Genomic DNA, 230,686 nt, shown 5'->3' on the forward strand with positions numbered 1-230,686 from the left:
CACGACTTTCAGCGGACACAAAAGTCGCTCTTTCTCTATCGTGCGAAAAACATCCGTTCCTATTCGGGCGACATCGACTCCCAACCAGGCTCCTGACTGCACGACCGGCACTGGTGTGCAACCCTGATAGTCCATCTGCTGAAATACCTGCCGCCAGCGATCTCAACAGGCCAGGCAGGCTTTTCCTGTGGCCGCCATCGGCAAATGCATCCTTGAAGCAAGGCGATGCACCTTGGCTGGCGTGTCAAATCATCATATCCATCGACACCCTGCTTGATTTTTCAAGCCGCCTCCAACAGAGCGCGAATTAAAACCCACCTGCTCCACAACTTTCCCACCATACCGAAGAAGCCTGCCGTCCCTCGTCATGCACCTGTGCCGCCCCCGAAGTGAGGCCATCGTCAATAAAACGTATGGCTTAAATCATAGAAGAAACGTTTCAGCAATGACAACTCACGGCAAGAAATTATTTCCACAAGCCAATATAAAAGTGTTTTTAAGCTGTTATGGGACAAGTTCTTATTGGCCAAATACTGGCCATGGCCGATGCAAGGACCCACACGGCAGGACGCCATGACCGATGCAATCGACCCGGCCCCACGGCCACTGATGCTTCTGCTGGCTGACACGGCCCTGATAGCCGTCAGTGCCTGCTTCTGCCCTTGCACCTCGGAGGCCTTCACCAGAGGGAGCATGCTCTGCCGTCCGCAATCGACCGAGGCCTGGCCAGCAAAGGGCCAGCGCCAGTTACACCTTCTGTCGGCCACTCGGACAGCTTGCGAAGATCGTGCATTACTTCTTCGAGGACAGCCCCCGGAAGCCTGAGCAGGCGCTCGGACACCAGACCTCGAGGGCTTTCGCAGTCTGTGCAGGCGATGCGCGGAAGTCTTGCCCGGGCGCCGAAATCGTGCGCCCGGGTGCAGGTTGCATCGGCGGCTTCGCACAGGGCAGGAAGGACTCCGGTCGCTGTCCGTACAGGCGTAAACGGTAAAAAGACTCAATGGTCAATGACAGGCTGCAGCTCCGGGCTCGCATCAACAGAACCTGCGGCGGTCATGACTGACTGCGCGACAAAGAGCAGTTACCTCCACCGAGCATGCCGTAATGCGATCAAAGGATCTGATGATGAAGCCGAACTGGAACCCCGACAGCTGGAAAACCAGGCCCATCCAGCAGCAACCCGAATACCCCGATGCCGCCCACCTCGCCCGGGTCGAGGAAACCCTGGCCGGCTATCCGCCACTGGTCTTCGCCGGCGAGGCGCGCGAGCTGCGCCGGCTGTTCGCCGAGGTCACCCAGGGACGCGCCTTTCTGCTGCAGGGCGGCGACTGTGCGGAGAGCTTCGCCGAGTTCTGCTCGAGCAAGATCGGCGATACCGTGAAAGTGCTGTTGCAGATGGCCATTATCATGACCTTCGCCGCCGGCTGTCCGGTGGTCAAGGTCGGACGCATGGCCGGCCAGTTCGCCAAGCCGCGCTCCTGCCCCAGCGAGACGGTGGACGGCGTCACCCTGCCCGCCTACCGCGGCGACATCGTCAACGGCATCGACTTCAATGAAAGAAGCCGGACCCCGGACCCGCAGCGCCTGCTACAGGCCTATCACCAGTCCACCGCCACCCTCAACCTGCTGCGCGCCTTCGCCCAGGGCGGCTTCGCCGACCTGCACCAGCTCCACCAGTGGAACCTCGACTTCATCGCCGACGCGGCCCTGTCCGAGAAGTACAGCCAACTGGCCGGTCGCATCGACGAGACCCTCGCCTTCATCCGCGCCTGCGGGCTGCGAAGTGCGCCACAACTGCACAAGACCCACTTCTTCACCGCCCACGAAGCGCTGCTGCTGAACTACGAGCAGGCCCTGACCCGCCAGGACAGCCTGACCGGCGAGTGGTACGACTGCTCGGCGCACATGCTGTGGATCGGCGACCGCACCCGCCAGCCGGACGGCGCCCACGTGGAGTTCCTGCGCGGCGTCGGCAACCCGATCGGGGTGAAGGTCGGCCCCAGCATGGACCCGGACGAGCTGCTGCGCCTGATCGACATCCTAAACCCGAACAACGACCCGGGCCGCCTCAATCTGATCGTGCGGATGGGCGCGGACCGGGTGGAAGAGCACCTGCCGGCGCTGATCCGTGCGGTGCAGCGCGAAGGCCGCCAGGTGCTGTGGAGTTCCGATCCGATGCACGGCAATACCATCAAGGCCGGCGGCTACAAGACCCGCGCCTTCGAGAGCATCCTGCATGAGGTGCGGCAGTTCTTCGCCGTGCACCGGGCCGAGGGCAGCCATGCCGGCGGCATCCACATCGAGATGACCGGGCAGAACGTCACCGAGTGCATCGGCGGCAGCCGCGCAGTCACCGAGGACAGCCTGTCCGACCGCTATCACACCCACTGCGACCCGCGCCTGAACGCCGACCAGGCTCTGGAGCTGGCCTTTCTGATCGCCGAATCGATCAAATACGTACGACCCCAGGTGCCCAGGCATACCCACAGGCGATCGAACCATGGGCATCGGCTGCTGGAGGTGCGCTGATTCGGCTGGCGGCATCCACCACCGATCGTCGTGGTCTGGAATTTGTCCGACCGCGAAGAGGCAGACCCGGGGCGAGTCTGACGCCGCCCCGGCGTCCGAACCGGGGGAAGCGGCTCCCGATGGGATATGTCGTCAACCTACCAGTCAATGGAGGCCATCATGGGCAAACTGAGCGGCAAGATCGCAATCGTCACCGGCTCGGACTCGGGCATCGGACAGGCCATGGCCGCCGCCTTCGCACGCGAGGGGGCGGATGTGGCGGTGACCTACCACACCGACAGCGCGGGCGCTCAGATCACCCTGGAACGGGTGCAGCAGGCAGGTCGTCGCGGCTTCGTGCGGCAACTCGACGTGACCGACGAAGGCAGCATCGCCACCCTCTTCGTCGCCGTGGAACAGGCACTGGGTGTTCCCGACATCCTGGTGAACAACGCAGGCATCGGCATGACCGGAGCGGTGACGAAACTGAGCACCGAGGACTTCGACAAGGTGATCAAGACGGACCTCTACGGCCCCTTCTTCTGCTCGCGGGAGTTCATCCGGCGAAGACAGGCGGTCGGCGGCCAGGGCAAGATCCTGAACATCACCTCCGTGCACGACAGCATCCCGAGTCCGCACAACGTGGCCTACGGTGCGGCCAAGGGCGGCCTGCTGACGATGACCCGCAGCCTGGCCCTCGAGCTCGCGCCGCTGCGGATCAACGTGAACGCCATTGCTCCCGGCCTGATCCGCACGCCGATGACCATGCAGCGCGTCGACGACCCGAAGAAACGCGAGGAAGAAATGCCGAACATCCCCTGGAATCGCCCGGGCCGCCCCGAGGAAGTCGCGGAACTGGCGGTCTATCTGGTCGGCCCCGACGCCGACTACGTCACCGGCCAGGACTTCGTGATTGACGGCGGCCTGGAGATGAACTGGGGTCAGGGGGCCTAGAGTCTGTCAGCCAGTTCACTGTTTGATCGGCCTGAGCTGACAAGGCCTCGATGGCAATCGGCAGCATCAATCTGGCCCCGTCGCGACCAGCCCGTGCGCCGAATCAGCTCGAGCAGGTCATCCGGCAGCTCTTCGGGTTTCCTGATGAAAGCGTCGGCTACGGTCAGGCATTTGATCCTGATCCGCCATCCAGGGCCGGATGCATCAAGGACGAAATCCATCGACCACACCTGGCTCTGCGGTTGGCAGCCCCAGGCGCTCGCGGTCGGCCGCCATACCGTGCCCCCGGACGACACTCCACCATCATCCCGGCGGCGCGGTGCCGGCGATGGATGCGCTTGTCATTGACCTGCACACCGGCACGCCGCAGCATAATGTGCCAGCGGCAAGATAGCCAAAGAGTCGGCCACTGTGTCGACTCGGCCAGTTGGTCTTGCAGGTTTTGGCGTTCTGCCCCCGGGGTGCGGGGCTGATAGCGCAGTACGCCAGCTTCCCCTGCTTGAGGAAATCGAGAATCCGCTCCCCCGATAAAAGGCTTTTCTCACTGCGCCTTCTGCTCGGAAAAGAAACCCTCCCAAGTTCAAGGCGATACTGAAATCGGGGAGCAGGCCAAAGCGGGTCGAACAACACTCCCACACGCACATGGTCGAGTGCCTGTTCAACAAGCGGAAGCATTCCCGGCAGATCAGTATCGTGTGCTAGAAGCCAGCCACTCCAAGGAAATGCTGGCCTCTGCCATGGCTATGCTGATACATCTGCAGAACCTGAACCTGAACATCCCGACAAGCAAGTTTTTCCAATGCCGACTTTGTTACAGAAAGCCTAGTGTGGTGAATCACAACTACTCAGGATAAGACTTGTCTACCGCGGAGCTGACAGAGTTTTTTCGGAGGGCATGCGATGAAAACAGGCCGCCCAGCCGTTCGGATCGAACTGACCGAACACGAGCATGCCGAACTCACCCGCCGCCGAGCCAGGCACAAGGGGCCTGCCGATATGCAGCTGCGCGCCGAGATCATTCTGTCCTGCGCTCGAGGCGAGTCCGGCTCTTCCATTGCTCGACGGCTCGGCATTACGGCGCAAACCGTTTCGAGGTGGCGCCTTCGCTTCGCCCGTTTGGGCCTGCAAGGCCTCAATGACGAGCCGCGCTCAGGCCGCCCACGCAGCATCAGTGATGAAAAGGTCCAGGAAGTGGTCGACCGGGTGCGGCAGACCAGGCCCGACGATGCCAGTCATTGGAGCTCGCGCCGGATGAGCAAGGCCACCCATATTTCACCGGCGAGCGTACAGCGTATCTGGCGAGCCTTCGGGCTCAAGCCTCACCTGGAGCACACCTTCAAGCTGTCCACCGATCCCGCCTTTGTCGACAAGGTGCAGGATATCGTAGGGCTCTACCTGAATCCGCCGGATAAGGCGCTGGTACTGTGCGTCGATGAGAAAAGCCAGATCCAGGCGCTCAATCGAACACAGCCGGGGCTGCCGCTGGAGCCTGGGTATCCGGCGACCCGTACCCATGATTATCAGCGCCATGGCACGACGTCCTTGTTTGCCGCCCTGGATGTGGCCACCGGCGAGGTGATCGGACGTCTCAAGCGCCGTCACCGCAGCGCAGAATTCCTGGAGTTTCTCAGGGCCATCGAGGAAACGGTCGAGAGCGACAAGGCCATACACCTGATCATGGATAACTATGCCGTGCACAAGACCGACAAGGTGCGTGCCTGGCTTGTCGCACACCCGCGTCATCATGTGCATTTCACCCCGACGTCTGCGTCATGGCTGAATCTGGTGGAGCGCTTTTTCTCGATGCTCACCCAGAAGTGGATAAAGCGCCAGGCCCATACCCGCGTGAAGGATCTCGAGCAGTCCATCGAGTATTACCTGGCGACCTACAACCAGAATCCAAGGCCCTTCCGCTGGAGTAAGGGAGCAGGTGAAATCCTGGCCTCTGTCGGCAGGGCTGCTCGAGCCTTGCAAAGAAATAATGAAGCGAACTTGTGATTCACCACACTAGTGTGGTGAATCACAACTACTCAGGATAAGACTTGTCTACCGCGGAGCTGGCAGAGTTTTTTCGGAGGGCATGCGATGAAAACAGGCCGCCCAGCCGTTCGGATCGAACTGACCGAACAAGAGCATGCCGAACTCACCCGCCGCCGAGCCAGGCACAACGGGCCTGCCGATATGCAGCTGCGCGCCGAGATCATTCTGTCCTGCGCTCGAGGCGAGTCCGGCTCTTCCATTGCTCGACGGCTCGGCATTACGGCGCAAACCGTTTCGAGGTGGCGCCTTCGCTTCGCCCGTTTGGGCCTGCAAGGCCTCAATGACGAGCCGCGCTCAGGCCGCCCACGCAGCATCAGTGATGAAAAGGTCCAGGAAGTGGTCGACCGGGTGCGGCAGACCCGGCCCGACGATGCCAGCCATTGGAGCTCGCGCCGGATGAGCAAGGCCACCCATATTTCACCGGCGAGCGTACAGCGTATCTGGCGAGCCTTCGGGCTCAAGCCTCACCTGGAGCACACCTTCAAGCTGTCCACCGATCCTGCCTTTGTCGACAAGGTGCAGGATATCGTAGGGCTCTACCTGAATCCGCCGGATAAAGCGCTGGTACTGTGCGTCGATGAGAAAAGCCAGATCCAGGCGCTCAATCGAACACAGCCGGGGCTGCCGCTGGAGCCTGGGTATCCGGCGACCCGTACCCATGATTATCAGCGCCATGGCACGACGTCCTTGTTTGCCGCCCTGGATGTGGCCACCGGCGAGGTGATCGGACGTCTCAAGCGCCGTCACCGCAGCGCAGAATTCCTGGAGTTTCTCAGGGCCATCGAGGAAACGGTCGAGAGCGACAAGGCCATACACCTGATCATGGATAACTATGCCGTGCACAAGACCGACAAGGTGCGTGCCTGGCTTGTCGCACACCCGCGTTATCACGTGCATTTCACCCCGACGTCTGCGTCATGGCTGAATCTGGTGGAGCGCTTTTTCTCGATGCTCACCCAGAAGTGGATAAAGCGCCAGGCCCATACCAGCGTGAAGGATCTCGAGCAGTCCATCGAGTATTACCTGGCGACCTACAACCAGAATCCAAGGCCCTTCCGCTGGCGTAAGGGAGCAGGTGAAATCCTGGCCTCTGTCGGCAGGGCTGCTCGAGCCTTGCAAAGAAATAATGAAGCGAACTTGTGATTCACCACACTAGACGCACGAATAAAAAAGTTGCCAAGGAAAGATGAGCACACAATCTCCAGACTAGTTGGAAAGCTTGCAGGCAGGTGGCTTCGCACATGAGAAGTTGGATGTGTACATGAAGAAAAGGCTCAAGCTTTCCAGGGCAGGCAGCTGGGCGGGCTATACCCTGCTTATCGGTTTACTGTGCAGTTTTCTGGTCTGCTGGCAACTGGTGCGCAGCAACGATAAACGAGCTCTGGAAGCAGTCGAGAGGACGGCCAATCAGATAGCGGATGTGATAGTTGGACACCTGCACTTACTAGCCTTTTTTAAAGTAATGTCATGCTGCTGCATATCGGCAGTCCGGGTGGCGAAAAAACGACTTCACCAACTCCGGTAACTTCTGGATTCTGCGCAGCGCACCCAGTGCCAACCTCTTCATCTCTTCCCGATTCTGCACAAGACGCCTGGACACACTGCGCTTGACGTGCCCCCAGACCTGCTCGTCCGGGTTCAACTGCGGCGAGTACGGCGGCAGATAGAAGAGTTTCAGGCGCCCCGCCTGTTCTTCGACGAACGCCCTGACCAGCCGGGCCTTGTGCACCGGATGGCCATCGACGATCACGAAGACCGGCTGCTCGGCACCGATCAGCAGGCGCTTGAGAAACTCGCGGAACACGCTGGCCGTCACCGTCCCGTCGTGCAGCATGAAGCGGAACTCGCCGCGCGTCCCGACCGCCGACAGCAGGTTCACCGAGAAGCGTCGGCCGGTCACCTCGACCACCGGCGTTTCCCCCTGCGGTGCCCAGGTCGTGCCGGCATGGTAGTCGGAGCGCAGGCCCGACTCGTCCGCGAAGTAGATCCTTGCCCCCGCTGCACGGGCCTCGGCCCGAATCGCCGGCCAGGTCTCGTTTTCCCACTGGCGCACCAGCGCCGCATCCTGCTGCCAGGCGCGATGCAAGGGTTTCTGCGCGGTGAAGCCGAGCAGCTTCATGATCCGGCTCACGGCGGACAGCGACAGCGTCTTGCCGAACTGGCGGCGGATCAATTCGGCGATCAGCGACAAGGTCCACAGGCCGAACTCGAAACGGTATTGCAGCGGCGAGTGGTCCCGAACGGCCTGTGCCAGCCAGCGCATTTCCTCGGCACTGATCCTGGGGGGACGTCCGGGAACCGGCTTGGCGAGCAGGGCGTTCTGTCCGCCATTGGCGAAGTCGGACAGCCAGCGAAAGACGCTGCGGATATTGACGCCGAAAGCGGCCGCCACGCTTTGGACGGTCTGCCCTTCGCGAACGGCCTTGATCACCTGCTGACGCATGACCTGAAGGGAATGGTGGTCGATTGCTCGACCGTCGGAGTTTCGTTTGCATTTCATCGGAGTATTATCCCTCAATATGACAATACTTTCGATAAAATTAGTATACCAATATGGACTTCGCGGTGCCAGCGGTGCGGTCATCACCGCTGGCGGGACACCCAGCCGCGAGCAGTTTCTGCGTTATAGCCAGACCCGCGATCTCGATAAGGAGTTTCCCGGTGCACGCGGCTTTGGTTTCATTCGCCGGATAGCGAAGGCCGACGAAGCGCACTTTCTGGAACAGGCCCGGGCCGACGGCAAGGCCGATTTTTCCATACGCCAGCTTGCCTCCCATGCCGGCGATCGCTACGTGATCCAATATATCGAGCCCGTCGAGCACAATGCCTCTGCGATAGGACTGGATATCGCTTCGGAAAGCAATCGGCGCGAGGCAGCCGAAGCAGCCATGCGCTCAGGCGAGGTACGCCTGACTGGCCCCATCACCCTGGTCCAAGCCAGCAGCAAGCCCCAGCAGTCGTTTCTGATTCTGATGCCGATCTACCGGACGATACGCACGCCAGGCACTGTCGAAGCGCGCGAGGCGGCTCTGCTCGGCTGGAGCTACGCGCCGCTACTGATGTCGGATGTCCTGGCCACCCTGCCTCTCGATAAGACTCAATTCCACCTGCGCCTGTTCGACGTTACCGACGCAGAAAAGATTGAGCATTTCTACGACTCCAACGGTGATCGGTTGCCCGAACTCTTCACGAAGCGCTTACAACGCGAGTTGTTTGGTCGGCGTTGGCAGATGGAGCTCTCAGTGCATCCACTGTTCATACAGAGACTGCACCTGCCGTCGCCTGCTCTGGCTGCGCTGCTCGGTGTGCTGATCAGCCTGCTGGCAGCGGGACTGGCCGGCCTGTTGGGTATCAACCGTGAGCGCCGGCAGATGTTTCTGGCCGAACAGGCTCGGCTGGCAGCCATTGTCGAAAGTTCGGCTGATGCCATTATCGGTATAAGCCTGGAGGGAATGATCACGAGTTGGAATCAGGGCGCCAGGCAACTGTTCGGCTACGCTGCGAACGAGGCTCTGGGGCAACGCTTCAACGACCTGGTGAAACCTGTGCTACTACAGGTCGAAGAGGAAAATATCCTGGCGCGCATTCGCCGGGGAGAGCAGATAAGATCTTTCGAAACCCGCTACCGTTGTCGTGACGGCCATCCAATCGATGTATCCGTCACTATTTCCCCTATCCGAGCAAACGACCAACTGGTAACAGGTGCATCGGAGACCATACGGGACATTTCCGCCCAGAAAGCTGCCGAGGCCCGGATCCTCGAACTTAACTCCACCCTGGAAGTTCAGGTGGCACAACGCACAGCCGAATTGCACCAGCTCAACTTGCTCTTGAACTCTGTGCTGCAATCCGCCTCCGAAGTTTCCATCATCGCTACCGACGAGCTCGGAGTGATCCGTGTATTCAACCACGGCGCCGAGCGCCTGCTGGGTTACCGTGCCGACGAGATGGTGGGACGATGCAGCCCCATGCGAATTCACGACAAAGGCGAAGTGGATGCCCGTGCTGCGGAGCTGACCGAACAATTCGGCAAGCCCATAGAGGGTTTTCGGGCTTTCGTGCACAAGGCAGAAATCGAGGGAGCGGAAACACGCGAATGGACATATGTACGCAAAGACGGCACGCGTTTTCCGATCAGCCTGGTAATCACAGCCATACGCGATGAGGATGGTCGAACCAGCGGCTACCTCGGTATTGCGGTGGATATTACCGAACGCAAGGCTGCAGAGCAGAGGCTGGCCACCAGTCTGGCAACCACGCAGGCAATACTCGACACGGCGATCAGCCCCATTATCACCATCGATGCCCATGGCATAGTCCGCTCGTTCAATCCTGCCGGCGAACGGACATTCGGCTACCGTCCGGAAGAAGTGATCGGACAAAATGTCAAGATGTTCATGCCTGAACCATATCACGGCCGATACGATACCTACATGGAGCGTTATCGGCATAAAGAAAGTCGGCGAGTGATCGGGAAAGCCCTGGAGGCCCTTGGGCAACGCAAGGATGGTTCGGTGTTTCCCATGCAGCTCTATATCGGCGTCATGCAGGCTGCCGGCGAACTCATGTTTGTCGGTATCGTGATCGATATTACCGAGCAGCAACGGCAACAACGCGAGCTGATGGCAGCACGCGACCAGTTGCTGATGGCCTCCGAAGTAGCCGAACTGGGCATCTGGACCTGGACCCTTGCCGATACTAAGCCTATCGAAAGTATTGTCATATTGAGAGACAATACCCCCATGAAATGCAAACGAAACTCCGATGGTCGGGCAATCGACCACCACTCCCTCCAGGTCATGCGCCAACAGGCGATCAAGGCCGTTCGCGAAGGGCAGACCGTCCAAAGCGTGGCGGCCGCCTTCGGCGTCAATATCCGCAGCGTCTTTCGCTGGCTGTCCGACTTTGCCAATGGCGGACAGAACGCCCTGCTCGCCAAGCCGGTTCCCGGACGTCCCCCCAGGATCGGTGCCGAGGAAATGCGCTGGCTGGCACAGGCCGTTCGGGATCACTCGCCGCTGCAATACCGCTTCGAATTCGGCCTGTGGACCCTGTCGCTGATTGCCGAACTGATCCGCCGCCAGTTCGGCAAGACGCTGTCACTGTCCGCCGTGAGCCGAGTCATGAAGCTGCTCGGCTTCACCGCGCAAAAACCCTTGTATCGCGCCTGGCAGCAGGATGCGGCGTTGGTGCGCCAGTGGGAAAACGAGACCTACCCGGCGATTCGGGCCGAGGCCCGTGCAGCGGGGGCAAGGATCTACTTCGCGGACGAGTCGGGCCTGCGCTCCGACTACCATGCCGGCACGACCTGGGCACCGCAGGGGGAAACGCCGGTGGTCGAGGTGACCGGCCGACGCTTCTCGGTGAACATGCTGTCGGCGGTCGGGACGCGCGGCGAGTTCCGCTTCATGCTGCACGACGGGACGGTGACGGCCAGCGTGTTCCGCGAGTTTCTCAAGCGCCTGCTGATCGGTGCCGAGCAGCCGGTCTTCGTGATCATCGATGGCCATCCGGTGCACAAGGCCCGGCTGGTCAGGGCGTTCGTCGAAGAACAAGCGGGGCGCCTGAAACTCTTCTATCTGCCGCCGTACTCGCCACAGCTGAACCCGGACGAGCAGGTCTGGGGGCACGTCAAGCGCAGTGTGTCCAGGCGTCTTGTGCAGAACCGGGAGGAGATGAAGAAGTTGGCCCTGGGCGCGCTGCGCAGAATCCAGAAGTTGCCGGAGTTGGTGAAATCGTTTTTCCGCCACCCGGACTGCCGATATACAGCAGTATGACATTACTTTTTAAAAGATTAGTAACTCACTGCAGTGGAATGAGCGTCTATTCGAACTATATGCCCAACCTCCGGCACTACAAAAAAGCGGCGTCAGCTACGAGCATTGGCGTTCCCGCGTACATCCCGACGATATCGAAAGTGCCGAAATCGCCCTCCGAGCCCTGATCGAAGGCTACGGCCATTACAACGTTACTTATCGCCTCCTCCATCCCAACGGCAAGATACGTTTCATCCAAGCCGCGGCCCAGGTCGAGCGTGATGGATCGGGCCGGGCTTTACGCGTCATCGGGATCAATCGTGACATCACCCTCCAGCATGAGCTCGAGGCCAGTCTGCTTCGGGCCAAGGAGCAGGCGCTCGCGGCCAGCGCGGCCAAGTCGTCGTTCCTGGCCAACATGAGCCATGAAATTCGCACGCCCTTGAATGCGGTATTGGGCATGTTGCAATTGCTTCGGCGAACCGGACTGAATTCGCGTCAGTATGAGTATGCGAGCAAGGCGCAATCAGCCGCCAAGTCACTGCTCGGCCCGCTCAACGAGGTGCTCGACTATTCCAAGATCGAAGCCGGCAAGTTGCAACTCGATCCGCATCCCTTCGCGCTCGAGACATTGATGCGCGACCTGACCGTTGTATTGTCCGGGAACCAGGGACAGAACAATGTCGAAGTGCTGTACGACCTCGACCCATCGCTGCCGACCGAGCTGATCGGCGACAGCCTGCGCCTCCAGCAGGTGCTGATCAATCTGGCCGGCAATGCCCTGAAATTCACTCTGGAAGGCATGGTAGTGGTCAGCATTGCCATGCTGGAACGCCCCCAGGACAGCGTTCGCCTGCGTATTGCTGTCAGCGACACTGGCATCGGCATCAGCACCGAGCAACTTGAGCATATCTTCGAGGGGTTCACCCAGGCAGAGGCCTCCACGACTCGCCGATTCGGTGGCACCGGCCTGGGGCTGGTCATCTGCCAGCGCCTGATTCGGATGATGGGGGGAGAACTGCAGGTATGGAGCGAACCAGGCAAAGGCAGCCGCTTCTGGTTCGATGTTGGTTTCGCTGTGCCGAAAACCTCTTCCACGAAAGTCCTCTGCCCGGCCAGCGACCACCCTGCCCATGTCCTGGTGGTCGCCGATACCCCCCTGGCCGGCGAGCTTGCGGTACGCACTGCACGTGCCCTGAACTGGCAGGCCGAGTATGCCGGCAATGACAGCCTGGCGGTCGAGCTGGTAAATGCGGCACGACAGCGTGGCGAGCCCTATGATGCTGTGTTGATGGACTGGCGCATGCAGGGTATGGATGGGCTCAGCGCGACGCGGACGATCCGGCAGCGGGCAGGGGAAATTCGCGTACCAACGGTGCTCATGGTCACTGCATACGATCGGGAGGTACTTGACGACGTGCAAAAACATGACGCACCGCCGTTTAGCGACCTCCTCACCAAGCCCTTCACTCCGCGACAGTTGGTGGATGCCGTACAGCACGCACTCAGGGGCGGCCCACCGAGATCATTCGAGTCGTTACCGCAGCCGGCTCGCACACAACGCCTGACTGGCATACGTCTGCTGCTGGTGGAGGATAACGAGCTCAACCGCCAGGTGGCTGCCGAACTTCTTGTCGGCGAAGGCGCAGAAGTAGAACTGGCAGAAGATGGGATACAAGGGGTCGCTCGGGTCATGACAGCCGATCCTCCTTACGATCTGGTCATCATGGACATGCAGATGCCGGGTATCGATGGTCGTGAAGCGACCCGGCGCATTCGTGAAGATGACCGCTTCAAGACATTGCCGATCCTGGCGATGACGGCAAATGTATCGGGTGCCGATCAGGACGCCTGCCTGGCAGCCGGCATGAATGGTCATGTGGGCAAACCGATCAACCTGGAAAAGCTGGTGGAGGCAGTCCTGACCCTGACTGGGCACGGAGCCGTCACACCGCTATGGCACCCCGAACCCGGCGGTACGACCGAGATTGAATCCGTCGATTCGTTCCTGGGCCGCTTCGGTGACGATATCGATCTATTTCGCAGCGTACTAAGCATTTTTCGTCCGCAAATGAGCAAGACGTTGAACATGCTCGAGACATGTATCCAGGAAAGGGATGTCGAGGGTACTGCTGCCATACTGCATACCATCAAAGGCTCTGCCGGTACCCTTGGGGCCAGCATGCTGTCTGCCCGGGCCGGCGAACTCGAGGCCCAGCTCAAGGAAGCTGATGCCCAAGCGGCAGCCGATCTTCTTGAGCAGCCGATCCTGGATGAACTGAAGCGCCTCATGACGAGAAGTGCCGATCAGATCGAGGCTGCGATCGGAGCCATACAGCCTCACATGGCGCACGGAGAGGAAGGAGGCAAAAAAGCCAGCGATAGCGATTGAAAGCATCGCCCCATTATACGTCTGAACAGCCAAGGAGCGCTTAAGGAAATCCTGAAAAAGACTTCCCGATTCTGGTGAAATACACCCGCTCCCTTGTCCGAGTTTCCCGATGAAGCAACTGTCCTTCGCCGATGCCGAGTATGCCGGCAAGCGCAAGCAGACCCGCCGCGAGCGCTTCCTGCTCGAGATGGACCAGGTGGTGCCGTGGCAGGGGCTGATCGCCCTGATCGAGCCCTACTATCCCAAGGGCGAAGGCGGTCGGCCCGCCTACCCGCTGGCAGCCATGCTGCGCGTGCACCTGATGCAGAACTGGTTCGGCTACAGCGATCCGGCGATGGAGGAAGCGCTGTACGAAACCACTCTCCTGCGCCAGTTCGCCGGCCTGAGCCTGGAGCGCATCCCGGACGAAACGACCCTCCTCAACTTCCGTCGCCTGCTGGAGAAGCACGAACTGGCCGGGGGAATACTGGAGGTGATCAACGGCTATCTGGGCGAGCGCGGACTGTCGCTGCGCCAGGGCACCATTGTCGACGCCACCCTGATCCATGCGCCGAGCTCGACGAAGAACAAGGACGGCAAGCGCGACCCGGAAATGCACTCGACGAAGAAGGGCAACCAGTACTACTTCGGCGCAAAAGCTCACATTGGTGCCGACGCTGAGTCGGGTCTGGTGCACAGCGTGGTGGTCACGGCAGCCAACGTGGCAGATGTCACCCAAGTCGACCAACTGCTGCATGGCGAGGAAAACGTAGTGAGTGCCGATGCGGGCTATACCGGCGTAGAGAAGCGCCCCGAGCATGAAGGTCGGCAGGTCATCTGGCAGGTCGCGGCCCGGCGCAGTACCTACAAGAAGCATGGCAAGCGTAGCGCCTTATACAAAGCGATCCGCAAGATCGAGAAGGCCAAGGCCCAGGTACGAGCCAAGGTCGAACATCCGTTCCGCGTGATCAAGCGCCAGTTTGGCTACACCAAGGTGCGCTTCCGGGGATTGGCCAAAAACACGTCACAGTTGGTGACGCTGTTCGCCTTGTCGAATCTGTGGATGGCGCGCCGATATTTACTGGCGAATGCAGGAGAGGTGCGCCTGTAATGCGGGAAACGGTTGCTGCGACGTGCTCGCGGCAGCTAAAAAACGCAGAAACGAGCGGGTGATCTGATCGTTTTTGATCGATTCTCCGCTTTCAAAGTCGGCGGGGGGCTGAAGTCAGCCAGAAATACATGACTACTTCAGACCATCCTTAAGTTGAGCGAACAAAAGAGGATTCTGCACGTAGAAGACGACGGCCTTATCCAGGCGATTGTCAGAGCTGCGCTTCAAACAAAAGGCTTCGAAGTCGTATGCGCCTCCTCAGGGAAGGAAGCTCTGGAAGTATTAATCCGGCAATACGAAAGCACAAATAAGGCTCATACCAGTATCGGCATATATCCTTGATTTTCAAGGAGAAACCAAAATACAGAAAGTGCCCTATTGTATTGCCGGATTAATAGCAAACAACTATTCACCCGACCTGATACTGCTCGACGTTGTAATGCCGGACATGGACGGACTTGAAACCTTGGAGAAACTGAAAGACAAGATAGACATAACGCGCACGCCTGTCATTTTCATGACAGCCGGAGCGGACCAGAAAAAAATGGAACACTATCGCAGCCTTGGAGCCAAGGGCATCATAATAAAGCCATTCAACCCTACCAAGCTGCACGAAGAAATAAAAAAATTGTTATAGGACTATGAGCACGCAAACCCACAGCCTATGATTTTGCAACTCTCCAAAGGTAGCTGCCGCTACCTCCCACCCAGCAAGAAGGCATAATGAAAGTGCCGACTCAGCCCCACATCACCATCAAGCAACTTACAATTCAAATATGCGATTGACGGCATAACCATTGCCCGAAACAGCCAAGGAAATCCTGAAAAAGACTTCCCGATTCTGGTGAAATACACCCGCTCCCTTGTCCGAGTTTCCCGATGAAGCAACTGTCCTTCGCCGATGCCGAGTATGCCGGCAAGCGCAAGCAGACCCGCCGCGAGCGCTTCCTGCTCGAGATGGACCAGGTGGTGCCGTGGCAGGGGCTGATCGCCCTGATCGAGCCCTACTATCCCAAGGGCGAAGGCGGTCGGCCCGCCTACCCGCTGGCAGCCATGCTGCGCGTGCACCTGATGCAGAACTGGTTCGGCTACAGCGATCCGGCGATGGAGGAAGCGCTGTACGAAACCACTCTCCTGCGCCAGTTCGCCGGCCTGAGCCTGGAGCGCATCCCGGACGAAACGACCCTCCTCAACTTCCGTCGCCTGCTGGAGAAGCACGAACTGGCCGGGGGAATACTGGAGGTGATCAACGGCTATCTGGGCGAGCGCGGACTGTCGCTGCGCCAGAGCACCATTGTCGACGCCACCCTGATCCATGCGCCGAGCTCGACGAAGAACAAGGACGGCAAGCGCGACCCGGAAATGCACTCGACGAAGAAGGGCAACCAGTACTACTTCGGCGCAAAAGCTCACATTGGTGCCGACGCTGAGTCGGGTCTGGTGCACAGCGTGGTGGTCACGGCAGCCAACGTGGCAGATGTCACCCAAGTCGACCAACTGCTGCATGGCGAGGAAAACGTAGTGAGTGCCGATGCGGGCTATACCGGCGTAGAGAAGCGCCCCGAGCATGAAGGTCGGCAGGTCATCTGGCAGGTCGCGGCCCGGCGCAGTACCTACAAGAAGCATGGCAAGCGTAGCGCCTTATACAAAGCGATCCGCAAGATCGAGAAGGCCAAGGCCCAGGTACGAGCCAAGGTCGAACATCCGTTCCGCGTGATCAAGCGCCAGTTTGGCTACACCAAGGTGCGCTTCCGGGGATTGGCCAAAAACACGTCACAGTTGGTGACGCTGTTCGCCTTGTCGAATCTGTGGATGGCGCGCCGATATTTACTGGCGAATGCAGGAGAGGTGCGCCTGTAATGCGGGAAACGGTTGCTGCGACGTGCTCGCGGCAGCTAAAAAACGCAGAAACGAGCGGGTGATCTGATCGTTTTTGATCGATTCTCCGCTTTCAAAGTCGGCGGGGGGCTGAAGTCAGCCAGAAATACATGACTATTAATCCGGCAATACAATAGGGCACTTTCTGTATTTTGGTTTCTCCTTGAAAATCAAGGATATATGCCGATACTGGTATGAGCCTTATTTGTGCTTTCGTATTGCCGGATTAATACTTCAGACCATCCCCAAGTCAACTCTCGATACCCCCTCATCATCCAGGACGCTTCTACCCAGAACTGCCGAAGGCTGAACCGGGACTATGAATGGCTGGCCACGACACTGACAGGCTCTCACTGCATGGACAATGAATAGGCCGATAACTGGCTTCGCCATGCGGAGATGCAGGCGGTTTTACGACAAGCGAGGAGCGCCCGCCCCCTCGGGCGCATCCTCGATTCCCGGCAATGCCGTGTACCTTCCCGCTTCGCGCATCAGAGGCTCCGGCGCCTGTCCGCCGGCGTCGTGGCGAGGTCCTCCCCCCAACGCGGCAGTCCCGGCACCTCCAGTCCGAAGCAGTCGAGTGCACGGGCCACCGAATGGTCGACGATGTCGGCGATGCTCTGCGGCTCGGTGTAGAAGGCCGGGACCGGCGGATGGATGATGCCGCCCAGCTCGGTCACGGCGAGCATGTTGCGGATATGCCCGGCATGCAGCGGCGCCTCGCGAACCATCAGCACCAGGCGCCGGCGCTCCTTCAGCGCCACGTCGGCGGCGCGGGTCAGCAAGGTGGTGGTCACACCGCTGGCGATTTCTGCCAGGGTGCGCACCGAACAGGGCGCCACCAGCATGCCCAGCGTCCTGAACGAGCCGCTGGAAATGCTGGCGCCGACATCGCCGATCGGGTGTACGTGATCGGCCAGCGCGTACAGCTCCTCGCGCCTGAGCCGGGTTTCGTAGGCGCGAGTCATCTCGCCGGCGCGCGACACCACCAGATGGCTTTCCACTTCCAGCGCCCTGAGCATCTGCAGGGCGCGGATGCCATAGATGATGCCGGTGGCGCCACTGATCCCCACGACCAGCCGTTGCGCGTTCATGGGCGGGCCTGCGGAAAGAGTTCGGGGGCGAAGGGATGCGGATCGACCTCGCGGAATTTCGCCCGCTCGAAGCGCTCCCGCAGGTGCCAGGGCGCCGTGCAGTCGAAGATGGTCTTGCAGGTCAGGCCGCGCGCCCGGATCGACGGGCTGTATTCCGGCACCTGCGACGGATCGAGCACATGCCCGGGCACGCCGGGCACGAAGATGGTGTCCACGTCGCCCTGGTAGCGCGTCTGCATGGCCCAAAGCACATCGTCGGAGTCGAAGGGATCGACGTCCTCGTCGACCAGGATGACGTTCTTCAGCTCGCGGTAGACCGCCAGTGCGATGAGCGCGGCCTGGCGCTGGCGGCCTTCGTCGCCCGGCCGGCGCTTGGCCACCTGCAGCACGGCGAGCAGCTTGCCGCCGCCGGCGGTATGTGCGTACACGTTCTTCAGAAAGCCGGGCATGGCCCGCTCCACAGCAACGCGGATGCTCGCCTCGGTGGGAATCCCCGCCAGGTTGGTGTGTTCCTCGCCGGGGCCGACCAGGGTCTGCAGGATCGCCTGCCGGCGCATGGTGACGGCCGTGACGCGGATGACCGGCAGCGAAGGATTGGCCGGACCGGTGTAACCGGGGAATTCCGGCATGGCGCGCCCGCTGTTGGTGTTGATGTCCTCGCGCAGGCGCTCGTGGGGCAGGATCTCGCCCTCGATCACCACTTCGGCACGGGCGATGGCCTTCTGCCCGATGCTGACCGCCTCGACCAGTTCCACCGGCCTGCCGCGCAGGCCGCCGGCAATCTTCAGCTCGTCGTAGCCCAGCGGCGTGGTCGGCGCCTCGAAGCAGGCGCCGATGTGGATCGCCGGGTCCAGCCCCATGTTGATGGTCACCGGCAGCGGCTTGCCGGCTGCCTCGGCCTTCTGGCGGAACTTGTCGATATGGCGGTCGGGCGCGAAGAAGATCGACAGCCGGTCCCGGTCCTGCACACACAGGCGGTGGATGGTGACGTCGGCGTGGCCCTCCTCGGGATCGCTGCCCAGCACCAGACCGAGACAGAAGAACGGGCCGGCATCCTCGTCGGTGTTGGTCGGCGCCGGCAGCAGTGTGCGCAGATCGAACTCCGGGTCTTCGGCGCGGTGGATCACCTCCTGGCAGGGCGCCTGCTCCCGCGTCACGACCACAGGGTCGAGGGCCTGCTCGATCGCCTCGCCCATGCGCTCGGCCAGCCGGTCAGGCGTGGTGTCGAGCAGCAGGGCGACCCGTTCGCGGCTGGCCATCAGCCCCACCAGAACCCGCGCGCCCGGATAACCCTTGATGTTCTCGAACATCATCGCCGGCCCCAGGCGGGTCGGACGCCTGACGGTTCCCCCCGCCCCGACGCGCTTGTAGACGCCGGCGAGCTCGGCATGGGGATCCACCGGATGGTCGGTTCGCAGCAGTTGGCCCGGCACCCTCTCCAGACGCGCCAGGGCCGTGCGTAGGTCATTGATGGGAGCGGAATCGATGATGGCGGGAAATGGCTGTCTCATATCGAAAAATCCATTTTTGGAAGAGATACCCATGCCTCCTGCGCACGACCTGAAACTCTCGCCGGAAATTCGCTGGATCCGAAGGCTGTGCAGAGCAGGCGCGGGCACGGCGGCCAGCCTTTGCCCATACCTGCAGGGAAACAAGCAAGGCGGCTTTGCAAGCGTGCATTCGCCGCCTTCTGCAGCAGCGGAGCTCTAAAGATAGCTCCGTCCAGGCCGTGCGGAGAGCAGCCTCCCGCCGCGGGCCTAGTGACGACGATCCGGCCGCGCCAGCCCCAGCTTCTCGATCCGGTAGCGCAACATGTCCCGCGTCAGCCCCAGCAGCCGCGCCGACTTGGTCACGTTCCAGTCGGTCCTGTCCAGCGTGCGCAGCACCAGGTCGCGCTCCACTTCCGGCAGGTTGACTCCCTCCCCCGCCAGCGCCGCCCCCGGCTCCCGCAGCGGGCGCGCCTCGCCCCCCTCCGTCAGCTCCGGACAGAGCGCCAGCTGCGCCGGCCCGATCAGGTTGCCCGTCGCCAGCAGCGCGCTCTGCTCCAGCATGTTGCGCAGCTCGCGCACGTTGCCCGGCCAGCTGTAGCGCCTGAGCAGCGCCCGCGCCTCCGCGCCGAACGCCAGCTCCGGCTTGCCGTAGCGCCGCCCGTGCAGCGCCAGGTAGTGCTCGGCCAGGGCGATCACGTCCTCGCCGCGCTCGCGCAGCGGCGGCACCTTCAGCTCGATGATCCGCAGGCGGAAGAACAGGTCGCGGCGGAACCGGCCCTGCTGCACCATCCGCTCCAGGTTGCAGTTGGTGGCGGCGACGATGCGCAGGTCCACCCGCCGCTCCCTGACCGCCCCCAGCCGGCGGATGCTGCGGTCCTCCAGCAGCTTGAGCAGCTTGGCCTGCAGCGGCAGCTCGATCTCGCCGATCTCGTCGAGGAACAGGGTGCCGCCGTCCGCCGCCTCCACCAGCCCGACCCGCCGCTCCTTGGCGTCGGTGAAGGCGCCCCGCTCGTGGCCGAACAGCTCCGCCTCCAGCAGGTGCGCCGGGATCGCCGCGCAGTTGACCTCGACGAAGGGGCCGTGGCGCCGGCTGCCGTCGAAATGCAGGGCGCGGGCGACCAGCTCCTTGCCGGTGCCGGTCTCGCCCTCGATCAGCACCACCGGCAGGTCGGCATCGGTCATCCGGCGTTCCGCCTCCAGCAGCTGGCGCACCTTCGCCTTCAGCGCGTGCATCGCCGGCGACTCGCCGATCAGCGCCTCCAGCCCCGCCTCCCGCGCCTCGCGCGCCTGGTAGAAGGACAGCGCGTGCTCCAGGCGCTGCGCCTCCAGCGCCTTGTCGATCAGCAGCCTGAGCTCGGCCAGCACCACCGGCTTGGTCAGGTAGTGATAGGAGCCGGCCTTCATCGCCGCCACCGCGTCCTCCACGTTGCCGTAGCCGGTCATCACGATCGGCTTGATGCGCGGCTCCTGGGCGCGCACCCGGGCGACCAGCTCCAGCCCGCTCATCCCCGGCAGCGAATGGTCGGTCAGCAGCACGTCGGGGCGCTGCTCGCCGAGCGCCTCCAAAGCCTCCTCGGCCGAGCCGCAGACCCGCGCCTCGTACTGTTTGCGCTCCAGATAGGTGCGTATGTTGCCCGCTAGCGTCGCGTCGTCCTCGACGATCAGAATGCTGTGTTCCATGTGCTATCCCCCCTCTGCAATCCTGAAGACCAGACACACCTCGGTTCCCTCCCTTTCCCGGCTCTCCAGCCGGACGGCGCCGCCGAAGCGCTCCATGATCCGCTTGACCAGCACCAGCCCCACGCCCAGCCCGCCGCGCTTGGTGGTGTAGAAGGCCTTGAAGGCCATCGCCAGCTGCTCCTTGGTCATGCCGTTGCCGCTGTCGCCGATGGTCAGGCGCAGGCGCCGCTCCAGGGCGTCGACGGCAATGCGGATGCGCAGCGAGCCGCCCCGCGGCATGGCCTCGATGGCGTTGGCGATCACGCTGTTGAGCACCTGGGCGAACAGCACCCGGTGGCTGAGCACCGTCGGCGCCGGCGGCGCCGGCCAGTCGACCCGGATGTTGGCGGCGCCAAGCTGGTGCGCGAAGGCGTGCAGCACGTCGTCCAGCGCGGCGACCGGGTTCACCGCCTCGCGCTCGCCGCTAAGCGGGCGGGAGGCGATCAGCAGCTCGCTGACGCACTTGGACAGGCGGTCGACCTGGCCGATGATGTCCTCGAGGTTCTTGCGCACCGGCGCGTCCTCGGCGTCCAGCGCCAGCTCGGCGCTGGAGCGGATCGCGGCGAGCGGGTTGCGCAGGCTGTGGGCCACGGCGCTGGACATCTCGCCCAGGGCCACCACCGTCTCGTTGGCCACCAGCTGCCGCTGCTGGGCGGCGAGCAGGCCGGAGAGCCGCCAGATCATCCAGAACAGCCCGAGGCAGATCAGCAGGCCGCCGAGCATGGCGGCCAGCCAGAACACCAGGTAGCTGCGCTGCAGCTGGGCGAGCAGGTCGAGCGGCTGCTTGTGGATCTCCAGCAGGGACGCCAGCCGGCCCGTCTCGTCCCGCAGCGGGATGTAGTGCTCGACCTGGAGGCTTCCCGGCGGGCTGAGGAAGTTCGTGCCGCTCGCCCTGAAATGACTGGCGGTGATCGTGTCGCCGCAGCTGAAGGCCTCCTCGAGGCCAGGGTTGGCGCCCCGGGTACCGACCAGTTGCGGATCGGTCGACCAGAGGATGGTCCGGTCGGGGCCGTGCAGGTTGACCCGCTGCACCTCGGGGAGGCTGGCGATATGGTCGAGGAGCCTGTCGTAGCGGTGCGTCTGCGGCATCCCTCCGGAGACGCTGTCTTCAGGCTCGGCATGGTGCCGCTCCATGTCGGCGATCGCGCGGATCGCCTGGGCCGTCAGCAGGCCATCGCGCCGAACGCTCTCGGTCAGCAGAAAACGGGTGGAAAGGACGGCAAGCAGGACGACGACCGTGGTGATGACGGCAAAGCTGACCAGGGAGAACCATCTGATCAGATTGAACCGCTTCGGGATTTCCGCGCCCAAGGTACTCGCCTCCCTGCGAGAAGGATGCCTCTGGAACCCGACTGGCTCATCCTCTTGTTGTTCTGGTGAGATTTTTATAGCCCATCGCCATAGGACCGCTAAGCACGATTGGCGATTATCAACGTCGGTGCTTATACAAGAATCGCCAGCCTAGCGGCTGTATGTGTCAGCTTTGGGTCAAGCGTGCCAATTCATGTCCTGCGACTGCACGCCATCGCCCGACGGGGCGGAAACAGTAAAGCACGGGAATGCCGCCACTGCCGCGGGCGGGCCTTGGGGATCGCCGGGCCGGGGCGGCGGCCCGCGTGTGGTTAGGGTCTGTTGGCGTTTTGGCGGCCTGCGCCAAAACGCCAACAGACCCTAATGGTGCTTGTGCCCCGGATGATGGAGGGCACGCAGATACATGGCGCCGGCCAGCGGCAGCTCGCCCTCCAGCTCGGCCAGGCTGGCGGTCTGCATGGGCACCGGGTCCTGCAGGTGGCCATGGATCAGCAGGCCGGCCAGTGCACCGACGAAGGGCTGGTGGCTGACCAGCAGAAGCTCCTCCTCGCTGCGCTCGGCCAGCAGGTCGAGGACCTGGCGCGGATCGTCGTCCGGCGTCAGCCAGTCGGCCACCTGCAGGTGCAGCCCGCCATCGAGCAGATCCTCCACCAGTTCGGCAGTCTGCCGGGCACGCACATAGGGGCTGCAGAGAATCGTCCGCAGGGGCCGGCCGATCAGGTGCAAGGCCGCCTGATGGACCTCCTTGCGGCCGTGCCGGGTCAGCTCGCGCTCGGCATCGGTACGGGCGTGCGGCTCGGCCTCGCCATGTCGCAACAACCAGAGTTTCATCGAGATCTCCTCACCGGCCGGGATGGGGGCTCAGAAGCCACTGGTGGAAATGAAGTCCACATCCGTCTTCGGCTCGCCGGTCATCAGTGCCTCGATGACCTGGGCCAGGGTGCGCCCTTCGAACAGGATGGCGTGGAGGCCGGCGACCAGAGGCATGTAGACGCCGAGCTCCTCGGCCTTGGCCTTGAGCACCCGCAGGGTGTTGACCCCTTCGGCCACCTCGCCGAGACGCGCCACCGCCTCCTCCAGACTGAGGCCCTGGCCGAGGGCATAACCCACCTGATAGTTGCGGCTCTTCGGCGAAGTGCAGGTGACGATCAGGTCGCCAACCCCGGCCAGGCCGAGGAAAGTCATGGGGTTGGCGCCGAGCCGTGCGGCGAAGCGCGTCATCTCGGCGAGGGCGCGGGTGATCAGCATGCTCTTGGTGTTCTCGCCCATGCCCAGCGCGGCGGCCATGCCGGCCATGATCGCGTAGACGTTCTTCAGCGCCCCGCCGAGCTCGGCGCCGAAGCGGTCGCCGCTGGCGTAAACGCGGAAGGTGCGCCCGTGCAGCACGGCCTGCACCGCCCGGCACAGTGCCTCGTCCTCGCTGGCGATGACCGTGGCGGTCAGCGCATGCTCGGCGATCTCCCGCGCCAGGTTCGGCCCGGAAAGCACGCCGATGCGCGCCGCAGGAGCGATCTCCTCGATGATCTGGCTCATCAGCTTGAAGCTCTGCGCCTCGATTCCCTTGGTGGTGCTGACCAGCATCTTCCCGGCCAGCAGCGCGGACACCGGCTGCAGCGCCTGGCGCAGGGCGCTGGAGGGCAGCACGACGAAGATCAGCTCGCTGCCGGCAACCGTGGCGGCGAGATCGATGACCGGCTCGACGCCGGGCAGTACCTTGACGCCCTTCAGGTAGCGCGGATTCTCCCGCTGCGTGCGGATCGCCTCGGCCTGCTCCGGATCGCGCATCCACAGCCGCACGGCCTGGCCGTTCTCCGCCAGCAGGTTGGCGAGCGCCGTGCCGAAGCTGCCGCCGCCGAGCACCGCGATGGGTTGTCTTGCAATCATCTCGTTCCTCCATACGGCAATCGGTCGGCATTATACGGGGTGGGGCCGTCGCGACCAGTCATCGGTTATCCCTTGCACGGGGAGCGGCACTGACGTAAGCATTTTGAAACGCAGGCAAGCTCCCCAGGGTCCGCCGACGGCCCTTCCTCCCCCCAACAAGTGGTAAACTAGGCAATTACGGCCGACCTTCGTCATTCCGCTCCCATGCATTGGACAGCCGGCGGTAACGCCATGGCCGGGATGACAGTGCTCGGCACTGTGACTTTCAACACCAGGCAACAGTCTATGACTAGGCTGCCGGATCATACCCCCATTGCCTGTGGCCACCAGACGCTTCGTCCGCCGTCACGAACGGACCATTGAGGAATTTGCATGACCAAACAACACGCCTATACCCGGGAAGACCTGCTGCGCTGCGCTCGCGGCGAGCTGTTCGGTCCGGGTAATGCGCAACTGCCCGCCCCCAATATGTTGATGGTTGATCGCATCACGCATATCAGCGACACCGGCGGCAAGTACGGCAAGGGCGAAATGGTCGCCGAACTGGACATCAACCCGGACCTGTGGTTCTTCGCCTGCCACTTCGAAGGGGATCCGGTCATGCCGGGCTGCCTGGGCCTCGACGCCATGTGGCAGCTGGTCGGCTTCTACCTGGGCTGGCAGGGCAATCCGGGCCGCGGCCGGGCCCTGGGCTCGGGCGAAGTCAAATTCTTCGGCCAGGTGCTGCCGACGGCGAAGAAACTCACCTACAACATCCACATCAAGCGCACCATCAGCCGCTCGCTGATCCTCGGCATCGCCGACGGCACCGTCAGCGTCGATGGCCGCGAGATCTACAGTGCCGAAGGCCTGCGCGTCGGCCTGTTCACCTCTACCGACAGCTTCTGAAGGACACCCACATGCGTCGCGTCGTGATCACTGGCCTCGGCATCGTATCCTGCCTGGGCAATGACAAGGACACCGTATCCGCCAACCTGCGTGCCGGCCGGCCAGGGATTCGCCACAACCCCTCCTACGCCGAAATGGGCCTGCGCAGCCAGGTATCCGGTTCCATCGACCTGGACCTGGAAGCGCTGATCGACCGCAAGGTCTACCGCTTCATGGGTGACGCCGCCGCCTTCGCCTACCTGTCCATGGAACAGGCGATCAAGGATGCCGGCCTGAGCGCGGAAGAGATCTCCAACCCGCGCGTCGGCCTGATCGCCGGCTCCGGCGGTGCCTCCACCTTCAACCAGATGGAGGCCATGGACATCCTGCGCGAGAAGGGCGTCAAGCGCGTCGGCCCGTACCGCGTGCCGCGCACCATGGGCAGCACCGTCTCCGCCTGCCTGGCCACCCCCTTCAAGATCAAGGGCGTGAACTACTCCATCTCCTCGGCCTGCGCCACCAGCGCCCACTGCATCGGCAGCGCCATGGAGCAGATCCTGATGGGCAAGCAGGACATGGTCTTCGCCGGCGGCGGCGAAGAGGAACACTGGAGCCAGAGCTTCCTGTTCGACGCCATGGGCGCCCTGTCCACCCAGTACAACGACACCCCGGAAAAGGCCTCGCGCGCCTACGACGCCAAGCGTGACGGCTTCGTCATCGCCGGCGGCGGCGGCATGGTGGTGGTCGAGGAGCTGGAACACGCCCTCAAGCGCGGCGCGAAGATCTATGCCGAAATCATCGGCTACGGTGCCACCTCCGACGGCTACGACATGGTCGCCCCGAGCGGCGAAGGCGCGGTGCGCTGCATGCAGCTGGCTTTGTCCACGGTCGACACCCCGATCGACTACCTGAACACCCACGGCACCTCAACCCCGGTCGGCGACGTGGCCGAAGCCAAGGCCGTGCGCACCGTGTTCGGCGACAAGGCCCCGGCGATCAGCTCGACCAAGAGCCTGTCCGGCCACTCGCTGGGTGCCGCCGGCGTACAGGAAGCGATCTACAGCCTGCTGATGATGGAAGGCAACTTCATTGCCGGCTCGGCCAACATCGAGGAACTGGATCCGGAAGTCGCCGATCTGCCGATCGTGCAGAAGACCCGCGAGAACGTCACCCTGAACACCGTGATGAGCAACAGCTTCGGCTTCGGTGGCACCAACGCCACCCTGGTGTTCAAGCGCTGGCAGGGCTGAGCCAGGGCTCACCCTTGATGCAGAACGCCCCGCCTCGCCGGGGCGTTCTGCTTTCCGGGCCCCTATTCCTGGCGGAAGAACGGCTCGGCGACGAACTGCCAGTCGGCATAGCGGGTCGTCCCCTCGAAACTCTCCCACCCCGGCGGAAAGTTCGCGCTCTTCAGCGGGCGCCGCTCGGACAGGCTGTACACCCCGGCGATGCGCCCGTCGCTCGAGCGGATCAGCCCCCACTCGCGGCTGCCGGTGACGGGGTCGGCATAGAGCCGGCGCAGGTGGCGCTGGCGCTTGATCTGCCGGCGGTCCTCCAGCAGCTCCTCGAGGCTCTGCGGATACTGGGCGATGCCCGGCGAGTTGCGGTGGTAGCTGCGCAGCGCCATGGCGTACTGGTTGCCGATCCACAGCAGGTCGCGTTCCCGGTCGCGCTGGCTGGCGGTGGACCAGAGCTGGCCGGCCGCAGCCAGCGCGCCGCCCATCAGCGCGACGAGAAACAGCACACCCAGATAGGTGAAGCCCCGCTGCCCGCGCATCGCCTCACCACTCGGCATACAGGCTGCCGTCCTTCCCCCGCCCATCCGCGCCGCTCCTGACGTCGGCGACGCCGCCGGGAATGCCCTCGGGCGGAGGCAGCAACACCCACAGGTCGCTGCGCTCGGTGATCGGGTCCACCGGCAGGCTGCGCAGGTAGCGCTGCTCCACCAGCGTCTCCAGGCTCTCCGGATAGCTGCCGGTGTCGCCGTAGTACTGGTCCAGGGCATCGCGCATCACCGCCAGGCTCTGCTTGAGGGTGGTTTCCCTGGAGTACTCGAGGCTGGAGAAATAGCGCGGCACGGCGATGGTCAGCAGGCTGGCGATGATCGCCATGACTACCAGCAGCTCGATCAGGGTGAATCCGGCCTGTCGTCGCATAACTACCACTCCCGGTACGGAATGCCGTTGAGTCCGCGGCCTTCGGACAGCGAATAAACGTCGAAGACGTCCTCGCCGGCCTGCGGGCGCTCCGCGGAACTGTCGTAGCTGCGCAGCCCCCAGCTCTCCAGCGCGCTCACGCCCGGCTCGGCGAAGGGATCGCGGGGAATCCGCCGGAGGAAATACAGCTTGCTCCCCGACGGGTTGCGCAGGTCGCGCACGCCCTCCACCAACACCTCCAGCGAAGGCGGATAGCCGCTGCCCAGGGCGGATTTTTCGATGAAGCCGGCGTCGGCCGCCTGCTTGTAGGCGTCGATGGCGTCGCGGATGCGGTACAGCGCGGTTTTCAGCTCCTGCTCCTTGCCGCGGCGGATCACCGTCTCGGTCAGCGGCGCAGCCATGCCGACCAGCAGCCCGAGGATCGCCAGGGCGATCACCAGCTCCAGCAGCGAGAAGCCGCGCGCCCGCCCCGGCCCGCCGCTCATCGCCGCTCGACCTCGGCGGCGGCCAGCGGCACGGGCTTCTTCGGCGGCCGCTGGCTGAGGTCGCCCTCGCGGGGCAGCGCGGCCGGACGCAGGCGCAGGCTGGTCTCGGTGCCGGACTCGAACTCCATGTCGTAGGGGCTCTGGTACGGCAGGTTGCGGACGATGCGCGGAGTGATCGACAGCACCAGCTCGGACTTGCTCAGGGTGTCCTTGTTGCTGCCGAACAGCCGGCCGATGCCGGGAATGTCGCCCAGCCCGGGAATGCGGTCGCCCGACTTGCCCTGGTCGTTGCGCATCAGGCCGGCCAGCACCTGGGTTTCGCCGTCGCGCAGGCGCAGGGTGGTGACCGCGTTGCGGGTGTCCACCTGGATCGGGATGGTCCCCGCTTCCGTGCGTGCCAGCTGGGTCGCGTTGCTCACCTCCAGCCCCACCTTGATGGCGACTTCGTCGTTCAGGTGGATGGTCGGCTCGACCTCCAGCTTCAGGCCCACATCCAGGTAGGTGATGCTCTCGGTGATCACCGGGCCCTGGGTCGAGGGGGTCGAGGTGGCGCTGACCACCGGCACCCGCTCGCCGATGTGGATGCGCGCCTGCTCGCGGTTGCTGACCCGCAGCACCGGGCTGGCCAAGGTGTTGATGTCGCTGTCGTTGGCGTTGATCTTCAGCTTCGGCGCTCCATTGATCGAAATGCGGTCAGAGTTGATTCCGCGCAACTGGCTGAGAATGCTCACGTCGCCGCCGTCCTCGGTGAGGATGCCGAAGGTATTCGGCCATTGCAGACCGAGATCGAGGATGCGCTTGCGCGAGACCTCCATCACCTCCAGCTCCAGCACCACCTCGGGATTGGCCTGATCCTGGGCCTGGAACAACCGCTCGGCCAGGTGCACCGCATCCGGCGTGTCGCGCATGGTCAGGGTGTTGAGGCGCTCGTCGACGAACACGTCGCGGGTCTTGAGAAGGGTCTTGACCATGTTCAGCGCGGTGTTGGCATCGATATTGGTCAGGTAGAAGGTCTTCAGCACCAGCTCCTGGTAGTCCTTGAGCTTCTGTGGGGTGTTCGGATAGATCAGGATGGTGTTGTCGTTGACCACCTTCTGCTTCAGCTGGCTCTGCTGCAGCAGCAGGTCGACCGCATCCTCGATGGCCACCTGGCGGACGTAGATGGTCGCCTTGAGGTCCGGGCGCACGTCCTGGTCGAAGATGAAGTTCATGCCTGCAGTCTGCGCCAGCACCTCGAACACCAGCTTCAGGTTGGCCTCGCGGAACTCCAGGCTCACCGGCTTCTGCAGCCTGGAGCGCAGCTGCGGATAGGTGACGGCGGTCTGCGCGCGGGTGCCCTCGATGCCCGCCTGCAAGGCCAGCGCGCCCTCGTGCCGCGGCTCCAGGGTGAGGATCGAGCGCACCAGCCGCTCGGCCCCGACCAGATCGCCGCGAGCCAGGGCCAGCTCGGCCTGGCGGTACTGTTCGGCGACGTTGCGCAGCTGGACGATCTGGCGCATCCCCTCGGTGGCCCGGGCATTGCCCGGCTCGATGGCCAGCACCCGCTGGAAGGCAACCTGCGCGGCCTCGTTGTTGCGCGCGGTGCGCGCCTGCTCGGCCTGGGTCAGCAGCTTGGTGACCACCAGCGCCCGCTGGGTGGTCAGGGCGATCTGTACATTGGTGTCGTGCGGGGCCCGGTGTGCCGCTTCGGCGAGCTGCGCCAGCCCCTCCTCGTAACGCCCCTGGTCGATCAGGGCGATGCCCTCCCTGGCAGGCTGTCCGGCACAGCCGGCCAGCAGCAGGCCGCCCAGCAACAGCGGCAGGCAGAAGCCGCGTGCATCCTTGCGCATTGCGATGGTCATGGACGGTCCCCCACGGACAGCGACTGGGTCTGGTTGAGTGGCAGATAGACGAGGGTCAGCTCGTCGCCGGCGATCTTCTCCACCCGGTAGGTTCCGTCGATCACGTCGCCGGCCTGCACCGTGTGCACGCGGTCGTCGCGCAGCAGAAAGACCCTGAGGCTGACGCTGTCGTCCAGCCTCCCGATGAATTCGAAGGGCAAGGGCGGCGCCTCCGGCGCAGACGGCGGCAGCGGCGCGACCGCCAGCGGCGGCCCCTCCCCGAGCGGACGGCGCGGCGGCGGCGCTCGCCAGCTGCGCGCGGCGAACAGATCCGCCTGCGGCACCGCCCGGCTCGTCGGCCCGCTCTGCAGCCTGCGCATCTGCGCCTGAACCTCGGAGCCGGAGCGCACCTCCGGCTTCGCGGCCGGCCCGCCGCTGTGGGTCACCACCGGCAGGAGCTCCTCCTCCTGCGGGAAGAACTCGGGCAGCAGCGCCAGCAGCCCCGCGCCGCCGAGAAACGCCAGCCAGCCCAGCAGCCGTCGCCTTTCCATCACCACCTCGACAGATAGAGAGTCATGCGAATGCGCCCGTCGAGTTCGGTCTGATGGATTTCCTTGCGCTTGAACTCGACATCCTCCAGCACCAGCGCCGGCACCTCGGCCAGCAGGCTGTGCAGGAAGCGGCGCAGCTGCGGATAGCCGGCGCGCACCGGCAGGAGGATGCGGTAGCGCGCCAGGCGGGTTTTCGGGTCGATGCCGAGGGAATACTCGCCACGGGCCAGCGACAGGTTCTCCGCCCGGGCCGCCGCATAGATGCGGTCGATGGTGGCGGTCGCCGCCGGTTGCGCCGGCAGCTGGCGATGGAAGTCGGCCAGTTGCTGGCCCGGTCCCTGGGGCGGCAGCTCGACGCCGCGCTCGATCCGCACCTGACGCTCGCGGGCTTCGACGATGCGCCCGGCCAGCGCCTCGCGCTCCTGCCAGGCCGGCCACAGGCCCAGCAGCCCATGGGCCGTGGCCAGCACCAGCAGCGCGGCGCCGACGGCACCCGGCCAGCCCAGCCGCCGGAGCCGCTCGCGGAGAATCAGCCTATGGACGCCCATCCGGCACCTCCCAGGTCGCCAGCAGATTGAAGCGGATCGGCCGCTCCGCCACCTGGACGAGCACCTCGTGATCGAGCAGGGACACGTCGCTCAAACCGTCGCTGTCCTCGAGGCGCTGATGGAACTCCAGCATCGCCTCCAGATTGCGCGCCTCGGCGGTGATGCGCAGCAGCCGCTTGCGCGCATCCGGGGCCAGGGCAAGCAGGGCGACGTCCTTGAGCGGCAACGCCTCCAGGGTGGCGAACAGCCCGTTCCACGGGAGGTTCAGCGCCGCCGAGACCCGGCGCATTTCCGCCAGGCTGGCCTGCTGGGCCAGGCTCTCGGCCTTCGACAGCGGCGCCTGGCGGACCTCGCCGCCCTGCTCCGGCTGCAGCCGGGCGAGCTCCTGCACGGCCTGCGCCCGGTCCGCATCGAGCCGCTGCTGCACTGCCCAGAGCGCTCCGGCTAGAAGCAGGCCGGTGGCCAGCAGCACCCAGCCGAGCGGGCTGGCGATGGAGCGGCGCTGAAAATCGAGTTCGAGCGGACGCATCTCAATTCACCGTCATGGCCATGGCCTGCAGGGTATCCACCGATGTCCGCGGCAGTTCCAGGGCCTGCAGCCCGGCCGGCGGCGGTGCCGTGCGACCCGGCGCATGCAGGTAGCGCGCCGCGCCCTCCAGCCCCTGCAGCCCGCTTTCCCGCTCGACCAGTGCGAGCAGCGCCGCATCGTCCCCGCCATCGCTCACCGAGCGCACACAGACCCAGGCTCCATCCCGGGCCAGCAGCAGACTGCTGCGCCCCGGCTCGGCGAGCACGAAGAGGAAGTCGTCCGCCGGCAGCTTCCCGGCGAAACGGTTGAAGGCCGCCATCAGGTAGGGCTGCACCGAGGAGAGGCGCAGCCCGGCGCCCTGCAGCGCGAGCTGCAGGCGCTCCAGCAGCCCCCGTTCGATGGCCGCCGCCAGCCGCGGCTGGCCGGCCGGCGCCGGCGACAGGCGCAGCAGCCAGTCGTCGGCGAGCGCGCCGTAGATCTCCTGGAAGCGGAAGCGCGCATAGGCCTCGAGCTCCTCCGGCGTACCGATGCCGTCGCTCCAGGGAATCAGCGCGAAACGCACGAAGCGGCTCGACAGCACCAGGGGCAGGCTGCCGCGCCCGCGGCCCAGCTCGCCGAGAAGACGCTCCAGCGCCTGTGCCGCACCGCTCCAGGCCGGCCCCTCGGCCTGGCCGTACTCGGCGCCGCCGAGCAGCTCCAGCCCGCCGCGGCGCCGTCGGAACAGCGCCAGGCGCGTGGCGCCGAGCACGGCGATGCGCCGTTCAGCCCACGAAAGTGACACGGTTGATCTCCTCCAGGGTGGTCCTTCCGCTGCGCACCAGTTCCACCGCCGAGCTGCGCAACAGGCGCAGCCCGCGGCGGCGGGCCAGTTCCTTGATCTGCGAGATGGGCTGGCGCTCGACGATCATCTGGCGGATCTCGTCGTCGAGCAGCAAGAGCTCGGCGATCGCCTTGCGCCCGCGATAGCCCGAGCCGCGGCAGCGCCCGCAGCCGCTGCCCTGGACGAAGCGGAAATCGCCGACTCCGGCCGGGTCCAGCCCGGAAGTCAGGAGCTCCTCCTCGCTCGGCGCGACGGGCGCGGCGCAGTCCGGGCAGACCAGGCGCACCAGGCGCTGGGCGAGCACCGCGTTGAGCGCGGAGACGAAGCTGTAGGGATCGACCTCCATCTGCACGAAACGGCCGATCACGTCGAACACGTTGTTGGCGTGGATGGTGGTGAACACCAGGTGGCCGGTGAGCGCCGACTGCACGGCGATCTGCGCGGTCTCCGGGTCGCGGATCTCGCCGACCATGATCTTGTCCGGATCGTGGCGCAGGATCGAGCGCAGGCCGCGGGCGAAGGTCAGGCCCTTCTTCTCGTTGACCGGGATCTGCAGCACCCCGGGCAGTTGGTATTCCACCGGGTCCTCGATGGTGATGATCTTGTCCACCCCGTGGTTGATCTCGGTGATCATCGCGTACAGGGTGGTGGTCTTGCCGCTGCCGGTGGGGCCGGTCACCAGCACCATGCCGTAGGGCTCGGCGGCCAGCCGGCGCAGGCTGCGCAGGGTCGCCTCCTCGAAGCCCAGCGCCTCCAGGCTGACGCCGCTGACGCGGTCGGCCAGATCCTGCTTGTCGAGCACCCGCAGCACCGCGTCCTCGCCGAAGATGCTCGGCATGATCGACACCCGGAAGTCGATCTGCCGGCCGTGGATGCCGACCTTGAAACGGCCGTCCTGGGGCACCCGCTTCTCGCCGATGTCCAGTTCGGCCATCACCTTGATCCGCGAGATCACCTGGTCGGCGATCTCGCTACCCTGCACCCGGCCGATGGAGTTGAGCACCCCGTCGATGCGGTACTTGATCACCAGGCCGTTGCCGGTCATGCCCAGGTGGATGTCGCTGGCGTGCATCTTCAGCGCGTCGTAGAGGGTCGAATTGACCAGCTTGACCACCACGCTGGAGTCCTCGCTGATCCGCGCCAGCGACAGGTTCTCCACCGTCTCGGCCTCGACCGAGCCGGCGGCGTCGGCGCCCAGCGACTCGACGGCCTGGAAGGCCTCCTCGTGGCGCGCCAGGTAGCCGGCCAGATCGGCCGGATGCACCAGGTACAGCGGCGCGCCCTCCAGGCAGGCGTCGATCCAGGCCAGGCGGTCGTCGTCGAAGGGATCGGCGAACACCCCGACCTCGCGCTCGTCCAGGCGGACCACGGCGAACTCGCGCTTGAGCGCCTGGGCCAGCGCCAGCCGCTCGAACGCCGGGCGGCTGGCGAACAGCGTCTCGCCGTCCAGCACCGGATAATGCAGGGTCGCCCCCAGGCGGCGGACGAACTCCTCAGGCGCCAGCCCGGCCAGTGCCTCCAGCGCCTCGAGTACCCGCCCGCCGCCGCTCGCCGCTCGCTCGCGGGCCTCGCGCAGCAGCGGCGCCGCGAAGCGGGCCTCGCCCGCCGTCTCCGTGGCCGGCCCATCGCCGCCGGCCGCGCTCCCTGGAGAAAGACTGTCCATACGACTCTCCTCGTTCAACACCATCGCGCCGACGGCGCTAGTCGCCGCCCAGCCGGCGCGCCACCTGCGGCTTGCACACCACCCGCCCCAGATCGGCCAGCGGAAAGGGCTTGAGCAGGATGTTCACGATGCCGCGGTGCGCCGCGTCGTCGCAGATCGCCCCGCTCGGGTGACCGGTCATCAACACCCGCTCGCCGTGGTAGCGGCCGTGCAGGGTATCGAGCAGCTGGAAGGCGTCCATGTCCGGCAAACAGTAGTCGAGGACCAGGATGTCCGGCCCGAAGCTCGCCGCCAGGGCCAGGGCGCTGGCCCCGTCGTGGGCGACGCGCACCTCGCAGCGCCTCGTTTCGAGATAAGCCCTGAGGTTTTCCGCCAGGACCGGTTCATCCTCGACAAGCAAGACTTTCCTGATCGCCACGACGACTGACTCCCGTTCCAGAGATCGTGCCCATTCCCGAATCGCGAAAACGCGTACCGATTCGGCACATGCACAGCTCGCGCCAGTCTTGATATATTTATATCTAATTGATTTTACGGAAATTTTTTAAATTCCCCGGTTCCCCAGTTTCGGGGAAACAGCGCGCTCCCCCCATTGCGGGGGATGGCCGAGAGCCGCGCGTGTCAGAAGGCCAGCCGCTGGAGCGGTCTTGCGAGCCGGGAACGGCGCCCCCTGGGCGAGGTTGCGGCACCCCATGGCCCGGGTCTTCGCGAACGGGGTCGGGGAGCCGCTCGCCGCCGGCCCCGGGATGGAGGGCGGCGCCCGTGCTCAGAGTCCGAAGGGATAGGTGTCGTCCTCCCGCTCGGTGCTCCTTCCGGCGGGCAGGGGCGTCACGGCACGGGTTTCCTCGATCCAGACGTACGCATCGAACTGCTCGGCCAGCACGGCCAGGGAGTAGTGGCTCTGCCGCTCGGTCTGCGGTCGGTAGATCACCCCGATCGCCCGCTCCAGCAGCGGCTCGGACAGGGCCTCGCGCAGCTCCCCGCGCTCCGGCGCGCGCCAGTCGGTCAGCGAGGCGGGAATCCCAGCGCGCAGGAACTGCCGTTCCCAGCTGTCCTCGCGGCAAGGAAGCACGTCCTGGATGTGCATCCGGCCGTCCCAGTGGTCGGCAGCGGCGACCTGGCCGCGGTCGGTGCCCATGCCGATGAGCACCGCGTCCCGGCCGAGGGCCGTGCGGCATAGCTGGCCGAGGTTGAAGCGTCCGCCCCAGCCCATGGCCGTGGCGGTCGCGTCGCCGATGTGCGAGTTGTGCGCCCAGACCACCGCCTTCGCCCCGGGGCCGCGGTGCTCGAGCAGGGCCTGCAGGGTGTCGAACATGTGCCGGTCGCGCAGGTTCCAGGACTCCGCACGGCCGTGGTACATGGCGCGGTAGTACTGCTCGGCGGCGCGCACCACGCGGGCGTTCTGCGTCGCGCTGAAGAAGGCTTCGCCGTCGGCGGCCAGGCGCTTCAGGCGCCTGGCCAGCAGGCTGTTCAACTGCTTGACCACGGCCTCCTCGCAGGAAGCCTTGCCGGCGCGCTCGACCAGATGGCCGTAGACCGCCGGATCGTCCTGCCAGGGGGAAAAACACCCGTAGCGCTCGCGCGCCTTTCGCGCCAGCTCCGGATCGGCACGCTCCAGGTAGCGCAGCACCTCGTGGATGGAATTGCTCAGGCTGTACACGTCCAGCCCGCGGAATTCCACGCGCCGTTCCGGCGCCAGGGCCTGGTTGTGAGCCCGCAGCCAGCGGACGAAGGCCTCCACGTCGGTATTGCGCCACATCCAGGTGGGAAAGCGCGTGAAGGCCTGCCTCTTCCAGGCCGACGGGCCGAGTCCGCGCACATGGCGGTCGATCCGCCCCGCATCCGGCCAGTCGGCCTCCGCGGCGACGATATCGAAGCCGTGACGCTCGATCAGACGCCGGGTGATGGCGGCGCGGGCCCGGTAGAAGTCGCTGGTCCCGTGGCTCGCCTCGCCGATCAGCACGACACGGGCCTCGCCGTAGCGGTCGAACAGCTCGCCGAATCCGGCGCTGTCCGGGGCCGGCAGCACCTCGGCGTGGCGGCGCAGCACCGGCGCAATGGCACTCCGGTGCGCCTCGGAGGAGCGCCGGGTGAACCGCTGCAGCATGTCCCTGGCGGACCAAGGCATCGGGGCGCCTCGCGAAAGAATGGTGGCGGATTGCGACAGCTACAGGCAGGAGACTCGCCGGCGACGGGCAGGTTCCGGGCCGCCGACCGGCGTGGCCTTGCCGCGCCCATTGCAGCTCATCGGATCGACTCCGCTTCGCCGGGACGATGCGACAGCCCTCGGGTCCATTCGTTTACCCATCCACCCGAGAAGAGGAGGCAAGGCCATGCCCAGGCAGGTCGATGTGCTGAGCAAGACCGTCCAGCAGACCAATATCTGGCTCGACGAAGTGACCCAGCTGCTGGAAACCGACGACAAGGAAACCGCCTATCAGGCGCTGCGCGCCGTGCTGATGTGTGTGCGCGACCGGATCGGCGTGGATAACGCGGCGCATCTGGCGGCGCAGTTGCCGGTCCTGATCCGCGGTGTCTTCTACGATGGCTTCCATCCGGCGGCCGAGCCGAGCAAGGAGCGTAGCCGCGAGGCATTCCTGGCCAGGATCCAGGGCGCGGTCACCCATCTCAGCGTCGATTCCGAAAAGGCGGCCAAGGCGGTTCTTGAGGTCATGGCGCGCCATATGGATCCGCACGAAATAGCCAAGGTGGCCAGCATGTTTCCCGCAGAGTTTCGCGACCTGTGGCCTGACAGCGCCCGTCTGCACTGAGGCCGGGCAGCGCCCGCGCGGGGGAGTCTTGGCATCGGTGAGCGGGGGACTCGCCGGGGCCGGCTGGATCGGTACCTCCCTCCGTCCCGAAACGCAACGACGCCCTGCTTCGCCGGTCTGCCGAGGCAATCGGCTGTTTCGCCTGCGGCGAAATGGCCGCAGGCACCTTCGCGGCAACCTGTGGAGCGGCACCGGACGCCCCCGCCTCTTCCCACCCGGCCCCCAACCTCTCGCCCATCCCATGCGCCATACTGGCGCCATACGCAACAGCGGGAGCATGAGGCGTGGACCTGATATTTCTCGGCACCTCCTCGGGGGCCCCCACCAGGGCCCGCAACGTCACTGGACTGGCGCTGCTGGAGGAGACCGGCAAGGGCTGGCATCTGGTGGACTGTGGCGAGGCCACGCAGCACCAGGTGCTGCGCACGCCGCTCTCGCTGCACGAGCTGCGCGCGATCTTCGTCACCCATGTCCATGGCGACCACTGCTATGGCCTGCCCGGTCTGCTGGCCAGCGCCGGCATGCACGGCAGAAAGGAGCCGCTGGAGATCGTCGCCCCGGACGGTATCGAGGAGTGGGTCCGCACCACGCTGCGCCTCACCCGAACCTGGCTGGCGTTCGAGCTGAACTTCCATGCCGTCGAGTCGCTGGGCGAATGGCGGGGCGGCAACCTGCGCGTCGAAGCCGTCGCCCTCTCCCACCGGGTGCCCAGCTATGGCTACAGCTTCACCGAGGCCCGCCCCGACCCGCGCCTGGACACCGACAGGCTCGACCGCCACGGCATCCCCCGCGGCCCGCTCTGGGGCCAGTTGGCCCGCGGCATCGACGTGCAGCACGAGGGCCGCACGCTGCGCAGCGACGACTACCTGATCTTCGGCCGCCCGCCCCGCCGCGTAGTGGTCGGCGGCGACAACGACCGTCCCGAGCTGCTGGCCGAAGCCTGCCGCAGCGCCCAGGTGCTGGTCCACGAGGCCACCTACACCCAGGCCGTCGCGAACGACGCCAGGGCCGACTTCGGCCACAGCACCGCCGCCGCGGTCGCCACCTTCGCCCAGACGGCCGGCATCGCCAACCTGGTCCTGACCCACTTCAGCGCCCGCTACCAGGCCGATCCGAAACGCGGGCTGTCCATCGAGGACATTCGTGCCGAGGCCGCGGCTGCGTATCGGGGACGCCTGTTTCTGGCGGAGGACTTCGCGCGGTTCCGGCTGGGACGGGACGGCGAATTGCAGCGGGTCGAGTGCGGGCGTTGATGCGCTGGTGGAGGTATGCGGGCGAGCATCCGTTTGCGGCATCGAAGGGCCTATCCGCCCGGCATGGGGGCTCTTCGCGGCACCGGCTCGAACCGGCTCGACAGCGCCCGCTTCCTGGCGAGATTTCCCTCGATCTGTCCGGACAGGTAATAGACTCCCGCCAGCACCCCGGTGTCGGGGCTCCACATCAGATCGGACCATTTTTCCTTGAAGGCGGCGTTCAGGCTCTTGCGAAGCAGCGCCTCCATTTCCGGGCGCTCGTCCTCGCGCATCATGGCGCTGATACCCGCCACGCCCAGGGAAATCACCGAGCCCACCGCTCGGCCGACCGCCATCGAGATAACGCTCGAGGCACTGCTGGTGGCGAGCTCGGTCATCAGTCGCTTGCTGGTCCGCCGCACGACCGGGGAGATGTCCGCGTCCGATCTCCAGGTTCTCGCGCTGCCGGAAGTCGTGCGGATTCGCGCGATCAGGGCCCCATAAGCCGGCAGCTCGTCGATCGGCTCGCTGTGGATGATCTGATGGACCGAAGCGACATGCGTGGGGGGCGGCCCCAGTGCGATCGCCGGAATGCCCTTGAGCCGGCGCTCGAATTGATCGAGGGGTACGCCGTAGCGCGGCGGGATTTTCCGAAGCAGCTCGCCGAGGAGCCAGACGTAGAACTTCATCGCCTTTTCCATGACCCGGTCGGGATCGATCTCCCGGGCGACGGGCTCCAGCACGCGATCGTGGTATTGCTCCTGCAGATAGATGGCCAGGCGATCCACGGCCGGATCTTTTTCCTCTCCTGCGTTCAGCCTGTACCAGGCCACCCTCATGGTCAGCCATTGCTGGGTCCAGTAGCCGGAAAACCAGGGGATGAAATCCGTATCGGTGCGCTGGTAGACGAGGCCCATCCATTCCAGCATGACGTCGCGCGCGTAATTCGTGGTCTGCCTTGTCGCCTCCTTCGAGGCGGCGACGATGTCGCTATCGACCTTGCGCCAGGTACTTTCCGAAACCACGACCGGCGGCTGCCTGGGGGGATGCTCCCGAGAAGCGCACCCTGCCAGCATCGCCATCAGCAAGGCGACGCCCAGGGAGCGCCAGCTCAACATCGCAAGCGCCTGAAGCGACAGCGGTGACGCCGCGCCGCCGGGCACGTCTCGACCGAGACCTTCACTCTGCTCACGGGATTCGATTGCTCCACAGCCCTCGATGGACGGCCTTTTCTCCCGACGTGACGAAGTGCGTGCGGGACCTTTGCCATCTTTCCACCTCCCGGCGCGGCATCTGGCACGCTCGTCCAAAGCGTTTTGAGTATAGATGCCGGGAACAGGCTCGAAGAGCTCAACGGGAAAGGACGGCGAGTCCCGCGGGAGCGGACGCATACGCGGCGTGGCGGCAGACGCCTTCCGGCAGCGTCAGGGGCGGCACCATGAGCGAAGTGCAGAGCGAGTCGGCGAGCAGAGCGGCGCAAGCGCGGGGGCAGGCCTATGCCAGCTGCATGAGCGCCCGGACAAGACCTGTCGCGCAGCCCGGGAAGCGTGCCATGCCGCCGACTAGGGCTCGATCCGGACATAGCGCCCGGTGGGGACGAAACGCCCGGCGGCCAGATCCACCCCGACGATGTGCGCCCCCACCGCCCCCACCCGCCGCCCCGGACCGAAGCCCAGGGGCGGGGTCAGCCCGGTGTGCAGGGCGTGCAGGTTCTCCAGCTCGCCCACAAGGCGTTCGCGACTGGCGTCGCGGCCGCTGCGCTTGAGGCCCTCGGCGAGCAGCAGCGCCGCGCTGTAGGCGCCGATCTGCAGCGCCGGCTGCTGCCCATCGAGGCCGGCGCGCCGGCGCAGCGAATCGAGCGCCTGCGCGCCGGCGAGGCTGACGTCCGCCGGCAGCAGCGGATAGGCGAGAAACAGCCGCCCGGAGAAGGACGCCGGCAGGCGCAGCGCCGCGCCGGCCACCTGCTGGGCACTGGCGTACAGCCGCGGCGCCAGCCCGGCCTCGTCCAGCGCATGGCCCAGGGCGAGCAGCGCCTCCCCGGAGCCGAGGAAGAACAGCGCCTCCAGGTCCGCCGTCAGCGGCGCCTCGCTCTGCGTCTGCGCGCCGTAATCAAACAGACGCACCTGCTGCCAGCCGCGCCCCCGCAGACGCTCCGCCAGCGCCTCGGCCGGCCTTGCGGCTTCCGACGGATAGGCGACCAGCGCCAATCCCTTGCCGGCCGGCGATTCGGCAGCGAATTCGGCGAGGGCGAACAGTTGCTCGCGCAGTCCCGGCAGCGGCGCGAAGACCAACCGGTCGCCCTCGCCGCCCGCGCCCGGCAGCGGCCCGACCAGCGGCACTCCGTACGGCGCCAGCAGCTCGCCGTAGCCCTCCTCCAGCGCCGGTGCCAGCGGCGCCAGCAGGGCGAAGACGTCGCGCGTCTCGAGCAGGTCGCGCAGTGCCGCCTCGGCCGAGGCGCGGTCCGGACCGGGGTCGGCGATCACCAGCTCCAGGCGGCGGCCGTGGATGCCGCCGACCCGGTTCAGCCCGTCGAGCACCGCCTGCAGCAGCCCGGCGACGGTGTGGCCGGCTCCGGCGAGCGGGCCGGAGGATGGCAGCAGGGTGCCGAGGCGCAGGCGCCCATCGTGCAGGCCGGGGTCGCGGTCCTCCTCGAGACGCTTGAGATAGGTGGTGAGATTGGTCAGGTCGGTCCAGCTCATGACGAAGCGTGGCATCGCCGGATTCAGGCGCGCGCCGGCCGGATCGAGCCCCTCGCCCAAGGCACGGGCCAGGCTCGCCTCGTCGTAGGCGGGCCGGGCTGCGGCCAGTCGCCGCCAGGTGATGTCCGGCGGGCGGATCGCGCCTTCCGGGCGGCCGCGCCCGTCGCTGCCGTGGCAGCCGGCACAGGGCACCGCGCCGGCCGGCAGCGAGGTGCCGGCCGGGCCGATTCGCGCCTCGACCGGGCGCTCGCCGCTGCCGATTCCTTCCCGGTACAGGCGCCGGCCGGCAGCCTCCTCGGGCGTCAGCTCGAGCGCACCGGCCAGGCTCGCCCAGCCGAGCAGCGTGGCGAGCAGCCAGGCGCGTTGGCGATGGCTCCCATGCTCCCGCGCGGGAGCGATCGGGAACCTCATCGGCGCCCCGCCACCGGCTCGGCGAGCAGCCGCAGGCGCTGGGCGATGGCGGCGGGCGGGGCATCCGGGCGGATCTTGCTCCAGCGCTTGTTCGGCACGTCGCCGGCGATCAGCAGGGTCGAGTGTCCCTCGGGCGTTTGCGAGAGCTGGCCGAGCCGGGCGAGGACCAGCTCCACGTTGGCCTTCTCCCCGGTGAGGAAGACCCAGTCGGGGTCGTCCGCCCCCTGTCTGGCGGCGAAGGCCTTGAGCGCCTGGGGCGAGTCGTGCTCGGGGTCGCTGCTGAGGGAGACGAAGAACACTCGGCCGGCCTGCGCGCCGAGGGCCGCGCGCACCTCGCGCAGCTTGCGGGTGATCAGCGGGCAGGCATCGCTGCAGCGGGTGTAGATCACGTTCAGCAGCACCACCCGCCCGGCCAGCACGTCGCTGTAGAAGCGCCGCTCGCGGCCGTCCTGGTCGAGCAGCGGGGTGTCGGTGAAGTAGGCGCGCGCATCCGGGACGCCGCCCTTCACCTCCTGCGCCGCCGCACCGCTCCCCGCAGCCGGGGTATGGCCTTCGTGGGCCAGGGAGAGTGCGGCGAACAGCGCCAGGGCGATGCCGAGAGGAGCCGAGACCGATATCGCCCTGGCAGGAGCGAATCCGTTCGCGATGCCTCTGCGCCGGCGGTCGATCGCAGATGAATCCGCTCCTACAGATAACCGAAGGAGCGTTCTCATGGGCGCTGCTCCTGCACCGTTCGCCCGGCCATATGCGCATGTCCGGCGTGTTTGCGCGCCGCGGCCAGCGCCTCGATCCGCGCCAGCAGCACGGCCGGGTCGGTGAAGCCGTAATAGCGCGTCCACTGACCGCTGCGGGCGTCGCCGACCAGCAGGGTCGGCGGGTGGCTGGCGAAATCCGCCGACCAGACGCCGAGCCCCCTGAGGGTCTCGTCCACCGCCGCGACCTCGCCGGTCAGCCAGCGCCAGCCGGGACCGGCGCGGTAGGTGCGGGAATATTCCAGCAGCCGCGCCGGGGTGTCGCGCAGCGGGTCGACGCTGATCGACAGCAGCCCGAGCTCGCGCCCGACCCGCTCGCCCAGCTGCGCCTGGACCCTCTGCATGATCGCCGAGATCACCGGGCAGACCGTGGTGCAGCTGGTATAGACGAAGCCCATGACCACGATGCGCCCGTCCAACGCCTCGGCCAGGCGCAGCTCACGGCCGTGCTGGTCGCGCAGCGCCACGTCGGCGAGGCGTACCCGGGCGCTTTCCGCCCGGATGTCCCCCGCCCCGTGGCCGGCATGCCCGTCCGCTGCCGCAGCCGGCACGGCGCCGCCAGCCAGGCCCAGGGCGCAGAGCGCCAGGGCGATGCCTCTCTGCAGTCGCTGCATGCTCACCGTCCTCCCGCGGGCCGCGCCCGCAAGGCGAGATAGGGCAGATCGCCGAACTTCAGCCCGAGCGAGTCCGCCCCCACATGCAGGTAGTAGGCGCCGGCCTGCTCCAGCTCGACCGGCGCCTCGTAGATCCCCTCGCCCACCTCCTGCGCGGCGACCTCCCGGGGCTGCGAGGACGGGGCGAGGAAGTAGCGCACGCGCAGGTCCGCCACGCCGGCCCGGGGCAGGTCGGCGTCGCCCTGCAGCAGGCGGAAGCGCAGCGTGAAGGGCGCGCCGGCGACGACGCCGTGGCCATCGACGAGGTACTCGACCCGCAACGTCGCCCGCCGGCGCTGCCGCTCCGGATCGGCGCGCACCTCGAGTCCGAAGCAGTGGGCGATCTGCGGCTGGTTGAGCAGGAAGGCGACGTCGAGACGCCCAGCGGCCGGCAGCCTGACCCGCGCGCCGAACAGCCCCGGCTCCAGCTCGCGCAGGCTGCGCGGGACCACGGTCGCCGCGCGCGCCGTGTGCCCGCGGTTGAGGTAGCCGGACATCGGCGCGTTCATGCCCTCCATGTAGAAGTAGGTGGTGTTGTCCACCGGGTTGACCACGAACAGCGCGGCATCGTCGCCGGCCGGGGCCAGGCTGCTGGCCAGCGGCAGGTTGCCGGCCAGCCTGGGCGCCGCAGGTCCTGCCTCGAAGCCGAGCACGCCCGGCTCGCGGCCCTTGCCCAGCGAGGCCAGGTCGATCATCGACACCTTCGGCGAGGCCAGCCCGCGCACGTAGGCGAAGGCGCGGGTGAAGGCGATCTGGTAGGGCTCGGCGGCGACCTCCAGGCGATGCACCACCTCGTCGCTGGCCGCATCGATCACCGTCGCCGTGTTATCCGCGGTATTAAGGACAAAACCATGGCGGCCGTCCGGGGCGAACGCCAGCGGGCCGATGCCGCGACCCACCGGGATCGTCTTGCGCATCTCCAGGCTGCTGGCATCGATCACGCTGAGCGTGCCGGCCTCGCCGTCGCTGACGTAGACCGCCCCGGACAGCGGCGACAGGGCCACGCCGAGCGGGTGCGGCCCGCTGCGGATCTCGCGCAGCCTGGAGAGGGTCGCCACGTCGAACACCGTCAGGGTGCCGGCCTCGCGGCTGCTGACGAAGGCGTGCCGCGAGTCGGCGCTGAAGGCGATCTCGTGGTGGCCGCGGCCGGTGTCGGTCTGCAGCACCGTCTTCAGGGTGGCGGTGTCGATCACCGTCACCCCGCTGCCGGCCTCCCCGGACGCATCGTTGCCGACCCACAGGTAGCGGCCGTCGGGCTGCAGGGCTAGACGCACCGGCCGCTCTCCGGCGGGAATGCCGGCGAGCACCTGGAAGCGCTCGGCGTCGATCACCGCCACCTCGCCGGCCTCCGGCATGGACACGTACAGGCGTCGCTCGGCGGGGCTGGCCACCCAGTCCATGGGCGCGCCGCGCAGCGGAATGCGGGTGAGCATGCTGGTCACCCCGCCGACCGAGGTCAGCGGGTCGACCACCGTGATGCTCGGGTCCTGGTTGAGGATCAGCAGGTAGTAGCTGGTCAGGTCGAGCAGCGGGCGCACCCCCGGCAGGCCCTTGAGATAGAGGCCGATGCGGCTGCGGCAGGCGGTCTGCGGATCGTCGTTGCCGGTCGCCGGATCGAGCCAGGCGCCCGGCACCTGGCCGGCAAGCGGCTGGCCGCTGGCCGCGTCGCTCAGCCGGAAACGCAGATCGGCGAACATCCCCTCGGTCGGCACGCCGCCATCCACCGGCTGCACCGAAAATTCGACGGCGATGCCGTCGCGCACCAGCCGGTTGCCGCTGTCCCCGGCGGATGCGGCCGGCTGCGCCGGCTCCGGCAGGCGGCTGTCGAACAGATAGAGGCCGGCGCCGAACGCCAGTCCGAACACCAGCAGCAGCCCCAACCCCTTGTACACGGCTTTCACGGTCGATCCCTCTTGTGTGCCTGTCATGCACGCGGCCCGCTCTGCGGGCCGCGCAGCACTGACCGGGCGCTTCGCTCAGCGCGAATTGCCCTTGCCGTTGTTGCTCTTGCCCTGCTCCTGCTGCACCCGCAGCAGGCCCCACAGCCCGCCGGCGTTGCCGAAGGCGGCCTGATCCCGGTACAGGTAGTCGCCCGATACGGCATTGCCGCCGCCGGCGCCGGGGTACAGGAAGTTGAAGTGCGCCGCCGGCAGCACGCTTTCCTGGGCCCCGGCGTAACGGCTCAGCGGATTGTTGCCGAAGCGCACCGAGGCGACGCCGGCATCCGTGCTCGGGTAGCCGTTCTCGGTGAACTGCGCGAGGAACGGCTCCTGCGGGAACAGGTGGCCGTCGAGCCCGAAGGTCGCCCCCCGGCTGCCGCCCGAGGGCATGGTCACGTGGATGCGCAGCGGCTGGCCGGGACTGACGGTCAGCACCGGGGTCACCGGATCGCCGCCGACCAGCTCGTTGCCGTAGGCCATGTGCACATTGGCCAGATCGCCCCAGCCGCCGTGGCCGAAGGGCGCGTCGGGCGCCAGGCCGAAGCGGTACCAGAGCGGCTCGCTCCGGTAGTTGACCGCCATGCCGGAGTTGTCTTCCGGGTCGACCGGGATGCCGAAGCCCTCGGCGGCCATGTTCTCCACCGGCCGGCCGTTCGCCCAGCGCAGGTTCAGCCCCTTGTGCCAGACCAGCGAGAAGTCGCGGTAGTCGGCCTGCCCGGACTGCTTCACCGTGGCCGCCGCGCGCATCCCCGCATCCTCGCTCCAGGTCGAGGCCAGCGGCAGCACGCTCATCGCCCCGGCCAGCCCCTTCTGGCTCTGCTTGATCGGGTCGGCCGGCAGCAGGTTGAGAGCGCCGAACTCGACCGCCGTGGCCTCGATCCTGTCGAGGTTGCGCTGGGCGTCCGCGACCGGCTTGCCCTCCCGCTCCAGGTGCCCGGCGTAGAAGCGGTAGGTGCGGCTCTGGTACTGCCCGCCGGCGGCCCGCGGCGGCACCGTCTGCTCGGGGTTGATGCCGACGTTGAAGCCGTCGGCGCGGGTCACGTCGTAGGCCAGCAGCTGCGCGTGCAGGCCGACATGGGCGGAGGGGCGCATCAGGTTGTTGTTGAAGGTGGTCGAACCCTCGGCGCCGTCGCGGTCGCGCTTCACGGTGCCGGCCATGATCGCGTAGGTCGGCAGGTCGGGCATCCGCTCGGGCAGGCGGTTCTCCAGGGTGATGTCGATGCAGTCGCCCGCCGCGGCGCGCAGCACCAGCGGCTCGACCGGCACGCCGGGCTTGAGCTTGCCGCTGGTCGGGTCGAGGTCGGCCTTGTGCACGTAGAGGATCGCCGTAGGGTCGTGCAGCGGCCCGGACTGCCCGCCGAGGGTCACGCTGGCGCCGGTTTCCTCGTCGACCACCGTGGTCTGCGCGATGGTCGTCGCCCGCGGGTTGAACACCAGGGTGCCGCCGGCCGGGTTCAGCGGCGCGCCGACGTGCTGGCCCTCGCCCGCCGGGTCGCCGATGGCCAGCCCGAGGGGGTTGTCGAGGATATCGTTGGCCAGCGCCGCGACGATCTCGTAGCTGCGCAGGGGCGTCGGCCGGCTGCCGTTGCCGTTCGGGTTGGGACTGACGCGCGGGCACACCCCGTCGAAGGCCGCGGTGTTGCGCGCCGCCACCGGCCGCGGGTTGTTCGGCAGCGGGTAGAGGTCGTCGCGGCTGACCGTGTAGTTGCGCATCACGCCCCACAGGCCGTTCCAGTAGCCCTCCAGCGAGGCGTTCATGCTGTACAGGTAGTCGGCGGTGTCCGCGACCGCGTCGGACATCATCGCCACCGGCGCGACGAAGCCGAACTGCTCGGAAATGCCGACCATGTGCGCCGCCCTCCAGCCCGAGTTGGGGCTGCGCCCGTAGCCGTTGCCGTAGCCGGTGCCGTTCTGCAGCCACTTCACGCCGTGCAGGGTGACGTTGTGCGCCTCCTCGTGGCCGCCGGCATGCACCCGCAGCCGGACGTTGTCGCCGGAATAGCTGCGCAGCAGCGGCGTGAAGGGGTCGCCCGGCTGGTCGCCGGCGACATTGACGTGCGGCGGGAAGACGGTGCCGCCGCCGGTCGGCCCCTCGGCTTCGCGGAGCGCCGAGGGCGCCAGGTTGAGCGGCGCGATGACCCGGTCGGTACGGCTCTGCAGGGCGTGCGCCAGGTCCCCGGCCAGCCCCTCGGCCTGCATCCCCGGCTTGCCGTCCGGACCGTTGCGGTTCGGGTCGAACACCCGCAGCCCCAGCGGCTCGTGCCGGTAGTTGACGACGAAGATGCCCGGATCGTCCACCGAGATCGCCTGCGGGCAGGGTCGCGCCGGACAGCCGGGCACCTGGCCGCCGGCGACCTCCACCACCGCCTCCAGCAGCGTCGAGGCGGCACGGCGCACCGGCGGGTTGATGGCATGGCGGAAGGTCTCGGCCGTCGCCGGGTAGGCCGACGGGTTGGGAATGCCGTCGGGACCGGCGCCCACGTAGACGCCGGCCTCGTAGGCATGCTGGAAGTCGCTGTACTCCAGGAAGAACTCGCGGAAGCTGTCGTTCCTGCCGTCGCCGTCGTAGTCGCCGGTGGCGATCATCGCCTGCCAGGAGGTCGGCCCGCCGTCGGCGCGGGTGTACAGCGGCTCGCCGGTTTCCGCGTGGTACCAGCTCGATCCGGCCGGCTCGGTCAGTACCGTGGCGTAGAGGCCGACCTGCTGGTGGGTGGACGGACCGAAGTGGTCGTGGGTGAAGATGTTGCCCAGGCCGCGGTCGACGTCGTGGGTGTTGACCACCGGGTCGGCGAACCAGCGCTGCAGGGTGGTCCGCGCGCCCAGCCAGTCGGCCCGCCCGAACTGGCCGAAGTAGGGATGGGTCTTCGCCCGCGGGCAGTCCGGCATACCGTCGCGCGCATCGCCCGCCGTGCAGTGGTTGTACTCGCGGATGGCGTGGATGGTCTCGACCACGGCGGCCGGCGAGAGCACCCCGTCCTCGTAGTTCCAGCCGTTGGCCGAGCCGTCGGCGGAAGTCAGGTCCCACTTCGGCAGGTGGATGTGCTGGCCGATCACGTCGGTCGGGGTGCGGATCTGGTAATCGTCCAGCTCGTAGAACGCCGGCACCAGGTTGGTATGGTGATACATGGTGCAGTCGAAGGTGTTCATCCGCATCACCAGAGGCTCCGGCGGCCGGCGCTTGTCGATGGTCGGCACCGCGTCTTCCCACAGGGTGAGGATGCGGGTCTGCGGGAAGTGGTAGCCGACCTTGTTGAACACCGCGTCGAACTGGATGTTGGCGCCCTTGTAGACCCGCGGCCGGTCGGCGGTGAAGGACGAGGCGCCGCCGAACGACAGGCCACTGCCGCCGGCGAACCCGCCGCTTCCGGCCGCGGCGGTCAGGCGCATCTGGCGGTCGTCCATGCACGGCTCGAAGAAGGGCGCACCGGCCACCGGCGAAGCGCCGCTGGTGCGGAAGTTCTTCTGCTGCACGCTGCCGTCGGGCAGCACCGCATGGCTCGGGTGCTCGGTCCTGGCATGGAAGGCCATGGCCGCCTGCTCGACGTCGGTGCCCTCCTCGGGGAAGTAGACCGGCCTGGCCCTCTTCACGGCCTTGCTGAAATCCAGCGCGCTGGTGACGACCCGCGCCTCGCCGCCGGCCGACCAGCCGAGCAGCGCGTTGCGCGGCAGACCGCCGTCCCAGCCGCCGGCCTGGGCTGGGTCGAGGTTGGCCCAGAGCGCCTTGCCGCTGTCGCGCAGCGCCTTCGCCCTGTCGGCGTCGAGCATGTCCAGCGGCGGGGTCGGCGGGCGCTGGCCGACGGTGCTTTCCATGCCGCCGATCCAGAACGGGAAACCCGGGTTCTTCAGGCTGCCGTCGGCGTTGCGGTTGGCCTCGCTGCGGTCGACCAGGGCCAGCGAGCCGACGACCCGCTCCTTGTCGTCGTCCTCATCCTCGCCATCGTCGTCGGGCAGCGCCTGGCCGACCTTGGCCACCACCCGGACCTTGCCCGGCATCGGCGGCAGCGCCTTGCCCGGCAGGGGGACCACCGCCGGGATCGGCGTGCCGGCGACGATCTCGCCGTCCGGCAGGGCGCGCGCGCCCTCCGCCGGCAGGCCGCTGCGCAGCTCGAAGGCCTTCTTGTGGAAACCGTCCTTGCCCTTTTCGCTGACCTCCAGCCGGCTGCCCTCCTCGAACACGTCGTGGACCCGCCACATGTTCCACATGCCCTGGGCGAAGTGCGGGTAGAAATGGCAGTGGTAGATGGCGTCGCCGGCCACCCGGTTGCGGTTGCCCGATCCGCCGTTGGCGATCTCGTAGGTGTAGCCCGAGCCCGGACCGAGGCCCTGGGCATCCAGGTAGTCGGAGTTGTCGTCGTTGGGGTTGTACAGCCACTGGTGGCCGTGCAGATGGAAGACGTGCTGCTCGTGGCCGACGTGGGTGTTGCGGAACTTGACGAAGTCGCCGATGTAGCTGTGGTTGACGTTCGCCGGCTCGGCCGGGTACAGCGCCATGGAGGCCTTGATCCCGGTGGCGTCGGCCGGCGGCACCTGTCCCGGCCGCAGGGATTCGAGGCCGACGTTGGCCGGCACGTCCACCAGCATGGCGGCGTCGCCCACCGTGTGCGCGCTGAGGAAGAACTCCTCGTAGTGGCAGGTCAGGCAGTCGTGCATAGGCCCGACGCCGAGGCGGTTGGCGCCGTAGTTGATCATGAAGGCGTCGCGGGTCGGCTCCAGCACATGGCCGAACAGCGGATCGGCCCAGTAGCCGGGGAAAGCCTGGGCGGCCACCGCCTCGTCCTGGAAGGCGACGGCAAAGTCGCGGAACGGCTCCAGCCGGTTGGGCAGCGCCGGATTGCGCTTGCCCTGGCGCTCCAGCGGGTAGGTGGAGGCCGGGAAGCTGCCGTCCGCCTTCGGCCCCATGACGATGGCATCGCTGTAGCTGGCGACGATCTGGTTGCCGTCGATCATGTTGAGGATCGGCGCGCCGGCCTTGCCCTCGCCGAGCCAGGGCTCGACGTCCGGATAGCGCGCCTCGTAGTCGACGATCGGCTGGCCGGTCGGCGTGCGGCCGCGGCTGGCCAGGCGCATCTCCTCCTCGGTCAGGGTGTTGCGGTAGATCCGCCCCCCCTGGGCACCACCACCACCTGGGCGAACAGGCCGTTGCCGGCGTTGCCGGCCGTGCCCTCGCCGCCGAAGGTCGCGCCGTCGCTGGTGGCGAGGAAGGCGCCTTCGCGCTCGGCGTACAGGGTGTAGCTGCGGCTGGCACCCGGCGCCAGCAGGAAACTACCGTTGCGCCCGCTGTTCGCGGCGATGTCGCCGATACCGCCGACCACCTGCATGCCGTTGACCTTGAAGCCGATCTGCCGGCCGCGCACCTGGTCATCGACCTGCAGCTCGGGCGCGCTGGCATTGCGCGGGTTGGCCTGCGTGGCCAGCAGGTTCTGCAGGTTGACCTTCACGCAGTCGCCCTCGGCGACCCGCAGCACCAGCGGCCGCGGCCGCTTGTCCGGGCGCAGGGTGACCCGCCCGGGTTGCGCCGCGCCGCCCTTGTGCAGGGGCTTCTGCTGCTCGTCGACGACATCCTGGCGCAGCGCGAACATCATGCCGTTGACGTTCTGCGCGCCGAGGCGGTTGAACATCAAGGGCTGGTCGATCGCTACCACATCGGCGACCAAGGTCCGCGTGCAACTGATCGCGGCATCCACCTGTCGGGCAGGCAGGAGTCCTGCAGCGGCCAGCACCAGCAGGCCGCCAAGGCGAACGAAAAACCTGACTGCATCGTTGTCTCGACGGAGAGCAATGCTGGCCATGATGCTGTTCTCGTTCATCATGGCTCACCTTTGGTTTCGGTTCCGGACTCGCTCCCGGGCGCCAATGCGGGGGGCGCAGCAGCCCTGGAGCAACTGCTGTGCCACAAGAAAATTCCCCGATAATTCAATCGGCTAAAACCACCATCACGCGAAAATCGGGCAATTTTCCGCAGCTTTTGCGGGGTTTCTTCGGCAAATGTGCTGGCAAAATGCGAAGCCCCCGCCATCATGGCCAGGCTCCGGCGGGGACGGGGCTCCCCGAAGGTGGGGGGAACTCCCGGCCCCAGAGGTGGGGATAGACCGCTTTCCGCCCATGCAAGTCGGGCCGGAAAGCAGGCGGCTGCGGTCTGGCCCGAGGCACGGCCAGCCGGTCGGCAGCATGAGCCTTCTTCATGCAAACCCCGGCCAGCCGCGAAAGCCATGCAGCTTTGCTATTATCTGCAGCCCTTTCTCCCGGCTTTACCCAGGTATTCCGTTCATGTCCGACCGCGCCGCCCGTCTCCAGGCCCTCCAGCACGCCCTCAAGGAACGCATCCTGATCCTCGACGGCGGCATGGGCACCATGATCCAGAGCTACAAGCTGGAGGAGTCCGACTACCGCGGCGAGCGCTTCGCCGACTGGCCGCAGGACGTGAAAGGCAACAACGACCTGCTGCTTCTGACCCGCCCGGACGTGATCCAGGCCATCGAGCGGGCCTACCTGGATGCCGGCGCCGACATCCTCGAGACCAACACCTTCAACGCCACCCGCGTGTCCCAGGCCGACTACGGCATGGAGGAGCTGGTCTACGAGCTGAACGTGGAAGGCGCCCGCCTGGCCCGTGAAGTCGCCGACGCCAAGACCGCCGAGAACCCGGCCAGGCCGCGCTTCGTCGCCGGGGTGATCGGCCCGACCAGCCGCACCTGCTCGATTTCACCGGACGTGAACAACCCGGGCTATCGCAACGTCACCTTCGACGAGCTGGTGGAAAACTACACCGAGGCCACCCGCGGCCTGATCGAGGGCGGTGCCGACCTGATCCTGATCGAGACCATCTTCGACACCCTGAACGCCAAGGCAGCGATCTACGCGGTGCAGCAGGTGTTCGAGGAGGACGGCGTCGAGTTGCCGATCATGATCTCCGGCACCATCACCGACGCCTCCGGCCGCACCCTGTCCGGGCAGACCACCGAGGCGTTCTGGAACTCGGTGCGTCACGCCAAGCCGATTTCCGTGGGCCTCAACTGCGCCCTCGGCGCCAAGGACCTGCGCCCCTACCTGGAAGAGCTGGCGATCAAGGCCGAGACCCATGTTTCCGCCCACCCCAATGCCGGCCTGCCCAACGCCTTTGGCGAGTACGACGAAACCCCGGCGGAGATGGCCGCAGTGGTCGAGGAATTCGCCGTCTCGGGCTTTCTCAACATCGTCGGCGGCTGCTGTGGCACCACCCCGCCGCACATCCGGGCGATCGCCGAGGCGGTGGCCAAGTACCCGCCACGCGCCATCCCGGAGATTCCCAAGGCCTGCCGCCTGTCCGGTCTGGAGCCCTTCACCATCGACCGCAGTTCGCTGTTCGTGAACGTCGGCGAGCGCACCAACATCACCGGCTCCGCCAAGTTCGCCCGGCTGATCCGCGAGGAGAACTACGCCGAAGCCCTGGACGTGGCCCGCCAGCAGGTGGAAGCCGGCGCCCAGGTGATCGACATCAACATGGACGAGGGCATGCTGGATTCGAAGGCGGCGATGGTCACCTTCCTCAACCTGATCGCCTCCGAGCCGGACATCTCCCGCGTGCCGATCATGATCGACTCCTCCAAGTGGGAAGTGATCGAGGCCGGCCTGAAATGCATCCAGGGCAAGGGCATCGTCAACTCGATCTCCATGAAGGAAGGCGTCGAGGCGTTCAAGCACCACGCCCACCTGTGCAAGCGCTACGGCGCCGCCGTGGTGGTGATGGCCTTCGACGAGGCCGGCCAGGCCGACACCGCCGCACGCAAGCGCGAAATCTGCCAGCGCTCCTACGACATCCTGGTCAACGAAGTCGGCTTCCCGCCGGAAGACATCATCTTCGACCCGAACATCTTCGCCGTGGCCACCGGCATCGAGGAGCACAACAACTACGCGGTGGATTTCATCGAGGCCTGCGCCTACATCCGCGACCACCTGCCCTACGCGCTGAGTTCGGGCGGGGTGTCCAACGTGTCCTTCTCGTTCCGCGGCAACAACCCGGTGCGCGAGGCGATCCACTCGGTGTTCCTCTACCACGCCATCCGCAACGGCCTGACCATGGGCATCGTCAACGCTGGGCAACTGGAAATCTACGACGAGATCCCCGGGGAGCTGCGCGAGAAGGTCGAGGATGTGGTGCTCAACCGCCACCCCGGCGCCACCGAGGCACTGCTGGCCATCGCCGACCAGTACAAGGGCGACGGCAGCGTCAAGGAAGCCGAAACCGAGGAATGGCGCTCGCTGCCGGTCGACAAGCGCCTGGAGCACGCGCTGGTCAAGGGCATCACCACCTGGATCGTCGAGGACACCGAGGAGTGCCGCCAGCAGTGCGCGCGGCCCATCGAGGTCATCGAAGGCCCGCTGATGAGCGGCATGAACGTGGTCGGCGACCTGTTCGGCGCCGGCAAGATGTTCCTGCCCCAGGTGGTGAAGTCCGCCCGCGTGATGAAGCAGGCGGTGGCCCACCTGATCCCCTTCATCGAAGCGGAAAAGGGCGACAAGCCGGAAGCCAAGGGCAAGATCCTCATGGCCACGGTGAAAGGCGATGTCCACGACATCGGCAAGAACATCGTCGGCGTGGTGCTCGGCTGCAACGGCTACGACATTGTCGATCTGGGCGTGATGGTGCCGGCGGAGAAGATCCTGCAGACCGCCCGCGAGGAGAAGTGCGACATCATCGGCCTGTCCGGGCTGATCACCCCGTCGCTGGACGAGATGGTCCACGTCGCCAAGGAAATGCAGCGCCAGGGCTTCAAGCTCCCGCTGATGATCGGCGGCGCCACCACCTCCAAGGCGCACACCGCGGTGAAGATCGAGCCGCAGTACGGCAACGACGCGGTGGTCTACGTCACCGATGCCTCGCGCGCCGTGGGCGTGGCCACCTCGCTGCTCTCCAGGGAACTCAAGCCGGCCTACGTGGCCAAGCTGCGCGAAGAATACGCCGAAGTGCGCGAGCGCACCGCCAACCGCGGCGCCCGCGTCGAGCGCCTGTCCTATGCCCAGGCCGTGGCCAACAAGCCGCAGCTCGACTGGGCCGGCTACCAGCCGCTGAAGCCGGGCTTCACCGGCGTCAGGGCGCTGGAGGACATCGACCTCGCGGTGCTCGCCGAGTACATCGACTGGACGCCCTTCTTCATGTCCTGGGACCTGGCCGGCAAGTACCCGCGCATCCTCACCGACGAAGTGGTCGGCGAAGCCGCCAGCGCGCTGTTCAACGACGCCCAGGCGATGCTGAAGAAACTGATCGACGAAAAACTCATTCGCGCCAAGGCCGTCTTCGGCTTCTGGCCGGCCAGCCAGGTGCGCGACGACGACCTGGAAGTCTACGGCGACCACGGCGAGCGCCTGGCCACCCTGCACCACCTGCGCCAGCAGGCCGCCAAGCCCGACGGCAAGCCGAACTACTCCCTGGCCGACTTCGTCGCGCCGAAGGACTCGGGCAAGACCGACTATGTGGGCGGCTTCATCGTCACCGCCGGCATCGGCGCCGAGGAGCTGGCCAAGGCCTACCAGGACAAGGGCGACGACTACAACTCGATCATGGTCAAGGCCCTGGCCGACCGCCTCGTCGAAGCCTGCGCCGAATGGCTGCACGAGCGGGTGCGCAAGGAGTACTGGGGCTATGCGGCCGACGAGCGGCTCTCCAACGAGGAACTGATCAAGGAGCAGTACAAGGGCATCCGCCCCGCCCCCGGCTACCCGGCCTGCCCCGACCACACCGAGAAGGCCACTCTTTTCACCCTGCTCGACCCGCAGGGCACCAGCGGCGTGACCCTCACCGAACACTACGCCATGTTCCCGGCCGCAGCGGTGAGCGGCTGGTACTTCGCCCATCCGGAAGCGAAATACTTCGCCGTGGGTAAAGTCGAAAAAGATCAAGTCGCTAGTTACAGCGAGCGCAAGGGGCAGGAGGTGGGCGTGAGCGAGCGCTGGCTGGCCCCGAATCTGGGCTACGAAGCCTGACCACACAAGGCGCGGCGACCGCACCGCGCCAGGAGTTCATATGACCGACATGCCCTATCTGCTCGACCAACTGGAAGCCGCCGACATGCTGGAGATCGACGGCCTCCACGCCAGCGACTTCAGCCTCGACGACGCCCTGCTGGACGAAGCCGATGCGGCCGCCAAGGCCGACCAGCCCTTCGCCAGCGAAGGCATCGTACTGCACATCGAAGCCATCGACGGGCGCGAGCGCCGCCATTGGCAGTTCAGCTACAACCAGGTGATGGAAGCCGCCTACCAGCCCGCCGACGACAGCTGGCAACTGGAGGGTGGCCACCGGCTGAAATGCTTCGCCGCCATCGGTGCCGAGGGAGATGACTGAACGGAAGGCCTTTCGCAGGCGTTCGTCGTGGCAATCAATCGGACAGAGAATGCTGAGCGCTCCCACCTGCACCTAGAAACGCCGCCATGAGATGTTCCGCGTCCCGCTGCAGGTCGGCTCCACATTATCGGGTGCCCACGCAGAAGCGTGGGCATCATCGAAAAACCTGGGGCAGGGAGCCTGAGAGTTAACAAAGTGAGTAATGAAGCACGCAGAAGCGGATCTTGTTTTTAGTATACGAACACAACAATCTTAATAAAGATAAAATACTAGCATGAAAATAAACATTAATTCAGAAATTTTCAGCTGGAAACCGATCAAGGACAGAGGAACATATGAAAATCAAGAAGGCTGGGACACCCCCTATAAATATCTTGACCTAGCCCAACATATTGCACTTGCGCATACAGATCCATTTCAACTCATTGATCTAATATCAAACCTCAACAGGAGCATCGATCACCGACTTAAAAAGCTCTCGCATGATTACGCGCTTAAAAAGCTCAACCATCTAGATATTCCTAAAGATACTCTTGGAAAGCTGGAAAAATTTAAAATCATACGGCCAACCATGCTAGAGGCCATCAATAGCATTCGAAACCGAATCGAACACAGCTTCCATGCACCACCACCACTAGCAAGATGCCAAGAGCTTATTGATTTCACATGGTATTTTTTAAAATCAACCGACGACATCTGTAGACTTATAGCTGAGTCTTATACTTTAAACCATAACTATATCCCCGGCATGGACTCTGACCTATGGATTGAGTTTAGTATTTCCCCATTGAGCGACTGGAAAGACATTAAAGCTCGAGGAGTCATTGAGCCCAGCCTCTTATCCGCGACAGAAGATGTATCCATAGAATGCGAAATATTCGACAAGATTGAAAGCAAAGAAAAAAGCCAAATTGAACAAAGATTTTACTTTTCCGGAAACTACACAGCAAAAAACACGGCAACATTAAAAGTCATCCAAACGTACTTTATAGCAGACTCTCATATTTGATCGTTCCCACGTGCCCGCGTGGGAGCACCTTTACGGGCACTTGCCTCCCTTATCAGGGCCCAACCGCCAACTCACCCCTCCCCCACTGTGATCTCTTAATCGATGGGCTCTATACTTATGAAGTATAACTCCTGCAAAGTCTCAGCCTTGTTTCAAGGCTGCAGGCCATGAGTTCGCTACTGGGTGCGCTCATACGTCTCCCCCGCAAAGCTGGTGCTGCCCGACATCAGCACCGAAGACTTCGATCCCACACCGCTGGGCCACAGTCTGGAACAGTTGCAGCAGTGCCTGCATGCCCGCAGCGCCAGCGGCGAGTGGTTCACGGGTATCGATGCCACGCTCTGGAGCTGGCGCGCGGCGGGAGTCGGGCGCTGGGTGGCGCCGCTCGCCTGGCGGCCGCTGAGGCCCTTGTTTCTGCTGGCCTACAAGCTGTTCAGCCTGGCCCGACCGCACCTCGCCTGGCTGCCGCACCCCGACGGCAGCCGGCGCTGCAGGGATGTCTGCCCGAGCGACGAGCGCGGCCGGCATTGAGCGCGCTTCCAGGGACCGCACCTCCGGGCTTTGCGACGAAGGCCCCGCTGACAGGCCTCGTTGCGCTGGATCGCCCAATCCTCGAGGCCTACCTTGTAATGACGATTGCGCCATTTGAACGCCAGGTTATCCCGTGGTATGGCAATGCAGTGGTTTGGCACGATCAGTGAGGAAGTTTTCGAAGAGTTCGCTTTCGAGCGGACTCATCACAAGTTCTGAGCTGTTCGGAGAGCGATCCATGCACCCACTCGCCATCGACGAAACCAGCCCCGCCATCGAGGTAGACCCTCGCTGCCTGTATCACCCCAGCGACATCGAGATCACGCCGAGCGCCCGCTATCGCTTTGCAGCCAGCGGCAAATGGAAAGACAGCTGGATCACCTGCGGCCCGGACGGCTGGTGGGGCTGGCTGCTGCAGAAGAGGAATCGCCTGCCCGGGCGGCGGGTGTTCCTGCTTTGCGGCGTCGTGGGAAAGGACGAAAAACACGCGTTCCCCATCGGCTCGGCGTGCGAGTGGAACGCCCCGCCCGAAGTCGCCGAATGGTCTGACCGCCAGCTCTACCTCTTCGCCAACGACTGGCCGGACAAGTACGGCAACAACCATCCCCTTGAACCAGACAAGGGCGGGCCGCTTCGCGTGGTCATTACCCGGCTCGCCTGATCCATTTCCGATGTTCGCTGTCCGGCGTCCTTGATCGGAGGGCGGTAACGCACGGACGACGAACTCAGAACAGCGGAATGATCCCGGCCCCGCCCTGCAGGATCGGACGCAGCAGAATTTTGTAGCTGTCGGCATCGAAAGGCAGCGGCTGCCCGGTGGGCGCCTGGCGGGCCTCCTGCAGGCTGGCGTAGGTGCCGAGGAAATGCCACTGGTCGACCACGTGGTAGTCCTCCAGCCCCTCGCTGCGCTCGTGTAGGGCGACCGGCCCCGGGTACGGCCAGCAGAAGACCTCCCGCTCGGCCAGGACGGCGAGCAGCCGGGCGGTATGCGCCTCGCGGCTTTCGCGGCCGACGCAGGCCCCGGCGCATCTGCCGATCTGCGTGCGGAAACAGGCGCGACCGGGGATATGCCTTTCGAGGCCCAGCAGTCCCAGGCACAGCAGATGCCGGTCGGCGATGACCAGGAGCTGCTCGGTAGCCACGCGCCGGTTTCTGAACAGGCCGTACAGGGGCTGCCCGCGGCCGGGCGATACGGCCTCGACGATCTCGGGCTTTCCGTCCGCCAGGCGGATCGAGCAGAGCCTGCGCTGGCGGCGCAGGCGCTTGTTGTAGAGCGGCTGCCGCTCCTTGATCAGGCGCGACTCCAAAAGCAGGGCACCGATCTCGCCGGCCGTGCGGATGTGCTCGATACGCCGTGCCTGGCGCAGCAGGCGGGCTTCCTCGGGCGTGCGCAGGTGGGCGAGCAGGCGGGCGCGAATGTCCACGCTCTTGCCGATATAGAGCGGCAGGCTGTCGCTATCGCCATAGAACAGATAGACGCCGGGCGCTTTCGGCATGGCGGCGATCGGCTCCCGCAGATGCTCGGGGTATTCGTAGAGGTCGGTGGGAGGACGAAGAAGGCGTTTGGCTGGCAGCATGCTGCGTTTTATAGCGGGACGGGCGAGACGACGCCATGGGCAGCCTCCGAACGGCAAGGCGGACGAAGACGGACCGCCCCGGACATGCGTTGGCCGAAGGGCTTTGCTTTTGGGACATGGGCACGGCTGAATGAAAAATAGTTTCCAACAGAAAAATAATGGAAAAATTATCCATTAACCTGGACAAAGACCTCGAACGTATCGCCCTTCAGGAAGCCCGTCTCCAGTTTCGCAGCTTCGATGCCCATAGCGCCTGGGCTCTCGGCTCGCGCCTGTGCCCCCTCGCCGAGCAACGGCATCAGGCCATCATCGTCGAAATCCAGGTCGGCGGAAATCCGCTGTTCCTCTGCACCATGCCGGGCACGGCGCCGAACAACCTCGACTGGGCCCGGCGCAAGCGGAATGTGGTCACGCTCATGCAGCGCAGTTCGTACGCCGTCGGCCTGCAGTTGCAGAAGGATGGCACGACCCTGAGCGAGCAGGCCGGGCGTGACTATGCTGCGCACGGCGGCTGCTTTCCGATCCTGCTGCGGGGAACCGGCTGTATCGGAACCATCGCGGTTTCGGGGCTTCCGCAGCGCGACGATCATGAGCTGATCGTAGAAATCCTGGCCGAGATGCTGGAGGAGCGGCTCGAAGAGCTGGCTCTCGATGCCGCGACCTGATGCGTCGATGTGATCGTGCCCACACCGAAGCCTGAGCGCCTCCAGCACTCAGGCCCGGTACGGGATGCCGCCGATCAGTGCGAGGAGCACTTGTCCGTCTTGAGGCAGCTGTTGATGGCCTCGGGCACCGGCATGGCCACATTCAACAGCGCATTCAGGCGCGGGATGTCGAAGCCGCAGACCAGAGTCTCGCCCACTTCCAGCAGGGGCCGTTTGATCAGCAGCGGTTCGGCGAGCATCTTCTCGATCAGCTCGTCCCGGCTCAGGGCGGCGACATCCACCTCGCCGGATTTGATCTTCGGCGCCGCGGTATTGACCATGGCGTCCTTTTCCAGTCCGGCGAAGAAGGGTTCCAGACGCTCGCGGGTCCAGGGCGTGCTCAGCAGGTCCCGGACCTCCAGCTCGACGCCGTGCTCCTGAAGCAGGGTCTTCTGCCGGCGATTCCCGCCACAGCCGGGTTTTTCGTAGAAGATGACGGTTTTTACAGCAGCTTGCGCAGTCATGGTGATCCTTCGGGCAATCGGGCGGATGAATGCCCGGATCTTAACCAAGGTCACGTGCGAGGTCAGCCGGGCCTCGCCCTTCCGACTGCGACACTGCGCCGCGGCGGAAGGCGCGGCCCCCGGCCGGCCCGGGTCTCAGCCGAGCGCCGTGTCGAGGAACATCATCACCGCGAAACCGGCCATCAGGCCCAGCGTCGCCGGGGTCTGGTGACCGTTGCGGTGGGTCTCCGGGATGATCTCGTGGGACACCACGAAGACCATGGCACCGGCGGCCAGCCCCATGCCGACCGGATAGGCCAGGGCGAAGCCGCTGGAGATGCCGATGCCGACCAGGGCGCCGAGGGGCTCCATCAGGCCGCTGGCCAGACCCACCAGGACCGAACCGGTCATCGGCAATCCGGTGGCGCGCAGGGCCATGGCCACGGCCAGGCCCTCGGGGATGTCCTGGATGGCGATGGCGCTGGCCAGCGGGATGCCCACGCCGAGATCGCCGCCGGCGAAGCTGACGCCGATGGCCATGCCCTCCGGCAGGTTGTGCAGGGTGATGGCCAGCACGAACAGCCAGACCCGGCCGATGCGCTCGCTGTCCGGGCCGCAGGGGCCGGTGCCGGCATGCGAATGCGGGGTGAAGCGGTCGAGCCCGAGCATCAGCAGCACCCCGAGCGCCAGTCCGGAGACCACGCTGGCGGCGGCCTGCAGACCGCTGCCGGTGATTTCCCGGGCCGCCTCCAGGCCGGGCAGGATCAGCGAGAAGGAGCTGGCGGCGAGCATCATGCCGGCGCCGAAGCCGAGCATGATGTCCTGGATGCGCACGCTGATCCGCCGCAGGGCGACGGCGGCAAAGGCACCGAGGCCGGTGGCGGCGAAACCGGCTCCGCCGCCGTACAGCGCGTAGCGCAGGTTCTCCGGATGGGTGCCGGTGAAGGCGTTGTACAGGCTGCTGCCGAGCAGCATCAGAACGATCAGCAGGGCAAGCGCCAGACCGGAGGCGATCACCGGGCTGGCCTCGATCTGCGCCAGCAGGGCCATGCGGAAGCTCGAGGCCGAAGTGGCCAGGGTGTTGCTGCTTATGCCGTCACTCATGGTCGCGGTTCCAGTGTCAGCGGCCGGGCTGCGCCGGCGTGGAAGCAGGAAACGCCCGAATCGCTACCCGGGCAAGGTAGCGACCGGGATGGCCTGTCGGATGGCGGGAAGGAGGATTTTCCGCCATCAGGCCTTTTGGACCACAGGGAACGGGCGCTCGTGCCCTTTTTCTAACCCTGCAGGTACAACGAACTTCGGAGAGCAACATGGCCATGACTTCGCCCCCTTCCTCCAGCGAACCGACCCGGGCCGCCGTCGAGGCCCTGCGCGAGCCGACCGTCCTCGAGTTCGGCGCCGCCTGGTGCGGCCACTGCCAGGCGGCGCAACCCCTGATCGCCAAGGCCTTCGCCAGCCATCCGAAGGTCGGCCACATCAAGATCGAGGACGGCAAGGGCCGCCCGCTCGGACGTTCCTACCGGGTCACCCTGTGGCCGACCCTGATCTTCCTCGACCGGGGCCAGGAAGTCGCACGGCTGGTCCGTCCCGACGACGCGCAGGCCATCGAGCGCGCCCTGGCGATGATCGACGCGGCTGCCTGAGCCGCCACGGCCACCCGGGCGGCCCTCCCCGGCGCCCCCTCGGCCCGCTTGACCGGTTACACTCGGCAGCGGTTCCGAAGCACGGAGGTGGCATGAAGCTCTACCTGTACGACCACTGCCCGTTCTGCGTATGCGCCGAGATGGTGGCGAACTACAAGGCGGTGGCCCACGAGAGGGTCTACCTGCCGAACGACGACGAGGCGACCTGCCACCGGCTGATCGGTGCCAAGCAGGTGCCCATCCTGCAGTTCGATGACGGCCGGGCCATGGGCGAGAGCCTGGAAATCGCCCGCGTGCTGGACGAGCTGGGCAACCCCGGGCGGATGATGCGCCCGCACGGCGACTTCGAAGCCATCCGCCAGCATATCGAGCAGGTGCGTACCGCGATCAGCTGCCTGCTGTTTCCCCGCGACATCGCCCTCGGCCTGCCCGAATTCGCCACCCGGAGCGCCCGCGACTATTTCCAGGCCAGGAAGGAGCGGATCATCCAGCGCCCGTTCGCCCGGGCCCTGGCGGAAACGCCCGAGCACAAGGCCGCGGTGGAAGGGATGCTCGCCGGCCTGCCGCCGCTGCAGACACCCGTCGCCCACTGCAATCGCCTGGGCTGGGACGACGTGCTGCTCTATCCGACCCTGCGCAACCTGAGCATGGTCCGGGACCTGGCCTTCCCGCCCTCGGTGCGCGCCTACCTCGAGGAAGTGGCACGCCTGACCGATACCGCCACCTATTTCGACCGGGCGATCTGAGCCCTGAAGGAGTATCCCGTGCCCGTTCTGTTCGCCCGTGCCAGACTGGCCGCGACCATCCTGCTGCCGGCCTGGCTGCTGATCACCCTGCTGCTGAAACTCTGGCGCCCGATCATCACTGGCCTGCCGGAATGGCAGGTGGCCGCCATCATCGTGCCGCAGATGATCGTCGGCATGGTGTTCGTGATCATCCCGCTCACCCAGGGACTGCTCCTGAAACTGGCGGCGAAGCGCCAGGGGCTGTCGGCCGGCCGGGACGACTGAGGCGCAGCGAGCGCACGGGCGCCGAAAACGGCCGGCTGCGGCCGCGCCTGCTAGACTGCGCGCCATTTTCGCTTTCCATCAGGCCTGCCCGTGACCACCACCGCCTTCGCCACCCTGCCCCTTTCCGCCGCCACCCTGGCCAACCTCGACGCCCTCGGCTACACGGCGATGACGCCGGTTCAGGCGCAGAGCCTGCCGGTCATCCTCCAGGGCCATGATCTGATCGCCCAGGCCAAGACCGGCAGCGGCAAGACCGCGGCCTTCGGCATCGGGCTGCTGGAGCCGCTGAATCCGCGCTTCTTCGGCTGCCAGGCGCTGGTGCTCTGCCCGACCCGCGAACTGGCCGACCAGGTTGCCCGGGAAATCCGTCGCCTGGCCCGCGCCGCCGACAACATCAAGGTGCTGACCCTCTGCGGCGGCGTGCCCTTCGGCCCACAGATCGGCTCGCTGGAGCACGGCGCGCACGTCATCGTCGGCACCCCGGGGCGGGTGCAGGAGCATCTGAAGAAAGGCACCCTCACGCTCTCCGGACTGAACACCCTGGTGCTCGACGAGGCCGACCGCATGCTCGACATGGGCTTCTACGACAGCATCGCCGAGATCCTCGGGCAGACCCCGGCGCGGCGGCAGACCCTGCTGTTCTCCGCCACCTACCCGGCCGGCATCGAGCAGTTGGCGGCGGCCTTCATGAAGAGCCCGCGGCGCGTGGAGGTGGAGTCGCTGCACGACGATGCCCAGATCGAGCAGCGCTTCTACGAGATCGACCCGCGCCAGCGCCTGGATGCCGTGGTGCGCCTGCTCGGGCATTTTCGTCCGCAGTCCTGCGTCGCCTTCTGCCATACCCGCCAGCAGTGCCAGGAGCTGGCCGAGCGGCTCCAGGCCCAGGGCATCTGCGCCCAGGCGCTGCACGGCGACCTGGAGCAGCGCGAGCGCGACCAGGTGCTGGCGATGTTCGCCAACCGCAGCCTGTCGGTGCTGGTGGCCACCGACGTGGCGGCGCGCGGCCTGGACATCGCCGGGCTGGAGGCGGTGATCAACGTCGAGCTGGCGCGCGACCCCGAGGTGCACATCCATCGCATCGGCCGCAGCGGTCGGGCCGGCGAGAAAGGTCTGGCGCTGTCGCTGGTGGCACCGGCCGAGGCCGGCCGCGCCCAGGCGATCGAGGACCTGCAGCGCTCGCCGCTGAACTGGTGCGAGCTGGACAGCCTCGAGGCCCGGAGCGGCGAGCCGCTGCTGCCGCCGATGACCACCCTGTGCATCGGCGCCGGACGCAAGGACAAGCTGCGCCCCGGCGACATCCTCGGTGCATTGACCGGTGAAGCCGGCATTTCCGGCGCTCGGGTCGGCAAGATCGCCATCTTCGACTTCCAGGCCTTCGTTGCCGTCGAGCGCGGCATCGCCAAACAGGCGCTGAAACGCCTCAACGAGGGCAGGATCAAGGGCCGCTCGCTCAAGGTGCGCATCCTGCAGGCTTGACGGTCGGGACCTGCGGAAAGCGCTGCCAACCTCTGGATTGCGTTGCACGCCCTGCCAACTTCATCCTTTAACCGCTTGGAAAGCGCCCATGAACATCAAGACTTCCTGGCTATTCCTGCTCGCCGGCCTGGGCTGCGCGCTGGGCGCGGCGACGGCTCAGGCCGCCTGCCCCTCCGAATCCGAGGCCGCCGAGCTGGTGAGCCGCTACCTGGAGCGCCGGCCGCTGGAGAACCTGCCGGCCATGAGCCTCGCCGAGGCCGAATGCGGCCGCGAGCGGGTGGTCGCCCTCCTCGGCCGCCAGCTTGGCCGGGTCGCGGGCTACAAGGCCGGCCTCACCAACCCGGCGGTGCAGCAGCGCTTCAACCACGACCGGCCGGTGCGCGGCACCCTGCTCGCCGGCATGCTGCTGGAGGACGGCGCCAGCGTGCCGGCCCGCTTCGGCGCCCAGCCACGCTTCGAGGCGGATCTGCTGGTGCGGGTCAAGGACCCGGAGATCCATGCGGCGACCACGCCCGAGGAGGTGATGCAGCATCTCGATGCGCTGATCCCCTTCATCGAGTTGCCCGACCTGCTGGTGCAGGATCCCGGCAAGCTCGACGGCGCCGCGATCACCTACATCAATGTCGGCGCGCGCCTGGGCGTGATGGGCAAGCCGCTGCCGGCCAGCCCGGCGCTGACGGCGCAGCTGCCCGGCATGAGTGTGCGGGTGCTCGACGGCGAGGGCCGCGAGCTCGACCGCGGACGCGGCAGCGACCTGATGGGCCATCCGCTTCAGGCGGTGATCTGGCTCGCCTGGGACCTGGCCCGCAGCGGCATCCGCCTGCAGGCCGGCGACCTGCTCAGCCTGGGCTCGTTCTCCAGGCCGCTGACGCCGCAGGCCGGCCAGCGGGTACGGGTGGTATACGAGGGGCTGGAGGGTGCACCGGCGGTCGAGGTGCATTTCCAGTGAAGCCAGCCGAGCGGCATGGACCGAGACGCATGCATATCGGCCGCACCGGCTGACGCCGGATCGACCGGACGGTCCCGCCAGGAGAGAAAGATGCCGAACGCTGCTCGCCGCCTCGCACTTGCGGGGCTTGCCTGCCTTCTTCTGGCCGGCTGCGCGGGATTCCGCGGTGGCTGGGAAAGCGTCCCCTACTTCGGCGATACACCGCCGACGCCATCGGAGAACCGCTCTTTTCTCGAGGCAACGCCGAATCCTCCCCCACTGGAGCTCCCCGGCCTGCGCCTGCAGGTGACGCTCGACAACCAGCTGCGCACCCACGACATCCAGGTTTACCTGTTCGTCCTCCCGCTGCATATCGACCCGCGCGACCACTACTGGAAGAACCATACCCCCGGCAAGACCCGCGTCCACATCACGGTGACACCCGCGGAGCCGGGATTCGTGTTCCGCCCGGCGCAGGCGGTGCTCGCCATCGGCAATCGGCGTTTCGATGGCGTTGCCGGATTCGACTTCGACCGCTGGGACCGTGAAGGGCGTCGCGTCGGGGAAGGCGGAACCTGGGAACATCGGCCCGTGGCAACGGAGCTGCATCTCGACGAGCCGGGACGCAGCTACCACCTGTCGATCGACTTCGACACCCCCGTCCCCTCGCCGGAGTCCCGCGAGATCCTGCTCGACCTGTCGCGGGCGCTCGGCTCGCCCCGGCATTCCGCACTGCCGCTTATCCGCTTCGTACCGATGCGCTGGCGTGGGAGCTACAGCTAGCGGCAGCCGGATCGCTCCAGCCCAGCCGCCTCCGTGCCATTCTCCCCGTCGCCCCGGCTGCCGTTCGTCTGCGCCAGGTGGTAGCATCCGCGCCCCATGAAAATCGCCGACCTCCATCAACGCCTCGCCGACCTCGGCGCCAAACCCCTCCATATCGGGCGGATCGACCGCGCCTGGCTGCACGGCTGGCCGCTGGACACCGGCACGCGCCAGCAGCAGGCACAGGATTTCCTGCCGCTCGGCGTGCGCGAGGCCATGCCCGAACTGAGCGAAACGGTCGCCGGCCTCGTGAGGCTGCGCGCCGAGCACCCGGCTGCCGACGGCTCGGCGCGCCTGCTGGTCGAGCTGGGCGATGGGCAGATGGTCGAGAGCGTGCTGCTGCCGCGCGACGGGCTCTGCGTGTCGAGCCAGGTCGGCTGCGCGGTGGGCTGCGTGTTCTGCATGACCGGCAAGAGCGGCCTCCTGCGCCAGCTCGGCAGCGCCGAGATCGTCGCCCAGGTGGCGCTGGCCCGCCGCTTCCGCCCGGTGAAGAAGGTGGTGTTCATGGGCATGGGCGAGCCGGCGCACAACCTCGACAACGTGCTGGAGGCCATCGAGCTGCTCGGCACCGCCGGCGGCATCGGCCACAAGAACCTGGTGTTCTCCACGGTGGGCGATCCGCGGGTGTTCGAGCGCCTGCCACAGGGGCCGGTCAAGCCGGCGCTGGCCCTGTCCCTGCACAGCACCGATGCCGAGCGGCGCCACCGCCTGCTGCCGCGTGCCCCGAGCATGGACCCGGAGGAGCTGGTCGAACTGGCCGAGGCCTACGCGCGCCGGACCGGCTATCCGATCCAGTACCAGTGGACGCTACTCGAAGGCATCAACGACAGCCTGGAGGAAATGGACGGCATCCTGCGTCTGCTCAAGGGCAAGTACGCGGTGATGAACCTGATTCCCTACAACAGTCTGGAGGCCGACGACTACCGGCGTCCCGGCGGCGAGCGGATCGTCGAGCTGGTGCGTTACCTGCACGGCCGCGGCGTGCTGACCAAGGTGCGCAACTCGGCGGGCCAGGACATCGACGGCGGCTGCGGCCAGCTGCGCGCGCGGGCTACGCAGCTGGCCAGGAGCCGGCCGCTGCGCATCCGCTGAGTCCCTGCCGCCGGCCATCCCCTCGGTGCCTGGACAGCTCCGCCGGACCGTCGATACTGTCGACGAAATCGGCCATCGCCTCGGGAGCCCGCCATGTTCCGCATCCTCGGAATCGACCATCTGGTACTGCGCGTCGTCGACCTGGACAAGATGCTGCACTTCTATTGCGAGGCGCTGGGCTGCAGCGTCGAGCGCCGCCAGGACGAGCTCGGCCTGGTCCAGCTGCGCGCCGGCAGCGCCCTGATCGACCTGGTTCCCGTCGACGGCAAGCTGGGCAAGGCCGGCGGCGCCGCACCGGGCAGGGAGGGACGCAATCTCGACCATTTCTGCCTGCGCATCGAGCCGTTCGACGAGGCGCTGATCCGCCAGCGCCTGGCGGAACACGGCCTCGAAGCCGGCGCCGTGGAGTCGCGCTACGGCGCCGAGGGCAGCGGCCCTTCCCTCTACGTCACCGACCCGGAAGGCACGGTCGTCGAACTCAAGGGGCCGGCGGCCGCCTGAACCCCATGACGAGCGACGCGGACATCCTCGCGCAGATCGATGCGGCTTTTGCCGACGTCGGCAAGCCCGAGCACTTCACCGACTACCGCCACTGCTGCGAATGCGCCGAGCACGACGAGACGCTGCGCAGTCAGCCTGGAGCTGCGCCACGTCGGCAATCCGGGCTGGGATCCGCTGTGCTTCTCGTCGGCCCAGGGCCTGGCCTACTACCTGCCGACGCTGGTCCGCTTCGCCCTCGCCCCGCCGAGCCCCGAGCACGGCTGGTATGGCGATCAGCTGCTGTTTCATCTTTCCTCTGACGGCGCCTGGAACAGGTTGTATTGCCACTGCTCGCCGAAACAGCGCGGCGCCGTCGCCGCGCTGCTGGCGCATCTGGTCGAGACCCGCGCCGAGGAGATCGACGGGCATCCCGAGGAAGACGTGCTGCTGCAGGCCTGCGCGCTCTGGTCGACCCCAGCCTGACGCTTCGCCGACATGGCACCGGCGGTTACACTGCGCGACCCTGCCCGGGAGAAACGCCCCGGGCTTCGCCCCGCCGTACAGAGAGACAACCGAGCCATGACGGTTATCCAGGAACAGGTCGCAGCCGGCCAGGCCGCCTATACGCCGCGGACGTTGCCGCTCTACGACTTCGTGGTGCTCGGCGTTTCCAACCCCTTCATCTGGAAATGCCCCACCCGCCGCCTCGAACAGCACTACGAGCGCCATCTCAGCGCCAACCACCTGGATGTCGGGGTGGGCACCGGGTATTTCCCCGACCGTTGCCGCTTTCCCGCGCATGCACCCCGGGTGGCGCTGATGGATCTGAACCCGGACACCCTGGCGTTCGCCGCCCGGCGCATCGCCCGCTACGTGCCCAAAACCTACCGGCGCAACGTGCTGGAGCCGATCGTCTTCGCCGACGAGGGCTTCGATTCGATCGGCATCAACTACCTGCTGCACTGCCTGCCGGGCTCCATCGCCGCGAAAGCCGTGGTCTTCGATCATCTCAAGGCATTGATGAACCCTGGCGCCGTCCTCTTCGGCGCCACCCTGCTGCAGGGCGGCGTCCCGCGCAGCCCCCTGGCGCGGGGGCTGATGGCCGCGTACAACCGCAAGGGGATCTTCTGCAACCGCGAGGACGATCTGGACAGCCTGAAGGAAGAACTTGGCCGGCGCTTTCGCGAGGTCTCGGTCGAGGTGGTGGGCTGCGCCGCGCTGTTCGCCGGGCGAGCCTAGGGCTGACCCACCCGGTACCAGGTGCGCGTCTCGCCGATCAAGGGCGTGCCGATGAAACCCCGCACCTGCAGTTGCCGCCCGCCCCTCTGCAGGGTCAGGCGGCAGTCGTAGACCTTGCCGCTGTCCGGGTCGAGGATTTCCCCGTCCCCGTAGACATCGCCCCGCTGCTTCACGCCGCTGAGGATGGTCATGCCTAGCAGCGGCTTGCCACGGCGCTCCCCCTCGCACTTGTCGCAATAGGGCGACTCGGCATCCGGCCCGCGCAGGCCCTTCTCGATGATGCCCCGGTATTCGTCGCCCTGGCGGTCGATGCGGACCAGCGCCCGCGGCTCGCCGGTCCGCTCGTCGCGGATCATCCACAACCCGATCAGCGGGTCGCCGGCCACGGCGCTGGCGGCGCCGCTGGCGGCCAGCAGCATCACCAGGGCGCAGCAGACGCACAGCCGCCGCACGGCCATCTGGCCACGACCGTCCAGGGCCTTCATCTCAATGTCCTCCGGCGGCGGCCCGAATGATCGGAAGCGGACGATCCAGCCGTTCGCGCAACGCGGTCAGCTCATGGCGGATGGCTTCGCCGCGATAGTGCAGGAAGGCACCGGTTTCCCCGCCGACCAGAACCTCGAGATAGGGCTCGGCGGCCACGACTCCCTCGTCGCAATAGGTCTTGAGGGTCAGCAGGCTGTCGTCGTCCGCCTCGATCTCGGTTTCCACCACCCGCCTGAGCCCCAACTCCTGAACCAACATGCCAAGCCCTACGCTGTCCTCGTCGGCGACGCCCTGGTGCAGGGGCAGATGCAGGGAGAAATGCCGCTCGTCCACCCATACCGACTCCATGGGAGACGCGCTGTGCAACAGCTCCAGGGTGCACGCCGCCTGCTCCAGGGTCGCCTGGTTGATGGCCGGCATGTACAGGCCGCGGCGACCGGAGGCAACGTAGGCCTTGCGCATGATGCCCTCAAGATTGGGTTTGCGGCTCGCCGGGGCATGCACGCAACCCGGATGGTCGCGGCCGATACCGCCGCCGAATTCGATGACCAGATTCACCCCGTCGTCGATCGCCCGCTGCAGGCTGCTCATCCACTTCACCGGATGGAACATCTGGAAGAACAGTGCGGCACGCATCTGGTCGGGATCGGCGGCGTGGTAGTCGCCGGTATAGTTGGAGAGGACCTTCAGCTTCGGGGCCTGCAGGGTGACGGCGTCGAGATGGGGACGGTAGTGCTCCGCGGCGTGGATCATCAGGTAGGTGTGGAAGGCACCCTCGGTCTTCAGGTAGCGCCCGGCCCTGGCCCGGCCGAAGCGGGCGAGCACGTCGACCATGAGCGCTTCCAGATCGTGCTCGAAGCCGCAGACCACGGTCTGGTCGGGCAGGTTGCAGCCGCCGATGCCGCAATAGTGCGCCTCGGCGAGCGGCTTGATCGACTCGAGATCGAGACGGAAGGCAGCCATCTGCCCGCGTCCGAACTCCGACATCAGCCGGCCGCGCATGCGGATCAGTTGCAGCGCGTCTTCGAACGCCAGGACGCCGGCAGCCACCAGCGCGGAGTACTCGCCCAGGCTGTGCCCGGCCACCACGCTCGGCGTCCATGCCTCGCCGGTGAGCTCGTGGAAGGCCGCCAGGCAGGCCATGGAATGGGTGAGCAGCGCGACTTGCGTGAATTCGGTGCTGTTGAGCCGTTCTTCCGGCCCCTGGAAGGACAGTTCCGCCACGTCGAAGCCCATCGCCTGGCTCGCTCGCTCGTAGAGGTCGCGCACGCAGGAAAAGTGGCGGTGGATGTCGCTTCCCATGCCCACGTACTGCGAGCCTTGTCCGGGAAAGACGAACATGATGTTGGGACTGGAAACCTGGCTCATGAAAAAACTCCCTGTATGGATCGAGCACCGGGCATCGCCGCCCGGACCATCAATCAAGAACGCGGGGGCCACCCGCGCTCGTCACGCCACCCTGGAAATGCCGCCGTCCGACTGCGAACGCCCTTTCCGGTCGAGGATTCCCAGGTGCTGCAAGACACGGTCGGTCATGCGATCGGCCGTGAAGCGCTCTGCCAGCGGACGGGCATTCCCTGCCAGTTCGCGGTGGAGCGTCGCATTCGTCAGCAGGCTCTCCAGCTGCCTGGCCAGGTCGCCGCTGTCCCAGGCGTGGAAGGTCAGACCGCCGGCCCGGTCGCCGTCGCGCATCACCTCGGTGACGCCGCCATAGTCGGGGACCAGCACCGGCGTGCCATGGCTCATCGCCTCGGCCACTACCAGTCCAAAGGCCTCCCGGTTCACCGAGGGATAGACCACGCAATGGCTGTGGACGAACAGGGTGTCGCGGATCTCCCCGGGGACAGCCCCCGCCTGATGTATCGGCAGACCGAGATGGCCGGCGAGATCGGCGATGACCCTCTTGCAGGACTCGCCCTTGGCGGTGGCGCCGCAGACCACCAGTTGCAGCTCAATGCCACGCGCCTTCAACAACCGGGCGGCGTAGAGCAGCAGGTCGATACCCTTCTCGGCCTCCTGACGGCCGCAGTAGGAGACAATGGGGACGTCCTCCCGCAGTTCGGGGAAAAGCTTCTTGAGCCGCGCCCGTGGCGGCCTGGCCGACGGCAGGGGCAACTCGACGCCGTTGTAGAGGACGCTCATGCGTTCCCGCGGCACCTTCAGTTCGCCGGCGATCCGCTCGAGGTAGTCGTGGCTGACCAGCAGGGCCGGCCAGCGCGAGCCGGCGACGGCCTCGTTGAGACGGTTGCGATAGGTCTCGTACAGGCCGCCCCGCTGTGCATAGTCGGCGAACTGCTCGTCCCCCTGGAAGGTCAGCACGTAGTCGAAATCGAGTCCGCCCTGGCGCTTGGCCGCCAGGGCGAGCGTGCCGAGGGAGGCGAAGCTCATCATCAGGTGGCTGACTTCGTCCCTGGCGATGAAGTGGCGCAGGCGCCGGACCAGGCCGGCATCGGAGGCCGGCGTCGCATGCAGTGCACAGATGAGGTGGGTGAGCATGCGGTCGACGAAGCCGTTGATGCTCTGGGTGATACGTACCCGCAGCTTCAGCGGAAGCAGGAAGGCGGCCGAGCCGACCACCTGGTCCATGAATGCCGAGGGCCGCCGGAACTGGTAGCGCGTGCCGTGGCAGAGCAGCCGGTGTTCGATGCCAGGATCGGCCAGTTCGGGATTCCACTCCATCATCCAGTAGACCACCACCTTGTAGCCGCGTCGGTGGAGGATATTGGCGAGAGTCAGATCGCGAATCGTGGAACCCAGATAGGAACCACTGCCAATGGTGACGAACGCAAAAGTCGGCTTGCTCATGCTGCCTCCGGTCCATGGGGAGGACCGCGGGCCGGATCGCGCCCGCTGCCTCCCTCGCTCAGGGAACGCTCAGAAGGTGTAGCTAACGCCGGTGAACACCGAATAGCGCAACAACGTCCCGAACTCGTCGTCGTCGCCGCCGGTGAAGATGTTTCCAGTGAAATAGGCCTGGACGTGGTTGGTCACGTCGTACTCGAGAATGCCGGTGAAACGCTGGGACTCGTCGTCCAGGTTCCTCAGGTAACGGATGTTGTATTCGAGATCCGGAATCGAGGTGTTGTCGGTGACCTGGATCATCGCGTAGCTCTGCCGGTGGAGCACGTTCCGGCTTTGGAACTGGCCGGTCTGGATGCAGCCGATCAAGGGCTCGTCGTCGCAGCCGTTGTTGTCGCGCAGGTATTCGACGTTGACGGTCGGACCGATCTCGAGGGTGTAGGAGGCGCCGAACTGGTAGCCGGTCTTGCCCTCGTGCTCGACATTGCCCTCGGTATAAAGAAGCAGGGCATCCGAAGCGTTCCAGCCGGCGAAGAAGCCGGTCTGGTGCTGATCGCTCTCCCGGTAGGAGTGAATGATCGAGGCATAGCCCGAGGAGCCGGTATAGTCGAGCTTGACCGCGTAGATCTTCTCGAACTCATCTTCCGACAGCCGGCCACCGCCCACTGTGGGCTGGCCCGACATGTAGCCTTCGACGTCGTCCGAGCGTCCCGGGCCATAGTTGTAGATTGTCGAGAGCGTCCAGTTTTCGTTGGGGATCCAGATCGCCCGGTAGTAGTCCAGGCCGGGAACCTCGACGCGCGGGTTGTTGCGTCCGTTGTCGCGGGTGAAGGGGTTGGACAGCGAGAGGATCACCGACGGACCCCATTGCAGGTTTTCCCGCCCGTAGGATAGGGTCAGCTCGTCGAAAGGCCGGTAGCGCACCCAGCCTTCGGTGAGGAACAGCTCCGAGCTGTCCTGATCGTCGCCATCGCGCGGACCGTCCTCCCATTTCTCCCAGATCGCCTCGGCACGCGGCTTGAGGGCGAATTCCCAGTTGCGGAAGTTCAGGTTCAGGTCCGCCCGCGGGTTGAGCACCCATTGGTAGCGCGGTATCTCGGCGGCGTTGTCGGGGTTGAGCGTCGAGTCCTCCGTTTCCTGGATCAGGGTGTAGGCCATGAGATTGACGCGTGAATAGAAGCCGCTCGCCAGCTCATCGGCCAGGCTCATCTGCTCCTCGCCCAGCTCTGGAAGCTCGGCCGCAGTCGCCATTCCCGCCTGAATTGCCATGCCTGCCAAAGGCAATACCAGTCCCAAACGATGCGCCATCCTTGCCATCTCTGCCATCCGTGCCATATCCGAATTTGTCCATACTGCGTTGAATGCCCTTGACGGGTTGTTGAGCCTAAAGGAATTAGTATGAAGCGCTCCGTATTGCAGAGGCAATGCCGAGCTCGTCGTCCGTGAGCTTCCCGCCATGCCGGAGCGCTCCATACCAGGCTCACTTCATGAACAGATTGATATTGAAGATGAAATCCGGCAGCGGTGCGAGCTTCGGCTTGCTCATGCTCAGGGTGGTGACGTCGCCGCTCATCAGCTCCTCGTAGATGGCGATCTCGGAGATGAAGGGACGTGCCTCGCCATTGATCATCACCGTGCTGCCGTACGCCATGTTGGACGACTTGAAGCGCTTGCCCGATAGCGTGTAGTAGTCCGCCTTCACGCCGACCAGGCGCTCCTTGTCCACCCAGTAGATGATCCGGTCGTAGGTGGTCTTGGAGTTGCGCGCCTTCAGGTCGAAGACATAGCAGTCCACGCCATCCACGACTTCATCGGGCAGACGGGTCGCGTCGTAGTCCTCGGCGTAGTTGGTCGAGGCGACGTCGCCATAGGAGGCCTGGCCCATCAGCTTCTGGCGCAGCGAGATGGGGATCGGCTTGCTCAGGCCCGGCTTGTGGAACCACATGTTGTTGTCGAGCATGAGCAACTTCTGTCCCTTGGATTTCGGCGGTGCGATGTTGAGTCCCGAGATGTTGAAGCCGCGCGCCTTGATGTCGTAGAGCATGGTGTCCGTACGCCCCTTCTCCCTGGACTCGATCTCCACGTTCCAGGCGATGCCCTGCAGGTTGCCGCGCGATTCGTCTGCCCGCTTGAGGATCTGGTAGGGATCCTCGCCGGAGCTGGCGACCGGCGTCGGCATGCTGGCCTTGGCTACCTGAGGCATGGCCTCTGGCTCGGGCTCCTTGCGTACCGGCGCACTCGCTGCCGGGGGCTCGCTGGCGGCTCGGGGAGCTGCCTCCGTCTTGATTTGAGCCGGCGCCGGCCGAGGGGCAGCAGCCCGCTCGGCCGGCTTGTCGTCATCGTCGCTGCCGAACAGCCGGCTGAAGAAGCCCCGGCTGCTCTCCTGGACCGCCCTTACGGGCGGCTCGGTGTTCTCCGCGACGGCCAGGGTACTGACCAGCAGCGCCAGACCGAATGCGGAAATGCGGGAAAGTCCTTTCATCTCTCAAAATCTCCGTCGGTTCGAAAATCTGTCCCAGCGGCTCACACATGCCCCAGGGCGCCGACGATCTCCATCCGCGCCGCCTTGCGTGCCGGAAGGCTCGCCGCGAGCAGGGACAGCACCATCAGCGCCAGCAGGCTCCAGAGCATTTCCTGGGGCACCAGGTAGACCTCCAGCGGGATGCGCCGGGTGATCTGCGGCGGGATCCAGGTCGGCTCCAGGGTGGCGATGCTCGACCACACGGCGAGGGTCAGCAGTACCCCGAACAGCGAACCGAACAGGCCGAGCAGCATGCTTTCCAGGGCGAACAGCCCGACGATGCCGCGCCGCTTCACGCCCAGGGCGCGCAGCGTGCCGATCTCCCGGGTACGCTCCATGATCGCCATGCCCACGGTGTTGATCACGCTCATCACCACGATGGTGAAGACGATCAGGAAGGCGAACAGGAAGATCACGTCGAACATGTTCTTGACCTTGGTGTAGAAGGTCGACAGCTCGTTCCAGGTCTTGATGTCCACATCCAGGCCGCGGCCGATCAACTCGTTCTGCAGGGTCGCGCGCATCGGCTCGGTAAGCAGGCCGTCATTGAGCAGGACGTTGACCCGGTCGACGCTGGTGGTGTCGTAGAGGTTCTGGGCGAACTCCAGGCTGACCAGCATCAGCTTGTCTTCCAGGGCCTCGACCGGCGAGTTGAAGGTCTGCAGCATCTGGCCATCGAGGGCGTTGATCTGCCCGTTCACGGTCGGTGCCATCACCACCACGGTATCGCCCTGCTTGAACCTGAGCTGATCGGCCAGCCCCTGGCTCATGCCCACGCCGTTGGGCTGCTCGTCGGCCATGGGCTCGCCGTCGAACAGCTGCATGCCGCCCACCTTGGTCCGCGAGCGGCTGCGAATGACATCGACCTTGGAGGCTACCCGTCCGCTGGCGAGGAAGATGGTCGACACCTCGCCGTTGCTGACCAGACCGGAGATGTTCAGCTCGGGCGTCGAGATGCGGATCTCCGGATGCGCAGCGAGCACCTCGTCGATCACGGCGACCTCCTCCTCGCTGAGCAGGTAGCGCGTCGGATCGAGCTTGCCCTCGTCGAGGAAGCCCTTCTTGAAGATCGACAGGTGGCCGTTGCCCTGGATGTGGATGTAGGAATCCTCCAGGCTGGTGAAGATATAGGCGGTGAAACCGCCCAGGGCGTTGACCGCGGCGAAGCCGAGCCCGATCGCCATCACGGTGAACAGCGAACGGCGGCCGTTGCGGAACAGGTTGCGCGTGGCGAGCTTGAACCAGGTGATCATGGGCGGCTCCCTGCGACACGGGTCTGGGCGGTCGGGCGCGTCGGCTGGCTGTCGCTGCCGATCTCGCCGTCCTGCATCAGGACACGGCGCTTGACGCTTTCCAGCAGACGCTGGTCATGGGTGGAAAAGACGAAGGCGGTGCCGTGGCTGGCGTTGATGTTCAGCATCAGCTCGATGATCCGCCGGGCGTTGCCGGAGTCGAGGTTGGCGGTGGGCTCGTCGGCGATCACCAGAGCCGGATCGGTGACCAGCGCCCGGGCGATGGCGACCCGCTGCTGCTGGCCGCCGGAGAGCTTGGCCGGACGGTGGCTGACGTGCTTCTCGAGGCCCACCTCGGTCAGCCGCTCCATCGCCCGCTCCCGGGCGACCGAGGAGGAGGCGCCGGCGATCTGCAGCGGCAGCATGACGTTCTCCAGCGCCGAGAGCACCGGCACCAGGTTGAAGTTCTGGAAGACGAAGCCGATGGTCCGGTTGCGCAGCTCGCTGCGGGCGTTGTCCGACAGGTCGTTGACCTCCTGGCCGTTGATCAGCACGGTGCCCGAGGTGGGCGAGTCGAGCATGCCGATGAGGTTGCACAGGGTCGACTTGCCGGACCCGGACGGCCCCCAGATCGCGACGAACTCGCGCGCCTGGATGGTGATGTCGATGCCCTTGAGGGCGATCACCGGCTTTTCGCCGATCTGGTAGTGCCTGGTGGCCCGGCGCAGCTCGACGAGCGGGGCCGTTCCAATCGAAGTGATAGTGTTCATGTCGGGTTTCCTGATGCGTCCAATGCCTTGAAATCCCCTGCAATCCGCGAAGTCCGGGCGCGACCGGGCCGCGACCTGCGCCGCAGGGCCCGGAAGCTGCGCCGGTTATCGACCGGATGCGCCTGCCGTTTCGGTCGCCGCGTAGGCGATGACGAAATCGCCGTCGCGCACACTGTGCACGCCGATCAGCCGGCCGCTGTCCCGGACCTGGATGATGAAGCTCCCGGCGCCATCGATGGCGATCGCCTCGAAGCGCTGCGGGGCGCCATCCACGCCGGTGCCCAGCAACTTGCCGGCGGCCTCCTTGGCGGACCACAGGCGGGTGACCCACTCGTCCCGCAGCGCGCCCTCCACCGCCAAATCATCCAGCAGTTCGCGCTCGCCGGCCGTGCTGAAGCTTTCCAGGAAGCCGGCGGCGCGCGGACGGATCTGCTCGATGTCGATGCCCACCGGCTGCTCACCGGCAAGCGCCACCGCCCGGTCCTCGCAGTGCGCGATGCTGATTCGTGGCAGTCGTGCATGCTCCTCCAGCCCCGCCACCCGCGGCTGGCCCGCCGCCTCGCTATCGATGACGAAGGCCGCCGGGTGCAGCATCTCCGGCTGCTCGCTGTGGGCGGCGAGCCAGGCGCGGACCGCGTCCTTCGCCGCTACCCGACCGAGCTGCCACTGCTGCTGGCGCGGCGGGACGCCGGCCTTGGCGGTGAAGGCCTCCATCTCGTCCAGATGCAGGTAGTGACGCGCCAGCAGCAGCGGATCGAACCCCTGGGTATCGGCCTTGGTGATCAGCCGGCACTGCACGTCCCTGGCCAGCGACGGCAGCTCCAGGGGGCGGCTCAGCAGGTAGCGGGTCGGCTGGCGACGGAAATCGAGCACCTGGGGCGGGTTGCGAAACTTGATGCTCCCCCACTCCCGCACGCGCAGCCAGACCCCGCCGGAGCCGTCCTGGATCTCCACGTTGGCGTACATGGTCATGGTTTCGTCGCGGACGATCTCGATGCGGATCGGCGCCCGGGTGCCGGCCGGCGGCGTCGAGCGGTACAGCTCCAGCTTGCCGAAGCCGATCGGCAGCACGTAGCGGTCATGCTGCATGGCCCACACGCCGATGAACTGGCCGATTCCGTCGAACAGGGCCGGATCGATCAACAACTGAGGCTGGTCGATCGAGCGGAACAGCTCGGTCGGCGGCCGGGTCACCAGCTCCGTCACCGCGCCCTCGTCGGCGATGACGATTTCGCCGGTCAGGCATTGGAAGCACGGCCCGTGGAACATGTGGCGCTCCCGGTAGATGTCCTCGCCGGTCAGCGGCAGGCGGTAGGGGTTGCTGAAATTGCCGAAGGACAGGTCGAGGTCGACCCGATAGGCCGTGGAGAGCAGCACAGTGGCGGTGGTCGAGGGCATGTCCTGCCCCTCGAGCTGGATCGCCACGGCGACTCGCCAGACCTGACTGTCGGCATCGACCTCCTTGACCCGGGCGCTGATGTTCAGCACCTCGCTGTCGCGGTCGGAAACCTCGATCCAGCGGGTGGCCTTGACGTCCTCGAAGCCGATCAGCCCCAGGCCGGGAGCCAGACAGGCGGCCGCCTCGGCCATCACCTCCAGGCTCATGGTCAGCGGCAGTACCGGCATACAGGCGGATACCGGCTTGACCCCGGGGGCATGGACGAAGGCATGGTCGGCGAGGTACAGGTCCTCGTCCAGGTGCAGCCGGCGCTGGATCAGCAGCGCCTCGCCCGGAGCGTAGGCCAGCACCTGGCCGATGAAGGGCAGACTGCCCTCCTCCAGCGGCTCGGCGGCAGGTCCGGGCTCGGATCGAGGCGCTTGCGCGGCTGGCTGGGCTGCTTCCTGGGCGCGGGTCGATTCAGCTTCGAGCTCCACGGCGGTGACGACTGCCACGGCCTCCTCGACCGGCTCCTCGCTGCGCAGCTCCTCGGCGGACTCCACCTCGTAGACACGGGCGATCAGGGGCATGTCACTGTTGGTATCGAATACCAGATGGGAAAGGCTTGCGCTGCTCATATCTTCTCCAGAACCAATCCGGCTATGGTCACCCCCGGCCCGAAGCCGAGACATACGATACGAGTGCCGACAGTGGCCTCCTCCAGATGCTGCATGAGAATGTGCGGAATCGTGGAGGAAGACATGTTGCCGTGCTCGAGAAAAACATTCTGGCTGATTGCCACCTGGTCGTCGGACAGGCCGAGTTCTTCCTGAACATGGTCGACGATCTTCGGCCCGCCCGGGTGGACGGCGAAGCTCAGGGCGTCCTTGTCCCGCTCGAAGTCCATGCCGGCACGCTGCAGCAGGTCCACCGTAAAGGCCCGAACATGCCGCTTGATGATCACTGGAACCAGGGGCGACAGGCTGATCTTGAACTGATAGGGGCCGGGCACGCCCTGCATGCCGTCAAACGAATCCGGCAACAGATGCTCGCTCATCGCCAGAATCCGCAGGCCGCGCAACGACTGACGCCGCAGCTCCTGCTCGGACAGCACCGAGTATTTGATCAGGCCGTCGGAGAACAGGGTCGCCGAGATGATGTTATCCGCCCGCCATTCGGTGATGTTGTGGTGCGCCGACATCAGCTCGGTATGCACGATGTCCACCCGGTCCTTGACGGGAGTGACGCCACAGCGCGAGGAGGCAAGCATGCCGTGTGCCATCTTGATGGCCGGGAAGGCGCCGTAGCAGCCCATGTTGTAGCTATGGGTCACCGTGGTCTCGAACCACTTGCGCTTCGCCACCATATGCTCGACGGGACTCGGCGACAGATAGCCCGAGCAGGTCACATGGATGAGGTCGTCGGGCGCCGGGGCGTCGGCTGCATACATCCGCTCGACGCCTTCCTCGACGACCTTGGCATAGCTGTCGTGGCGTGCCTTGAGATCCGCTCCACGCGGATCCTTCTTGATGTCGAACAGCCGCAGGTGGGCCTGGTCCGGTTCCGGATCGGCGATGTCGAAGTTGCCGTCACCGAAGCGGATGTCCGTCAACTTGGGGAAGTAGACCAGTTGCCGCTGCTTGATCTGCGCAGGCGACAGGGCGTACTTGTCGAACTTCTCCTTGACCATCTTGTAGACTGCGAGGAAGGCCTCTTCGCCGGTGATCTCGTTGCTCAGGCAATGGGCCTTGGCGAAGCCGTAAGCGGTCAGTTCGAGGGTGATGCGCTGAGGGATCGGCTTGGCCATCTGCACCGGAGTGAAGCCGGTCAGGACTGCACCGTTAAGATTGACTATGTCGCTCATATCTTCTCCAGCACCATTCCGGTGACAGTCAGCCCGGGACCGAAACCCAGGCACACGACGCGCGTACCCATATCCACCTCTTCGAGGACCTGCTTGAGGATGTGGGGAACGGTGGCGGAGGACATATTGCCGTTCTCCAGGAACACGCTCTTGCTGATCGCCACCTGCCCATCGGCGAGTCCCAGGTCCTCCTGGATGTGCTCGACGATCTTCGGTCCGCCCGGGTGGATGGCGAAGGTCAGCTCGTGCTTCTCGCGCTCGAAGTCGATGCCGGCGCGCGCAAGCAGCTTCACCACGAAGTCGCGGACGTGGCGCTTGATGACCACCGGCACCATGGGCGTGAGGGTCATCAGGAACTGGTGCGAACTCGGAATCCAGGTCATGTCGTCGGCGGAGTCGGGCAGCAGGTGCTCGTTCATCGCCAAGACCCTGAGGCCGTGCCCTCCCTGGCGCTGCAACTCCTCCTCGGACAGTACCGAGTACTTGATCAGGCCGTCGGCAAAGAGGGTCATGGTGATGATGTTTTCCGCCCGCGCATCGACGATGTTGTTGTGCGCCGAGAGCAGTTCGGAGTGCACGATGTCGACCCGATGCTTGATCGGGGTGACACCGAAGCGCGACGAGGAGAGCATGCCGTGGGCCATCTTGATCGCCGGAAAGGCGCCGTAGCAGCCCATGTGATAGCTGTGGGTCACCGTGGTCTCAAACCAGCCGCGACTGGCTGCCATCCGCTCGACCGGGCTCGGCGACAGATAGCCCGAGCAGGTCACGTGGATGAGATCATCAGGTGCTTCGGCGGCATTCTGAAACATCAGCTCCAGCCCCTGATCGACGACCTTGGCGTAGCTCTCGTGGCGAGACTTGAGATCGGCGCCGCGCGGGTCCGTGGCGATATCGTACAGCCGCAGGTAAGGGTGCTCGGGCGGAGCAACCTCGATGTGGCCGTTGGAGAAGCGGATGTCCGAGACCTTCGGGAAGAAGATCAGTTGACGGCGCCTGATCTGCGAGGAGGACAGGGCATATTTGTCGAACTTTTCCTTGACCGACTGGTAGACCTGGGCGAAGCCCGCCTCGTCCTGGCCGACGCCGTTCTTGAGGCAATAGGCGCGGGCAAAGCCATAGGCCGACAATTCCAGGGTCAGTGCCTGGGGAATGGGCTTGGCCAGCTGTGCGGGGGTGAAGCCGGTAAGAACTGCATTGTGGGGACTACTCATGGTATTTCCTCCTTGAGTGAGCGGTTGCCTTTGCAGCGATCCCGCGCGCGCAGGCGCGGGAAAGACTTCAACCGTGGGCCGTTCCTAGGGTTGGCTCTCCGAATCACGCTTCTTGCGTGCTTGCATCTGCTCGACGATCTGCTCGAGACTCGCGGTGATCACCAGCTCGGTCTCGCCGGTATTGCCCCGCCGGATCTGCTCCAGGCAGTGACGGGTACCGATATCCAGCGGGATCGGGTGGATATTGCGTTCCGCATAGAACTTGAGCATCTGGTCCCCTACCATGCCGGACTTCCAGGGTCCCCAGTTGACGGCCAGCGCCTGTACGCCGGGCCAGGCATGGCCGAGGCTGTCCGCCAGCTTGTTGAGCACCTCGTTGGCCGCGCTGTAGTCGCTCTGCCCCGCATTGCCGAAACGCCCGGCGATGGAGGAGAAGAACAGCACGAACTTCAGGCCTACCGGACGCAACCGACTGGCCAGCACCCGGGCGCCGGCGACCTTGGTGTCGTACACCGAGGAGAAGGACTCCAGGGTCTTGTCGCGGATCAGCTTGTCGTCGATGACCCCTGCGCCGTGCAGCACGCCGTCGATGCGTCCCCACTTCGCATAGATCCCGTCGATCAGCCGACCGAAGGCCTCGCCGTCGCGCACATCCACGGCGTGGTACTCGACCTTCGCACCGGTCGCCTCGAGCCGCGCGAGGTTGTCGCGGATCTCGCGATCCTTGAGCAGGCGCTTGAAGACCCGGTCCACCTCGGCCGGCTTCACCTTCGCGCCCCCTTCGCCGCGCAGCTTGCCGATCAGCACCTGCTTGAGCTGCGCCGGATCGGCGATCGCGCGGGTGTCCTCGGCCTCCTCCTCCGGCAGCGGACTGCGCCCCACCAGCACCAGCTGCGGGCGATACTCGCGGCCCAGGGCAGCGGCTATTTCCGCGGTGATGCCGCCGGCCCCGCCGGTGATCAGCACCACGGCGCCCTCCTCCAGGGCCGGCAGACCCACTGCGGCGCCGGCCGCCTGCAGGCCCAGCTCCAGCTGGCAGCGCCCTTCGGCGCCGTAGCCGACTTCCAGCGCAGGGACCTGGGCAGCCCATTCGCCCAGTACCCGCTCGACCATTTCCCCGACCTTCAAGGCCGGCGACAGGTCGATGCACTTGACGTGCACCTCGTCGCCCCACTCCCGCGACGCCGACTTGGCGACGCCCAAGGTGCCGGCAGACTCGATGGGCAACTCGCGCGAGTGCTCGAGGCCGAAGCGGCCGTCCAGCGCGGTGACGCCGAGCAGCCAGCCGGCGCCGGCCCGGGCGGCGGCCTTGAGGTCCTGGTCGAAGACCTTGCACAGCAGGAACAGGACCTTGGCCGGGGCGATGGCATACCCCTCCCCGCCCGGCACGCCGAGCAGGCTGACGAGGGTCCCGATCCGCTCCCCGCCGAGCAGCTCGCGCAGCGCCTGCACCGACTGCAGCGAGGTGGGATCGAACTCGAAGCGACTATCGCCCAGCGTGCGGTTTTCCTTGCCGGGAACGATCTGCTTCACCTGATGCCCAGCCTGGCCGAGGGCGACGCGGAAGGCGGTGGCCAGTTCCGAGTCATCCCCAACCAGCAGGACCGGCAGGCCGGCTGAGGGCTGCGGGCCGGCGACCGCACCCAGGGGCGCGGCGACGGGCTTGACGGTGTAGCAGTGCACGACTTGTTCCGGCGCAACTTCGGTTGCGGACTCCGCCGTCTCAGCCGGCAATGCCGACAGCGGAGTCAGTGCTTTTTTTGAGGCTTGGTCTCCTGCCCCTGCGGAGTCATGGAGCCTGTCATACCAGGCGATGATCTCGTTGAGGGTCTTGAGGCCGGTGAGCTCCTCGAACACGGCTTCCTCGTCGCGCCCGTCCATCAGGTTGTGGCGATCCTTGAGCTGGCTCAGGACCTCGATGCGCTTGATCGAGTCGATGCCCAGGTCGGCTTCCATGTGAGCGTCCAGATCGAGCATGTCTTCCGGATAGCCGGTACGCTCGGAAACCGCCTGCAGCAGGTCGGTCTTGAACGCCTCGGTGGAAGCCAGAGCGGCGGAAGCGGCAGGCTTGGCAGCCGGAGCAGCGGGGGCGGCTGCGGCGACGGACAGTTTGGGCACCTCGGCACGTGCCTCGCTGCGCTGGGCCGAACCCTCGATAGTGGCAACCTGGGGCTCGCGGCCGACCGGCAGACCGGCGGCATGCAGCGACAACACCTGGGCCGGCAGCACCGGTACCGGCGCGGGCGCCAGCCCGGCCTGGGAGACCACCTGCAGGTTGGGACGCGGCTCGCTGACGCTTGCCAGGTCGGCCCCCGCGAGGCTGCTCTGGAAATCGAGGAACCGACGCAGCGTTTCCTGCTGGTCGCGTTGCAGCGCGATGAACTGCGCGATGACTTCCTGAACATGTGCGACATTCAACGGCGATGAGGCCTCCATCGCTGCCGGGAGCTCTCCCGTGCGCACTGTGTTGTCGTTTGCCATGCTGAACCTCCGTTGTGGCGCGTGGCGGTTAACGTTGACCGGAGTTGCCACCGGTCGGGCGAAAGAGACATGGGCGACGGTCGTACTGCTCGCGACCGGCTGTGCCTGGGGTTTCGGCGCGACCACCGGCTGCGGACCGGCCGCTTCGGCCGGCGCCTGGGCGATCACGGGGCGAGCCTTGGCCGGAGCATTCCAGGGCAGCGCGCGGGCGCCGTTGACGCGCCAGATCAGCGGGCCGGGCACGGCCCTGGCCTTGGCCCGGGCGAACACCTCCGCGACCGCCAGCGCCTCGTAGCCGCGCCCCTTGAACCAGCGGCCGAATTCCAGCGGCAGGCCGAGGACGAACAGCTGGCCGAGCACATGGGCGAGCTGTACCCAGCCGCTACGCCCGGGCGCCTCGATGCCGAGTGCGGCATGCGGACGGTCGGCGAGAATGCGGTCGACCAGTCCGGTCAGCACCAGCCCCGGACCGGCTTCGACGAAGATCCGTGCGCCGGCCTCGTATAGCTGGTTGATCTCCTTGACGAAGTGCACCGGCTCGGTCATGTGCTCGACCAGCAGGGCGCGCATGGCCTCGGGCTCCGCCGGATAGGCGCCGCCGGTGGTGTTGCTGAACACCGGCACCCGGGCCGGCCTGAACTCGATCTTCGCCAGCTCGGCGGCCAGTCCCTCGCGCGCACTGGCCATCGCCGGCGAGTGGAAGGCGGCGCTGACCGGCAGCACCTTGACCCGCAGCGCCTCGTTGCCCAGCACCTTGGCCGCAGCCTCGATGGCCTCTATCGAGCCGGCAACGATGGTCTGGTCGGCGGCATTGAGGTTGGCCAGGGTGACGTTCAGGCCATGCTGCTCGATCAGCGCGCGGACGCGGGCCTCGTCGGCGTCGATCGCCGCCATGGCCCCCGGATTGCTCCGGCCGGCCTCGCCGGCGAGGCGACCGCGGACTTCCGATAGATGGATGAAGTCGTCCAGGCCGATCACCCCGGCGGCATGCAAGGCGACGTACTCGCCATAGCTGTGCCCGGCGACGAAGTCCGGCTTCAGCCCGTAGTCGCCCAGCACCCTGAGCGCGGCGCTGTCGACCACCCCCAGCGCCGGCTGGGCGACCTGGGTCGCGTTCAGCACGGTCTGCTGGCGGGCACGCTCCTCGTCGCTGAATACCGGCACCGGATAGATGTAGCGCGACAGGGGCTGCTCCAGGCGGTCGGCGAGCAGCTTGTCGGCGCGCTCGAACAGGTCGTGCAGCTCGGGCAGGGAGGTCGTCAGGTCGGCCAGCATGTTGACCCGCTGCGAACCTTGGCCAGGGAACACGAAGCAGACGCCGCCGGTGGCTTCCGGTCCTTCGCGGAAGAACACCCCTTGCGGGTACTTCACCTCGCATTCCCGTCCCTGCAGTGCCTTCAGGGCCAGCTCCAACTTGGCCTTGAGATCGGCGCCGGAGCTGGCGAGCAGGGCCAGCCGACAATTGCGCGCACCGTCGGCGGCACGGGGCGCGGCCTGTTCCAGATGCAGCGAGTAGGCCAGTTGGGCGATATCGACCTGCTCGGGATGCTCCAGGGCAGCGAGCAGGCGCTGCGCCTGTTCGCGCACCTGGGCACGGTCCTGGCCACGGAAGGCGAAGGGCTCGGCATCGCGCGGATTGAGGTCGACGACGTCGCTGTCGCGGTAGGCGCCGGTGTATTCCTCCATCACCACATGGAAGTTGGTGCCGCCGAAGCCGAAGGCGCTGACCCCGGCGCGGCGCGGATGGTCCGAGGTGTTCAGCCAGGGCCGGGTCTCGGTGTTGATGAAGAACGGCGAGCGGCCGAAGTCGATCTTTGCGTTCGGCGTCTCGACGCCGATGGTCGCCGGCAGCACGCGCTGCTTGAGCGCCAGCGCGGTCTTCACCATCGCCGCCAGGCCGGCGGTCACCTTAGTGTGGCCGATCATCGACTTAACCGAACCCACGGCGCAGGACTGGGTGGCCATGCCGGTCTTGCCGAAGGCGAGGTTGAGCGACTCGATCTCCGACTTGTCGCCGAGCGCAGTACCAGTGCCATGGGCTTCGATCAGGCCGATGGTGGTCGGATCGACCGCGGCGTCCTCGTAGGCTCGCTGCAGGGCGGTGACCTGTCCCTGGGGATGGGGCGCGGTGAGGCTGCGGTTGCGGCCGTCACTGGAGGCACCGATGCCCTTGATCACCGAATAGATGCGGTCGCCGTCACGCTCGGCGTCGCCCAGGCGCTTGAGCACCAGGGCGACTACGCCCTCGCCCAGGGCGATGCCGTCGGCGCTGTCGTCGAACGGACGGCTGCGGCCGCGCGGCGACAAGGCATGGGTCTGGGAGAAGCAGAGGAAGCCGACCGGGTTGTTGGTGGCGTCCACCGAGCCGACCACGGCGACATCGGCATCGTGGCTGCGCAGCTGGCGGATGCCCACGTCGAGGGCCGCCAGCGACGAGGCGCAGGCCGCATCGACGATGTAGTTGGTGCCGCGCAGGTCGAAGCGGTTGGCGACCCGCCCGGCGATGACGTTCTCCAGGATGCCGGGGAAGGAATCCTCGGTCCACTTGGGCAGGTCCTGCTCGTAGAGCGCCTCCAGCACCTGCCTGGCGGCCTCCTCGGGCAGCCCCTCGATCCGCGGCAGGTAATGGCTGAGCAGGCCGCGGAATATATAGTCGCAACCCAACTCGTTCATCCCGCCGGCGGCGAAGATGGTCGCGGTGCGGTCCCTGGCGAACGAGCGGCGGTCGAAACCGGCATCGGCCAGGGCCTGGCGCACCACGTCGAGGGCCAGCAGTTGCACCGGCTCGATCGATTTCAGGCTGGCCGGCGGGATGCCGTACAGGGACGGATCGAACTGGATGTCGTCCAGGAAGCCGCCCCACTTCGAATACACCTTGTCGGGGAGGCCGCGCTTGGGATCGAAGTAGTCCTCGGGGCGCCAGCGCTCCTCGCTCACCTCACGGATCGCGTTGACCCGGTGGAGAATGTTCTGCCAGTAGGTGCGCAGATCGTTGGCGCCGGGCAGCAGGCCGGCCATGCCGACGATGGCGATGTCGCTTTCCGCCGCCACGCGCTTGGCCGCGCGCTTGCGCGGCAGGCGCTGATCGACCTGCGCCAGCACCCCGCTGCAGCCTTCCGACACCGCACTGTGCAGTTCCGCAATGCTCAGCGCACGCGAGCGCAGGCGGGCGACCTCGCCGAGCATGTACATGCCCTCGCGGCGCTGATCCTCGGGAGGGATTTGCACGTAGCGGGAGGCTGCCGAACGGTCGGGGTTCTGGCTGATGCCCTTGGAGGCCATGCGCAGGCGACCGATATTGAACAGCTCCAGTACCTTGAGCACCTTCTCCGGGGTCTCCAGGGCGAGCAGCATGTCGCGCCGGGTGCGGTTGAACTCGTCGCAGAAAGGTGTCACCGCGCAGCGGGTGTACATGCCCTTACCGGATTGCAGCAGGGTGGTTTCCTTGCAGGCGATGGCCTGGGACTGGAATTCCGGCAGGATCGCGCCGCTGTTGACGATCTCGTGGGTGAAGAGATAGGCGGTGCCCATGATCACGCCGATCTTCATGCCGCGCTCGACCAGCGGCGCCGCCAGGGCGGAAACCATCGCCGCCGACAGCTCGTCGTGGATGCCGCCGGCGAACAGGATCTGGACCGACTCGGGATCGTTGATCTCGACCGAGGTCAGGGTCTCGATGGCCGACTCCCAGAGAATGAAGCTGCTCAGCGGGCCGGTGTGGCCACCGCATTCACCGCCCTCGAAGATGAACTTGCGGGCGCCGTCCTTGATGAAACCCTTGAGCAGCCCGGGCGAGGGTACGTGCAGGTAGGTGCTGATGCCGATGGCCTCAAGCTCGCGGGCCTGGCCGGGACGCCCGCCGGCGATCAGTGCGAAGCGCGGCTTGATCTGGCGGACCACCTCGAGCTGGGCCTGGCGCAGCTCCAGCGGCATGAAGCCGAGGATACCGACCCCCCAGGGCTTGTCGCCGAGCAGCGCCTTGGTCTTGGTCAGCAGGCTCTGCACCTGCTCCTGACGCATCACCGACAAGGCGATAAATGGCAGGCCGCCACCATCGGCCACGGCCTTGGCGAAGCCCTCCACGTCGCTGACCCGGGTCATCGGGCCCTGGACGATCGGGTAGCGGGTGCCATGCAACTGCGCCAGCGGGGAATCCGGTCCCAGCGCGTGCTGCGTGCGGGCTCCGCGCAGGGCCTGTTCGGTGCCGCTCGAAAGCGCGGCGAGAATGCGTCCGACGGTACCGTGACGGCGTGCCAGGGCGGCCGCCAAGGCGATGTCCTCGCCCATCGGCTGCAGTTTGCCATCCACCTGGGCGAGCGCCTTGAGTAGCAGGGCCTCCCACGCCTCCTCCTTGATCACCGCCTGCTCGAGTTCCTCGAGCTGCTCGCGGGCACCGCGGCCGAACAGGCGGAACGAGCGTTGTTCGGGGCCGATCAGCACGGTTTCGCTGCCATCCAGCGCCGCCCAGGCACGGGCCTGCGGGGTACCGATGAAGGGGCTCTCGTCGGCCAGCCAGAGCTGCTCGCAGAGCACCACGCCGGATGCGCCGGCGAGCACCGCGGCGGCAGCGGTATGGGTGCCCATGCCGCCCTGCACCCAATAGGGGATGTTGACCCGACCGTGCAGCTCCTGGAGCAGGATGAAGCTCGAATGGCGGCTGACCCAGCCACCGGACTCATGTCCCTTGAGGATCAGCCCGTCGCAGCCGGAGGCCTCGGCGGCCAGGGCCGAGGGCAGATCCCAGACCTCGACGAAGATCTTGCAGGCCAGGCGCTTGATTCTCTTCTTCAGCGCGGCCAGCTCCTTGGGCTGCATCCCGGTGAAGACCAGGTCGTCCGGCTTGAGGCCGGCGAGCACCAGGATCGGCACGCGCCGGGGGATGAATTCGGCCAGTTGCTCAAGGCCGCGCTCGGCCGAGCCGAGGGTATCCCAGCGGATCCCCCACTGGGCGCTCGGCCCGGCATTGGCGGCCAGGCCATCGATGGCTGCCCTAGTAGTTTCCGGATCGTTGTGACAGCCCAGATCGAGGATTCCGATTTCCCCGGCACGACAGGCAGCAATCGCAATCCTGGAGTCGAGATACCCTGCGGGAGTTATTGCAATATGACTAGCCATTTGATCATCCTGCTCTCAAAAAGATGCGCTTTCGGCGCACTTTTGTCCCTTGTCCGAGCCGCTTGGCACGCAGCTCGCTGTTCGACTGGCATGGCCCCAACTACCCTGGAAAGCGGGAAATGCCATCTAATTGACATCGCACCAAAGGTCTGCCGGGTTTTTCACCGGGAAGACGGTATTTGCGTCCTGCTCCGGAAACGAAGCGGCTTCAGGCCAACGGGCATGTGATGTCAACATCTTGGTTTTCACACTACCGGCAAAATCAAGCGTACTCGGAATCTCCGGTAATTCATTCCAGGGCGAATGGGAAAGTGAATCCCGAATCGACGTCGAGTTTGAACAAATCAATGAAGTCAATAAGCCATCAAGACCTTGCAAATAGAAAATAATTGCAAAAAACTATTTTTGCGAAGCGCAAAAAACAAAAATCAAAGCAGCTTAAAATATGGGAAAGACAATCTCACGAGCGATGCTGCCTGTAGGAAATATGAGATTAACCGCCATCTGAAAAATGGAAATCCACACAATTCATACTGACTACAGAAAAGCTGCAAAGACAGACATTAATATAATCAATTATTTGATTTATATAGATTTTTCATGAAACAACAGCCGAAATCAAAACCCTTTAATCCATGCACAGACTTGGTAGTCCACCTTCGAAAAGCCCGCCGAACCAGCCGGTCACCCAACTACAAACACCACGCTTCCCTGCCTCTTGAGGAACCCAAGCAGAATAAAAATATAATTTTTTGCAATGCAAAATGCCACTAAGAAAATCACCCGAAACACCGATAAAAAACACAATGCCATCGGATTGATGCAAAGCACTCGACCAAACATCACAACAAATGGCAATAGGCCTTCAAAAGGATTAAAATAGCAACTACGGAGCAGGCAAAAAAATCAACCAGAGAGACACGCAAAGTCCCCTCGGAAATCCGGGCAAGTACCTTCAAAGAATTTTATAAAAATAAAGTCAAAATGCCATCCGATTGTTTTTCAAGCATTTTTCCAACTGATTGGGAAACAGTTGTGCGTTGGCCCCTACAGCTCGTGACAAAGACACTGGAGTCGGGATATTCGAGACGGCAATTGGCAGAGTGACAGCAGTCCGGCTACGCCAAAAGACTCGAAAAACTTTTGGCGACGGCTGTATATATGACCGTGAATTATCGAAGAACACTGTCGGAGCCAATAACGCGAACTTGCCGCAAAGGCCCGAGCCAGGCATGTCGAAGCCACCCGCGGCAGCACGGCCGCGGGAGTTCGAGAGGTAGATCAGCGCAGGCAGTCGACCGTGTAGATCCGCCCCTGCGGGCCGTCCTCGTGCTGCAGGCCGTGCACATCCAGGCCGAATCCCGGGAAGCGCGCATCGAAGGCGCGCGTGGAATGCAGGTACTCGACGATCGCCTTGGTGGTCCGGGTGAAGCGCTCGCCCGGCATGATCAGCGGAATGCCCGGCGGATAGGGCACCAGCATCACCGCCGCGATGCGCCCCTCGAGCTGCTCGATCGGTACCGCCTCGACCTCGCCGCGCACCAGCTTGTCGTAGGCGTCCGCTGGCTTGAGGGCAATTTCCGGCAGCAGGCTGTACATGTGCTTGAGCGCCTTGGCCCGGGCGCTTTGCCGGTTGAAGTCGTGCAACTGGTCGCACAGGTCGCGCAGCCCCATGCCGGCATAGCGGGCACCGCCGGCCTGGGCGATGGACGGCAGCACCTGCTCCAGCGGCAGGTTGGCGTCGTAGCAGCGCTTGAACTCCAGCAGTTCGGTCAGCAGGGTGCTCCACTTGCCCTTGGTGATGCCCATGGAGAACAGCACCAGGAAGGAATACAGGCCGGTCTTTTCCACCACCAGGCCACGCTCCCAGAGGAAGCGGCCCACCACCACCGCCGGAATGCCCTGACCGGCCGGCTGCCCGCCGACACTCAACCCCGGGGTCACCAGGGTGACCTTGATCGGATCGAGCAGCACATAGTCCTCGGGCAGGGCATCGAAGCCGTGCCAGTCGGCCGCCGGGGTCAGCAGCCAGTCGGCAGCGGCCCCCTGCTCCCCGGTCGCACCGAGCGGCGGCTGCCAGATATCGAACCACCAGTCGTCCGGCGCCAGGCTCTTGCGCAGGTTCGCCAGGGCGCGCCGGAAGCTGAGCGCCTCGTCGAAGGTCTCCTGGATCAGCGAGCGGCCGGCCGGCCCCTCCATCATCGCCGAGGCGACGTCCAGCGAAGCCAGGATGCCGTATTGCGGCGAAGTGGAGATGTGCATCATGAAGGCTTCGTTGAAGCGGTCGCGGTCCAGCTGGCGGCGGCCGCCGTCCTGCACGTGGATCATCGAGGCCTGGCTGAAGGCCGCCAGCAGCTTGTGGGTGGAGTGGGTGCTGAACACCAGCGGACTGTCCGGAGCGCGCGTGGTCCCCATACCGTAGCGCCCCACATAGAATTCGTGGAAGGCGGCATAGGCGAACCAGGCCTCATCGAAGTGCAGCACCTCGACGCTAGCGCCCAGGGTCTGCTTGATCAGCTCGGCGTTGTAGCAGAGGCCGTCGTAGGTGGAATTGGTCACCACCGCGAGCTTCACACGGGATTCACGCCCGCGCGCCAACGGGTTGGCGGCAATCTTCGCGGCGATCGACTCGCGGCTGAACTCACCGAGCGGAATCGGCCCGATGATGCCCAGTTCGTTGCGCTCCGGCACCAGATAGAGGGGGATCGCTCCGGTCATGACGATGGCGTGGACGATCGACTTGTGACAGTTGCGGTCGACCAGCACCAGGTCGTCGCGGGCGACCATGGAATGCCAGACGATCTTGTTGGCGGTCGAGGTGCCGTTGATTACGAAAAAGGTGTGATCGGCGCCGAAATTGCGGGCTGCTCGTGCCTCCGCGGCAGCCAGAGGGCCGGTGTGGTCGAGCAGCGAGCCGAGCTCCGGCACCGACACCGAGAGGTCGGAGCGCAGGGTGTTCTCGCCGAAGAATTGGTGGAAGGCCTGGCCCACCGGGCTCTTGCGATAGGCCACGCCGCCGCCGTGGCCGGGCGTGTGCCAGGAGTAGTTGGACTGCAGGGTGTGCTCGACCAGTGCGCTGAAGAACGGCGGCAGCAGGCCGGCCAGGTAGCTGCGGGCGGCGCGGGCCACCTGGCGGGCCAGGAAGGGCACGGTGTCCTCGAACAGATAGAGGATGCCGCGCAGCTGGTTGAGATCGGCCATCGCCTCGGCCGGTGCGTTCTCGATAGTGACCTGCTCGCCGAGGGCGAAGATCGGCAGTTGCGGGGCCCGGGAGCGGGCGAGACGGATCAGCTCGAGCATGTCCTGCAGCAGGCGCTGGTTTTCCCCTGCCCCCTCGGCGGCGACCAGGACGCAGGCCAGGCCGTGGTGGGTCGAGGCGACGATGCGCCCTTCGCTGGAGCTGGCGGTGGAAAGGATGCTGAAGCCGCTCTGCTCCAGCTCTCGGGCGATCGCCCGCACGCGTTCGCCGGCGACGCTGTCGGCCTTGATGTCGCGATGGACGATGAGAATCGGAAAATCGAGGTCTTTGTACACGATCCATGTCCTGGGGGAGATTTCCCTCAGGATAAGCCAGAGCGCCGCCCCCCCGGCTACTGCTGCTGCGCCTGCTCCATCTGAATCCACAGCGCCGGACTGCCGGCGGCCTTCTCGATCGCCGCCAGCCGCTCGGCATGGGCGGCCAGCTCCGGCTCGCTGGCGCGGATCACCCGGGTGCGCTGACGGTCCTGCGGCAGCCGGCGGATCGCCGACGACTGGGCGCGACCGCCCTCGCCGCCCTCGCCGGACAGCGACAAGTGCGTCTGCCCGCCAGTCATGGCCAGCCAGACGTCGGCGAGGATCTCGGCGTCGAGCAGCGCGCCGTGCAGGTCGCGGTTGGAATTGTCGACGTCGTAGCGCTTGCACAGGGCGTCGAGGCTGTTGCGCTGGCCGGGATGGCGCTCGCGGGCCATCAGCAGGGTGTCGAGCACCTTGCAGTGGGCGCCGATCTCGGCGCGCTCGGCCTGTCCCAGCCGGACGAACTCATTCTCGATGAAGCCGATATCGAACGCCGCGTTGTGGATGATCAGCTGGGCGCCCTTGATGAACTCGAAGAACTCCTCGGCGATATCGGCAAAACGCGGCTTGTCGGCAAGAAATTCGTTGGTGATGCCATGTACTGCGATGGCGCCCTCGTCCACCGCGCGGTCTGGCTGCAGATAGACGTGGAAATGCCGCCCGGTGAGACGCCGGCCGAGCAGCTCGACACAACCGATCTCGATGATCCGGTGGCCTTCGGTCACCGGCATGCCGGTGGTTTCGGTATCCAGTACGACACTGCGCATCTATCGATATCTCCGAAAGGGGTCTAGAGGCTGTGCTTCTGTTGTGCGCGGGCGGCGGCGACGCCGCGGTTGGCCAGCAGGTCGGCTCGCTCGTTGCCGGGATGGCCGGTATGGCCGCGCACCCAGCTCCAGCTGACCTGATGGCGACCGACCTGCTCGTCGAGCTGCTGCCAGAGGTCGGCGTTCTTCACCGGCTGGCGCGCGGCGGTCTTCCAGCCGCGCCTCTTCCAGTTCGGCAGCCATTCCTGAATTCCGCGCATCACGTACTCGGAGTCGGTGGTCAGATGCACTTCGCAGGGTCGCTTGAGCTCGGCCAGCGCGCGGATGGCCGCGGTCAGCTCCATGCGGTTGTTGGTGGTTTCCGCCTCGCCCCCCCAGAGCTCGCGCTCGACGCCCCGGCAGACCAGCAATGCGCCCCATCCCCCGGGACCGGGGTTACCCTTGCAGGCACCGTCGGTATAGATTTCGACCTTGTCGCTCACTCAAGCCCCATGTTTCGACGCGCGCCGGCTGACCTTGACCACCGGCAGCGGCAGCAGCTTGCCGATGGGCTCCCGGCGACTCTGCGGCAGCGGCCGCAGGCCGACCACCAGCTTGCGCACCACCAGCAGGTAGAAGCCGCCGCCCGGCATCTGCCAGGACTCGCCCCAGGACTCCAGACGCGCGGTGCGGGATTGCCAGACGCAGGATGAAAGCGGCGGACGATAACACCCGAAGCGGCGTTTCTCCAGCGCGAAGCCGAGCAGCGCCAGCCAGTCGCCAACCCGACTGGAACCGATGCAGCGGGCCTGGCGCAACACATCGCCGGCGAAATGGCGACGCAGCCCCCAGAGGCTGCGCGGATTGATGCCGACCACGAGCAGGTGACCGCCGGGACGAACGCTGCGCGCCGCCTCGCGCAGCAACGCATGGGGCGACAGGCTGAAATCCAGCGCGTGCTGCAGCACCACCACGTCGGCGGCATGCTCGGCCAGTGGCCAGGCGTGCTCCTCGCAGACGATCTGCACCCCCGGCAAGGGTGCGCCCAGACGCACGCAGCAGCGGATCTGCCCGGCTCCCTCGAACTCGCCCGGCGGACCGTAATGCACCAGGTAGCCGCCGAAGAAGCGCGCCAGTTCCTCCTTGAGCAGACGCCGCTCCTCCTGCAGCATCTGCTGCCCCAGAGGCGTGGAGAACCAGTCGCGGGCATCGCTCATCAGTGACAGCCACCGGGGATCGGCGTTGGCGAAGGGTTGGTCGGTCATGAAGGCTCCCTGTGTGCGGACGCTCGGTCTAAGATGGGACGAACTCTTTTAAGTTTAGCGATCGCCAGCGTCAACACGCCCCCGGCGAGCGCTGCCGCCATCCTTGAGGGGCGGCCGCAACCCCTTCAACTCTCGATGAACAGACTCGACAGGAGAACGCGGAAGCGCCCGGCCCGCCCAGGATCCGGGACGCCCGCGAATACAGCATGGTACGGATCGACGCACTCCCCGCCTTCCAGGACAACTACATCTGGCTGCTAGAGGATCCGGCCACCCGGCGCATCGCCGTGGTCGACCCCGGCGATGCCGTCCCGGTGCTCGCCTGGCTGGACGCGAACCCCGGCTGGCAACTCGCCGATATCCTGATCACCCACCATCACGCCGACCACATCAGCGGCGTGGAACCCCTCAAGCAGGCGACCGGGGCTCGGGTGCTGGGCCCCGACGACGAGCGTATTCCGGCAGTGGATCTCACGCTTCGCGACGGCGAAACCGTCGACGTCCTCGGCTGTACCTTCAGGGTTTTCGAGGTGCCGGGCCATACTCGCAGCCACATCGCCTATTTCCATGCTGCCGTGCAGCCCTGGCTGTTCTGCGGCGACACCCTGTTCGCCGCCGGCTGCGGACGTCTCTTCGAGGGCACGCCGAGCCAGATGCATCGATCGCTGAACCGTCTGGCCGGGTTGCCCGAGGCGACCCTGGTGTACTGCACCCATGAATACACCCTGAGCAATCTGCGCTTCGCCCAGGCGGTGGAGCCGGAAAACCCTGCCATCGCCCGGCGCCTGGCCGAGGTGAGCGCCTGGCGCGCTGCGGGACGAAGCAGTCTGCCGTCGAACCTGGCCCTAGAGCGGGATACCAACCCCTTTCTGCGCACCGGGGAAACCTCCATTAAAGAAAAAATGGCCCGCCGCAGTGGCCGGGCATCCATTGACCCAGATCAAGTTTTCGCCGAGTTGCGGGCATGGAAGGACAATTTCTAGGCAGCGGCCTACAGTTTGAAAGTCCCCGACGGGTTGACCCCTCTTCGGGGCGCTTCCTAGAATCGGCCCACTTTTTTGCCCGGACCCCTTTCCGCCCATGTCAAACTTACCCTTCAACAAGGATGTTGCCCCGGGCATATTGGCGCGGCGCACTCCATTTATCGTCATTTTCCTGGCCACAGCCCTGGCCGGCTGTCAGAGCACCAGCGAGCGCAACGATGACGAATATGCGCGCCTGGCCGCGAAGCCCAAGCGCGAGGTCCAGTGGCGGGACCAGGCTGCCACTGCGCAGCCCCAGGATATCTGGGCACGCATGCGCGAAGGCTTCGCGCTGCAGGACGAGATAGGGGTCAATCCGCGCATCGAGCGCCAGCGCCTGTGGTTCGTCAGCAACCCGGTGCATATCGACAAGGTCAGCGAGCGCGGCGCCCTCTACATCCATTACATCGTCGAACGCCTGGAAGAGCGCGGAATGCCGCTGGAGCTGGCCCTGCTGCCGGTCATCGAGAGCGCCTACAACCCCCTTGCCTATTCCCGCGCCCATGCGGTGGGCCTCTGGCAGTTCATTCCCTCCACCGGCCGCGACTACAACCTGCACCAGACCCAGTGGTACGACGGTCGTCGCGACATCACCGCCTCCACCCAGGCGGCGATCGAGTACCTTTCCCGGCTCCACGATATGTTCAACGGCGACTGGCTGCTCGCCCTGGCATCCTACAACGCCGGCGAAGGCACGGTCAGCCGGGCCATGGAGCGCAACCGCCGGCTCGGCCTGCCCACCGACTACTGGAACCTGCCCCTGCCCAAGGAAACCCAGGACTATGTGCCCAAGCTGCTGGCCCTGTCCCAGGTGATCAACACCCCCGAGGCCTATGGCATCAGCCTGAGCCCGATCGCCAACGAACCCTATTTCGACCGGGTGGAAATCGGCGGCAGCATGCAGCTGTCGCGCCTCGCCGAAATGGCCGGCATCGACAAGGGCGAACTGCTCCGACTGAATCCGGCCTACAAGCGCGGCATCACCCTAGATGGCCCCCAGTACCTGCTGGTGCCGACCGAAAATGCCGAGCGGCTGCAGCTCAGCCTGGGCCGCAGCCCCGAGCAACTGGCCGAATGGCGCAAGCAGCGTCTGGCCGCCAACCCCGGCGCCCCCCGTCCGCGCCGGCCGGAACTGCACCGGACCTTCACCCTGCAGCAGGCCACCACGCCGCCCAGCGCCGCGCGTATGCTGGCTCTGGAGGAAGAAGAGCCGCCGCGCCGGACGTCCATTGCCAAGAAGCGCCAGTCGGTGACCTACTACAAGGTGCGCAAGGGTGATTCGCTCCATCGCATCGCCCAGCGCTTCCAGGTCGATACCAAGACCCTTCAGCGCTGGAACTCCCTGAGCGGCCGGACCATCCGTCCAGGGCAGACCCTGACCCTCTTTCTGGCAAACTGACAGCATCCGGCAATGGCCGGCCGCGAACGTCACGGGCCTTGCCGTCCCACCGGTCCCGCGAATGCGCACGGGGTCCGGAGCGCGAGCTTTTTCCAAGGCTGACAAGCTGTTACTGTAGCGGCCCGAATATCCAGAAGTCGCCATGGATCGGACCCTCCTACCGATGCGCCCCCTCTGTCTGCTGTTGCTCAGTGTGCTCACAAGTGCGCCAGCGGCTGCGCGCATCACCGAAAGCCATGGCTACGCCCAGTTCGGTGTGCTCAAGTACCCCGCCAACTTCCGCCATCTCGACTGGGTCAATCCCAAGGCTCCCAAGGGCGGCACACTGCGCCTGATGGCCCTCGGCACCTTCGATACGCTGAACCCCTACAGCTTCAAGGGGACCAGTCCGTCGGCGACGGCCGACTTCCTCCAGTACGGCATCAGCGAGCTGAACGAGCCGCTGATGGTCGGCTCCGGAATGTACGACCCCTCCGGGGACGAGCCCGCGTCCAACTATGGCCTGATCGCCGAATCCGTCGAATACAACGAAAGCCGCAGCTGGGTGGTGTTCAACCTGCGCAAGGCAGCCCGCTTCCATGACGGCAAGCCGATCACCGCCGAGGACGTGGCCTTCTCCTACCGCCTGCTCAGTCAGGAAGGACACCCCCAGTACCGCACCGAGCTGCGCGAGGTGCAGCGGGTCGACGTCCTCGGGCGCCAGCGCATCCGCTTCGTCTTCAAGCGCTCCGGCAATCCGCTGCTGATCCTGCGCCTCGGCGAACTACCGGTACTCCCCCGCCATTACTGGACAGGCCGCGACTTCAAGGCCACGACCTTCGAGCCGCCGCTGGGCAGCGGCCCCTACCGCGTCGTCCAGGTGCAGCCGGGGCGCCGCCTGGTGTTCGAGCGGGTGAAGAACTGGTGGGGCGCGAAGCTGCCGATCAACCGCGGCAAGTACAACTTCGACCGGGTGGAGGTGGACTTCTACCGCGACAGCGGAGTCGCTTTCGAGGCGTTCAAGGCCGGGCACTTCGACTTCTACATCGAGCACCAGGCGAAGAACTGGGCCAGGGGCTACCGCTTTCCGGCCGTGGAGACGGGTCAGGTGGTCCGCGCCGAAATTCCGCACCGGATCCCGACGCAGACCCAGGCGCTGTTCATGAATACCCGACGCAGCTCCTTCGCCGATCCCAGGGTGCGCGAAGCCCTGGGGCTGATGTTCGATTTCGAATGGACCAATCGCACCCTGTTCTACGGTGCCTACTGGCGTGCCGAGAGCTACTACCCGAACAGCGAGTTCTCCGCCACCGGCAAGCCCGAGGGCGAGGAGTGGCTGCTGCTGTCGAAACATCGCCAGCAATTGCCCGAGCGCCTGTTCCGCGAGCCCTTTCCGATGCCGAAGACCGACGGCCGTGGCATTCCGCGCGAGACCCTGCGCCGCGCCCTCGCCCTGCTCGGCGAAGCCGGCTGGAAGCTCTCCGGCCAGCAACTGGTCGATGCTCGCAGCCAGCCGCTGCGCTTCGAAATACTGCTGGTCAACCCAAGCCTCGAGCGCATCCTCCAGCCCTACAGCGAGAACCTCGCCAGCATCGGCATTGAGGTCCGGCTGCGCACCGTGGATCGCGCCCAGTACAAGCAGCGGCTCGACCACTTCGACTACGACATGATCCTGCTGACCCTGCCGCAGACTCTCAGCCCTGGCCTCGAGCAATGGTTCTACTTCCACTCCAGCCAGGCTGGTGTGAGGGGCGGCAAGAACTACGCGGGCATCGCCAACCCGGTGGTCGACAGCCTGCTGGAAAGTCTTCTGGCGGCAAAGACCCGGGAGCAGCAGGTTGCCGCCACCCGAGCCCTGGATCGCGTCCTGCTCTGGCAGCACTACAGCATCCCGAACTGGTACATCAATCACCACCGTCTGGCGTACCGCAACCGGTTCGCCTTCGTCACCACGCCCCCCTACACCCTGGGCCTGCGTGCCTGGTGGCTGAAGACCAAGGAGAACGACCGATGACGTCTTCACTGCGCTCCTTCCTGCTCACCGCCGGCGCTAGCCTGCTGCTCGGCCTCGCCAGCCTGGCCCAGGCAGCCCCGCAACATGCCCTGACGCTCTATGGCGAAGCGCCGAAATACCCCGCTGACTACCGGCATTTCGAGTACGTCAACCCGGATGCACCCAAGGGCGGCACCTTGCGCCAGGCCGGGTTCGGCAGCTTCGACAGCCTCAACCCCTTCATCAACAAGGGCGTCGCCGCCGACGAGATCGGCCTGGTCTATGACACCCTGACCCGCCACAGCCTCGACGAGCCCTTCACCGAATACGGCCTGCTCGCCGAGAAGATCGAGCGGGCCCCCGACAACAGCTGGGTGCGCTTCCACCTGCGCCCCGAGGCGCGCTTCCACGATGGCCATCCGGTGACTGCCGAGGACGTGGTGTTCACCTTCGACACCCTGATGAAGGATGGCGCCCCCATGTATCGCGCCTACTATGCCGACGTCAGCCAGGCGGTCGCCGAGGACGAGCGGCGCGTGCGCTTCGATTTCAAGCATGCCGGCAACCGCGAGCTGCCGCTGATCCTCGGTCAGCTGGCGGTGCTGCCCAAGCACTGGTGGGAAGGCCGCGACTTCACCAAGTCCGGTATGGAGCCGCCGCTGGGCAGCGGCCCGTACCGGATCGCCAGTGTCCAGCCCGGACGCAGCATCCGCTACGAGCGGGTCAAGGACTGGTGGGGCAAGGACTTGCCCGCCAACCGCGGCTTCTACAATTTCGATGCGGTGCAGATCGACTACTACCGCGACAACACCGTCGCCCTGGAGGCCCTCAAGGCCGGGCAGTTCGACTACTGGCTGGAGACCAGCGCGAAGAACTGGGCGACTGCCTACGACGTTCCCGCGGTCAAGAACGGTCAGTTGGTCAAGGAAGAGATCGCCAACAACAACCCGACCGGCATGCAGGGCTTCGTCTTCAATATCCGCCGGCCGCTGTTCCAGGACCGCCGGGTACGCGAGGCCCTGGCCCTGCTGTTCGACTTCGAGTGGACCAACCGCCAGTTGTTCAACGGCGCCTATACCCGCACCCGCAGCTATTTCGACAATTCCGAGCTGGCCTCCCGCGGCCTGCCCGATGCGGCCGAGCTGAAGATCCTCGAGCCGCTGCGTGAGCAGATTCCGCCGGAGGTCTTCAGCAGCGAATTCCGCCCGCCGGTCAGCGACGGCAGCGGCATCGTCCGCGACCAGCAGCGGCGCGCCTACCAGCTGCTGCAGGAGGCCGGCTGGCGGGTCGAGGGCGACCGCATGCTGGATGCCAAGGGCCAGCCGGTGCGCATCGAGTTCCTCCTCGTCCAGGCCGATTTCGAGCGCATTCTGCTGCCCTACAAGCGCAATCTCGCCGATCTCGGCATCAACCTGGAGATCCGCCGGGTGGATGTCTCCCAGTACATCAACCGCCTGCGCTCGCGCGACTTCGACATGATGGTCGGCGGTTTCGCCCAGTCCAACTCGCCCGGTAACGAACAGCGCGAATACTGGCACTCGGACAGCGCCGACAACCCGGGCAGCCGCAACTTCATCGGCCTCAAGGATCAGGCCATCGACCGCCTGGTCGATGGCCTGATCCAGGCCGACACCCGCGACAGCCTGATCGCCCACACCCGTACCCTGGACCGGGTGCTGTTGTGGGGCCACTACGTGGTGCCCAACTGGCACATCAAGACCTGGCGGGTGGCCTACTGGAATCGTCTCGCCCACCCGAAGGTGACCCCGCGCTACGACATCGGCCTGTACACCTGGTGGAGCAAATCCGAGCCCGCAGCCGCCTCGGACGCGCCGGCGACCACGGAGCGCTGAGATGTTCGCCTATATTCTGCGCCGCCTGCTGCTGATCGTACCGACCCTGCTCGGCATCCTGCTGCTCAACTTCGTCATCATCCAGGCCGCCCCCGGCGGCCCGGTGGAGCAGGCCATCGCCAAGCTGGAAGGCTTCGAGGCCGCTGCCGGCGGCGCCACCGGACGCATCTCCGGCGGCGGCGGCGAAGTTTCCGCAGGCAGCTCCCGCTACCGCGGCGCCCAGGGACTGGACCCCGAACTGATCGCCGAGATCGAACGCATGTACGGCTTCGACAAGCCGGCCCACGAGCGCTTCTGGCTGATGCTGACCAACTATCTGAAGCTGGACTTCGGCGAAAGCTTCTTCCGCGACGCCACGGTCGTCGACCTGATCCTCGAGAAGATGCCGGTGTCGATCTCCCTGGGGCTGTGGAGCACGCTGATCATGTACCTGGTGTCCATTCCCCTGGGGATCGCCAAGGCGGTGCGCCACGGCAGCGCCTTCGACGTCTGGACCAGTTCGGCGATCATCGTCGGCTATGCGATCCCGGCCTTTTTGTTCGCCATCCTGCTGATCGTGCTGTTCGCCGGCGGCAGCTACTTCGACTGGTTCCCGCTGCGCGGGCTGACCTCGAACAACTTCGACGAACTCAGCCTGGGCGGCAAGATCCTCGACTACTTCTGGCACCTGGCCCTGCCGGTGACCGCCCTGGTGATCGGCAACTTCGCCACCCTCACCCTGCTGACCAAGAACAGCTTCCTCGACGAGATCAACAAGCAGTACGTGGTGACCGCGCGCGCCAAGGGTCTGTCGAAGAACCGCGTGCTCTACGGACACGTGTTCCGCAACGCCATGCTGATCGTCATCGCCGGCTTCCCTTCGACCTTCATCGGCCTGTTCTTCACCGGCTCGCTGCTGATCGAGGTGATCTTCTCCCTCGACGGCCTCGGCCTGCTGAGCTTCGAGGCGGCGATCAACCGCGACTATCCGGTGGTGTTCGGCACCCTCTTCATCTTCACCTTGCTGGGACTGGTCGTGAAACTGATCGGCGATCTCACCTACACCCTGGTCGATCCGCGCATCGACTTCGAAAGCCGGGAGAGCTGACGATGAAACTGACTCCCCTCAACCGGCGCCGGCTGGAGCTCTTCAAGGCGCACCGGCGCGGCTGGTGGTCGCTCTGGCTGTTCCTCGCGCTGTTCATCGCCAGCCTCGGCGCCGAGCTGATCGCCAACGACAAGCCGCTGGTCGTGCGCTATGACGGCGGCTGGTACTTCCCGGTGTTCAAGCGCTACCCGGAGACCACCTTCGGCGGCGAATTCCCGCTGACCACCAACTACAAGAGTCCCTACATCCAGAGCCTGATCGCGGAGAAGGACGGCTGGATGCTCTGGCCGCCGATCCCCTTCAGCTACTCGAGCATCAACTACGAGCTGACCGTTCCGGCACCGGCGCCGCCGTCGCAGGTCAACTGGCTGGGCACCGACGACCAGGGCCGCGACGTGCTCGCCCGGGTCATCTACGGCTTCCGCATCTCGGTGCTGTTCGCCATAACCCTGACCCTGCTCAGCTCGCTCGTCGGTGTCCTCGTCGGTGCCCTGCAGGGCTTCCACGGCGGCTGGGTCGACCTGCTCGGCCAGCGTTTCCTGGAGGTCTGGTCCGGCCTGCCGGTGCTCTACCTCCTGATCATCCTGGCCAGCTTCGTGCAGCCGAACTTCTGGTGGCTGCTGGGCATCATGCTGCTGTTCTCCTGGATGAGCCTGGTCGACGTGGTGCGCGCCGAGTTCCTGCGCGGCCGCAACCTGGAGTATGTGCGCGCCGCCCGCGCCCTGGGCATGGGCAACGGCGCGATCATGTTCCGGCACATCCTGCCCAACGCCATGGTCTCGACCATGACCTTCATGCCCTTCATCCTCACCGGCGCCATCGGCACCCTCACCGCCCTGGACTTCCTCGGCTTCGGCCTGCCGCCCGGCGCGCCGTCCCTCGGCGAACTGGTCGCCCAGGGCAAGGCCAACCTGCAGGCGCCCTGGCTGGGGATCACCGCCTTCGTGGTGCTGGCGCTGATGCTCAGCCTCTTGGTGTTCATCGGCGAGGCGGCGCGCGATGCCTTCGATCCCAGGAAGTGAAATGAACGATTCGCAGAACCTCATCGAGATCCGCGATCTCGCGGTCGAGTTCGTCGGTAGCGACCGGGTGCAGCGCGTGGTGGAAGGCGTCAGCTTCGACATCCGCCGCGGCGAGACCCTGGCCCTGGTCGGCGAGAGCGGCTCCGGCAAGTCGGTCACCGCCCACTCGATCCTGCGCCTTCTGCCCTACCCGCTGGCCCGCCACCCGGCCGGCAGCATCCGCTACGCCGGGCAGGATCTGCTCAGGCTCGACGAGCGCCAGCTGCGCGGCATCCGTGGCAACCGCATCGCCATGGTCTTCCAGGAACCGATGACCTCGCTGAACCCGCTGCACAGCATCGAGAAGCAGATCAACGAGGTCCTCGCCCTGCACAAGGGCCTGCGCGGAGCAGCCGCCACCGCGCGGACCCTGGAACTGCTCGAGCTGGTCGGCATTCCCGAACCGCACAAGCGCCTCAAGGCCTATCCCCACGAACTCTCCGGCGGCCAGCGGCAGCGGGTGATGATCGCCATGGCCCTGGCCAACGAGCCGGAGCTGTTGATCGCCGACGAGCCGACCACGGCGCTGGACGTCACCGTGCAGCTGAAGATCCTCGAGCTGCTCAAGGATCTGCAGGCCCGCCTGGGCATGGCGCTGCTGCTGATCACCCACGACCTCAACCTGGTGCGGCGCACCGCCCACCGGGTCTGTGTCATGCGCGGCGGTACCATCGTCGAACAGGCCGGCTGCGAGGAAATCTTCCACGCCCCCAAGCACCCCTATACTCAGGAACTGCTCGGCGCGGAACCGCGCGGCGAGCCGGCGGACAACCCGGTCGGCGAACCGTTGCTGGAGATCGAGGGTCTGCGTGTCTGGTTCCCGATCAGGAAGGGTTTGCTGCGCCGCACGGTCGACCACGTCAAGGCGGTGGACGGCATCGGCTTCACCCTGCACCGCGGGCAGACCCTGGGGATCGTCGGCGAAAGCGGTTCCGGCAAGTCCACTCTCGGCCTGGCGATCCTGCGCCTGCTGTCCAGCCAGGGTTCGATCCGCTTCCGCGGCCAGACGCTGAACGGTCTGTCTCAGCATGAGATCCGCCCCCTGCGGCGGGAGATGCAGGTGGTCTTCCAGGACCCCTACGGCAGTCTCAGCCCGCGCATGTCGGTGGGCCAGATCGTTGGCGAGGGGCTGCGGATCCACGGCCCGGGCACGCCGGCCGAGCAGGAGCAGGCGATCATCGAGGCGCTGCGCGAGGTCGGCCTGGATCCGGAGACCCGTCACCGCTATCCCCACGAGTTTTCCGGCGGGCAGCGGCAGCGGATCGCCATCGCCCGGGCGCTGGTGCTGAAGCCGGCGCTGATCCTGCTGGACGAGCCCACCTCGGCGCTCGACCGCACGGTGCAGCGCCAGGTCGTGGAGCTGTTGCGTTCGCTGCAGCGCAAGTACGACCTGACCTACCTGTTCATCAGCCACGATCTGGCGGTGGTCAAGGCGCTCAGTCATCAGCTGATGGTGGTCAGGCAGGGGCAGGTGGTCGAACAGGGGGCGGCACGGGACATCTTCGCCGACCCGCAACATATTTATACACGGCAGTTGCTGGAAGCCGCCTTCCTGGCTCCCGGCAGCGCCGATTAACTAGAAGAGGAACTGATCCATGGGATTTCTCGCCGGTAAGCGCGTACTGATCGTCGGCGTCGCCAGCAAACTGTCCATCGCCTCCGGTATCGCCGCCGCGATGCACCGCGAAGGTGCCGAACTGGCCTTTACCTATCAGAACGACAAGCTCAAGGGCCGTGTCGAGGAGTTCGCCACCGGCTGGGGCTCCAGTCCCGAGCTGTGCTTCCCCTGTGACGTGGCCAACGACGAGGACATCGCCAAGGTCTTCGAGGAACTGGGCAAGAAATGGGATGGCCTGGACTGCATCGTCCACTCGGTCGGCTTCGCCCCGGGCGACCAGTTGAACGGCGACTTCACCGAAGTCACCACCCGCGAGGGCTTCAAGATCGCCCACGACATCAGCGCCTATAGCTTCGTCGCCCTGGCCAAGGCCGGCCGCGAGATGATGAAGGGCCGCAACGGCAGCCTGCTGACCCTGTCCTACCTGGGCGCCGAGCGCACCATGCCCAACTACAACGTGATGGGCATGGCCAAGGCCAGCCTGGAGGCCGGCGTACGCTACCTGGCTGCCAGCCTCGGCCCGGAAGGCACCCGCGTCAACTGCATCTCCGCCGGCCCGATCCGCACCCTGGCCGCCTCCGGCATCGCCAGCTTCCGCAAGATGCTCGCCGCCAACGAGCGCCAGACCCCCCTGCGCCGCAACGTGACCATCGAGGAGGTCGGCAATGCCGGCGCCTTCCTCTGCTCCGACCTCGCCTCGGGCATCAGCGGCGAAGTCCTCTACGTCGACGGCGGCTTCAACACCACGGCCATGGGCTCGCTGGAAGACTGATACCGCCTACAGGGATCGGCGTCCCAGCCCCCCTACCGAGCAATGCCCGTATCCTGCGATACGGGCATTGTCGTTTCCGGGTCTTGTCCGACTCTCCCGCACGCCCTTTTGAGAAATCCATATTTTGCGCAGCCTATCCCCGAAGGTGATTTCGCTCAGGAGCGGGATTCATCGCCGGGCAGCGTCGCCGCTCCATGCAGTGCCGGACGGTACATGGTCAAGGCGATTCCCGCGAAGACCAGGGCGATGCCGGCGAGGTGATAAAGCTGTGGCCGCTCGCCCAGCAACAGCGTCGAGAGGATGGTGCCGAACACCGGCATCAGGTGCAGGAACAGCGAGCCCCGCGCCGGTCCGATGGCGGCCACGCCCGCGTTGTAGCAGAGAAACCCCAGGAAGGCCGCCACCACACCTGCGTAGAGAATGCCGCCGACGGACTGTGCGTTGAGCACGATCGAACGCCCGCCCGCGATCTCCCAGGCGTAGACCGGCGCCTGGACCAGCAGACCGACTGCGATACATGCGGCGAGCAGCAGCAGCGGATGCACGCCCTGCGGCCGCCACTGCAGTCCCACGGTGTAGAACCCCCAGGACAGCACCGCCGCAAGCATCCACAGGTCGCCGGCGTTCAGGCTGAGCGCCAGCAAGGTGTCGAGGCTGCCCTGAGCCACCAGAATCACGACCCCGAGCAGCGAGACGACCACACCCAGAGCCTCCTGGCGGGCAAGACGCTTGCCGAAGAACAGGAAGGCCAGGGCGATGGTCGCCACGGGAATGAAGGAGTTGAGCAGGATGGCGCTGGTCGCCGTCGTGTACTGCAGGGCGATATAGGAGAAGGTGTTGTAGCAACCCACGCCCAGGACGCCGAGCAGGAGCACCGCCCACCAGCCTGCGCGCAGTGCCGGCCATTGGCTACGCAGGTGCGGCAAGGCAAGCGGCAGCACCAGCAGGAAGGCGGTGGTCCAGCGCCAGAACGCCAGCCCCACCGGCGGCAGGTCGCCGCGCAGTCCGCGGCCCATGACCAGATTTCCCGACCAGAACAGCGAGGCCAGGGTCAGCAGCAGATAGGGATTGACCAGCAGTCGCTTCATCGGGAAATCCAGGTGGAGGAAAGGCTACTTCTCTTCCTTCAGGGGGGGCATGGGCGGAGTCGGCGTATAGACCATCACTTCCAGCACCTCGGAATGGAACTCACGGTGGTAGAGCACCATGACCACGCCCGTGGTGACCAGCATGAACACCCAGGGGTTGATGAACCAGGCCAGCATGGCCAGGCCGAAATAGTAGGCGCGCAGGCCGAAGTTGAACTGGTTGGCAGCCAGCGAGATCACCCGCGCGACGCGCTCGGCAAACGCCTTGCGCTCCTGCTCGGTAACGTGCCGCTCCCCCAACATGGGGGCAGCACCGACCAGCACTGCCACGAAATTGTACTGGCGCATGCACCAGGTAAAGGTGAAGAAGGCATAGACGAACACCACGCTCAGGCAGAGCAGCTTGATTTCCGACAGCTCGCGGCTGGCCATCTGGACAAAGGGCAGCTCGGCCAGCAGGGAAACCGCACGCTCCGACGATCCCAGCACGGTGAGAATGCCGGCAAGGATGATCAGCGTACTGGAGGCGAAAAAGGACGCACTGCGCTCCAGACTGCCGATCACGCTGGCATCGGCGATGCGGCTGTCGCGCAGCAGCAGGCGTCGCATCCAGTCCTCGCGATAGAGGTGCATGATGCTGGCGAGACAGGGGGTGTCGCGCCCTTTCCAGATGGCATAGCGGGTATAGCCCCCCCAGCAGAGCACGAACCAGATGACGGCGAACAGGTGAGGCAGATAGCTTTCGGCGCTGAACATCGGTACTCCTAGCCGCAGCAACGCGAGAAGCCCGTCACTTTACCCAGACGATGAAAAAATGCCAGCCGGCAGAGCGACCGGCATTTGCCTCCAGGAGGGCCTTCGGCCTCAGGACCGCTTCATTTCCCAGCCGGTCAGTTCGGCCAAGGCCTTGCCGATGTCCGCCAGGGAGCGCACGGTCTTCACTCCGGCATCCTGCAGAGCGGCGAACTTCTCGTCCGCGGTTCCCTTGCCTCCGGAGATGATCGCGCCGGCATGCCCCATGCGCTTGCCTGCCGGCGCGGTGACGCCGGCAATGTAGGAAACCACCGGCTTGGTGACGTTGGCCTTGATATAGGCTGCCGCTTCCTCCTCGGCACTGCCGCCGATCTCGCCGATCATCACGATGGCCTCGGTCTGAGGATCGTTCTGGAACAGGCCGAGAATGTCGATGAAGCTGGAGCCCGGGATCGGGTCGCCGCCGATGCCCACGCAGGTGGACTGGCCGAAACCGGCGTCGGTGGTCTGCTTCACTGCCTCGTAGGTCAGGGTGCCCGACCGGGAGACGATGCCGACCTTGCCCGGCATATGAATGTTGCCCGGCTGAATGCCGATCTTGCATTCGCCGGGGGTAATCACCCCCGGACAGTTGGGGCCGATCAGGCGTACGCCCAGCTCGTCGCACTTGAGCTTAACCTGCAGCATGTCGAGGGTCGGTACACCCTCGGTGATGCAGACGATCAAGCGGATGCCGGCAAAAGCCGCTTCGAGGATGGAGTCCTTGCAGAAAGGTGCGGGCACATAGATGACCGAGGCATCGGCGCCGGTGGCCTCCACGGCTTCCCTGACCGTGTTGAAGACCGGCAGGCCGAGATGAACGGTACCGCCCTTGCCCGGAGTCACGCCCCCGACCATGCGGGTGCCATAGGCCATGGCCTGCTCGCTGTGGAAGGTTCCCTGGCTGCCGGTGAATCCCTGGCAGATGACCTTGGTGTCCTTGTTGACCAGAATGCTCATCGGTTGCCCTCCGCTGCCTTGACTACCAGCACCGCCGCATCGGTCAGGGTGCTGGCCGGAATGATGTTCAGACCGCTCCGGACCAGTGCCTCGGCACCCAGCTCTGCGTTGTTGCCCTCCAAGCGGACGACCACCGGCACCTTCACGCCAACTTCCCGGACCGCACCGATGATGCCTTCGGCGATCATGTCGCAGCGCACGATGCCACCGAAGATGTTGACCAGCACGGCCTTAACGTTGGCATCGGAGAGGATGATCTTGAAGGCTTCGGTCACCCGCTCCTTGGTCGCGCCGCCGCCGACGTCGAGGAAGTTGGCCGGCCTGCCGCCATGGAGATTGACGATGTCCATGGTGCCCATGGCCAGGCCGGCACCGTTGACCATGCAACCGATGTTGCCCTCGAGGGCCACGTAGTTCAGCTCCCACTTCGCCGCATGCACCTCACGGGGATCATCCTGTGAAGGATCGTGCATGGCGCGCAACCTGGGTTGGCGGAACAGGGCATTGGCGTCGAGATTGATCTTGGCATCCAGACAGAGGAGATTGCCGTCCTTCTGGACCACCAGCGGGTTCACCTCCACCAGGGCCAGGTCGTGCTCCTGGAACAGTTTGGCCAGAGCGATGAAGATATGGGTGAACTGCTTGAGCTGGTCACCCTCGAGACCCAGCTGGAAGGCCAGCGCGCGGGCCTGGAACGGCTGGGCGCCGATCAGGGGATCGATGGTGGCCTTGAGAATCTTCTCGGGCGTTTCGTGGGCGACCTGCTCGATGTTCACCCCGCCCTCGGTGGAAGCCATGAAGACGATACGGCGGCTGGAGCGGTCGACCACCGCCCCCAGATAAAGCTCCCGCTCGATCTCGGTGCAGGCCTCGACCAGGATCTTGTTGACCGCTTGTCCCGAAGCGTCGGTCTGGTAGGTCACCAGCCGCTTGCCCAGCCAGGTGAGGGCGAAGTCCCTCGCCGCCTCCCTGCTCTTGACCAGCTTGACACCACCGGCCTTGCCGCGACCACCGGCGTGCACCTGGGCCTTCACGACCCAGCAACTGCCGCCAATCGTGTCGCAGGCCTGTGCCGCAGCCTCCGGGGTATCGACGGCAATGCCTCGGGACACGGGTAAACCATATTCGGCAAAAAGCTGCTTGCCCTGATATTCATGGAGATTCATGTCTGGGTACCGTTCTGGTTTTTATGGCTGTCCTTGCGCAGCATGGTGCCGGGACCATGCTGACACGGTAGTTATGACCATACCATACCAGCGAAAGCAGCGCGGCAGACGCTCCGCTATAGCTACAAGGAGCTACGACGGATTGTCTGCCGCTGGGTGTTGCCTTGTTGCCTGATTACTTCTTGCGGTTGGCAATGTGAATTGCGTGACCGCTGACCGCCAGGGCGGCTTCGTGCAGCGCCTCGGACAGAGCCGGGTGAGCAAAGACCATCATGCCCAGATCTTCGGCACTGGTGCCGAATTCCATGGCGATGGCGCCCTGCTGGACCAGTTCGGCAGCGCTCGGGCCAATCACGTGAACGCCCAGTACGCGGTCGGTCTTGGCATCGGCGATGACCTTGACGAAGCCGGCAGTTTCGTTGGCAGCCATGGCGCGACCGCTGGCAGCGAACGGGAAGACACCGACATTGATGGCCACGCCTTCGGCTTTCAGAGCCTGCTCGGTCTTGCCGACACCGGCGATTTCCGGGTGGGTGTAGATGACGGCCGGAATCAGGTCGTAGTTCATCTGGGCCTTGTGACCGGCGATACGCTCGGCAACCATCACGCCCTCTTCCGAGGCCTTGTGGGCCAGCATCGCGCCGCGCACCACGTCGCCGATGGCGTAGACGCCCGGAACGCTGGTCGCGCAGTAGTCGTCGACGTAGATGAAGCCGCGCTCATCCATGGTCACGCCGCTGTCGGCAGCCAGCAGGTCGGTGGTCACCGGACGACGGCCGACCGCGACGATCAGCTTGTCGAAGGTTTGCGACTTCTCGCCTTCGGCATCGGTGAATTTGACGATGACTTGCTTGTCCTTGATCTCGGTGCCGGTGACGCGGGCACCCAGCAGGATCTTCAGGCCCTGCTTGGTAAGGATCTTCTGGGCCTCCTTGGCGACCTGCTCGTCGACGGCCGGCAGGAACTTGTCCATGGCTTCGAGCACGGTGACCTCGGCACCCAGGCGGGCCCAGACCGAGCCCAGCTCGAGGCCGATCACGCCAGCGCCGATCACGCCGAGCTTGCCCGGAGCGCTCTGGAAGTCCAGGGCGCCGGTGGAGTCGACGATGACATCCTGATCGACCGGCGCCGGCGGGATTTCCACCGGCTTGGAACCGGAAGCGAGAATCACGTTCTCGGCCTCGAGCACCTGGGTGCTGCCATCGGCGGCAGTAACTTCGACCTTCTTGCCGGCCAGCAGCTTGCCATGACCTTCGAACAGGGTGGCACCATTGGCCTTGATCAGCGAGGAAACCCCGCCGGTGAGATTTCTGACGATCTGATCCTTGCGGGCGATCATGGTCGGCACGTCGATGGCGACTTCGCCGGTGCTGATGCCGTGGAGCTTGAAGCTCTCGTGTGCCTCATGGAACTTGTAGGAGCTGTCCAGAAGGGCTTTGGAGGGAATGCAACCCACGTTCAGGCAGGTGCCACCCAGTGCAGTCTTGCCCTCCTTGCCCTTGTATTTCTCGATCAGAGCAGTCTTGAGGCCGAGCTGGGCAGCCTTGATGGCAGCTACGTAGCCACCGGGGCCTGCACCAATCACAATCACGTCGAACTTCTGGCTCATAGCGAATCCTCTTCTTTAAAGCGGCGTAAAGCCGCCGGCATAGGCCTCCTCAAAGGCCAGCGCCGGCAGCTTGCGGTCTCAGATCAGATGTCCAGCAGCAGGCGAGCCGGGTCTTCCAGGAGATCCTTCATGGTCACCAGGAAGGTAACGGCTTCCTTACCATCGATCAGGCGGTGATCGTAGGACAGGGCAAGATACATCATCGGCAGGACGACTACCTGACCGTTCACGGCCATCGGGCGCTCCTGGATCTTGTGCATGCCGAGGATGGCCGTCTGCGGCGGGTTGACGATCGGGGTCGACAGCAGGGAACCGAACACGCCACCGTTGGAGATGGTGAAGGTACCGCCGGTCATTTCCTCGATGGTCAGCTTGCCGGCCTTGGCCTTCTTGCCGAACTCGTTGATGCCGCCTTCGATTTCCGCCAGGCTCATGAACTCGGCGTTGCGCAGGACCGGCACCACCAGACCACGATCGCTGGACACGGCCACACCGATGTCCTGGTAGCCGTGGTAAACGATGTCGTTACCGTCGATGGAGGCGTTGACGCCCGGCTGACGCTTCAGGGCCTCGACAGCGGCCTTGACGAAGAAGGACATGAAGCCCAGGCGCACGCCGTTGTGGGTCTTCTCGAACAGGTCCTTGTACTTGGCGCGCAGTTCCATGACCGGCTTCATGTTGACTTCGTTGAAGGTCGTCAGCATGGCCATGGAGGATTGGGCCTCGACCAGGCGCTCGGCGACCTTGGCACGCAGGCGGGTCATCGGCACGCGCTTCTCGACGCGATCGCCGGCTGCGAACAGCGGAGCGGCAGTGGCGGCGGCAGCCGGCTGGCCGGCAGGAGCGGATTTCTTGGCCTCAACGGCAGCGACCGCATCTTCCTTGGTCACGCGACCGCCTTTGCCGGTACCGGTGATGCTGTCGGCAGCGATGGCGTTTTCCTCGGCGATCTTGCGAGCAGCCGGGGACAGGATCGGCGCCTCGGCAGCGGCCGGAGCGGCAGCGGCAGCCGGAGCGGCAGCAGCCGGAGCCGGGGCGGCAGCCGGAGCGGCAGTGGCAGCGCCGCCTTCGGTCAGCTTGCCGAGCAGTTCGCCGCTGAGCACGGTGTCGCCTTCGTTCTTGACGATCTCGGCAATCACGCCGTCCGCCTCGGCAAGCACTTCCATCACGACCTTGTCGGTCTCGATGTCGACGATCAGCTCGTCACGCTTGACGGCTTCGCCGGGCTTCTTGTGCCAGGTGGCAACAGTGCCGTCCGCGATCGATTCCGGGAAAGTCGGGGCTTTGATATCGATAGCCATTATCTAAGATTCCTATTTATTCGTTGCTTCTGCGAGAAGGCATTAAACAGTGAAAGCATCCTGCAGCAGTTTTTCCTGCTGCTCGGCATGCATCGACGCGTAACCGCAAGCCGGAGCGGCCGAGGCTTCGCGACCGGCATACTGAAGGAACAGGTCCTTCTTGTGCGCGCTGGCGACACGACGCATGTGATGCTGGCTGCAATACCAGGCCCCCTGGTTCATCGGCTCTTCCTGACACCAGACCACGTGCTTGAGGTTGGTGTAGGGCGCCATGACCTCGGCCAGCTCCTCTTCCGGGAACGGATAGAGCTGCTCGATGCGAACGATGGCGATGTCCTCGCGGCCCTCGGCACGGCGCTTGTCCAGCAGGTCGTAGTAAACCTTGCCGCTGCACAGGACCAGACGTTCGACCTTCTTCGGATCGAGGCTGTCGACCTCCGGCAGGACCGGATGGAAGGAGCCGTGAGCCAGATCCTCCAAGGTGGAGATCGCCGCCTTGTGGCGCAGCAGCGACTTCGGCGTCAGGACCACCAGCGGCTTGCGCAGCGGGCGGATCACCTGGCGACGCAGCATGTGGTAGACCTGCGCCGGGGTGGTCGGCACGCAGACTTGGATGTTCTGCTCGGCGCACAGCTGCAGGTAGCGCTCCAGACGGGCGGAGGAGTGCTCCGGCCCCTGACCTTCGTAGCCGTGCGGCAGCAGCATGGTCAGGCCGCACAGACGGCCCCACTTGGTCTCGCCGCTGCTGATGAACTGGTCGATCACCACCTGGGCACCGTTGGCGAAGTCACCGAACTGGGCTTCCCAGATCACCAGCGCGTTCGGCGTGGTAGTGGCGTAGCCGTATTCGAAGGCGAGCACCGCCTCTTCCGAAAGGAAGGAGTCGTACAGCTCGAACGTCGGCTGCCCCTCATAGAGGTTCTGCAGCGGGATGTAGCGGCTGGCGTCCTTCTGGTTGTGCAGCACGGCATGGCGGTGCGAGAAGGTGCCACGACCGACGTCCTGGCCAGTGATGCGCACCGGATGGCCTTCCTTCAACAAGGTGGCGTAGGCCAGGGTCTCGGCGCAGCCCCAGTTGATCGGCATGGCGCCGACGCCCATACGGTCGCGATCCTCGAGGATCTTGGCGACCTGGCGCTGCACGACGAAACCTTCCGGGATCTGCAGCAGCTTGGCGTTCAGCTCCTGCAGGGTCTTCAGGTCGAAGCTGGTGTCGTGACGAGCAGTCCAGGCGTGGCCCAGGTACGGGGTCCAGTCGACGAACAGCTCGGTGTTCGGCTCCTTGACCAGGCTCTTGAGCACGTGCTGACCGTTGTCCAGCGCGGTACGGTACTCGTCACCCTTGGCCTGGACTTCTTCCTGGCTCAGGCTGCCTTCCTTGACCAGGGCATCGGCGTACAGCTCGCGGGTGGTGCGCTGCTTGGCGATCTTCTGGTACATCAGCGGCTGGGTGCCGCTCGGCTCGTCGGCCTCGTTGTGGCCGCGACGGCGGTAGCAAACCAGATCGATGACCACGTCGCGCTTGAATTGCATGCGGTAGTCGACGGCCAGCTGAGTTACGAACAGCACGGCTTCAGGATCGTCGCCGTTGACGTGCAGGACCGGTGCCTGAATCATCTTCGCCGGATCGGTGCAGTACTCGGTGGAGCGGGTATCGGCCGGGTTGCTGGTGGTGAAGCCAACCTGGTTGTTGACCACGATGTGGATGGTACCGCCCGTCTTGTAGCCGCGGATCTGCGACATCTGGAAGGTTTCCATCACCACGCCTTGACCGGCGAAGGCCGAGTCGCCGTGGATGGAGATCGGTACCACCTTGTCGCCGATAGCGTCGCCACGACGGTCCTGACGGGCACGCACGGAGCCTTCGACCACTGGGGAGACGATTTCCAGGTGCGACGGGTTGAATGCCATGGCCAGGTGCACTTCGCCACCCGGGGTCATCACGTTGGAGGAGAAGCCCTGGTGGTACTTCACGTCACCGGAGCCCAGCTCGACCATCTTCTTGCCTTCGAACTCGTCGAACAGGTCGCGCGGGTTCTTGCCCAGCGCATTGACCAGCAGGTTCAGACGGCCGCGGTGGGCCATGCCGATGACGACTTCCTTGGTGCCGTAGGAGCCGGAGCGCTGGATGATCTCGTCGACAACCGGAACCAGGCTCTCGCCGCCTTCCAGACCGAAACGCTTGGTGCCCGGGTACTTGGTGCCCAGGTACTTCTCCAGGCCTTCGGCAGCGGTCAGGCGCTCGAGGAGGTGGCCTTTCACCTCTTTGGAGTAAACCGGGCGACCACGCACGCTCTCCATGCGCTGGGCGAACCAGTTGCGCTGCTCGGAATCGACGATATGGGTGAACTCGGCGCCGATAGTGCGGCAATATGTCTCCTGCAATGCCTGCAGGATTTCGCGTAGGGTCGCTTCTTCCTTACCGATGTAGAGTTCGCCGGTGCGGAAGGTGGTGTCCAGATCGGCGTTGGTCAGCCCGTAATGAGTGATCGACAGATCGGAGGGCGCGGTGCGCTGCCAAAGACCGAGCGGGTCCAGTTGCGAGGCCTGATGGCCGCGCATGCGGTAGGCCTGGATCAGACGCAGGACTTCGACCTGCTTCTTCTCGTGTTCGGTGCTTACGCTGGAGGTTGCGACCGGCTGTGCGCGACGCTGGTTCTTGGCCAACAGAACGAACTGGTCGCGGACGGGAGCGTGTGGAACGTCGGAGGAGGTGCCGGCTTCGGCGGGCAGTTTCTCGAAATAGGTGCGCCACTCTTCGGGCACAGCGTTGGGGTCGTGCAGGTAAAGCTCGTAGAGCTCTTCCACATAAGCAGCATTTCCACCGGAAAGGTGGGCACTGTTCCACATGCGTTGCATAACGCTATCTTGCATGCTTGGTCACCCTTGTGAGGGGACACCATCGGCGTGAGCCGCACATGGTCGTTCCAAAGTCATGAAGCAGCGACTTTGGTAAAGCCACTACGGATCCCACAGATAGTCCGGACGCCTGCCCGGATGCCCCTGCTAGTCAAATTCTTCATAGGAGCGCGGCTTCATGAGCTGCGGATCCATCTTCGACTGCGGCGCCAGGATCGCTCCCGACGCCGCAGGTATACGGTATTGCCAAGAACCGATCAGGTACCGCTACGCAGCAGCATGTCGCGCACGTGACCGATGGCCTTGGTCGGGTTCAGGCCTTTCGGGCAGACATACACACAGTTCATGATGCCGCGGCAACGGAATACGCTGAACGGGTCGTCCATGGCAGCCAGACGGTCCTGGGTCTTGGTGTCACGACTGTCGGCCAGGAAGCGATAAGCCTGCAGCAGTGCAGCGGGACCGAGGAACTTGTCCGGGTTCCACCAGAAAGACGGGCAGGAGGTCGAGCAGCAAGCGCACAGGATGCACTCGTAGAGACCGTCCAGCTTCTCACGCTCTTCCGGGCTCTGCAGACGCTCGATGGCCGGGGCGGGAGTATTGTTTTGCAGGTAAGGCTGCACCTTTTCGTACTGCTTGTAGAAGATGCTCATGTCCACGACCAGGTCGCGGATGACCGGCAGGCCGGGCAGCGGGCGGATAACCAGCTTGCCGTCAGTCACCACGCTGGACAGCGGGGTGATGCAGGCCAGGCCGTTCTTGCCATTCAGATTCATGCCATCGGAGCCGCAGACACCTTCGCGGCAGGAGCGGCGGTAGGAGAAGCTGCCGTCACGCTCCTTGATCAGGGCCAGGACATCGAGGACCATAAGATCCTTGCCGTCGATGTCAATGTTCAGGTTCTGCATGTAGGGAGCAGAGTCCTGCTCCGGGTTGTAGCGATAAACGCTAACTTGCAATGTCTTGGGCAGCGACATATCGATAACCCTTAATAAGTACGCACTTTGGGTTCAAACACCGGAACGGTCTTCGGCGCGAAGTTGACAGCACGCTTGGTCACGCGCTTCTCACCCGGGAAGTACAGGGTGTGGCACAGCCATTCCTTGTCGTCGCGCTCTTCGAAGTCCTCACGGGCGTGGGCGCCACGGGATTCCTTGCGAGCTTCCGCAGCGATCGCAGTGGCCTCGGCCACTTCGAGCAGGTTCTGCAGCTCGAGAGCTTCGATGCGAGCGGTGTTGAACGCCTGGCTCTTGTCGTTGATCTTGACTTGAGCGATGCGATCACGCAGCTCGGCCAGCTGGGCGATACCCTTCTGCATGTATTCGCCGGTACGGAACACACCGAAGTAGTTCTGCATGCAGTTCTGCAGCTCTTTGCGCAGGGGAGCGACTTCTTCGCCAGTGCTGCGCTCGTTCACGCCGGACAGGCGCTTGAGGGACTCGTCCAGGTCGGACTCGGAAGCACCACGGTACTCGATGCCTTCCTTGAGTGCCTTCTCCAGATGCAGACCGGCGGCACGGCCGAACACGACCAGGTCGAGCAGCGAGTTGCCGCCCAGACGGTTGGCGCCGTGTACGGACACGCATGCCACTTCACCCACGGCGAACAGACCTTCGATGATCTTGTCGTTGCCGTTGGCGTCCTGGGTGATGGCCTGGCCGTGGATGTTGGTGGCCACGCCACCCATCATGTAGTGGCAGGTCGGCACGACCGGAACCGGGGCAGTCACCGGATCGACATGGGCGAAGGTCTTGGACAGTTCGCAGATGCCGGGCAGGCGGCTGTGCAGCACTTCCTCGCCGAGGTGGTCGAGCTTCAGCAGCACATGGTCGCCATCCGGACCACAACCGTTGCCGGCGATGATTTCCTTGACCATGGAGCGGGCGACGACGTCACGACCGGCAAGGTCCTTCGCGTTCGGAGCATAACGCTCCATGAAACGCTCGCCGTGCTTGTTGATCAGGTAGCCACCTTCGCCGCGGCAGCCTTCGGTCACCAGCACACCGGCACCAGCGATACCGGTCGGGTGGAACTGCCACATCTCGATGTCCTGCACCGGCACGCCAGCACGCAGGGCCATGCCCACGCCGTCACCGGTGTTGATCAGAGCGTTGGTGGTCGAGGCGTAGATGCGACCGGCGCCGCCGGTGGCCAGAACCACGGCCTTGCAGCGGATGTAGACGGTTTCGCCGGTTTCGATGCAGATGGCGATGATGCCGACCACGGCGCCGTCCTGGTTCTTCACCAGATCGACCGCGTACCACTCGTTGAGGAACGTGGTGTTGTTCTTCAAGTTGCCCTGATACAGGGTGTGCAGCAGCGCGTGGCCGGTACGGTCGGCAGCTGCGCAGGTACGGGCAGCCTGGCCGCCGTTGCCATAGTCCTTGGACTGGCCACCGAACGGACGCTGGTAGATGCGGCCGGTTTCGGTACGGGAGAACGGCAGCCCCATGTGCTCGAGTTCGAATACGGCTTCGGGGCCGACCGAGCACATGTATTCGATGGCGTCCTGGTCACCGATGTAGTCGGAGCCCTTGACGGTGTCGTACATGTGCCAGCGCCAATCGTCGTTCGGGTCGGCCGAGGCGATGGCGCAGGTGATGCCGCCCTGGGCGGACACGGTGTGTGAACGGGTCGGAAATACCTTGGTGACTACTGCAGTCTTGTGGCCGCCCTGAGCCAGTTGCAGAGCAGCACGCATGCCAGCACCACCACCGCCGACGATGATTGCGTCGAAGGAAAGCGTACGAATGTTAGCCATGAATCAGATACCCCAAAGAATCTGCACACCCCAGACGAAAAACGCGAACATGGCGATGCCACACGCGGCCTGGAAAAGGAAACGCACAACGGTCGCCAGTTTGCCCAGCGCCATCGGAGTCAGGTAGTCAGTCGAGATGGTCCACATGCCGACCCAAGCATGTACGCTCAGTGCGACGAGAGCCAGCAGACTGAAGATCCGCATGCCGGTGCTGGAGAACAGGCCATGCCATTCGCCGTAGGTCAGATCCGAGCTGAAGAACAGGTAACCCAGCAGGAAGAGGGTATATGCCGCGAGAATGACCGCGGAGACACGCTGGGCCATCCAGTCATAGAGGCCCGAGCGCGAGAAATTCGTGACATTAGTTACCATATCCAAACCCCCGACAGCAGGATCAGCGCCACCGAAACGCCGATAACGATTTTCGAGCCCTTGGTGCCGCCTTCCAGCGTTTCACCGATGCCCATATCCATGATCAGATGGCGCACGCCGGCCACCAGGTGGTACAGCAATGCGGACACCAAGCCCCATGCCACCAGCTTGACCAGCGGACTGGCCAGATACCCCTTCACCTGCTCGAAGCCTTCCTCCGACGACAGAGACTTGTCGAGCCAGGACAGCAGCACGACAATTCCCAGGAAGAGGATGACACCAGAGATACGGTGAAGAATGGACGTGTAAGCAGTGACAGGAAGTTTGATTGTCCTAAGGTCTAGGTTTACAGGTCGTTGGCTTTTCACGGCTTTCATTCACTGTGAGAGCCCTGGCGAGCAGGGCGAAGTTGTTGGGATGTGCACTGGTCAGGTACCCACCACCCAGAGAGCGGCAACCTCCAGAATACGCGGCTTCAAAGCCCCTGGCGGTCGGTTGCCGAGTATAGACAGTTAGGGTACTAATGACAACGCAAGCACCCTCAACAAAGTAGTGATTGCACGATGGCTATTAATCACGTAAATAGTTTCTTTTTTCGCGTGCAACCCGTTCTGAAACGAACGCACCACTACTACTTTGGTGCAGATTGCTTTCAGACTCGTCACCCCTATAGTGACGCTCTATAGATAGAGGCGGCCCCGCACATGTGGGACCCGCCGACGATACCTAGCAGAAAGCTCAAAAAGGAGGCCACTCATGGCTGACAAAAAAGCGCAGTTGATCATCGAGGGCAAGGCTCCCGTTGAACTGCCCATGTTGACCGGTACTGTCGGTCCCGATGTGATTGATGTACGTGGTCTGACCTCGACGGGCCAATTCACCTTCGATCCTGGCTTCATGTCTACTGCCTCCTGCGAATCGAAGATTACCTATATCGACGGCGACAATGGCATTCTGTTGCACCGTGGTTATCCGATCGAACAACTCGCGGAAAATTCCGATTATCTCGAGACTTGTTATCTGCTGCTGAACGGCGAACTGCCCAACGCCGATCAGAAAGCGAAGTTCGTCAACAATATCAAGAACCACACCATGGTTCATGAGCAGCTGAAGAACTTCCTCAACGGTTTCCGCCGCGACGCTCACCCGATGGCCGTCATGTGTGGTGTTGTCGGAGCCCTCTCCGCCTTCTATCACGACTCGCTGGACATCAATGATCCGCAGCATCGCGAGATCTCCGCAATTCGCCTGGTAGCCAAGATGCCGACTCTGGCCGCCATGGTTTACAAGTACTCTCTCGGCCAGCCGCTGATGTATCCGCGCAACGATCTGGATTACGCGGAAAACTTCCTGCACATGATGTTCAACACCCCCTGTGAAGTGAAGCCGATCAGCCCGGTTCTGGCCAAGGCCATGGATCGCATCTTCGTTCTGCATGCGGACCACGAGCAGAACGCCTCGACCTCCACCGTGCGTCTGGCCGGCTCCTCGGGTGCCAACCCGTTCGCCTGTATCGCTGCCGGCATCGCGGCCCTGTGGGGACCGGCACACGGCGGCGCCAACGAAGCCGTGCTGACCATGCTCGACGAGATCGGCGATGTCTCCAACATCGAGAAGTTCGTGGCCAAGGCCAAGGACAAGAACGATCCGTTCAAGCTGATGGGCTTTGGCCATCGCGTCTACAAGAACTTCGACCCGCGCGCCAAGGTCATGAAGCAGACCTGCGACGAAGTGCTGTCCGAACTGGGCATCAACGATCCCCAGCTGGAACTGGCCATGAAGCTGGAAGAGATTGCGCGCAACGATCCTTATTTCAAGGAGCGCAACCTCTACCCGAACGTCGACTTCTATTCGGGCATCATTCTCAAGGCGATCGGCATTCCGACCAGCATGTTCACTGTGATCTTCGCCCTGGCACGTACCGTGGGCTGGATCTCGCACTGGAAGGAAATGCTCTCCGGCCCGTACAAGATTGGCCGTCCGCGCCAGCTGTATACCGGCTACGAGAAGCGCGACTACGTCCCGGTGGAAAAGCGCTAATCGCTTTCCCGCCCGGCGGAAAAAAGGCTGCGTTCTTACGCAGCCTTTTTTATTCGTGCTCTCATGTGCTGCCGATTTGATCAACACGGGGGCGCAAGCGGATCTGCCTCAGCGCGTTTCCTGCTCCAGCCAGGCGAGCAACTGCAATGCCTCTTCCTGACTGCTGCCGCAGACCGCCTCATCCGCACCGAAGGCGGAACAGACCAGCGGCCGTCCCAACTGACCGAACAGTATGCATAGATTGTCCTCCGAGAGGTGCAGGCAACGCTCGCCTGCCGGCTTGCCCTGCGGCATGCCCGGGATCGGAGAACTGATGGAAGGAGCAATGCAACAGGCACCACAGCCCGCTCGACATTTCATGATAGGACCTCGCAACCAGAGCAACTTCCGTGGAAGGTCGGATATCCTACCGCTGCACCCGATGAGCTGCTAAGCCCCCCTCGGCCGACGCCCCTCCCCCCTCGTTCCGTCGCTGCCATCCCTTCCGGAGCCGCCCTTCATGCCGATCTGGCTGCAAACTGCGCTGCTGCTCAGCCTTTCGAACATCTTCATGACCTTTGCCTGGTATGGCCATCTACGCACTCTCAACAGCAAGCCCTGGGTCATTGCCGCCCTCATAAGCTGGGGAATCGCCCTGTTCGAGTACCTGATCATGGTCCCGGCCAACCGCATCGGCTACACCGAACTCAGCGTGGGCCAACTGAAGATCATGCAGGAAGTGATCACCCTGATGGTCTTCGTCCCCTTCAGCGTGCTGTTCATGCACCAGCCCCTCAAGCTCGACTACCTCTGGGCCGGACTCTGTCTGCTGGGCGCGGTGTATTTCATCTTCCGCAGCTGACTGCCCTGCGAGTCGACAGGCCCGTGGCCAGTGTCCCGCCATCGGCCGGTACGGCTGCGGAGAGGGTTTACACTGATACCTCTGGCCGCCAGCAAGGCTGGCATCCCCTCTTGCACGGAGCCTTGGAGCTGCCCATGGACAAGTGGTTGGTGATTGATCTGGAAGCCACGACGGACGAGGGCGGCTGGCCGCTGGAAGACATGGAAATCGTCGAAATCGGCGCCAGCCTGGTGGACAGGGGCGGCCATGAACTGGATCACTTCAAGCGCTTCGTACGTCCGTTGCGCCGCCCTCTCCTGACCGCCTTCTGCCGCGAGCTGACACGCATAGCCCAGTCCGACATCGACTCGGCCGTCCCTTTGCCCGCAGTCTGGGAGCAGTTCGAACATTGGCTCGAACCCCATCGCCCGCGCCTGGCGGGCTGGACCAGCTGGGGCGATTACGACCGCTGGCAACTGGTGCAGGAATGGCGCCGTCATGGCTTGGCCAGCAGCCTGGCTGCCATGCCTCATGTCAATCTGAAACAACGTTTCGCCGATACTCGCCAACTGAAGCACACAGTCGGTCTGAGGACTGCCCTGCAACTCGCCGGCATGAACTTTCAGGGACAACAGCATCGAGCCCTGGAAGATGCGCGCAATACGGCCCGACTGCTGCCGCTGGCGGCCATGCCCGACGCTCAAAGCGGATGACGCGGCAGAATGCCTTATGCATACTTGCGGGCCTTTTTCAGTCCCTCCTGAGGATCCAGCATGTTCAAGGTCAACGAATATTTCGACGGCACCGTCAAATCCATCGCTTTCGCCATGAGCCAAGGGCAGGCCACCATCGGTGTGATGGCTGCTGGCGAATACGAATTCGGCACCAGCCAGCTGGAGATCATGCATGTGATCGCTGGTGCCCTGACCGTGAAGCTGCCGGGCAGCGAACAGTGGGAAACCTTCGAGGCCGGCAGCCAGTTCACCGTTCCGGCCAACAGCAAGTTCCAGTTGAAGGTCGCCACGGACACGGCCTATCTCTGCGAGTACCGCTGATCGAAGAGGTCCCTGGGCACCCGCCGGCGGTCCAGGGACCGGGCAGAAGCGCGACGGCAACGTCGCCCCGCTATCCTTCCGCTCCTGTCCATATCCGCGTAACGCCTGCACGCACAACAGGCCGACCAGCTCCCTCTCGCCTCTTGTCGAGCGACTAAACTGCAGACTGCAGCTCAGCAGCGGAGGGAAAGTCAATCATCATGAGCCCGCACAAGCACAGTCCCCAGCATCATTCCGCCCGCTTGCGCTCCCACCAACCCAGCGGCGGCGCAGTCATCGACGCACAGGGCCGGGAAATCCCGATCACCGAGGGCATGATCCAGAAGGCCTGCCGGCTTCTCGACAAGACTTGGGTAGCGGCTCCGCGCCAACCTCCCGCCGACGAACGAAGAGCGGATGACTGAGGCCTAGACCGGCTCGGCTCCCAACGCCTGTACCAGTTGCCGCAAAAGTGGTGCCTCGCCGCTCAGCCGCACACGCAGGCCGTCGATTTCCCGGCGCGGCGGATAGTGCTTGCGCAGGGCGTCGAAGGCGCTGCGTCGGGCCTGCTCGTCGCCCTCAAGAGTGCGGCGGAAGTCGGCATCGTCCCGGCGCGGGTCGTATACGGCCCGGCATAGCGTCGCCAGCGCCCAGGCCGGATCGGCCCCAGCGTCGAGCCCCAGCTCGCAGAGCCAGGGCGGCGGCAGTAGCTCGTCCAGCAGCACGCTCGGCGGCACGCCCAGGTGCTCGCAGAAGGCCCGGTAGACCTGCGCCGTGCCGCGCAGCTTGCCGTCCAGGCTGTAGCCGGCGATATGCGGCGTGGCGATGTGGCAAAGCCCGGCCAGAGCGACATCCACCTGTGGCTCGCCTTCCCAGACATCCAGCACCGCTTGCAGATCGCTGCGGGCTGCGAGCACCTCGCGCAGCGCCCGGTTGTCGACCACCGCGCCGCGACTGGCGTTGATCAGCCAGCTGCCGGGCCGCAGCCGCGCCAGCTGTTCGCGACCGAGCAGATGCCAGGTCGGGTGCGCCCCCCCGCGGGTCAGCGGCGTGTGCAGGCTCAGCACGTCGCACTCGCGCAGGACGGTGGGCAGATCGACGAAATCGCCCTCCCCGAGCGCCTGGCGCGGCGGGTCGCACACCAGCACGCGCCAGCCCAATCCGCGCAGCGCCTCGACCAGCCGCCCGCCGACCTGGCCGGCCCCGACCACTCCGTAACAGCGGGAAGAAAGATCGGCGCCCTGCCGCTCCGCCAGGCTCAGCAGACTGCCCAGCACGTAATCGACCACGCCGCGGGCATTGCAGCCCGGCGCACTGGCCCAGGCGATGCCGCGCCGGCGCAGATACTCGAGATCCAGATGGTCCGTGCCGATGGTGCAGGTGCCGACGAAGCGCACCCGGCTGCCCTCCAGCAGGGCGGCATCGACCCGGGTCACCGAGCGCACCAGCAGCACCTCGGCGTCCTGCAGCGAGCCCGGCTCGATGGCGCGGCCGGGCAACTGGCGGATCTCGCCGAAGGCGGAAAAGAAGGCATGGGTCAGGGGAATGTTTTCGTCGGCGAGGATTCGCATGGCGGACTCCTTTCAAGGCCGCCCATTCTAGGCGCATCGTCAGGCGGGGGCGACCGGCCGCGGGCGAGCGGGACAATTGCGCATTTCCCGCCTCCCCCGCAGGGCGTAGACTAGCCGCCCTTCCGCTCCACCCGGCGAATACCGACATGCCTCTCGAACCGCGCCTGCAGCGGCTGCGCCGCGAACTGCGTGCGCTGGCCGGCCTCGCCCTGCCGATCATCGTCGCGCAACTGGCGCATATCGCCATGGGCTTCGTCGATACCCTGATGGCCGGCCGGGTCGGTCCCGCCGATCTCGCCGCGGTCGCCCTCGGCAATTCGTTCTGGGTACCCACCTATCTGCTGACCACCGGCATCCTGCTGGCCACCACTCCCCGAGTCGCGCACCTTCACGGCGCCGGCCGCCAGCCGGAGATCGGCCCGCTGGTCCGCCAGGCACTGTGGCTGGCCCTGGCGGCCGGCAGCAGCGCCGCCCTGCTGCTGTGGAACGCCGCGCCCGCACTGCGCCTGATGCAGGTCGAGGCCAGCCTGATCGAGCCGACCATGGGTTATCTGCGCGCGATCGCCTGCGGCATCCCGGCCGTGGCCCTGTACCACGTCCTGCGCTGCTTCAGCGACGGACTCGGGCACACCCGGCCGAGCATGCTGATCGGCATCGCCGGCCTGCTGCTGAACATCCCGGCCAACTACGTCTTCATCCACGGCAAGCTCGGCCTGCCGGCCATGGGTGGCGTCGGCTGCGGCTGGGCGACCGCGCTGGTGATGATCTTCATGCTGCTGGCCATGCTGTTCCGGGTGAAGCGAGCTCCCTGCTACCAGCCAAGCCGCTTGTTCGACCGCATCGACCCTCCCCGCTGGCCGATCATCCGCCGCCTGCTGGGCATCGGCCTGCCGATCGGCGTGGCGGTGTTCGCCGAGGCGAGCATCTTCTCGGTGATCGCCCTGCTGATCGGCGGCCTGGGCGCCAAGGTGGTCGCCGGACACCAGATCGCCCTGAACTTCTCCGGTCTGGTGTTCATGGTGCCCTACTCCCTGGGCATGGCGGTCACCGTCCGCGTCGGCCACGCCCTGGGCCGCGGCAGTTCGCGCGACGCCCGCTTCAGTGCCGGCACCGGAATAGCCGCAGCGCTCGGCTTCGCCACCCTCGCCGTCAGTCTCATGCTGCTGCTGCGCGAGCAGATCCCGCACCTCTACAGCACCGATCCGGCGGTGATCGCCATTGCCAGCGGCCTGCTCCTCTATTCCGCGCTCTTCCAGTTCTCCGACGCCATCCAGGTGACTGCCGCCGGTGCGCTGCGCGGCTACCAGGACACCCGCGCGATCATGCTGATCACCCTGCTCGCCTACTGGGGAATCGGCCTGCCGATCGGTTATGGCCTCGGTCTCGACGGCTGGCTCGGCGCCCCCAGCGGTCCGCGCGGGCTCTGGCAGGGCATGGTCATCGGCCTGAGCTGCGCCGCCCTCCTGCTGGGTGCGCGCCTGGCCCGCAGTGCACGACGGCACATTCACGGAACCGGAGCGGATTGACTCCTTCTCGCCATTCCCTCCCAACAGTTCCAATCGAACCGCTGGCCTGCGCGATCTACTGCAGCCTGCGAACATCCCCTGCCGCCCATTGCGACGAGCCCGGTTCCCGATAGCCACATTCACGCCTCAAGCAAAAACGCTTCGCTGTCGGCCGGGCAGAAGCAAAACCTTTTATGCCGCTGGAAGTGTCAAACTTAATAACTGTAGAAAACTTCCATTCAAACTAACCAAACGGCAGCGAGGCAACGCAGAACTTTCCACTCTTCTCCGAACATGACCGCCTATCGGCTGACGTACGGACATGACAATCCTGTAAACAACCCTGAACTACACTTTGCCACTTCTGAGTGGATTATTCTGCTGTGGTTTGGCGAAGTAACATTAATTTGCTACCAGAAACGGGACGGGAACAACCATAGCAAATTCATAAATATAAAAAGACAAAGAATCCATGAAGTACCCTGCTGTTGTTTGCACGGTGGATTGAGTGCCGAGCAAGAATTCCGGCGATGACCATACCCGAGAAACCGAACGCAAGCCTGAACGAGGCGGCGCACAGGTGTTCGCACGCCCCGCAATGGCTACTTACCCGTCTTCAGGAGGCCGACGCCAAATCCTGGGGCGGTAGCGTACCCGAAGAGGACAGCGCGCCCGCACATATAAGCAACCACGACTATTTCGCCTCGCTTGCTTCAGAAAGTTCCGATGGCTCTCTGCATGGAAAGTCCACGCCGGACTTCCATTACAGCGCCTGCAATTGTTAGCGCCGTTTTTCCAAGTCACGGCGCCATAACTCTGGAAGCATATAAAGTGCTCGAACGGATACTCATCGTCTGCATCGGCAATATATGCCGAAGTCCCAGCGCCCAGGCATTGATGAAAGAAGCGCTGTCCCGCGGCAACCGGACCGTGAAGATCGACTCCGCCGGTCTGGCGGCACAGGTCGGCCTGCCGATGGAGCCCACCGCCCGCGCAGTACTTCTCGAACACCGCCACCGACCTCCCGAACACAAGGCCTGTCAGCTGAATCGCGCCATGCTGCAGCAGGCCGATCTGGTGCTGGTCATGGAGCGCCGCCATATCGGCAGCATCTACCGGATCGCTCCCGAGGCACGCGGCAAGACCTTCCTGCTCGGCAAATGGCAGGACGAAGCGGAAATCCAGGATCCCTTCCGCCGCGACCGGACGGCCTTCGAACAGGCCTATCGACAGATTCGCACGGCCGTCGAGGCATGGGCCGCGCGCCTGGGTCACTGACTGCCGGAGCACCTCCTCCAGGGAACCATCCCCATGCACCCCACTTCCGTATCCAGCCCGCAAGATCACGAGGACAGCGGCATCGACCTGCGCAAGCTGCTCGGCGCCCTGCTCGACTACAAGTGGCCGATCCTCGGCGTGACCCTCCTGTTCTTCCTGGGCGGCACCCTCTACGGCATGTTCGCCACACCGATCCACCGCACCAGCGCCCTGGTCCAGATCGAGAAGAAAAGCGGCACCGTTCCCGGACTGGAGATGGGGGACTTCACCCAGGCGTCCAGCGCCAGAACCGAAATCGAACTGATCCGTTCGCGCAGCGTGATCGGCCAGGCGGTCGACAACCTGCACCTCGATGTCCAGGCCACCCCCCTGCGCTTTCCGCTGATCGGCGACTACCTCGCCCGCCGCCATCGCGGTCAGGACCTGGCGGAGCCCCTCCTCGGCCTCGAGGAATACGCCTGGGGCGGCGAGAAGATCGATGTCTTCCGCTTCGAGGTCGAGCCGCGCTGGATCGGCAAGGCCTTCCTGCTGACCGCCGGCGACAACGGCACTTTCACCCTGGAGGAAAGCGAGGGCAAGCCGCTGCTCCAGGGCCGGGTCGGCGAAGCCCTCGACCGCAACGGCATCCGCCTGCAGATCCGTGAGCTGCAGGCCCGGCCGGGTACCCGCTTCAGCCTGCGCAAGGCGAGCCGGCTGAGCACCATCCGCACCTACCGGGGCGCGCTGCAGCTCACCGAACTGGGTACCGACACCGGCCTGATCACCGTGGCCATGGAGCATCCGGACCCCCAGCATGCCAGCCGGGTGGTGGACGAGATCAGCCGCCTGTTCGTCCGCCAGAACGTCGAGCGCATGTCCGCCGAGGCCGATGGCAGCCTGGAGTTCCTGCGCACCCAGCTGCCGGAAGTACGCCGCGAACTGGACAAGGCCGAAGGCGCATTGAACGACTACCGCAAGCAGCACGGCTCCGTCGACATCGGCATGGAAACCGGCACCGTGCTCAGCCAGGCCGTCGAGCTGGAGACCCGCATCTCGGAGCTGAGGATGCAGCAGGCCGAACTCGACCGCCGCTTCACCCGCGAGCACCCGGCCTACAAGACCCTGCTGATGCAGATCCAGGGCCTGACCCGGCGCCAGAACGAGATCGCCAGACGGGTACAGGGCCTGCCGGAAACCCAGCAGGAGCTCCTGCGGCTGTCGCGGGACGTCCAGGTCAGCACCGCGATCTACACCCAGCTGCTGAACAAGGCCCAGGAGCTCGATCTGGTCCGCGCCGGTACCGTCGGCAACGTGCGCATCGTCGATCAGGCGGTCATCGACGGCGGCCCGGTCGCCCCGAACAAGAGCCTCATCCAGGTGGGCGCCACGCTGGCCGGGGCACTGCTGGCGATCGGCCTGGTGCTGCTGCGCAAGCTGCTCAATCCGGGCCTGGAGACCCCGGAGGCCATCGAACAGCTGGGTCTGCCGGTATACGCGGCGGTCCCCTTCAGCGGGCGGCAGGCGCATATCAAGCCCAAACGCCGTCAGATGGCCGGCGATCCCGCCGCCTCTCCGCTGCTCGCCTTGAGCCATCCCAACGATCCGGCGGTCGAGGCCCTGCGCAGCCTGCGCACCAGCCTGCACTTCATCATGCTGGGCGCCCAGGACAACCGCCTGGTGATTTCCGGCCCCGGCCCGCAGGCGGGCAAGAGCTTCGTCTGCGCCAATCTGGCCGCCGTCGTCGCCCAGGCCGGCAAGCGCGTGCTGCTGATCGACGTGGACATGCGCAAGGGCCATCTGCACAGGCTGCTCGGCATGCCGGCGGACATGGGACTGGCCGATCTCCTCGCCGGACGCTGCGAGCTCGCCGACGTGATCCACCCGACCCCGCTCCCCGGCCTGTTCCTGCTGCCGCGGGGGCAGCTTCCGCCGAACCCCTCCGAACTGCTCATGCGTCCCCAGCTCACGGCCGCCCTCGAGCAGGCCAGCGCGAGCCACGACCTGGTGATCCTCGACACCCCGCCGCTGCTGGCCGTCACCGACGCCGCCATCGTCGGCCGGCAGGCGGCCACCACCCTGATCGTGACCCGCTACGGCACGAGTTCCGCCCGGGAAATCGAGATGACCGTCAGGCGCTTCGCGCAGAGCGGCATCGAAATCAAGGGCGCCATCTTCAACGGCCTGGAAAAGCGTGCCGCCATCTATGGCTACGGACACGCCGCCTACCACCACTACGAGTACAAGTCGGACAACGCCTGAGCCCTGCCATCCGTTCGAGCCGATACGGACCGCGAACCCCTCCCACCAGCCGATCGTTACGGGCACCGCCATGCATACTCTGGAAGACCTGAAACTCGCCATCATCGGACTCGGTTACGTCGGCCTGCCGCTCGCGGTCGAATTCGGCAGGCGCCGGCCGGTCGTCGGCTTCGACATCGACCATGCGCGCATCGCCGCCCTCGAGGCCGGGCACGACCGGACCCTGGAGGTCGACGACCGTGAGCTGCGCGAGGCCCGCCACCTCCGCTACAGCGCCGACATCGCCAGCCTGGCCGACTGCAACTTCTATATCGTCACCGTGCCGACGCCGATCGACTCGCACAAGAAGCCCGACCTGACGCCCTTGATCCGCGCCTCGGAAACCATCGGCCAGGTGCTGAAGAAGGGCGACATCGTCGTCTACGAGTCCACCGTCTACCCCGGCGCCACCGAGGAAGGCTGCGTCCCCGTGCTCGAGCGGGTCTCCGGGCTGGTGTTCAACCGCGACTTCTACGCCGGCTACAGCCCGGAGCGGATCAACCCCGGCGACAAGGAACACCGCATCACCGGCATCCGCAAGATCACCTCCGGCTCCACCCCCGAGGTGGCCGAGCTGATCGACGCGCTGTACCGGGAGATCATCGCCGCCGGCACCTACAAGGCGGACAGCATCCGCATCGCCGAGGCGGCCAAGGTGATCGAGAACACCCAGCGCGACCTCAACATCGCCCTGGTCAACGAGCTGGCGGTGATCTTCAACCGCATGGGCATCGATACCGAAGCGGTACTCCAGGCGGCCGGCACCAAGTGGAACTTCCTGCCGTTCCGTCCCGGCCTGGTCGGCGGCCACTGCATCGGCGTCGACCCCTACTACCTGACCCACAAGGCCGAAGCCATCGGCTACCACCCGGAGATCATCCTCGCCGGCCGGCGCCTGAACGACGGCATGGGCGGCTACGTGGTGTCCCAGCTGATCAAGGCGATGCTCAAGCGGCGCATCCAGATCGACGGCGCCCGCGCCCTGGTCATGGGCCTCACCTTCAAGGAAAACTGCCCGGACCTGCGCAACACACGCGTCGTCGACATCATCCAGGAACTGCGCCAGTACAACATCTCGGTCGATGTCTACGACCCCTGGGTCGATGCCGAGGAAGCCCAGCAGGCCTACGACATCAGGCCGCTGGCCGCGCCCCCGGCCAACGCCTACGACGGCATCATCCTCGCCGTCGCCCACCACCAGTTCCGCAGCATGGGCGCGCCGAGCATCCGCCGCTTCGGCAAGCCCGACCATGTCCTCTACGACCTCAAGTACCTGCTCAAGCCCGACGAAGCGGATCTGCGCCTATGACACGCTACCAACGCCTGCTCCTCGACCTGCCGCAAACGCCCGCCACCTGGCTGGTCACCGGGGTGGCCGGCTTCATCGGCTCCAACCTGCTGGAAACCCTGCTCGGGCTCGACCAGTGGGTGGTGGGCCTGGACAACTTCTCCACCGGCCACCTGCACAATCTGGAGGAGGTCCGCAGCCGGACCTCCGCAGAGCGCTGGGCCAGGTTCCAGCTCATCCGCGGCGACATCCGCACGCTGCACGACTGCCGCCAGGCGATGACCTTCGTGGCGGTCGTGCCGGGCTGCCGGCCCCGTCCGGTCGAGCACGTCCTCCATCAGGCGGCCCTCGGCTCCGTGCCGCGCTCGCTGGAAGATCCCATCGCCACCAACGCCTGCAATGTCGACGGCTTCCTCAACATGCTGGTGGCCGCCCGCGACGCCGGGGTCAGGAGCTTCACCTACGCTGCCAGCAGCGCCGCCTACGGCGACCATCCCGGGCTGCCCAAGGTCGAGGACAGCATCGGCCGGCCGCTCTCCCCCTATGCCGTGAGCAAGTACGTCAACGAGCTGTACGCCGACACCTTCGCCCGCAACTACGGGCTGCCCAGCATCGGCCTGCGCTACTTCAACGTCTTCGGCAGGCACCAGGACCCGGAGGGCGCCTATGCCGCGGTGATCCCGAAATGGATCACCGCGATGCTGCGCGGCGAGGAGGTGTTCATCAACGGCGACGGCAGCACCAGCCGCGACTTCTGCTACGTCGACAACGCCGTGCAGGCCAACCTGCTCGCCGCCTGCGCCGAAGCCTGCGCGCGCAACCAGGTCTACAACATCGCCGTCGGCGAGCGCACCAGCCTCGACCGGTTGTTCCTGGCGCTTCGCCAGAGCCTGGCGAAAAACGGCCTGCGCTACGCCAGAGCCCCCCGCCATCGCGACTTCCGCCCGGGCGACGTACGCCATTCCCTGGCGGACATCGGCAAGGCGCGACGCCTGCTGGGCTACGTCCCGCAATACGACCTGCAGGCCGGCATCGCCCAAGCCATGCCCTGGTTCATCGCCCGGAGCCTGGAGTCGGAGCCCGTCGCCTCCCGGCACCACACGCACCAACCTGCCGCGCGATAGAAGGTGGATGTCCTCTTCGCCAGCCATTGACCCTCGGAGCGAGCCCTTGCCCATGCGCAATACCGATCCTTCGCTGAGCCGCATCCTCAGGAGCCTCCATCCCCATCTGTCCAGGCGCCGGCGCGTCCAGCTGCTCGGCCTGATCCTGCTCATGCTGGCGGGCATCGTCGCCGAGCTGGCGACCTTCGGCAGCATAATTCCCCTGCTCACGCTGCTGGCCAACCCGCAGAAGGCGCTCGAGTTTCCGTTGCTGCAGCAGCTGTTCAATCTGTTCGGCTGGCAGCACGAGAACATCCTGCTCCCCGCCACCGTGCTGTTCGGCGTGATGGCGGTGCTCGCCTCCTTCGTGCGCATGCTGCTGATCTGGGCCAGCAACAAGACCACCTACGGCATCGGCTTCGATCTGGGCGTCGAGGTCTACCGACGCACCCTGCTTCAGCCCTACCGCTACCACGTGGCGCGCAACACCAGCCAGATCATCGCCGGCATGGGCAAGGTCCAGAGCGTGGTCAGCGGCCTGCTCATGCCGCTGATCAGCACCCTGATCGCCACCCTGATGACCTCGGCGATCTTCGTCGCCCTGATCCTCATCGACCCGGCGGTCGCCTTCGCCGCCGGCATCCTGTTCAGCCTGCTGTACCTGCTGATCAGTCTGGGCACCCGGCGCAAGCTGCGAAAGAACAGCCGGATCATCGCCCAGGCGCACAATGTGCGCGTCCAAGCCATCCAGGAAGGCCTCGGCGGCATTCGCGACATCCTGATCGACGGCTCCCAGGAGCTCTACGTCAAACGCTTCCGCAAGGTCGACGCCGACCTGCGCAAGGCGCAGATCGTCAACTCCTTTCTCGGCACGGCGCCGCGCTACCTGATCGAAGCCATCGGCATGCTCGCCATCGCCATGCTGGCCTACACCCTCAGCCAGCGCGCGGGCGGCCTGGCCGAAGCCCTGCCGGTGCTGGGCGCCCTGGCCATCGGCGCGCAGCGCCTGCTGCCGCAGATGCAGCAGATCTACCACGGCTGGTCGACCATCATGGGCAACCGGGGCAACATCGAGGACGTACTGGAACTGCTCGAACAGCCGATTCCGCCCGAATACCAGAAGCGCCTCCCGCCGCAGCCGATCCCCTTCGCGCGGAGCATCGAGCTCAGGGACATCAGCTTCCGCTACGCCAGCGAGGGCCCGGAGGTACTCAGGCACCTGAGCCTGGAAATCGCCAAGGGCAGCCGCACCGGCTTCATCGGCAAGACCGGCAGCGGCAAGAGCACCACCCTGGACCTGCTCATGGGCCTGCTGGAGCCCATCGGCGGCAGCATCCTCATCGACGGCGTGCCCCTGACCCCGGCCAACCGGCGCGACTGGCAGGCGCACATCGCCCATGTGCCGCAAAGCATCTACCTGGCCGACAGCTCGATCGCCGAGAACATCGCCTTCGGCGTCGAGCGGCGCGACCTGGACTGGGAGCGCCTGCGCGAAGCCGCACGCAAGGCGCATATCGCCGACTTCATCGAGGGCCTGGCGGATCAGTACGACACCCGGATCGGCGAGCGCGGCGTGCGCCTGTCCGGCGGCCAGCGCCAGCGCATCGGCATCGCCCGCGCGCTCTACAAGCAGGCCGACGTGCTGATCTTCGACGAAGCCACCAGCTCCCTGGACAGCGCCACCGAAAGCGCCGTGATGGAGGCCATCCGCGACCTGGGCCCGGAGCTGACCGTGCTGATCATCGCCCACCGCACCTCGACCCTGAGCGATTGCGACTGCATCTACGAGCTCGCCAGCGGCCGTCTGCTGCGCACGGCAAACCAAACCCAGATCCGCCCGCCAGGCGGTTCAAGACTGCAGATAAAGGGCTCGGGCACGCCCGAAGAGGATCTGCCGAACCTGCTCGCAGCAGGAAAAGCACACTCGATGCAAGGCAAATGAGCCCATGAACTTCATCTCCTATGCCGACCTCAGCGGCGACATCCGGAAGAATCTGCACAGGCTGCACGACCGGGAAATCGATCTGGTGGTGGGCATTCCGCGCAGCGGCATGATCCCGGCCTACATGATCGCCCTGTATCTGAACCTGAGCTGCATCGACCTGGTGTCCTTCTGCCGGAACGAAAGCCCCGCCAATGGCAGCACGCGCAGCCCGGGCAAAGCCCTGGCCCGGGCCTGGGACGCGAAGACCATCCTGCTGGTGGACGACAGCATCACCTCGGGCCGCTCCATGCGCTCGGCCGTCGAGCAACTGCCCGAGGCGTTCACCGGCAGGGTGATCAGAATGGCCGTCTACTCGTCCTCGACGACGCCCGCCGAGGTCGACCTGTATGTCAGGCACCTGGCCTGGCCGCGCCTCTTCGAATGGAACGTCTACCACCACGGCATCCTGATTCGTTCATGCGTCGACATCGACGGCGTGCTGTGCATGCGCCCGACGCCGGAGCAGCGCCATGACCAGGAGCTGTACAGGGCCTTTCTGCAGAACGCCGAACCGCTGATCCTGCCCTCCGGCAAGATCCACTCCCTCATCAGCAGCCGGCCGGAGGCATACCGGAAAGAAACCGAGGCCTGGCTGGAAAAACACGGCATCCGCTATGAACGGCTGGTCCTGCTCGGTCTTGCCGAACAGACGGACGGCCAGCGTCTCGCGTCATGCAGCGCAGGCAAGGCCGATTATTACCACGCCGAGGCGAAACTGGATCTGTTCCTGGAAGGCGATCCCGGCCAGGCGCTCGCCATCGCGAAGGCGACCGGCAAGCCGGTGTTTTGCGTCGGCGACAACCGGATCTATCGAGCCGGCACCCGGGAAGCCCTCCTCACCGACCCGGCCTGGATTTTGCGAAGCACCCTCAAGAAACTCAGCCAATCGATTCCAACCTCCCTGAAGAGACGCCTGCACAAACCGAGTTAGACAACCTTCACCGATTGAGCCAGACGCTATATGAAGCAATGCCTTTCCTTTTGCTACGACTCGGGCCGGCCAGGCCCGCAACAAGACTTGTCCTCTGGGAAATCTCAACCATCAGTCGGTCAGGAAAATGCTCCCTCTCAAGGTCCTTGCTCTTTACAGAAGGGTCCAGAAGCTGCTGGATCGGAAACTTCCCGAACCGCTATTTTACCAACGACGCTACTTCATACTGCACGGGCGGTTCTGCAACTTCAGGAAACCCAAGCGCTTTTCCGAGAAGATATTTCACCGGATGCGCTATCCCGCGCCGATATTCTCCCTCCTGGCAGACAAAGTCCGCGCCCGGGAATATATAGAAAGCACAGTCGGCACCCAGTATCTGGTCCCCTACTATCTCGTCTGCGACAGGGTGACCCTGGAAACCTTCGACACCCTGCCCGACAGCTTCGTGATGAAGGCCAACCACAGCTCCGGGCAGATCAAGATCATTGCAAACAAGCACAAGGAGAATCTGCAAGAGCTGACCCATAAAGCCAACAACTGGCTGGAGAAAGACTTCTCCAAACTGTTCAGAGAAAAGCACTATGCCGGCATTCAACCCAGAGTCATCTTTGAAAAGGCTCTGCTTTGCAATGGCAAGCCGCCGAACGACTATAAATTCCATATATTCAATCACGGCCCCGGCAGTCCGCCCTACGTTTTCATACAAGTCATGCAGGGCCGCTTCGAGAAGCTGACGCAGATTCTGTTCTTCGAAGACTGGTCCATCGCCCCCTTCAACTACATCGAGAATGAGTCAGGCCAGGAGTCGCCCATATTCACCACACCCAAGGAGTTGCCGGAAATGCTCGAAATAGCGAAGAGACTGTCGGCGCCTTTCGGCTATCTGCGCGTGGACCTCTATTGTCATGAAGGAAAAATATACGTGGGTGAATTGACCATCACCCCGGCTGCCGGCGCCTACAGGTTCCTGCCACCGGAATGGGATCTGATATTGGGCAGCAAATTCGGCTGGCCTGAAAATCCGCCGCCAGCCTGGTCGATCGGACAACCCTGTAGCCTGCCGTGCGCAGAAGCCGAAAAACGCTGAGGATCAGCCATGAAAGTCACCGTATTCGGAATAGGCTATGTCGGACTGGTGCAAGGTGCCGTTCTGGCGGAAGTTGGCCACGATGTGCTGTGCGTCGATATCGACGAGGAAAAGATCGAGCGCCTGCACCAGGGCCATATCCCCCTCTACGAGCCGGGGCTGGAGACGCTGGTCAGGGAAAACCATGCTGCCGGCCGTCTCAACTTCACCACCGATGCCGCCGAAGGCGTGAGGCGCGGCGAGGTGCAGTTCATCGCCGTGGGCACGCCCGCCGACGAGGACGGCTCCGCCGACCTGCGCTACGTGCTGGCCGTGGCGGAGACCATCGCCGAGCACATGGAGCGCCCCCAGGTCATCGTCGACAAATCCACCGTCCCGGTAGGCACCGCCGACCGGGTCGCCACCCGGGTCGCCGAGATCCTCGCCCGCCGCGGGCGCGAAGACCTGACCTTCGAGGTGGTCTCCAATCCCGAATTCCTCAAGGAAGGCTCGGCCGTCGCCGACTGCATGCGTCCCGACCGCATCGTCATCGGCACCACCAGCCGCGATGCCGAAGAGGTGATGCGCGAGCTGTACGCGCCCTTCAACCGCAACCACGAAAAGATCATCGTCATGGACGCGCACAGCGCCGAGCTGACCAAATACGCCGCCAACTGCATGCTGGCGACCAAGATCAGCTTCATGAACGAAATGGCCAGCCTGGCCGAGATGCTCGGCGCCGACATCGAGATGGTCCGCCGCGGCATCGGCTCCGACCCGCGCATCGGCTACGACTTCATCTATGCCGGCGCCGGCTATGGCGGCTCCTGCTTCCCCAAGGACGTACAGGCGCTGATCCGCACCGCCGAGAACATCGACTTCGACGCCAAGCTGCTGAAGGCGGTGGCGCAGCGCAACAAGGAACAGAAGGCCAGCCTGTACAAGAAGATCAGCCAGCACTTCGAGGGCGCCCTGCAGGACAGGACCTTCGCCGTCTGGGGCCTGAGCTTCAAGCCCAGGACCGACGACATGCGCGAGGCTCCCAGCCGCACCCTGATGGAGGCGCTGTGGAACGCCGGGGCACGGGTGCAGGCCTACGATCCGGAGGCCATGGAAGAGGCCCAGCGCCTGTACGGCAACCGCACCGAGCTGGCCCTCTGCGGCACCAAGGAGGCCGCGCTGAAGGATGCCGACGCCCTGGTGATCGTCACCGACTGGCAGGCCTTCAAGGCCCCGGACTTCGAGTTCATCAAGCAGCAACTCAGGCAGCCCTTGATCTTCGACGGACGCAACCTGTTCGAGCCCGCGCGCATGCAGAGCAAGGGGATCAAGTACTACTCGATTGGACGCTGAACAACCGAAACCAGCGGGAAATCATCGTGCCGAGCCGATGCCCCATATCCGCACGGCCTTCAGGGAAGTTGCCGCCCCATCTTCCGACAGGCCATGCATGCAACTATCACATGTCGGGTCAACGGATCGTCCCCCGTGATGCGGTCGGGGGTCAGCAGGACTGGATTATCGAGCAAACCAAGCCCGTCGAGAGTCGACCAACATGGACAAGCTCCGCATGACCACTCCGAAGAAAATAGCCGTATACACAGCCATAACCGCTGGCTACGACAACTTGGAAGAGCCCACCTGCACATCTCCGGAGCATATCGATTATCTGGCCTTCACCGATTGCGACATCCATTCCCGGTTCTGGAAAATAATTCGCCTGGATGAAAGCTACTCGCATCTGGACAGCGTCAGAAAGGCAAGAAAAATCAAGATCGTCGGCCACCCCGTCCTGGAACAATATGACTGCACCATCTGGATAGATGGAAACATCGACATAATAGGCGACATCACCGAACTCCTGCCGCTGCTCGACAAGCATGACCTGATCACCTTCAAGCACCCGCGCAGAAACTGCATCTACGAGGAAGCCATGTCCTGTCTGTCGAGCAAGAGGGACTCCGTAGACGTTCTGAAGGAACACATCGAATTCCTGAAGAGACAAGGCTATCCGGCAAAGCATGGGCTGATCGAAAGCAACGTCCTGCTCCGCAGGAAGACCCCCGCACTTGAAAAGCCCATGAACGCCTGGTGGGAAATGGTGCTCGGGCGGAGCAGAAGAGACCAACTGTCCTTCAACTACATAGCCCATCAACACAATCTGAACTTCGGGCTCATGGGCAACGACAATGCATACGACGGAACAAGCAAATACTTTTTCCGGCGTGAACGGCATCGGCGCCCTCCGCCTGTCGAGCGCTATTCCTGGCACTACCGTTACTCGGCCTACCTGGCCCTCTTCCATACCAGGAGATATGTGAGCAGGGTCCGTAAAAAACTGATCAAGCACCTGGACAGCCTGGCCCATACCCGCCCCAAGGATGCCTAGTCCCGAGCGATCTCTCCCATCCCCACCCAATAAGAGCTGGAAGAGCCATGAATATCTCCATTGCCATGGCCACCTACAATGGCAGCCGCTACCTGCAGGAACAGCTGGACAGCTTCGTCCGCCAGACCCGCCAGCCCGACGAGCTGGTGGTCTGCGACGACTGCTCGAGCGACGAAACCGTCCATATCCTGGAGAAGTTTCAGAGACAGGCGCCCTTTCCCGTGCGCCTCTACCGCAACGAAAGAAACCTGGGCTACATCAGGAACTTCGAGAAGGCGCTGTCCCTGTGCCGCGGCGATGTCCTGTTCCTGAGCGACCAGGACGATGTCTGGTTCGAGAACCGGCTCGAGATCGTCGAGCAGGCTTTCCTGGCGCACCCCGAGAAGATGGTCGTGCTCAACGACCAGGAAATCACCACGCAGAACCTGGAGCCCACCGGCCGCAGCAAACTGGGCAACACCCGCAGCCTGGGCTTCAGCGACACCTATTTCATCACCGGTTGCTGCACCGCGCTGCGCAGGGTCTGGCTCGAGGTCGCGCTGCCGATTCCCGAGGTGGTCGGCCATCACCACATCCCGCACGACATCTGGATCAACAAGCTTGCCGACTTCCTCGGCCTGCGGCTGATCATCGATCGCCCGCTGCAGTTCTACCGAAGGCACGGCAACAACGCCTCGCACAGCGTCTCCAGCAGCACCGGCCGACTGTCCCGGCTGCAGGTGCTGGCCAGCCATGGCCTGAAGGATGCCCGCGAAGGCTGGATGACCCAGATCGTCCACGCCAACCTGTACCTCGAGCGGCTCGAGGCGAACCGGACGCGCCTGAAGGTCCTCGGCGCCGACCAGCGCCTGGAGCAGGCGCTGGCCCGCCTGCAGGCCCGGATTCCGGCCTTCGAGCGACGCCTGGCGATCGCCGCGCGCCCGCGCTGGCGACGCAGCCCGGAACTGCTGCGCTTCTGGCTGTCGGGCGGCTACCAGACCTTCGCCGGCTGGAAGAGCGCGCTCAAGGACATGGTCCGGCCATGACCGCTCCGCGCCCCTCGGTCCTCCATCTGCTCACCTCGCTGCACTTCGGCGGCGTGGAAAAGCGCATGGAGCTGCTCGCCGAACAGCCGGCAGGCGACATGCAGCACCTCTTCTGCGCCATCGGCGGCGGGGGCAGTGCCGAGCGCCAGCTGAAAACCCTCGGTGCCCCGGTCCACTGCCTGCACCAGCCGGCGAAAATCCCCAGCCCGGCCGCCATCCTCGCCCTCGTCCGGCTGCTCCGCCGGCTGCGTCCGACGGTGCTGCACGCCCATGGCGCCGAGGCCAACTTCCACGGCCTGATCGCCGCCCGGCTGGCCGGGGTGCCGGTGCGGGTCGGCGAAGAGATCGGCATCCCGACGCACAGTGCGCACGCCCGCCGGGTGTTCCGCCAGCTCTACCGCTGCGCCCACTGCGTCATCGGCATCTCCGACGCGGTGACCGGCTGGCTGGTCGACAGTGGGGAGGTACCGCCGGCCAAGGCGATCCGGGTCTACAACCCGGTCAAGCTGCCGAACGGGCGCAGTGCGCGGGTGCCGACGGCCGAAACGCTGCGCATCGGCTTCGTCGGCCGCCTCGAGGCGGTCAAGAACCCCCAGGCGCTGGTCGAGGCCGTCGCCCTGCTGCGCGCCCGTGGCATTCCCGCGGAACTCTGGCTGATCGGCGAGGGTCGCGAGCGGGAACGGCTCGAAGCCTTCATCCGCGCCCAGGGGCTGGACGACCGCGTGCATCTGCTGGGCTACCGGCCGCATCCCGACGCGTACGTGCGCCAGTGCCACCTCTACGTCCAGCCGTCCCGCTCCGAAGGCTTCGGTCTGGCGCTGGTCGAGGCCATGGGTTGTGGCGTCCCGGTCATCGCCACCGCGGTGGGCGGTGCGCCGGAAATCGTCGCCCCAGGCACCACCGGCTGGCTGCTGCCGGAGGCGACCCCGACCGCCCTCGCCGCCGCCCTCGAGGCGGCCTGGCGGATCGGCCCGCAGCGGCTCGCGGCCATGGGCGCGCGGGCGCGCGGCGCCGTCGAGGGACGCTTCGAACCCGCCCGCTACAAAAGCCGGCTGGAAACCCTGTACCGGCAATTCACCCCCAAACGGGCCCAAGGCGAACATGGACAAGATCCGGATTCTGCACTGCCTTGAAACGGTCGGCTCCGGCGGCGTCGAACAGCGCCGCCTGACCCTGGCCCGTCAGCTCGACGGCTCGCGCTACCAGCAGGCGCTGGTCTGCACCCAGGCCATGGGCGCCCTGCCGGCGCGCTTCGCCGAGGCCGGCTGCCCGCTACACGCCGTCGGGGTGTTCCGCGGCGTGCTGGACCGCGAACCGTACCGACGGGCCCTGCGCGTGATCCGCGAGTTCCGCCCGCACATCATCCACGGCGCGGTGTTCGAGGGCGTGTCCCTGGCCGCCATCCTCGGCCGCCTCGCCCGGGTGCCGGTGATCATCGGCGAGGAAACCTCCGACCCGGTCAACCGCCGCTGGCGCGGCCACCTGCTGCTGCGGCTGCTGGGCAGCCTGAGCCACCAGATGGTGGCGGTGTCGCCCGCCGTCGAGCAGTACCTGCTCGGGCGCCTGCACCTGCCGCGCAGCAAGGTCACCCTGATCAACAACGGCGTGGCCGAGACGGCGCCGCCCGACGAGGAGCGGATCCACGCCTTGCGCGAGCAGTTCGGGCTGGCCCCGGAGCACTTCGTGATCGGCACCGTCGGCCGGCTGCACGACCACCACAAGCGCGTCAGCGACCTGCTCCGCGCGCTGGCCACGCTGCTCCCGGCCTGTCCCGAGACGCGCCTGCTGATCGTCGGCCGCGGGCCGGACGAAGGCCGGCTGCGCGAACTGGCCGACCGGCTCGGCGTCGCCGATCAAGTGCGCTTCGCCGGCTACCAGGCCGACCCGCAGCCTTGCTACGCGCTCATGGACGTCTTCGCCCTGGCCTCGGCCATGGAGGCCTTCGGCCTGGTGCTGGTCGAGGCGATGTACGCCGGACTGCCGGTGGTGGCGACCCGGGTGGGCGGCATCCCCAACATCGTCGACGAAGGCAGGAGCGGCCTCTTGGTGTCGCCCGGCCAGCCGCAGGCGCTCGCCGAGGCCATCCTGGACCTGCAGCGCGACCCCGCCCGGCGCCAGGCCATGGGCCGGGCCGGGCAGCGCCTGGCCACCGCCAACTTCGGCGCGGAACGCTACGTCCGCGAAGTCGACCACCTCTACCAGCGCCTCGCCGCCGAGCGCCTCGCGTCATGAACATTCTCTACGTCACCTGGGACGGCCCGCAGGTCACCTACCTGGAGAGCCTGTTCCTGCCGATCTTCCAGCGGCTCTCCGCGGTGGGACTGCACTTCCACATCCTGCAGTTCACCTGGGGCGAGGAGACGCTCATCGAGCGCCGCCGCCAGGCCTGCCGGCAGGCCGGACTGGCCTACCGGGCGCAGCGGATCCGGCGCCGGCCCCGCGCCCTGGGCGGCCTGCTGACCGCGCTCGAGGGCGCCCGGCTGATCCGCCGGGCGATCGACGAGCAACAGATCGATGTGCTGATGCCGCGCAGCACGCTGCCGGCCCTGGCCAGCCTGCTGGCGCTGCGCGGCCGTACGCTGCCGATGGTCTTCGACGCCGACGGCCTGCCCCTGGACGAACGGGTGGAGTTCGCCGGCCAGTCGCCGTCCAGCCTGGCCCAGCGCCTGCTGCGCGATGTCGAGGCGCAGGCCGTGCGCCGCGCCGACCGCGTGCTGACCCGCTCGCAGCAGGCGGTGGAGATCCTCCTGGCGCGGGCCGGCCCGGGCACCTCGCCCGGCAAGTTCCAGGTGGTCGGCAACGGCCGCGACATCGAGCGCTTCAGCCCGGGAGACGCCGACTCGCGGCGGCGGATGCGCGAGCGGCTGGGATTGGCCGCCGACACGCCACTGCTGGTCTATGCCGGCTCGCTCGGCCCGCAGTACTGCGCGGAGGAAATGTTCCGCCTGTTCGGGCGAATCCTTCAGCGGCGCACCGATGCCCGCCTGCTGGTCCTGACCGGCTCGCCGGAGCTGCTGCAGCCCACCTTGGAGCGCTTCGCCGCGCTGGCGCCGGCGGTGTCCTGCCTGTCCGTGCCGGGCGAGGCGGTGCCCGGCTACCTGGCCTGCGCCGACCTGGGCCTGGCGCTGCGCCGGAGCAGCTTTTCCATGCGCGGCGTGGCGCCGATCAAGCTCGGCGAGTACCTGCTCTGCGGCCTGCCGGTGCTGGCCAGCGCCGGCATCGGCGACACCGACGCCATCGCCGCCAGAGCCGGGCGGCTGCTCGCCGCTCTGGCGGACGCCGAACTGGACCGGGCGGCCCGCTGGTTCTGCGACGAGGTGCTGGCGCAGCGCGAGGCCTGGCGCGAACGCTGCCGGAACCTCGGCATCCGCCACTTTTCCCTGGAGGCCTGTGCCGACGCCTATGCGGCGGCCCTGACGCCCCTGCGCACATCCGTGTAGGCGGTGCCCCTGCAGCCTTCCCTGTCCGGCAGCCAGCCCCGCGGAGAACCGAGATGAAGATCCTCCTGCTCACCCGCTACCCGCGCACGGGCGCCAGCAGCCGGCTGCGCACCCTGCAGTATCTGCCCCACCTGCAGGCCGCCGGCCACGAGGTCCGGGTGCAGAGCCTGTTCGACGAGGCCTACCTGGAAAGCCTCTACCGGTACGGCCGGCGCTCGCCGGGACGGACCGCGGCGCTCTACCTGCGCCGCCTGGCCGCGCTCGCCAGGGCCGGCGACCACGACCTGCTGTGGATCGAGAAGGAGCTCTTCCCCTACCTGCCCGCCTGGGTCGAGCGCCAGCTGGGCACGCCCTGGATCGTCGACTACGACGATGCGGTGTTCCACAGCTACGACCAGGCGCGCAATCCCCTGGTCCGCCGGCTGCTGGGCGGCAAGATCGACGCGGTCATGCGCAGCGCCAGCGGCGTGATCGCCGGCAACCACTACCTGGCCGAGCGCGCCCGCGCCGCCGGCGCGGCCCGGGTGACGGTGATTCCCACCGTGGTGGACCAGGCCCGCTACCAGCCGCGCATCGTGGCGCCGGCCGCGCACCCGGTGATCGGCTGGATCGGCTCGCCCTCCACCCAGAAGTACCTGCTCGACATCCGCGAACCCCTGCAGCAGGCCTGCCGGCGATACGGCGCGCACCTGCTGCTGGTCGGCGCGACGGCGGAGATCCGCGCCTGCCTGCCCGGCATCGAGATCCAGATCGAGCCCTGGAGCGAGGCGCGCGAGGCGGCGCTGATCCGGCGCATGGACGTCGGCATCATGCCGCTGCCGGACGGGCCCTGGGAGCGCGGCAAGTGCGGCTACAAGCTGATCCAGTACATGGCTTGCGCCGTGCCGCTGGTGGCCTCGTCGACCGGCGCCAACCGGGAGATCGTCGAGCACAGCGGCGCGGGCCTGCTGGCCGACTCGGGCGATGCCTGGCACGACGCCCTGTCCCGCCTGCTGACCTCGGCCTCCGAACGGGAACGGCTGGGCCGGGCCGGGCGCCAGGCCGTGGAGAACCGCTATTCGCTGCAGCGCCAGTTGCCGGTGCTGCTGGACACCCTGGCCGCGGTGCTTCCGGCCAGCCGCAAGGCTTTGGCCCATTGATCGGGGAAAATAGCCATGGCACTGGTCTCATCCGTCTGGCACGTCATCAGCGCCATCCTGATCTTCCTCATCGGCGCGCTCCTGGTCACCTGGGCCGGCCGCCATTTCCGCACCGGCACCGGCCGCGGCCTGACGCTCTACGTCTGGCACACGCTGTTCTGCCTGGTCTATGCCTGGTACACCCTGAAGTACGGCGGCGATGCGATCAGCTACTACCGCGCGGCCCGCAGCGGCGCACCCGAGTTCCATGTCGGCACCTACGGCGTCATCTACCTGACCCACCTGCTGATCAAGTACCCGGGCCTGTCCCTGCTCGGCGCCTTCCTGGTCTACAACATTTTCGGCAGCCTCGGCCTGCTGGCCTTCGACGCCAGCCTGCGCGCCGTCACCCACGGCAAGAGGCGCCTCTACCGCCGGCTGGCCACCCTCATCGTGTTCCTGCCCTCGGTGAGCTTCTGGACATCGGGCATCGGCAAGGACGCCCTGTCCTTCCTCGCCACCGGCCTCGCCCTGTGGGCGGCGCTGGACCTGCAGCGGCGCACCCCGCTGGTCGGGATCGCCGTCGCCATCCTGCTGCTGGTCCGCCCGCACATGGCCGGCATGCTGGTCATGAGCCTGAGCCTGGCCCTGCTGCTGCACCCGAAGACCTCCCTGGCCAGGCGGGTGCTGCTGGGCAGCATCGCCGTCGCCGTGGCGGCCTCCCTGGTGCCCTTCGGGCTGGAGTACGCCGGGGTCAAGGGCACCGACACCGAAGCGCTGATGGAGTACGTGGAGGGTCGCCAGGAGCACAACATGAAAGGCGGCGGCGCGGTGGACATCTCCTCCATGAGCCTGCCGATGCAGCTGTTCACCTATCTGTTCCGCCCGCTGCCGTTCGAGGCGTTCAGCATCTTCGCCCTGGCCGCCGCCCTCGACAACATGATCCTGCTCTACCTGTTCGTCATGGGCGGACGCGCCATGCTGCGTCGTCCCGCCGGCCGGCGTTACCGGGAAAACCGCATCTTCCTCTGGAGCTACGCCCTGGTCGCCTGGCCGATGCTGGCCATGACCACGGCCAACCTGGGCATCGCCCTGCGCCAGAAATGGATGTTCACCCCCATGCTGATCCTCCTGTTCCTCTCGGCGCTCGGCACGGTGCGCCAGCAGGTGCGCCCGGCGAGCCCGCCGCCGAGCCCGGTCATGCAGATCTATCAACGCTACGGCATCCGTCCCGGACAGAGGCACGAACCATGATCTTCCTGCTCGTCGCCGGCTTCGCCGACTCGCTCCTGGCCTTCCGCGGCCCGCTGCTCGAGGCTCTGCTCGCCCGCGGTCTGGAGGTGCACGTGGCGGCGCCGCAACTGGCGCCCGGCTGTCCCCTGCGCCGGCGCCTGGAAGCGCGCGGCCTGCACGTGCACGACCTGCCGCTGCGGCGCACCGGCATGAACCCGCTGCAGGACTGCGCCACCCTGCTGCACCTGTGGCGGCTGAAGCGGCGCATCCGTCCGACCCACGTCCTCGGCTACACCGCCAAGCCGGTGATCTACGGTTCGCTGGCCGCCGCCTGGGCCGGGGTGCCGCAGCGTTTCGCACTGATCACCGGGCTGGGCTACGCCTTTCTCGGCGAGGCCGGGGACGGCGGCGCCCGCGGCCTGCTGCACGCCCTGCTGCCGCGCCTGTACGCCCTGGCGTTGCGGCGGACCCACAAGGTGTTCTTCCAGAACCCCGACGACCAGGCCCTGTTCCGCGGCCAGGGCATCCTCGGCCCGGCGATTCCCTCCTGCGTGATCAACGGCTCCGGCGTCGACCTGCTCGAATATCCCGTCGCGCCCGTGCCGGCGCGCCCGCATTTCCTGCTGATCGCCCGGCTGCTGGGCGACAAGGGCGTGCGCGAGTACGCCGCGGCGGCGCGCCAGGTGAAGAACCGCTGCCCAGCGGCGCTCTTCACCCTGGTCGGCTGGATCGACGACAACCCCGACGCCATCGGCCAGGCGGAGCTGGACGGCTGGATCGCCGACGGCACGCTGCGCTACCTCGGCCGCCTGGACGACGTGCGCCCGGCGATCGCCGCCTGCAGCGTGTACGTCCTGCCCTCCTACCGCGAGGGCACGCCGCGCACGGTGCTGGAGGCCATGGCCATGGGCCGCGCGGTGATCACCACCGACGCCCCCGGCTGCCGCGAGACGGTGGTGGACGGCGACAACGGCTTTCGCGTGCCGGTGAAGGCGGTGGACGAGCTGGCCCGCGCCATGCAGCGCTTCATCGAGGAGCCGGCGCTGGCCGTGCGCATGGGGGGCCGCTCGCGGCAGCTGGCCGAGGAGAAATACGACGTGCAGCGGATCAACGCCCGGCTGCTGCAGGAGATGGGGCTGTGATGCTCAAGCGCCTGTTCGATATCCTCGTCGCCGCCAGCGCCCTGCTGCTGCTCGCCCCGCTGCTGCTGGTGCTGGCCTGGCTGGTGCGCCGGCGGATCGGCACGCCGGTGCTGTTCCGCCAGCTGCGGCCCGGCCTGCGCGGCCGGCCGTTCGAGCTGCTCAAGTTCCGCAGCATGCGCGAGGCGCTGGACGCGCACGGCATGCCGCTGCCCGACGCCGAACGCCTGACGCCGTTCGGCCGCTTCCTGCGCGCCACCAGCCTGGACGAGCTGCCGGAGCTGTGGAACGTGCTCAAGGGCGACATGAGCCTGGTCGGCCCGCGCCCGCTGTTGATGGAGTACCTGCCGCTCTACACCCCGGAGCAGGCCCGCCGCCACGCGGTCCGCCCCGGCATCACCGGCTGGGCCCAGGTCAACGGCCGCAATGCTCTAAGCTGGGAAGAGAAATTCCGCCTGGATGTCTGGTACGTGGACCACCGCTCGTTTCGCCTCGACCTGCGCATTCTGCTGCTGACCCTGCGGCGGGTGCTGGCGCGCGAGGGCATCAATGCCGAGGGCGAGGCGACCATGGCCCGCTTCACCGGGAGCAAACCATGAAAAGACTGGCCATTCTCGGCGCCAGCGGTCACGGCAAGGTGGTGGCGGACACCGCCGAACGCTGCGGCTGGCGCTCGCTGGTGTTCTTCGACGATGCCTGGCCGAAACGCCAGCACAACGGTCCCTGGGTGGTGATCGGCAACGGCTCGATGCTGTTCGACGCCCTGGCCGGTTTCGACGGGGTGCTGGTGGCGATCGGCGACAACCGCATCCGTCAGGACCGGCTGCGCCGCCTGCGCGATGCCGGGGCGCCGCTGGTCACACTGATCCACCCGACGGCCACGGTCAGCGCCCATGCCCGGCTCGGCGCCGGCTCGGTGGTGTTCGCCGGCGCGGTGCTGAACGTCGACGCCCGAGTCGGTCCGGGCGCCATTCTCAACACCGGCTGCAGCGTCGACCACGACTGCCTGCTGGGCGAGGCGGTGCACGTCAGCCCCGGCGCGCGCCTGGCCGGCGGCGTGCAGGTGGGCGACCTGAGCTGGATCGGCATCGGCGCCAGCGTGCGCCAGTCGCTGCGCATCGGCCGGCGGGCGATGGTCGGCGCCGGCGCGGCGGTGGTGGCCGACGTGCCGGACGGCGCCACGGTGGTCGGCGTTCCGGCGCGGCCGCTCTGAGCCGGGTCAGGACATCGTGACGTTCGCGGAGCCCGGTATCGGTGGCTGATAACAGGGCAATCGTATGAGGGTGAAAGCGGGCTGGAAAAAAGATGGTGCGTCGGGTCGCTCCGGCATGGCCTTCGGACTCGCTGCACTGGCTGCCTGCCGAGTGCTCTGATACTCCCTGTTTCGGGCCCCCGCCCGAGTCACTTTCTTGTTGCTTGCCCAACAAGAAAGTAACCAAAGAAAAAGGGCACCCGACCATCCGGCCCCAGCCGCTGCGCAGCTGGGGTTCCCTCGCTCCGGTGCCGCTCCGAGGGTCGTCGCACAAGGGGCATCCATGCCCCTCGTACGACTCTCGCCGCGTCCTGCGGCTCGCCCCTCTACGCGACACCTGCGCTCGGCCTCCTGGACGGGAGTCGAACTCCGAGCCGCCTGAAAGCGCTTTCGCTCTTCCGGCACGGCCTGTCGGGCAGCGCCGGACTCCCCCTTCAGGAGGCCGAGCGGAATCGTCGTGGAGGGGGCCGAGCGGCAAGGATGCCGCGAGAGCCGTGATGGGCCATGGATGGCCCTTCGCGGCGAGCCCCTGGAGCGGCGATGGAGCGAGGGAACCCGGAGCGAAGCGCAGGGCCGGATGAGGGGGTGGCCTTCTTTTTGGTTACTTTTTCTTGGCCAGACAAGAAAAAGTGACTCGGCCGGGGGGCCGAAACAGGGAGTGTCGGCCCACTCGGCAAGCAGCCATGCCAAGGCTCACACAGTCTTTCCAGCCCGGTATCGGCGTTTCATGCGGTTGCCCTGCTGGTGATGAACGGCGCCGGCGTGGCGGTGGCTTGCAGGAACAGATTCCTCTGCGACGACGGGGCGACACGAATTCGCCCCCAATGCCAGACGAGCACTCGCACAGATTCATGGACCGTTCGCAGAAGGTCTGCGAACTCCGTAACGGCGCTCCGCCACGGAACCGCTCCCGCTCACAGCACCACCCACCCGCACGACACGCCAGCGTGTCCATCGAACCACCCTCGCCAATATCCTGGAGGTCTTTCCAAGATGCTGGACAGCCCCTTCGCCCCCTGGCCCTGCTTCACCGAGGAAGAAGCCGACGCCGTGCGCGCGGTGCTGCTCTCCAACCGGGTCAACTACTGGACCGGCCAGGAGTGCCGCGCCTTCGAGGAGGAATTCGCCGCCTGGAGCGGCTGCGCCCACGCCATCGCCCTGGCCAACGGCACCGTGGCCCTGGACGTGGCGCTCGGGGCCCTGGGCATCGGCCCGGGCGACGAGGTGGTGGTGACGCCACGCACCTTCTTCGCCTCGGTGTCCTGCATCGTCAACGCCGGTGCCGTGCCGGTGTTCGCCGAGATCGACCGCGACTCGCAGAACGTCACCGCCGAGACCATCCGCGCGGTGCTGACGCCGCGCACCCGGGCGCTGCTCTGCGTGCACCTGGCCGGCTGGCCCTGCGACATGGATCCGATCATGGCGCTGGCCGAGGCCCACGGCCTCAAGGTGATCGAGGACTGCGCCCAGGCCCACGGCGCGCGCTACCGGGGCCGCTCGGTCGGCAGCATCGGGCATGTCGGCGCCTGGTCGTTCTGCCAGGACAAGATCATCAGCACCGGCGGCGAGGGCGGCATGGTCACCACCAGCGACCGGTCGCTGTGGTCGCGGATGTGGTCGCTCAAGGACCACGGCAAGAGCTGGGAGGCGGTGCATGCGCGCCGCCATCCGCCGGGCTTCCGCTGGCTGCACGAGAGCTTCGGCGGCAACGGGCGGATGACCGAAATGCAGGCGGCGCTCGGGCGCATCCAGCTGCGCCGGCTGCCCGACTGGCACGCGCGGCGGCAGGCCAACGCCGAACGCATCTGGCGCTGCGCGCGGCGCCTGCCGGGGTTGCGCGTGCCGGAACTGCCGGCGGACATCGAGCACGCCACCTACAAGTGCTACCTGTTCGTCGAGCCTTCCCGGCTGAAGAGCGACTGGAGCCGCGAGCGCATCCTCGACGAGATCGTCGCGCGCGGCGTGCCCTGCTTTTCCGGCAGCTGCGCCGAGGTGTACCTGGAGCGGGCCTTCGAGGACAGCCCCTGGCGCCCGGCCGAGCGCCTGCCTGTGGCCCGCGAACTGGGCGAGACCAGCCTGATGTTCCTCGTCCATCCCACCCTGAGTGTTCTGGAGATCGAACGCACCTGCACCGTGCTGGGCGCCGTGATGGACGAGGCGGCGCACTGAGCCGGCCCTAGTGGCCGGCGACTCGTCATTCCCACTTCCGGAGGGTTTAGTAATGATGTTCCCTGTTTTCCTGACGGTGGTGTTCGTCATGCGCAACCAGGCGCCCTGCCTGGAGCGCCTGCTGACCGAAGCGGCCGCCGAGATCGCCGCGATCGCCAACGATTACGAGCTCATCATCATCGACAACGCCTCTCACGACGGCAGCGTCGCGGTCCTGCAGCGGCTCACCGGCGAAAACGGACTGGCCAACCTGCAGATCTACGCCCTGAACAAGGAAGTGGACATGGATACCGCCGCCTGGGTCGGCCTGGAGAACGCCCTGGGCGACTACATCGCAGTCATCGATCCCTTGTGCGACGACATCGGCTTTCTGCCGGCCATGCTCGAACAGGCGATGAAGGGCGCCGAGGCGGTCTTCGCCTGCAATCGGCAGAAGCCCCCGCAGGCTCTGGCCTACCGGCTGGCCTGCGCCCTCTTCAATGCCCTCTACCGCCTGTTCAGCGGCATCCATCTGGACAGGGAGGCACCGCAGTACCGCATTCTCGGCAGGCGCGTGGTCAACTTCATCCTGCAGCATCCCCAGCCGGCCATCACCTACCGCCATCTGCCCGCCAGCGGGGGATTCGCCCGCGCCAACCTCGACTACAGCGCGCGTCCCAGGGGGCGGACCGGCAAGCATCTGTTCGACAGCATCGACCGCGGCATGCGCCTGCTGGTGTCGACGACACACGCGCCCATGCGCCTGGTGACCTCGCTGTCCCTGTTCGGCGCGGTGGGCAATCTCCTGTACTCCGGCTACGTGATCGCAGTGGGGCTGTTCAAGAGCGACATCGCCCCCGGCTGGATCAGCGTCTCGCTGCAACAGTCCGGCATGTTCTTCCTGATCTCCCTGGTTCTGCTGGTGCTGGGCGAGTACATCCTGACCATGGCCAGCCTGTCGAGCGAAGGCCCGCGCTTCTACGTCAGCCAGGAATTCACCAGCGCGCGCATGACACGGCGCGAGAAGCTGAACGTCGAGGAAGCCCTGTCCTAGGTAGGTATCGCGATGTCCATTCCATCTGCAGATCAGGATGCGATCGTGATCGGTGGCGGTTTCTATGGCTGCGTCATCGCCGTCTACCTGGCGAGGCAGCGCGGGCTCGGGCGCGTCACCCTGATCGAGCGCGAGCCGGCGCTGCTCAGGCGCGCCTCCCATAACAACCAGGCGCGGGTACACAACGGCTACCACTACCCGCGCAGCTTCACCACGGCCTATCGCAGCCGGGTCAACCTGCCCCGCTTCGTGCGCCAGTGGCCGGAGGCGGTGCGGCAGGACTTCATCAAGCTGTATGCGATCGCCCGCCACAACTCCAAGGTCACCGCCCGCCAGTTCGAGCGCTTCTGCCGGGAGATCGGCGCCAGGCTCCAGCCGGCGCCCCCGCCGCTGCGCGCGCTGTTCGAGCCGCACCTGATCGAGGAGGTGTTCCTGGTCGAGGAATGCGTCTTCGACGCCACCCGGCTGGCCGCCTGGGCCGAGCGCGAACTGCAGGCCTGCGGCGTGCGGATCCGCTACGAGACGCAGGCCAGCGCGATCTTCCGCGGACCGAACGGCATGCTGCAGGTAACGGCGGAGACGGGCCAGGGAACGCGGGAACGCCTCTCCTGCCGCTACCTGTTCAACTGCAGCTACAGCGGGCTCAACCAGCTCCGCGGGGACTTTCCCGGGACGCGGACCGGCCTCAAGCAGGAAATCACGGAAATCGCCCTGCTGCGGATGCCCACCGCCCTGCAGGGACTGGGCGTCACGGTCATGGACGGGCCCTTCTTCTCGCTGATGCCCTTTCCCGCGCGCAGCCTGCACAGCCTCAGCCATGTCCGCTACACCCCGCATCTGCACTGGGACGATGCGCCCGGACTCGACCCCTACCGGAAACTGGACCGCCATGAACATGAAAGCCGGGCCGACCGCATGCTCAGGGACGCGGCCCGCTACATGCCCGCCGTGCTCGGGGCGGTCCACGTCGATTCCCTGTTCGAGGTCAAGACCGTGCTGATCAGGAACGAGGACGACGACGGAAGGCCCATCCTCTTCGAGCAGCACCGCGAACTGCCCGGCTGTTACTCGGTGCTGGGCGGCAAGATCGACAACATCTACGACGTGCTCGACAGGCTCGACGAGCAGGAGATCGCGTGAACCATTCATCCGCCAGTGGAAAGCGAAGGCCATGACTAACGCACTGATCGGCTTTAGCGGATTCGTCGGCACCACCCTGCTGGCCCAGACCCGCTTCGACGCCCTCTATCGCTCGACGAACATCCGCGAGATCGAGGGCCGGACCTTCGACAGCGTCGTTTGCGCCGGCGCCCCCGCGCAGAAATGGCTCGCCAACCGCGACCCGGAAGCGGACCGGCGGAACATCGAGGCATTGATCGCCCATCTGGAAACGGTGCGCTGCCGCAGGTTCGTGCTGATCAGCACCGTGGACGTCTTCGCAACCCCTTCGGGGATGGACGAGGACAGCCCCGTCGACGAGTGGGGCCTGCATCCCTACGGCCTGCACCGCCGCAGGCTCGAAGAGTTCGTCGAGCGGCACTTCCCCGGACACCTGATCGTTCGCCTGCCGGGACTCGTGGGGCCGCGCCTGCGCAAGAACGTCGTCTTCGACCTGCTGAACGGCAACAACCTCGAGGCGATCGACAGTCGCAGCGTTTTCCAGTTCTACCCGATGGTCAACCTCTGGTACGACATCCAGATCGCGCTCGCGGCCGGTCTGCGGCTGCTGCATCTGACCGCGGAGCCGCTCGGCGTGGCGGAGGTCGCGCGCCTGGGCTTCGGCAGGCCTTTCGACAATCGCCTGGCCGCCAGACCGGCGAGCTACGACCTGCAGACCCGCCATGCGCGGATCTTCGGCAGTACCGGCCGCTACCAGTACAGCGCGCGGGAAAGCCTGCTGGCGATCAGGGCCTATGCGCAGTCCGAGCCGCTCGCCCGCGCGTCCGCCACCGAGGCGAAGGCATGAGACTGGCCATTTCCAACATCGCCTGGGAGCGCGACGAAGACCCGGCGATCGCCGGGCTGCTGCAGGCGCGCGGCATCGATGCGATCGACGTCGCCCCCGGCAAGTACTTCCCGGAGCCCGGCCAGGCGAGCGAACGGGAGATCGAGCATGTCAGGCACTGGTGGTCCGCGCGCGGCATCGAGATCACCGGCATGCAGGCGCTGCTGTTCGGCACCCGGGGCCTGAACCTGTTCGGCGCGGCGCAGGTGCGCGAGGCGATGCTGAAGCATCTGGCCGCCGTCTGCCGCATCGGTGCAATTCTGGGCGCCCGGCGCCTGGTCTTCGGCTCGCCGAAGAACCGCGACCGCAGCGGCCTGGACGAGCAGGCGGCGCTGGAGCTGGCGGTACCGTTCTTCCGGCGGCTGGGCAACATCGCCCAAGCCGAGGGCGTGATCCTCTGCCTCGAACCCAACCCGCCCCGCTACGGCGCGAATTTCCTGACCGGCAGCCTCGAAACCGCGCACTTCGTGAGGCTGGTCGAGCATCCGGCGATAAGAATGCAGCTGGACACGGGAACGCTGACCCTCAACGGCGAAGACCCGCGGGCCGTGCTGGAGGACTGCTCGGCGTTGATCGGGCATGTCCACCTCAGCGAGCCCGACCTGCTGCCGCTGGGCGACGGGGGCGCCGATCACGCCAGCCTGGCGGGTGCTCTGGCGCGGCTCCTGCCCGGGCATGTGACGACCGTCGAGATGCTGGCAACCGAAACCGAGCCGCACGCCGCCGCGATCGGACGCGCTCTCGACGCGGCCATCCGCCATTACCGCGACCAGGGGAGTGCAGCCAGACCATGAAGTGGTTGATTCTGCTGTCGGGGATCGTCGCCAACGCATCCGCCAGCGTGCTGGTCAAGCTGGCCATGATGCCGCCGCGCAGGTTCCCCTCCCTCGAAGAGCCGCTGGCGGCCCTGCAGAACTGGCCGTTCTGGCTGGGCCTGGGCCTCTACGGGGCGGCCTTCCTGCTCTACGCCGCCGCGCTGGTTCACCTGCCGCTCAATGTCGCGCATCCGATCCTCACCGCAGGGGCGGTGGCGACCGTCGCCCTGTTCTCGCTGCTGGTCTTCCGCGAGGCCTTCCACTGGACGACAGGGGCCGGGATCGTGCTGGTCATCGCGGGCGTGGCGCTGATCACGGCGCGAACGGTTTGAGACTTTCCGATTCACCTGCCAACTGGAGCCCAACCGGTTGCATTGGCCCCGCGCCGACCTGTCGGTTGCGGAGATGCGTTCCATACCCTCAGGGAAGTGACATCCCCATACTGCCGTGGAGACGTCCAATGCCAAGTCACTCCATACGCCATGGGAACCGCCGCTTTGGCATCATCCTGGGGATCGCTTGCCTGCTCGTCGTTTCGCTGGCCAGCATGAAGATGAAGGGCGGGATCCTGCATGACTCGTTTCACCACGGTGAATACTTCGCGTCTCTGGCCACATTGCTATCCAGCCAATACACGCTCGTACCGCTGACCATCCATGGCGCACTCGACTATATTCCGGGACTCATAGCATTCCACACCTTCGGCCATGAGAATTACTTCTTCCCGACCTGGCTTATCTATCGGCTGTTGGATGTCGCCGCCGCGATACTTCTTTATCTGCTGGCAGAGGATTTCTCGAAGGACAGGCCACACAGCCTCTTTATAAGCCTTGCCTGGGCACTTTGCGCCCCTGCCTTCGTCGGCTACAGGGATGTGATGCTGCTCCTGTCAATCTACTTGTATTTTTCCATACAAAAGCAAGACAACCCCTTCAGTGCAAAAGTGCTTGAAGTATGCTTTGGAGTCGTGGTCGCCCTGGGGTTGTTCTGGTCTTTCGACAGAGGCATTACCGCAGCTGTCTCATTAGGCAGCGCCTGCCTCGTCCAGCTATTCAGAAGTCGACTGTATTCATCATCGCTCGTCTCTTTTGCCATTACCCTCCTGGCAATCGAGCTTGTATTCCCTCAGGCCTCTCTAAGCGGCTATTTCGATAACGTCAAGATTCTGCTCGAGACAGCATCACAATGGAGCAAGGAATGGAAACACGGCTACGGTATTTTCCTGGCTGGCCTGCTGGCCCTTGCGAATGCGCTGGCCATAGGGCTATTACTCCTGGCGATGTTCGATCGGAAAGCATCGACGAACCATCTGCCGAATTGCCTGTTTTTCATATTGCTTTCGCTGTTCCTGTTCAAGATCGGCTCGAACAGGATCGACCTCGGGCACATCCTCATGGGCCTGTGGGGACCTTTGCTTGCAAGCCTTTACTGGTATTCGTCGACGCGGGAAAAAAAGCCCGGCCCCATCCTGAAAGCCTCACTGGGCCTGATTTTCGTCGCTCTCTTCATGGCCAGTTATAAATTCAGGAATCCCGTATTCATACCAATGGCGGCCAGCGTGATCATCGCGCTGTCCCACGCTTTTCCCCTGGCCAGGACAAAAGCCATGTCTCACACGCTGGCCACGTTATTACTGGTCCTGACCCTGTCCTCCTCCCTGCTTCAGGTAGCAAAGGGGCACAGCGACAAGGAATATGTCTGGCTCGATTATCTGGACTCACCGCCACCGAACCCGCTACTCGTCACCGAAGGAGTTCGCTGGGCCTCCCGGGAATTGCTAAGCAGCGGCTCCCACTGCGTGTTCGACCTTGCGAACAGCGGGGTCATCAATGGTCTGACCGGATTGCCTGCCTGCTCTCGCTTCACGTATCCGGTCTATGCCGATCGTCGCTACGAGAAAGAGATGATCGACTCCATGAAGAAGCAGCGCCCAAAGGCAATCATATACTCATCCACCTACTGGTCTTTCCGTATCGATGGAAAAACGATGCATGCCCGCTTTCCCAGTCTCAACGACTTTCTCAGAAACGAATACGCACAGGAAAAGTGCCATCTCGAATATTGCATTCGATATTTGAAGAACCGAAACGACGGATAAATCATCGAGCAGCCGACTCCTGCTCATGAACTGCACGTGAATACAGATCATCCACATATTAATCCGGCAATACAATAGGGCACTTTCTGTATTTTGGTTTCTCCTTGAAAATCAAGGATATATGCCGATACTGGTATGAGCCTTATTTGTGCTTTCGTATTGCCGGATTAATATCACCAGGCCCCTGGCTTCTCTCCCTGCCCGAAGAGCAATGACCATCCTTGCGAAAAACACATCGGGCCGGTCATGACCTCTGGCTAACGGCTTCTGTCCAGGCAGAGCACACAACTATTCAGCGGACGCATCGCATGCTCAGGTACTTCAAGCACAACCTGGTTGCAAGTTACCTTCTCTTCAGCCTGGCGCTCTTTACCGGTCTGAATCTTGTGCAGTACGAGAGCAATGCCCTGCCGTTCCTCTACAAGGACTACCCGACCTATGCGGTCAACGGCGAGAGGCAGTTCGATCGCAACAGCGAGAACCTGGTGTTCAACCGGATCGATTTTGCCGTCCGGGACGCTCCCTATCCCTACAGCTTCCATCTGTGGCGGAGCGGATCCGAAAAGACGGAGTCTGCCGGCCGGCAGTCGGCTTCCGGTCCGCTCGCACACGGGGCGCCCTACCGCTCGCAGATCGGCGTGCAGGCCTGGTTCTGGGCCGGGCTGACCGAGCTGCTGGACATCCACGACGCCCATTATCGGCTCCAGAAAACCCTGTCGGTCCTCCTCGCCGCCCTGGTGGCGGCAGTGCCGCTGGTCTGGATGCGAAAGAATTTCGGGCCCCTGCCTTCGCTGGCCGGCCTCGCCTTTCTGAGCTTCTCGACCGGCATGAACCTGTTCGCCGGCTCGCTCTACTGGTCGCTCTGGCTGTTCATGCTTCCGCTGGCCGTCACCTGCCTGCTGGACATGCTCGGGATCCGCAACCGCTACGCCCTGTTCCTCACCACGCTCCCGGCCTTTCTCGTCAAGTTCCTCGCCGGCTACGAATTCATCACCGTCATCGTGCTGGCCGCCATGACGCCCCACGCCTGGGATTTCTTCATCCACCGCGATAGCAGCGCCGCACGCCGGGCACTGGTCGTCGGGATCTCGAGCGTCTGTGCCTTCCTGATCAGCCTCCTCCACTACGATCTGCTGTTCTCCGCGAACTTCGGCCTCTCCGGGCTCGACCATCTGCTGGGACGCTCGGAGGCCTGGTCCATCCGCGGCCTGGACGATCATGGCCTGGCACTCTGGAGCCAGGCCGCCAAGCTGCTGGTCATGAACTTCATCGATTTCAACGGCTACGGCGTTCCCCTGGGGCTGTGCCTGGCGCTGATTGCCCTCGCCCTGCGCCATGCCAGGCGCCAGCTGCACGCAGCGGAGCTGGGCTTCGTGCTGTTCCTGCTCCTCGGTTCCGCCAGCTGGCTGTTCGTCCAGCCGGGACACCTGCTGTTCCATCCGCGCTATGCGACGCTGGTGTTCTCGCTGCCCTTCGGACTTTTCGCGGTCGGCTTCATCGCCAGGCTGTCAGGCGCCCGGCATCGGAAGGATGCAGGCGCCCTCGCCCCCTCCTGACCGCGGCACACCGCCGGCTTCGCCAGTCCCTGCGCGGAGGAATGAAGATGATCACCGATACTGCAGCTGCCGCCCGCCGCCACTGGCAGGTACCCACCTTCGATACGCCCTTCTGGCACGGTCGCCGCCACCCGTGGTGCGTGGTGATTCCGGTCATCGACGAAGGCGCCCGGATCCGCAGCCTGCTGTCCCGGATGGCAGCGCTCGACATCGCCGCCGTCGCCGACCTGCTGATCGTGGATGGCGGCAGCAGCGACGGCTCCCTGGAGCCGGAAGCCCTGCAGCAGCAGGGCGTGCACGGGCTGCTGCTCAAGACCGGGCCGGGCCGGCTGAGCGCCCAGCTGCGCTGTGCCTACGCCTTCGCCCTCGACCAGGGCTACGAGGGCATCGTCACCATCGACGGCAACGACAAGGACGACCCGCAGGCCATCCCCTGCTTCGTCGAGGCCCTGCGCCAGGGGGTGGACTTCGTCCAGGCCTCCCGCTTCATTCCCGGCGGAAGCGCGGAGAACACGCCACGCTCGCGCTATCTCGCCATTCGCCTGTTGCATGCGCCGCTGCTCAGCTGGGCTTCCGGGTTCCGCTGGACCGACACCACCCAGGGCTTTCGCGCCTACAGCCGGCGAATGCTGCTCGACCCGCGGATCGCGCCGTTTCGCGATGTCTTCAGCGGCTACGAGCTGCTGGCCTATCTGTCCAGCCGCGTGCCCAGACTGGGCTATCGCTGCATCGAGCTGCCCAGCGTCAGGCGCTATCCGAAGGACGAGGTGCCGACCAAGATCGCTGCCGTCAGGGGCCACCTCGCGCTGCTGGTGGTGCTGTTTCGCGCCTGTGCCGGCCGCTACGACGCCCCTCCGGACGGCTTCGGCTAAGCGCCCGTCGCTCACAAGCCCATGATCGTCACCGACTCCAACCTTCCAGGACGGTTTCACGCACTCAGGGACTGAAGACTACCTCCGCATTCCGGCCTCACCGGCGGATGCCATTGCAGCAGAGGAGGTTCATCGTCCGATGAAATCGCCACACCAGGAACCTTCGCACTCCATTCGCCAGCGCCTGCTGGACCTTTCCCATGGTCAGAAGCGGCTCATCCAGGTCAGCGTGGACATCCTGCTCGTCTGGCTCGCCCTCTGGCTGGCCTTCTACATCCGCCTCGAGGACATGAGCCTGATCGAACCTCTCGACGACCATGCCTGGCTGTTCGTCGCCGCGCCCGCCGTCGCCCTGCCGATCTTCGTGCGTCTGGGCATGTACCGCGCGGTCATGCGCTACCTGGGCAACGAAGCCCTGCTGACCATCGCCAAGGCGGTCACCCTGTCGGCACTGCTGCTGGCCCTGGTCATCTTCCTCCACGGCAAGACGAGCCTGCTGATCCCGCGCTCGATGATCTTCAACTACTGGGGACTGAGCCTGCTGCTGATCGGCGGACTGCGCATCGCCATGCGCCAGTACTTCACCGGCGACTGGTTCAACCTGCGCGAGCTGTCCTTCAGGCGCCAGGAGGACTGCCTGCCGCGGGTGGCCATCTATGGCGCGGGCTCGGCCGGCAACCAGCTCGCCCACGCCCTGCTCATGGGCCATGCGCTGCGCCCGGTGGCCTTCATCGACGACGATTCGCACCTCGCCGAACGCACGATCGCCGGCCTGCCAATCTACGCCCCCGATCAGCTGCCGCGCATGCTCAGGGAAACCGGCGCCACCGAGATCGTCCTGGCGATTCCCTCGGCCAGCCGCAGCCGCCGGCGCAAGATCCTCGAGATGCTGCAGGCCTACTCGTTGCCGGTACGCTCGATGCCCAGCATCGCCAAGCTGGCCTGCGGCCGCCTCACGGTGAACGACCTGCAGGAGGTGGATATCGCCGACCTGCTCGGCCGCGATGCGGTGCCCCTGCAGCCCGAGCTGCAGGAGCGCTGCATCCGCGACCAGGTGGTGATGGTGACCGGCGCCGGCGGCTCTATCGGCGCGGAACTGTGCCGGCAGATCCTCGCCAACAGGCCGGCCACGCTGATCCTCTTCGAGCACGCCGAGTACAACCTGTACAGCATCCAGGGCGAGCTGGAGCAGCGGATCCGCCAGGAGGGTCTGAGCCTGCGCCTGGTGCCCGTCCTCGGCTCGGTCCGCCATGGCGACCGCCTGCTCGACACGCTGCGCCACTGGGGGGTCGATACGCTCTACCACGCCGCGGCCTACAAGCACGTGCCGCTAGTCGAGATCAACATCAGCGAAGGCGTGTCCAACAACACCTTCGGCACCCTGCGCGCCGCCCAGGCGGCGATGCGCGCCGGGGTGCGCAACTTCGTGCTGATCTCCACCGACAAGGCGGTGCGCCCCACCAACGTGATGGGCGGCAGCAAGCGCCTGGCCGAGATGGTGCTGCAGGCCTTCTCCCGGGAGCGCGAGCTGGAGCTGTTCGGCGAGCCCGGCCTGGCGCCGCAGCCCAACCGCACGCGCTTCACCATGGTTCGCTTCGGCAACGTGCTGGGCTCGTCCGGCTCGGTGATCCCGCTGTTCCGCGAGCAGATCCGCAACGGCGGGCCGATCACCGTCACCCACCCGGAGATCACCCGCTATTTCATGACCATCCCCGAGGCGGCGCAGCTGGTGATCCAGGCCGGCGCCATGGGCGAAGGCGGCGACGTCTTCGTGCTGGACATGGGCGAGCCGGTGAAGATCCTCGACCTGGCGGAGAAGATGGTGCGCCTGTCCGGCCTCTCGCTGCGCACGGAGGCCAGCCCGGACGGCGACATCGAGATCCGCTTCATCGGCCTGCGCCCGGGCGAGAAGCTCTACGAGGAGCTGCTGATCGGCGACGGCGCGACGCCGACCAGCCACAGCCGGATTCTGCGCGCCCACGAGGAGCACCTGCCCTGGCGGGAGCTGAAGCCGCGTCTGGAGGCCCTGGCCGGGGCGCTCGAAGCCGACGACTTCCCGCGCATCCGCGAGCTGCTGCAACGCACCGTCAGCGGCTATCGGCCGAGCCAGGAAATCCTCGGACATCTTCCGCAGGAACATCCGGCCAGCTGTCACACCGTTCCCGCCTGGATGCACCTGGTGGTGCCGCAGGATGCCAGGCCGAACAGTGAAAACCCCTGACGGGACCGGCCCGGCGTCGAACGCCGCGAGCACCGTCCGAACCCGCACCAGGCCAAGGCCGACCCGCCCCCCGAAAACACATTGACTGGACAAGAGCAACGGAACAGATGAGCAACCTCACCGTAAACATTACGACCACCTACAACCGATTGGACTTGTGTTCGCAAACCGTATGGTCGCTGTTGAACCAATCGACCCTCCCCCCCAAGATCGTCATCTGGGTGTCCAGGGAGGCGTACCTGATAGACCAGGGGATAGACAGGGAGCCGAGATGGGCTCAGGAGCTGAACAAGTTGAGAAACATCATAGAGTTCAGATGGACGGCGAATACCGGCCCCTACAGAAAGCTGTTCCCTGCCCTGGATGCGGCAAGCGACGATCAGATCATCGTCTATGCCGACGATGACACGATATACAAGGAAAACTGGCTCAATCTTTTGATCAGCAAATTCCAGGAGCACAACGAAGAAAAGATCGTGGCCTCGCGCATCCGCATCAGCAAGCGAAACCTGTTCGGCTACCACAAGACCTACATGCTCTGGCCCATAGCCAAAAAAGAGGTCGAACTCGACAGCGACTACCTGATCACGGGTGTGGGCGGGGCAATCCTCAAGAAAAATCATATAAAGGAAGAGTTCCGGAAAAACCAGGACTACCTGACAATCTGTCCGAAATGCGACGACCTATGGATAAGCGAAATAATCGCCCGCTCCAAAACCCCTGTTTTATCGTGCCCGGAGGCCATGCGCGAGATTCTCACCATCAACCATGAGCACGGCCTGGAAACTCAAAATACCCTGACCTCGCACAGCCTTGCACGCCAAGCCCTGAACAAAGTCAAAATAAACACCTTTGGCCGTCTCGGGATTCCGACGTGCAACAACGACGTGTCCTTCAAGCGAGTCAAGAGCTATTTCAACGAGATCGAAAAAACCACCCTGGGAAATGTACAGGCGGATAAACAGGTATCCTAAGCATGACGACCGTCAAAACCGGGCGCAACACATAATCGCTTCGGCAAGGTGGCGTGCTCTATACACCGCTCGAGCGATTTCAGAAAAGACGGGCCGGAGCAACATCAATAAGCATCCTGCCAAGAAGCTGCGAGAAAACTTCCCCCATATAGCCTGAGCATGGAGCAACGCAGTGAAGAACGCGATAGCCGTCTCAGTCATAGTGCCTACCTATAATGCCGAGCGCTACATCCAGCGTGCTCTCGATAGTTTGGCCAGCCAGTCACTTGAAAATATTGAAATTATCGTAGTGGATGATGCATCTACGGACAAATCATCGCAAATCATTAACTTGAAAGAAAAGAGTCTTAACCTTATCTACCTGCGCCAACCAGTAAATCAGGGTACTCATAATGCACGCCTGCTAGGTCTACAACATGCCAGCGGGGCATGGATAGGCTTTCTCGATTCCGATGACACAGTTCATCCTGACATGTTCGGCTCGATGCATGAGGTGGCCAACAAGCATCAGGCCGATATAGTCATATGTGGCTCATATCGCGTAGCCGAGTCCGGAGAACGCCTGGGCACCAAAATCAGCTTCCCTGAGAACACCGAAATCAACGCAGATGTATTCCGCAAGTTTTGTCGCTTCGAGTTCGGAACCGGAATGTTATGCAACAAGCTATACCGGAAGGAAATCATCCTGCCACTTAAAAAAATGTACTTTCCCTGGCGACAGAACCTCAATGAAGATTTGCTACTGAATATAGGTTGCTTTTCAAAGGCCTCCACAGTCTACCTCATGAAAGACATCCTTTATGACTACACTCACAACCAAGCCAGCACCACATCGATCCTTAGTCGCCCCAAGGCATATGTAGAAACATATAGAGCTTATGCCATTGCAGCCAGCAAATATTCCGAGCTAGGCGCCAGTGCGCTGGAAAATATTACGGAAATGTACAGGACGCAGCTGAGATGGGGGAATTACAACATCGACAACCTTGAAGACCTTTCCGAATACAGGGAGGAACTCCAACAGGCCACCAACATGCTATACCAACACTACCCACATGGGCTTGCCCTGCTTGCCGCACGCCCCGAGCGCAAGCCTCCCGTCGAACAACCCATCATGAAGCAGATCACCAGAAAGCTTGTCAAAACGTTGCAATCCATGGAGCTCCTGAGAGCCCCGAGATAAGCCCCCACAGCTCTCGAAGTTGCTTGGCAATAGAAAAATACCCATTACCCTCAGCAAAACAGCCGGGCCTGATTTCATTTACAGCTTTTCAATGCCTCATCCTGCCCGCCCCCATGGATATTCCCCTTAAGGGAGCTTCCAAAAGCCTTCGTCCCGGTAGAGTTTGCGCTCTCTTGACTGCCCCATGCGCTGCCTGTTCCGGGCACGCTCGGAGGTGAGTGTTTGGAAGTGCCCTCGTGAAGTTCATGTTGTCAGCCTGCTGCCGATGCGGGTGTCGTTCCTCAACTCCTGAATCAACCAGGCAGGCGCACCCCGATATCCCACTTCATTCCCGGCACAAGGAAACCACCATGGCTCCGGAAAAGGTCAGCATCATCATTCCCGTCTACAACGTGGAACCTTACCTTGCACAATGCCTGGACTCGGTCGTCAATCAGGACTACGACAACCTGGAGATCATCGCCATCGATGACGGCTCCACGGACGCCAGCCTGGAAATACTCGAAACATTCCGTGCCCGGCACGGCAACCTGACAGTCAGGAGCACGAAAAACCAGGGCGTATCGATCGCCAGAAACACGGGCCTCGAATTGGCGACCGGCGAATACATTCTGTTCGTGGACAGCGATGACTTTCTGGAAAGACAGGCCGTATCCACCTGCGTGGAAATTCTCAGGCGTCAGCCGGTGGACATGGTCTTCTTTGCATCGAATGTTTTCTTCGATGGAGTGGACGAGAGCCTGAGAGAAAACTTCAGAGGCGAAAGAACCCCGGACCTGCACGGCGCCTGCATTCCGGCACGCACCTTCTTCAGTCAGTCGGTCCGGCTCGGGAGCTATCTGGTGATGCCCTATCTCTACCTGTACCGGAGAAAGGAATTCGAAGGCCTGAGGTTCTATCCGAAGATCGTGCACGAGGACGATCTGTTCACAACCAGGCTTCTCCTCGAAAAGGAACATGCCAAGGTCACCTGCATTCCGGACAAACTTTACAACCGGCGTGTCCGTCCCGGGTCGATCATGACGCAGAAGACACAGCAGAAGCATATAAACGGATGCTTGATCGTCGCGAAGGAACTCCTGAGGCTCAAGCTGCCCCCGGGAGACAGCGAAGCAGCAGCGGCCTTGAACAAGTTCGTCCAGCTCACCCTTCTCCGTGCCCTGGAAAAATGCAAGCGGACCTACGCGGGCAGACTCCCCCCGCACGTGAGGGGCAGGCTGGTGATGCTGTTCGCAAGGACGAAAATCGAACGCAGGAAAGTCAAGCACATCCTGTTCTCCGTCTTTCCCGAACTGCTCGCACTGAGAAACTCCCTCAGGAAAAATTTCCGTTCAGGTACTTAGCGGGCGCCGTTCGTCAGCTCCCTGAATCAGCCAGGCAGGCACACCCTGATCTCCCACTTCATTCTTGGCATGAGGAAATCACCATGGCTCCGGAAAAGGTCAGCATCATCATTCCCGTCTACAACGTGGAACCTTACCTTGCACAATGCCTGGACTCGGTCGTCAATCAGGACTACGACAACCTGGAGATCATCGCCATCAATGACGGCTCCACGGACGCCAGCCTGGAAATACTCGAAACATTCCGTGCCAGGCACGGCAACCTGATCGTCAGGAGCATGAAAAACCAGGGCTTATCGATCGCCAGAAACACGGGCCTCGAATTGGCGACCGGCGAATACATTCTGTTCGTGGACAGCGATGACTTTCTGGAAAGACAGGCCGTATCCACCTGCGTGGAAATATTCAGGCGTCAGCAGGTGGACATGGTCTCGTTTGCATTGAGTGTTTTCTTCGATGGAGTGGACGAGAGCCTGAGAGAAAACTTCAGAGGCGAAAGAGTTCCGGGCCTGCACGGCGCCTGCATTCCGGCACGCACCTTTTTCACTCAGTCGATCCAGCTCAGCAATTATCTGATGATGGCCTGTCTCTACATGTACCGGAGAAAGGAATTCGAAGGTCTGAGGTTCTACCCGAAGATCGTGCACGAGGACAATCTGTTCACGACCAGGCTTCTCCTCGAAAAGGAACATGCCAAGGTCACCTGCATTCCGGACAAGCTTTACAACCGGCGTATCCGTCCGGACTCGATCACGACGCAGAAGAAGCAGAAAAAGCATATAAACGGATACTTGATCGTCGCGAGGGAACTCCTGAAGCTCGAGCTGGCCCCAGGAGACAGCGAAGCAGCAGCGGCCTTGAACAAGTTCGTCCAGCTCAACCTCCTCCGTGCCCTGGAAACCTGCAAGCTGACCTACGCGGGCAGACTTCCCCTGCACGTGAGGGGCAGGCTGGTGATGCTGTTCGCAAGGACGAAAATCGAACGCAGGAAAGTCAAGCGCATCCTGTTTTCCGTCTTTCCCGAACTGCTCGCACTGAGAAACTCCCTCAGGAAAAGTCTGCGCATGTAGCGGAGGCCCGAGATACCCACCAACCCACGCCCTGCGCTGTCGGCACGACTGACGATCACGTACGCTTCGGAGCCGGTATGGAGCCGATCCGGCTGGCCCTGCTCGCGGATCGGCCACTTCGCAGACGCATGCCTGTCCGACTGAGTGGGAGAAAATCGTCCTGCCGCTTGGCTGCCGGCAGCGACACAGCCTAGCCTTTGATTGCCCACGCTGTGTGAAGGGCTCTCCTTTTCCCGAGATGGAGCCTGAAGCATGAAAGCACTCCCACCGGTCCTGTTGCTGAGCTTTCTCGGCCTGGCCATCGCCGACGAGGCAGCCGCTCCAACCCCGGCATCCATCCTTCCGCCTTTTCTGTCCGGCCCGGCCCAGCGCCTACCGGGCAGCCTGCAGTCCGCCGCCTACCTGCCGGACCCGACCAGTACACCGCGGATCGGTCTTGCCGCTGCCGCCTTCGCCGTCGGTGCCGCCGCGAGTCACGCAAACCTCGACACCTCGAGCAGCGGAAGCCCGCATTAGCGCCCGGCCGATCGGTCGCGGCATGCCTGGTCAGCCGGCTCCGAGACCATCCACCGATGATCGCCTGAAAACGGATCTTCATCCCAGCGGCCCGTGGGCCCATGGAGGGATTTGCCTTGTCCGTCCTGCATATTGGCAGCGCGGTAGCGCACCGCACACTCACCGTCGCTCTGGCCGCCGCCCTCGTCCTTCAGGGCTGCATGTTCTCCCCCGGACCGCACCTCGATACCTCCGCGCTGCGCCGCAAAGGTCCGCCGGAAAGCCCCCGCTTCGAGCTGGTGCCCATCACCCCCAGGCTGGTGGCCACCCAGGAGGCTGCCCGCACCGTCGAGGGCCTGCCGCCCGAACTGACCAGCTACACCCCCGGCCCCTATCGGATCGGGATCGGCGACGTGCTCAGCATCACCGTCTGGGAGCATCCGGAACTGACCACCCCGGCCGGCGCACAACAGCCAGCCGAAGCCAACGCCCGCCTGGTGCGTCCCGATGGCCGCCTGTTCTACCCCTATATCGGCGAGATCGAAGCCGCCGGCCTGACCATCGAGGAATTGCGCAGCAACATCGCCAGGCGCCTGGCGCGCTATATCGAGAGCCCGCAGGTGGATGTCGGCGTGACCCGCTTCGGCGGCCGCCGGGTGATTCTCACCGGCGCCTTCGCCAGGGCCGGCTCGCAGCCCCTGACCACCATTCCCCTGTCGCTGCCGGAAGCCATCGGCCAGGCCGGCATCGGCGGGGGGGCCGACATCGCCAGACTGATCCTCAAGCGCGACGGCAGGGAATACCGCCTCGATCTCGACGCCTTGAACCGCGGCGGCACGGAGCTCGATCGCATCTATCTGAAGGACGGCGACCAGCTGCACCTGCCCACCAACGACAGCCGGCGGATCTTCGTGCTGGGCGAGGTCGTCTCGCCCGGCCCGCTGTCCTTCAGGAGCCGCAGCATGACCCTGACCGAGGTGATCGGCCTGGTCAGGGGCCTGCGCCAGGAAACCTCCGATCCGAAGGCCGTCTACGTGATACGCGGGGTGGGCGATGTGGAGCGGGAAACGGCCCAGGTCTTCCAGCTGGACGCCAAGTCGCCGGCTTCCCTGGTACTGGCCGCGCATTTCCATGTCGAACCCCAGGACGTGGTGTACGTCGGCGCCGCCGGCATCACCCGCTGGAACCGCTTCATCAGCCAGTTGCTGCCTTCAAGCACCTTCATCAGGACAGGGATCAACCTGGAGGACGATCTGAGCCGATAGCAGGCAGCTCTGCCCCAGGCCGACGCCAGCGCCTTCAGTCCCCGTCCCCCAGACGCATGGTCGTGCGCACCAGGCGCTGCTCCTCCTGCTCGATCTCCCGGAGGCTGTCGCGGATGCTGTGGATGTGGTCGTGGGCGGCGCGCCGGGCCTGTTCCGGCAGGCGCGCGATCACCGCGTGGTAGAGGCGCGCATGCTGGCGGTCGAGCTGCTTCTTGCGCGCCGGACGGTGATAGAGGTTGTTCACCGACGCGAACACCGTGGTCAGCATGAGGTCGGTGAGCGACTGCAGGGTGTGCAGCAGCACCGGGTTGTGCGCGGCCTCGCAGATCGCCAGATGGAAGGCGTGGTCCAGCCGCGCGTGCTCGCGCGGGTCGATGCTCGCGGGCGGGGCTGCCTGGGCGGCGACCATTTCCCCGTAGCGCCGGCCGAGCCGGATGAAGTCCTCCTCGGTGCCGCGCAGGGCGGCCAGCCGCGCCGACTCCCCCTCCAGCAGCACGCGCACCTCCAGCAGGTCGTAGAGGGTGCGCTGCTGCGAGGCGAACAGGTGCAGCAGCGGACTGGTGTCGCCGCCGTCGGACAGTTGCGCGACGAAGGAGCCGCGCCCCTGGGCCGTCTCGATGATGCCGCGCCCGCGCAGCACGCGCAGGCCTTCGCGCAGCGCCGAGCGGGAGATGCCCAGCCGGTCGCACAGGCGCCGCTCCGAGGGCAGCGCCTGGCCGACCCTGAGCACGCCGTCGACGATCAGCCGCTCGATGCGCTGGGCCACCACATCGGCCACCTGGCGGCGTTCGACGATGGTTTCGGGGGGCATGGGAGAGTCTCTCCTAGCTGGTCGGACCAGTACGAAGGGATGGAAGGTGGGGCGAAGCCTTTCCGCCCGCAGTCAGTCTCGACAAGGGGTGTGCCAACCGATCGCAACGACCATCCTCATGAACTGGTAGGACCAGTATACCCCGCGCTGGACGGCCGGCACCGGCGTGTCGATGCTGCCAAGGCAACCGACGCAGGCCCCGCGCCTATCGAACAACAACAAGAGGCCGCCTCAGCGAGTCCCCATGAACATCCTCTACGACGAGCGCCTCGATGGCGCGCTGCCCCGGGTCGACAAGGCCGTCCTGCTCGCCGAACTGCGCGAGCGGCTGCCGGACCTGGAAATCCTCTACCGCGAGGAAGACCTCAAGCCCTACGAATGCGACGGCCTCTCGGCCTACCGCACCACGCCGATGCTGGTGGTGCTGCCCGAGCACGTCGAACAGGTCGAGACCCTGCTAAGGCTCTGCCACCAGCGGCGGGTGCCGGTGGTGGCGCGCGGTGCCGGCACCGGCCTGTCCGGCGGGGCGCTGCCGCTGGAACAGGGCATCCTGCTGGTGATGACGCGCTTCAACAGAATCCTCGAGGTGAACCCCGCAGGCCGCTTCGCCCGCGTCCAGCCGGGGGTGCGCAACCTGGCGATCTCCCAGGCGGCGGCGCCCTTCGACCTCTACTACGCGCCCGATCCCTCGTCGCAGATCGCCTGCTCGATCGGCGGCAACGTGGCGGAGAACGCCGGCGGCGTGCACTGCCTGAAATACGGCCTGACCGTCCACAACCTGCTCGAGGTCGAGATCCTCACCATCGAGGGCGAACGCCTGACCCTGGGCTCCGACGCCCTGGACAGCCCCGGCTTCGACCTGCTCGCCCTGTTCAGCGGCTCGGAAGGCATGCTCGGCATCGTCACCGAGGTGACCGTGAAGCTGCTGCCCAGGCCGCCGATGGCCAAGGTGCTCATGGCCAGCTTCGACTCGGTGGAGAAGGCCGGCCGGGCGGTGGGCGACATCATCGCCGCCGGCATCATCCCCGGCGGCCTGGAGATGATGGACAACCTGGCGATCCGCGCCGCCGAGGACTTCATCCACGCCGGCTACCCGGTGGAGGCCGCGGCCATCCTGCTCTGCGAGCTGGACGGCGTGGAGGACGACGTGCACGAGGACTGCGCACGGGTGCGCCAGGTGCTCGCCCTGGCCGGCGCGACCGAGGTGCGCCAAGCGCGCGACGAGGCCGAGCGGGCGAAGTTCTGGGGCGGGCGCAAGAACGCCTTCCCGGCGGTCGGGCGCCTGTCGCCGGACTACTACTGCATGGACGGCACCATCCCGCGCCGCGAACTGCCCGGCGTGCTGCGGGGCATCGCCGAACTCTCCGCCGAATACGGCCTGCGCGTGGCCAACGTGTTCCACGCCGGCGACGGCAACATGCACCCGCTGATCCTCTTCGACGCCAACCGGCCCGGCGAGCTGGAGCGCGCCGAGGCCCTCGGCGGCAGGATTCTCGAGCTGTGCGTGGCGGTGGGCGGCAGCATCACCGGCGAGCACGGCGTCGGCCGCGAGAAGATCAACCAGATGTGCGCCCAGTTCAACGCCGACGAGCTGACCCTGTTCCACGCGGTGAAGGCGGCCTTCGATCCCGAACGCCTGCTCAACCCCGGCAAGAACATCCCCACCCTGCACCGCTGCGCCGAGTTCGGCGCCATGCACGTGCACCACGGCCGGCTGCCCTTCCCCGAACTGGAGCGTTTCTGATGAGCCCGTCCGCCCACGACGCCAGCGCCGAGCTGCTGGAGCAGGTCAACCAGGCGATCGCCACGCGCACCCCGCTGCGCATCCATGGCGGCGACAGCAAGGCCTTCCTCGGCCGCGCGGTGGCCGGCGAGCCGCTGGACACCCGCCGGCATCGCGGCATCGTCCGCTACGACCCCACCGAACTGGTGGTCACGGTGCGCGCCGGCACGCCGCTGGCCGAGCTCGAACAGGCACTCGCCGAACAGGGCCAGATGCTCGCCTGCGAGGCGCCGCACCTCGGCGCGGCCACGGTGGGCGGCATGCTCGCGGCCGGCCTGTCCGGCCCGCGCCGGCCCTGGGTCGGCGCGGTGCGCGACTTCGTCCTCGGTACGCGGCTGATCACCGGCTACGGCAAGCACCTGCACTTCGGCGGCGAGGTGATGAAGAACGTCGCCGGCTACGATCTGTCGCGCCTGTTGGCCGGCAGCTTCGGCTGCCTCGGGGTGATCACCGAGGTCTCGCTCAAGGTCCTGCCGCGCCCGCGCGCCCGCACCACCCTGCGTCTGGCGATGAATGCCGGCTGGGCGCTGACCAAGCTGGCCGAGTGGGGCCAGCAGCCGATCCCGCTCAGCGCCGCCTGCCACGACGGCGAAGCCCTGTACCTGCGCCTGGAGGGCGGCGAAGGCTCGCTGGCCGCGGCCCGCCAGCGCCTCGGCGGCGAGCCGCTGGACGACGGCTTCTGGGACGACCTGCGCGAGCGGCGCCTGGCCTTCTTCGCCGATCCGCGGCCGCTGTGGCGCCTGTCGCTGCCCAACGCCGTTCCGTCGCTGGCACTGCCCGGCAGTCAGTTGATCGACTGGGGCGGTGCTCAGCGCTGGCTGAAGTCGGACGCCGACGCCGAGGTGATCCGCGCCATCGTCGGCGAGGTCGGCGGCCATGCCAGCTGCCACAGCGCCGGCGTCTGCGACAGCCCCTTCCAGCCGCTGCCGGCGCCGCTCATGCGCTACCACCGCCAGCTCAAGGCGCAACTGGACCCGCAGGGGATCTTCAACCCGGGGCGGATGTACGCGGAATTCTGAGGTCGACCATGCAAACCCATCTGAACCAGGAGGCTCTGGCCCTGCCGCGCGGCCCCGAGGCCGAAGGCATCCTGCGCAGCTGCGTGCACTGCGGCTTCTGCAACGCCACCTGCCCGACCTACCAGCTGCTCGGCGACGAGCTGGACGGCCCGCGCGGGCGCATCTACCTGATCAAGCAGGTGCTGGAGGGCGCCGAGCCCGGCGCCAGCACCCGCGAGCACCTGGACCGCTGCCTGGGCTGCCGCGGCTGCGAAACCACCTGCCCGTCCGGCGTGCAGTACCACCACCTGCTGGACATCGGCCGCGCCCAGGTCGAACGGCAGGTGCCGCGCCCCCTCGGCCAGCGGCTGCGCAACGCCGGCCTGCGCGCGCTGCTGCCCCATCCGCTGGTCTTCAAGACCCTGCTGCGCGCCGGCGAGAACCTCCGCCCGCTGCTGCCGGAGACGCTCAGGGCCAAGTTGCCGCGCCGCATACAGCCGGCCGGAAGCCGCCCGCGGCCGCGCCACGCACGCCGCGTGCTGCTGCTCGAAGGCTGCGTGCAGCCGGGACTGTCGCCGAACACCAACGCCGCCGCCGCCCGCGTGCTCGACCGCCTCGGCATCAGCGTGACGGCGGTTCGCGAAGCCGGCTGCTGCGGCGCCCTGGACTATCACCTGAACGCCCAGGACGCAGGCCTCGAGCGTGCCCGGCGCAATATCGACGCCTGGTGGCCGGCCCTCGAAGATGGCGCCGAGGCCATCGTGCAGACCGCCAGCGGCTGCGGCGCCTTCGTCAAGGACTACGGCCACCTGCTGGCCGGCGATCCGCGCTACGCCGCCAAGGCCCGCCGGGTCAGCGAGCTGGCCCGCGACCTGGTCGAGGTGCTGCGCGACGAGCCGCTGGAGCGCCTCGGCATCCGGGCCGACCTGCGCCTGGCCTTCCACTGCCCCTGCACCCTGCAGCACGCGCAGAAGCTCGGCGGCGCCGTCGAGGAGGTGCTCGCGCGCCTCGGCTTCCAGCTCACCGCGGTGCCGGACGCGCACCTCTGCTGCGGCGCCGCCGGCACCTACTCGATCACCCAGCCCGCCCTGTCGCGCCAACTGCGCGACAACAAGCTCGACGCCCTGGAAAGCGGCCAGCCCCCGCTGATCGCCACCGCCAACATCGGCTGCCAGGTCCATCTGGACGGCGCCGGCCGCACCCCGGTGCGGCACTGGATCGAACTGGTCGAAGCCCTCATCTGAACCGGAGAACCCCATGCACAGCAAAGCAGTCCTGACCCAGGGCGAGGTCGCGCGGATGCTCGCCGCCGCCCGCAGCGAAGCGCAGAACAACGCCTGGGCCGTGGCCATCGCGGTGGTCGACGACGGCGGCCATCCGCTGGCCCTCGAGCGCCTCGACGGCTGCGCCCCGGCGAGCGCCTACATCGCCCTCGAGAAGGCCCGCACCGCCGCCCTCGGCCGTCGCGAGTCCAAAAGCTACGAAGACATGATCAACAACGGGCGCACCGCCTTCCTCTCCGTGCCGCTGCTCAGCGCCACCCTCGAGGGCGGCGTGCCGGTCGTGGTCGACGGCCAGGTGGTCGGCGCCGTCGGCGTCTCCGGCGTGCGCGCCGACCAGGACGCCCAGGTGGCCAGGGCCGGCATCCAGGGCGTGGCCGGCTGAACGCAATCGAACGAACGAACAGGAGTAGATATGAACCCGCGCACTTCCCGTCAGCGCCTGCAAGTCGCCGAGGACCTGGCCCGCTTCATCGAAGACGAAGCGCTGCCCGGCACCGGCCTGGATGCCGCCCGCTTCTGGCAGGGCTTCGACGCCCTGGTCCACGATCTGGCGCCGAAGAACCGCGCCCTGCTCGCCGAGCACGACCGCCTGCAGGCCGAGCTGGACGCCTGGCACCGCGCCAACCCCGGCCCGGTGCGCGATCTGGCGGCCTACCGCGCCTTTCTCGAAGGCATCGGCTACCTGCTGCCGCGTCCGCCGCGGGTGACCGCCAGCACCGCCAGGGTCGACCGCGAGATCGCCGTGCAGGCCGGCCCGCAGCTGGTGGTGCCGGTGTCCAACGCACGCTACGCGCTGAACGCCGCCAACGCTCGCTGGGGTAGCCTCTACGACGCGCTCTACGGCACCGACGCCATCGCCGCGGACGACGACCCCGCACCCGGCACGGACTACAACCCGCGGCGCGGCGCCCAGGTCATCGCCCGCGCCCGCGCCTTCCTCGACCAGGCCGCACCGCTGGCCCAAGGCTCCCATGCCGAGGCCACGGCCTACCGCGTGGTCGACGGCCGGCTGCAGATCGAACTGGGCCAGAGCCGGACCGGCCTCGAGCATCCCGAGCGCTTCGTCGGCTACCAGGGCGCGCCGGATGTTCCCGACGCGGTCCTGCTGCGCAATCACGGCCTGCACTTCGAGATCCGGATCGACCGCGGCCATCCTATCGGCAAGGACGACGGCGCCGGGATCAAGGACGTCCTGCTGGAGGCGGCGCTGACCGCCATCATGGACTGCGAGGACTCGGTCGCCGCGGTCGATGCCGAGGACAAGGTGCAGGTCTACCGCAACTGGCTGGGCCTGATGCAGGGCACCCTGAGCGAGGAGATCGACAAGGGCGGCAAGACCTTCACCCGCCGCCTGAACCCGGACCGCCGCTACCTGAGCGCCGACGGCGGGGAACTGACCCTGCCCGGCCGCGCGCTGATGTTCGTGCGCAACGTCGGCCACCTGATGACCAACCCGGCGATCCTCGACGTCGAGGGCCGCGAGATCCCCGAGGGCATCCTCGATTGCGTGGTCACCAGCCTCGCCGCCCTGCACGATCTCGAGCGCCGCGGCAACTCGCGCGATGGCTCGATCTACATCGTCAAGCCGAAGATGCACGGCCCCCACGAGGTGGCCTTTGCCGACGAGCTGTTCGGCCGCGTCGAGGACCTGCTCGGCCTTTCGCGCCACACCCTGAAGATGGGCATCATGGACGAGGAACGGCGCACCAGCGTCAACCTCGAGGCCTGCATCGGCGCCGCCGCGGCGCGGGTGGCGTTCATCAACACCGGCTTTCTCGACCGTACCGGCGACGAGATCCACAGCGCCATGGAAGCCGGCCCGGTGCTGCGCAAGGGCGACATGAAGTCCTCGGCCTGGATCGCCGCCTACGAGCGCAGCAACGTGCTGACCGGCCTGGCCTGCGGCCTGCGCGGCCGCGCGCAGATCGGCAAGGGCATGTGGGCGATGCCCGACCGCATGGCCGACATGCTCGAACAGAAGATCGCCCACCCCAGGGCCGGCGCCAACACCGCCTGGGTGCCCTCGCCGACCGCCGCGACCCTGCACGCCCTGCACTATCATCAGGTCGATGTCGCCGCCGTGCAGGCCGAGCTGGAGCGGGTGGAGCTGGCTACCGTGCGCGACGAGCTGCTCGACGGCCTGCTCGGCATCCCGGTGGTCGCCGCGCCGCAGTGGAGCGCCGGGGAGATCCGCGAGGAGCTGGAGAACAACGCCCAGGGCCTGCTCGGCTACGTGGTGCGCTGGGTCGAACAGGGCGTCGGCTGCTCCAAGGTGCCGGACATCCACGACGTCGGCCTGATGGAGGACCGCGCCACCCTGCGCATCTCCAGCCAGCACATGGCCAACTGGCTGCGCCACGGCGTGACGAACCGGGAGGAAGTCATGGAGGTCCTGCAGCGCATGGCCCGCGTCGTCGACCAGCAGAACGCCGGCGATCCGCTCTACCGTCCGATGGCCGCCGACTTCGAGCGCTCGGTGGCCTTCCAGGCGGCCTGCGCCCTGGTGTTCAAGGGCTGCGAGCAGCCCAGCGGCTACACCGAACCGCTGTTGCACCAGTACCGCCGCCTCTTCAAGCAGGAGCGAAGCTGAGCCCCGGCCCGCGAGGCGCCGTGCGCTTCGCGGGCTCGCCCGCTACGCCCCGACCGGCTTGCCCTGCGCCTGGTCACGCAGTTCGCGGCGCAGGATCTTGCCGACGTTGGTGGTCGGCAGGCGGTCGCGGAACTCGATGTATTTCGGGCGCTTGTAGCCGGTGAGGTTGGCGTGCATGTGGCGCATCACCTGCTCTTCGGTGAGGGTCGCGCCGGGCTTGACCACCACGAAGACCTTGATGGCCTCGCCGGTGCGCTCGTCGGGCACACCGACGGCGGCGCATTGCAGCACGCCCGGCAGGCTGGCGAGCACGTCCTCCAGCTCGTTGGGATAGACGTTGAAGCCGGACACCAGAATCATGTCCTTCTTGCGGTCGACGATGCGCAGGTAGCCGTCGGGCTCGATCACCGCGACATCGCCGGTGCGCAGCCAGCCGTCGGCATCGAGCACCTCGGCGGTGGCCTCGGGGTTCTGCCAGTAGCCCTTCATCACCTGCGGCCCCTTCACCCAGAGTTCGCCGCTGCTGCCGGGCGGCAGTTCGTTGCCCTCCTCGTCGAGCACCTTGCACAGGGTCGAGGCCAACGGCATGCCGATGGTGCCGGGGCGGATGTGGCCATAGGGGTTGCCGGAAACCACTGGGCTGGCCTCGGTCAGGCCATAGCCTTCGAGAACCTCGCAGCCGGTGACGCTCTTCCAGCACTCGGCGCTGGCCTGCTGCAGGGCCATGCCGCCGGACAGGGTCAGCTTCAGCGTGGAGAAGTCCAGGCGGCGGAAGCCCTCGTCATGGCACAGCGCGGCGAACAGGGTGTTGAGGCCGACGAACCCCGTGAACCGCCATTTCGACAGCTCGCGAACCATGCCCGGCAAATCGCGCGGATCGGTGATCAGCAGGTTGTGGTTGCCGAGGAGCGTCATCGCCATGCAGTGCAGGGTGAAGGCGTAGATGTGGTAGAGCGGCAGCGGCGCAATCAGGATTTCGCAGCCCTCGCCCAGGACGCCGCCGACCAGCGCCCGGCACTGCAGCATGTTGGCCACCAGGTTGCGGTGGGTGAGCATGGCGCCCTTGGGCGTGCCGGTGGTGCCGCCGGTGTATTGCAGCACGGCGACGTCGTCGGGCGCCGTCTCGAACTCGCGCAGCGTCCGCTGGCGTCCCTGGTTCAGGGCATCGGTGAACTTGAGCGCCTGCGGCAGGTGGTAGGCCGGCACCAGGCGCTTGACGTGGCGCACCACGGCGTTGACCAGTACGCCCCTGAGCGGCGGCAGCAGGTCGCCAACCTCGGCGATCACCACGTGGCGGATGCCGGTCCGCGGCAGGACCTCCTCGACCAGATGGGCCTTGTTGGCCAGGCAGACGAGGGCCTTGGCCCCGGAGTCGTTGAACTGGTGCTGCATCTCCCGGGCGGTGTACAGCGGGTTGGTGTTGACCACGATCAGCCCGGCGCGCAGGGCGCCGAACACTGCCACCGGATATTGCAGCAGGTTGGGCAACTGCACGGCGATGCGGTCGCCCGGCTGCAGCCCTTCCAGTCCCTGCAGGAAGGCGGCGAAGGCGCCGGACAGCTCGTACAGCTCGCCGTAGCTCAGGGTCCGCCCGAGGTTGCTGAACGCCGGCCGGTCGGCGAAGCGCTGGCAGGAGGCTTTCAGCACGGCGGGGATGTTGGGATACAGATCGGGATCGATTTCGCGAACGAGGCCGGCGGGATACTTGTCCTTCCAGAAGTTCTCGATCATGCAACGACTACTCCATGCATTGGCGCAGGTTGGATTCTTATTGTCCGCTGGCAGACAAGCGTCCCGAGAGTAGCAGGCCCGGCAGGCCCTCCGGAAGGCTCGTGCGCCCCGGGCGCCATCCTGCCGGACGGACATTTCCGGCACGCACGGCCCGGCTGCGCACGAATCGGCGCCGGTTCCCGTGAAAAGCCCGGCGCCCGGCACTACAATGCGGGCTTTTCCGCAACGCCCCCCGGTCTTCCCGCTCCCATCGCCCCGATCGGGACTCTCTTTCTCCCTTAATAGATGAATACCAAGGAAACTGCATGAGCCAGGTTACCAACGTTCCCTACGGCGATCTCGAAGTTGGCCAGAAGGCCAGCTACAGCAAGACCGTGGAGGAAAAGGACATCCAGCTGTTCGCCGCCCTCTCCGGCGACCACAACCCGGTACACCTGGACCCCGAGTTCGCCGCACGCAGCCCGTACAAGGAGCGTATCGCCCACGGCATGTTCAGCGGCGCGCTGATCAGCGCCGCGGTGGCCTGCACCATGCCCGGCCCGGGCACCATCTACCTCGGCCAGACCATGCAGTTCACCCGCGCGGTGAAGCTCGGCGACACCCTCACCGTGCGCCTGGAAATCCTCGAGAAGCTGCCCAAGTTCCGCGTGCGCATCGCCACCCGCGTCTACAACCAGCATGACGAGCTGGTGGTCGACGGCGAGGCGGAAATCCTCGCTCCGCGCCGTCAGCAGACCGTCGAACTGACCCAGCTGCCGCCGATCAGCATCGGCTGATCGCGCTCCCCGGCTCCGTCGCCACGGCGGGGCCATCCTCCCTGTCCCGGCCCGGCCGGGCGCCCCCTGGACGAGCCCCTCGCCAGATGCGCTGCCAGCTGCTTGAATGATCCGGCCCGCCGGATCGGCGGCCGTCTCCGCACAGCAGAAGGAAGGTTCGCCATGAAGATCGTCAATGCCCGCCTGCGCGGCCGTGAAGGCCTCCACCGCATCGAACTGGACGGCGCGCGCATCGCCGCCATAGCCGCGCAACCGGCGCCGGCCGACGCCGGCGGCGACGAGCTGGACGCCACCGGCAACCTGGTGGTGCCGCCCTTCGTCGAGCCGCATATCCACCTGGATGCCACCCTCACCGCCGGCGAACCGGCGTGGAACATGAGCGGCACCCTGTTCGAGGGCATCGAGCGCTGGGCCGAGCGCAAGGCGCTGGTCACCCACGAGGACACCAAGACCCGGGCGAAGAAGGCCATCGACATGCTGGTCGAGCACGGCATCCAGCACGTCCGCACCCATGTCGACGTCACCGACCCGACGCTGGCCGCGCTCAAGGCGATGCTCAAGGTGCGCGAGGAAACCCGCCAGTTGATCGACCTGCAGATCGTCGCCTTCCCCCAGGAGGGCATCGAGTCCTACAAGGGCGGCCGCGAGCTGATGGCCGAGGCGATCGCCCTGGGCGCCGACGTGGTCGGCGGCATCCCGCACTTCGAGAACACCCGCGAACAGGGGGTCAGCTCGATCAAATTCCTCATGGACCTGGCCGAGCGCACCGGCTGCCTGGTCGACGTGCACTGCGACGAGACCGACGACCCGCAGTCGCGCTTTCTCGAGGTGCTCGCCGAGGAGGCGCGGGTGCGCGACATGGGCGAGCGGGTCACCGCCAGCCACACCACGGCCATGGGCTCCTGGGACAACGCCTACTGCTCCAAGCTGTTCCGCCTGCTGAAGCTGTCGCGGATCAACTTCGTCTCCTGCCCGACCGAGAGCATCCATCTGCAGGGGCGCTTCGACACCTATCCCAAGCGCCGCGGCCTGACCCGGGTCGCCGAACTGGACCGTGCCGGGCTGAACGTCTGCTTCGGCCAGGACTCCATCGTCGATCCCTGGTACCCGCTGGGCAACGGCAACATCCTGCGCATCCTCGAGGCCGGCCTGCACATCTGCCACATGCTCGGCTACGCCGACCTGCAGCGCGCCCTCGACCTGATCACCGGGCACAGCGCCAGGACGCTGCACCTGGGCGAGCGCTACGGTCTGGAGGTGGGGCGACCTGCCAACCTTCTGATCCTCTCGGCGGCCAGCGACTACGAGATGCTGCGCAGCCAGGGTCACGCCCTGGTCTCCATCCGTCACGGGGAAGTGCTGATGCGCCGCACGCCGGCGCGGATAGAGCGCTATAGCTGAATCGCCGCGACGGCTCCCGGCAGCACTGCCTGGACGCACGAACGGATGACGCAGGTGAGGCTCGCTTGCGTCGCCGTGCCGGAGGTGGCGGAAAGAGGAAAAATTCGGGCAAAAAAAATGGGCGACTATTGTCGCCCGAAAGTGCCTTGCGTGCTCTGAATCCGAAGGACTCTATTACTTGCGTTTTTGCGCGTCCTTCCAGATGAAATAACCGAATCCGCCAGCGAAAATGACTGCACCTGCCACAACCGCTATTCCTGCCAAGACCACTTCATCGAAAAACATGATTGGCCTCCTCTTCACTGTTGGTCTCTCCGATGGCTTCAAGGTAACTGCAGCGACGGTGGGAAAAATTGATCGGGGTCAATATCGCTTGATAGTTGCCGAACGGCCTGGCGAGGGACTGACATGGATCAATCTAGGTGCGGCGGGAGGTCGCGGTTGGCGCGGCTTTCAACCTTTTCAAAGTTGCCGGAGATAAAACCTCAACATGCGCATGGAATTATTCAGGCCAGCCTTGGGGAAATAAAAAATTCATCATGTATGCCACGTGCGCTATTACATATGACTTCGCCAGTAACTGGCCATTAATTCGATCTGAATACAAGCCGGTTGTGCAACGGCAGGACTCGACGAAAAACATCTCTCGAGCAGATGCATATATGAAGAAACTTTCTTATAGGGTGTGAAGGACCGTGAAGAGGCTGTCGCAGAGCGGTGGCGACGATGTGGTGCCCGCATGGGCGCCGGGCCGCTTTCGGACAGGCCGGCCGATTCGCTGCCGGCCGTCGGCAGACCATGCCCCCGCCCTTGCGGCAGGGGTGGCCCTTCAGAGCAGCGCCAGCAGGCTGCGGGTCTTGTCGATGGCGATCCTGGCGCGCTCGAGGGCACCGACGCCCTGTTCGAGCAACTGGCGGGTGGGAATTTCCAGACTGAGCGGCAGGTTCGCCGGCAGGGTGCGCAGCAGGCCGGACAGATCGCAGTCGCCGTCACCGGGGAAGCGTCGCTCGTTGCGTGCCTGACGCAGGATTTCCTCCATGTCGTCCGGGCGCGGCCCGGCCACATCGCACAGCTGGGCATAGCGGATGCGTGCCGGATCGAGCCGTGCCAAGTCTTCCAGGCGCGATCCGGAGCGGTCGAAGTGGAAGGCGTCGACCAGCACGCAGCCGTTGACGCGCCCGGCGTTCTCCATGATGCGCATGGCCTGGGCCAGGTCCCGGGCGTCGGTCCAGGGCATGAACTCCAGGTGCGGATAAAGTCCGAAGCCGGCCGCGAGGTCGCAGAAGGCCGCGAAGTTGTCGGTCAATCGCGCCTCGTCGGGGTCGTTGCCGGCCACCAGCACCGCGCAGGCACCCAGTTCGGCGCCGGCGGCGAGGATCGGCTCGAACTCGGCGACGTTGGCCTCCGGCTTGAGGCGCAGGATCTCGATGTCGAATACCTGGATGCCGGTATCGCGCAGGCGCGCCAGGGTCTGCCGGCGCAGGCCGGCATCGGCGACCAGCGGGAAGTGGTGCTCCTCGGCGGTGGCCGGCACCAGGCGCAGGCCGACGTGGCTGTAGCCGGCGCGGGCAGCCACCTCCACCATCTCGGGCGGGGACAGTTCGAGCACGGTCAGGGCGGCCAGGGAAAGGATGCGTTCGCTCATGGCGGATCTCTTCAGGGTGCGGAAATGACGTGGGGCGAGCAGGCGCGACCGGTTTCGGCGGCCTCGCGGATGGCTTCGATCAGCGCCAGGGTGTTGCCGGCATCGACGGCATCGACCAGCGGCACCACCTCGCCGCGGGCGACCCGGACGAAGTGCTGCAACTGCAGGCGCAGGGCCTCGCCCGGCTGGAAGGCCTCCAGGGTCTGCAGCAGCGGCTGGTGCCAGCCGGCGCCGGGCTCGGCGTAGTGCCAGCGCCAAAGCTGCGGGATGCTCAGCGCGCCGCGGGTGCCGGCCAGCAGGTAACAGGGCTGGTCGGCCTGACGCGGATAGATCGGGTTTTCGCCGGAATCCAGCTCCCAGCTCCAGGGCGCGGTCACCGCATCGGAGCCGGTCAGGGTGCCGAGGGCGCCGTTGGCGAAGCGCAGCAGCACCGCCGCGCTGTCCTCGTTGGCGAAGCCGCGCACGCCGTTGCCGGTGATCGCCTGCACCTCGCTGACTTCGCCGCACAGGTGGCGCAGCAGGTCGAGGTCGTGGATCAGGTTGGTCAGCAGCATCCCGGCGCCCGGCTCGCGCCGCCAAGGGGTGTCGAAATAGCTGTCCGGCTTCTGCAGCTGCCACAGCGCGGTGACCGTGGTCAGCCGGCCGAGGCTGCCGCTGCGGATCAGTTCGCGGGCGCGGACGATCAGCGGGTTGTGCCGGCGGTGGTGGCCGACCAGCACCGGCACGCCGGCCCCCGCGGCGGCGGCGACCAGCTCACGAACCTCGTCCAGGTGCACGCCGACCGGCTTCTCCAACAGCACCGGCACGCCGGCGGCGATGCACTCCAGCGCCGTGCCGACGTGCAGGCTGTTGGGGTTGGCGACGATGGCTGCCTGCGGGCGGACCTCGGCGAGCATCTGCCGGTGGTCGGCGAAATGCGGCACCGCGCATCCGGCGGCGAAGGCCGCGGCCTGCGGGCCCGGATCGGCCACGGCGCAGAGCCGGGCCTCGGGCAGGTCCTCGAGATGCTGGTGATGCTGGCATCCCATGACGCCGGCACCGATCAGGGCGATGCGAAGCGGCTCGGTCAAGGTTGCGTCCTCTTGTTGTCATGGGCGGAAAACCGGTGCCTGGAGTGGGAACCGGGCTTTGGAATCCGCAATGCGGATAAAATAGAATCAAGTTCCATTTATCTGCAATACGCAACGGACAAAGCCGTGCGCTCAGCGCACGCTCATGATCGACAAGGGAGAACCAGGCAGGCCCGACTCGGCAGTGCAGCCGCAGCGGAACTGCCGGAGGTGGGGGAGCAGGGATCAGGAGAACAGCTCGGAGGCCTGGCTGGCTTCGGACAGCTCTTCGCTGGCCGCCAGTAGCCGCGGCGCCAGCTGGCGCATGCGCGCTTCGCCGAGACGCGCGCTGGGACCGGCGAGGCTGAGCACGCCAATGGGGTGATGATTGCGCGGGTGGCGGACCACGGCGGCCATGGCCGCGGTGCCGACCGCCGAGCTTTCCACCACCCAGGCGTAGCCGTGTTCGCGGGCCAGACGCAGGCGTTCGAGCAGTTCCGCCTCGGTGCGCGGCGCGTTGGGGCCCAGTTCGGCACAGTCGATTGGCTTCTGCTGCGCCACGCGGGCCAGCGCCTCCGCGTCGCTCATGCTGGCCAGCCAGGCATGCCCGGAGGCGGTGGAGGATAGCGGCGCGTCGCGGCCCATGTCCGGGTCGTAGCGCAGCCCGCTGCGGGCGCCCTGCGACTTGGCGATCCAGGTCAGGCGCTCGCCGTCGATCACCCCCAGGCGCACCAGTTCGCCGGTTTCCTCGGCCAGACGGTCGAGGATCGGCTGGACCAGGTCGGCGCCGCTGTTGGCCAGGTAGCGGAAGCCCAGCGCCACCAGCTTGGTGGACAGCTGGTAGCGGCTGGTCTGCGGGTCCTGGCGCACGTAGCCCAGGCGAATCAGGTCGGCGAGCATGCGGTGGGTGGCGCTCTTGGGGATGTGCAGCCGGTCGGCCAGGTTCTGCAGGGGGACTCCACCGGGATCGGCGGTCAAACTTTCCAGAAGACTCAGCGCGCGTTCGATTTGACTGCCAGCCATGTTCAGCATCCAGGCGGAAATGCCGCGATTCTAAAAGAGCCGGCTGGCCGACGGAAACCGCGTCTTGCTCCACGCACTGGCCTCAGGGCGCGGCACCGGAGTCATTGTCACCATGTTCGAACCAGTTAGTTTTTGTTCGATTATCGGACATCCTCGATTGATTGCCATCGGACTTGCCACCAGTATCTGCGCCAGACGCGACCGGCCCCGGCTGCTCGCGCCACATCACAAATATAAAAAGAAAGGAAAACCGCCCATGCACCATGCCCTGCTCCGCCTGCTCGTCCGCCCTGTTTCGGCCGTCGTCATGGGCTCCAGGCGACGCCCGCACGCCTGACCTCCGAACCGTCCCATCCTCCATCGATTCGCCATCCGGGCGTTCGTCCGTGAACCTCCGGCGGAGTGACACGTCATGCGAAAACATCCCGAAAAACTGCTGGCCGGCGAGCTCGGCTTCGCCTGGCTGCTACTGGCCCTGGCCGGCGGCGTGGCCATGCTGGCCTACCGGATCGCCGGCTTCAGCGGCATCAGCTCGCCGGGGGCCTTTCCCCTCGGCATCAGCGCGATCCTGCTGCTGTCGGCCGGCTGCATCCTCGCCCATGCCCTGCGCAAGCAGCCGTCCGGCGCCGACGGCTGGCTCGCCGCCGCACGGCAGTTCTGCCGGCAGCATTTTCCCCGGCGCATCCTGGTCTTCACCGCGCTGGCGGTGGCCTATCTGGCCAGCATCCAGTGGGCCAGCTTCTACGTCAGCACCTGCGCCTTCCTGCTGCTGTCGGTCCTCTACCTGCAGGGCGGCCGGCCGCTGGTCGCACTGCTCACCAGCGCCCTGGCGGTGGGTCTGATCTACCTGCTGTTCAGCCTCGCCTTCAGCGTCTACCTGCCCTGAGGAGATCCCCATGAGCGAAACTCTCTCCTACCTGCTGATGGCCTGGACCGATCCCAACCTGCTGCTGCTGACCGCGCTGGGCACCTTCGCCGGCATCTATATCGGCGCCATCCCCGGCCTGTCGGTGACCATGGCGGTGTCGATCCTGGTTTCCTTCACCTTCTCCTGGGAGGTCAACAGTGCCCTGGCGCTGATCGTCGGCATCTTCATCGGCGGGGTGTACGGCGGCTCGCGCAGCGCCATCCTGCTGAACATCCCCGGCGCGCCCTCCTCGGTGGCCACCGCCTTCGACGGCTACCCGCTGGCCAAGGTCGGCGAGGCCGGCCGCGCCATCGGCCTGAGCACGGTGATGTCGGTGATCGGCGGCCTGGCCGGGACCCTGGTGCTGGCCTGCGCCGCACCGGTGATCGGCGAGCTGGCGCTGCAGTTCGCGCCGCGCGACTACTTCCTGATCGCCGCCCTCGGCCTGCTGCTGGTCGGCAGCCTGGCCGAAGGCTCGCTGGCCAAGGGCGTGTTCGCCGCCGCGCTGGGCACGGTGATCGGCCTGGTCGGCATGGACCCGGTAACCGCCCAGGGCCGCTTCACCCTCGGCCAGCTCGAGCTGATGGGCGGCATCCACTACGTGGTGGTGATGATCGGCCTGTTCGGCGTCGCCGAAGCCTTCTACCAGCTGCACAGCCTGGACGTGGCGCCGGTGCGCCAGCAGGTCAGCAGGTCAGCAGGTCAGCAGGTCAGCAGGTCAGCAGGTCAGCAGGTCAGCAGGTCAGCAGGTCAGCAGGTCAGCAGGTCAGCAGGTCAGCAAGATAGTGCCGTCGCTGGCCATGGTGCTGAAGTGCCTGCCGCTGTCGCTGCGCACCGCGGTGATTGGCGTGCTGGTCGGCGCCCTTCCCGGCGTCGGCGGCGACATCGCCGCGCTGATGGCCTACGACCACGCCAAGCGTACGGTGAAGAACCCCAGCCGGCCGTTCGGCCAGGGCGCCTACGAAGGCCTGGTGGCGCCGGAAACCGCCAACAGCGCGGCGGTCGGCGGCGCCTACGTGCCGATGCTGACCCTTGGCATCCCGGGCGATGCGGTGATCGCGGTGATCATTGGCGCGCTGGTGATCCATGGCCTCAACCCCGGCCCGATGCTGATGGTGGAAAGCCCGCACATCTTCTGGTTCACCGTGGGCAACCTGGCGCTGGCCAACCTCTTCCTGCTGGTGTTCGGCCTGATGGGCATCAGGCTGTTCGCCAAGCTGGTCGAGCTGCCCAAGGCCATCCTGATCCCGCTGATCCTGGTGCTCTGCGTGGTCGGCACCTACTCGATCAACAGCAGCATGACCGAGGTGTACTGGATGCTCGGCTTCGGCCTGCTCGGCTACTTCCTCAAGGCCTTCGGCTTCCAGATGGGCCCGGTGATCCTCGGCGTGATCCTCGGCCCGATGATGGACAACGCCTGGCGCCAGGCCATGGCCTCGGTCGGCAACAGCCTGGTCGAGCTGCTCGGCGAGCTCGTCACCAACCCGGTGTCGCTGATCCTGACCCTGGGCATCGCCCTGGTCCTGCTCGGCAAGAGCCCCGCCCGGGGTTGGCTGAAAAGACGTCCCCCCCTGACCCACTGATGCAAGAACAACAACAAGCGGAGTACATCATGCTCAAGAAACTGCTCGTCGGACTGACCTTCGCCGCCGGCACCGCCGGCTTCGCGCTGGCCGCCCATGCCGCCGGCTATCCCGAGCGCCCCATCCAGGCGGTGATCCCCTGGGGCGCCGGCGGCGCCACCGACAACGTGATGCGCAGCCTGTCGCCCTACGCGGAGAAGGAGCTGGGCGGCAAGCTGATCCTCAGCAACCGCCCGGGCGGCACCGCGGTGATCGGCACCACCTATGTCCTCGGCCAGCAGCCCAACGGCTACACCCTGCTGCTCGGCGCGGAGAACCCGCAGCTGTATCCGGTACTCGGCCCTTTCAATTACCCATATCTGCGAGCGGTCCATATGAGCTTGTGACAAGAGGTCGCCCCATGATTCATTGGAGGCACCGAAACGCATAGCCGAGGTGTCCCATGGACCGCTCTGTTTTGGCTGACGCCTCCTGGGTTGAACAGGAACTCGCCGGCTCGACGTTCCGGGACGAACGCCTTGGCCGGCGGCTGCGCAAGCTGCTGCTGCAAATGGCGAATGCCGTGGGAGAACCCATCCCGCTGGCCTGCCAGGACTGGGCGAATACCAAGGCGGCCTACCGCTTCCTTTCCAACACGGCGGTAGACGAGGCGCGGATTCTGGCCGGGCACTTCCAGTCGACGCGTATTCGCGCTGCTGCCGTCGACGGTCCCCTGCTGGTCCTTCAGGATACGACCGAGTTTTCGTACAAGCGGGCGCACCCCGAGCAGATCGGCACGCTTACCACCATCCCCGGCCGGAAAACCGATGGCCGCAGGCCCATGCATACGCTCTGTGGCCTGCTGATGCATTCCAGCCTGGTCGTCACGCCGGAGGGGCTCCCCCTGGGACTGGCCGCAATCCGCTTCTGGACACGCTCGAAGTTCAGGGGAGTGACGGCTCTCAAGCGCCGGATCAATCCGACCCGCGTGCCGATCGAGCACAAGGAGAGCGTCCGCTGGCTGGAAAACCTGCGCGATGCCACCGCGCTGCTCGGCGATCCGGCACGGCTGGTCCATGTCGGGGACCGGGAAAACGATATCTATGAGTTCTTCTGTGCGGCACGCTCTGCCGGTACCCATTTCCTTGTCAGGACCTGTGTCGACCGCCTGGCCGGCAGCGGCAAACAGACGATTGCCGACCAGATGAGCGAGGTTGCCGTCCAGGGACTTCATGACGTCCTGGTCGAAGAGGGCAGGAAAACCACCCGAGCCATCGTCGAGCTGCGTTATCGTCGTATCCACGTGCTACCGCCGATCGGCAAGCAGAAACGTTATTCGGCCATCGACCTGACCGTGATCCAGGCGCGGGAGCGTGGGGAGCCGAGCGGCAGGCCGGCCATCGATTGGCAGCTCATCACCGACTTGCCGGTCACCTCGCCGCAGGAGGCGATCGAGAAGCTTGACTGGTATGCCCTGCGTTGGAAGATCGAGTCGTTCCACAAGATCCTGAAATCCGGCTGCCGTGCGGAGGAAGCCAGGCTCAGGACGGCCGAGCGTCTGGTCAATCTCATAGCCTTGTTCTGCATCATTGCCTGGCGTCTGTTCTGGATGGCCATGCTCAACCGCACCGAGCCTGAGGCCTCTCCCCGCATTGCCTTGACCCGGGACGAAATTGGCCTGCTTGACCGGATGATCGACGCCACCGGCCAGCCTCCTCCATCGAGGACACTTTCCGACTACTTGATTCACATTGCGAGGCTTGGCGGCTATCTCGCCCGTGCCTCGGATCCGCCACCCGGCAATGTCGTTCTCTGGCGAGGCTGGTGCCGTCTCATGGACATCAAGCTGGGAGCACTACTCGTCGCTTCCCGCTATGGGTAATTGAAAGTACTCGGCCTGGCCCAGTACGACTACGGCGCCCTCTACCCGATCAACCTGATCGGCCAGAACGTGGCGGTCATCGCCACCCATGCCGACAGCATGGCCGACCTGCTGGCCGCGGCCAAGGCCGCCCCCGGCACCCTGCGCATGGGCGGCGCCGGTGCCGGCGCCCTGCCGAGCACGGTGCACGCGATGATCAAGGCGGTCGGCGAACTCGACGTGCGCGAGGTGACCTTCGGTGGCGACGGTCCCGGCATCACCGCGCTGATGGGCAAGCACATCGACTTCATGCCGCTCAGCCTGGCTGCCGCCAAGGAGCTGATCCGCACCGGCAAGCTCAAGGCCCTGGCGGTGGTGAACGCCGAGGAAGTGCCGGAGCTGCCGGGCGTCGAGCCGATCAGCAAGGCGCTGCCGGCAATCGCCGAGTACCTGCCGTGGGGACCGTTCTGGGGTGTCTGGGTGCACAAGGATACGCCCGAGGACATCAAGCAGAAGCTGACCGCGGCCTATGCCAAGGCAGTGGCCACGCCCGAGTTCCAGGCCTTCCTCAAGAACTACGGCGCCAAGTCGCTGAATCTCTCCGGCGACGAGGCCACCCGGTATCTGCAGCGCTGGCAGTCGGTCACCGCCTGGTCGATGTACAAGGCCAAGGCGGTGGCGACCTCGCCGGACACGCTGGGCATCGCCAGACCGTAATCCCCTTCGGGCCCGGCACTTCGCCGGGCCTCTCGCCCGGGACTGAGGGCCCTGCTCGGCCCCCGGCCAAGGCTCAGCGCTTCTTCTTCGGCTTACCGGCGGGCTTCTTCTTTTTGCCCTGGGGCAGCGGCAGGGCCTGGGCGAAGGCCTGGCGCACGTTGTTCAGGCGTTTCTCGTGCAGGTCGTGGATGCGCTTGCTGCGCTCGCTGCTGAAGTCGATCAGGTTGTCGTCGGGACTCATGGCTGCGGATGCACCTGGCGGAAGGTCAGATTCAGGCGTGGCGCGCAGGGTTTGCGCGTCTTCGCCACCTGATGCTGCCAATGATGCTGCGTCGCGCCGGCCATGACCAGCACGGAACCGTGTTCGAGCAGCAGCGAATGCTCGATGCGCGTCTGTCCGATCCGGCGCAGGTCGAAGCGCCGGGCTCCGCCCAGGCTGAGCGAGACGATCAGCGGATTGCGCCCCAGCTCGGCCTCGTCGTCGCTGTGCCAGCCCATGGAGTCCCGGCCGTCGCGGTAATGGTTGAGCAGCACGCCGTTCAGCGGCTGGCCGGCGAGTTCCTCCAGGGCGACACGGATCTCCGCCAGAAGCGCTGTCCAGGGCAGCGGCGGGTGGGTCAGCCCGGAGTAGCGATAGGCGGCATCGCCATACCAGGCGACCTGGCGCGGTACCGGATACAGGCGTCCGTAGAGCCGCACCTGCGGCTGCTCCCAGGGGGTTTCCGCGAGCAGGGCGGCCAGCCAGCGGTCGGCGGTGGCACCGTCCACCCAGCCGGGCAGGTAGCGCAGTTCGGCATCGGGCAGGTCCGCGACTGAGGCTTCGAATAGCGGCATGGCGAGAGCGACGGATTGCAGGGCATTCATCCTACACCGGCGAGGACTACGCTTTCCCATAAATGCGCCGGCAGTCGACGTCGATCTACCCAGGGCATTCCGTTACCATAGCCGGCCTTTTTTACAGCGGAGACAGGCATGGTGCAGCAATATCAACCGGGGCAGCGCTGGATCAGCGACAGCGAGGCGGAACTCGGGCTCGGAACCATTCTCACCGCGGATGGCCGACTGCTCACCGTGCTCTATCCGGCCACCGGCGAAACCCGCCAGTACGCCCAGCGCAATGCGCCCCTGACCCGCGTGCGCTTCGCCCCGGGCGACGAGATCACCCACTTCGACGGCTGGAAGATGACCGTCCGCGAGGTCGAGGATCACGACGGCCTGCTCGTCTATCACGGTCTCGACGGGCAGAACCAGGGCTGCAGCCTGCCGGAAACCCAGCTGTCCAACTTCATCCAGTTCCGCCTGGCCAGCGACCGCCTGTTCGCCGGGCAGATCGACCCGCTGTCCTGGTTCGGCCTGCGCTACCACACCCTGGAGCACCGCAGCCGCCTGCTGCAGTCCTCGCTCTGGGGCCTGGCCGGCGCCCGCGCCCAGCCGATCGCCCATCAGTTGCATATCGCCCGCGAAGTCGCCGACCGCATCGCCCCGCGCGTGCTGTTGGCCGACGAGGTGGGCCTGGGCAAGACCATCGAGGCCGGCCTTGTCATCCATCGCCAGCTGCTCTCCGGCCGCGCCGGGCGGGTGCTGATCCTGGTTCCGGAGAACCTCCAGCACCAGTGGCTGGTGGAGATGCGCCGGCGTTTCAACCTGGACGTGGCGCTGTACGACGCCGAACGCTTCGCCGAGAGCGATGCCAGCAATCCCTTCGAGGACACCCAGCTGGCGCTGGTCTCCCTGGAGTGGCTGACCGCCGCCGAGCACGCCCAGGACGCCGCCTTCGCCGCCGGCTGGGATCTGCTGGTGGTGGACGAGGCCCACCACCTGGTCTGGCACCCCGAGCAGCCGAGCGCCGAATACGCGCTGGTCGAGCAGCTCGCCCAGGTCATCCCCGGCGTGCTGCTGCTCACCGCCACCCCCGAGCAGCTCGGCCAGGAGAGCCACTTCGCCCGCCTGCGCCTGCTCGACCCCGACCGCTTCCACGACCTCGAGGCCTTCCGCGCCGAGAGCGCCAACTACCGCCCGGTCGCCGAGGCGGTGCAGGAGCTGCTCGACGAAGGCCGTCTCTCCGAGCGGGCCCACGAGGTCATCCATGGCTTCCTCGGCGCCGAGGGCGAGGCGCTGCTCGCCGCGGTCAGCGACGGTGACATCCAGGCCAGCGCACGCCTGACCCGCGAGCTGCTCGACCGCCACGGCACCGGCCGGGTGCTGTTCCGCAACACCCGCGCCGCGGTGCAGGGCTTTCCCGAGCGCCAGTTGCACCCCTACCCGCTGCCGAGCCCGGCCGAGTACCTGGAGCTGCCGGTCGGCGAACACGCCGATCTGTATCCGGAGGTGAGCTACCAGGCCCAGCAGGAAGACGGCGTCGACGAGAACCGCTGGTGGCGCCTCGACCCGCGCGTCGAATGGCTGATCGACACCCTGAAGATGCTGAAGAAGGTCAAGGTGCTGGTGATCTGCGCCCACGCCGAGACCGCCCTCGACCTGGAGGACGCCCTGCGGGTGCGCTCCGGCATCCCGGCCACGGTGTTCCACGAGGGCATGAGCATCCTCGAGCGCGACCGCGCGGCAGCCTACTTCGCCGACGAGGAGTTCGGCGCCCAGGTGCTGATCTGCTCGGAAATCGGCAGCGAGGGCCGCAACTTCCAGTTCGCCCACCATCTGGTGATGTTCGACCTGCCGGCCCACCCGGACCTGCTCGAGCAGCGCATCGGCCGCCTTGATCGCATCGGCCAGAAGCACAGCATCCAGCTGCACGTGCCCTACCTGGAGAACAGCGCCCAGGAGCGGCTGTTCCAGTGGTACCACCAGGCGCTGAACGCCTTCCTCGCCACCTGCCCCACCGGCAACGCCCTGCACCACCAGTTCGGCCCGTGCCTGCTGCCGCTACTGGAGGACGGCGAAGACGATGCGTGGCAGGACCTGCTGGATGCGGCTTGCGCCGAACGCGAACGTCTGGAAAGCGAGCTGCATGCCGGCCGCGACCGCCTGCTGGAACTCAACTCCCGCGGCGGCGGCGAGGGCGATGCACTGGTCGAGGCCATCGAGGAACAGGACGACCAGTACGCCCTGCCGATCTACATGGAAGAGCTGTTCAACGCCTTCGGCATCGACAGCGAGGACCATTCGGAGAACGCGCTGATCCTGCGCCCCAGCGAGAAGATGCTCGACGCCAGCTTCCCGCTGGGCAGCGACGAGGCGGTGACCGTCAGCTACGACCGCAACCAGGCGCTGGCCCGCGAGGACATGCAGTTCCTCACCTGGGAACACCCCATGGTGCAAGGCGGCATGGACCTGGTGCTGTCCGGCTCGATGGGCAACACCGCGGTGGCGCTGATCAAGAACAAGGCGCTCAAGCCTGGCACCGTGCTGCTCGAACTGCTCTACGTCAGCGAGGTGGTGGCGCCGCGCGCCCTGCAGCTCGGCCGCTTCCTGCCGCCGCTGGCACTGCGCTGCCTGCTCGATCCCAACGGCAACGACCTGGCGCCGAAGGTCGCCTTCGATACCCTCAACGACCAGCTGGAAAGCGTGCCGCGCGGCAGCGCCAACAAGTTCGTGCAGGCCCAGCGCGACGTGCTGGCCAGGCAGATCAACGCCGCCGAGTCCAAGGTCGCGCCGCGCCATGCCGAGCGCGTCGCCGAGGCGCGGCAGCGGCTCACGGCCAGCCTCGACGAGGAGCTGGCGCGTCTGACCGCGCTCCGGGCGGTCAACCCGAGCGTGCGCGACAGCGAACTGGAAGCCCTGCGCCGGCAGCGCGAGGAGGGTCTGGCCATGCTCGACAAGGCGGCCCTGCGCCTGGAGGCGATCCGCGTGATGGTGGCCGGCTGAGGCCGTGCCCACCACCTGCATGGTCATGCTGGATGGCCACCCCGTGGAGAGCGCTGTGCGGTTTTCCACCCATTCAGCTTGCGTAGGGCGGTGAAACCCGCCCTACGTCTTCACGAGAAAGCGCTCATCCCTCCAGTTGCCGCAACAGGACGAGGAAAGCCTCCTCGTCGAGCACCTTGACCCCCAGCTCGCCGGCCTTGGCCAGTTTCGAGCCGGCGCCGGGACCGGCGACCACACAGGTGGTCTTCGCCGAAACCGAGCCGGCCACCTTGGCGCCGAGACTTTCCAGCCTCGCCTTGCCCTGCTCGCGGCTCATGGACTCCAGGGTGCCGGTCAGCACCCAGGTCTGTCCGGCCAGGGGCAGGCCCTCGCCGCAGCGGCGCTCGCTCTCCCAGTGCATGCCGAATTCGCGCAGCTGCGCCTCGATGGCGCGGGCGCGCTCGACGTTGGCGGGGACGGCGAAGAACTCGCGCAGCGCCTGCCGGGCCCTCTCCGTCACCCCCCTGGTCGTGCTCAGGGTCAGCCAGTCCTGACTGAGGGCGATCACCGCCTCCAGGCTGCCCGCCGCCTCGGCGAGTTTCTTCGCGCCGGTGGCGGCGATTCCCGCAATGCCCAGCTTGTCGAGCAGTTCGCCCAGGCTGGCGCAGGCGGCGAACTCCGCATGCAACTCACCCTCCTCCTGCAGCTCGATGCCACGCGCCAGCAGTTGCTCGATCACCGTGCGGTTGTGCTCGTCCTCGAAGAAGCTGTGGATCTCGTGGGCGACCTCCAGGCCGACGTCCGGCAGCCAGGTGAGCACCTCGGGCAGGGCCTTTTCGATGCGCGAAAGCGATCCGAGGGTGCGGGCCAGCAGCTTGGCGGTCTCCTCGCCGACGTCGGGAATACCCAGCGCATAGATGAAGCGCGCCAGGCTCGGTCTGCGGCTGGCGGCGATGGCCTCCAGCAGGTTGTTGCTGGAAACCTCGGCGAAGCCGTCCAGCACCACCAGTTGCTCGAAGGTCAGGGTGTAGAGATCGGCCGGCGACTTCACCAACCCGGTGTCCACCAGTTGCTCGGCGATCCGCTCGCCGAGACCGTCGATGTCCATGGCACGTCGCGAGACGAAGTGGACGATCGCCTGCTTGAGCTGGGCCTGGCAGGCCAGGCGGCCGACGCAGCGGTAGATCGCCCCCTCGCAGAGCGAGGCCTTGCCCTTGCCGCGCCGCACCAGTTGGGTGCGCTCCACCGCCGAGCCGCACACCGGGCAGTGCTGCGGCACCTCGACCGGGCGGGCATCGGCCGGGCGGCGCTCGCTCACCACCTGCATGATCTGCGGAATCACGTCGCCGGCACGGCGGACGATCACCGTATCGCCGATCATCACGCCGAGACGCGCCACCTCGTCCATGTTGTGCAGGGTGGCGTTGGACACCGTGACGCCGGCCACCTGCACCGGCCTCAGACGCGCCACCGGGGTGATGGCGCCGGTACGGCCGACCTGGAACTCGACGCCAAGCAGTTCGGTGAGTTCTTCCTGGGCCGGGAACTTGTAGGCGATGGCCCAATGCGGGGTACGAGCCCGGAAGCCCAGCTCGCGCTGCCAGTCCAGGCGATTGACCTTGAACACCACGCCGTCGATGTCGTAGGCCAGGCTCTGGCGGCGCTCGCCGATGGCGCGGTAGTAGTCCAGGCAACCCTGCACGCTTTCCGCCGGCATCAGCTCGCGACTGACCGGCAGGCCCCATCTCCTCAGGGTTTCGAGGACCGCGACATGGGTTTCCGGCAGGCCGGCCCCCTCGAAGCGGCCGATCCCGTAGCTGCAGAACTCCAGCGGCCGGCTGGCGGTGATCTTCGGGTCGAGCTGGCGCAAGCTGCCGGCGGCGGCGTTGCGCGGGTTGGCGAAGGTCTTGCCGCCGGTCTCGATGGCGCGGGCGTTGAGCGCCTCGAAGCCGGCGCGCGGCATGTAGATCTCGCCGCGCACCTCCAGCACGGCCGGCCAGCCCTGGCCGTGCAGCCTGAGCGGAATGTTGCGCACGGTGCGCACGTTGGCGGTGATGTCCTCGCCGGTGCTGCCGTCGCCGCGGGTGGCACCGCGCACCAGCTGACCGTTCTCGTAGAGCAGGCTCACGGCCAGGCCGTCCAGCTTGGGTTCGCAGCTGTACTCCACCACCTCGATGCCGCGGTCCAGGCCCTTGCGCACGCTGCGGTCGAAGTCGAGCAGATCCGCGTCGGCGAAGGCGTTGCCCAGGCTGAGCATGGGCAGCTCATGGCGCACCTGGCCGAAGGCCGCCAGCGCTTCGCCACCAACGCGCTGGGTCGGCGACTCCGGCGTGACCAGTTCGGGATGCTCCGCCTCGAGGGCCCTGAGCTCGTTGAACAGGCGGTCGTACTCGGCATCCGGCACGCTCGGCGCATCGAGCACGTAATAGCGGTAGTTGTGTTCGTCGATCTCGCTGCGCAGCCGGGCGATGCGTTCGGCGGCGGTCTGGGCGTCGGTCATGGCGATGGTTTCCGGAAAACGAAAAGAGCAGCCGTAGCTGCTCGAAGGGGTGCGCCGAGGCGTCGCCGAGGGCGGCCGGGGACCTTCACCGCCAGGGCGGAAGGTCCCCGGAATCGGCGAACGTCAGGAATCAGCGCTTGTGGGTCAGCTGGCGGCGCTCGAAATCGACGATCCGCTGGCGATAGTGCTCGATGGTCTGGGCGGTCATCACGCTGCGCTGGTCGTCCTTCAGCTCGCCGTTCAACTCCTGGGCCAGCTTGCGGGCGGCGGCCACCATGAGCTCGAAGGCCTGCTTCGGATGGCGCGGACCGGGCAGGACCAGGAAGAAGCTGACCGCCCGGGTGGAGAAGTGGTCGATGTCGTCCAGGTCGAAGGTGCCGGGCTTGAGCGCGTTGGCCATGGAGAACAACACTTCGCCGTTGCCGGCCAGGCTCTCGTGGCGATGGAAGATGTCCTTGTCGCCGAAGCGCAAGCCGCTCTCGAGGATGCTCTGCAGCAGCGCAGGCCCCTTGAACCCCGCCTCATCCCGCGACACCACGATGATGACCAGATACTCCTCGGCCGGTGGCGCTTCCCGTGGCTCGCTGCGCTCGGGCTGCTCGGCCCTGCGCGGTTCGCTCTTCGGCTCCGGCTTGCGCGGCCTGGGCGCGGGTTCGGCCGCCGGGCGGGCCGGCTCGTCGAGTTCCAGCCCGAGATCGTCCGCCTCCAGCTCCTCGTCGAGGCGCCGCCGGCTCAGCCTGCGGGCGCTCAGCGAGGGCAGACTCTCCTCGTCCGGCTCGTAGGCGCTCCCCTGCGGAAAATCGACCGACCGCGAGGATCCCAGCAGCTCGCTGTTCTTTTCGCTGGTCGCTTCGGGCGCCTCGGCAATGTTGCGCTCGAGCTTGAACTTGAGCTTGCCCTTGCTGCCCCGCATGCGCCGCCATCCGTCGAACAGGATGCCGCCGATGACGACGATGCCGATGACGATCAGCCACTCACGCAGACCGATTTCCATGAAATCCACAACCCCTGAACTGATTTGACAAAAAGGATTTCCTATCCGCTACAAAAAAGAGCGTCCCGCCCTTCCACAAACGTGGCAACTGCATGTTCCGACAGTGTTTTCCACGCGTACTGAAAATTGCCCCTTAAGCTAGCACGACCCATCCGCGGATTGTACCGCCGGGTGGCCCATTCCGGTGAGCGGGAGTATCCCACCCCGTCTGCCTCAGGCGCCCGCCAGCGCCACCGCCTCCTCCACATCCACCGCTACCAGGCGCGAACAACCGGGCTCGTGCATGGTCACGCCCATCAATTGGTCGGCCATCTCCATGGCGATCTTGTTGTGGGTGATGTAGATGAACTGCACCTTTTCCGACATCTCCTTGACCAGCCTGGCATAGCGCCCGACGTTGGCATCGTCCAGCGGCGCGTCCACCTCGTCGAGCATGCAAAACGGCGCCGGATTGAGCTGGAAGATGGCGAACACCAAGGCCAGCGCGGTCAGCGCCTTCTCGCCGCCGGAAAGCAGATGGATGGTGCTGTTCTTCTTGCCCGGCGGGCGCGCCATGATGGCTACCCCGGTATCGAGTAGATCCTCGCCGGTAAGTTCCAGATAGGCATGTCCCCCGCCGAAAACTTTCGGGAACAGGGCCTGCAGGCCGGCGTTGATCTGATCGAAGGTGTCCTTGAAGCGATTGCGGGTTTCCCGGTCGATCTTGCGGATGACATTTTCCAGGGTTTCCAGGGCCTCCACCAGATCGGCGTTCTGCGCATCCAGATACTGCTTGCGCTCGGACTGCTGGCGGTATTCGTCAATGGCCGCCAGGTTGATCGCGCCGAGACGCTGGATGCGCAGGGCAACGCGCTCGAGTTCTGCCTCCCAATCGGCTTCGCGGGCCTCGGCGGGGAGCGTGCCGAGCACTTCGTGCAGGGCCTGGCCATCTTCCTGCAACTGATCCTGCAGGGCCTTGCGGCGCACGCTGAGAGCCTGCCAGTCGAGGCGCTGCTGCTCCAGCTGGCCGCGCAGCAGCTGGGCCTGCTGCTCGGCTTGACTGCGGCGCTTCTCCACCTCGCGCAGCCCGCGCTCGGCATCCTCCAGGGCCAGCCCGGCCTGACGCAGCTCCTCCTCGACGGCCAGGCGCCGCTCGAGCAGTTCCTCGAGCTTCATGCGCAGCTCCTCCAGCGGCGCGGCACCCTCCTCCAGATCCAGGCTGAGCTGCTCGCGGCGCTCCCGGGTGCGCTCGAACTGCCGCTCGAGACGCTCCAGGGACTGGCGGGTGGAGTCGTGGCGGGCCTGCAGCGAGCCGAGCCGCACGGCCAACTGATGGGCCCGCTCCTTGTGCGACCTGGCCTCCTGGCGCAGACGCTCGAGGCCCTCGCGCAGGGCATCGCGGCCGGCCAGCAGCTGCTCGCGGCGCTCGTTGTCGACGGCCATGGCGTCCAGTGCGTCCTGCAGCTGCAGGCGGCACTCGCCCAGGCGCTCGATCTCCAGGGCTCGCTGCTCGTCCAATTCGGCGATTTCCTCGTCGAAGCGGCGACGGCGCAGCAGCAACTGCTCGGCCCGCGCCTGGAGTGCCGAGAGCCTGGCCTTCAGCTCGCCCTGCTGGCGAGCCGCCTCCTGCTGGCGCCGGCGCAGCCCCTCGCGGCTCTCCTCCTGCAGGCGGCGCGCCTCGTCCAGGGCGAACAGACGCTCTTCGAGTTCGGCCAGACGCGCCTCGAGTTCGTCGCGCCCGGCCTGCAAACGCTCCAGCTCCTGGGCGCGGGCGAGCAGGCCGGACTCGGCGTCGCTGGCCCGGCGCACGCGCAGGAAATACCGGCCGACCCAGTAGCCGTCACGACTGATCAGGCTTTCACCCTCGTTCAGCACAGGCCGCCGCTCCAGGGCCTCGGCGAGGCTCTCGACCGCCAGGACCCGCCCCAGCCAGGGTGCCAGGTCGACATCGCCCTCGACCTTGTCGAGCAGGCTGCCGGCCAGCCGCATGGCGCCCGGTGCCGGACCGAGCAGGCGCAGCTCGCCCTGGACGAAGGCGTCCAGCGCAAGCCCGGCGAAATCCTCCAGGAGCGGCGCCTGCAGGTCGGCGCCGAGCACGGTTTCCACCGCCAATTCCCAGCCGGGCGCCACCCTGAGCCCCTCGGCCAGTCGCGGACGGTCCGCCAGGTGCTGCTCGCGCAGCCATTCGGCGACCCCCTGACCGGGGTCCAGCGCCGCCTGTTGCAACGCCTCCAGCGAGGCGATCCGCCCGCTCAGGCGCTGCAGTTCGCCCTGCGCCTGCTGCTGTTCCTGGGTCGCCTGCTGCAGCTCGCCGCGCAGCCGCTCCAGGGTTTCGCCTAGGGCCGCCTCGGCGGCGCCCAGCTCCTCCTGGCTCAGCTCGCCGAGGGCCAACTGCTCGGCCAGCTCGGCGATGCCGTCCTCCTGCGGATCGTCCGCCAGCCGGGCACGCTCCTCGTCGAGACGGCGCTCGCGCTCCAGCAGTCGCTCGAGGCTCTGCTCCAGCTGCTGGATATGCGCCTGCTGCACCTCGGCACTGCGCCGCGCCTCCGAGGAGTGCTGGTTGAAGCCGTCCCACTGCTCCTGCCAGGCGTGCATGGCGGACTCCGCCTCCTCGAGACGAGCGGCACTCTCCTCGGCAGCGGCCGCGGCGATTTCCCGCTCGGGCTCGAGCAGGGCCAGCTCCTCGTCGAGTTCGGCCAGCAGGCGGCGGTCCTGGTCGAGATGGGCGGCGGTTTCCTGGCGGTTCTTTTCGGCCTCCTGCAGGTCGTTCTGCAACTGGCGCAGACGCTGCTGGCCGTGCTGGATGCTCTGCTCGACCCGGCCGATGTCGGCACCCAGCGAATAGAAGCGGCCCTGCACCTGATGGAAACGCTCGGCGAGCTCGTGATGCTCGTCGCGCAGGCGCTCGATGTCGGCATCGGCATTGCGCTGCTCGGCGATCAGCGCCTCGAGGGCGACCTCCTGATCACCGATGATCTGCTCGCGCTGGCCGACCTGCTCGTTCAGCGCCCGCCAGCGCAGGGCGGCGAGCTGGGCCTTGAGGCGGCGCTCCTCGGCCTTGCATTCCTGATACTTCTCGGCGGCCTGGGCCTGGCGCTGCAGGCGTTCGAGCTGGCGCTCCAGCTCTTCGCGCAGGTCGGTCAGGCGCGCCAGGTTCTCCTGGGTGCGGCGGATGCGGCTCTCGGTTTCGCGGCGGCGCTCCTTGTATTTGGAGATGCCGGCAGCTTCCTCGATGAAGTTGCGCAGGTCTTCGGGACGGGCCTCGATCAGCCGGGAAATCATGCCCTGCTCGATGATCGAGTAGCTGCGCGGCCCCAGGCCGGTGCCGAGGAAGATGTCGGTGATGTCGCGGCGCCGGCATTTCACCCCGTTGAGGAAGTAGACGCTCTGCCCGTCGCGGGTCACCCGGCGACGAATGGCGATTTCCGAATAGCCGGCGTACTCGCCGGTGAGGGTGCCGTCGGAGTTGTCGAAGATCAGCTCGATGGAGGCCTGGGTCACCGGCTTGCGGCTGTTCGAGCCGTTGAAGATGACGTCGGTCATCGACTCGCCGCGAAGGTTCTTCGCCGAGCTTTCGCCCATCACCCAGCGAACGGCGTCGATAATATTGGACTTGCCGCATCCATTGGGCCCCACCACCGCCGCCATGTTGCTCGGAAAGCTCACCGTGGTGGGATCGACGAAGGACTTGAAACCGGCCAGCTTGATGCTCTTAAGGCGCATGGCGGGTCTCGGGCAGACCGTGATCGGTGGAAGGCATCGTGGAGAAAGGGCTGTCGGGAGCCGGAGAGGTCATGATGGGGCTTGAAGTTCGTCGACCGCGTGCAGGGCGCGAAGTCTAGCACAGGGCCTCGCCCGGACACCCTGGCGGCTGTGCAGCTGTCACGAAAAGCTCCGGTCTGGTGCAGGAGAAAGCGGCATGCACCCGTTTGGCTCAGCCGCCGGTCATGCTCATGAAGCGCACCACCTGGACCTGGGCGTCCGCCTCGAAGTGATGGCGTTCGGGCTTGAGCTGCAGGGCGTCGACCAGCGCCTGGCGCAGCCGCTGCGAGTCGCCGGGATGGGTGCGCATCAGGGTCTTCAGGTCGAGTGCGCCCTCATGACCGAGACACAGCACCAGCTTGCCCTCGGCGGTGACCCGTACGCGGTTGCAGGCGCTGCAGAAATTGTGACTGTGCGGCGAAATGAAACCGACCTGGGTCCGGCTGCCGACCACCTGCCAGTAGCGCGAGGGACCGCCGCTGACGTGACTGCTGCGCACCAGATCGAAGCGCTCCTCGATGCGCCGGCGCACCTCGTCGCTGGAGCAGAGGGTCTCGCTGCGCCTGTGGCTGGAGATGCCACCGAGCGGCATCTCCTCGATGAAGCTGATGTCCAGTCCACGAGCCACGGCGAACTCGACCAGATCGAGCACCTCGTCGTCGTTGCGGCCCTTCTGCACCACGCTGTTCAGCTTGATCCGCGCGAAACCCGCGGCGCGCGCCGCCTCGATGCCGGCCAGGACCTGGTCGAGCTTGTCGCGCCGGGTGAAGGCGGCGAAACGCTCCGGACGCAGCGAGTCGAGGCTGATGTTGAGACGCCGGACCCCGGTCGCGCGCAGGTCGCCGGCCATGAACGGCAACTGCGAGCCGTTGGTGGTCATGGCCAGGTCCTCCAGCTCCGTGCGCGCGCCCAGACGCTCCAGCAGGCCGAGCAGGCCCTTGCGCACCAGCGGCTCGCCACCGGTGATGCGGATGCGCTTGACGCCGAGGCCGATGAAGGCGTCCGCCACGTCGTAGAGTTCTTCCAGGCTGAGGATCTGCTCGCGCGGCGCGAACACCATGTTCTCGCTCATGCAATAGGTGCAGCGGAAATCGCAGCGATCGGTCACCGACAGACGCAGATAGGTGATGCGGCGCCCGAAGGGATCGATCAGTTCGGCATTGGACATGGCGTATTTCACTCCCCCAGCCTGCATTGCACCACTCCGTGGGACCAGACTGGATCGCTCGCTTCCACGAGCCGATTATGATTGCGGGCCTGGAATGTCAGTTTCGGCGACCCTTTGCACAATGAAAGCAGGATGTGCGCCAACCGGCCAGCCCACTGGCCAGGCACACGATCGGGGGATACATGGACAAGAAAAGCTGGCGCGAGCGCCTCTACATCATCGTCTTCTTCAGCGATACGCCGGCCGGCCGGCATTTCGACATCGCACTGCTGGTGGCCATCTTCGCCAGCCTGGTGGTGGTGATGTTCGACAGCCTGCAGAGCTACGACCACTACAGCGGTCTGTTCTACGCCATCGAATGGGGCCTCACGGCGCTCTTCACCGCCGAGTATCTGCTGCGCATCTACATCCATCCGCAGCCATCGCGCTATGTCTTCAGCTTCTACGGGGCCATCGACCTGCTGGCCGTACTGCCGGCCTTCCTTGCCCTGCTGTTCCCCCCGGCCCAGTACCTGCTCGTCATCCGTATCGTTCGCATGCTGCGGGTGTTCCGCGTATTGAAGCTGCTGCCCTACCTGGGCCAGGCGAATTTCCTGCTCATCGCGCTGCGCGGCAGTCGGCAGAAGATCATCGTCTTCCTGTCCAGCATGAGCACGCTGGTCATCATCTTCGGCACCCTGCTGTACGTGATCGAAGGGCCGGAGCATGGCTTCAGCAGCATTCCTGCGAGCATTTATTGGGCCGTGGTCACCGTGACCACGGTCGGCTATGGCGACATGTCGCCGAAGACCCCGCTGGGCCAGGGCCTGGCGACCCTGGTGATGATCACCGGCTACTCGGTGATCGCCGTGCCCACCGGCATCTTCACCGCCGAGCTGGCCAGCGCGATGCAGCCGGAGCGCCTGCACCAGAATTGCCCGATCTGCAAGAAGAGCGTCCACGAGCCGGATGCCACCTATTGCAGTCGTTGCGGCAATGCCTTGTTTCCCCACCATGCGGAACCCGCCCCGGGAACCAGCGAGGAAGAACTGCACGGCTGACGCCGGCGACTCAGCGTGGCGAATGGCGGCTGCGCAGCCCCGGCGGCACGCTCGGCCCCTCGACCGTCTCCCAGGGGCCGTTCGGCCGTCCAGAGCTGTACCAGCCGTCGTTCCAGCGGTAGTACAGGCGCTCCCGGTAGTACAGCGGCCGGCCTTTCACCACGTAGACCCCCAGGCTGTTGTCCCAGTAGGCATCGACATCCGGCGGCGGCGCATAGCGCGGATGGTTGCCGCTGCGGTTCTGCTGCGGGCTGGCAGACTTGGGCGGCAGGGACTTGATCGTCTGGCTCGGCTGCTTCGGCACCTGCGCCGGCGGTCGCTGCACGGGAGGCCGCTGGCTCGGTGCCGGGCGCTCCCTGGGCGGCTGCTCGTAATCATGGTGGGCACAGGCCGCCAGCAGCAGTGTCAGGCCCAGCACGCCGAACGGGCGCAGACGGCGCAGCAGCCCGGCGGGCCTGGCCGGGGACGGCGACGGGAATAGGTGGACCTTCATGGCTCCCCTCCAGGGTTGCGCCCTCAGGGCGCGTCGGCTCGATCGATGGTCAGGGCGTACTCGCCCGACGCCTTGGCGCTCACCGCGTCGAGCTGGCCGATCCAGTCGCCCGCAATGGGATTGCCGGCCCGCGACACCCGGGCAACCAGCTGCACCTCGGCGAAGTTCGACAACCTGAGCTGCGGCGTCATCGCATCGGCATCGCTCAGCGCGACCTGCGCCGGCAGATCGGCCACCCGCAGGCGCTCGACCGCCAGCGGCATCGGCGGACCGGAAACGGCGCGGGCGAAGACGAATACGCTGTCGTCCGGCTGCACCTTGCCGGCCAGCTCCGGCGCCAGGGCGACGCTGACCTTCAACTCGACCTGGCTGGCCGTCGCTGGCGCGCCTTCCGGCGTGCCGGCCTGCTCGCGCGCCCGGGCGATGCCGCCGATGATGGCCGCCCGCGACGGATCGCTCTCGGGCAGGATCTCCACCAGACGCTCCCAGTAACCGGCGGCATCGGCAAAGCGGCGCTCCTCGAAGGCGGCGATGCCGAGCAGGCCGAGGCTGGTGACCTCGGCCGGATCGCCGGCCAGGGCCTCGTCGGTCAGCGCCTGCATCTGCGGAGTCCAGCGCTTGCCCTCGGCGAAATACAGCGCCTGGGCCCACTGGCCGAGGATCTCCGGCGGCCGCTGGGCCAGCCGGGCAGCCTGCTCGAACGCCCGCGCGGCATCGACCGGACGCTCCTGGGCCATGTAGGTGCGCCCCAGGAAATACCAGCCCTCGGCGGAGTCTGGCTGGACCTTGACGGCCTGCTCCAGGCGCGCGGTCATCTCCTCGAGGCTCTTCGGCTGTTCGGCGAACTGGCGGGCCAGCTCGAGCTTGTCGCTGGCGCCCCAGTGCAGGTAGAGCCCATAGCCGAGCAGCGGTACCAGCAACGCCATCGCCATCGGCACGGCCTTGCCCAGCGAGGCACGGCGCGGCGCATCGCCAGCGGCGGTATCGGCCAGCAGCTCGCGGGCCGCCTCGGCACGGCCGGCCTCCAGCTGCCCGGCGCTCAGGGTGCCGGCCGCGCGCTGCGCCTCCAGCTCGGCCAGACGCTCCTCATAGAGCGCCACATTGAGCGCGGTACGATCCTCCTCGGCCTGGGCGCGATAGCCGCGCACCACGGGGAGCAGCAGAAAGGCCAGGGCCAGCAGCAGCAGCAGGCCGGCGGCGATCCAGAAATCGATCATGGGTCTTTTTTGTCCAGCAGGGTGGCGAGGCGCTCGCGCTCGGCCGGGGAAAGGGAGGTCGATGCAGGGCCGGTGGCTCTGCGCCGGCGTCGGACGAGGATCACCGCCAGTACGCCGAAACCGACCGCCAGAAGGCCCGCCGGGCCGTACCAGAGCAGCAGCGTCCGCCCGTCGAGCGGCGGCTTGTAGCGGACGAAGTCGCCATAGCGGGCCACCAGGTAGTCGACGATCTGCTCATCGCTCTGCCCTTCGCCGAGCATGCGGTAGATCTCGCGGCGCAGGTCCATGGCGATGGGTGCGTCGGAGTCGGCGATGTTCTGGTTCTGGCACTTCGGGCAGCGCAGCTCCTCGATCAGGCTGCGGTAGCGCTCGCGCTCGGCGTCGCTCTTGAATTCGTAGGTGTCGATGGCGGCATGCGCCGTCGCGCTCAGCACGAGGCCCAGCAGCGCGGCGCGGATCAGGGCGTTCATTCGTCCAGCAACTCCTGGTAGCGCGCGGCCAGCTGCTCGCGCCAGACCCGCTCGTCGATCACCCCAACGAACTTGTGGCGGATGATGCCGTGCCTGTCGACGAGGAAGGTTTCCGGTGCGCCGTAGACGCCGAGGTCGAGGCCCAGGCTGCCCTGCTCGTCGCGGATGTTGAGCTGGTAGGGGTTGTGGAACTCCTTCAGCCATTTCAGCGCGCTGGCGTTGTCGTCCTTGTAGTTGACGCCGACGATGTTCACGCCGCGCCGGGCCAGTTCGTTGAGCACCGGGTGCTCGACCTTGCACGACACGCACCAGGTCGCCCAGACGTTGACCAGCGACGGCTTGCCCTTGAGGTCTTCGACCGTGAGCGTGCGCCCCGGCTCTTCCACGGCCGGCAGGGAGAACGGCGGGAAAGGCTTGCCGATCAGCGCCGAGGGCAGCTCGGCGGGATCGAGGAACAGACCACGGTAGAGGAAGGCCGCGACGCCCAGGAAGAGCGCCAGCGGCAGCAGGAGTATCGCTCGTTTCACCTTCAGGCTCCTTGTCCAGCAAGGCCCAGGGCCTCGCGCACGCGGGTCTTGACCTTGACCCGATAACGCCGGTCGCAGGCCGCCAGCACTGCGCCGAAGGCCATCATCAGGCCCCCCAGCCAGATCCAGCGGACGAACGGCTTGATGTGCAGGCGGACCGCCCAGGCGCCGTTTTCCAGCGGCTCGCCCAGGGCGACGTAGAGGTCGCGGGTGAAGCCGGCGTCGATGCCGGCCTCGGTCATCGGCATCCGCTGCACGGTGTAGAGGCGCTTCTCCGGCTGCAGCACGGCCACCTCGCGGTCCCCCTCGAAGACGCGGACGCTGGCCCGGTCGGCGACGAAATTGGGACCCTCATGGTGTCGGGTGCCCTCGAAGACGAAGCGGTAGCCGCCCAGCTCCACGGCATCGCCCGGCGCCATGCGCAGGTCGCGCTCGGCGCTTTCCTGGCTGGTCAGGACGATGCCCAGGGCGCAGACGGCGATCCCCACATGGGACAGCTGCATGCCCCAGTAGCTCGGCGAAAGGCTGCGCAGCCCCTTGAACAGGCCCTTGTGACGGGTCTTGTCGAGCAGGTCGCGCGCCCCGGCAAGAACTACCCAAGCCGCCAGAAAGGCGGTCGCCAGCACCGCCCAGGCGAAATCGCCGAGGGCGAAGCCGGCGAGCAGGGCCAACGCCGTGCTGGCCAGCAGCACCGGCGCGAGCATGCCGATCAGCCAGCTCAGCGGGGTGTCCCTCCAGCGCACCAGAACGCCGATGGCCAGGCTCAGCATCAGGAGGCCCATCAGCGGCAGGAACAGCGCATTGAAGTACGGCGGGCCGACCGACAGCTTGGCGCCGGACAGCGCATCCAGCAGCAGCGGATAGAGGGTGCCGAGCAGGATGGTCGAGGTCGCCACCACCAGCAGCAGGTTGTTCACCAAAAGCAGGGTCTCCCGCGACCAGAGGGCGAAGCCCACCTGGCTCTTGACCACCGGTGCGCGGAGGGCGAACAGGGTCAGCGAGCTGCCGACCACCAGCAGCAGGAAGCCGAGGATGAACACGCCGCGCTCCGGGTCGTTGGCGAAGGCATGCACCGAGGTCAGCACGCCCGAGCGCACCAGGAAGGTGCCGAGCAGACTCAGGGAAAAGGCGGCGATGGCCAGCAGCACCGTCCAGCTCTTGAATACCCCCCGCTTCTCGGTCACCGCCAGCGAGTGCAGCAGCGCGGTGCCCACCAGCCAGGGCATGAAGGAGGCGTTCTCCACCGGGTCCCAGAACCACCAGCCGCCCCAGCCCAGCTCGTAGTAGGCCCACCAGGAGCCGAGCACGATGCCGACGCCGAGGAAGGCCCAGGCGACCAGCGTCCAGGGCCGCGACCAGCGTGCCCAGGCGGCGTCCAGACGGCCGCCGAGCAGCGCGGCGATGGCGAAGGCGAAGGCCACCGAGAAGCCGACGTAGCCCATGTAGAGCATCGGCGGATGGACGATCAGGCCGAAGTCCTGGAGCAGCGGGTTGAGGTCGCGACCGTCGACCGGCGCCTGCGGCAGCAGGCGCGAGAAGGGGTTGGAGGTGACGATCAGGAACAGCAGGAAGCCGACGCTGATCAGCCCCATCACCCCCAGCACGCGGGCCAGCATCTCCTCCGGCAGCTGCCGGGAAAAGATCGACACGGCGAAGGTCCAGGCGGACAGGATCAGCGCCCAGAGCAGCAACGATCCTTCGTGGGCGCCCCACACGGCGCTGAGCTTGTAGTACCAGGGCAAGGCGCTGTTGGAGTTGCCGGCCACGTAGGCGACCGAGAAATCGTCGACCAGGAAGGCCTGGGACAGACAGGCAAAGGCGAATAGCAGGAAGGCGAACTGACCCCAGGCGGCCGGCACGGCCAGGCTCATCCACAGGCGGTCGCCGCGCCAGGCGCCGATCAGCGGCAAAGTACCCTGCACCAGCGCCAGGCACAGGGCGAGGATCATCCCCAGATGGCCGAGCTCGGGAATCATTGCGTGCCTCCCGGCTTGCCGCCCTCGTAGTGCTTGAGCATGCCGCTCTTCTCCAGCGCCTGGCTGACCTCCGGCGGCATGTAGTTCTCGTCGTGCTTGGCCAGCACCTCGTCGGCCTGCAGCGTGCCGTCGGCATCCACCCGACCCAGCGCGACGATGCCCTGCCCCTCGCGGAACAGGTCCGGCAGGATGCCCTGGTAGCGGATGGTCACCGTCTCGGCGCCGTCGGTGACCCGGAAGGACACCGCCAGCGAGTCCGCCTCGCGCTGCACCGAGCCCTGCTCCACCAGGCCACCGGCACGGATCCTGGCGCCTTGCGGCGCCTCGCCGGCGGCGATCTGGCTGGGGGTGTAGAACAGGTTGATGTTCTGCTGCAGGGCGGACAGGGCCAGCGCCACGGCGATGCCCATGCCGGCGAGGATCGCCAGCACGATGAACAGTCGCTTCTTGCGCACAGGATTCACTTCGATTCCTCCCGGCGCAGGCGACGCGCCTCTTCTTGCAGGTAGCGCCGGCGCGCCAGCAGCGGTCCGGCGACATTGATGACCAGCACCACCAGGCTGATGCCATAGGCCGACCATACATAGAGACCATGGTTGCCCATGGCGACGAATTCGGCGAACGAGGAAAAACTCATGGCGCCCCCACGAGAGCCTTGATCTCGGATTTGGCCCAGCTGCTGCGCGCCTCGCGCCTGAGCACCTCGAGGCGCATGCGCATCAGCAGCACGGCGGCGAAGAAGCAGTAGATGCCGAGCACCATGACCAGCATCGGCAGCCACATTTCCATGGGCATCGCCGGCTTCTCGGTCAGGGTGAAGGTGGCCGGCTGGTGAAGGGAGTTCCACCACTCGACCGAGTACTTGATGATCGGGATGTTGACCACCCCGACGACCGCCAGCACTGCGCAGGCCTTGGCCGCGCTGTCGCGGTTGGCGATCGCCTGGCCGAGGGCGATGATGCCGAAATAGAGGAACAGCAGGATCAGCATCGAGGTCAGCCGGGCATCCCAGACCCACCAGGTGCCCCAGGTCGGCTTGCCCCAGATGGCGCCGGTGACCAGCGCGATGAAGGTCATCCAGGCGCCGATGGGGGCGGCGCACTGCAGGGCGATGTCGGCCAGCTTCATGCGCCAGACCAGCCCGACCACCCCGGCCACCGCCAGCAGCACGTAGCAGGACTGGGCGAGGAAGGCCACCGGCACATGGATGTAGATGATGCGGAAGCTGTTGCCCTGCTGGTAGTCCGGCGGCGCGAAGGCCAGCCCCCAGACCAGGCCGACACCGAGCAGCAGCGCGGCGGCCACAGCGAACCAGGGCAGCCAGCGGCCGCTGATTTCATAGAACCACTTTGGCGAACCCAGCTTGTGAAACCACGTCCAATTCATCGAGACCACTCACATTGTCACCAGGCCGGTTGCGACCGGCCCGCTTCGGTCGTTTCGCAATCGCTCTCCGACGCTCCGGACAAGCCTGTCACTCGCCGACGCTGATGATCAGGCCGGAAGCGACCGCGAAGGGCAGCAGGGTCACGGCCAGTACGGCCAGGCTGGCCAGCCACAGCAGATGGCCAGTCGCAGGCAACCCCTGCAGTGCCGCCTGCAGCGCCCCGCTGCCGAGAATCAGCACGGGGATGTACAGCGGCAGAATCAGCAGCGGCAACAGCAGGCCGCCACGCTTGAGGCCCACGATCAGCGCCGCGCCGACGGCGCCGAGCAGGCTCAGGATCGGCGTGCCGAGCAGCAGCGAGAGCAGCAGCACCGGCAGGCAGCGCGCCGGAAGCCCCAGCATCAGGGCCAGCAGCGGCGCCAGCAGCACGAGCGCCAGCCCGGAGAACAGCCAGTGCGCCAGCACCTTGGCCAGCACCAGCAGCGGCAGCGGATGCGGTGCAACCACCCATTGCTCCAGTGATCCGTCCTCGAAGTCGCTGCGGAACAGGCCATCGAGCGACAGCAGTACGGCTAGCAGTGCCGCCACCCAGATCAGCCCGGGCGAGAGCGTCTGCAAAAGCTGCGACTCGGGCCCCACGGCGAGCGGGAACAGGGCGATGACGATGGCGAAGAACACCAGCGGATTGACCAGTTCGGCCGGCCGACGGAACAGCAACCGCGATTCGCGGGCGAGCAGAAGAGTGAACACACTGCTCATGCGGCACGCTGCTCCAGATCAAGTTCGCGGAAGGTCGCAGGCCGGACCTCCATGCTGTGGTGGGTGGTCAGCACCACCATCCCGCCACGCTCGCAGTGGCCGAGCAGATGACGCTCCAGCTGGGCCACACCCTGCCGGTCGAGGGCCGTAAAGGGCTCGTCGAGAATCCACAGCGGCGGCGCCTCCAGATGCAGACGGGCCAGCGCCACGCGGCGCTGCTGGCCGGCCGACAGGGTATGGCAGGGCACGTCCTCGAAGCCGCGCAGGCCAACCGCCGCCAGCGCCGCCCAGATCGCTTCACGGCCGACGGGACGATGCAGGGCGCAGAGCCAGGCCAGGTTCTCCTCGGCGGTCAGCAACCCCTTGATACCAGGAGCATGGCCGATCCACAGCAGATTGCGCGCCAGTTCGGCGCGCTGGCCGCGCAGGCTGCGTCCCTGCAGGCGCACTTCGCCGGCCATGGGCTGCATCAGGCCGGCCAGCAAGCGCAGCAGACTGGTCTTGCCACTGCCGTTGGGACCTACCACCTGCAGCATGTCGCCGGGAGCCAGTGCCAGGTCGAGCCGCTCGAACAACACGCGCCAGTCCCGCTCGCAGGCGAGCGCCATGGCTTCGAGAAAGGGACTGGTCACAATAGGCTTACCATCGACCTCAACACGGCAATACCGGCCTGAGCGCGGCATGCGTCAATCCGGGCGGGCCCGCATTATACATGCCGGCCTCGCCGGCTGGAGAGGCTATTTTCGGTCGACCCATACCCCACACCGGCAGCCCTCCGGGAGCAGGATCCCAGTGGCTGTTATTAGCCCGATCATTGCTTGATCAGCCTGGTGCTGCCAGGGCCTTGATAGCGGCCGGCAACATCAGGCAAACAAAGGAAATAAAGTGAAGCCCTGCCAGCGTCGAGGCCGGGCGCTTTCGCCTGCCGAGCGGCTGACTCGCCGTCATAGCCTTGGTCAACGAAGGCGATGCGCAGCGATTCACTCGTCACCTTCTGCACCTGCTTGGCGTTTGGCTCCGTCATGGCACGGTCCGTGCCCCCGCTTTCCGGCGTCGGCTGCAGAATGCGACTGTCAAATCATGCGGCATCTGCCGCCAGAGCAGGCCACCACGGGCGATGTAGCACAAGACACTGAATGCCTCACGCAGGCTCTGGATGCGACGGGCTCAAGATTCAGGCATCAGTGCCAGCCTGGGTGCCACGAAGGCCCATTCCTCATCACTGATATCGGTGGAATAGGGATTTCGGGCGCAGAGCCGAGGATTGATTCTTGCCAAACAATACCTCAAAGACTAAGTTAACGTTATCTCAGCCATCCCTAAATGACGCTGAACTTGCCGAAGCGTGGTTTCACCTAACCCCCGCCCGCTCTGGGCCGGCTTCAGTGGCAAGCAGCAAGAAGATGACAGTGACAGATTCAGCTTTGTAATCAGCTTTGATTTGCGTAGATAGCACGATCTCTGCACCAAGAAAGGGGGGCTATGCTTCCCACAATCCTACAGGGCTGAACACAAGGAAAGCCGATGCGTCAACCTTGCACTCCTCAAGCACTTTACCAAGGCAGTAAATGACGACCAGGCGGCGTGAAACTACTACTCCAGTAATCGTCCTGGAAAAACTCGCGCGACGACCTGAGTATGCATGACGCCGCATTGCTTGCCCGGCGTCCTCGTTTGGCCGTCGCCTATGGCCATACTCAGCCACTCAGCCACTCAGCCACTCAGCCACTCAGCCACTCAGCCACTCAGCTTCATGACATATCAGCGCGACCAAAATAGATCGGCAACGAAGCCGGTTTTTATCTTGGCATGATCAGTTTTCTTCAGCTCCCATCAAAAACGGAGGGGTTTCCTAGTGTCTCTTGTCTTTTTAGGTAGTTGCTTCGGTACTGACCTTACCACGCGCGTCGCATCCTACCTTGACAGACTTGGACATACCTCGCACAAGGTTTCCGTTGAAAAGGATATTTCTCCGCAAGTACTCATTAACAGCTTGTTTCTGGCTGCCTTGCTGTCGTTTGCGCCGATACCGGAGGCACAGGCCGCGATCAATAGCCAGGATCTCGGCGCGAGATACGACACCACGCTGGAGAACATCTCTTTCCGGGTATATTCCTCGCGCGCCACGCGGGTCGAGGTGTGGATCTACGGCCAGGGTTCCGGCGTCGAGGAGTCGGCACGCTACGTGATGACCAGGGATGACGCCACCGGTGTCTGGTCGCAGATGGTCTCGGTGTCCGACCTCAGAAATACCTACGGGCTCACCGGTACGGTCCACTACGGCTATCGTGCCTGGGGGCCGAACTGGCCCTACGAAGACGGCTGGATCAAGGGCAGCGAGACCGGCTTCATTGCGGACGTCGATGCTGCTGGTAATCGCTTCAATCCGAACAAGCTGCTGTTGGACCCCTACGCGCTCGAGATCAGCCAGGACCCGCTCAGCGGAACATGCACCGACGGCATGATCTATGCCAGCGGCGCGCTGGACCGCACCAGGGACAGCGGCGTCTGCGCCAGCAAGGGCATCGTGCTGGCGCCGGACACCGAGTCGGTCGGCGTCAAACCTTCGCGTGCGCTGAAGGACGAGGTGATCTACGAGGTGCATGTGCGCGGCCTCACCATGAACGACACCAGCCTCCCGGAGACCTTGCGCGGGACCTACGCCGGCGCCGCGACCAAGGCCGGCTATCTGGCGGACCTCGGCATCACCGCGGTCGAGCTCCTGCCCGTGCAGGAGCCGCAGAACGACACCAACGATGTGGACCCGAACTCCGCCGAAGGCGACAACTATTGGGGCTACGCGACACTGAACTACTTCGCACCGGACCGTCGCTATGCGTCGGATAAATCGCCCGGCGGCCCCACGCGGGAGTGGAAGGCGATGGTGAAGGCCTTCCACGACGCTGGCATCAAGGTCTATATGGATGTGGTCTACAACCATACGGGCGAGGGTGCACCCTGGGCCAATAGCGATGGCCAGACCGTCTACAACCTCCTGTCATGGCGAGGCCTCGACAATCCGACCTACTACTCGCTCACCAGCGACCTGCAGTCCCCATGGGACAATACCGGTATGGGCGGCAACTACAACACACGCAATGCCGTCGCGCAGAATCTGATCATCGATTCGCTGGCCTACTGGCGCGACACCCTCGGTGTGGATGGCTTCCGCTTCGACCTGGCCTCGGTGCTCGGCAACAGCTGCGAGCATGGTTGCTTCAATTTCGACAGGACGGACTCGGGCAACGCCCTCAACCGCATTGTCGCCGAGCTGCCGCCGCGGCCGGCAGAAGGGGGGGCGGGCATCGACCTGATTGCCGAGCCCTGGGCGTTCGGTGACAACGCTTACCAGGTCGGGGACTTCCCATCGGGCTGGGCCGAATGGAACGGCATCTTCCGCGACCGGCTGCGCAGGAAGCAGAACAATCCAGAGGTCGACGTGATCACCACAGCCGAACTCTCCCATCGCTTTGCCGGATCGCCGGATCTTTACGGTGACGACGGCCGCAGCCCCGGACACTCGATCAATTATCTGGTTTCGCACGATGGCTTCACGCTGAATGACCTGTATGCCTACAACACCAAGGAGAACGACCAGCTCTGGCCGTACGGGCCGTCCGACGGCGGCGACGATCACAATAACAGCTGGAATCAGGGCGGTGACAGGGCGGAACAACGGAAAGCGGCACGCACCGGTCTCGCCCTCCTGATGCTGAGCGCCGGCGTACCGATGTTCACCGGCGGTGATGAAGTCCTGCGCACGCAGTTCGGTAACAACAACACCCATAACCTGGACTCGACTGCCAACTGGCTGAGCTGGGCCCGCGATACCAACGAAGAAACCGATCACGAGGCCTTCACCCGCCGCCTGATCGGTTTCCGCAAGGCGCATCCGGCGCTGCGCCCGGCACACTTCTATTCGGAGGCGGACCACAACGACAACGGGATGGAGCAGCTGCGCTGGTTCAAGCCTGACGGTGTACAGGCCGACAGCACCTATCTCTACAATCCGGACAACCATGTCATTGCCTGGCGCATCGACGGCACGGAGTTCGGTGATCCTGCAAACGCGATCTACATCGCCCACAACGGCGGGTCGAGCGATGTGAACCTCACACTGCCATGGCCCGGCTCCGGCAAGAGCTGGTACCACGCTACCGACACTGCCACCTGGAGCGAGGGGCCTGACACTGTCGCCAACCCCGGTGCCGAGGGCTTCATCGGCAGCGAGAATGCGGTGTATAGGCTGGAAGCACGCTCGGTATTGTTATTGATCGCCAAGTGAGCTTGAAACTCGGCCCGAAATCGCGGTACGCATCCAAGATACCTGTTATTATTAAGGTGGCCCTTAAATAGACGTCTAGTTAGACTTCAGGCATGGAAAAGATCGACGCCCGCAAACTGACCGCAGAGAGTCGCAAGCTGCTTCGCCAGATAGTGATTCGCCTGCGCCAGCAGTCCAACATGAAAGTCGAGGAGTTGGCCTCGGTCACCGGTGTGCATCCGACCACCATCAAGACTTGGCTGACCCGTGCCAACCGCGAGGGCGCGCAAGCCCTGGAGGAAAAGCGTCGGGGGCGCCCGGCGGGCGCCTGCCGCAAGCTGACGCCGGCCGACGAGCAGTGGCTGCGCGAGCAAATCGTCGAGCAACCCCCGCAGCAGCTGCAGTTGCCGTTTGCCCTATGGACGCGCCCGGCCATCAAGGCGCTGGCCAGGGAACGCCTCGGGATCGAGCTGCAGGACCGGTTGATCGGCAAGTATCTCAAGCGCTGGGGGTTTACGCCTCAGCGTCCCGTGAAGCGGGCGCAGGAGCAGCGGCCGGAGGACATCGAGCGCTGGCTGAAGCAGACCTACCCCCAGGTCAAGGCGCGCGCCGCTGCCGAAGGAGCGGTGATTCACTGGGGGGACGAAACCGCAGTCAAGGAGGATGCGAACTGGATACGCGGCTACGCCCCCAGGGGCCAGACGCCAGTGCTGGCGACGCCCACTCGCTGGCACAAGCTGTCGATGATCTCCGCAATTTCGCCCCGTGGCGAGGTGGCCTTCCAGATCGTCGAAGGCAGTATCAACGCGCTGCGTTTCATCGACTTCCTGAGCCGCCTCGTTGAAGGGACACCGCAGAAGATCTTCCTGGTGGTCGATAACCTGCGCGTCCACCATGCCAAGGTGGTCAGCGAGTGGCTCAGTGACAAGCAGGACAGGATCGAACTGGTGTTCCTACCACCCTATGCGCCCGAGTCCAATCCCGACGAGTACCTGAATCGGGATTTCAAGACGGCGCTGCGCAGCGGCCCGGTCAGCCATGACAAGGCCAGCCTGCTGGACAAGGCGATGGCTTTCATGAACACACTCGGCAGCTTGCCCGACAAGGTCATGGCCTATTTCCAGCATCCTGCAGCACGCTATGCCATGGCGTGAATTTAAGGGCCTGATTAATAACCACCGCCTTGGTGATCGTTTGTCCCCATGCGAACGATCACCCGGAAGCCTATCCCACCGATATCCTCAATGAGGAATGAGCCTTCGCGGCCCCTTTCTGGCACTGATGCCCAAATCCTCCACCCATCGCATCCACAGCAGCACCAGACTGATTAAATAATAATCGGATTAACAACAGCCTTCAGGCCGACTTCGCCTGCGCCGCGCGGATCAGGTGCTCGACGAAGAACTCCACATGCCCCCGCGGATTGGCGGGCAGCGGCCAGCCATCGACCCTCTCCGCGATCGCCCGGAAGGCCATCGCGCTCTTCGAGCGGGGAAAGACCTCGCAGACCGCCGACTGGCGCTGCACGGACCGGCGCAGACTGTCATCCCAGGGCACGGTGCCGACGTACTGCAGGGTGGCGGCGAGAAACTGCTCGGTCAGCCGGAGCAGCTTGACGAACAGTTCACGCCCCTCGCGCGGTCCGGCCACCATGTTGGAAAGAATCCGGAAGCGACTCACCCCATAATCGCAATTGAGCAGCCTGATCAGCGCATAGGCATCGGCAATGGACGCCGGCTCGTCGCACAGCACCACGAGCACTTCCCGAGCCGCCCGCACGAAGCCGATCGTCGCATCGTCGATGCCGGTAGCGGTATCCACCATCAGCACGTCGAGCTGGTCGGCGTACCGGCCGAAGGCATGGATCAGACCGGCCTGCTGCTGGACCGAGAGCCGCACCATGCTGCGCGCGCCGGAGGCGGCGGGCACCACATGGATACCGCCCGGCCCCTGCAGCACGATGTCTTCCAATCCACACTTTCCGGCAAGAACATCGGCCAGGGTGCGCTCGGCGCCGAGACCGAGCATCACGTCGATATTCGCCATCGCCAGATCGCCGTCGAGCAGCATCACCCGGCGCCCCATCCCGGCCAGTGCCAGCGCCAGATTCACCGCCACCACACTCTTGCCCACCCCGCCCTTTCCACTGGTCACTGCAATGACCTGCACGGGAGATATGCTTGCCATGTCGCTCATCGTCCATCCTGCCCGCTCGCCATCATTGACCGCCCGATCCGCCGGGGTCCAGCATAGCCACTGTGCCAGCACGCCTACGCCAGCCTGGCCATCCAGCCCGTACCAGGAGGGGCAAGAACGCCCCTTTCGCATGCACAACAAGGAGATAACCATGAAAAAATGGCTGATTGCAGCAATGACCGCCAGCTGCGCACTGCCCCTGCAGGCCGCGCCACTCAGTGTCACCCTCGATTCGGTAAGCGGCGACGGCATCGGCGCAGCGCTCGGCACCGTCAGCATCGAGCAGAGCGAATACGGCCTGGTCTTCACCCCCAGTCTCGCCGGACTGCAGCCAGGCATCCATGGCTTCCACATCCATGCTTCGGGCGATTGCGGCGCCACGGAGAAGGACGGCCAGAAGGTCGCCGCAGGCGCCGCCGGCGGCCACTGGGACCCACAGAACACCGCCAAGCACGGCCAGCCCTGGGGAGACGGCCACCTGGGCGACCTCCCGGCGCTCTACGTGGGCGCCGATGGCAAGGCTACGCAGCCGGTACTGGCTCCCCGCCTGAAGGACCTGGAAGCGATCAAGGGGCATGCCCTGATGGTGCATGCCGGCGGCGACAACCATGCCGACAGCCCCGCCCCGCTGGGCGGCGGCGGAGCCCGGGTGGCCTGCGGCATCATCAAGTGATCGCGAGTCCCGCCTGGGTCTCCCCTGCCGCCAGGCTCAGGCCTGGCGGCAGGGCATCCGGACAGCAACGGCCACCACAAAAAGCAGGCATAAACAAAAAGGGCCACCCATGCAGGCGACCCTTTTAACCCAATTGAGGGTAGAACTGGCGTCCCCTAGGGGACTCGAACCCCTGTTACCGCCGTGAAAGGGCGGTGTCCTAGGCCACTAGACGAAGGGGACGAAACCTTCGATGGCAAGACCGGCCAACCTGCCAGCCTTGCGTGGAATTGGTGGAGCTAGACGGGATCGAACCGTCGACCTCTTGCATGCCATGCAAGCGCTCTCCCAGCTGAGCTATAGCCCCGAATTTAGCGTCTTCCGACGTAGACAGCGCCAAGGCACTGTCGCTGGAAATTGGCGTCCCCTAGGGGACTCGAACCCCTGTTACCGCCGTGAAAGGGCGGTGTCCTAGGCCACTAGACGAAGGGGACGAAACCTTCAAAACCGATCAACCCAATCGGATTGACGTGGCCACTCTCGAAGTCGAGAGTGGTGGAGCTAGACGGGATCGAACCGTCGACCTCTTGCATGCCATGCAAGCGCTCTCCCAGCTGAGCTATAGCCCCGTCTCGAGGACGGGGCGCATATTAGGCCCACCCCCTGGCCCTGTCAACAGATTTATCGATTTTTTTTGCCACTAGAACAATTACTTACCAGACTCGGGCACTCAGGACGCCCCGCCTGCCCGGGCGACGCGCTCTGGCCGGTGCTCGCGCCCGGCCGGAGAGGTGGCCGGCACGAGCACCCGCTCGAGGACTTCCGCCTCCAGCGCGGCCAAACGAGCCGACCCGCGGCTGCGCGGTCGCGGCAGCTCGACCGGCAGATCCAGGCCGATGCGCCCCTCCTCGATCAGGATCACCCGGTCGGCGACGGCGACCGCCTCGCTGACATCGTGGGTGACCAGCAGCACGGTGAAACCATGCTGCTGCCAGAGCCGCTCGATCAGTTGCTGCATCTCGATGCGGGTCAGCGCGTCCAGCGCTCCCAGCGGCTCGTCGAGCAGCAGCAGACGCGGTCGGTGGATCAACGCCCGGGCCAGCGCCACCCGCTGCTTCTGCCCGCCGGACAGCGCCGCCGGCCAGTCCCCGGCACGCTCGGCCAGCCCCACCGCGGCCAGGGCCTCCTCGGCGCGGGGACGCCAGTCGCCGGCAAGACCCAGGCCGACGTTGTCGATCACCCGTTTCCAGGGCAGCAGGCGCGCATCCTGGAACATCAGCCGGGTGTCCTCGCGCACCTGCGCCAGCGGCACCTGGCCGGCCAGCAGCGCGCCGCCACTGGGCGCATCCAGCCCCGCCAGCAGACGCAGCAGCGTGCTCTTGCCGCAGCCGCTGCGACCGACCACGGCGACGAACTGCCCGGCCGGGATATGCAGGTCGATCGCCGTCAGCACCTGCCGTTCGCCGAAGGCCTTGTGGATGCTCTCGAGCGCCAGCGGAATGCCGTTCTTCAGATTGTGCAGGGCACTCATCGGGTACCTGCCTTGACCTGATAGGCCGGATGCCAGCGCAGCCACAGGCGCTCCAGGGTCCGCGCCGTCGCGTCGGCCAGCTTGCCGAGCACGGCGTAGAGCAGGATCGCCAGCACCACCACGTCGGTCTGCAGGAATTCGCGGGCATTCATCGCCAGATAGCCGATGCCGGAACTGGCGGAGATGGTTTCCGCGACGATCAGCGTCAACCACATGAAGCCGAGGGCGAAGCGCACGCCGACCAGGATCGACGGCAGCGCGCCGGGCAGGATCACCTGACGGAACAGGGCGAACCCGGACAGGCCGTAGCTGCGCGCCATTTCCACCAGGCCGGCGTCGACGTTGCGGATGCCGTGGTAGGTATTCAGGTAGATGGGAAACAGGGTGCCGAGGGCGACCAGGAAGACCTTCGCCGCCTCGTCGATGCCGAACCAGAGGATCACCAGCGGGATCAATGCCAGATGCGGCACGTTGCGCACCATCTGCACCGAGCTGTCCAGCAGGCGCTCGCCCCACTTCGACAGCCCGGTGACGAAGCCGAGCGCAAGGCCCAGGCCGCCGCCGATGGCAAAGCCGATGCCGGCCCGCCAGCCGCTGATGGCCAGGTGCTTCCAGATCTCGCCGCTGGCGAGCAGTGCCCAGCCGGCTTCCAGCACCGCGCTCGGTGCCGGCAGGATGCGGGTGGAAAGCAGCCCGCTGGCCACTGCACCCTGCCAGAGCCCGAGCAGCGCCAGCGGCAGCGCCCAGGGCGACAGGCGTTCGGCCAGCCGGTTGATAGGGGTGGTACTCATTTTCAACCTCTCGAGTCTTGCGGTCCGTAGGCTGGAAAGCGCACGCAGCGCTTTCACGATGGTTCCCACGCTCCTGCGTGGGAACCCGCGACGTGGACGCTCGGCGTCCACTGGTCGGGCCAGCGTGCCCACGCAGGAGCGTGGGCACGATCAGCTGGCAGCCGCCGCCTTGGGCAGGATGTCGTTGGCCACCACCTCGCCGAATGGGCTGACGTAGCTGCGCCCTTCCGGCCTGGCCGGCCTGGCCAGCTCCAGGTGCGGGAAGAGCAGCTCGGCGACCCGATAGGACTCCTCCAGGTGCGGATAGCCGGAAAGCACGAAGGTATCGATGCCGAGCGCGGCGTATTCCTTCATCCGCGCCGCCACGGTCGGGCCGTCGCCGACCAGCGCGGTACCGGCCCCGCCACGCACCAGGCCGACACCGGCCCAGAGGTTCGGCGACACCTCCAGGTTCTCCTTGCTGCCGCCGTGCAGGGCGGCCATGCGCTGCTGGGCGACCGAGTCGAAGCGCGCCAGGGAAGCCTGGGCCCTGGCGATGGTCTCGTCGTCCAGGTGGCTGATCAGCCGCTCGGCGGCCACCCAGGCCTCTTCGCCGGTTTCGCGCACGATCACGTGCAGGCGGATGCCGAAACGCACCGTGCGGCCATGGCGGGCGGCGCGGGCGCGCACGTCGGCGATCTTCTCGGCTACCGCGGCCGGCGGCTCGCCCCAGGTCAGGTAGAGGTCGACCTGCTCGGCGGCCAGCTCGTGGGCGGCCTCCGAGGAGCCACCGAAATACAGCGGCGGATGGGGCTGCTGCAGCGGCGGGAAGAGCAGCCTGGCGCCTTCGACCTGAATGTGCTTGCCGGGGTAGTCGACGGTCTCGCCGGACAACACGCCCCGCCAGATGCGGGTGAACTCGGCGGCCGCCTCATAGCGCTCGGCGTGGGAAAGGTGCAAACCCTCGCCGGCCAGCTCCTCCGGATCGCCGCCGGTCACCAGGTTGAACAGCGCGCGGCCGCCGGACAGCCGGTCGAGGGTCGCCGCCTGGCGTGCCGCCACGGTCGGCGAGATGATCCCCGGGCGCAGGGCGACGAGGAACTTCAAGCGCTGGGTGACCGGGATCAGCGAGGCGGCGACCAGCCAGGAATCCTCGCAGGAGCGCCCGGTGGGGATCAGCACGCCGCCGAAGCCGAGGCGGTCGGCGGCCTGGGCGATCTGCTGCAGGTAGGCGTGATCGACGGCGCGGGCGCCCTCGGCGGTGCCCAGGTAGTGGCCGTCGCCGTGGGTGGGCAGGAACCAGAAAACATTCAGACTCATGGAGTGGTCTCCTTATAAATAGGGGCTTGGAGCTGCAGGCAAGGGCCGCCGGGCTACTGCCGAGCCACCTTGGCCGGAGGGGTCCAGACCACCTCCTTGATGCTCAGGCGCTTGGGAATCAGCTTCAGCTCGGCGAAGGTGTCGGCGATCTTCTGCTGCGCCGCGACCACCGCCGGGGTGAGCGGCTGCGCGCCGTAGCCCTGGCGCACCACCGCCTGGTGGGTGATTTCCGGGGACAGACCGATCAGCGGCGCGACCTGCTGGGTGACCTTGTGCGGATCGGCCTTGGAGTCTTCGCCGACGCCGCGCACTTCCTCGATCAGCGTCTCGATCACCTGCGGGTGCTTGCCGACATAGGCGGCACTGGCCAGATAGAACTGATGGTTGTCGACGATCCCCTGGCCGTTGCGCAGGGTACGCGCCGAAAGCTGCTTCTCAGCGGCGGCCTGGAAGGGGTCCCAGATCACCCAGGCATCCACCCGGCCGCTATCGAAGGCGGCGCGCCCATCGGCCGGCGGCAGGTATACGGGGGTGATGTCCTGGATACCGAGGCCCGCCTCTTCCAGGGCGCGGACCAGCAAGTAATGAACGTTGGAGCCCTTGTTCAGGGCGACTTTCTTGCCCTTGAGCTCGGCAACGCTCTTGATCGGCGAATCCTTGGGCACCAGGATCGCCTCGCCCAGCGGGGCCGGCGGCTCGAAGGCGACGTAGCGCAGGTCGGCACCGGCAGCCTGGGCGAACACCGGCGGAGTTTCGCCGGTCACCCCGAAATCGATGGAGCCGACGTTCAGCCCCTCCAGCAGCTGCGGGCCGCCGGGGAATTCGGTCCATTGCACCTCGATGCCCTGGGCTGACAGGCGCTTCTCGAGCGTGCCCTTGGCCTTGAGCAGCACCAGGGTGCCGTATTTCTGATAGCCGATTCGCAGGGTTTCGGCCTGTGCCTGGGTAATGGCGCCGAAGGAGACGGCTGCCGCGAACAGGGCAGCCAGACTTCGACGCAAAGTGATGGCGCGCATGGGCGACCTCTCCTTCGCATTGACTGGGTGTGCGACCTGCTCGCCCGTTGACGGGCCAGTGAGGCGGGGTGCGCTCGGGAGGAGCGACTTGAAAAATCAGAAACTCCGGCGGGCGTGTTCCGACCGGTCGTGGGGAAGCTGGACATCGAGGGCCCCGCTCCGGCGGATCAGGGCAGCGACCAGATCGTCGAGCGACTCATCGAGCCGGTAGGTCAGCTCGTCGGCGAAGCGAGCCGGCTGGTCGCCCTCGGGATAGGTGATGTACGCGTCCACGGCGAACACCCCGGTCAGCACCTCCTGGGCCTTGAGCGCCGAGAGCACCGGCTTGAGGGCGTAATCCACCGCCAGCAGATGGGCCGGACTGCCGCCGGTGACCATCGGCAGCACCACCTTGTCGGCCAGCACCCGCTCGGGCAGCAGGTCGAGCAGCACCTTCAGGGCACCGGCGAAGGACGCCTTGTACACCGGGGTGGCGACGATCAGGCCGTCGGCCAGTCCGACCGTGGCCTGCAGATCGCGAACCGCGGCGCTGTCGAAGCGGGCATGGAGCAGCTCCTCGGCGGCGAAATCGCGCACCCGGATCAACGACACCGCAATTCCCCTCTGCTCCAGGTAGGCGCGGGCATACTCCAGCAGCAGCTCGCCGCGCGAACGTTGCGAGGGGCTGCCGGAAAGCAGGACGACATGCATGGCGATCTCCTTATCGGTTCGGTTGCGGCGTCAGGCGCAGATAGGGCTTCACCGCGCGGAAGCCTTTCGGGAAGCGCTGCTTGAGCTCTTCCGGGTCCTGCAGCGAGGGCACGATCACCACCTCCTCGCCGTCCTGCCAGTTGGCCGGGGTGGCGACCTTGTAGTTGTCGGTCAGTTGCAGCGAGTCGATCACCCGCAGGATCTCGTGGAAGTTGCGCCCGGTACTCGCCGGATAGGTGATGATCAGCCGCACCTTCTTGTTCGGGTCGATAATGAACAGCGAACGCACGGTCAGGGTGTCGTTGGCGTTCGGATGGATCAGATCGTAGAGGTCGGATACCTTGCGGTCGGCATCGGCGATGATCGGGAAGTTGACCCGGGTGCCTTGGGTCTCCTCGATGTCGCCGATCCATTTCAGGTGGGAGTCCACCGGATCCACCGACAGGGCGATGGCCTTGACGTTGCGCTTGGCGAACTCGTCCTTGAGCTTGGCGGTGAAGCCCAGCTCGGTGGTGCATACCGGCGTGAAGTCGGCCGGGTGGGAGAAGAGGATTCCCCAGTTGTCGCCCAGCCACTCGTGGAAACGGATGCGGCCCGTGCTGGTGTCCTGTTCGAAGTCGGGGGCGATATCGCCGAGACGGATGCTCATGGTTTGCTCCTGCGCTGTGGTCCTGAACTGGCGGTCACTATGCGCAGGACAACTAGAAAACAAAAAGAATAAATTTCGATTTATTAATCACTATTAGTAATAAAAAGGATGCTGCCGACACTGGAATATTCAAGGAACCAAATATTCTTTTATGGAATAAAAAGCTTACCCTATAGTTCATTCATAACTCGTTCGTAACACTTGGATCGTCTCCATGAAGCGATTGCTGACTTCTTCCCTGCTGGCGGCCGGCGTGGCCCTGGCGTCCGCCGCCAGCCAGGCGGCCCCCCTGCTGAACGTCTCCTACGACGTGATGCGCGACTTCTACAAGGAATACAACCCGGCCTTCCAGAAGCACTGGCAGACCGAGGGCAACCCGCCGCTGCAGATCCAGATGTCCCACGGCGGCTCCAGCAAGCAGGCGCGTGCGGTGATCGACGGCCTGCCGGCCGACGTCATCACCATGAACATGGCCACCGACATCAACGCCCTGTACGAACACGGCAAGCTGATTCCGGAGAACTGGGCCGAGCGCCTGCCGGACAACAGCGCCCCCTTCACCTCGGCGACCGTGTTCATCGTTCGCAAGGGCAACCCGAAACAGCTCAAGGACTGGCCCGACCTGCTCAAGGACGGCGTGCAGGTGGTGGTGCCCAATCCCAAGACCTCGGGCAACGGCCGCTACACCTACCTCTCGGCCTGGAGCTACGTGCTGAAGAACGGCGGCAACGAGAAGGCCGCGCGCGACTTCGTCGGCAAGCTGTTCAAGCAGGCGCCGGTGCTCGACACCGGAGGCCGCGCCGCCACCACCACCTTCATGCAGAACCAGATCGGCGACGTGCTGGTGACCTTCGAGAACGAGGCGGAAATGATCGCCCGCGAATTCGGCCGCGGCGGCTTCGAGGTGGTCTACCCCAGCGTTTCCGCCGAAGCCGAACCGCCGGTGACGGTGGTCGACAAAGTGGTCGACAGGAAAGGCACCCGCAAGGAGGCCGAGGCCTACCTGAAGTACCTGTGGTCCGACGAGGGCCAGCGCATCGCCGCCAACAACTACCTGCGCCCGCGCAACCCGAAGATCCTCGCCGAATTCGCCGACCGCTTCCCCAAGGTCGAGCTGCTCAACGTGGTGAAAACCTTCGGCGACTGGCCGACCATCCAGAAGACCCACTTCAACGACGGTGGCGTGTTCGATCAGGTCTACGGCGGACGCTGACAGCGGACGCCCGGTCCGCCGCACAATTCGCGGGGCCTGCCGCGGATGGAAGACTGCAGCGCGTTTTCCATCCTGCCTCCGGCCGTCAGGCCATCCGCTCCACCCAACGACAGCGCACCCACCCCGTCCGCCCGCGGATGGGGCGGGAACGTGCGCGCCGCACCGAACGGCAAAGCCATGAAAAAGAACGTCTTCGTCTTCAGCCGCCTCGCCCCCGAACACCAGGCGCGCCTGCAGCAGCACCTCAACCTCACCCTCCTCGACCCGGCCGGCGACATCGCCGCCCAGTACGCCGCGGCGCTGCCCGCGGCCCACGGTCTGCTCGGCGTGGGCCGGCCCTTCAGCCGCGCCCAGCTGGAGCCGGCCCGGCAGCTGGAAGCGATCGCCAGCATCTCGGTGGGCTACGACAACTACGACCTGGCCTACCTCGACGAGCGCGGCATCCTGCTCACCAACACCCCGGACGTGCTCACCGAAACCACCGCGGACCTGGGCTTCGCCCTGCTGATGAGTGCCGCCCGCCGCGTCGCCGAACTCGACGCCTGGGTCAAGGCCGGCTACTGGCAGGCGCCGGTCGGACCGGCGCTGTTCGGCAGCGACGTGCATGGCAAGACTCTCGGCATCCTCGGCCTCGGCAAGATCGGTGCGGCCATCGCCCGGCGCGGACGCTTCGGCTTCGGCATGCCGGTGATCTACCACGGCAACGGCCGCAAGCCCAAACTGGAAGCGGAACTCGGCGCCGGCTACCGCAGCCTCGATGCGCTGCTCGGCGAGGCGGATTTCGTCTGCGTGGCGGTGCCCTTGAGCGAACGCACCCGCCAACTGATCGGCCGCCGCGAACTGGCGCTGATGAAGTCCTCGGCGATTCTGATCAACATCGCCCGCGGCCCGGTGATCGACGAGGCGGCGCTGACCGAAGCCCTGCAGGAGCGGCGCATCCGGGCCGCCGGACTGGATGTCTACGAGAAGGAGCCGCTGCAGGACTCGCCGCTGTTCGCCCTGCCCAACGCGGTCACCCTGCCGCACATGGGCTCAGCGACCCACGAAACCCGCCGGGCCATGGCCGAGCGGGCGATCGACAACCTCGAACGCGCGCTGCTCGGCGGTACCCCACGGGATATCGTCAACCCGCAGGTCTGGGCCCGCCGCCAGGCATGACCGCCCCGCCCCGGCATACCGCCTTGTGCAACAGGCCCACCACCTTCAGGCCCAAGCCGCTCTGTGCCAGGATGCAGCAGGCCAGCACGGTGCCGGGGGCCTGCTCGTCAGTGCTGATGTGCTGGCGGCTCATCACCCGGGCACTCTTGTAGCTGCCGCCGGCGACCTGCACACGGCGCATCCACTCCGGCACGCCCGGCCTCGGCGATGGAGGCGATCACGCGGTTGGGGGAAGGGAGCAGGGGTAGCCCTTGGGAGTGAGTCTGGGGAAAGGGGTGACAATACCGGCTGATACTTTCTTTCTTCTAATTAGATATCTTCAAGGTATCCAAGACACGCGTAGCACAGAGCATGAAAGGTACAGGGAGAATCCAGCATGGGCATCGAAATCCCTTTATCGGGTGAGATGGGTGCCGTATCGACGGCTGCCCTTCAGTCCTCCTCATCCCCGAGCCAGCCTCCCGAGCCTGCACCGGACAGGAACTGCCATGCCCTCGCCCTCTTCATCGGCGGCGCCGGCGACAAGAAGCCCTACTACCTCGCCGGCCCCTACCGCAACATGGCCTACGCGCAGGCGCCGTTCGACCGGCGCATCGTGCAGGCCGGGCTGGCGGGCGCCTGCCGGTCGCTCTACCTCGGCTATCACGAAGTCCATGGCGCAGCAGCCATCGACCGCCTGATCCTGCCCGTCATCCCGGACAAGACCACGCCTATCTATATCGTCGGCCACAGCCTCGGCGCCTGGAGCGGTGCGCATCTGTCACATCGGCTCAGCGAATGGGGCTATTCGGTGGCGATGCTGGTAACCCTGGACCCGGTGGGCTCGGGCCTGCTGGTGCGGCTGGGTTCGAGGATTCCCTATCGCCGGCCGGCGCCGCGCAGTCATTTCTGGATAAACGTGCGCGCCGAGCCGGGGCGGTCGAACGCTTCGGATCTGGTGGCAAGGCTGGGGCGCAAGTGGCATGTCGCCGGCGAGCCGGACATCGACGAGGCGCTGGACATCAACCACGCCAATGCCTGGGCGCTGTTCTGCAAACCGCTGCACGACGGCCGCTCGGCCGCCGATCATATGTTCGAGTCGATTGCCGGCCGGTTGCGCGCCTGATCGCGGGCCGGGCGGTTCGGCGTCATCCCAGACGCACCACCTGCCCGGCGATCGCCACATGAAGGATGGTCCGCAGGCAGCGCAGCTCGCCGACGAGGGTGGCCGCCAGCTCCGGGCGCTGCGTGATCAATCGCCCCGGGCACACTTGCCCTAGGGAAAAATTTTCCCTAGCATCCACGCCATGGCCACCGTACGTAGCGACCGCAACTGGAAAATCAAGGTCTACCCGGACGACCACGCGCCACCACACTTCCATGTGCAAACGCCCGAGGGCGAGTCGCTGGTGGAGATAGACGGACTCAAGGTGCTCGGCAAAGGCCGCCGAGCCCAAAGCCCTCAAGGCCGCTTTGGCGTGGGCGGCGCAACATGCCGCTGAGCTGCAGCAGGTATGGGACGAGCAGAACCGGAGGAGTTAGATCATGACCAGCAAAGTCCGCATCCACAGCGTGAAGCCCGTTGCCGGCAAACATGCCCTGCAGGTCGAGTTCGGCAACGGCAAGCGCTACACCGTCCAGCTGGCAGAGCACATCCGCAGCTTCCCGGTACTCAAGCCGCTGGAAGACCTGGAGCTGTTCCGCCAGGCCCAGGTCGGCGAATGGGGCTTCGATGTGACCTGGGGCGACGACCTCGAACTGGCTGCCACCACCCTGCATCGCCTGGCACTGGAGCAGGCTGGCGAGGTGATGCCGACCCTGGCCTTCAAACAGTGGCTGGCCGCCAACAAGCTCTCCCTGACCACAGCGGCCATCGAGCTGGGCTTTAGCCGGCGCACCATCACCGCTTACAGCAGCGGCACGGCGTTGATCCCCAAGCATGTGGCACTGGCCTGCAAGGGCTGGGAGTACGAGCACAAATCCATGGCTGCCAAGGCAGAAGACAAGAAGGCGCGCCGCGCCTCCTGCTGACGTCCGCGGCCGAAGCCTGCTGCGGATCTGTTCATCGGTAGCGCCGGCGAGCCGGACATCGACGAGGCGCTGGACACCAACCATGCCAATGCCTGAGCGCTGTTCTGCAAACCGCTGCACGACGGCCGCTCGGCCGCCGATCATATGTTCGAGTCGATTGCCGGCCGGTTGCGTGCCTGATCGCGGGCCGGGCGGTTCGGCGCCACCCCAGACGCACCACCTGCCCGGCGATCGCCACGTGAAGGATGGTCCGCAGGCAGCGCAGCTCGCCGGCAAGGGTGGCCGCCACTTCTCCCGCTCGACCTGCGCATAGAGCGCCTGCTCCTCGCCAACAATCCTGTCCTGCAGGGTGTCCAGCAGGCGCACGCCGTGCCCGGCTTAATGCACATGGCCCCCGCCCGCCTCCAGCAGGCAAGAGCCGTCCATGAAAGCTCCGCCGGGCCGGGGAAACCTCAGCTCCCCTCGACGCCGTGGGCCTCCTCGAAGAAGTAGTCCTTCCAGGAGGCCGCCTTGTTCTTCAGCACGCCCAGCTCGTGGAGCTTCTCGGCATAGATAAAGGTGCGCTGCGGGACGATGGTGAAGTCGTTTTCCTGGTCCTCGACGATCTTCTCCACCAGCGCCGGCGCCAGCTTGGAGTTCTCCACGCGGATGTAGGTCTGCGCCGCGGCGCGCTTGTCGGCCTTGACGATGCGCTCGGCCTCGGCCAGGGCATCGTAGAAGGCGCGGTAGGTCTTGGGATTGTCCTTGTGGAACTTCTCGGTGGTGTAGAGCACGTTGAAGGTCGCCGGCCCGCCGAGGATGTCGTAGGAGCTGATCAGCTTGCGCACCTTCGGGTTCTCCAGGGCCTGGTAATAGAAAGGCGCGCTGGAGAAATGCGCGCTGATCTCCGAGACGCCGGAGGTCAGGGCCGCGGTGGCGTCGGGATGCGGCAGGCTGACGCTGATGCCGTCGAAGCGCTGGAACTGCTCCTTGCCGAAACGCTTGGCCGCCTCGATCTGCAGGGTGCGCGACTGGAAGCCGACCCCGGCGGCGGGCACCGCGATGCGGTCCTTCTCGCCCAGGTCCTCCAGGGACTTCACCGCCGGGTTACTGGTCAGCAGGTAGTTGGGCTGCGAGCCGAGCGCGGCGATGGCCTTGACGTTCTGCCGGCCGCGGGTGCGGTCCCACATGGTCAGCATCGGCGGCACGCCGGCCGACACCACGTCGAGAGCGCCGGCCAGGAGCGCTTCGTTCATCGCCGTGGCGCCGGAGATGCTGCGCCACTCCACCTGGATGTCGATGCCCTGCTCCTTGCCGTGCTTCTCGATGAGCTTCTGGTCGCGGACCACGTCGAGCAGCAGGTAGGCGATGCCGAACTGCTGGGCGATGCTGATGCTGCCCTCGGCCTGGGCGAGCAGCGGGCCGCTCAGCAGCCCGGCGAGCACGCCGGCAGCCAGTCGGGCGGGACGGAAAAACGGTTTTTTCTGCATGGGAAACCTCTGTCGAACCCGCGCGAGGCTCGCGCGGGCGAAAACGGAAACGGCGCGGCGGATCAGTCGCGATCCACGGCGAACGGCAGCCAGGCCTGGCGGGTCGGCATGACCTCCAGGCGGTTGATGTTGATGTGCACGGGCAGGCTCGCCACGTAGAAGATCTGCTCGGCGATGTCCTCGGCCGTCAGCGGCGTGGTGCCGCGGTAGAGCCGGTCGGAGGCGGCCTGGTCGCCCTTGGTGCGAACCAGGGTGAATTCGGTCTCGGCCATGCCGGGCGCGATGTCGGTGACCCGCACGCCGGTGCCGAGCAGGTCGCAGCGCAGGTTGTAGGAAAACTGCTGGACGAAGGCCTTGGTGGCGCCGTAGACGTGGCTGCCCGGATAGGGCCACTGGCCGGCGACCGAGCCGAGGTTGACGATACTCGCCCCCGCACCGGTGGCGATCAGGGTCGGCAGCAGCGCGTGGGTGACGTTGACCAGGCCGGTGACGTTGGTGTCGATCATGGTGTGCCAGTCGGCCAGCTCGACCTGCTGCGCCGCCTGCGGGGCCAGGGCCAGGCCGGCGTTGTTGATCAGCGCCCGCACCTGGCGGAAGCCCTCGGGCAGCGCCGCGACCGCCTGGCGCACGGCCTCGGCGTCGCGCACGTCGAGCGCGGCGACATGCACCGGCACCTGGCCGCCGAGTTCGTCCTGCAGCGCCTGCAGGCGCTCCAGACGACGGCCGGTGAGGATCAGGGACCAGCCAGCGGCGGCGAAGCAGCGCGCCGCGGCGCGGCCGAAACCGGAGGTGGCGCCGGTAATGAAGACGATGTTGCTCATCTGCAATGCTCTCGTTGCGACTACATGAAAGGAAAAAGGAAGGTTTCCAGGCCGTGTGAAAACGTAGCGAGCGAAGGCATGGCCGAGCGCAGTAGTTTTCACATGGTCTGGATCAGCGCTGCATGCCCCAGCGCTTCACTGTGCAGCGCTCCAGCAGGGCGAAGACCAGGCTCTCCACCAGCAGGCCGATGAGGATCACCACCGCGAGGCCGGCGAACACCTTGTCGGTGTACAGCTCGTTGCGGTTCTGGAAGATGTACCAGCCGAGCCCGCCCTTGCCGGACGAGGCGCCGAACACCAGCTCGGCGGCGACCAGGGTGCGCCAGGCGAAGGCCCAGCCGATCTTCAGGCCGGAGAGGATCGACGGCAGCGCGGCGGGCACCAGGATCAGGGCGACGAAGCGCAGCCCGCGCAGGCCGTAGTTACGGCCGACCATGCGCTGGGTTTCCGGAACGCCGAGAAAGCCGGCGTAGGTGTTCAGCGCCAGCGACCAGAGCACCGAATGCACCAGCACGAAGATCAGGCTGCCCTCGCCCAGGCCGAACCAGAGCAGCGCCACCGGCAGCAGGGCGATGGCCGGCAGCGGATTGAACATCGCGGTCAGGGTCGACAGCAGGTCGCGGCCGAGCTGGCTGGAGACCGCCAGGGTGGTCAGGACGAAGGCCAGCAGGATGCCGATCAGGTAGCCCTGCACCAGCACCGACAGGGAGATCGCCACCTTCTCCAGCAGTTCGCCGCTGGCCAGGCCCTCGGCCAGGGCGCGGGCGACCTGCAGGAAGCTCGGCAGCAGCAGATCGTTGCCCTGCAGGCGGGCGACCACCTCCCAGAGCAGTGCCAGCGCAGCGAGGATCAGCGACTTGCGCAGCCAGCCCTGCTGCCACAGGCGCTGCGCCAGCGACAGCTCGCGCTCGAGCGGCAGATCGGTCAAAGGTTGCAGGGCGATTTCGTATTCCGGTCGCAGCGGCGGGATCTGGCTCATGGTGTGTTTTCCGTAGAGTCTCGGGTGAAAACGGGAAGATGCGGGAGCCGACCGCGTAGGGTGGGAAACGGCCGCAGGCCTTTCCCACCGGCGGCAGGGCCGGTGGGCAATCGCTGCGCGAGTCGCCCGCCCTACCCGGCTATCGCCAGCAAGCTGGCTCCTAGGCGGCATGCACGGCGGCGGGGCTCTCCCCCTCCTCGAACAGCAGCCGGTGGATGCGCCGAGCGGCGTGCTGGAAGTCGGCGCTACCGCTGCTGTGCAGATCGAAGGCGTGGCTGGCGACTTCGGCGCGGACCCGTCCCGGATGCGGCGAGAGCAGCAGGATGCGGTTGCCGACGACCAGCGCCTCCTCGATCGAATGGGTGACGAACAGCAGGGTGAACTTCACCTCCTGCCAGAGTTCGAGCAGTTCCTCCTGCATCCGCCGCCGGGTCAGCGCATCCAGCGCGGCGAAGGGCTCGTCCATCAGCAGGATCTTCGGCTGCATGGCCAGGGCACGGGCGATGGCCACGCGCGCCTTCATGCCGCCGGAGAGGGTGTGCGGGTAGGCGTCGGCAAACCTGGCCAGGCCGACCTTGTCCAGGTAATGCAGGGCGCGCGCCTCGGCCTCGCGGCGACTCAGGGTGCGCGTGGCCAGCAACGGGAACATCACGTTCTGCCTGACCGTCTTCCACGGCGGCAGCTGGTCGAACTCCTGGAACACGGCGATGCGGTCGGGCCCCGGCTCGCGGACCTCGCGGCCGTCCAGGCGGATCGCGCCGTCGCGCGGGCGGATGAAGCCGGCCACCGCCTTGAGCAGGGTCGACTTGCCGCAGCCGGAAGGCCCGAGCAGGACGAAACGGTCGCCCGGATCGACCTCGAAGCTGACCTCGTGGGTGGCGCGCACCACCCGATCGGCAGTGCGGTATTCGAGGCTGACGCCCTCGACCTGCAGCAGCGGCTGGAAGGCCGTCGCCACGGCAGGGGCGGAATTCTGGAGAAAGGCGTTCATCGTCTCAGCTCCCCTGGGCCAGCCTGGGATCGGGGAAGAAGTAGTCCTGCCAGGACGCCGGCTTGTTCTTCAGCGCGCCGACCCGGTGGAGGAACTCGGCCAGCGGATAGGTGTTCTTCGGCGTCACGCTGAACTCGAACTTCTCGTTGTCGATGATCTTCAGCAGCGCGTCCTTGTCGATCTTCGCCTTGGTCACGCGGATATAGGTTTCCGCCGCGGCGGCCTTGTCCTTCTGGGCGAAATCGGCCGCCTCGGCCAGCGCGTCGACGAAGGCCCGGTAGGTCTTCGGGTTTTCCTGGCGGAATTTCTCGGTGGTGTACAGCACGGTCGGCGAGTTCGGCCCGAGCAGCTCGTAGGTATCGAGCACCACGTGCACATTCGGGTTTTCCAGCGCCTGGTTCTGGAACGGCGGGTTGGAGAAGTGGCCAGTCAGCTCGGTGGCGCCGCTGGTCAGGGCCGCGGTGGCCTCCGGGTGCGGCAGCGCGACCGTGTACTTGTCCAGCCGGTCGTAGGCCTTGTCGCCCCACTGCCTGGCGGCGGCGTACTGCAGGAAGCGCGACTGGATGGAGACGCCCACCGCCGGCACGGCGATGCGGTCCTTCTCGGCGAAGTCGGCGATGGTCTTGACCTTGGGGTTGTTGCTCAACAGGTAGTACGGGAAGTTGCCCAGCGAGGCCACGCCCTTGACGTTCTGCCTGCCGTGGGTGCGGTCCCAGACGGTCAGCAGCGGGCCGATGCCGGCGCCGGCGATGTCGATGGTGCCGGCCAGCAGCGCGTCGTTGACCGCCGAGCCGCCGGACAGCTGGCTCCAGTCGACCTTGATGTCGAGGCCCTGCTCCTTGCCGTGCTTCTCGATCAGTTGCTGGTCGCGCACCACGTTGAGCAGCAGATAGACGATGCCGAACTGCTCGGCGATGCGGATCCGGCCTTCGGCATGGGCCGCCGCCGGGGTCAGCAGGCTGCCGGCGAGGCCGAGGCCCAGGGCGATGCCGCCGGCAAGGCGGCGAATCGCGGGAAAGCGTATGCCTGGAAACATGGGAGGCTCCATTGAGTGTTCGGTGAACAGGGATAGAGGGCAGAGTCGGTTCAGGAGCTAGCGAGCTAGAGCCAGGCAAGGCGAAATCGGATGAGGAAGCGGAGTTTACGAGCGGTAAATGAGCATTTCGAACCCGATTTCAACGCAGCCTGGCCGACGCGCAGCAGCTTCTGGACTGACTCTCAGAACGGCGCGTCGCCCTGGATGGTGGTGCGATGCATCCGTCGCGGCAGGTGGTTCGGGCAGCCGGTGGCCAGGTGGATCAGCGCGCGGTTGTCCCAGAACAGCAGGTCGTTTTCCTGCCAGCGGTGGCGGTAGGTGAATTCGGGCCGGATGCTGTGGGCGAACAGCTCGGCGAGCAGCTGGCGGCTCTCGTCTTCCGGCAGGTCGAGGATGCGTGTGGTGAAGTTCTCGTTGACGAACAGGCCCTTGCGCCTGGTTTCCGGGTGGGTGCGCACCACCGGATGGACGACTTCCTTCACCTCTTCCAGCTGGGCCTGGGTCAGCGTCGGCCGCCGGATGCCCTTGAACACCTCGTCGGCATAGTGCGCGGTATAGGAATGCACCGCACGGCGTCCCTCGACGGCCTTGCGCAGTGCCTCCGGCAGGGTCTCGTAGGCGAGCTGCTGGTCGGCGAACAGGGTGTCGCCGCCCTCGGCCGGCAGTTGCTGGGCATGCAGCATGGCACCGAGGCTGGGCAGCTCCTTGTAGGAGAGGTCGGAGTGCCAGAGCTTGCCGGCGTCGCCCAGGCCGATGGGCCTGCCGTTCTCGACGATGTTGGAGATAATGAAGATCTCCGGATGCCCGGCCAGCAGGAACTGCTTGAGCACATGGATCTGCAGCTCGCCGAAGCGCCGGCTGAAGGCGATCTGCTGCTCGGGGGTGATGTGCTGCTCGGGGGTGATGTGCTGCTCGCGGAACACCAGCACCCGGTGGTCCAGGAAGGCCTGATGGATACGGGCGAAATCCGCCGGATTGACCGGACGGGACAGATCCAGACCGAGGACTTCGGCGCCCAGCACGCCGTCGAAGGGACGGACGTCGAACGACTGGGCAGGAACGGACAACAAGGATTCAACCGCTGACATGGGGATCTCCAAACGCATGATCGGGCATGGCCCGAAGAAACTGGCGTGGATGCGAATGGCGCATCCATTTCTCTTCATGCGGCTCGGCGGTTGACCGGCAAGTACGCGATAGATGCAATCTAATGGAATATGGATTTTTGTTTAAATAACTTTTTTGCCTAAGTTAATGACCGCTCCTCGCGGCGAGAGGTGTGCCGTTCAGCTCGCGATCCAGACATCGGCCAGGCGGGGGACCGATGCCAGGCAGCTGCCTTCCGGCAGAAGGCAGCTGCACTACAGGGACGTCAGTCCTTCTCGATCCGCTCGCCGGCGGGCTCCGGGACAAGCATCAGCTTGCCGCCCATGTCGCGGCAGATGCCAGACCGGGTCTTGCCATCCGGTGCGGTGAAGGAGCCGGTGTCGCCGGCCTTCTTGCCTTCGCAGGCCTTGGCCGAGCCTGCCGCCGACGGCGGCGGCGGACGGTGGCCCTTGCCATGCTCCGGCATCACGGCGAGCTTGCCGTGCATGTCGCGGCAGACGCCGGACACGGTCTTGCCGTCGGGACCGGTGAAGGACGCCGTGTCGCCGGCCTGCTTGCCTTCGCAGGCGGTGAAGGCAGCCGCCGGCGGTCCCATGCGCTCGCCGCCCGGATGACCGGCAACCCCCTCTTGGGCGGCCATCGCCAGGGGCGAGGCCAGGCAGGCCAGCAGCGCGATGTGACGGATGTACAGCATGTTTCACCTCTCTGGGGTAGTGCGGAGTGCTCATCAGAGCATAGCTACCCGTCGAGCGGTGATTCTTTACCCTTTCGATACATTCCCCCATGCAGCGAGCGGCCGGGGCGGGCCGCTCAGATCACGAAGAAGCCGTGGGTGCCGTCGCGGCCCAGTTGCTCGACCAGGCCGAACTCCCAGTCCAGATAGGCCTGCATGGCCTCGCGGGGATTGTCGGTGCCCTCGTAGGGACGCCGGTAGCGGTCGCTGCGCGGTACCGCCAGGGCGGTCTCGCCCTCCTCCAGCGGCAGGCCGGCGGCGATCCAGGCCGCGGTGCCGCCGGCCAGGACGAACACCGGCTTGCCGGTCAGCGCGTGCAGCTCGTCCACCGCGTAGCGCGCCAGCAGGCTGCTGCCGCAGGTGACCACGTAGCGTCCGGCCGGCGGCAGCTTCTCCAGGGCCTGCGGCAGCTGTGCGCGCAGCGCCCACCAGGCGCCGGGAATGTGCCGCTTGATGTAGTTGGCGCTGGTGGTGAAGTCCAATACCAAGGTATCGCCCTCGGCCAGCCAGGCCTGCAGGGTCTCGGGCGCGATGTCCTCGCTCTGCGGCGCCGGCGGCACCGGCGCCGACCAGCCGCCCCGCTCGGCGAAGTCCGCAGCGCTCAAGCCGTCCAGCACATGCACCTCCCAGCCCATCTGCGCCAGCCAGGAAGCGCTCATGTTGGCGCGCACGCCGTCGTCGTCGACCAGCACCAGGCGCGCGCCGCGCACGCTGGCGAAGTGGTCGGTTTCCTGGACCAGCTGGCCGCCCGGCGTGGAGCGCGCCCCCGGTAGGTGGCCGGCCTCGTACTCCTCCGGGGTGCGCACGTCGAACAGGTAGGTGGTGCGGCCGGCCTCCTCCCGCCAGCGCGCCAGATCGGCGAGGCCGGCTCGGCCGACGCCGGCCCTGTCCGCCACCGCGCGGGCGGACTGCGCGGCGATGGCACGGTCCTCGGCGGAGACCTCGACGAAGCGGCGGCTCTGCCCGTGCTCCAGTTGCTGGCCGGCCAGGGTCCAGCCGATGGTACCGTTGCGCAGCGCCGCCACCGCGTTGGGAATCCCGGCGTTGACCAGCGACTGGGTGCCGATGATGCTGCGGGTGCGCCCGGCGCAATTGACGATCACCCGGATCTGCGGGTTCGGCGCCAGCTCGCGCACCCGCAGCACCAGCTCGGCGCCGGGCACGCTGATCCCGCCGGGAATGCTCATGGTCTGGTATTCGTCGAAGCGCCGGGCGTCCAGCACCACCACGTCGGCCTTCTCATCCAGCAGTGCCTTGACCTCCTCGGCGGCCAGCGACGGCGTATGGCGCTCGGCCTCGACCAGCTCGCCGAAGGACTTGCTCGGCACGTTGACGTCGATGAACAGCTCACCGCCGGCGGCGCGCCAGCCGGCGAGGCCGCCCTCCAGCAAGGCGACGTCGCGGTAGCCCAGCGCCAGCAGGCGCTCGGCGGCCCGCTCGGCCAGGCCCTCGCCGTCGTCATAGACGGTGACCGGCGTGCTGCGCCGCGGAACCCGCGCATAGACCTCGATCTCCAGGCGCGACAGCGGGAGGTTGGCGGCGAACAGCGGGTGACCCTCGGCGAACGGCGCTTCCTCGCGCACGTCGAGCAGGGCCAGTTCCTCGCGTGCCAGCAGGGCGGCGCGGATATCGGTGAAGGAACGGGTGGCGATACGGCTCATGCGGGAACATTCTCCTTGGCCTTGGACAGATCCCAGATATTGGGCAGGACTTGGTTGGAATAACCGGAGATGAACGGCTTCTCGCTGCCGTCCGGCAGATAGACGGCACGCCGCACGGCGCCGATGTTGGCGCCGTAGACGTGGATGCTGATCGACGGCTGGTCGGGGCTGGCGTTGAACACCCGGTGGATGTCGCCGATCCGCGGCGACAC

Annotated in this window: 192 protein-coding genes, 4 tRNA genes and 4 pseudogenes (1 of these 200 running past the window's edge); 101 read left to right on the forward strand and 99 right to left on the reverse strand. The window is 65.8% G+C overall.

What is annotated here, in order from left to right:
• Positions 1-1,125: 1,125 nt before the first annotated feature.
• The 4 genes and pseudogenes from GCU53_RS02525 to GCU53_RS02540 all read left to right on the forward strand — a co-directional run.
• Positions 1,126-2,463: pseudogene (locus tag GCU53_RS02525) on the forward strand (class II 3-deoxy-7-phosphoheptulonate synthase); the annotation flags it as partial.
• Between the two features lie 225 nt (positions 2,464-2,688).
• Entirely contained in the window at positions 2,689-3,462 is a 774-nt protein-coding gene (locus tag GCU53_RS02530; protein WP_152386223.1) for an SDR family NAD(P)-dependent oxidoreductase, read from the forward strand.
• Positions 3,463-4,362: 900 nt separating this feature from the next.
• Entirely contained in the window at positions 4,363-5,460 is a 1,098-nt protein-coding gene (locus GCU53_RS02535) for an IS630 family transposase (protein ID WP_152386224.1), read from the forward strand.
• An 87-nt stretch (positions 5,461-5,547) separates the two neighbouring features.
• Positions 5,548-6,645, forward strand: coding sequence for an IS630 family transposase (locus tag GCU53_RS02540; RefSeq protein WP_152386225.1), 1,098 nt, complete (start codon positions 5,548-5,550; stop codon positions 6,643-6,645).
• A gap of 322 nt (positions 6,646-6,967) precedes the next feature.
• Here the strand turns inward: GCU53_RS02540 and GCU53_RS02545 are convergent, their stop codons facing one another.
• Positions 6,968-8,002, reverse strand: a complete 1,035-nt coding sequence (locus tag GCU53_RS02545; RefSeq protein ID WP_152386226.1) for an IS630 family transposase — start codon at positions 8,000-8,002, stop codon at positions 6,968-6,970.
• A 19-nt stretch (positions 8,003-8,021) separates the two neighbouring features.
• Here GCU53_RS02545 and GCU53_RS25890 point away from each other — a divergent pair.
• From GCU53_RS25890 to GCU53_RS02575, 6 genes and pseudogenes are all read left to right on the forward strand, one after another.
• Positions 8,022-10,112 (forward strand): annotated as a pseudogene (locus GCU53_RS25890) (PAS domain S-box protein); the annotation flags it as partial.
• Between the two features lie 132 nt (positions 10,113-10,244).
• Positions 10,245-11,279, forward strand: coding sequence for an IS630 family transposase (locus GCU53_RS25895; RefSeq protein WP_152389762.1), 1,035 nt, complete (start codon positions 10,245-10,247; stop codon positions 11,277-11,279).
• A 28-nt stretch (positions 11,280-11,307) separates the two neighbouring features.
• Positions 11,308-13,650 (forward strand): response regulator, encoded by a 2,343-nt coding sequence (locus tag GCU53_RS02560; RefSeq protein WP_280115877.1) that lies wholly within the window; start codon positions 11,308-11,310, stop codon positions 13,648-13,650.
• A 109-nt stretch (positions 13,651-13,759) separates the two neighbouring features.
• Positions 13,760-14,740 (forward strand): IS5 family transposase, encoded by a 981-nt coding sequence (locus GCU53_RS02565; protein WP_152385958.1) that lies wholly within the window; start codon positions 13,760-13,762, stop codon positions 14,738-14,740.
• Between the two features lie 370 nt (positions 14,741-15,110).
• Entirely contained in the window at positions 15,111-15,377 is a 267-nt protein-coding gene (locus GCU53_RS02570; RefSeq protein WP_167520023.1) for a response regulator, read from the forward strand.
• A 242-nt stretch (positions 15,378-15,619) separates the two neighbouring features.
• Positions 15,620-16,600, forward strand: a complete 981-nt coding sequence (locus tag GCU53_RS02575; RefSeq protein ID WP_152386229.1) for an IS5 family transposase — start codon at positions 15,620-15,622, stop codon at positions 16,598-16,600.
• Between the two features lie 509 nt (positions 16,601-17,109).
• Here the strand turns inward: GCU53_RS02575 and GCU53_RS02580 are convergent.
• From GCU53_RS02580 to GCU53_RS02605, 6 genes are all read right to left on the reverse strand, one after another.
• Entirely contained in the window at positions 17,110-17,712 is a 603-nt protein-coding gene (locus GCU53_RS02580) for a UbiX family flavin prenyltransferase (protein ID WP_152386230.1), read from the reverse strand.
• Positions 17,709-19,223: a UbiD family decarboxylase gene (locus GCU53_RS02585; RefSeq protein WP_152386231.1), complete on the reverse strand. Its 1,515-nt coding sequence runs from the start codon at positions 19,221-19,223 to the stop codon at positions 17,709-17,711. The genes GCU53_RS02580 and GCU53_RS02585 overlap by 4 nt, the downstream gene beginning before the upstream one ends.
• 246 nt (positions 19,224-19,469) lie before the next feature.
• The gene (locus tag GCU53_RS02590; protein WP_152386232.1) at positions 19,470-20,882 is read right to left on the reverse strand and encodes a sigma-54-dependent transcriptional regulator; all 1,413 of its coding nucleotides are present in this window, start codon (positions 20,880-20,882) and stop codon (positions 19,470-19,472) included.
• Positions 20,883-20,885: 3 nt separating this feature from the next.
• Positions 20,886-22,232 (reverse strand): sensor histidine kinase, encoded by a 1,347-nt coding sequence (locus GCU53_RS02595; protein ID WP_152386233.1) that lies wholly within the window; start codon positions 22,230-22,232, stop codon positions 20,886-20,888.
• 360 nt (positions 22,233-22,592) lie between these two features.
• A complete protein-coding gene (gene sixA / locus GCU53_RS02600) occupies positions 22,593-23,063 on the reverse strand; it encodes a phosphohistidine phosphatase SixA (RefSeq protein WP_152386234.1) in 471 nt (156 codons plus the stop codon).
• 30 nt (positions 23,064-23,093) lie between these two features.
• Complete coding sequence (locus GCU53_RS02605) at positions 23,094-24,116, reverse strand: NAD(P)H-dependent glycerol-3-phosphate dehydrogenase (protein WP_152386235.1); 1,023 nt, start codon at positions 24,114-24,116, stop codon at positions 23,094-23,096.
• Between the two features lie 372 nt (positions 24,117-24,488).
• Between GCU53_RS02605 and fabA the strand changes: the two genes are divergently transcribed.
• Positions 24,489-25,004 (forward strand): 3-hydroxyacyl-[acyl-carrier-protein] dehydratase FabA, encoded by a 516-nt coding sequence (gene fabA, locus GCU53_RS02615; RefSeq protein WP_152386236.1) that lies wholly within the window; start codon positions 24,489-24,491, stop codon positions 25,002-25,004.
• Between the two features lie 11 nt (positions 25,005-25,015).
• Positions 25,016-26,233: a beta-ketoacyl-ACP synthase I gene (fabB, locus tag GCU53_RS02620; protein WP_152386237.1), complete on the forward strand. Its 1,218-nt coding sequence runs from the start codon at positions 25,016-25,018 to the stop codon at positions 26,231-26,233.
• A gap of 62 nt (positions 26,234-26,295) precedes the next feature.
• Here the strand turns inward: fabB and GCU53_RS02625 are convergent, their stop codons facing one another.
• The 11 genes from GCU53_RS02625 to GCU53_RS02675 form a co-directional block, all read right to left on the reverse strand.
• Positions 26,296-26,778: a type II secretion system protein gene (locus GCU53_RS02625; protein ID WP_152386238.1), complete on the reverse strand. Its 483-nt coding sequence runs from the start codon at positions 26,776-26,778 to the stop codon at positions 26,296-26,298.
• Positions 26,765-27,139: a type II secretion system protein gene (locus tag GCU53_RS02630; protein WP_152386239.1), complete on the reverse strand. Its 375-nt coding sequence runs from the start codon at positions 27,137-27,139 to the stop codon at positions 26,765-26,767. The genes GCU53_RS02625 and GCU53_RS02630 overlap by 14 nt, the downstream gene beginning before the upstream one ends.
• Before the next feature lie 2 nt (positions 27,140-27,141).
• Positions 27,142-27,624 carry a type II secretion system protein gene (locus GCU53_RS02635; protein ID WP_152386240.1) on the reverse strand — a complete coding sequence of 161 codons (483 nt, stop codon included), beginning with the start codon at positions 27,622-27,624 and terminating at the stop codon, positions 27,142-27,144.
• Entirely contained in the window at positions 27,621-29,465 is a 1,845-nt protein-coding gene (locus GCU53_RS02640; RefSeq protein WP_152386241.1) for a secretin N-terminal domain-containing protein, read from the reverse strand. Before GCU53_RS02640 ends, GCU53_RS02635 begins: the two co-directional genes overlap by 4 nt.
• Entirely contained in the window at positions 29,462-29,995 is a 534-nt protein-coding gene (locus GCU53_RS02645) for a hypothetical protein (RefSeq protein ID WP_152386242.1), read from the reverse strand. The genes GCU53_RS02640 and GCU53_RS02645 overlap by 4 nt, the downstream gene beginning before the upstream one ends.
• Entirely contained in the window at positions 29,995-30,543 is a 549-nt protein-coding gene (locus GCU53_RS02650) for a GspMb/PilO family protein (RefSeq protein ID WP_152386243.1), read from the reverse strand. Before GCU53_RS02650 ends, GCU53_RS02645 begins: the two co-directional genes overlap by 1 nt.
• A complete protein-coding gene (locus GCU53_RS02655; RefSeq protein WP_152386244.1) occupies positions 30,530-31,072 on the reverse strand; it encodes a pilus assembly protein in 543 nt (180 codons plus the stop codon). The genes GCU53_RS02650 and GCU53_RS02655 overlap by 14 nt, the downstream gene beginning before the upstream one ends.
• 1 nt (position 31,073) lies before the next feature.
• Complete coding sequence (locus GCU53_RS02660; RefSeq protein WP_244307013.1) at positions 31,074-31,853, reverse strand: hypothetical protein; 780 nt, start codon at positions 31,851-31,853, stop codon at positions 31,074-31,076.
• Positions 31,834-33,555 (reverse strand): GspE/PulE family protein, encoded by a 1,722-nt coding sequence (locus tag GCU53_RS02665; RefSeq protein WP_152386245.1) that lies wholly within the window; start codon positions 33,553-33,555, stop codon positions 31,834-31,836. The genes GCU53_RS02660 and GCU53_RS02665 overlap by 20 nt, the downstream gene beginning before the upstream one ends.
• Positions 33,556-33,592: 37 nt before the next feature.
• Entirely contained in the window at positions 33,593-33,973 is a 381-nt protein-coding gene (locus GCU53_RS02670) for a response regulator (RefSeq protein ID WP_152386246.1), read from the reverse strand.
• Between the two features lie 348 nt (positions 33,974-34,321).
• Entirely contained in the window at positions 34,322-35,662 is a 1,341-nt protein-coding gene (locus GCU53_RS02675; RefSeq protein WP_425278170.1) for an erythromycin esterase family protein, read from the reverse strand.
• A 226-nt stretch (positions 35,663-35,888) separates the two neighbouring features.
• Between GCU53_RS02675 and GCU53_RS02680 the strand changes: the two genes are divergently transcribed.
• Entirely contained in the window at positions 35,889-36,326 is a 438-nt protein-coding gene (locus tag GCU53_RS02680) for a DUF2267 domain-containing protein (RefSeq protein ID WP_152386248.1), read from the forward strand.
• 284 nt (positions 36,327-36,610) lie between these two features.
• Positions 36,611-37,579, forward strand: coding sequence for a ribonuclease Z (locus GCU53_RS02685; protein WP_152386249.1), 969 nt, complete (start codon positions 36,611-36,613; stop codon positions 37,577-37,579).
• 50 nt (positions 37,580-37,629) lie between these two features.
• Here GCU53_RS02685 and GCU53_RS02690 read toward each other — a convergent pair whose 3' ends face one another.
• The 6 genes and pseudogenes from GCU53_RS02690 to mnxG all read right to left on the reverse strand — a co-directional run bounded on the left by GCU53_RS02690 (position 37,630) and on the right by mnxG (position 49,802).
• Entirely contained in the window at positions 37,630-38,676 is a 1,047-nt protein-coding gene (locus GCU53_RS02690) for a hypothetical protein (protein ID WP_152386250.1), read from the reverse strand.
• 444 nt (positions 38,677-39,120) lie between these two features.
• On the reverse strand, positions 39,121-40,668 hold the full coding sequence (locus GCU53_RS02695; RefSeq protein ID WP_152386251.1) for a cytochrome c/ABC transporter substrate-binding protein: 1,548 nt from the start codon (positions 40,666-40,668) through the stop codon (positions 39,121-39,123).
• Positions 40,665-41,381 carry an SCO family protein gene (locus GCU53_RS02700; RefSeq protein ID WP_152386252.1) on the reverse strand — a complete coding sequence of 239 codons (717 nt, stop codon included), beginning with the start codon at positions 41,379-41,381 and terminating at the stop codon, positions 40,665-40,667. The genes GCU53_RS02695 and GCU53_RS02700 overlap by 4 nt, the downstream gene beginning before the upstream one ends.
• The gene (locus GCU53_RS02705; protein ID WP_152386253.1) at positions 41,378-42,034 is read right to left on the reverse strand and encodes an SCO family protein; all 657 of its coding nucleotides are present in this window, start codon (positions 42,032-42,034) and stop codon (positions 41,378-41,380) included. The genes GCU53_RS02700 and GCU53_RS02705 overlap by 4 nt, the downstream gene beginning before the upstream one ends.
• 2 nt (positions 42,035-42,036) lie before the next feature.
• Positions 42,037-43,974, reverse strand: coding sequence for a cytochrome D1 domain-containing protein (locus tag GCU53_RS02710; RefSeq protein ID WP_244307015.1), 1,938 nt, complete (start codon positions 43,972-43,974; stop codon positions 42,037-42,039).
• Between the two features lie 75 nt (positions 43,975-44,049).
• Positions 44,050-49,802: pseudogene (mnxG, locus tag GCU53_RS02715) on the reverse strand (manganese-oxidizing multicopper oxidase MnxG).
• Positions 49,803-50,280: 478 nt separating this feature from the next.
• Here mnxG and metH point away from each other — a divergent pair.
• The 5 genes from metH (at position 50,281) to GCU53_RS02740 (ending at position 56,535) form a co-directional block, all read left to right on the forward strand.
• A complete protein-coding gene (gene metH, locus GCU53_RS02720) occupies positions 50,281-53,973 on the forward strand; it encodes a methionine synthase (RefSeq protein ID WP_152386255.1) in 3,693 nt (1,230 codons plus the stop codon).
• A gap of 40 nt (positions 53,974-54,013) precedes the next feature.
• Complete coding sequence (locus tag GCU53_RS02725) at positions 54,014-54,334, forward strand: DUF5629 family protein (protein WP_152386256.1); 321 nt, start codon at positions 54,014-54,016, stop codon at positions 54,332-54,334.
• Between the two features lie 274 nt (positions 54,335-54,608).
• Positions 54,609-55,343, forward strand: coding sequence for a hypothetical protein (locus GCU53_RS02730; RefSeq protein WP_152386257.1), 735 nt, complete (start codon positions 54,609-54,611; stop codon positions 55,341-55,343).
• A 183-nt stretch (positions 55,344-55,526) separates the two neighbouring features.
• Complete coding sequence (locus GCU53_RS02735; protein ID WP_152386258.1) at positions 55,527-55,874, forward strand: DCC1-like thiol-disulfide oxidoreductase family protein; 348 nt, start codon at positions 55,527-55,529, stop codon at positions 55,872-55,874.
• Positions 55,875-56,112: 238 nt separating this feature from the next.
• On the forward strand, positions 56,113-56,535 hold the full coding sequence (locus tag GCU53_RS02740; protein ID WP_152386259.1) for a hypothetical protein: 423 nt from the start codon (positions 56,113-56,115) through the stop codon (positions 56,533-56,535).
• Positions 56,536-56,599: 64 nt separating this feature from the next.
• Here the strand turns inward: GCU53_RS02740 and cho are convergent, their stop codons facing one another.
• Positions 56,600-57,451, reverse strand: coding sequence for an excinuclease Cho (cho, locus tag GCU53_RS02745; protein ID WP_152386260.1), 852 nt, complete (start codon positions 57,449-57,451; stop codon positions 56,600-56,602).
• A 173-nt stretch (positions 57,452-57,624) separates the two neighbouring features.
• Here cho and GCU53_RS02750 point away from each other — a divergent pair, with 173 nt between their 5' ends.
• Positions 57,625-58,116, forward strand: a complete 492-nt coding sequence (locus GCU53_RS02750) for a heme-degrading domain-containing protein (protein ID WP_152389764.1) — start codon at positions 57,625-57,627, stop codon at positions 58,114-58,116.
• A gap of 74 nt (positions 58,117-58,190) precedes the next feature.
• Here the strand turns inward: GCU53_RS02750 and GCU53_RS02755 are convergent, their stop codons facing one another.
• Together GCU53_RS02755 and GCU53_RS02760 are read right to left on the reverse strand one after the other, a co-directional pair.
• On the reverse strand, positions 58,191-58,619 hold the full coding sequence (locus GCU53_RS02755; protein WP_152386261.1) for an ArsC/Spx/MgsR family protein: 429 nt from the start codon (positions 58,617-58,619) through the stop codon (positions 58,191-58,193).
• Positions 58,620-58,754: 135 nt separating this feature from the next.
• Positions 58,755-59,648, reverse strand: coding sequence for a ZIP family metal transporter (locus GCU53_RS02760; protein WP_208845487.1), 894 nt, complete (start codon positions 59,646-59,648; stop codon positions 58,755-58,757).
• A gap of 260 nt (positions 59,649-59,908) precedes the next feature.
• On the opposite strand from GCU53_RS02760, the gene GCU53_RS02765 reads away from it, so the two are divergent.
• The 10 genes from GCU53_RS02765 to GCU53_RS02810 all read left to right on the forward strand — a co-directional run bounded on the left by GCU53_RS02765 (position 59,909) and on the right by GCU53_RS02810 (position 67,288).
• Complete coding sequence (locus GCU53_RS02765; protein WP_152386263.1) at positions 59,909-60,241, forward strand: thioredoxin family protein; 333 nt, start codon at positions 59,909-59,911, stop codon at positions 60,239-60,241.
• A 92-nt stretch (positions 60,242-60,333) separates the two neighbouring features.
• The gene (grxB, locus tag GCU53_RS02770; protein WP_152386264.1) at positions 60,334-60,987 is read left to right on the forward strand and encodes a glutaredoxin 2; all 654 of its coding nucleotides are present in this window, start codon (positions 60,334-60,336) and stop codon (positions 60,985-60,987) included.
• An 18-nt stretch (positions 60,988-61,005) separates the two neighbouring features.
• A complete protein-coding gene (locus GCU53_RS02775; RefSeq protein WP_152386265.1) occupies positions 61,006-61,251 on the forward strand; it encodes a hypothetical protein in 246 nt (81 codons plus the stop codon).
• Between the two features lie 90 nt (positions 61,252-61,341).
• On the forward strand, positions 61,342-62,727 hold the full coding sequence (gene dbpA, locus GCU53_RS02780) for an ATP-dependent RNA helicase DbpA (RefSeq protein WP_152386266.1): 1,386 nt from the start codon (positions 61,342-61,344) through the stop codon (positions 62,725-62,727).
• Between the two features lie 88 nt (positions 62,728-62,815).
• Positions 62,816-63,676 carry a 2-keto-4-pentenoate hydratase gene (locus tag GCU53_RS02785; protein WP_152386267.1) on the forward strand — a complete coding sequence of 287 codons (861 nt, stop codon included), beginning with the start codon at positions 62,816-62,818 and terminating at the stop codon, positions 63,674-63,676.
• A gap of 90 nt (positions 63,677-63,766) precedes the next feature.
• Positions 63,767-64,438: a hypothetical protein gene (locus tag GCU53_RS02790; RefSeq protein ID WP_152386268.1), complete on the forward strand. Its 672-nt coding sequence runs from the start codon at positions 63,767-63,769 to the stop codon at positions 64,436-64,438.
• Between the two features lie 96 nt (positions 64,439-64,534).
• Complete coding sequence (locus GCU53_RS02795; RefSeq protein WP_152386269.1) at positions 64,535-65,569, forward strand: RNA methyltransferase; 1,035 nt, start codon at positions 64,535-64,537, stop codon at positions 65,567-65,569.
• Positions 65,570-65,662: 93 nt separating this feature from the next.
• Positions 65,663-66,070, forward strand: a complete 408-nt coding sequence (locus tag GCU53_RS02800) for a VOC family protein (protein ID WP_152386270.1) — start codon at positions 65,663-65,665, stop codon at positions 66,068-66,070.
• 48 nt (positions 66,071-66,118) lie between these two features.
• Positions 66,119-66,532 carry a hypothetical protein gene (locus GCU53_RS02805; RefSeq protein ID WP_152386271.1) on the forward strand — a complete coding sequence of 138 codons (414 nt, stop codon included), beginning with the start codon at positions 66,119-66,121 and terminating at the stop codon, positions 66,530-66,532.
• Between the two features lie 96 nt (positions 66,533-66,628).
• On the forward strand, positions 66,629-67,288 hold the full coding sequence (locus GCU53_RS02810) for a class I SAM-dependent methyltransferase (protein ID WP_152386272.1): 660 nt from the start codon (positions 66,629-66,631) through the stop codon (positions 67,286-67,288).
• Here the strand turns inward: GCU53_RS02810 and GCU53_RS02815 are convergent.
• From GCU53_RS02815 to GCU53_RS02885, 15 genes are all read right to left on the reverse strand, one after another.
• A complete protein-coding gene (locus GCU53_RS02815; protein ID WP_244307018.1) occupies positions 67,285-67,773 on the reverse strand; it encodes a DUF2147 domain-containing protein in 489 nt (162 codons plus the stop codon). The genes GCU53_RS02810 and GCU53_RS02815 overlap by 4 nt on opposite strands.
• A gap of 1 nt (position 67,774) precedes the next feature.
• Positions 67,775-69,142 carry an ACP S-malonyltransferase gene (locus GCU53_RS02820; protein WP_152386273.1) on the reverse strand — a complete coding sequence of 456 codons (1,368 nt, stop codon included), beginning with the start codon at positions 69,140-69,142 and terminating at the stop codon, positions 67,775-67,777.
• A gap of 81 nt (positions 69,143-69,223) precedes the next feature.
• Complete coding sequence (locus GCU53_RS02825) at positions 69,224-70,579, reverse strand: glycosyltransferase family 4 protein (RefSeq protein ID WP_152386274.1); 1,356 nt, start codon at positions 70,577-70,579, stop codon at positions 69,224-69,226.
• A 69-nt stretch (positions 70,580-70,648) separates the two neighbouring features.
• Positions 70,649-71,782, reverse strand: coding sequence for a hypothetical protein (locus tag GCU53_RS02830; RefSeq protein WP_244307020.1), 1,134 nt, complete (start codon positions 71,780-71,782; stop codon positions 70,649-70,651).
• A 271-nt stretch (positions 71,783-72,053) separates the two neighbouring features.
• Positions 72,054-73,055, reverse strand: a complete 1,002-nt coding sequence (locus GCU53_RS02835; protein ID WP_152386276.1) for an outer membrane lipoprotein-sorting protein — start codon at positions 73,053-73,055, stop codon at positions 72,054-72,056.
• A 41-nt stretch (positions 73,056-73,096) separates the two neighbouring features.
• Positions 73,097-74,347 carry an ABC transporter permease gene (locus GCU53_RS02840; protein ID WP_152386277.1) on the reverse strand — a complete coding sequence of 417 codons (1,251 nt, stop codon included), beginning with the start codon at positions 74,345-74,347 and terminating at the stop codon, positions 73,097-73,099.
• Positions 74,344-75,096 carry an ABC transporter ATP-binding protein gene (locus GCU53_RS02845; protein WP_152386278.1) on the reverse strand — a complete coding sequence of 251 codons (753 nt, stop codon included), beginning with the start codon at positions 75,094-75,096 and terminating at the stop codon, positions 74,344-74,346. Before GCU53_RS02845 ends, GCU53_RS02840 begins: the two co-directional genes overlap by 4 nt.
• Positions 75,097-75,201: 105 nt before the next feature.
• Positions 75,202-77,112: a 4'-phosphopantetheinyl transferase superfamily protein gene (locus tag GCU53_RS02850; RefSeq protein ID WP_152386279.1), complete on the reverse strand. Its 1,911-nt coding sequence runs from the start codon at positions 77,110-77,112 to the stop codon at positions 75,202-75,204.
• The gene (locus GCU53_RS02855; RefSeq protein WP_152386280.1) at positions 77,109-78,338 is read right to left on the reverse strand and encodes a 3-oxoacyl-[acyl-carrier-protein] synthase III C-terminal domain-containing protein; all 1,230 of its coding nucleotides are present in this window, start codon (positions 78,336-78,338) and stop codon (positions 77,109-77,111) included. Before GCU53_RS02855 ends, GCU53_RS02850 begins: the two co-directional genes overlap by 4 nt.
• Positions 78,335-79,552, reverse strand: coding sequence for a type III polyketide synthase (locus tag GCU53_RS02860; protein ID WP_152386281.1), 1,218 nt, complete (start codon positions 79,550-79,552; stop codon positions 78,335-78,337). Before GCU53_RS02860 ends, GCU53_RS02855 begins: the two co-directional genes overlap by 4 nt.
• Before the next feature lie 84 nt (positions 79,553-79,636).
• Positions 79,637-87,148 (reverse strand): type I polyketide synthase, encoded by a 7,512-nt coding sequence (locus GCU53_RS02865; RefSeq protein ID WP_152386282.1) that lies wholly within the window; start codon positions 87,146-87,148, stop codon positions 79,637-79,639.
• Positions 87,149-88,429: 1,281 nt separating this feature from the next.
• Complete coding sequence (locus GCU53_RS02870) at positions 88,430-90,682, reverse strand: arginine/lysine/ornithine decarboxylase (protein WP_152386283.1); 2,253 nt, start codon at positions 90,680-90,682, stop codon at positions 88,430-88,432.
• Positions 90,683-90,738: 56 nt separating this feature from the next.
• Positions 90,739-91,470, reverse strand: a complete 732-nt coding sequence (dnaQ, locus tag GCU53_RS02875) for a DNA polymerase III subunit epsilon (protein ID WP_152386284.1) — start codon at positions 91,468-91,470, stop codon at positions 90,739-90,741.
• A 23-nt stretch (positions 91,471-91,493) separates the two neighbouring features.
• The gene (rnhA, locus tag GCU53_RS02880) at positions 91,494-91,952 is read right to left on the reverse strand and encodes a ribonuclease HI (protein ID WP_152386285.1); all 459 of its coding nucleotides are present in this window, start codon (positions 91,950-91,952) and stop codon (positions 91,494-91,496) included.
• Positions 91,953-92,714 carry a class I SAM-dependent methyltransferase gene (locus GCU53_RS02885; RefSeq protein WP_152386286.1) on the reverse strand — a complete coding sequence of 254 codons (762 nt, stop codon included), beginning with the start codon at positions 92,712-92,714 and terminating at the stop codon, positions 91,953-91,955.
• A 206-nt stretch (positions 92,715-92,920) separates the two neighbouring features.
• On the opposite strand from GCU53_RS02885, the gene gloB reads away from it, so the two are divergent.
• The 8 genes from gloB to fabI all read left to right on the forward strand — a co-directional run bounded on the left by gloB (position 92,921) and on the right by fabI (position 103,498).
• Positions 92,921-93,697, forward strand: coding sequence for a hydroxyacylglutathione hydrolase (gene gloB, locus GCU53_RS02890; protein ID WP_152386287.1), 777 nt, complete (start codon positions 92,921-92,923; stop codon positions 93,695-93,697).
• 97 nt (positions 93,698-93,794) lie between these two features.
• Positions 93,795-95,135: a lytic transglycosylase domain-containing protein gene (locus tag GCU53_RS02895; protein ID WP_152386288.1), complete on the forward strand. Its 1,341-nt coding sequence runs from the start codon at positions 93,795-93,797 to the stop codon at positions 95,133-95,135.
• 163 nt (positions 95,136-95,298) lie between these two features.
• Positions 95,299-97,128: an extracellular solute-binding protein gene (locus GCU53_RS02900; RefSeq protein ID WP_152389766.1), complete on the forward strand. Its 1,830-nt coding sequence runs from the start codon at positions 95,299-95,301 to the stop codon at positions 97,126-97,128.
• Complete coding sequence (locus tag GCU53_RS02905) at positions 97,125-98,960, forward strand: extracellular solute-binding protein (protein WP_152386289.1); 1,836 nt, start codon at positions 97,125-97,127, stop codon at positions 98,958-98,960. Before GCU53_RS02900 ends, GCU53_RS02905 begins: the two co-directional genes overlap by 4 nt.
• A gap of 1 nt (position 98,961) precedes the next feature.
• A complete protein-coding gene (locus GCU53_RS02910) occupies positions 98,962-100,047 on the forward strand; it encodes a microcin C ABC transporter permease YejB (protein WP_152386290.1) in 1,086 nt (361 codons plus the stop codon).
• A 2-nt stretch (positions 100,048-100,049) separates the two neighbouring features.
• Positions 100,050-101,069: an ABC transporter permease gene (locus tag GCU53_RS02915; protein ID WP_152386291.1), complete on the forward strand. Its 1,020-nt coding sequence runs from the start codon at positions 100,050-100,052 to the stop codon at positions 101,067-101,069.
• 1 nt (position 101,070) lies between these two features.
• The gene (locus tag GCU53_RS02920; protein ID WP_152386292.1) at positions 101,071-102,684 is read left to right on the forward strand and encodes an ABC transporter ATP-binding protein; all 1,614 of its coding nucleotides are present in this window, start codon (positions 101,071-101,073) and stop codon (positions 102,682-102,684) included.
• Between the two features lie 19 nt (positions 102,685-102,703).
• Entirely contained in the window at positions 102,704-103,498 is a 795-nt protein-coding gene (gene fabI / locus GCU53_RS02925; RefSeq protein ID WP_152386293.1) for an enoyl-ACP reductase FabI, read from the forward strand.
• A 155-nt stretch (positions 103,499-103,653) separates the two neighbouring features.
• Here the strand turns inward: fabI and GCU53_RS02930 are convergent, their stop codons facing one another.
• From GCU53_RS02930 to sdhC, 11 genes are all read right to left on the reverse strand, one after another.
• Positions 103,654-104,586, reverse strand: a complete 933-nt coding sequence (locus GCU53_RS02930; RefSeq protein WP_152386294.1) for a DMT family transporter — start codon at positions 104,584-104,586, stop codon at positions 103,654-103,656.
• 24 nt (positions 104,587-104,610) lie between these two features.
• Entirely contained in the window at positions 104,611-105,342 is a 732-nt protein-coding gene (locus GCU53_RS02935) for a DUF599 domain-containing protein (RefSeq protein ID WP_152386295.1), read from the reverse strand.
• Positions 105,343-105,450: 108 nt separating this feature from the next.
• Positions 105,451-106,338 carry a succinate--CoA ligase subunit alpha gene (gene sucD / locus GCU53_RS02940; protein WP_152386296.1) on the reverse strand — a complete coding sequence of 296 codons (888 nt, stop codon included), beginning with the start codon at positions 106,336-106,338 and terminating at the stop codon, positions 105,451-105,453.
• A complete protein-coding gene (gene sucC / locus GCU53_RS02945) occupies positions 106,335-107,504 on the reverse strand; it encodes an ADP-forming succinate--CoA ligase subunit beta (RefSeq protein ID WP_152386297.1) in 1,170 nt (389 codons plus the stop codon). The genes sucD and sucC overlap by 4 nt, the downstream gene beginning before the upstream one ends.
• A 175-nt stretch (positions 107,505-107,679) precedes the next feature.
• Complete coding sequence (gene lpdA / locus GCU53_RS02950) at positions 107,680-109,113, reverse strand: dihydrolipoyl dehydrogenase (protein WP_152386298.1); 1,434 nt, start codon at positions 109,111-109,113, stop codon at positions 107,680-107,682.
• Positions 109,114-109,196: 83 nt separating this feature from the next.
• Positions 109,197-110,414: a dihydrolipoyllysine-residue succinyltransferase gene (gene sucB, locus GCU53_RS02955; RefSeq protein ID WP_152386299.1), complete on the reverse strand. Its 1,218-nt coding sequence runs from the start codon at positions 110,412-110,414 to the stop codon at positions 109,197-109,199.
• Positions 110,415-110,456: 42 nt separating this feature from the next.
• On the reverse strand, positions 110,457-113,288 hold the full coding sequence (locus GCU53_RS02960) for a 2-oxoglutarate dehydrogenase E1 component (RefSeq protein ID WP_152386300.1): 2,832 nt from the start codon (positions 113,286-113,288) through the stop codon (positions 110,457-110,459).
• 242 nt (positions 113,289-113,530) lie between these two features.
• Complete coding sequence (locus GCU53_RS02965; RefSeq protein ID WP_152386301.1) at positions 113,531-114,250, reverse strand: succinate dehydrogenase iron-sulfur subunit; 720 nt, start codon at positions 114,248-114,250, stop codon at positions 113,531-113,533.
• Between the two features lie 11 nt (positions 114,251-114,261).
• Entirely contained in the window at positions 114,262-116,034 is a 1,773-nt protein-coding gene (gene sdhA, locus GCU53_RS02970; protein WP_152386302.1) for a succinate dehydrogenase flavoprotein subunit, read from the reverse strand.
• A gap of 3 nt (positions 116,035-116,037) precedes the next feature.
• Positions 116,038-116,406 carry a succinate dehydrogenase, hydrophobic membrane anchor protein gene (gene sdhD / locus GCU53_RS02975; RefSeq protein ID WP_152386303.1) on the reverse strand — a complete coding sequence of 123 codons (369 nt, stop codon included), beginning with the start codon at positions 116,404-116,406 and terminating at the stop codon, positions 116,038-116,040.
• Complete coding sequence (gene sdhC / locus GCU53_RS02980) at positions 116,400-116,783, reverse strand: succinate dehydrogenase, cytochrome b556 subunit (RefSeq protein ID WP_170849310.1); 384 nt, start codon at positions 116,781-116,783, stop codon at positions 116,400-116,402. Before sdhC ends, sdhD begins: the two co-directional genes overlap by 7 nt.
• 379 nt (positions 116,784-117,162) lie before the next feature.
• Between sdhC and gltA the strand changes: the two genes are divergently transcribed.
• Positions 117,163-118,446 (forward strand): citrate synthase, encoded by a 1,284-nt coding sequence (gene gltA / locus GCU53_RS02985; RefSeq protein WP_152386304.1) that lies wholly within the window; start codon positions 117,163-117,165, stop codon positions 118,444-118,446.
• Between the two features lie 108 nt (positions 118,447-118,554).
• Here gltA and GCU53_RS02990 read toward each other — a convergent pair whose 3' ends face one another.
• Positions 118,555-118,806 (reverse strand): YkgJ family cysteine cluster protein, encoded by a 252-nt coding sequence (locus tag GCU53_RS02990; RefSeq protein WP_152386305.1) that lies wholly within the window; start codon positions 118,804-118,806, stop codon positions 118,555-118,557.
• A gap of 139 nt (positions 118,807-118,945) precedes the next feature.
• Here GCU53_RS02990 and GCU53_RS02995 point away from each other — a divergent pair, with 139 nt between their 5' ends.
• The 4 genes from GCU53_RS02995 to GCU53_RS03010 all read left to right on the forward strand — a co-directional run bounded on the left by GCU53_RS02995 (position 118,946) and on the right by GCU53_RS03010 (position 120,725).
• Positions 118,946-119,287 carry a DMT family protein gene (locus tag GCU53_RS02995; RefSeq protein ID WP_152386306.1) on the forward strand — a complete coding sequence of 114 codons (342 nt, stop codon included), beginning with the start codon at positions 118,946-118,948 and terminating at the stop codon, positions 119,285-119,287.
• A 134-nt stretch (positions 119,288-119,421) separates the two neighbouring features.
• Complete coding sequence (locus GCU53_RS03000) at positions 119,422-119,979, forward strand: 3'-5' exonuclease (protein ID WP_152386307.1); 558 nt, start codon at positions 119,422-119,424, stop codon at positions 119,977-119,979.
• A 60-nt stretch (positions 119,980-120,039) separates the two neighbouring features.
• On the forward strand, positions 120,040-120,321 hold the full coding sequence (gene ppnP / locus GCU53_RS03005; RefSeq protein WP_152386308.1) for a pyrimidine/purine nucleoside phosphorylase: 282 nt from the start codon (positions 120,040-120,042) through the stop codon (positions 120,319-120,321).
• Positions 120,322-120,521: 200 nt separating this feature from the next.
• The gene (locus GCU53_RS03010) at positions 120,522-120,725 is read left to right on the forward strand and encodes a PA1571 family protein (protein ID WP_152386309.1); all 204 of its coding nucleotides are present in this window, start codon (positions 120,522-120,524) and stop codon (positions 120,723-120,725) included.
• A gap of 3 nt (positions 120,726-120,728) precedes the next feature.
• Here the strand turns inward: GCU53_RS03010 and pdxB are convergent, their stop codons facing one another.
• Positions 120,729-121,871, reverse strand: a complete 1,143-nt coding sequence (gene pdxB, locus GCU53_RS03015; RefSeq protein ID WP_152386310.1) for a 4-phosphoerythronate dehydrogenase PdxB — start codon at positions 121,869-121,871, stop codon at positions 120,729-120,731.
• Between the two features lie 146 nt (positions 121,872-122,017).
• Between pdxB and GCU53_RS03020 the strand changes: the two genes are divergently transcribed.
• The 35 genes from GCU53_RS03020 (at position 122,018) to GCU53_RS03195 (ending at position 163,998) form a co-directional block, all read left to right on the forward strand.
• The gene (locus GCU53_RS03020) at positions 122,018-123,397 is read left to right on the forward strand and encodes an MATE family efflux transporter (protein WP_152386311.1); all 1,380 of its coding nucleotides are present in this window, start codon (positions 122,018-122,020) and stop codon (positions 123,395-123,397) included.
• Positions 123,398-124,207: 810 nt separating this feature from the next.
• Positions 124,208-124,654 carry a low molecular weight protein-tyrosine-phosphatase gene (locus GCU53_RS03025; protein WP_152389767.1) on the forward strand — a complete coding sequence of 149 codons (447 nt, stop codon included), beginning with the start codon at positions 124,208-124,210 and terminating at the stop codon, positions 124,652-124,654.
• 33 nt (positions 124,655-124,687) lie between these two features.
• Positions 124,688-126,892: a polysaccharide biosynthesis tyrosine autokinase gene (locus GCU53_RS03030; RefSeq protein ID WP_152386312.1), complete on the forward strand. Its 2,205-nt coding sequence runs from the start codon at positions 124,688-124,690 to the stop codon at positions 126,890-126,892.
• A 70-nt stretch (positions 126,893-126,962) separates the two neighbouring features.
• Positions 126,963-128,240, forward strand: a complete 1,278-nt coding sequence (tviB, locus tag GCU53_RS03035; protein ID WP_152386313.1) for a Vi polysaccharide biosynthesis UDP-N-acetylglucosamine C-6 dehydrogenase TviB — start codon at positions 126,963-126,965, stop codon at positions 128,238-128,240.
• Complete coding sequence (locus GCU53_RS03040) at positions 128,237-129,343, forward strand: NAD-dependent epimerase/dehydratase family protein (protein ID WP_152386314.1); 1,107 nt, start codon at positions 128,237-128,239, stop codon at positions 129,341-129,343. The genes tviB and GCU53_RS03040 overlap by 4 nt, the downstream gene beginning before the upstream one ends.
• A gap of 52 nt (positions 129,344-129,395) precedes the next feature.
• Positions 129,396-131,264 carry an ABC transporter ATP-binding protein gene (locus GCU53_RS03045; RefSeq protein WP_152389768.1) on the forward strand — a complete coding sequence of 623 codons (1,869 nt, stop codon included), beginning with the start codon at positions 129,396-129,398 and terminating at the stop codon, positions 131,262-131,264.
• A 4-nt stretch (positions 131,265-131,268) separates the two neighbouring features.
• Positions 131,269-132,237: a phosphoribosyltransferase family protein gene (locus tag GCU53_RS03050; RefSeq protein WP_152386315.1), complete on the forward strand. Its 969-nt coding sequence runs from the start codon at positions 131,269-131,271 to the stop codon at positions 132,235-132,237.
• A gap of 127 nt (positions 132,238-132,364) precedes the next feature.
• Complete coding sequence (locus GCU53_RS03055) at positions 132,365-133,324, forward strand: ATP-grasp fold amidoligase family protein (RefSeq protein ID WP_244307025.1); 960 nt, start codon at positions 132,365-132,367, stop codon at positions 133,322-133,324.
• Positions 133,325-133,333: 9 nt separating this feature from the next.
• The gene (locus GCU53_RS03060) at positions 133,334-134,656 is read left to right on the forward strand and encodes a UDP-glucose dehydrogenase family protein (RefSeq protein ID WP_152386316.1); all 1,323 of its coding nucleotides are present in this window, start codon (positions 133,334-133,336) and stop codon (positions 134,654-134,656) included.
• A 202-nt stretch (positions 134,657-134,858) separates the two neighbouring features.
• On the forward strand, positions 134,859-135,692 hold the full coding sequence (locus GCU53_RS03065; RefSeq protein ID WP_152386317.1) for a glycosyltransferase domain-containing protein: 834 nt from the start codon (positions 134,859-134,861) through the stop codon (positions 135,690-135,692).
• A gap of 47 nt (positions 135,693-135,739) precedes the next feature.
• On the forward strand, positions 135,740-136,717 hold the full coding sequence (locus GCU53_RS03070) for a glycosyltransferase family 2 protein (RefSeq protein ID WP_152386318.1): 978 nt from the start codon (positions 135,740-135,742) through the stop codon (positions 136,715-136,717).
• Complete coding sequence (locus GCU53_RS03075; protein WP_152386319.1) at positions 136,714-137,850, forward strand: glycosyltransferase; 1,137 nt, start codon at positions 136,714-136,716, stop codon at positions 137,848-137,850. Before GCU53_RS03070 ends, GCU53_RS03075 begins: the two co-directional genes overlap by 4 nt.
• Complete coding sequence (locus GCU53_RS03080; RefSeq protein ID WP_244307026.1) at positions 137,819-138,949, forward strand: glycosyltransferase; 1,131 nt, start codon at positions 137,819-137,821, stop codon at positions 138,947-138,949. Before GCU53_RS03075 ends, GCU53_RS03080 begins: the two co-directional genes overlap by 32 nt.
• A complete protein-coding gene (locus GCU53_RS03085; RefSeq protein ID WP_152386320.1) occupies positions 138,946-140,157 on the forward strand; it encodes a glycosyltransferase family 4 protein in 1,212 nt (403 codons plus the stop codon). The genes GCU53_RS03080 and GCU53_RS03085 overlap by 4 nt, the downstream gene beginning before the upstream one ends.
• A 53-nt stretch (positions 140,158-140,210) precedes the next feature.
• Entirely contained in the window at positions 140,211-141,296 is a 1,086-nt protein-coding gene (locus GCU53_RS03090) for a glycosyltransferase family 4 protein (RefSeq protein WP_152386321.1), read from the forward strand.
• Positions 141,297-141,311: 15 nt separating this feature from the next.
• A complete protein-coding gene (locus tag GCU53_RS03095) occupies positions 141,312-142,529 on the forward strand; it encodes a hypothetical protein (RefSeq protein WP_152386322.1) in 1,218 nt (405 codons plus the stop codon).
• A complete protein-coding gene (locus GCU53_RS03100) occupies positions 142,526-143,650 on the forward strand; it encodes a glycosyltransferase family 4 protein (RefSeq protein WP_152386323.1) in 1,125 nt (374 codons plus the stop codon). Before GCU53_RS03095 ends, GCU53_RS03100 begins: the two co-directional genes overlap by 4 nt.
• On the forward strand, positions 143,650-144,246 hold the full coding sequence (locus GCU53_RS03105; protein ID WP_152386324.1) for a sugar transferase: 597 nt from the start codon (positions 143,650-143,652) through the stop codon (positions 144,244-144,246). The genes GCU53_RS03100 and GCU53_RS03105 overlap by 1 nt, the downstream gene beginning before the upstream one ends.
• Positions 144,243-144,860 carry an acetyltransferase gene (locus GCU53_RS03110; protein WP_152386325.1) on the forward strand — a complete coding sequence of 206 codons (618 nt, stop codon included), beginning with the start codon at positions 144,243-144,245 and terminating at the stop codon, positions 144,858-144,860. The genes GCU53_RS03105 and GCU53_RS03110 overlap by 4 nt, the downstream gene beginning before the upstream one ends.
• Before the next feature lie 1,032 nt (positions 144,861-145,892).
• Positions 145,893-147,068 carry a DegT/DnrJ/EryC1/StrS family aminotransferase gene (locus GCU53_RS03120; protein ID WP_152386326.1) on the forward strand — a complete coding sequence of 392 codons (1,176 nt, stop codon included), beginning with the start codon at positions 145,893-145,895 and terminating at the stop codon, positions 147,066-147,068.
• Positions 147,069-147,120: 52 nt separating this feature from the next.
• Positions 147,121-148,101, forward strand: a complete 981-nt coding sequence (locus tag GCU53_RS03125; protein WP_152386327.1) for a glycosyltransferase — start codon at positions 147,121-147,123, stop codon at positions 148,099-148,101.
• A 12-nt stretch (positions 148,102-148,113) separates the two neighbouring features.
• The gene (locus tag GCU53_RS03130; protein WP_152386328.1) at positions 148,114-149,241 is read left to right on the forward strand and encodes an NAD(P)/FAD-dependent oxidoreductase; all 1,128 of its coding nucleotides are present in this window, start codon (positions 148,114-148,116) and stop codon (positions 149,239-149,241) included.
• Between the two features lie 31 nt (positions 149,242-149,272).
• Positions 149,273-150,067, forward strand: a complete 795-nt coding sequence (locus GCU53_RS03135; protein WP_152386329.1) for an NAD-dependent epimerase/dehydratase family protein — start codon at positions 149,273-149,275, stop codon at positions 150,065-150,067.
• Positions 150,064-150,900: a sugar phosphate isomerase/epimerase family protein gene (locus GCU53_RS03140; RefSeq protein WP_152386330.1), complete on the forward strand. Its 837-nt coding sequence runs from the start codon at positions 150,064-150,066 to the stop codon at positions 150,898-150,900. The genes GCU53_RS03135 and GCU53_RS03140 overlap by 4 nt, the downstream gene beginning before the upstream one ends.
• Entirely contained in the window at positions 150,897-151,253 is a 357-nt protein-coding gene (locus GCU53_RS03145; protein WP_152386331.1) for an EamA family transporter, read from the forward strand. The genes GCU53_RS03140 and GCU53_RS03145 overlap by 4 nt, the downstream gene beginning before the upstream one ends.
• A gap of 128 nt (positions 151,254-151,381) precedes the next feature.
• A complete protein-coding gene (locus tag GCU53_RS03150; protein ID WP_152386332.1) occupies positions 151,382-153,019 on the forward strand; it encodes a hypothetical protein in 1,638 nt (545 codons plus the stop codon).
• A 308-nt stretch (positions 153,020-153,327) separates the two neighbouring features.
• Positions 153,328-154,575, forward strand: a complete 1,248-nt coding sequence (locus tag GCU53_RS03155) for a hypothetical protein (RefSeq protein ID WP_152386333.1) — start codon at positions 153,328-153,330, stop codon at positions 154,573-154,575.
• A gap of 47 nt (positions 154,576-154,622) precedes the next feature.
• Positions 154,623-155,447, forward strand: a complete 825-nt coding sequence (locus GCU53_RS03160) for a glycosyltransferase family 2 protein (RefSeq protein ID WP_152386334.1) — start codon at positions 154,623-154,625, stop codon at positions 155,445-155,447.
• A 139-nt stretch (positions 155,448-155,586) separates the two neighbouring features.
• Positions 155,587-157,668 carry a polysaccharide biosynthesis protein gene (locus GCU53_RS03165; protein ID WP_208845434.1) on the forward strand — a complete coding sequence of 694 codons (2,082 nt, stop codon included), beginning with the start codon at positions 155,587-155,589 and terminating at the stop codon, positions 157,666-157,668.
• A 107-nt stretch (positions 157,669-157,775) separates the two neighbouring features.
• Positions 157,776-158,642: a glycosyltransferase gene (locus GCU53_RS03170; protein WP_152386335.1), complete on the forward strand. Its 867-nt coding sequence runs from the start codon at positions 157,776-157,778 to the stop codon at positions 158,640-158,642.
• 172 nt (positions 158,643-158,814) lie between these two features.
• Positions 158,815-159,825, forward strand: coding sequence for a glycosyltransferase family 2 protein (locus GCU53_RS03175; RefSeq protein WP_152386336.1), 1,011 nt, complete (start codon positions 158,815-158,817; stop codon positions 159,823-159,825).
• Between the two features lie 350 nt (positions 159,826-160,175).
• The gene (locus GCU53_RS03180) at positions 160,176-161,168 is read left to right on the forward strand and encodes a glycosyltransferase family 2 protein (RefSeq protein ID WP_152386337.1); all 993 of its coding nucleotides are present in this window, start codon (positions 160,176-160,178) and stop codon (positions 161,166-161,168) included.
• 83 nt (positions 161,169-161,251) lie between these two features.
• Entirely contained in the window at positions 161,252-162,238 is a 987-nt protein-coding gene (locus GCU53_RS03185; RefSeq protein ID WP_152386338.1) for a glycosyltransferase family 2 protein, read from the forward strand.
• A gap of 252 nt (positions 162,239-162,490) precedes the next feature.
• Entirely contained in the window at positions 162,491-162,754 is a 264-nt protein-coding gene (locus GCU53_RS03190) for a hypothetical protein (RefSeq protein ID WP_152386339.1), read from the forward strand.
• Positions 162,755-162,855: 101 nt separating this feature from the next.
• The gene (locus tag GCU53_RS03195; RefSeq protein WP_152386340.1) at positions 162,856-163,998 is read left to right on the forward strand and encodes a polysaccharide biosynthesis/export family protein; all 1,143 of its coding nucleotides are present in this window, start codon (positions 162,856-162,858) and stop codon (positions 163,996-163,998) included.
• A 34-nt stretch (positions 163,999-164,032) separates the two neighbouring features.
• Here GCU53_RS03195 and glcC read toward each other — a convergent pair whose 3' ends face one another.
• Positions 164,033-164,809 carry a transcriptional regulator GlcC gene (gene glcC, locus GCU53_RS03200; protein WP_152386341.1) on the reverse strand — a complete coding sequence of 259 codons (777 nt, stop codon included), beginning with the start codon at positions 164,807-164,809 and terminating at the stop codon, positions 164,033-164,035.
• 244 nt (positions 164,810-165,053) lie between these two features.
• On the opposite strand from glcC, the gene glcD reads away from it, so the two are divergent.
• Genes glcD through GCU53_RS03225 form a run of 5 tightly spaced genes read left to right on the forward strand, consistent with a single transcriptional unit; the run spans position 165,054 to position 171,463 of the window.
• Entirely contained in the window at positions 165,054-166,553 is a 1,500-nt protein-coding gene (gene glcD / locus GCU53_RS03205) for a glycolate oxidase subunit GlcD (RefSeq protein ID WP_152386342.1), read from the forward strand.
• Complete coding sequence (gene glcE / locus GCU53_RS03210) at positions 166,553-167,611, forward strand: glycolate oxidase subunit GlcE (RefSeq protein WP_152386343.1); 1,059 nt, start codon at positions 166,553-166,555, stop codon at positions 167,609-167,611. Before glcD ends, glcE begins: the two co-directional genes overlap by 1 nt.
• Positions 167,612-167,619: 8 nt before the next feature.
• A complete protein-coding gene (gene glcF / locus GCU53_RS03215; RefSeq protein WP_152386344.1) occupies positions 167,620-168,834 on the forward strand; it encodes a glycolate oxidase subunit GlcF in 1,215 nt (404 codons plus the stop codon).
• 13 nt (positions 168,835-168,847) lie between these two features.
• Complete coding sequence (locus GCU53_RS03220; protein ID WP_152386345.1) at positions 168,848-169,255, forward strand: heme-binding protein; 408 nt, start codon at positions 168,848-168,850, stop codon at positions 169,253-169,255.
• 30 nt (positions 169,256-169,285) lie between these two features.
• The gene (locus GCU53_RS03225; protein WP_152386346.1) at positions 169,286-171,463 is read left to right on the forward strand and encodes a malate synthase G; all 2,178 of its coding nucleotides are present in this window, start codon (positions 169,286-169,288) and stop codon (positions 171,461-171,463) included.
• A gap of 42 nt (positions 171,464-171,505) precedes the next feature.
• On the opposite strand, the gene GCU53_RS03230 is transcribed toward GCU53_RS03225, so the two are convergent.
• Positions 171,506-173,194: a long-chain fatty acid--CoA ligase gene (locus GCU53_RS03230; protein WP_152386347.1), complete on the reverse strand. Its 1,689-nt coding sequence runs from the start codon at positions 173,192-173,194 to the stop codon at positions 171,506-171,508.
• 305 nt (positions 173,195-173,499) lie between these two features.
• Between GCU53_RS03230 and GCU53_RS03240 the strand changes: the two genes are divergently transcribed.
• Positions 173,500-173,970 carry a MaoC family dehydratase gene (locus GCU53_RS03240; RefSeq protein WP_152386348.1) on the forward strand — a complete coding sequence of 157 codons (471 nt, stop codon included), beginning with the start codon at positions 173,500-173,502 and terminating at the stop codon, positions 173,968-173,970.
• A gap of 162 nt (positions 173,971-174,132) precedes the next feature.
• Entirely contained in the window at positions 174,133-175,371 is a 1,239-nt protein-coding gene (gene codA, locus GCU53_RS03245) for a cytosine deaminase (RefSeq protein ID WP_152386349.1), read from the forward strand.
• A 174-nt stretch (positions 175,372-175,545) separates the two neighbouring features.
• Here the strand turns inward: codA and ccoM are convergent, their stop codons facing one another.
• From ccoM to GCU53_RS03260, 4 genes are all read right to left on the reverse strand, one after another.
• Positions 175,546-175,656 (reverse strand): cytochrome c oxidase subunit CcoM, encoded by a 111-nt coding sequence (ccoM, locus tag GCU53_RS26455; RefSeq protein ID WP_280115864.1) that lies wholly within the window; start codon positions 175,654-175,656, stop codon positions 175,546-175,548.
• Positions 175,657-176,200: 544 nt separating this feature from the next.
• On the reverse strand, positions 176,201-177,016 hold the full coding sequence (locus GCU53_RS03250; RefSeq protein ID WP_152386350.1) for a sugar phosphate isomerase/epimerase family protein: 816 nt from the start codon (positions 177,014-177,016) through the stop codon (positions 176,201-176,203).
• 11 nt (positions 177,017-177,027) lie between these two features.
• Complete coding sequence (locus GCU53_RS03255; RefSeq protein ID WP_152386351.1) at positions 177,028-178,086, reverse strand: Gfo/Idh/MocA family protein; 1,059 nt, start codon at positions 178,084-178,086, stop codon at positions 177,028-177,030.
• Between the two features lie 225 nt (positions 178,087-178,311).
• The gene (locus GCU53_RS03260) at positions 178,312-179,088 is read right to left on the reverse strand and encodes an IclR family transcriptional regulator (protein ID WP_152386352.1); all 777 of its coding nucleotides are present in this window, start codon (positions 179,086-179,088) and stop codon (positions 178,312-178,314) included.
• A 412-nt stretch (positions 179,089-179,500) separates the two neighbouring features.
• Here GCU53_RS03260 and GCU53_RS03265 point away from each other — a divergent pair, with 412 nt between their 5' ends.
• The 6 genes and pseudogenes from GCU53_RS03265 (at position 179,501) to GCU53_RS03285 (ending at position 184,135) form a co-directional block, all read left to right on the forward strand.
• A complete protein-coding gene (locus GCU53_RS03265; protein WP_152386353.1) occupies positions 179,501-179,974 on the forward strand; it encodes a tripartite tricarboxylate transporter TctB family protein in 474 nt (157 codons plus the stop codon).
• 37 nt (positions 179,975-180,011) lie between these two features.
• Positions 180,012-180,608 (forward strand): annotated as a pseudogene (locus GCU53_RS26460) (tripartite tricarboxylate transporter permease); the annotation flags it as partial.
• Between the two features lie 172 nt (positions 180,609-180,780).
• On the forward strand, positions 180,781-181,578 hold the full coding sequence (locus tag GCU53_RS26465; protein ID WP_280115865.1) for a tripartite tricarboxylate transporter permease: 798 nt from the start codon (positions 180,781-180,783) through the stop codon (positions 181,576-181,578).
• Between the two features lie 29 nt (positions 181,579-181,607).
• Positions 181,608-181,964 carry a type 2 periplasmic-binding domain-containing protein gene (locus GCU53_RS03275; protein WP_152386354.1) on the forward strand — a complete coding sequence of 119 codons (357 nt, stop codon included), beginning with the start codon at positions 181,608-181,610 and terminating at the stop codon, positions 181,962-181,964.
• A 56-nt stretch (positions 181,965-182,020) separates the two neighbouring features.
• Positions 182,021-183,439, forward strand: a complete 1,419-nt coding sequence (locus GCU53_RS03280) for an IS4 family transposase (protein WP_152386355.1) — start codon at positions 182,021-182,023, stop codon at positions 183,437-183,439.
• Positions 183,440-184,135: a tripartite tricarboxylate transporter substrate-binding protein gene (locus tag GCU53_RS03285; RefSeq protein WP_152386356.1), complete on the forward strand. Its 696-nt coding sequence runs from the start codon at positions 183,440-183,442 to the stop codon at positions 184,133-184,135.
• 73 nt (positions 184,136-184,208) lie between these two features.
• Here the strand turns inward: GCU53_RS03285 and GCU53_RS25395 are convergent, their stop codons facing one another.
• The gene (locus tag GCU53_RS25395) at positions 184,209-184,376 is read right to left on the reverse strand and encodes a hypothetical protein (protein WP_167520024.1); all 168 of its coding nucleotides are present in this window, start codon (positions 184,374-184,376) and stop codon (positions 184,209-184,211) included.
• On the reverse strand, positions 184,373-184,969 hold the full coding sequence (locus GCU53_RS03290; protein WP_152389770.1) for an alpha-ketoglutarate-dependent dioxygenase AlkB family protein: 597 nt from the start codon (positions 184,967-184,969) through the stop codon (positions 184,373-184,375). The genes GCU53_RS25395 and GCU53_RS03290 overlap by 4 nt, the downstream gene beginning before the upstream one ends.
• A 138-nt stretch (positions 184,970-185,107) precedes the next feature.
• Between GCU53_RS03290 and rapA the strand changes: the two genes are divergently transcribed.
• A complete protein-coding gene (gene rapA / locus GCU53_RS03295; RefSeq protein WP_152386357.1) occupies positions 185,108-187,957 on the forward strand; it encodes an RNA polymerase-associated protein RapA in 2,850 nt (949 codons plus the stop codon).
• Between the two features lie 124 nt (positions 187,958-188,081).
• Here the strand turns inward: rapA and ligA are convergent, their stop codons facing one another.
• The 4 genes from ligA to moaA all read right to left on the reverse strand — a co-directional run bounded on the left by ligA (position 188,082) and on the right by moaA (position 196,339).
• Entirely contained in the window at positions 188,082-190,436 is a 2,355-nt protein-coding gene (gene ligA, locus GCU53_RS03300) for an NAD-dependent DNA ligase LigA (protein ID WP_152386358.1), read from the reverse strand.
• A 130-nt stretch (positions 190,437-190,566) separates the two neighbouring features.
• On the reverse strand, positions 190,567-191,430 hold the full coding sequence (gene zipA, locus GCU53_RS03305) for a cell division protein ZipA (protein ID WP_152386359.1): 864 nt from the start codon (positions 191,428-191,430) through the stop codon (positions 190,567-190,569).
• Between the two features lie 213 nt (positions 191,431-191,643).
• Entirely contained in the window at positions 191,644-195,132 is a 3,489-nt protein-coding gene (gene smc / locus GCU53_RS03315) for a chromosome segregation protein SMC (protein ID WP_152386360.1), read from the reverse strand.
• A gap of 211 nt (positions 195,133-195,343) precedes the next feature.
• Positions 195,344-196,339 (reverse strand): GTP 3',8-cyclase MoaA, encoded by a 996-nt coding sequence (gene moaA, locus GCU53_RS03320; RefSeq protein ID WP_152386361.1) that lies wholly within the window; start codon positions 196,337-196,339, stop codon positions 195,344-195,346.
• Between the two features lie 182 nt (positions 196,340-196,521).
• Between moaA and GCU53_RS03325 the strand changes: the two genes are divergently transcribed.
• Entirely contained in the window at positions 196,522-197,379 is an 858-nt protein-coding gene (locus tag GCU53_RS03325; RefSeq protein ID WP_152386362.1) for an ion transporter, read from the forward strand.
• A gap of 10 nt (positions 197,380-197,389) precedes the next feature.
• Here GCU53_RS03325 and GCU53_RS03330 read toward each other — a convergent pair whose 3' ends face one another.
• From GCU53_RS03330 to GCU53_RS26745, 11 genes are all read right to left on the reverse strand, one after another.
• The gene (locus tag GCU53_RS03330; protein ID WP_152386363.1) at positions 197,390-197,872 is read right to left on the reverse strand and encodes a hypothetical protein; all 483 of its coding nucleotides are present in this window, start codon (positions 197,870-197,872) and stop codon (positions 197,390-197,392) included.
• A gap of 23 nt (positions 197,873-197,895) precedes the next feature.
• Entirely contained in the window at positions 197,896-199,089 is a 1,194-nt protein-coding gene (ccmI, locus tag GCU53_RS03335) for a c-type cytochrome biogenesis protein CcmI (protein WP_152386364.1), read from the reverse strand.
• The gene (locus GCU53_RS03340; RefSeq protein WP_152386365.1) at positions 199,086-199,559 is read right to left on the reverse strand and encodes a cytochrome c-type biogenesis protein; all 474 of its coding nucleotides are present in this window, start codon (positions 199,557-199,559) and stop codon (positions 199,086-199,088) included. The genes ccmI and GCU53_RS03340 overlap by 4 nt, the downstream gene beginning before the upstream one ends.
• Positions 199,556-200,086: a DsbE family thiol:disulfide interchange protein gene (locus tag GCU53_RS03345; RefSeq protein ID WP_152386366.1), complete on the reverse strand. Its 531-nt coding sequence runs from the start codon at positions 200,084-200,086 to the stop codon at positions 199,556-199,558. Before GCU53_RS03345 ends, GCU53_RS03340 begins: the two co-directional genes overlap by 4 nt.
• A 2-nt stretch (positions 200,087-200,088) precedes the next feature.
• The gene (locus tag GCU53_RS03350) at positions 200,089-202,062 is read right to left on the reverse strand and encodes a heme lyase CcmF/NrfE family subunit (protein WP_152386367.1); all 1,974 of its coding nucleotides are present in this window, start codon (positions 202,060-202,062) and stop codon (positions 200,089-200,091) included.
• Positions 202,059-202,526 carry a cytochrome c maturation protein CcmE gene (gene ccmE / locus GCU53_RS03355; RefSeq protein ID WP_152386368.1) on the reverse strand — a complete coding sequence of 156 codons (468 nt, stop codon included), beginning with the start codon at positions 202,524-202,526 and terminating at the stop codon, positions 202,059-202,061. The genes GCU53_RS03350 and ccmE overlap by 4 nt, the downstream gene beginning before the upstream one ends.
• Positions 202,523-202,699, reverse strand: coding sequence for a heme exporter protein CcmD (ccmD, locus tag GCU53_RS03360; RefSeq protein WP_152386369.1), 177 nt, complete (start codon positions 202,697-202,699; stop codon positions 202,523-202,525). The genes ccmE and ccmD overlap by 4 nt, the downstream gene beginning before the upstream one ends.
• Positions 202,696-203,448, reverse strand: a complete 753-nt coding sequence (locus tag GCU53_RS03365; RefSeq protein WP_152386370.1) for a heme ABC transporter permease — start codon at positions 203,446-203,448, stop codon at positions 202,696-202,698. Before GCU53_RS03365 ends, ccmD begins: the two co-directional genes overlap by 4 nt.
• Before the next feature lie 88 nt (positions 203,449-203,536).
• The gene (ccmB, locus tag GCU53_RS03370; RefSeq protein WP_152386371.1) at positions 203,537-204,208 is read right to left on the reverse strand and encodes a heme exporter protein CcmB; all 672 of its coding nucleotides are present in this window, start codon (positions 204,206-204,208) and stop codon (positions 203,537-203,539) included.
• Positions 204,205-204,891 (reverse strand): cytochrome c biogenesis heme-transporting ATPase CcmA, encoded by a 687-nt coding sequence (gene ccmA, locus GCU53_RS03375; protein WP_152386372.1) that lies wholly within the window; start codon positions 204,889-204,891, stop codon positions 204,205-204,207. Before ccmA ends, ccmB begins: the two co-directional genes overlap by 4 nt.
• A 128-nt stretch (positions 204,892-205,019) precedes the next feature.
• Positions 205,020-205,232, reverse strand: coding sequence for a hypothetical protein (locus tag GCU53_RS26745; protein WP_425278161.1), 213 nt, complete (start codon positions 205,230-205,232; stop codon positions 205,020-205,022).
• Positions 205,233-206,063: 831 nt separating this feature from the next.
• Here GCU53_RS26745 and GCU53_RS03385 point away from each other — a divergent pair.
• Both GCU53_RS03385 and GCU53_RS03390 read left to right on the forward strand, forming a co-directional pair.
• On the forward strand, positions 206,064-208,493 hold the full coding sequence (locus GCU53_RS03385) for a glycogen debranching protein (protein ID WP_208845435.1): 2,430 nt from the start codon (positions 206,064-206,066) through the stop codon (positions 208,491-208,493).
• 92 nt (positions 208,494-208,585) lie between these two features.
• Positions 208,586-209,626, forward strand: coding sequence for an IS630 family transposase (locus tag GCU53_RS03390; protein ID WP_152385914.1), 1,041 nt, complete (start codon positions 208,586-208,588; stop codon positions 209,624-209,626).
• A 202-nt stretch (positions 209,627-209,828) separates the two neighbouring features.
• On the opposite strand, the gene GCU53_RS03395 is transcribed toward GCU53_RS03390, so the two are convergent.
• Positions 209,829-210,659 carry a MinD/ParA family protein gene (locus GCU53_RS03395; RefSeq protein WP_208845488.1) on the reverse strand — a complete coding sequence of 277 codons (831 nt, stop codon included), beginning with the start codon at positions 210,657-210,659 and terminating at the stop codon, positions 209,829-209,831.
• Between the two features lie 160 nt (positions 210,660-210,819).
• Between GCU53_RS03395 and sodC the strand changes: the two genes are divergently transcribed.
• Positions 210,820-211,341 (forward strand): superoxide dismutase family protein, encoded by a 522-nt coding sequence (gene sodC, locus GCU53_RS03400; protein ID WP_167520025.1) that lies wholly within the window; start codon positions 210,820-210,822, stop codon positions 211,339-211,341.
• A 146-nt stretch (positions 211,342-211,487) separates the two neighbouring features.
• On the opposite strand, the gene GCU53_RS03405 is transcribed toward sodC, so the two are convergent.
• From GCU53_RS03405 to GCU53_RS03450, 10 genes are all read right to left on the reverse strand, one after another.
• Positions 211,488-211,563 (reverse strand) — tRNA-Glu (locus tag GCU53_RS03405).
• Positions 211,564-211,611: 48 nt separating this feature from the next.
• Positions 211,612-211,687 (reverse strand) — tRNA-Ala (locus GCU53_RS03410).
• 51 nt (positions 211,688-211,738) lie between these two features.
• Positions 211,739-211,814, reverse strand: a tRNA-Glu gene (locus tag GCU53_RS03415).
• A 59-nt stretch (positions 211,815-211,873) separates the two neighbouring features.
• Positions 211,874-211,949 (reverse strand) — tRNA-Ala (locus GCU53_RS03420).
• Between the two features lie 101 nt (positions 211,950-212,050).
• Positions 212,051-212,851, reverse strand: coding sequence for an aliphatic sulfonates ABC transporter ATP-binding protein (gene ssuB, locus GCU53_RS03425; protein ID WP_152386375.1), 801 nt, complete (start codon positions 212,849-212,851; stop codon positions 212,051-212,053).
• Positions 212,848-213,642 (reverse strand): aliphatic sulfonate ABC transporter permease SsuC, encoded by a 795-nt coding sequence (gene ssuC / locus GCU53_RS03430; RefSeq protein WP_152386376.1) that lies wholly within the window; start codon positions 213,640-213,642, stop codon positions 212,848-212,850. Before ssuC ends, ssuB begins: the two co-directional genes overlap by 4 nt.
• 150 nt (positions 213,643-213,792) lie before the next feature.
• Entirely contained in the window at positions 213,793-214,941 is a 1,149-nt protein-coding gene (ssuD, locus tag GCU53_RS03435) for an FMNH2-dependent alkanesulfonate monooxygenase (protein WP_152386377.1), read from the reverse strand.
• Between the two features lie 53 nt (positions 214,942-214,994).
• On the reverse strand, positions 214,995-215,957 hold the full coding sequence (locus GCU53_RS03440; RefSeq protein WP_152386378.1) for a sulfonate ABC transporter substrate-binding protein: 963 nt from the start codon (positions 215,955-215,957) through the stop codon (positions 214,995-214,997).
• A gap of 96 nt (positions 215,958-216,053) precedes the next feature.
• Entirely contained in the window at positions 216,054-216,647 is a 594-nt protein-coding gene (gene ssuE, locus GCU53_RS03445) for an NADPH-dependent FMN reductase (RefSeq protein WP_152386379.1), read from the reverse strand.
• A gap of 10 nt (positions 216,648-216,657) precedes the next feature.
• On the reverse strand, positions 216,658-217,296 hold the full coding sequence (locus GCU53_RS03450) for a peroxiredoxin (RefSeq protein ID WP_152386380.1): 639 nt from the start codon (positions 217,294-217,296) through the stop codon (positions 216,658-216,660).
• Between the two features lie 214 nt (positions 217,297-217,510).
• Here GCU53_RS03450 and GCU53_RS03455 point away from each other — a divergent pair, with 214 nt between their 5' ends.
• Positions 217,511-218,509 (forward strand): sulfate ABC transporter substrate-binding protein, encoded by a 999-nt coding sequence (locus tag GCU53_RS03455; protein ID WP_152386381.1) that lies wholly within the window; start codon positions 217,511-217,513, stop codon positions 218,507-218,509.
• Positions 218,510-218,686: 177 nt separating this feature from the next.
• Positions 218,687-219,667: a 2-hydroxyacid dehydrogenase gene (locus GCU53_RS03460; RefSeq protein ID WP_152386382.1), complete on the forward strand. Its 981-nt coding sequence runs from the start codon at positions 218,687-218,689 to the stop codon at positions 219,665-219,667.
• Here the strand turns inward: GCU53_RS03460 and GCU53_RS03465 are convergent.
• A complete protein-coding gene (locus GCU53_RS03465) occupies positions 219,633-219,860 on the reverse strand; it encodes a hypothetical protein (RefSeq protein ID WP_152386383.1) in 228 nt (75 codons plus the stop codon). The genes GCU53_RS03460 and GCU53_RS03465 overlap by 35 nt on opposite strands.
• Positions 219,861-220,043: 183 nt before the next feature.
• On the opposite strand from GCU53_RS03465, the gene GCU53_RS03470 reads away from it, so the two are divergent.
• The 3 genes from GCU53_RS03470 to GCU53_RS03480 all read left to right on the forward strand — a co-directional run bounded on the left by GCU53_RS03470 (position 220,044) and on the right by GCU53_RS03480 (position 221,677).
• Positions 220,044-220,772 (forward strand): alpha/beta hydrolase, encoded by a 729-nt coding sequence (locus tag GCU53_RS03470; protein ID WP_152386384.1) that lies wholly within the window; start codon positions 220,044-220,046, stop codon positions 220,770-220,772.
• Between the two features lie 181 nt (positions 220,773-220,953).
• Positions 220,954-221,148 carry a DUF4160 domain-containing protein gene (locus GCU53_RS03475; protein WP_152386385.1) on the forward strand — a complete coding sequence of 65 codons (195 nt, stop codon included), beginning with the start codon at positions 220,954-220,956 and terminating at the stop codon, positions 221,146-221,148.
• A 43-nt stretch (positions 221,149-221,191) separates the two neighbouring features.
• Positions 221,192-221,677 carry a DUF2442 domain-containing protein gene (locus tag GCU53_RS03480; protein ID WP_152386386.1) on the forward strand — a complete coding sequence of 162 codons (486 nt, stop codon included), beginning with the start codon at positions 221,192-221,194 and terminating at the stop codon, positions 221,675-221,677.
• A 452-nt stretch (positions 221,678-222,129) separates the two neighbouring features.
• On the opposite strand, the gene GCU53_RS03485 is transcribed toward GCU53_RS03480, so the two are convergent.
• From GCU53_RS03485 to GCU53_RS03525, 9 genes are all read right to left on the reverse strand, one after another.
• Complete coding sequence (locus GCU53_RS03485; protein WP_152386387.1) at positions 222,130-223,146, reverse strand: ABC transporter substrate-binding protein; 1,017 nt, start codon at positions 223,144-223,146, stop codon at positions 222,130-222,132.
• A 62-nt stretch (positions 223,147-223,208) separates the two neighbouring features.
• A complete protein-coding gene (locus GCU53_RS03490; RefSeq protein ID WP_152386388.1) occupies positions 223,209-223,967 on the reverse strand; it encodes an SDR family NAD(P)-dependent oxidoreductase in 759 nt (252 codons plus the stop codon).
• A 112-nt stretch (positions 223,968-224,079) separates the two neighbouring features.
• Entirely contained in the window at positions 224,080-224,946 is an 867-nt protein-coding gene (locus tag GCU53_RS03495) for an ABC transporter permease (RefSeq protein WP_152386389.1), read from the reverse strand.
• Positions 224,947-225,106: 160 nt separating this feature from the next.
• Positions 225,107-225,937 (reverse strand): ABC transporter ATP-binding protein, encoded by an 831-nt coding sequence (locus tag GCU53_RS03500; RefSeq protein ID WP_152386390.1) that lies wholly within the window; start codon positions 225,935-225,937, stop codon positions 225,107-225,109.
• Between the two features lie 4 nt (positions 225,938-225,941).
• A complete protein-coding gene (locus GCU53_RS03505) occupies positions 225,942-226,973 on the reverse strand; it encodes an ABC transporter substrate-binding protein (RefSeq protein WP_152386391.1) in 1,032 nt (343 codons plus the stop codon).
• A 182-nt stretch (positions 226,974-227,155) separates the two neighbouring features.
• Complete coding sequence (locus tag GCU53_RS03510) at positions 227,156-228,061, reverse strand: TauD/TfdA dioxygenase family protein (RefSeq protein WP_152386392.1); 906 nt, start codon at positions 228,059-228,061, stop codon at positions 227,156-227,158.
• Positions 228,062-228,345: 284 nt separating this feature from the next.
• Positions 228,346-228,774, reverse strand: coding sequence for a hypothetical protein (locus GCU53_RS03515; protein ID WP_152386393.1), 429 nt, complete (start codon positions 228,772-228,774; stop codon positions 228,346-228,348).
• Between the two features lie 116 nt (positions 228,775-228,890).
• A complete protein-coding gene (locus tag GCU53_RS03520) occupies positions 228,891-230,474 on the reverse strand; it encodes a rhodanese homology domain-containing protein (protein ID WP_152386394.1) in 1,584 nt (527 codons plus the stop codon).
• Positions 230,471-230,686: the end of a cysteine dioxygenase family protein gene (locus GCU53_RS03525; RefSeq protein WP_152386395.1), read on the reverse strand. It continues 399 nt past the right edge of the window; the window shows 216 of its 615 coding nt (coding positions 400-615); its start codon lies beyond the right edge, outside the window; the stop codon is at positions 230,471-230,473. Before GCU53_RS03525 ends, GCU53_RS03520 begins: the two co-directional genes overlap by 4 nt.

The sequence above is a fragment of the Azotobacter salinestris genome, from assembly GCF_009363155.1.
Classification (GTDB): Bacteria; Pseudomonadota; Gammaproteobacteria; order Pseudomonadales; family Pseudomonadaceae; genus Azotobacter; species Azotobacter salinestris.

Bases quoted from the DNA above. Each gene is read 5' to 3' on its own strand.
- GCU53_RS02530 (WP_152386223.1), top strand. From the start codon at position 2,689: ATGGGCAAACTGAGCGGCAAGATCGCAATCGTCACCGGCTCGGACTCG.
- GCU53_RS02535 (WP_152386224.1), top strand. From the start codon at position 4,363: ATGAAAACAGGCCGCCCAGCCGTTCGGATCGAACTGACCGAACACGAG.
- GCU53_RS02540 (WP_152386225.1), top strand. From the start codon at position 5,548: ATGAAAACAGGCCGCCCAGCCGTTCGGATCGAACTGACCGAACAAGAG.
- GCU53_RS02545 (WP_152386226.1), bottom strand. From the start codon at position 8,002: ATGAAATGCAAACGAAACTCCGACGGTCGAGCAATCGACCACCATTCC.
- GCU53_RS25895 (WP_152389762.1), top strand. From the start codon at position 10,245: ATGAAATGCAAACGAAACTCCGATGGTCGGGCAATCGACCACCACTCC.
- GCU53_RS02565 (WP_152385958.1), top strand. From the start codon at position 13,760: ATGAAGCAACTGTCCTTCGCCGATGCCGAGTATGCCGGCAAGCGCAAG.
- GCU53_RS02575 (WP_152386229.1), top strand. From the start codon at position 15,620: ATGAAGCAACTGTCCTTCGCCGATGCCGAGTATGCCGGCAAGCGCAAG.
- GCU53_RS02580 (WP_152386230.1), bottom strand. From the start codon at position 17,712: ATGAACGCGCAACGGCTGGTCGTGGGGATCAGTGGCGCCACCGGCATC.
- GCU53_RS02585 (WP_152386231.1), bottom strand. From the start codon at position 19,223: ATGAGACAGCCATTTCCCGCCATCATCGATTCCGCTCCCATCAATGAC.
- GCU53_RS02590 (WP_152386232.1), bottom strand. From the start codon at position 20,882: ATGGAACACAGCATTCTGATCGTCGAGGACGACGCGACGCTAGCGGGC.
- sixA (WP_152386234.1), bottom strand. From the start codon at position 23,063: ATGAAACTCTGGTTGTTGCGACATGGCGAGGCCGAGCCGCACGCCCGT.
- GCU53_RS02605 (WP_152386235.1), bottom strand. From the start codon at position 24,116: ATGATTGCAAGACAACCCATCGCGGTGCTCGGCGGCGGCAGCTTCGGC.
- fabA (WP_152386236.1), top strand. From the start codon at position 24,489: ATGACCAAACAACACGCCTATACCCGGGAAGACCTGCTGCGCTGCGCT.
- fabB (WP_152386237.1), top strand. From the start codon at position 25,016: ATGCGTCGCGTCGTGATCACTGGCCTCGGCATCGTATCCTGCCTGGGC.
- GCU53_RS02625 (WP_152386238.1), bottom strand. From the start codon at position 26,778: ATGCCGAGTGGTGAGGCGATGCGCGGGCAGCGGGGCTTCACCTATCTG.
- GCU53_RS02630 (WP_152386239.1), bottom strand. From the start codon at position 27,139: ATGCGACGACAGGCCGGATTCACCCTGATCGAGCTGCTGGTAGTCATG.
- GCU53_RS02635 (WP_152386240.1), bottom strand. From the start codon at position 27,624: ATGAGCGGCGGGCCGGGGCGGGCGCGCGGCTTCTCGCTGCTGGAGCTG.
- GCU53_RS02640 (WP_152386241.1), bottom strand. From the start codon at position 29,465: ATGACCATCGCAATGCGCAAGGATGCACGCGGCTTCTGCCTGCCGCTG.
- GCU53_RS02645 (WP_152386242.1), bottom strand. From the start codon at position 29,995: ATGGAAAGGCGACGGCTGCTGGGCTGGCTGGCGTTTCTCGGCGGCGCG.
- GCU53_RS02650 (WP_152386243.1), bottom strand. From the start codon at position 30,543: ATGGGCGTCCATAGGCTGATTCTCCGCGAGCGGCTCCGGCGGCTGGGC.
- GCU53_RS02655 (WP_152386244.1), bottom strand. From the start codon at position 31,072: ATGCGTCCGCTCGAACTCGATTTTCAGCGCCGCTCCATCGCCAGCCCG.
- GCU53_RS02665 (WP_152386245.1), bottom strand. From the start codon at position 33,555: ATGGACAGTCTTTCTCCAGGGAGCGCGGCCGGCGGCGATGGGCCGGCC.
- GCU53_RS02675 (WP_425278170.1), bottom strand. From the start codon at position 35,662: ATGCTGCAGCGGTTCACCCGGCGCTCCTCCGAGGCGCACCGGAGTGCC.
- GCU53_RS02680 (WP_152386248.1), top strand. From the start codon at position 35,889: ATGCCCAGGCAGGTCGATGTGCTGAGCAAGACCGTCCAGCAGACCAAT.
- GCU53_RS02690 (WP_152386250.1), bottom strand. From the start codon at position 38,676: ATGTTGAGCTGGCGCTCCCTGGGCGTCGCCTTGCTGATGGCGATGCTG.
- GCU53_RS02695 (WP_152386251.1), bottom strand. From the start codon at position 40,668: ATGAGGTTCCCGATCGCTCCCGCGCGGGAGCATGGGAGCCATCGCCAA.
- GCU53_RS02700 (WP_152386252.1), bottom strand. From the start codon at position 41,381: ATGAGAACGCTCCTTCGGTTATCTGTAGGAGCGGATTCATCTGCGATC.
- GCU53_RS02705 (WP_152386253.1), bottom strand. From the start codon at position 42,034: ATGCAGCGACTGCAGAGAGGCATCGCCCTGGCGCTCTGCGCCCTGGGC.
- metH (WP_152386255.1), top strand. From the start codon at position 50,281: ATGTCCGACCGCGCCGCCCGTCTCCAGGCCCTCCAGCACGCCCTCAAG.
- GCU53_RS02725 (WP_152386256.1), top strand. From the start codon at position 54,014: ATGACCGACATGCCCTATCTGCTCGACCAACTGGAAGCCGCCGACATG.
- GCU53_RS02730 (WP_152386257.1), top strand. From the start codon at position 54,609: ATGAAAATAAACATTAATTCAGAAATTTTCAGCTGGAAACCGATCAAG.
- GCU53_RS02740 (WP_152386259.1), top strand. From the start codon at position 56,113: ATGCACCCACTCGCCATCGACGAAACCAGCCCCGCCATCGAGGTAGAC.
- cho (WP_152386260.1), bottom strand. From the start codon at position 57,451: ATGCTGCCAGCCAAACGCCTTCTTCGTCCTCCCACCGACCTCTACGAA.
- GCU53_RS02755 (WP_152386261.1), bottom strand. From the start codon at position 58,619: ATGACTGCGCAAGCTGCTGTAAAAACCGTCATCTTCTACGAAAAACCC.
- GCU53_RS02760 (WP_208845487.1), bottom strand. From the start codon at position 59,648: ATGGCCCTGCTGGCGCAGATCGAGGCCAGCCCGGTGATCGCCTCCGGT.
- GCU53_RS02765 (WP_152386263.1), top strand. From the start codon at position 59,909: ATGGCCATGACTTCGCCCCCTTCCTCCAGCGAACCGACCCGGGCCGCC.
- grxB (WP_152386264.1), top strand. From the start codon at position 60,334: ATGAAGCTCTACCTGTACGACCACTGCCCGTTCTGCGTATGCGCCGAG.
- GCU53_RS02785 (WP_152386267.1), top strand. From the start codon at position 62,816: ATGAACATCAAGACTTCCTGGCTATTCCTGCTCGCCGGCCTGGGCTGC.
- GCU53_RS02790 (WP_152386268.1), top strand. From the start codon at position 63,767: ATGCCGAACGCTGCTCGCCGCCTCGCACTTGCGGGGCTTGCCTGCCTT.
- GCU53_RS02795 (WP_152386269.1), top strand. From the start codon at position 64,535: ATGAAAATCGCCGACCTCCATCAACGCCTCGCCGACCTCGGCGCCAAA.
- GCU53_RS02800 (WP_152386270.1), top strand. From the start codon at position 65,663: ATGTTCCGCATCCTCGGAATCGACCATCTGGTACTGCGCGTCGTCGAC.
- GCU53_RS02810 (WP_152386272.1), top strand. From the start codon at position 66,629: ATGACGGTTATCCAGGAACAGGTCGCAGCCGGCCAGGCCGCCTATACG.
- GCU53_RS02815 (WP_244307018.1), bottom strand. From the start codon at position 67,773: ATGAAGGCCCTGGACGGTCGTGGCCAGATGGCCGTGCGGCGGCTGTGC.
- GCU53_RS02820 (WP_152386273.1), bottom strand. From the start codon at position 69,142: ATGAGCCAGGTTTCCAGTCCCAACATCATGTTCGTCTTTCCCGGACAA.
- GCU53_RS02825 (WP_152386274.1), bottom strand. From the start codon at position 70,579: ATGAGCAAGCCGACTTTTGCGTTCGTCACCATTGGCAGTGGTTCCTAT.
- GCU53_RS02830 (WP_244307020.1), bottom strand. From the start codon at position 71,782: ATGAGCCTGGCCGATGAGCTGGCGAGCGGCTTCTATTCACGCGTCAAT.
- GCU53_RS02835 (WP_152386276.1), bottom strand. From the start codon at position 73,055: ATGAAAGGACTTTCCCGCATTTCCGCATTCGGTCTGGCGCTGCTGGTC.
- GCU53_RS02840 (WP_152386277.1), bottom strand. From the start codon at position 74,347: ATGATCACCTGGTTCAAGCTCGCCACGCGCAACCTGTTCCGCAACGGC.
- GCU53_RS02845 (WP_152386278.1), bottom strand. From the start codon at position 75,096: ATGAACACTATCACTTCGATTGGAACGGCCCCGCTCGTCGAGCTGCGC.
- GCU53_RS02850 (WP_152386279.1), bottom strand. From the start codon at position 77,112: ATGAGCAGCGCAAGCCTTTCCCATCTGGTATTCGATACCAACAGTGAC.
- GCU53_RS02855 (WP_152386280.1), bottom strand. From the start codon at position 78,338: ATGAGCGACATAGTCAATCTTAACGGTGCAGTCCTGACCGGCTTCACT.
- GCU53_RS02860 (WP_152386281.1), bottom strand. From the start codon at position 79,552: ATGAGTAGTCCCCACAATGCAGTTCTTACCGGCTTCACCCCCGCACAG.
- GCU53_RS02865 (WP_152386282.1), bottom strand. From the start codon at position 87,148: ATGGCTAGTCATATTGCAATAACTCCCGCAGGGTATCTCGACTCCAGG.
- dnaQ (WP_152386284.1), bottom strand. From the start codon at position 91,470: ATGCGCAGTGTCGTACTGGATACCGAAACCACCGGCATGCCGGTGACC.
- GCU53_RS02885 (WP_152386286.1), bottom strand. From the start codon at position 92,714: ATGACCGACCAACCCTTCGCCAACGCCGATCCCCGGTGGCTGTCACTG.
- gloB (WP_152386287.1), top strand. From the start codon at position 92,921: ATGGTACGGATCGACGCACTCCCCGCCTTCCAGGACAACTACATCTGG.
- GCU53_RS02895 (WP_152386288.1), top strand. From the start codon at position 93,795: ATGTCAAACTTACCCTTCAACAAGGATGTTGCCCCGGGCATATTGGCG.
- GCU53_RS02900 (WP_152389766.1), top strand. From the start codon at position 95,299: ATGCGCCCCCTCTGTCTGCTGTTGCTCAGTGTGCTCACAAGTGCGCCA.
- GCU53_RS02905 (WP_152386289.1), top strand. From the start codon at position 97,125: ATGACGTCTTCACTGCGCTCCTTCCTGCTCACCGCCGGCGCTAGCCTG.
- GCU53_RS02910 (WP_152386290.1), top strand. From the start codon at position 98,962: ATGTTCGCCTATATTCTGCGCCGCCTGCTGCTGATCGTACCGACCCTG.
- GCU53_RS02915 (WP_152386291.1), top strand. From the start codon at position 100,050: ATGAAACTGACTCCCCTCAACCGGCGCCGGCTGGAGCTCTTCAAGGCG.
- GCU53_RS02920 (WP_152386292.1), top strand. From the start codon at position 101,071: ATGAACGATTCGCAGAACCTCATCGAGATCCGCGATCTCGCGGTCGAG.
- fabI (WP_152386293.1), top strand. From the start codon at position 102,704: ATGGGATTTCTCGCCGGTAAGCGCGTACTGATCGTCGGCGTCGCCAGC.
- GCU53_RS02930 (WP_152386294.1), bottom strand. From the start codon at position 104,586: ATGAAGCGACTGCTGGTCAATCCCTATCTGCTGCTGACCCTGGCCTCG.
- GCU53_RS02935 (WP_152386295.1), bottom strand. From the start codon at position 105,342: ATGTTCAGCGCCGAAAGCTATCTGCCTCACCTGTTCGCCGTCATCTGG.
- sucD (WP_152386296.1), bottom strand. From the start codon at position 106,338: ATGAGCATTCTGGTCAACAAGGACACCAAGGTCATCTGCCAGGGATTC.
- sucC (WP_152386297.1), bottom strand. From the start codon at position 107,504: ATGAATCTCCATGAATATCAGGGCAAGCAGCTTTTTGCCGAATATGGT.
- lpdA (WP_152386298.1), bottom strand. From the start codon at position 109,113: ATGAGCCAGAAGTTCGACGTGATTGTGATTGGTGCAGGCCCCGGTGGC.
- sucB (WP_152386299.1), bottom strand. From the start codon at position 110,414: ATGGCTATCGATATCAAAGCCCCGACTTTCCCGGAATCGATCGCGGAC.
- GCU53_RS02960 (WP_152386300.1), bottom strand. From the start codon at position 113,288: ATGCAAGATAGCGTTATGCAACGCATGTGGAACAGTGCCCACCTTTCC.
- GCU53_RS02965 (WP_152386301.1), bottom strand. From the start codon at position 114,250: ATGTCGCTGCCCAAGACATTGCAAGTTAGCGTTTATCGCTACAACCCG.
- sdhA (WP_152386302.1), bottom strand. From the start codon at position 116,034: ATGGCTAACATTCGTACGCTTTCCTTCGACGCAATCATCGTCGGCGGT.
- sdhD (WP_152386303.1), bottom strand. From the start codon at position 116,406: ATGGTAACTAATGTCACGAATTTCTCGCGCTCGGGCCTCTATGACTGG.
- sdhC (WP_170849310.1), bottom strand. From the start codon at position 116,783: ATGAAAGCCGTGAAAAGCCAACGACCTGTAAACCTAGACCTTAGGACA.
- gltA (WP_152386304.1), top strand. From the start codon at position 117,163: ATGGCTGACAAAAAAGCGCAGTTGATCATCGAGGGCAAGGCTCCCGTT.
- GCU53_RS02990 (WP_152386305.1), bottom strand. From the start codon at position 118,806: ATGAAATGTCGAGCGGGCTGTGGTGCCTGTTGCATTGCTCCTTCCATC.
- GCU53_RS02995 (WP_152386306.1), top strand. From the start codon at position 118,946: ATGCCGATCTGGCTGCAAACTGCGCTGCTGCTCAGCCTTTCGAACATC.
- GCU53_RS03000 (WP_152386307.1), top strand. From the start codon at position 119,422: ATGGACAAGTGGTTGGTGATTGATCTGGAAGCCACGACGGACGAGGGC.
- ppnP (WP_152386308.1), top strand. From the start codon at position 120,040: ATGTTCAAGGTCAACGAATATTTCGACGGCACCGTCAAATCCATCGCT.
- GCU53_RS03010 (WP_152386309.1), top strand. From the start codon at position 120,522: ATGAGCCCGCACAAGCACAGTCCCCAGCATCATTCCGCCCGCTTGCGC.
- pdxB (WP_152386310.1), bottom strand. From the start codon at position 121,871: ATGCGAATCCTCGCCGACGAAAACATTCCCCTGACCCATGCCTTCTTT.
- GCU53_RS03020 (WP_152386311.1), top strand. From the start codon at position 122,018: ATGCCTCTCGAACCGCGCCTGCAGCGGCTGCGCCGCGAACTGCGTGCG.
- GCU53_RS03030 (WP_152386312.1), top strand. From the start codon at position 124,688: ATGCACCCCACTTCCGTATCCAGCCCGCAAGATCACGAGGACAGCGGC.
- tviB (WP_152386313.1), top strand. From the start codon at position 126,963: ATGCATACTCTGGAAGACCTGAAACTCGCCATCATCGGACTCGGTTAC.
- GCU53_RS03040 (WP_152386314.1), top strand. From the start codon at position 128,237: ATGACACGCTACCAACGCCTGCTCCTCGACCTGCCGCAAACGCCCGCC.
- GCU53_RS03045 (WP_152389768.1), top strand. From the start codon at position 129,396: ATGCGCAATACCGATCCTTCGCTGAGCCGCATCCTCAGGAGCCTCCAT.
- GCU53_RS03050 (WP_152386315.1), top strand. From the start codon at position 131,269: ATGAACTTCATCTCCTATGCCGACCTCAGCGGCGACATCCGGAAGAAT.
- GCU53_RS03055 (WP_244307025.1), top strand. From the start codon at position 132,365: ATGCTCCCTCTCAAGGTCCTTGCTCTTTACAGAAGGGTCCAGAAGCTG.
- GCU53_RS03060 (WP_152386316.1), top strand. From the start codon at position 133,334: ATGAAAGTCACCGTATTCGGAATAGGCTATGTCGGACTGGTGCAAGGT.
- GCU53_RS03065 (WP_152386317.1), top strand. From the start codon at position 134,859: ATGGACAAGCTCCGCATGACCACTCCGAAGAAAATAGCCGTATACACA.
- GCU53_RS03070 (WP_152386318.1), top strand. From the start codon at position 135,740: ATGAATATCTCCATTGCCATGGCCACCTACAATGGCAGCCGCTACCTG.
- GCU53_RS03075 (WP_152386319.1), top strand. From the start codon at position 136,714: ATGACCGCTCCGCGCCCCTCGGTCCTCCATCTGCTCACCTCGCTGCAC.
- GCU53_RS03080 (WP_244307026.1), top strand. From the start codon at position 137,819: ATGGACAAGATCCGGATTCTGCACTGCCTTGAAACGGTCGGCTCCGGC.
- GCU53_RS03085 (WP_152386320.1), top strand. From the start codon at position 138,946: ATGAACATTCTCTACGTCACCTGGGACGGCCCGCAGGTCACCTACCTG.
- GCU53_RS03090 (WP_152386321.1), top strand. From the start codon at position 140,211: ATGAAGATCCTCCTGCTCACCCGCTACCCGCGCACGGGCGCCAGCAGC.
- GCU53_RS03095 (WP_152386322.1), top strand. From the start codon at position 141,312: ATGGCACTGGTCTCATCCGTCTGGCACGTCATCAGCGCCATCCTGATC.
- GCU53_RS03100 (WP_152386323.1), top strand. From the start codon at position 142,526: ATGATCTTCCTGCTCGTCGCCGGCTTCGCCGACTCGCTCCTGGCCTTC.
- GCU53_RS03105 (WP_152386324.1), top strand. From the start codon at position 143,650: ATGCTCAAGCGCCTGTTCGATATCCTCGTCGCCGCCAGCGCCCTGCTG.
- GCU53_RS03110 (WP_152386325.1), top strand. From the start codon at position 144,243: ATGAAAAGACTGGCCATTCTCGGCGCCAGCGGTCACGGCAAGGTGGTG.
- GCU53_RS03120 (WP_152386326.1), top strand. From the start codon at position 145,893: ATGCTGGACAGCCCCTTCGCCCCCTGGCCCTGCTTCACCGAGGAAGAA.
- GCU53_RS03125 (WP_152386327.1), top strand. From the start codon at position 147,121: ATGATGTTCCCTGTTTTCCTGACGGTGGTGTTCGTCATGCGCAACCAG.
- GCU53_RS03130 (WP_152386328.1), top strand. From the start codon at position 148,114: ATGTCCATTCCATCTGCAGATCAGGATGCGATCGTGATCGGTGGCGGT.
- GCU53_RS03135 (WP_152386329.1), top strand. From the start codon at position 149,273: ATGACTAACGCACTGATCGGCTTTAGCGGATTCGTCGGCACCACCCTG.
- GCU53_RS03140 (WP_152386330.1), top strand. From the start codon at position 150,064: ATGAGACTGGCCATTTCCAACATCGCCTGGGAGCGCGACGAAGACCCG.
- GCU53_RS03145 (WP_152386331.1), top strand. From the start codon at position 150,897: ATGAAGTGGTTGATTCTGCTGTCGGGGATCGTCGCCAACGCATCCGCC.
- GCU53_RS03150 (WP_152386332.1), top strand. From the start codon at position 151,382: ATGCCAAGTCACTCCATACGCCATGGGAACCGCCGCTTTGGCATCATC.
- GCU53_RS03155 (WP_152386333.1), top strand. From the start codon at position 153,328: ATGCTCAGGTACTTCAAGCACAACCTGGTTGCAAGTTACCTTCTCTTC.
- GCU53_RS03160 (WP_152386334.1), top strand. From the start codon at position 154,623: ATGATCACCGATACTGCAGCTGCCGCCCGCCGCCACTGGCAGGTACCC.
- GCU53_RS03165 (WP_208845434.1), top strand. From the start codon at position 155,587: ATGAAATCGCCACACCAGGAACCTTCGCACTCCATTCGCCAGCGCCTG.
- GCU53_RS03170 (WP_152386335.1), top strand. From the start codon at position 157,776: ATGAGCAACCTCACCGTAAACATTACGACCACCTACAACCGATTGGAC.
- GCU53_RS03180 (WP_152386337.1), top strand. From the start codon at position 160,176: ATGGCTCCGGAAAAGGTCAGCATCATCATTCCCGTCTACAACGTGGAA.
- GCU53_RS03185 (WP_152386338.1), top strand. From the start codon at position 161,252: ATGGCTCCGGAAAAGGTCAGCATCATCATTCCCGTCTACAACGTGGAA.
- GCU53_RS03190 (WP_152386339.1), top strand. From the start codon at position 162,491: ATGAAAGCACTCCCACCGGTCCTGTTGCTGAGCTTTCTCGGCCTGGCC.
- GCU53_RS03195 (WP_152386340.1), top strand. From the start codon at position 162,856: ATGGAGGGATTTGCCTTGTCCGTCCTGCATATTGGCAGCGCGGTAGCG.
- glcC (WP_152386341.1), bottom strand. From the start codon at position 164,809: ATGCCCCCCGAAACCATCGTCGAACGCCGCCAGGTGGCCGATGTGGTG.
- glcD (WP_152386342.1), top strand. From the start codon at position 165,054: ATGAACATCCTCTACGACGAGCGCCTCGATGGCGCGCTGCCCCGGGTC.
- glcE (WP_152386343.1), top strand. From the start codon at position 166,553: ATGAGCCCGTCCGCCCACGACGCCAGCGCCGAGCTGCTGGAGCAGGTC.
- glcF (WP_152386344.1), top strand. From the start codon at position 167,620: ATGCAAACCCATCTGAACCAGGAGGCTCTGGCCCTGCCGCGCGGCCCC.
- GCU53_RS03220 (WP_152386345.1), top strand. From the start codon at position 168,848: ATGCACAGCAAAGCAGTCCTGACCCAGGGCGAGGTCGCGCGGATGCTC.
- GCU53_RS03225 (WP_152386346.1), top strand. From the start codon at position 169,286: ATGAACCCGCGCACTTCCCGTCAGCGCCTGCAAGTCGCCGAGGACCTG.
- GCU53_RS03230 (WP_152386347.1), bottom strand. From the start codon at position 173,194: ATGATCGAGAACTTCTGGAAGGACAAGTATCCCGCCGGCCTCGTTCGC.
- GCU53_RS03240 (WP_152386348.1), top strand. From the start codon at position 173,500: ATGAGCCAGGTTACCAACGTTCCCTACGGCGATCTCGAAGTTGGCCAG.
- codA (WP_152386349.1), top strand. From the start codon at position 174,133: ATGAAGATCGTCAATGCCCGCCTGCGCGGCCGTGAAGGCCTCCACCGC.
- ccoM (WP_280115864.1), bottom strand. From the start codon at position 175,656: ATGTTTTTCGATGAAGTGGTCTTGGCAGGAATAGCGGTTGTGGCAGGT.
- GCU53_RS03250 (WP_152386350.1), bottom strand. From the start codon at position 177,016: ATGAGCGAACGCATCCTTTCCCTGGCCGCCCTGACCGTGCTCGAACTG.
- GCU53_RS03260 (WP_152386352.1), bottom strand. From the start codon at position 179,088: ATGGCTGGCAGTCAAATCGAACGCGCGCTGAGTCTTCTGGAAAGTTTG.
- GCU53_RS03265 (WP_152386353.1), top strand. From the start codon at position 179,501: ATGCGAAAACATCCCGAAAAACTGCTGGCCGGCGAGCTCGGCTTCGCC.
- GCU53_RS03275 (WP_152386354.1), top strand. From the start codon at position 181,608: ATGCTCAAGAAACTGCTCGTCGGACTGACCTTCGCCGCCGGCACCGCC.
- GCU53_RS03280 (WP_152386355.1), top strand. From the start codon at position 182,021: ATGGACCGCTCTGTTTTGGCTGACGCCTCCTGGGTTGAACAGGAACTC.
- GCU53_RS25395 (WP_167520024.1), bottom strand. From the start codon at position 184,376: ATGAGTCCCGACGACAACCTGATCGACTTCAGCAGCGAGCGCAGCAAG.
- GCU53_RS03290 (WP_152389770.1), bottom strand. From the start codon at position 184,969: ATGCCGCTATTCGAAGCCTCAGTCGCGGACCTGCCCGATGCCGAACTG.
- rapA (WP_152386357.1), top strand. From the start codon at position 185,108: ATGGTGCAGCAATATCAACCGGGGCAGCGCTGGATCAGCGACAGCGAG.
- ligA (WP_152386358.1), bottom strand. From the start codon at position 190,436: ATGACCGACGCCCAGACCGCCGCCGAACGCATCGCCCGGCTGCGCAGC.
- zipA (WP_152386359.1), bottom strand. From the start codon at position 191,430: ATGGAAATCGGTCTGCGTGAGTGGCTGATCGTCATCGGCATCGTCGTC.
- smc (WP_152386360.1), bottom strand. From the start codon at position 195,132: ATGCGCCTTAAGAGCATCAAGCTGGCCGGTTTCAAGTCCTTCGTCGAT.
- moaA (WP_152386361.1), bottom strand. From the start codon at position 196,339: ATGTCCAATGCCGAACTGATCGATCCCTTCGGGCGCCGCATCACCTAT.
- GCU53_RS03325 (WP_152386362.1), top strand. From the start codon at position 196,522: ATGGACAAGAAAAGCTGGCGCGAGCGCCTCTACATCATCGTCTTCTTC.
- GCU53_RS03330 (WP_152386363.1), bottom strand. From the start codon at position 197,872: ATGAAGGTCCACCTATTCCCGTCGCCGTCCCCGGCCAGGCCCGCCGGG.
- ccmI (WP_152386364.1), bottom strand. From the start codon at position 199,089: ATGATCGATTTCTGGATCGCCGCCGGCCTGCTGCTGCTGCTGGCCCTG.
- GCU53_RS03340 (WP_152386365.1), bottom strand. From the start codon at position 199,559: ATGAACGCCCTGATCCGCGCCGCGCTGCTGGGCCTCGTGCTGAGCGCG.
- GCU53_RS03350 (WP_152386367.1), bottom strand. From the start codon at position 202,062: ATGATTCCCGAGCTCGGCCATCTGGGGATGATCCTCGCCCTGTGCCTG.
- ccmD (WP_152386369.1), bottom strand. From the start codon at position 202,699: ATGAGTTTTTCCTCGTTCGCCGAATTCGTCGCCATGGGCAACCATGGT.
- GCU53_RS03365 (WP_152386370.1), bottom strand. From the start codon at position 203,448: ATGAATTGGACGTGGTTTCACAAGCTGGGTTCGCCAAAGTGGTTCTAT.
- ccmB (WP_152386371.1), bottom strand. From the start codon at position 204,208: ATGAGCAGTGTGTTCACTCTTCTGCTCGCCCGCGAATCGCGGTTGCTG.
- ccmA (WP_152386372.1), bottom strand. From the start codon at position 204,891: ATGCCGCGCTCAGGCCGGTATTGCCGTGTTGAGGTCGATGGTAAGCCT.
- GCU53_RS26745 (WP_425278161.1), bottom strand. From the start codon at position 205,232: ATGACGGAGCCAAACGCCAAGCAGGTGCAGAAGGTGACGAGTGAATCG.
- GCU53_RS03390 (WP_152385914.1), top strand. From the start codon at position 208,586: ATGGAAAAGATCGACGCCCGCAAACTGACCGCAGAGAGTCGCAAGCTG.
- GCU53_RS03395 (WP_208845488.1), bottom strand. From the start codon at position 210,659: ATGGCAAGCATATCTCCCGTGCAGGTCATTGCAGTGACCAGTGGAAAG.
- sodC (WP_167520025.1), top strand. From the start codon at position 210,820: ATGAAAAAATGGCTGATTGCAGCAATGACCGCCAGCTGCGCACTGCCC.
- ssuB (WP_152386375.1), bottom strand. From the start codon at position 212,851: ATGAGTGCCCTGCACAATCTGAAGAACGGCATTCCGCTGGCGCTCGAG.
- ssuC (WP_152386376.1), bottom strand. From the start codon at position 213,642: ATGAGTACCACCCCTATCAACCGGCTGGCCGAACGCCTGTCGCCCTGG.
- ssuD (WP_152386377.1), bottom strand. From the start codon at position 214,941: ATGAGTCTGAATGTTTTCTGGTTCCTGCCCACCCACGGCGACGGCCAC.
- GCU53_RS03440 (WP_152386378.1), bottom strand. From the start codon at position 215,957: ATGCGCGCCATCACTTTGCGTCGAAGTCTGGCTGCCCTGTTCGCGGCA.
- ssuE (WP_152386379.1), bottom strand. From the start codon at position 216,647: ATGCATGTCGTCCTGCTTTCCGGCAGCCCCTCGCAACGTTCGCGCGGC.
- GCU53_RS03450 (WP_152386380.1), bottom strand. From the start codon at position 217,296: ATGAGCATCCGTCTCGGCGATATCGCCCCCGACTTCGAACAGGACACC.
- GCU53_RS03455 (WP_152386381.1), top strand. From the start codon at position 217,511: ATGAAGCGATTGCTGACTTCTTCCCTGCTGGCGGCCGGCGTGGCCCTG.
- GCU53_RS03460 (WP_152386382.1), top strand. From the start codon at position 218,687: ATGAAAAAGAACGTCTTCGTCTTCAGCCGCCTCGCCCCCGAACACCAG.
- GCU53_RS03470 (WP_152386384.1), top strand. From the start codon at position 220,044: ATGGGCATCGAAATCCCTTTATCGGGTGAGATGGGTGCCGTATCGACG.
- GCU53_RS03475 (WP_152386385.1), top strand. From the start codon at position 220,954: ATGGCCACCGTACGTAGCGACCGCAACTGGAAAATCAAGGTCTACCCG.
- GCU53_RS03480 (WP_152386386.1), top strand. From the start codon at position 221,192: ATGACCAGCAAAGTCCGCATCCACAGCGTGAAGCCCGTTGCCGGCAAA.
- GCU53_RS03485 (WP_152386387.1), bottom strand. From the start codon at position 223,146: ATGCAGAAAAAACCGTTTTTCCGTCCCGCCCGACTGGCTGCCGGCGTG.
- GCU53_RS03490 (WP_152386388.1), bottom strand. From the start codon at position 223,967: ATGAGCAACATCGTCTTCATTACCGGCGCCACCTCCGGTTTCGGCCGC.
- GCU53_RS03495 (WP_152386389.1), bottom strand. From the start codon at position 224,946: ATGAGCCAGATCCCGCCGCTGCGACCGGAATACGAAATCGCCCTGCAA.
- GCU53_RS03500 (WP_152386390.1), bottom strand. From the start codon at position 225,937: ATGAACGCCTTTCTCCAGAATTCCGCCCCTGCCGTGGCGACGGCCTTC.
- GCU53_RS03505 (WP_152386391.1), bottom strand. From the start codon at position 226,973: ATGTTTCCAGGCATACGCTTTCCCGCGATTCGCCGCCTTGCCGGCGGC.
- GCU53_RS03510 (WP_152386392.1), bottom strand. From the start codon at position 228,061: ATGTCAGCGGTTGAATCCTTGTTGTCCGTTCCTGCCCAGTCGTTCGAC.
- GCU53_RS03515 (WP_152386393.1), bottom strand. From the start codon at position 228,774: ATGCTGTACATCCGTCACATCGCGCTGCTGGCCTGCCTGGCCTCGCCC.
- GCU53_RS03520 (WP_152386394.1), bottom strand. From the start codon at position 230,474: ATGAGCCGTATCGCCACCCGTTCCTTCACCGATATCCGCGCCGCCCTG.